218 protein-coding genes, 3 pseudogenes and 1 riboswitch (2 of these 222 running past the window's edge) are annotated in these 228,443 nt (G+C 58.5%); of the genes and pseudogenes, 134 read left to right on the top strand and 87 right to left on the bottom strand.

Features of this window, described 5'->3' with window-relative positions; genetic code table 11:
* Both ACNA0I_RS07990 and ACNA0I_RS07985 read right to left on the bottom strand, forming a co-directional pair.
* Positions 1–690, bottom strand: partial view of a siderophore-interacting protein gene (locus ACNA0I_RS07990; protein ID WP_415805540.1) — the 5' portion only. It extends 132 nt beyond the left edge of the window; the window shows 690 of its 822 coding nt (coding positions 1–690); its start codon is at positions 688–690; the stop codon falls past the left edge of the window.
* Positions 691–712: 22 nt separating this feature from the next.
* Positions 713–1,303: a PadR family transcriptional regulator gene (locus tag ACNA0I_RS07985; RefSeq protein ID WP_415805631.1), complete on the bottom strand. Its 591-nt coding sequence runs from the start codon at positions 1,301–1,303 to the stop codon at positions 713–715.
* A 397-nt stretch (positions 1,304–1,700) separates the two neighbouring features.
* On the opposite strand from ACNA0I_RS07985, the gene ACNA0I_RS07980 reads away from it, so the two are divergent.
* Positions 1,701–8,453 (top strand): autotransporter outer membrane beta-barrel domain-containing protein, encoded by a 6,753-nt coding sequence (locus ACNA0I_RS07980; RefSeq protein ID WP_415805539.1) that lies wholly within the window; start codon positions 1,701–1,703, stop codon positions 8,451–8,453.
* A 71-nt stretch (positions 8,454–8,524) separates the two neighbouring features.
* On the opposite strand, the gene ACNA0I_RS07975 is transcribed toward ACNA0I_RS07980, so the two are convergent.
* Together ACNA0I_RS07975 and ACNA0I_RS07970 are read right to left on the bottom strand one after the other, a co-directional pair.
* On the bottom strand, positions 8,525–8,977 hold the full coding sequence (locus tag ACNA0I_RS07975; protein ID WP_415805538.1) for a MarR family winged helix-turn-helix transcriptional regulator: 453 nt from the start codon (positions 8,975–8,977) through the stop codon (positions 8,525–8,527).
* Between the two features lie 63 nt (positions 8,978–9,040).
* On the bottom strand, positions 9,041–10,114 hold the full coding sequence (locus ACNA0I_RS07970) for an adenosine deaminase (RefSeq protein ID WP_415805537.1): 1,074 nt from the start codon (positions 10,112–10,114) through the stop codon (positions 9,041–9,043).
* A gap of 161 nt (positions 10,115–10,275) precedes the next feature.
* Between ACNA0I_RS07970 and ACNA0I_RS07965 the strand changes: the two genes are divergently transcribed.
* Both ACNA0I_RS07965 and ACNA0I_RS07960 read left to right on the top strand, forming a co-directional pair.
* Complete coding sequence (locus ACNA0I_RS07965; RefSeq protein WP_415805536.1) at positions 10,276–12,783, top strand: AsmA family protein; 2,508 nt, start codon at positions 10,276–10,278, stop codon at positions 12,781–12,783.
* Positions 12,780–13,166: an MOSC N-terminal beta barrel domain-containing protein gene (locus ACNA0I_RS07960; RefSeq protein WP_415805535.1), complete on the top strand. Its 387-nt coding sequence runs from the start codon at positions 12,780–12,782 to the stop codon at positions 13,164–13,166. The genes ACNA0I_RS07965 and ACNA0I_RS07960 overlap by 4 nt, the downstream gene beginning before the upstream one ends.
* A gap of 115 nt (positions 13,167–13,281) precedes the next feature.
* Here the strand turns inward: ACNA0I_RS07960 and ACNA0I_RS07955 are convergent, their stop codons facing one another.
* The 4 genes from ACNA0I_RS07955 to rsmD form a co-directional block, all read right to left on the bottom strand.
* On the bottom strand, positions 13,282–14,487 hold the full coding sequence (locus tag ACNA0I_RS07955; RefSeq protein WP_415805534.1) for a benzoate/H(+) symporter BenE family transporter: 1,206 nt from the start codon (positions 14,485–14,487) through the stop codon (positions 13,282–13,284).
* A complete protein-coding gene (locus ACNA0I_RS07950) occupies positions 14,484–14,738 on the bottom strand; it encodes a YfhL family 4Fe-4S dicluster ferredoxin (protein ID WP_415805533.1) in 255 nt (84 codons plus the stop codon). The genes ACNA0I_RS07955 and ACNA0I_RS07950 overlap by 4 nt, the downstream gene beginning before the upstream one ends.
* A gap of 311 nt (positions 14,739–15,049) precedes the next feature.
* Entirely contained in the window at positions 15,050–15,574 is a 525-nt protein-coding gene (coaD, locus tag ACNA0I_RS07945) for a pantetheine-phosphate adenylyltransferase (protein ID WP_415805532.1), read from the bottom strand.
* Positions 15,575–15,632: 58 nt separating this feature from the next.
* Positions 15,633–16,214, bottom strand: coding sequence for a 16S rRNA (guanine(966)-N(2))-methyltransferase RsmD (gene rsmD / locus ACNA0I_RS07940; RefSeq protein ID WP_415805531.1), 582 nt, complete (start codon positions 16,212–16,214; stop codon positions 15,633–15,635).
* Between the two features lie 651 nt (positions 16,215–16,865).
* On the opposite strand from rsmD, the gene ftsY reads away from it, so the two are divergent.
* Entirely contained in the window at positions 16,866–18,119 is a 1,254-nt protein-coding gene (gene ftsY, locus ACNA0I_RS07935; protein ID WP_415805630.1) for a signal recognition particle-docking protein FtsY, read from the top strand.
* Between the two features lie 194 nt (positions 18,120–18,313).
* On the opposite strand, the gene ACNA0I_RS07930 is transcribed toward ftsY, so the two are convergent.
* On the bottom strand, positions 18,314–19,966 hold the full coding sequence (locus ACNA0I_RS07930) for a CYTH and CHAD domain-containing protein (RefSeq protein WP_415805530.1): 1,653 nt from the start codon (positions 19,964–19,966) through the stop codon (positions 18,314–18,316).
* Positions 19,967–20,183: 217 nt separating this feature from the next.
* Between ACNA0I_RS07930 and ACNA0I_RS07925 the strand changes: the two genes are divergently transcribed.
* Complete coding sequence (locus ACNA0I_RS07925) at positions 20,184–20,486, top strand: ArsR/SmtB family transcription factor (protein WP_415805529.1); 303 nt, start codon at positions 20,184–20,186, stop codon at positions 20,484–20,486.
* A gap of 61 nt (positions 20,487–20,547) precedes the next feature.
* Positions 20,548–21,525 (top strand): zinc-dependent alcohol dehydrogenase family protein, encoded by a 978-nt coding sequence (locus ACNA0I_RS07920; protein WP_415805528.1) that lies wholly within the window; start codon positions 20,548–20,550, stop codon positions 21,523–21,525.
* A gap of 155 nt (positions 21,526–21,680) precedes the next feature.
* Here the strand turns inward: ACNA0I_RS07920 and phnE (ACNA0I_RS07915) are convergent, their stop codons facing one another.
* From phnE (ACNA0I_RS07915) to phnD, 4 genes are read right to left on the bottom strand one after another with little or no spacing between them, the layout of a single operon-like run.
* Complete coding sequence (gene phnE / locus ACNA0I_RS07915; protein ID WP_415805527.1) at positions 21,681–22,505, bottom strand: phosphonate ABC transporter, permease protein PhnE; 825 nt, start codon at positions 22,503–22,505, stop codon at positions 21,681–21,683.
* Positions 22,502–23,341, bottom strand: coding sequence for a phosphonate ABC transporter, permease protein PhnE (gene phnE, locus ACNA0I_RS07910; protein WP_415805629.1), 840 nt, complete (start codon positions 23,339–23,341; stop codon positions 22,502–22,504). Before phnE (ACNA0I_RS07910) ends, phnE (ACNA0I_RS07915) begins: the two co-directional genes overlap by 4 nt.
* 17 nt (positions 23,342–23,358) lie before the next feature.
* A complete protein-coding gene (gene phnC, locus ACNA0I_RS07905) occupies positions 23,359–24,129 on the bottom strand; it encodes a phosphonate ABC transporter ATP-binding protein (RefSeq protein ID WP_415805526.1) in 771 nt (256 codons plus the stop codon).
* Between the two features lie 2 nt (positions 24,130–24,131).
* Positions 24,132–25,142, bottom strand: coding sequence for a phosphate/phosphite/phosphonate ABC transporter substrate-binding protein (gene phnD / locus ACNA0I_RS07900; protein WP_415805525.1), 1,011 nt, complete (start codon positions 25,140–25,142; stop codon positions 24,132–24,134).
* Positions 25,143–25,485: 343 nt separating this feature from the next.
* Between phnD and ACNA0I_RS07895 the strand changes: the two genes are divergently transcribed.
* From ACNA0I_RS07895 to ACNA0I_RS07870, 6 genes are all read left to right on the top strand, one after another.
* Positions 25,486–26,055: an SH3 domain-containing protein gene (locus ACNA0I_RS07895; protein WP_415805628.1), complete on the top strand. Its 570-nt coding sequence runs from the start codon at positions 25,486–25,488 to the stop codon at positions 26,053–26,055.
* Positions 26,056–26,164: 109 nt separating this feature from the next.
* Positions 26,165–26,302, top strand: a complete 138-nt coding sequence (locus ACNA0I_RS07890) for a zinc ribbon-containing protein (RefSeq protein ID WP_415805524.1) — start codon at positions 26,165–26,167, stop codon at positions 26,300–26,302.
* Between the two features lie 57 nt (positions 26,303–26,359).
* Positions 26,360–27,121: a hypothetical protein gene (locus tag ACNA0I_RS07885; protein WP_415805523.1), complete on the top strand. Its 762-nt coding sequence runs from the start codon at positions 26,360–26,362 to the stop codon at positions 27,119–27,121.
* Entirely contained in the window at positions 27,118–27,579 is a 462-nt protein-coding gene (locus ACNA0I_RS07880) for a hypothetical protein (RefSeq protein WP_415805522.1), read from the top strand. Before ACNA0I_RS07885 ends, ACNA0I_RS07880 begins: the two co-directional genes overlap by 4 nt.
* A gap of 274 nt (positions 27,580–27,853) precedes the next feature.
* Complete coding sequence (locus ACNA0I_RS07875; protein ID WP_415805521.1) at positions 27,854–29,509, top strand: AAA family ATPase; 1,656 nt, start codon at positions 27,854–27,856, stop codon at positions 29,507–29,509.
* Positions 29,510–29,644: 135 nt separating this feature from the next.
* Positions 29,645–30,271, top strand: a complete 627-nt coding sequence (locus ACNA0I_RS07870; protein ID WP_415805520.1) for a hypothetical protein — start codon at positions 29,645–29,647, stop codon at positions 30,269–30,271.
* 197 nt (positions 30,272–30,468) lie between these two features.
* On the opposite strand, the gene ACNA0I_RS07865 is transcribed toward ACNA0I_RS07870, so the two are convergent.
* The 3 genes from ACNA0I_RS07865 to ACNA0I_RS07855 all read right to left on the bottom strand — a co-directional run bounded on the left by ACNA0I_RS07865 (position 30,469) and on the right by ACNA0I_RS07855 (position 33,904).
* Positions 30,469–31,539: a DUF4062 domain-containing protein gene (locus tag ACNA0I_RS07865; RefSeq protein WP_415805519.1), complete on the bottom strand. Its 1,071-nt coding sequence runs from the start codon at positions 31,537–31,539 to the stop codon at positions 30,469–30,471.
* Between the two features lie 254 nt (positions 31,540–31,793).
* On the bottom strand, positions 31,794–32,303 hold the full coding sequence (locus tag ACNA0I_RS07860; protein WP_415805518.1) for a GNAT family N-acetyltransferase: 510 nt from the start codon (positions 32,301–32,303) through the stop codon (positions 31,794–31,796).
* Between the two features lie 212 nt (positions 32,304–32,515).
* Positions 32,516–33,904 carry a transposase gene (locus tag ACNA0I_RS07855; RefSeq protein ID WP_415805517.1) on the bottom strand — a complete coding sequence of 463 codons (1,389 nt, stop codon included), beginning with the start codon at positions 33,902–33,904 and terminating at the stop codon, positions 32,516–32,518.
* A 186-nt stretch (positions 33,905–34,090) separates the two neighbouring features.
* Here ACNA0I_RS07855 and ACNA0I_RS07850 point away from each other — a divergent pair, with 186 nt between their 5' ends.
* A complete protein-coding gene (locus ACNA0I_RS07850; protein ID WP_415805516.1) occupies positions 34,091–34,441 on the top strand; it encodes a hypothetical protein in 351 nt (116 codons plus the stop codon).
* A gap of 140 nt (positions 34,442–34,581) precedes the next feature.
* Here ACNA0I_RS07850 and ACNA0I_RS07845 read toward each other — a convergent pair whose 3' ends face one another.
* Both ACNA0I_RS07845 and ACNA0I_RS07840 read right to left on the bottom strand, forming a co-directional pair.
* Positions 34,582–34,953: a YciI family protein gene (locus ACNA0I_RS07845; protein ID WP_415805515.1), complete on the bottom strand. Its 372-nt coding sequence runs from the start codon at positions 34,951–34,953 to the stop codon at positions 34,582–34,584.
* Positions 34,954–35,072: 119 nt separating this feature from the next.
* Positions 35,073–35,855 (bottom strand): IclR family transcriptional regulator, encoded by a 783-nt coding sequence (locus ACNA0I_RS07840; RefSeq protein ID WP_415805514.1) that lies wholly within the window; start codon positions 35,853–35,855, stop codon positions 35,073–35,075.
* 182 nt (positions 35,856–36,037) lie between these two features.
* Between ACNA0I_RS07840 and ACNA0I_RS07835 the strand changes: the two genes are divergently transcribed.
* The 8 genes and pseudogenes from ACNA0I_RS07835 (at position 36,038) to ACNA0I_RS07800 (ending at position 44,865) form a co-directional block, all read left to right on the top strand.
* Positions 36,038–37,231 carry an acyl-CoA dehydrogenase family protein gene (locus ACNA0I_RS07835; protein WP_415805513.1) on the top strand — a complete coding sequence of 398 codons (1,194 nt, stop codon included), beginning with the start codon at positions 36,038–36,040 and terminating at the stop codon, positions 37,229–37,231.
* Positions 37,228–38,230, top strand: a pseudogene (locus ACNA0I_RS07830) (class I adenylate-forming enzyme family protein); the annotation flags it as partial. The gene ACNA0I_RS07835 and the pseudogene ACNA0I_RS07830, both read left to right, overlap by 4 nt.
* Position 38,231: 1 nt before the next feature.
* A partial coding sequence (locus ACNA0I_RS07825) for a class I adenylate-forming enzyme family protein (RefSeq protein ID WP_415805512.1) occupies positions 38,232–38,736 on the top strand: 505 nt, incomplete at its 5' end.
* 30 nt (positions 38,737–38,766) lie between these two features.
* Complete coding sequence (locus ACNA0I_RS07820; RefSeq protein ID WP_415805511.1) at positions 38,767–39,786, top strand: cyclase family protein; 1,020 nt, start codon at positions 38,767–38,769, stop codon at positions 39,784–39,786.
* Between the two features lie 101 nt (positions 39,787–39,887).
* Complete coding sequence (locus ACNA0I_RS07815; RefSeq protein WP_415805510.1) at positions 39,888–40,874, top strand: Bug family tripartite tricarboxylate transporter substrate binding protein; 987 nt, start codon at positions 39,888–39,890, stop codon at positions 40,872–40,874.
* A gap of 307 nt (positions 40,875–41,181) precedes the next feature.
* Positions 41,182–42,393, top strand: a complete 1,212-nt coding sequence (locus tag ACNA0I_RS07810; protein WP_415805509.1) for an ABC transporter substrate-binding protein — start codon at positions 41,182–41,184, stop codon at positions 42,391–42,393.
* A gap of 90 nt (positions 42,394–42,483) precedes the next feature.
* Positions 42,484–43,911 carry an aldehyde dehydrogenase family protein gene (locus ACNA0I_RS07805; RefSeq protein WP_415805508.1) on the top strand — a complete coding sequence of 476 codons (1,428 nt, stop codon included), beginning with the start codon at positions 42,484–42,486 and terminating at the stop codon, positions 43,909–43,911.
* Between the two features lie 36 nt (positions 43,912–43,947).
* A complete protein-coding gene (locus tag ACNA0I_RS07800; RefSeq protein WP_415805507.1) occupies positions 43,948–44,865 on the top strand; it encodes an NAD(P)-dependent oxidoreductase in 918 nt (305 codons plus the stop codon).
* A 64-nt stretch (positions 44,866–44,929) separates the two neighbouring features.
* Here ACNA0I_RS07800 and ACNA0I_RS07795 read toward each other — a convergent pair whose 3' ends face one another.
* A complete protein-coding gene (locus ACNA0I_RS07795) occupies positions 44,930–45,733 on the bottom strand; it encodes an IclR family transcriptional regulator (RefSeq protein WP_415805506.1) in 804 nt (267 codons plus the stop codon).
* Between the two features lie 145 nt (positions 45,734–45,878).
* Here ACNA0I_RS07795 and ACNA0I_RS07790 point away from each other — a divergent pair, with 145 nt between their 5' ends.
* Genes ACNA0I_RS07790 through ACNA0I_RS07780 form a run of 3 tightly spaced genes read left to right on the top strand, consistent with a single transcriptional unit; the run spans position 45,879 to position 48,921 of the window.
* Positions 45,879–46,841: a Bug family tripartite tricarboxylate transporter substrate binding protein gene (locus ACNA0I_RS07790; RefSeq protein WP_415805505.1), complete on the top strand. Its 963-nt coding sequence runs from the start codon at positions 45,879–45,881 to the stop codon at positions 46,839–46,841.
* Positions 46,842–46,860: 19 nt separating this feature from the next.
* Complete coding sequence (locus ACNA0I_RS07785; protein WP_415805504.1) at positions 46,861–47,733, top strand: fumarylacetoacetate hydrolase family protein; 873 nt, start codon at positions 46,861–46,863, stop codon at positions 47,731–47,733.
* Positions 47,734–47,754: 21 nt separating this feature from the next.
* Complete coding sequence (locus ACNA0I_RS07780) at positions 47,755–48,921, top strand: alpha-hydroxy acid oxidase (protein WP_415805503.1); 1,167 nt, start codon at positions 47,755–47,757, stop codon at positions 48,919–48,921.
* Positions 48,922–49,020: 99 nt separating this feature from the next.
* Here ACNA0I_RS07780 and ACNA0I_RS07775 read toward each other — a convergent pair whose 3' ends face one another.
* Positions 49,021–49,950 (bottom strand): LysR family transcriptional regulator, encoded by a 930-nt coding sequence (locus ACNA0I_RS07775; protein WP_415805502.1) that lies wholly within the window; start codon positions 49,948–49,950, stop codon positions 49,021–49,023.
* 91 nt (positions 49,951–50,041) lie between these two features.
* Between ACNA0I_RS07775 and ACNA0I_RS07770 the strand changes: the two genes are divergently transcribed.
* The 5 genes from ACNA0I_RS07770 to ACNA0I_RS07750 all read left to right on the top strand — a co-directional run bounded on the left by ACNA0I_RS07770 (position 50,042) and on the right by ACNA0I_RS07750 (position 53,629).
* Positions 50,042–50,836: an SDR family NAD(P)-dependent oxidoreductase gene (locus ACNA0I_RS07770; protein ID WP_415805501.1), complete on the top strand. Its 795-nt coding sequence runs from the start codon at positions 50,042–50,044 to the stop codon at positions 50,834–50,836.
* 14 nt (positions 50,837–50,850) lie between these two features.
* A complete protein-coding gene (locus ACNA0I_RS07765) occupies positions 50,851–51,672 on the top strand; it encodes an SDR family NAD(P)-dependent oxidoreductase (RefSeq protein ID WP_415805500.1) in 822 nt (273 codons plus the stop codon).
* Positions 51,673–51,694: 22 nt separating this feature from the next.
* Positions 51,695–52,207 (top strand): carboxymuconolactone decarboxylase family protein, encoded by a 513-nt coding sequence (locus tag ACNA0I_RS07760; RefSeq protein ID WP_415805499.1) that lies wholly within the window; start codon positions 51,695–51,697, stop codon positions 52,205–52,207.
* Between the two features lie 45 nt (positions 52,208–52,252).
* Positions 52,253–53,218, top strand: coding sequence for a Bug family tripartite tricarboxylate transporter substrate binding protein (locus ACNA0I_RS07755; protein WP_415805498.1), 966 nt, complete (start codon positions 52,253–52,255; stop codon positions 53,216–53,218).
* Between the two features lie 174 nt (positions 53,219–53,392).
* Positions 53,393–53,629 carry a hypothetical protein gene (locus ACNA0I_RS07750; protein WP_415805497.1) on the top strand — a complete coding sequence of 79 codons (237 nt, stop codon included), beginning with the start codon at positions 53,393–53,395 and terminating at the stop codon, positions 53,627–53,629.
* Between the two features lie 22 nt (positions 53,630–53,651).
* Here the strand turns inward: ACNA0I_RS07750 and ACNA0I_RS07745 are convergent, their stop codons facing one another.
* A complete protein-coding gene (locus ACNA0I_RS07745) occupies positions 53,652–53,891 on the bottom strand; it encodes a hypothetical protein (protein WP_415805496.1) in 240 nt (79 codons plus the stop codon).
* A 172-nt stretch (positions 53,892–54,063) separates the two neighbouring features.
* Complete coding sequence (locus ACNA0I_RS07740) at positions 54,064–54,975, bottom strand: DMT family transporter (RefSeq protein WP_415805495.1); 912 nt, start codon at positions 54,973–54,975, stop codon at positions 54,064–54,066.
* A gap of 108 nt (positions 54,976–55,083) precedes the next feature.
* Between ACNA0I_RS07740 and ACNA0I_RS07735 the strand changes: the two genes are divergently transcribed.
* Positions 55,084–55,872, top strand: a complete 789-nt coding sequence (locus ACNA0I_RS07735) for a helix-turn-helix domain-containing protein (RefSeq protein ID WP_415805494.1) — start codon at positions 55,084–55,086, stop codon at positions 55,870–55,872.
* A gap of 106 nt (positions 55,873–55,978) precedes the next feature.
* Complete coding sequence (locus tag ACNA0I_RS07730) at positions 55,979–56,239, top strand: HAD hydrolase-like protein (RefSeq protein WP_415805493.1); 261 nt, start codon at positions 55,979–55,981, stop codon at positions 56,237–56,239.
* A 17-nt stretch (positions 56,240–56,256) separates the two neighbouring features.
* Here the strand turns inward: ACNA0I_RS07730 and ACNA0I_RS07725 are convergent, their stop codons facing one another.
* From ACNA0I_RS07725 to ACNA0I_RS07710, 4 genes are all read right to left on the bottom strand, one after another.
* Positions 56,257–56,700, bottom strand: a complete 444-nt coding sequence (locus ACNA0I_RS07725) for a GNAT family N-acetyltransferase (protein WP_415805492.1) — start codon at positions 56,698–56,700, stop codon at positions 56,257–56,259.
* Positions 56,701–56,780: 80 nt separating this feature from the next.
* Positions 56,781–57,641, bottom strand: coding sequence for a nucleotidyltransferase domain-containing protein (locus tag ACNA0I_RS07720; protein ID WP_415805491.1), 861 nt, complete (start codon positions 57,639–57,641; stop codon positions 56,781–56,783).
* 404 nt (positions 57,642–58,045) lie between these two features.
* On the bottom strand, positions 58,046–58,519 hold the full coding sequence (locus ACNA0I_RS07715) for a GNAT family N-acetyltransferase (protein ID WP_415805490.1): 474 nt from the start codon (positions 58,517–58,519) through the stop codon (positions 58,046–58,048).
* Positions 58,520–58,604: 85 nt separating this feature from the next.
* Positions 58,605–59,507, bottom strand: a complete 903-nt coding sequence (locus ACNA0I_RS07710) for a LysR substrate-binding domain-containing protein (RefSeq protein ID WP_415805489.1) — start codon at positions 59,505–59,507, stop codon at positions 58,605–58,607.
* Positions 59,508–59,605: 98 nt separating this feature from the next.
* Here ACNA0I_RS07710 and ACNA0I_RS07705 point away from each other — a divergent pair, with 98 nt between their 5' ends.
* Complete coding sequence (locus ACNA0I_RS07705; protein WP_415805488.1) at positions 59,606–60,334, top strand: glutathione S-transferase family protein; 729 nt, start codon at positions 59,606–59,608, stop codon at positions 60,332–60,334.
* 102 nt (positions 60,335–60,436) lie between these two features.
* Here ACNA0I_RS07705 and ACNA0I_RS07700 read toward each other — a convergent pair whose 3' ends face one another.
* A complete protein-coding gene (locus ACNA0I_RS07700) occupies positions 60,437–61,930 on the bottom strand; it encodes an FAD-dependent oxidoreductase (protein ID WP_415805487.1) in 1,494 nt (497 codons plus the stop codon).
* Between the two features lie 49 nt (positions 61,931–61,979).
* Between ACNA0I_RS07700 and ACNA0I_RS07695 the strand changes: the two genes are divergently transcribed.
* A complete protein-coding gene (locus ACNA0I_RS07695) occupies positions 61,980–62,477 on the top strand; it encodes a MarR family winged helix-turn-helix transcriptional regulator (RefSeq protein WP_415805486.1) in 498 nt (165 codons plus the stop codon).
* Between the two features lie 105 nt (positions 62,478–62,582).
* Here ACNA0I_RS07695 and ACNA0I_RS07690 read toward each other — a convergent pair whose 3' ends face one another.
* Entirely contained in the window at positions 62,583–63,560 is a 978-nt protein-coding gene (locus ACNA0I_RS07690) for a LysR family transcriptional regulator (protein WP_415805485.1), read from the bottom strand.
* Between the two features lie 113 nt (positions 63,561–63,673).
* Here ACNA0I_RS07690 and ACNA0I_RS07685 point away from each other — a divergent pair, with 113 nt between their 5' ends.
* From ACNA0I_RS07685 to ACNA0I_RS07670, 4 genes are all read left to right on the top strand, one after another.
* Positions 63,674–64,408, top strand: a complete 735-nt coding sequence (locus ACNA0I_RS07685) for an SDR family NAD(P)-dependent oxidoreductase (RefSeq protein ID WP_415805484.1) — start codon at positions 63,674–63,676, stop codon at positions 64,406–64,408.
* Positions 64,409–64,430: 22 nt separating this feature from the next.
* The gene (locus ACNA0I_RS07680) at positions 64,431–65,042 is read left to right on the top strand and encodes an NADPH-dependent F420 reductase (RefSeq protein WP_415805483.1); all 612 of its coding nucleotides are present in this window, start codon (positions 64,431–64,433) and stop codon (positions 65,040–65,042) included.
* Positions 65,043–65,181: 139 nt separating this feature from the next.
* The gene (locus tag ACNA0I_RS07675; RefSeq protein WP_415805482.1) at positions 65,182–66,234 is read left to right on the top strand and encodes an RNA methyltransferase; all 1,053 of its coding nucleotides are present in this window, start codon (positions 65,182–65,184) and stop codon (positions 66,232–66,234) included.
* Positions 66,235–66,279: 45 nt separating this feature from the next.
* Positions 66,280–66,483 (top strand): hypothetical protein, encoded by a 204-nt coding sequence (locus ACNA0I_RS07670; RefSeq protein WP_094822951.1) that lies wholly within the window; start codon positions 66,280–66,282, stop codon positions 66,481–66,483.
* A 136-nt stretch (positions 66,484–66,619) separates the two neighbouring features.
* Here the strand turns inward: ACNA0I_RS07670 and ACNA0I_RS07665 are convergent, their stop codons facing one another.
* On the bottom strand, positions 66,620–67,540 hold the full coding sequence (locus ACNA0I_RS07665; RefSeq protein WP_415805481.1) for a LysR family transcriptional regulator: 921 nt from the start codon (positions 67,538–67,540) through the stop codon (positions 66,620–66,622).
* Positions 67,541–67,637: 97 nt separating this feature from the next.
* On the opposite strand from ACNA0I_RS07665, the gene ACNA0I_RS07660 reads away from it, so the two are divergent.
* The 3 genes from ACNA0I_RS07660 to ACNA0I_RS07650 all read left to right on the top strand — a co-directional run bounded on the left by ACNA0I_RS07660 (position 67,638) and on the right by ACNA0I_RS07650 (position 70,636).
* Positions 67,638–68,969 (top strand): arylsulfatase, encoded by a 1,332-nt coding sequence (locus ACNA0I_RS07660; protein ID WP_415805480.1) that lies wholly within the window; start codon positions 67,638–67,640, stop codon positions 68,967–68,969.
* A gap of 42 nt (positions 68,970–69,011) precedes the next feature.
* Positions 69,012–69,992 (top strand): Bug family tripartite tricarboxylate transporter substrate binding protein, encoded by a 981-nt coding sequence (locus ACNA0I_RS07655; RefSeq protein WP_415805479.1) that lies wholly within the window; start codon positions 69,012–69,014, stop codon positions 69,990–69,992.
* 80 nt (positions 69,993–70,072) lie between these two features.
* On the top strand, positions 70,073–70,636 hold the full coding sequence (locus tag ACNA0I_RS07650) for a putative glycolipid-binding domain-containing protein (RefSeq protein ID WP_415805478.1): 564 nt from the start codon (positions 70,073–70,075) through the stop codon (positions 70,634–70,636).
* A 208-nt stretch (positions 70,637–70,844) separates the two neighbouring features.
* On the opposite strand, the gene ACNA0I_RS07645 is transcribed toward ACNA0I_RS07650, so the two are convergent.
* Together ACNA0I_RS07645 and ACNA0I_RS07640 are read right to left on the bottom strand one after the other, a co-directional pair.
* Entirely contained in the window at positions 70,845–71,255 is a 411-nt protein-coding gene (locus tag ACNA0I_RS07645; RefSeq protein WP_415805477.1) for a VOC family protein, read from the bottom strand.
* A gap of 65 nt (positions 71,256–71,320) precedes the next feature.
* Entirely contained in the window at positions 71,321–71,818 is a 498-nt protein-coding gene (locus ACNA0I_RS07640) for a hypothetical protein (protein ID WP_415805476.1), read from the bottom strand.
* 85 nt (positions 71,819–71,903) lie between these two features.
* Between ACNA0I_RS07640 and ACNA0I_RS07635 the strand changes: the two genes are divergently transcribed.
* The 3 genes from ACNA0I_RS07635 to ACNA0I_RS07625 all read left to right on the top strand — a co-directional run bounded on the left by ACNA0I_RS07635 (position 71,904) and on the right by ACNA0I_RS07625 (position 75,935).
* Complete coding sequence (locus tag ACNA0I_RS07635) at positions 71,904–73,184, top strand: NAD(P)H-binding protein (RefSeq protein WP_415805475.1); 1,281 nt, start codon at positions 71,904–71,906, stop codon at positions 73,182–73,184.
* Between the two features lie 2 nt (positions 73,185–73,186).
* Entirely contained in the window at positions 73,187–73,651 is a 465-nt protein-coding gene (locus tag ACNA0I_RS07630) for a DUF2269 family protein (RefSeq protein ID WP_415805474.1), read from the top strand.
* Between the two features lie 118 nt (positions 73,652–73,769).
* Positions 73,770–75,935 carry a hybrid sensor histidine kinase/response regulator gene (locus ACNA0I_RS07625; RefSeq protein WP_415805627.1) on the top strand — a complete coding sequence of 722 codons (2,166 nt, stop codon included), beginning with the start codon at positions 73,770–73,772 and terminating at the stop codon, positions 75,933–75,935.
* Positions 75,936–75,939: 4 nt separating this feature from the next.
* Here the strand turns inward: ACNA0I_RS07625 and ACNA0I_RS07620 are convergent, their stop codons facing one another.
* A complete protein-coding gene (locus ACNA0I_RS07620; protein WP_415805626.1) occupies positions 75,940–76,833 on the bottom strand; it encodes an AraC family transcriptional regulator in 894 nt (297 codons plus the stop codon).
* Positions 76,834–77,117: 284 nt separating this feature from the next.
* Here ACNA0I_RS07620 and ACNA0I_RS07615 point away from each other — a divergent pair, with 284 nt between their 5' ends.
* Positions 77,118–77,858 carry an SDR family oxidoreductase gene (locus ACNA0I_RS07615; protein WP_415805473.1) on the top strand — a complete coding sequence of 247 codons (741 nt, stop codon included), beginning with the start codon at positions 77,118–77,120 and terminating at the stop codon, positions 77,856–77,858.
* A 120-nt stretch (positions 77,859–77,978) separates the two neighbouring features.
* Positions 77,979–78,827, top strand: coding sequence for an SDR family oxidoreductase (locus ACNA0I_RS07610; RefSeq protein WP_415805472.1), 849 nt, complete (start codon positions 77,979–77,981; stop codon positions 78,825–78,827).
* Between the two features lie 68 nt (positions 78,828–78,895).
* On the opposite strand, the gene ACNA0I_RS07605 is transcribed toward ACNA0I_RS07610, so the two are convergent.
* Together ACNA0I_RS07605 and ACNA0I_RS07600 are read right to left on the bottom strand one after the other, a co-directional pair.
* Entirely contained in the window at positions 78,896–79,519 is a 624-nt protein-coding gene (locus ACNA0I_RS07605; protein WP_415805471.1) for a LysE family translocator, read from the bottom strand.
* Positions 79,520–79,689: 170 nt separating this feature from the next.
* Positions 79,690–80,667 carry a Bug family tripartite tricarboxylate transporter substrate binding protein gene (locus tag ACNA0I_RS07600; RefSeq protein WP_415805470.1) on the bottom strand — a complete coding sequence of 326 codons (978 nt, stop codon included), beginning with the start codon at positions 80,665–80,667 and terminating at the stop codon, positions 79,690–79,692.
* A gap of 199 nt (positions 80,668–80,866) precedes the next feature.
* Between ACNA0I_RS07600 and ACNA0I_RS07595 the strand changes: the two genes are divergently transcribed.
* The 5 genes from ACNA0I_RS07595 to ACNA0I_RS07575 are packed head-to-tail and all read left to right on the top strand — an operon-like array spanning position 80,867 to position 85,889.
* Positions 80,867–82,033 carry a CaiB/BaiF CoA transferase family protein gene (locus ACNA0I_RS07595; protein ID WP_415805469.1) on the top strand — a complete coding sequence of 389 codons (1,167 nt, stop codon included), beginning with the start codon at positions 80,867–80,869 and terminating at the stop codon, positions 82,031–82,033.
* Positions 82,030–82,749, top strand: coding sequence for an enoyl-CoA hydratase/isomerase family protein (locus ACNA0I_RS07590; protein ID WP_415805468.1), 720 nt, complete (start codon positions 82,030–82,032; stop codon positions 82,747–82,749). The genes ACNA0I_RS07595 and ACNA0I_RS07590 overlap by 4 nt, the downstream gene beginning before the upstream one ends.
* Positions 82,750–82,806: 57 nt before the next feature.
* The gene (locus tag ACNA0I_RS07585; protein WP_415805467.1) at positions 82,807–83,640 is read left to right on the top strand and encodes a CoA transferase subunit A; all 834 of its coding nucleotides are present in this window, start codon (positions 82,807–82,809) and stop codon (positions 83,638–83,640) included.
* Positions 83,633–84,367, top strand: a complete 735-nt coding sequence (locus ACNA0I_RS07580) for a CoA-transferase subunit beta (protein WP_415805466.1) — start codon at positions 83,633–83,635, stop codon at positions 84,365–84,367. The genes ACNA0I_RS07585 and ACNA0I_RS07580 overlap by 8 nt, the downstream gene beginning before the upstream one ends.
* Positions 84,368–84,389: 22 nt before the next feature.
* Positions 84,390–85,889, top strand: a complete 1,500-nt coding sequence (locus ACNA0I_RS07575; RefSeq protein WP_415805465.1) for a class I adenylate-forming enzyme family protein — start codon at positions 84,390–84,392, stop codon at positions 85,887–85,889.
* Between the two features lie 47 nt (positions 85,890–85,936).
* On the opposite strand, the gene ACNA0I_RS07570 is transcribed toward ACNA0I_RS07575, so the two are convergent.
* Positions 85,937–86,686, bottom strand: coding sequence for an IclR family transcriptional regulator (locus ACNA0I_RS07570; RefSeq protein ID WP_415805464.1), 750 nt, complete (start codon positions 86,684–86,686; stop codon positions 85,937–85,939).
* 231 nt (positions 86,687–86,917) lie between these two features.
* Between ACNA0I_RS07570 and ACNA0I_RS07565 the strand changes: the two genes are divergently transcribed.
* The 6 genes from ACNA0I_RS07565 (at position 86,918) to ACNA0I_RS07540 (ending at position 90,614) form a co-directional block, all read left to right on the top strand.
* Positions 86,918–87,415, top strand: a complete 498-nt coding sequence (locus ACNA0I_RS07565) for an SRPBCC family protein (protein WP_415805463.1) — start codon at positions 86,918–86,920, stop codon at positions 87,413–87,415.
* Positions 87,412–87,765 (top strand): ArsR/SmtB family transcription factor, encoded by a 354-nt coding sequence (locus ACNA0I_RS07560; RefSeq protein ID WP_415805462.1) that lies wholly within the window; start codon positions 87,412–87,414, stop codon positions 87,763–87,765. Before ACNA0I_RS07565 ends, ACNA0I_RS07560 begins: the two co-directional genes overlap by 4 nt.
* A 108-nt stretch (positions 87,766–87,873) precedes the next feature.
* A complete protein-coding gene (locus ACNA0I_RS07555; protein ID WP_415805625.1) occupies positions 87,874–88,662 on the top strand; it encodes an AadA family aminoglycoside 3''-O-nucleotidyltransferase in 789 nt (262 codons plus the stop codon).
* A 70-nt stretch (positions 88,663–88,732) separates the two neighbouring features.
* Positions 88,733–89,017, top strand: a complete 285-nt coding sequence (locus ACNA0I_RS07550; protein ID WP_415805461.1) for a hypothetical protein — start codon at positions 88,733–88,735, stop codon at positions 89,015–89,017.
* A 3-nt stretch (positions 89,018–89,020) separates the two neighbouring features.
* The gene (locus ACNA0I_RS07545) at positions 89,021–89,857 is read left to right on the top strand and encodes a DUF2243 domain-containing protein (RefSeq protein ID WP_415805460.1); all 837 of its coding nucleotides are present in this window, start codon (positions 89,021–89,023) and stop codon (positions 89,855–89,857) included.
* Positions 89,858–89,972: 115 nt separating this feature from the next.
* On the top strand, positions 89,973–90,614 hold the full coding sequence (locus tag ACNA0I_RS07540; protein WP_415805459.1) for an aspartate/glutamate racemase family protein: 642 nt from the start codon (positions 89,973–89,975) through the stop codon (positions 90,612–90,614).
* Between the two features lie 18 nt (positions 90,615–90,632).
* Here ACNA0I_RS07540 and ACNA0I_RS07535 read toward each other — a convergent pair whose 3' ends face one another.
* Positions 90,633–92,114, bottom strand: a complete 1,482-nt coding sequence (locus tag ACNA0I_RS07535; RefSeq protein ID WP_415805458.1) for an MFS transporter — start codon at positions 92,112–92,114, stop codon at positions 90,633–90,635.
* 193 nt (positions 92,115–92,307) lie between these two features.
* Between ACNA0I_RS07535 and ACNA0I_RS07530 the strand changes: the two genes are divergently transcribed.
* Entirely contained in the window at positions 92,308–93,111 is an 804-nt protein-coding gene (locus ACNA0I_RS07530; protein WP_415805457.1) for a helix-turn-helix transcriptional regulator, read from the top strand.
* A gap of 35 nt (positions 93,112–93,146) precedes the next feature.
* Here the strand turns inward: ACNA0I_RS07530 and ACNA0I_RS07525 are convergent, their stop codons facing one another.
* The 4 genes from ACNA0I_RS07525 to ACNA0I_RS07510 form a co-directional block, all read right to left on the bottom strand.
* Positions 93,147–93,596: a PA2169 family four-helix-bundle protein gene (locus ACNA0I_RS07525; protein ID WP_415805456.1), complete on the bottom strand. Its 450-nt coding sequence runs from the start codon at positions 93,594–93,596 to the stop codon at positions 93,147–93,149.
* 84 nt (positions 93,597–93,680) lie between these two features.
* The gene (locus tag ACNA0I_RS07520; RefSeq protein ID WP_415805455.1) at positions 93,681–94,589 is read right to left on the bottom strand and encodes an AlkA N-terminal domain-containing protein; all 909 of its coding nucleotides are present in this window, start codon (positions 94,587–94,589) and stop codon (positions 93,681–93,683) included.
* A gap of 7 nt (positions 94,590–94,596) precedes the next feature.
* Entirely contained in the window at positions 94,597–95,400 is an 804-nt protein-coding gene (locus tag ACNA0I_RS07515) for an IclR family transcriptional regulator (RefSeq protein ID WP_415805454.1), read from the bottom strand.
* A complete protein-coding gene (locus tag ACNA0I_RS07510) occupies positions 95,397–96,212 on the bottom strand; it encodes an HAD-IIB family hydrolase (RefSeq protein WP_415805453.1) in 816 nt (271 codons plus the stop codon). The genes ACNA0I_RS07515 and ACNA0I_RS07510 overlap by 4 nt, the downstream gene beginning before the upstream one ends.
* 158 nt (positions 96,213–96,370) lie before the next feature.
* Here ACNA0I_RS07510 and ribBA point away from each other — a divergent pair, with 158 nt between their 5' ends.
* The 6 genes from ribBA to ACNA0I_RS07480 all read left to right on the top strand — a co-directional run bounded on the left by ribBA (position 96,371) and on the right by ACNA0I_RS07480 (position 100,702).
* The gene (gene ribBA, locus ACNA0I_RS07505; RefSeq protein WP_415805452.1) at positions 96,371–97,552 is read left to right on the top strand and encodes a bifunctional 3,4-dihydroxy-2-butanone-4-phosphate synthase/GTP cyclohydrolase II; all 1,182 of its coding nucleotides are present in this window, start codon (positions 96,371–96,373) and stop codon (positions 97,550–97,552) included.
* 3 nt (positions 97,553–97,555) lie between these two features.
* A complete protein-coding gene (gene ribH / locus ACNA0I_RS07500) occupies positions 97,556–98,065 on the top strand; it encodes a 6,7-dimethyl-8-ribityllumazine synthase (RefSeq protein WP_415805451.1) in 510 nt (169 codons plus the stop codon).
* A complete protein-coding gene (gene nusB, locus ACNA0I_RS07495; protein ID WP_415805450.1) occupies positions 98,052–98,558 on the top strand; it encodes a transcription antitermination factor NusB in 507 nt (168 codons plus the stop codon). Before ribH ends, nusB begins: the two co-directional genes overlap by 14 nt.
* Before the next feature lie 63 nt (positions 98,559–98,621).
* The gene (gene thiL, locus ACNA0I_RS07490; RefSeq protein WP_415805449.1) at positions 98,622–99,587 is read left to right on the top strand and encodes a thiamine-phosphate kinase; all 966 of its coding nucleotides are present in this window, start codon (positions 98,622–98,624) and stop codon (positions 99,585–99,587) included.
* 39 nt (positions 99,588–99,626) lie between these two features.
* Complete coding sequence (locus ACNA0I_RS07485) at positions 99,627–100,133, top strand: phosphatidylglycerophosphatase A family protein (RefSeq protein ID WP_415805624.1); 507 nt, start codon at positions 99,627–99,629, stop codon at positions 100,131–100,133.
* Positions 100,130–100,702, top strand: a complete 573-nt coding sequence (locus ACNA0I_RS07480; protein WP_415805448.1) for a CinA family protein — start codon at positions 100,130–100,132, stop codon at positions 100,700–100,702. The genes ACNA0I_RS07485 and ACNA0I_RS07480 overlap by 4 nt, the downstream gene beginning before the upstream one ends.
* Positions 100,703–100,781: 79 nt before the next feature.
* Here the strand turns inward: ACNA0I_RS07480 and pyrF are convergent, their stop codons facing one another.
* From pyrF to ACNA0I_RS07465, 3 genes are all read right to left on the bottom strand, one after another.
* On the bottom strand, positions 100,782–101,600 hold the full coding sequence (gene pyrF / locus ACNA0I_RS07475; RefSeq protein ID WP_415805447.1) for an orotidine-5'-phosphate decarboxylase: 819 nt from the start codon (positions 101,598–101,600) through the stop codon (positions 100,782–100,784).
* Positions 101,601–101,650: 50 nt separating this feature from the next.
* Positions 101,651–102,982 (bottom strand): NAD(P)/FAD-dependent oxidoreductase, encoded by a 1,332-nt coding sequence (locus ACNA0I_RS07470; RefSeq protein ID WP_415805446.1) that lies wholly within the window; start codon positions 102,980–102,982, stop codon positions 101,651–101,653.
* A 134-nt stretch (positions 102,983–103,116) separates the two neighbouring features.
* Complete coding sequence (locus ACNA0I_RS07465) at positions 103,117–103,512, bottom strand: diacylglycerol kinase (protein ID WP_415805444.1); 396 nt, start codon at positions 103,510–103,512, stop codon at positions 103,117–103,119.
* A gap of 169 nt (positions 103,513–103,681) precedes the next feature.
* Between ACNA0I_RS07465 and ACNA0I_RS07460 the strand changes: the two genes are divergently transcribed.
* From ACNA0I_RS07460 to ACNA0I_RS07420, 9 genes are all read left to right on the top strand, one after another.
* The gene (locus ACNA0I_RS07460) at positions 103,682–104,386 is read left to right on the top strand and encodes a FadR/GntR family transcriptional regulator (protein ID WP_415805443.1); all 705 of its coding nucleotides are present in this window, start codon (positions 103,682–103,684) and stop codon (positions 104,384–104,386) included.
* On the top strand, positions 104,383–105,414 hold the full coding sequence (locus ACNA0I_RS07455) for an L-idonate 5-dehydrogenase (RefSeq protein WP_415805442.1): 1,032 nt from the start codon (positions 104,383–104,385) through the stop codon (positions 105,412–105,414). Before ACNA0I_RS07460 ends, ACNA0I_RS07455 begins: the two co-directional genes overlap by 4 nt.
* Positions 105,415–105,485: 71 nt before the next feature.
* Entirely contained in the window at positions 105,486–106,460 is a 975-nt protein-coding gene (locus ACNA0I_RS07450; RefSeq protein WP_415805441.1) for a sialic acid TRAP transporter substrate-binding protein SiaP, read from the top strand.
* Positions 106,461–106,531: 71 nt separating this feature from the next.
* Positions 106,532–107,167 (top strand): TRAP transporter small permease, encoded by a 636-nt coding sequence (locus ACNA0I_RS07445; RefSeq protein WP_415805440.1) that lies wholly within the window; start codon positions 106,532–106,534, stop codon positions 107,165–107,167.
* A 21-nt stretch (positions 107,168–107,188) separates the two neighbouring features.
* Positions 107,189–108,595 (top strand): TRAP transporter large permease, encoded by a 1,407-nt coding sequence (locus tag ACNA0I_RS07440; protein WP_415805439.1) that lies wholly within the window; start codon positions 107,189–107,191, stop codon positions 108,593–108,595.
* Positions 108,596–108,630: 35 nt separating this feature from the next.
* Positions 108,631–110,151, top strand: coding sequence for a UxaA family hydrolase (locus ACNA0I_RS07435; protein ID WP_415805623.1), 1,521 nt, complete (start codon positions 108,631–108,633; stop codon positions 110,149–110,151).
* A 66-nt stretch (positions 110,152–110,217) separates the two neighbouring features.
* Positions 110,218–111,429 carry a D-mannonate dehydratase ManD gene (gene manD, locus ACNA0I_RS07430; protein WP_415805438.1) on the top strand — a complete coding sequence of 404 codons (1,212 nt, stop codon included), beginning with the start codon at positions 110,218–110,220 and terminating at the stop codon, positions 111,427–111,429.
* Complete coding sequence (locus ACNA0I_RS07425) at positions 111,429–112,946, top strand: mannitol dehydrogenase family protein (protein WP_415805437.1); 1,518 nt, start codon at positions 111,429–111,431, stop codon at positions 112,944–112,946. The genes manD and ACNA0I_RS07425 overlap by 1 nt, the downstream gene beginning before the upstream one ends.
* A gap of 16 nt (positions 112,947–112,962) precedes the next feature.
* On the top strand, positions 112,963–114,039 hold the full coding sequence (locus tag ACNA0I_RS07420; protein ID WP_415805436.1) for an Ldh family oxidoreductase: 1,077 nt from the start codon (positions 112,963–112,965) through the stop codon (positions 114,037–114,039).
* Between the two features lie 7 nt (positions 114,040–114,046).
* Here ACNA0I_RS07420 and ACNA0I_RS07415 read toward each other — a convergent pair whose 3' ends face one another.
* The 4 genes from ACNA0I_RS07415 to ACNA0I_RS07400 form a co-directional block, all read right to left on the bottom strand.
* Positions 114,047–114,976, bottom strand: coding sequence for a YihY/virulence factor BrkB family protein (locus ACNA0I_RS07415; RefSeq protein WP_415805435.1), 930 nt, complete (start codon positions 114,974–114,976; stop codon positions 114,047–114,049).
* A gap of 75 nt (positions 114,977–115,051) precedes the next feature.
* Entirely contained in the window at positions 115,052–115,438 is a 387-nt protein-coding gene (copC, locus tag ACNA0I_RS07410; RefSeq protein WP_415805434.1) for a copper homeostasis periplasmic binding protein CopC, read from the bottom strand.
* A gap of 28 nt (positions 115,439–115,466) precedes the next feature.
* On the bottom strand, positions 115,467–116,366 hold the full coding sequence (locus tag ACNA0I_RS07405; RefSeq protein ID WP_415805433.1) for a copper resistance protein B: 900 nt from the start codon (positions 116,364–116,366) through the stop codon (positions 115,467–115,469).
* 25 nt (positions 116,367–116,391) lie between these two features.
* Positions 116,392–118,269 carry a copper resistance system multicopper oxidase gene (locus tag ACNA0I_RS07400; protein ID WP_415805432.1) on the bottom strand — a complete coding sequence of 626 codons (1,878 nt, stop codon included), beginning with the start codon at positions 118,267–118,269 and terminating at the stop codon, positions 116,392–116,394.
* Between the two features lie 255 nt (positions 118,270–118,524).
* On the opposite strand from ACNA0I_RS07400, the gene ACNA0I_RS07395 reads away from it, so the two are divergent.
* Together ACNA0I_RS07395 and ACNA0I_RS07390 are read left to right on the top strand one after the other, a co-directional pair.
* Complete coding sequence (locus ACNA0I_RS07395) at positions 118,525–119,208, top strand: heavy metal response regulator transcription factor (RefSeq protein ID WP_415805431.1); 684 nt, start codon at positions 118,525–118,527, stop codon at positions 119,206–119,208.
* Positions 119,198–120,607, top strand: a complete 1,410-nt coding sequence (locus ACNA0I_RS07390) for a Cu(+)/Ag(+) sensor histidine kinase (RefSeq protein ID WP_415805430.1) — start codon at positions 119,198–119,200, stop codon at positions 120,605–120,607. The genes ACNA0I_RS07395 and ACNA0I_RS07390 overlap by 11 nt, the downstream gene beginning before the upstream one ends.
* On the opposite strand, the gene ACNA0I_RS07385 is transcribed toward ACNA0I_RS07390, so the two are convergent.
* Entirely contained in the window at positions 120,584–120,964 is a 381-nt protein-coding gene (locus ACNA0I_RS07385; RefSeq protein ID WP_415805429.1) for a winged helix-turn-helix transcriptional regulator, read from the bottom strand. The two genes, ACNA0I_RS07390 and ACNA0I_RS07385, sit on opposite strands and share 24 nt — an antisense overlap.
* A gap of 91 nt (positions 120,965–121,055) precedes the next feature.
* On the opposite strand from ACNA0I_RS07385, the gene ACNA0I_RS07380 reads away from it, so the two are divergent.
* Both ACNA0I_RS07380 and ACNA0I_RS07375 read left to right on the top strand, forming a co-directional pair.
* Complete coding sequence (locus ACNA0I_RS07380; protein WP_415805428.1) at positions 121,056–121,385, top strand: nuclear transport factor 2 family protein; 330 nt, start codon at positions 121,056–121,058, stop codon at positions 121,383–121,385.
* A 5-nt stretch (positions 121,386–121,390) separates the two neighbouring features.
* Entirely contained in the window at positions 121,391–122,164 is a 774-nt protein-coding gene (locus tag ACNA0I_RS07375; protein WP_415805427.1) for an SDR family oxidoreductase, read from the top strand.
* A 158-nt stretch (positions 122,165–122,322) separates the two neighbouring features.
* Here ACNA0I_RS07375 and groL (ACNA0I_RS07370) read toward each other — a convergent pair whose 3' ends face one another.
* Entirely contained in the window at positions 122,323–123,963 is a 1,641-nt protein-coding gene (gene groL / locus ACNA0I_RS07370) for a chaperonin GroEL (protein ID WP_415805426.1), read from the bottom strand.
* A gap of 32 nt (positions 123,964–123,995) precedes the next feature.
* Positions 123,996–124,283, bottom strand: coding sequence for a co-chaperone GroES (gene groES / locus ACNA0I_RS07365; RefSeq protein WP_012250823.1), 288 nt, complete (start codon positions 124,281–124,283; stop codon positions 123,996–123,998).
* Positions 124,284–124,550: 267 nt separating this feature from the next.
* Here groES and ACNA0I_RS07360 point away from each other — a divergent pair, with 267 nt between their 5' ends.
* From ACNA0I_RS07360 to ACNA0I_RS07290, 15 genes and pseudogenes are all read left to right on the top strand, one after another.
* Entirely contained in the window at positions 124,551–125,732 is a 1,182-nt protein-coding gene (locus ACNA0I_RS07360) for an MFS transporter (protein ID WP_415805425.1), read from the top strand.
* 329 nt (positions 125,733–126,061) lie between these two features.
* Positions 126,062–127,510: an aldehyde dehydrogenase family protein gene (locus ACNA0I_RS07355; protein WP_415805424.1), complete on the top strand. Its 1,449-nt coding sequence runs from the start codon at positions 126,062–126,064 to the stop codon at positions 127,508–127,510.
* Positions 127,511–127,529: 19 nt separating this feature from the next.
* Positions 127,530–128,561, top strand: coding sequence for a Bug family tripartite tricarboxylate transporter substrate binding protein (locus ACNA0I_RS07350; RefSeq protein WP_415805423.1), 1,032 nt, complete (start codon positions 127,530–127,532; stop codon positions 128,559–128,561).
* A 19-nt stretch (positions 128,562–128,580) separates the two neighbouring features.
* Positions 128,581–129,558: a Bug family tripartite tricarboxylate transporter substrate binding protein gene (locus ACNA0I_RS07345; RefSeq protein WP_415805422.1), complete on the top strand. Its 978-nt coding sequence runs from the start codon at positions 128,581–128,583 to the stop codon at positions 129,556–129,558.
* A gap of 36 nt (positions 129,559–129,594) precedes the next feature.
* On the top strand, positions 129,595–130,624 hold a 1,030-nt coding region (locus ACNA0I_RS07340; RefSeq protein WP_415805421.1), incomplete at its 3' end, for an iron-containing alcohol dehydrogenase.
* 10 nt (positions 130,625–130,634) lie between these two features.
* Positions 130,635–130,758, top strand: a pseudogene (locus ACNA0I_RS07335) (iron-containing alcohol dehydrogenase); the annotation flags it as partial.
* 113 nt (positions 130,759–130,871) lie between these two features.
* Complete coding sequence (locus ACNA0I_RS07330; RefSeq protein WP_415805420.1) at positions 130,872–132,041, top strand: ABC transporter substrate-binding protein; 1,170 nt, start codon at positions 130,872–130,874, stop codon at positions 132,039–132,041.
* A 23-nt stretch (positions 132,042–132,064) separates the two neighbouring features.
* A complete protein-coding gene (locus ACNA0I_RS07325; RefSeq protein ID WP_415805419.1) occupies positions 132,065–132,931 on the top strand; it encodes a branched-chain amino acid ABC transporter permease in 867 nt (288 codons plus the stop codon).
* 4 nt (positions 132,932–132,935) lie between these two features.
* On the top strand, positions 132,936–133,955 hold the full coding sequence (locus ACNA0I_RS07320) for a branched-chain amino acid ABC transporter permease (RefSeq protein WP_415805418.1): 1,020 nt from the start codon (positions 132,936–132,938) through the stop codon (positions 133,953–133,955).
* Positions 133,952–134,716, top strand: coding sequence for an ABC transporter ATP-binding protein (locus tag ACNA0I_RS07315; RefSeq protein WP_415805417.1), 765 nt, complete (start codon positions 133,952–133,954; stop codon positions 134,714–134,716). Before ACNA0I_RS07320 ends, ACNA0I_RS07315 begins: the two co-directional genes overlap by 4 nt.
* A complete protein-coding gene (locus ACNA0I_RS07310) occupies positions 134,709–135,401 on the top strand; it encodes an ABC transporter ATP-binding protein (RefSeq protein WP_415805416.1) in 693 nt (230 codons plus the stop codon). Before ACNA0I_RS07315 ends, ACNA0I_RS07310 begins: the two co-directional genes overlap by 8 nt.
* On the top strand, positions 135,398–136,237 hold the full coding sequence (locus tag ACNA0I_RS07305) for an N-acyl homoserine lactonase family protein (protein ID WP_415805415.1): 840 nt from the start codon (positions 135,398–135,400) through the stop codon (positions 136,235–136,237). Before ACNA0I_RS07310 ends, ACNA0I_RS07305 begins: the two co-directional genes overlap by 4 nt.
* Before the next feature lie 15 nt (positions 136,238–136,252).
* Positions 136,253–137,356 (top strand): LacI family DNA-binding transcriptional regulator, encoded by a 1,104-nt coding sequence (locus tag ACNA0I_RS07300; protein WP_415805414.1) that lies wholly within the window; start codon positions 136,253–136,255, stop codon positions 137,354–137,356.
* A 45-nt stretch (positions 137,357–137,401) separates the two neighbouring features.
* Entirely contained in the window at positions 137,402–138,493 is a 1,092-nt protein-coding gene (locus ACNA0I_RS07295) for an NADH:flavin oxidoreductase/NADH oxidase (RefSeq protein WP_415805413.1), read from the top strand.
* Positions 138,494–138,530: 37 nt separating this feature from the next.
* Complete coding sequence (locus tag ACNA0I_RS07290; protein WP_415805412.1) at positions 138,531–139,667, top strand: NADH:flavin oxidoreductase/NADH oxidase; 1,137 nt, start codon at positions 138,531–138,533, stop codon at positions 139,665–139,667.
* A 37-nt stretch (positions 139,668–139,704) separates the two neighbouring features.
* Here ACNA0I_RS07290 and ACNA0I_RS07285 read toward each other — a convergent pair whose 3' ends face one another.
* The 3 genes from ACNA0I_RS07285 to ACNA0I_RS07275 form a co-directional block, all read right to left on the bottom strand.
* Entirely contained in the window at positions 139,705–140,088 is a 384-nt protein-coding gene (locus tag ACNA0I_RS07285) for an EF-hand domain-containing protein (RefSeq protein ID WP_415805411.1), read from the bottom strand.
* An 8-nt stretch (positions 140,089–140,096) separates the two neighbouring features.
* Positions 140,097–140,327 carry a glycine zipper 2TM domain-containing protein gene (locus ACNA0I_RS07280; protein ID WP_415805410.1) on the bottom strand — a complete coding sequence of 77 codons (231 nt, stop codon included), beginning with the start codon at positions 140,325–140,327 and terminating at the stop codon, positions 140,097–140,099.
* Positions 140,328–140,534: 207 nt separating this feature from the next.
* The gene (locus tag ACNA0I_RS07275) at positions 140,535–142,337 is read right to left on the bottom strand and encodes an acyl-CoA dehydrogenase (RefSeq protein ID WP_415805409.1); all 1,803 of its coding nucleotides are present in this window, start codon (positions 142,335–142,337) and stop codon (positions 140,535–140,537) included.
* 219 nt (positions 142,338–142,556) lie between these two features.
* Here ACNA0I_RS07275 and ACNA0I_RS07270 point away from each other — a divergent pair, with 219 nt between their 5' ends.
* From ACNA0I_RS07270 to ACNA0I_RS07240, 7 genes are all read left to right on the top strand, one after another.
* Entirely contained in the window at positions 142,557–143,510 is a 954-nt protein-coding gene (locus ACNA0I_RS07270) for a tripartite tricarboxylate transporter substrate binding protein (RefSeq protein ID WP_415805408.1), read from the top strand.
* A 31-nt stretch (positions 143,511–143,541) separates the two neighbouring features.
* The gene (locus ACNA0I_RS07265; RefSeq protein WP_415805407.1) at positions 143,542–144,363 is read left to right on the top strand and encodes an IclR family transcriptional regulator; all 822 of its coding nucleotides are present in this window, start codon (positions 143,542–143,544) and stop codon (positions 144,361–144,363) included.
* A 68-nt stretch (positions 144,364–144,431) separates the two neighbouring features.
* Positions 144,432–146,516, top strand: coding sequence for a 3-hydroxyacyl-CoA dehydrogenase NAD-binding domain-containing protein (locus ACNA0I_RS07260; RefSeq protein WP_415805406.1), 2,085 nt, complete (start codon positions 144,432–144,434; stop codon positions 146,514–146,516).
* Between the two features lie 23 nt (positions 146,517–146,539).
* Positions 146,540–147,718, top strand: coding sequence for an acetyl-CoA C-acyltransferase (locus ACNA0I_RS07255; protein WP_415805405.1), 1,179 nt, complete (start codon positions 146,540–146,542; stop codon positions 147,716–147,718).
* 26 nt (positions 147,719–147,744) lie between these two features.
* Positions 147,745–148,521: an SDR family oxidoreductase gene (locus tag ACNA0I_RS07250; protein ID WP_415805404.1), complete on the top strand. Its 777-nt coding sequence runs from the start codon at positions 147,745–147,747 to the stop codon at positions 148,519–148,521.
* 37 nt (positions 148,522–148,558) lie between these two features.
* Complete coding sequence (locus ACNA0I_RS07245; RefSeq protein WP_415805403.1) at positions 148,559–149,239, top strand: 3-oxoacid CoA-transferase subunit A; 681 nt, start codon at positions 148,559–148,561, stop codon at positions 149,237–149,239.
* A 7-nt stretch (positions 149,240–149,246) separates the two neighbouring features.
* Positions 149,247–149,894 (top strand): 3-oxoacid CoA-transferase subunit B, encoded by a 648-nt coding sequence (locus ACNA0I_RS07240; RefSeq protein WP_415805402.1) that lies wholly within the window; start codon positions 149,247–149,249, stop codon positions 149,892–149,894.
* A gap of 59 nt (positions 149,895–149,953) precedes the next feature.
* Here the strand turns inward: ACNA0I_RS07240 and ACNA0I_RS07235 are convergent, their stop codons facing one another.
* Positions 149,954–150,922, bottom strand: coding sequence for a LysR family transcriptional regulator (locus ACNA0I_RS07235; RefSeq protein WP_415805401.1), 969 nt, complete (start codon positions 150,920–150,922; stop codon positions 149,954–149,956).
* A 153-nt stretch (positions 150,923–151,075) separates the two neighbouring features.
* Here ACNA0I_RS07235 and ACNA0I_RS07230 point away from each other — a divergent pair, with 153 nt between their 5' ends.
* The 3 genes from ACNA0I_RS07230 to ACNA0I_RS07220 are packed head-to-tail and all read left to right on the top strand — an operon-like array spanning position 151,076 to position 157,937.
* On the top strand, positions 151,076–154,393 hold the full coding sequence (locus ACNA0I_RS07230; RefSeq protein WP_415805400.1) for an acetyl-CoA carboxylase family protein: 3,318 nt from the start codon (positions 151,076–151,078) through the stop codon (positions 154,391–154,393).
* 29 nt (positions 154,394–154,422) lie between these two features.
* Positions 154,423–156,873 (top strand): CaiB/BaiF CoA-transferase family protein, encoded by a 2,451-nt coding sequence (locus ACNA0I_RS07225; RefSeq protein WP_415805399.1) that lies wholly within the window; start codon positions 154,423–154,425, stop codon positions 156,871–156,873.
* A 56-nt stretch (positions 156,874–156,929) separates the two neighbouring features.
* Entirely contained in the window at positions 156,930–157,937 is a 1,008-nt protein-coding gene (locus ACNA0I_RS07220; RefSeq protein ID WP_415805398.1) for a Bug family tripartite tricarboxylate transporter substrate binding protein, read from the top strand.
* Between the two features lie 32 nt (positions 157,938–157,969).
* Here the strand turns inward: ACNA0I_RS07220 and ACNA0I_RS07215 are convergent, their stop codons facing one another.
* From ACNA0I_RS07215 to ACNA0I_RS07205, 3 genes are all read right to left on the bottom strand, one after another.
* Positions 157,970–159,013, bottom strand: coding sequence for a TRAP transporter substrate-binding protein (locus ACNA0I_RS07215; protein ID WP_415805397.1), 1,044 nt, complete (start codon positions 159,011–159,013; stop codon positions 157,970–157,972).
* A gap of 218 nt (positions 159,014–159,231) precedes the next feature.
* Entirely contained in the window at positions 159,232–160,314 is a 1,083-nt protein-coding gene (locus ACNA0I_RS07210) for a TauD/TfdA family dioxygenase (RefSeq protein ID WP_415805396.1), read from the bottom strand.
* A 46-nt stretch (positions 160,315–160,360) separates the two neighbouring features.
* The gene (locus ACNA0I_RS07205; protein WP_415805395.1) at positions 160,361–161,668 is read right to left on the bottom strand and encodes a CaiB/BaiF CoA transferase family protein; all 1,308 of its coding nucleotides are present in this window, start codon (positions 161,666–161,668) and stop codon (positions 160,361–160,363) included.
* A gap of 104 nt (positions 161,669–161,772) precedes the next feature.
* Between ACNA0I_RS07205 and ACNA0I_RS07200 the strand changes: the two genes are divergently transcribed.
* Entirely contained in the window at positions 161,773–162,519 is a 747-nt protein-coding gene (locus tag ACNA0I_RS07200) for an IclR family transcriptional regulator (RefSeq protein WP_415805394.1), read from the top strand.
* Positions 162,520–162,584: 65 nt separating this feature from the next.
* Here the strand turns inward: ACNA0I_RS07200 and ACNA0I_RS07195 are convergent, their stop codons facing one another.
* Both ACNA0I_RS07195 and ACNA0I_RS07190 read right to left on the bottom strand, forming a co-directional pair.
* On the bottom strand, positions 162,585–163,526 hold the full coding sequence (locus ACNA0I_RS07195) for a tripartite tricarboxylate transporter substrate binding protein (RefSeq protein WP_415805622.1): 942 nt from the start codon (positions 163,524–163,526) through the stop codon (positions 162,585–162,587).
* A gap of 219 nt (positions 163,527–163,745) precedes the next feature.
* Positions 163,746–164,567 carry an AraC family transcriptional regulator gene (locus ACNA0I_RS07190; RefSeq protein ID WP_415805393.1) on the bottom strand — a complete coding sequence of 274 codons (822 nt, stop codon included), beginning with the start codon at positions 164,565–164,567 and terminating at the stop codon, positions 163,746–163,748.
* A gap of 117 nt (positions 164,568–164,684) precedes the next feature.
* On the opposite strand from ACNA0I_RS07190, the gene ACNA0I_RS07185 reads away from it, so the two are divergent.
* Positions 164,685–165,635 (top strand): alpha/beta fold hydrolase, encoded by a 951-nt coding sequence (locus ACNA0I_RS07185; RefSeq protein ID WP_415805392.1) that lies wholly within the window; start codon positions 164,685–164,687, stop codon positions 165,633–165,635.
* Positions 165,636–165,683: 48 nt separating this feature from the next.
* Here ACNA0I_RS07185 and ACNA0I_RS07180 read toward each other — a convergent pair whose 3' ends face one another.
* From ACNA0I_RS07180 to ACNA0I_RS07160, 5 genes and pseudogenes are all read right to left on the bottom strand, one after another.
* Positions 165,684–167,318, bottom strand: a complete 1,635-nt coding sequence (locus ACNA0I_RS07180) for a mechanosensitive ion channel family protein (RefSeq protein WP_415805391.1) — start codon at positions 167,316–167,318, stop codon at positions 165,684–165,686.
* 294 nt (positions 167,319–167,612) lie between these two features.
* Positions 167,613–169,235, bottom strand: coding sequence for a chaperonin GroEL (groL, locus tag ACNA0I_RS07175; protein WP_415805390.1), 1,623 nt, complete (start codon positions 169,233–169,235; stop codon positions 167,613–167,615).
* A 31-nt stretch (positions 169,236–169,266) separates the two neighbouring features.
* Positions 169,267–169,584, bottom strand: coding sequence for a co-chaperone GroES (locus ACNA0I_RS07170; RefSeq protein ID WP_415805389.1), 318 nt, complete (start codon positions 169,582–169,584; stop codon positions 169,267–169,269).
* 148 nt (positions 169,585–169,732) lie between these two features.
* A complete protein-coding gene (locus ACNA0I_RS07165) occupies positions 169,733–170,353 on the bottom strand; it encodes a diguanylate cyclase (protein WP_415805388.1) in 621 nt (206 codons plus the stop codon).
* Between the two features lie 201 nt (positions 170,354–170,554).
* Positions 170,555–172,502: pseudogene (locus ACNA0I_RS07160) on the bottom strand (PhoX family protein); the annotation flags it as partial.
* A 368-nt stretch (positions 172,503–172,870) separates the two neighbouring features.
* Here ACNA0I_RS07160 and ACNA0I_RS07155 point away from each other — a divergent pair.
* From ACNA0I_RS07155 to ACNA0I_RS07135, 5 genes are all read left to right on the top strand, one after another.
* Positions 172,871–173,803 (top strand): helix-turn-helix domain-containing protein, encoded by a 933-nt coding sequence (locus ACNA0I_RS07155; RefSeq protein WP_415805387.1) that lies wholly within the window; start codon positions 172,871–172,873, stop codon positions 173,801–173,803.
* 67 nt (positions 173,804–173,870) lie between these two features.
* Positions 173,871–174,530 carry a 2Fe-2S iron-sulfur cluster-binding protein gene (locus tag ACNA0I_RS07150; RefSeq protein WP_415805386.1) on the top strand — a complete coding sequence of 220 codons (660 nt, stop codon included), beginning with the start codon at positions 173,871–173,873 and terminating at the stop codon, positions 174,528–174,530.
* A gap of 4 nt (positions 174,531–174,534) precedes the next feature.
* Positions 174,535–175,527, top strand: a complete 993-nt coding sequence (locus tag ACNA0I_RS07145; protein WP_415805385.1) for an FAD binding domain-containing protein — start codon at positions 174,535–174,537, stop codon at positions 175,525–175,527.
* Between the two features lie 2 nt (positions 175,528–175,529).
* Positions 175,530–177,779 carry a molybdopterin cofactor-binding domain-containing protein gene (locus ACNA0I_RS07140; RefSeq protein ID WP_415805384.1) on the top strand — a complete coding sequence of 750 codons (2,250 nt, stop codon included), beginning with the start codon at positions 175,530–175,532 and terminating at the stop codon, positions 177,777–177,779.
* Positions 177,780–178,105: 326 nt separating this feature from the next.
* The gene (locus ACNA0I_RS07135; RefSeq protein ID WP_415805383.1) at positions 178,106–178,996 is read left to right on the top strand and encodes a manganese catalase family protein; all 891 of its coding nucleotides are present in this window, start codon (positions 178,106–178,108) and stop codon (positions 178,994–178,996) included.
* A 62-nt stretch (positions 178,997–179,058) separates the two neighbouring features.
* On the opposite strand, the gene ACNA0I_RS07130 is transcribed toward ACNA0I_RS07135, so the two are convergent.
* From ACNA0I_RS07130 to ACNA0I_RS07090, 9 genes are all read right to left on the bottom strand, one after another.
* Complete coding sequence (locus tag ACNA0I_RS07130) at positions 179,059–180,621, bottom strand: ATP-binding protein (protein ID WP_415805382.1); 1,563 nt, start codon at positions 180,619–180,621, stop codon at positions 179,059–179,061.
* A gap of 187 nt (positions 180,622–180,808) precedes the next feature.
* Entirely contained in the window at positions 180,809–182,161 is a 1,353-nt protein-coding gene (locus ACNA0I_RS07125; RefSeq protein ID WP_415805381.1) for an MmgE/PrpD family protein, read from the bottom strand.
* 74 nt (positions 182,162–182,235) lie between these two features.
* Positions 182,236–183,102 carry a polysaccharide deacetylase family protein gene (locus ACNA0I_RS07120; RefSeq protein WP_415805380.1) on the bottom strand — a complete coding sequence of 289 codons (867 nt, stop codon included), beginning with the start codon at positions 183,100–183,102 and terminating at the stop codon, positions 182,236–182,238.
* A 14-nt stretch (positions 183,103–183,116) separates the two neighbouring features.
* Positions 183,117–183,866, bottom strand: coding sequence for an ABC transporter ATP-binding protein (locus ACNA0I_RS07115; protein WP_415805379.1), 750 nt, complete (start codon positions 183,864–183,866; stop codon positions 183,117–183,119).
* Positions 183,867–183,873: 7 nt separating this feature from the next.
* The gene (locus ACNA0I_RS07110) at positions 183,874–184,728 is read right to left on the bottom strand and encodes an ABC transporter permease (protein WP_415805378.1); all 855 of its coding nucleotides are present in this window, start codon (positions 184,726–184,728) and stop codon (positions 183,874–183,876) included.
* A 55-nt stretch (positions 184,729–184,783) separates the two neighbouring features.
* On the bottom strand, positions 184,784–185,761 hold the full coding sequence (locus tag ACNA0I_RS07105) for an ABC transporter substrate-binding protein (RefSeq protein WP_415805377.1): 978 nt from the start codon (positions 185,759–185,761) through the stop codon (positions 184,784–184,786).
* 77 nt (positions 185,762–185,838) lie between these two features.
* Entirely contained in the window at positions 185,839–186,642 is an 804-nt protein-coding gene (locus ACNA0I_RS07100) for an enoyl-CoA hydratase (protein WP_415805376.1), read from the bottom strand.
* A 16-nt stretch (positions 186,643–186,658) separates the two neighbouring features.
* On the bottom strand, positions 186,659–187,855 hold the full coding sequence (locus ACNA0I_RS07095) for a CaiB/BaiF CoA transferase family protein (RefSeq protein WP_415805375.1): 1,197 nt from the start codon (positions 187,853–187,855) through the stop codon (positions 186,659–186,661).
* Positions 187,843–189,237, bottom strand: a complete 1,395-nt coding sequence (locus ACNA0I_RS07090; protein WP_415805374.1) for an amidase — start codon at positions 189,235–189,237, stop codon at positions 187,843–187,845. The genes ACNA0I_RS07095 and ACNA0I_RS07090 overlap by 13 nt, the downstream gene beginning before the upstream one ends.
* Positions 189,238–189,515: 278 nt before the next feature.
* Between ACNA0I_RS07090 and ACNA0I_RS07085 the strand changes: the two genes are divergently transcribed.
* On the top strand, positions 189,516–190,187 hold the full coding sequence (locus ACNA0I_RS07085; protein WP_415805373.1) for a GntR family transcriptional regulator: 672 nt from the start codon (positions 189,516–189,518) through the stop codon (positions 190,185–190,187).
* Between the two features lie 106 nt (positions 190,188–190,293).
* On the opposite strand, the gene ACNA0I_RS07080 is transcribed toward ACNA0I_RS07085, so the two are convergent.
* The gene (locus tag ACNA0I_RS07080) at positions 190,294–191,043 is read right to left on the bottom strand and encodes an SDR family NAD(P)-dependent oxidoreductase (protein WP_415805372.1); all 750 of its coding nucleotides are present in this window, start codon (positions 191,041–191,043) and stop codon (positions 190,294–190,296) included.
* A 112-nt stretch (positions 191,044–191,155) separates the two neighbouring features.
* Here ACNA0I_RS07080 and ACNA0I_RS07075 point away from each other — a divergent pair, with 112 nt between their 5' ends.
* On the top strand, positions 191,156–192,076 hold the full coding sequence (locus tag ACNA0I_RS07075; RefSeq protein WP_415805371.1) for a LysR family transcriptional regulator: 921 nt from the start codon (positions 191,156–191,158) through the stop codon (positions 192,074–192,076).
* A 44-nt stretch (positions 192,077–192,120) separates the two neighbouring features.
* On the opposite strand, the gene ACNA0I_RS07070 is transcribed toward ACNA0I_RS07075, so the two are convergent.
* On the bottom strand, positions 192,121–192,873 hold the full coding sequence (locus tag ACNA0I_RS07070) for an anti-sigma factor family protein (RefSeq protein WP_415805370.1): 753 nt from the start codon (positions 192,871–192,873) through the stop codon (positions 192,121–192,123).
* The gene (locus ACNA0I_RS07065; protein ID WP_415805621.1) at positions 192,870–193,424 is read right to left on the bottom strand and encodes a sigma-70 family RNA polymerase sigma factor; all 555 of its coding nucleotides are present in this window, start codon (positions 193,422–193,424) and stop codon (positions 192,870–192,872) included. Before ACNA0I_RS07065 ends, ACNA0I_RS07070 begins: the two co-directional genes overlap by 4 nt.
* Before the next feature lie 236 nt (positions 193,425–193,660).
* Between ACNA0I_RS07065 and ACNA0I_RS07060 the strand changes: the two genes are divergently transcribed.
* Together ACNA0I_RS07060 and ACNA0I_RS07055 are read left to right on the top strand one after the other, a co-directional pair.
* Complete coding sequence (locus ACNA0I_RS07060; protein WP_415805369.1) at positions 193,661–194,764, top strand: catalase family peroxidase; 1,104 nt, start codon at positions 193,661–193,663, stop codon at positions 194,762–194,764.
* Positions 194,761–195,315, top strand: coding sequence for a cytochrome b (locus ACNA0I_RS07055; protein ID WP_415805368.1), 555 nt, complete (start codon positions 194,761–194,763; stop codon positions 195,313–195,315). Before ACNA0I_RS07060 ends, ACNA0I_RS07055 begins: the two co-directional genes overlap by 4 nt.
* Before the next feature lie 21 nt (positions 195,316–195,336).
* Here the strand turns inward: ACNA0I_RS07055 and ACNA0I_RS07050 are convergent, their stop codons facing one another.
* From ACNA0I_RS07050 to ACNA0I_RS07040, 3 genes are read right to left on the bottom strand one after another with little or no spacing between them, the layout of a single operon-like run.
* Positions 195,337–195,708, bottom strand: a complete 372-nt coding sequence (locus ACNA0I_RS07050; RefSeq protein ID WP_415805367.1) for a Rap1a/Tai family immunity protein — start codon at positions 195,706–195,708, stop codon at positions 195,337–195,339.
* Positions 195,701–196,075, bottom strand: a complete 375-nt coding sequence (locus ACNA0I_RS07045; protein ID WP_415805366.1) for a DUF7079 family protein — start codon at positions 196,073–196,075, stop codon at positions 195,701–195,703. The genes ACNA0I_RS07050 and ACNA0I_RS07045 overlap by 8 nt, the downstream gene beginning before the upstream one ends.
* A gap of 46 nt (positions 196,076–196,121) precedes the next feature.
* Positions 196,122–196,874, bottom strand: a complete 753-nt coding sequence (locus ACNA0I_RS07040; RefSeq protein ID WP_415805365.1) for an SDR family NAD(P)-dependent oxidoreductase — start codon at positions 196,872–196,874, stop codon at positions 196,122–196,124.
* Between the two features lie 181 nt (positions 196,875–197,055).
* Here ACNA0I_RS07040 and ACNA0I_RS07035 point away from each other — a divergent pair, with 181 nt between their 5' ends.
* Complete coding sequence (locus ACNA0I_RS07035; protein ID WP_415805364.1) at positions 197,056–198,036, top strand: Bug family tripartite tricarboxylate transporter substrate binding protein; 981 nt, start codon at positions 197,056–197,058, stop codon at positions 198,034–198,036.
* A gap of 32 nt (positions 198,037–198,068) precedes the next feature.
* Here the strand turns inward: ACNA0I_RS07035 and ACNA0I_RS07030 are convergent, their stop codons facing one another.
* On the bottom strand, positions 198,069–198,713 hold the full coding sequence (locus ACNA0I_RS07030) for a flavin reductase family protein (RefSeq protein WP_415805363.1): 645 nt from the start codon (positions 198,711–198,713) through the stop codon (positions 198,069–198,071).
* Between the two features lie 37 nt (positions 198,714–198,750).
* The gene (locus tag ACNA0I_RS07025; RefSeq protein WP_415805362.1) at positions 198,751–199,803 is read right to left on the bottom strand and encodes a Bug family tripartite tricarboxylate transporter substrate binding protein; all 1,053 of its coding nucleotides are present in this window, start codon (positions 199,801–199,803) and stop codon (positions 198,751–198,753) included.
* Positions 199,804–200,068: 265 nt separating this feature from the next.
* Between ACNA0I_RS07025 and dbpA the strand changes: the two genes are divergently transcribed.
* The gene (dbpA, locus tag ACNA0I_RS07020; protein WP_415805361.1) at positions 200,069–201,457 is read left to right on the top strand and encodes an ATP-dependent RNA helicase DbpA; all 1,389 of its coding nucleotides are present in this window, start codon (positions 200,069–200,071) and stop codon (positions 201,455–201,457) included.
* Here dbpA and ACNA0I_RS07015 read toward each other — a convergent pair.
* On the bottom strand, positions 201,414–202,340 hold the full coding sequence (locus ACNA0I_RS07015; RefSeq protein WP_415805360.1) for a LysR family transcriptional regulator: 927 nt from the start codon (positions 202,338–202,340) through the stop codon (positions 201,414–201,416). The genes dbpA and ACNA0I_RS07015 overlap by 44 nt on opposite strands.
* 76 nt (positions 202,341–202,416) lie before the next feature.
* On the bottom strand, positions 202,417–203,328 hold the full coding sequence (locus ACNA0I_RS07010; RefSeq protein ID WP_415805359.1) for a LysR substrate-binding domain-containing protein: 912 nt from the start codon (positions 203,326–203,328) through the stop codon (positions 202,417–202,419).
* Positions 203,329–203,437: 109 nt separating this feature from the next.
* On the opposite strand from ACNA0I_RS07010, the gene metC reads away from it, so the two are divergent.
* From metC to ACNA0I_RS06965, 9 genes are all read left to right on the top strand, one after another.
* A complete protein-coding gene (metC, locus tag ACNA0I_RS07005; protein WP_415805358.1) occupies positions 203,438–204,589 on the top strand; it encodes a cystathionine beta-lyase in 1,152 nt (383 codons plus the stop codon).
* Positions 204,590–204,664: 75 nt separating this feature from the next.
* The gene (locus tag ACNA0I_RS07000; RefSeq protein WP_415805357.1) at positions 204,665–205,744 is read left to right on the top strand and encodes an amino acid ABC transporter substrate-binding protein; all 1,080 of its coding nucleotides are present in this window, start codon (positions 204,665–204,667) and stop codon (positions 205,742–205,744) included.
* A 24-nt stretch (positions 205,745–205,768) separates the two neighbouring features.
* Complete coding sequence (locus ACNA0I_RS06995) at positions 205,769–206,911, top strand: amino acid ABC transporter permease (protein ID WP_415805356.1); 1,143 nt, start codon at positions 205,769–205,771, stop codon at positions 206,909–206,911.
* A 65-nt stretch (positions 206,912–206,976) separates the two neighbouring features.
* Entirely contained in the window at positions 206,977–208,002 is a 1,026-nt protein-coding gene (locus tag ACNA0I_RS06990; protein ID WP_415805355.1) for an amino acid ABC transporter permease, read from the top strand.
* A 50-nt stretch (positions 208,003–208,052) separates the two neighbouring features.
* Positions 208,053–208,760, top strand: coding sequence for an amino acid ABC transporter ATP-binding protein (locus tag ACNA0I_RS06985; RefSeq protein ID WP_415805620.1), 708 nt, complete (start codon positions 208,053–208,055; stop codon positions 208,758–208,760).
* Positions 208,761–208,905: 145 nt separating this feature from the next.
* Positions 208,906–210,111 (top strand): chromate efflux transporter, encoded by a 1,206-nt coding sequence (gene chrA / locus ACNA0I_RS06980; protein ID WP_415805354.1) that lies wholly within the window; start codon positions 208,906–208,908, stop codon positions 210,109–210,111.
* A 27-nt stretch (positions 210,112–210,138) separates the two neighbouring features.
* Positions 210,139–210,528, top strand: coding sequence for a VOC family protein (locus ACNA0I_RS06975; RefSeq protein WP_415805353.1), 390 nt, complete (start codon positions 210,139–210,141; stop codon positions 210,526–210,528).
* Between the two features lie 226 nt (positions 210,529–210,754).
* Entirely contained in the window at positions 210,755–211,711 is a 957-nt protein-coding gene (locus tag ACNA0I_RS06970; RefSeq protein ID WP_415805352.1) for a Bug family tripartite tricarboxylate transporter substrate binding protein, read from the top strand.
* 18 nt (positions 211,712–211,729) lie between these two features.
* A complete protein-coding gene (locus tag ACNA0I_RS06965; protein WP_415805351.1) occupies positions 211,730–212,614 on the top strand; it encodes an amidohydrolase family protein in 885 nt (294 codons plus the stop codon).
* 126 nt (positions 212,615–212,740) lie between these two features.
* On the opposite strand, the gene ACNA0I_RS06960 is transcribed toward ACNA0I_RS06965, so the two are convergent.
* The 3 genes from ACNA0I_RS06960 to ACNA0I_RS06950 all read right to left on the bottom strand — a co-directional run bounded on the left by ACNA0I_RS06960 (position 212,741) and on the right by ACNA0I_RS06950 (position 215,777).
* Entirely contained in the window at positions 212,741–214,135 is a 1,395-nt protein-coding gene (locus tag ACNA0I_RS06960; RefSeq protein ID WP_415805350.1) for a type III secretion system effector BopA family protein, read from the bottom strand.
* 260 nt (positions 214,136–214,395) lie between these two features.
* On the bottom strand, positions 214,396–215,268 hold the full coding sequence (locus ACNA0I_RS06955; RefSeq protein ID WP_415805349.1) for a phosphonopyruvate hydrolase: 873 nt from the start codon (positions 215,266–215,268) through the stop codon (positions 214,396–214,398).
* A 164-nt stretch (positions 215,269–215,432) separates the two neighbouring features.
* The gene (locus ACNA0I_RS06950) at positions 215,433–215,777 is read right to left on the bottom strand and encodes a hypothetical protein (protein WP_415805348.1); all 345 of its coding nucleotides are present in this window, start codon (positions 215,775–215,777) and stop codon (positions 215,433–215,435) included.
* 232 nt (positions 215,778–216,009) lie between these two features.
* Between ACNA0I_RS06950 and ACNA0I_RS06945 the strand changes: the two genes are divergently transcribed.
* The 5 genes from ACNA0I_RS06945 to efeO (ACNA0I_RS06925) all read left to right on the top strand — a co-directional run bounded on the left by ACNA0I_RS06945 (position 216,010) and on the right by efeO (ACNA0I_RS06925) (position 220,927).
* The gene (locus ACNA0I_RS06945) at positions 216,010–216,420 is read left to right on the top strand and encodes a lysozyme inhibitor LprI family protein (RefSeq protein ID WP_415805347.1); all 411 of its coding nucleotides are present in this window, start codon (positions 216,010–216,012) and stop codon (positions 216,418–216,420) included.
* A 305-nt stretch (positions 216,421–216,725) separates the two neighbouring features.
* Positions 216,726–217,559 carry an iron uptake transporter permease EfeU gene (gene efeU, locus ACNA0I_RS06940; RefSeq protein WP_415805346.1) on the top strand — a complete coding sequence of 278 codons (834 nt, stop codon included), beginning with the start codon at positions 216,726–216,728 and terminating at the stop codon, positions 217,557–217,559.
* Between the two features lie 87 nt (positions 217,560–217,646).
* The gene (gene efeO, locus ACNA0I_RS06935; protein ID WP_415805345.1) at positions 217,647–218,741 is read left to right on the top strand and encodes an iron uptake system protein EfeO; all 1,095 of its coding nucleotides are present in this window, start codon (positions 217,647–217,649) and stop codon (positions 218,739–218,741) included.
* 22 nt (positions 218,742–218,763) lie between these two features.
* A complete protein-coding gene (efeB, locus tag ACNA0I_RS06930) occupies positions 218,764–220,059 on the top strand; it encodes an iron uptake transporter deferrochelatase/peroxidase subunit (RefSeq protein ID WP_415805344.1) in 1,296 nt (431 codons plus the stop codon).
* Positions 220,060–220,099: 40 nt separating this feature from the next.
* Positions 220,100–220,927 carry an iron uptake system protein EfeO gene (gene efeO / locus ACNA0I_RS06925; RefSeq protein WP_415805343.1) on the top strand — a complete coding sequence of 276 codons (828 nt, stop codon included), beginning with the start codon at positions 220,100–220,102 and terminating at the stop codon, positions 220,925–220,927.
* A gap of 66 nt (positions 220,928–220,993) precedes the next feature.
* Here efeO (ACNA0I_RS06925) and ACNA0I_RS06920 read toward each other — a convergent pair whose 3' ends face one another.
* Positions 220,994–221,899: a dihydrodipicolinate synthase family protein gene (locus ACNA0I_RS06920; protein WP_415805342.1), complete on the bottom strand. Its 906-nt coding sequence runs from the start codon at positions 221,897–221,899 to the stop codon at positions 220,994–220,996.
* A gap of 137 nt (positions 221,900–222,036) precedes the next feature.
* Here ACNA0I_RS06920 and ACNA0I_RS06915 point away from each other — a divergent pair, with 137 nt between their 5' ends.
* The 6 genes from ACNA0I_RS06915 to ACNA0I_RS06890 form a co-directional block, all read left to right on the top strand.
* The gene (locus ACNA0I_RS06915; protein WP_415805341.1) at positions 222,037–223,104 is read left to right on the top strand and encodes a LacI family DNA-binding transcriptional regulator; all 1,068 of its coding nucleotides are present in this window, start codon (positions 222,037–222,039) and stop codon (positions 223,102–223,104) included.
* A 110-nt stretch (positions 223,105–223,214) separates the two neighbouring features.
* Positions 223,215–224,360 carry a YbfB/YjiJ family MFS transporter gene (locus tag ACNA0I_RS06910; RefSeq protein ID WP_415805340.1) on the top strand — a complete coding sequence of 382 codons (1,146 nt, stop codon included), beginning with the start codon at positions 223,215–223,217 and terminating at the stop codon, positions 224,358–224,360.
* A 34-nt stretch (positions 224,361–224,394) separates the two neighbouring features.
* A riboswitch (TPP riboswitch) is annotated at positions 224,395–224,486 on the top strand.
* Between the two features lie 68 nt (positions 224,487–224,554).
* Positions 224,555–225,637, top strand: coding sequence for a LuxE/PaaK family acyltransferase (locus ACNA0I_RS06905; protein ID WP_415805339.1), 1,083 nt, complete (start codon positions 224,555–224,557; stop codon positions 225,635–225,637).
* On the top strand, positions 225,634–227,097 hold the full coding sequence (locus tag ACNA0I_RS06900) for an acyl-CoA reductase (RefSeq protein WP_415805338.1): 1,464 nt from the start codon (positions 225,634–225,636) through the stop codon (positions 227,095–227,097). Before ACNA0I_RS06905 ends, ACNA0I_RS06900 begins: the two co-directional genes overlap by 4 nt.
* A 29-nt stretch (positions 227,098–227,126) precedes the next feature.
* On the top strand, positions 227,127–227,858 hold the full coding sequence (locus ACNA0I_RS06895) for an ABC transporter ATP-binding protein (protein ID WP_415805619.1): 732 nt from the start codon (positions 227,127–227,129) through the stop codon (positions 227,856–227,858).
* Positions 227,855–228,443 carry the 5' portion of an ABC transporter permease gene (locus tag ACNA0I_RS06890; protein ID WP_415805337.1) on the top strand. It continues 176 nt past the right edge of the window, so 589 of the gene's 765 nt are visible here — the first part of the coding sequence; the start codon lies at positions 227,855–227,857; the stop codon falls past the right edge of the window. Before ACNA0I_RS06895 ends, ACNA0I_RS06890 begins: the two co-directional genes overlap by 4 nt.

Genomic DNA, 228,443 nt, shown 5'->3' with positions numbered 1-228,443 from the left:
GGCAGCCCAGATATAGCCTTCGCCCTCGGGCAGTTGCAGACGGCGAATCACGCGTTCCAGCACGGATTCAGAGTCCTCGGCATCGGGGCCGCCGTTTACCCATTGCACCGTCGCGTCGGCTTGCGTAGGCAGATCGATGCGCGCATCGGGGCCGCGGGTTTCAATGACGGCGAGGACGCGTTTGCCTGCGGGGAGCTCCTCCAGGCGCCGCGCGATAGCGGGCAACGCCGTTTCATCGCCGACCAGCAGGTGCCAATCAAAATCATGTGGAATGACAAACGAACCGCGCGGACCGGCGATGCCTAAATAGTGTCCCGGCTGTGCTTGCGCTGCCCAGGCGCCGGCGGGGCCGTGTTGGTGCAGCACGAAATCGACATCGAGTTCTTTGGTGTCGGCGCGATAGCGGCGCGGCGTGTAATCGCGCGCCTGAGGGCGCGCTACGCCAGCGGGAAATTCCGGGCCATTGGGGCCGATAGTGGGGATGACAGGCAGAGCCTCGCCCTCGGGTAGGAAGACCTTGACGTGGTCGTCAAACGAGGCGGAGACAAAGCCCTCGAGGTCATCACCCGTGAGCGTGATGCGCACCATGTGTGCGCTCAGCGGCTGTACGCGGCTGACTTGCAGCATGCGCGATTTCAGAGGATGCCGGACTTTTTGTACGGCATAGTGGTCGATGGATGCGGTGTCCATAAATATCCTTGTATCAGTAGCGTCAATCTGCGACGGGATCACAGGACCCGGCCGCCTGGTCCAGAATGTCTGCCGTGGCGCGTTCCAGGATGGCGATGATGCGGCGCTGTTCGGCCTCATCAGCATCGGATCGGCGTAGGAGAGCTTCGCGCAGGGCGCGTCGGGCCTCGACGTATTCCCGCAGCCAGCCGCTGGCCTCGATGGCTTCTTGGGCACCGGGATCCCCCTGCCAGGCTTGTTTCATCCAAGCCATCTTGCGAGCCACATGTTGCAGGCCCGCGAGCAGCAGTTCGACCCGGTCGCGTTGACCGTCCAGATGGGCGCGGCCCGCCTCGGCCAAGTGATAGCGCTTGCGGGTGCCGTGCGTCTCGACGGTGGCGTAGTCGAGTTCCTCGAGATAGGTCAGTGCGGGGTAGACCACGCCGGGGCTGGGTGTGTAGTACCCGTTGGTGCGAGCCTCTATTTCCTTGATCAGCTCGTAACCGTGGCGGGCTTGCTCTTCGATCAACGCCAAGAGCATCAATTGCAGGTCTTCGGCGCTGAATTTACGGCCGCGCATCATGCCATCGCCGCCCATGCCGTGACCGCCACCCATGCCATGGCCACCGCGCATTTTGCCGTGGCCGCCGTGTCGGCCATGATGGGCGGCGGCATTCTGGCAGGGCGCGATATGGCGCGGACTATACGGATGGAGATCGTGAGGGTGCATGGGGTGTGCCGTGTGTCTTTGAGTATTTTTAATATATCGTACGATATATCTAACGATATTATGGTGTCAAGGCTAAGGGTCTATTTCCAGACCTCGGGTGCGGCCAACCCCCGCGGGAAGAACAGAACCCGCAATGTTGTTTCGTTGAACAGCCAACCGCGTTTCATCGATAAAAACCTGGGTTTCGTCGAAAAAATATTGCGTTGTTGCAATGAAAACGCAGAATCTCGTATCCAGACCTTTCTGCAGGGAGCGTGGTTCGTGGAAAGGAAGCCACTTCATCCAGATACCTCACTCCGCCATGAAACAACCCACATCGTTCTCTGTTCGCCGCGTGTCATTCCCACTGATGCGCCAAAGCGCGCTGCGGCTGGCGATCTTGTCTGCGCTGGGTGTGTGGGGCTGCGGTTTGGCGAGCGATGCTCGTGCAGAGACATGTTGGAGCACCGGCGATGATGACGGAAGCTATCCCTACATGTATGGCGTGTGCAAAGGCGACGACGGGGTCGATAAAAATAATGAAAAAGACGGGGAACCCGGGGGAGATGAAAAATATGTGACCACCTCGAGATCCCATTCCATTGATGCCTCGACGTATTTTTCGATCCTGGGCGCGCAAACGACAATGGGTGTCGTAACCGGCGCAACGACGGGCGGCGCAGGCGTTGATGAAGGGACCGCGGGTAATGGCGGACAGGTCTACGTGACGAACAACTATGACGTGACGCTGACCGGGACAACGATCGGCAACGTGAACAGCCTGATTCTGGCGGGTTCTTATGGCGGCCAGGCCGATCAGGACAACGATAACAATGACTCCAACGGCGGGCAGGGCGGATATGGACAGATCGTGACCGTCCAGAACACGGGCAATTTGACGATCGTGGGCACCGTAGATACGCCCACGACAGGTCTTTTCGGTATCAATGCCACCTCAGTCGGAGGCGCCGGCGGTGAGCAGAACGATCCCACGCTGGAGTACGGTGACCAGATCGGCGGAACGGGAGGCAATGGCAGTACCGTGACCGTCAACAGCAGCGGTGCGATCAACCTCGGCAGCAGCGATGCGCGGCTGCGCACGAATACAGTCGGTGCCGCGATATCTGCGACTTCGGTAGGCGGCATGGGCGGACAGAAAAACGGCAACGCCGGCACCGGCGGCACGGTGCAAGTGACGCATCACGGCTCGGCCACGAGCTATTGGCAGGTCAATCAGGGCGCCAAGGTTTTCGGCATCAAGGCAGAGACCTCAGGCGGGGACGGCACTGCCTCCACCGACGACAGCGACAATGGCGGAAATGGCGGCGGTAACTCGTCCACCTGGACGCAGAAAGTCGTCGTTGACGCCTATGGTTCTGTGTTGCTGGATGTCGAGTGGTCGGGTTCGACTATCGAGGGCGCAGGTATTGCGGCCAGAGCCCTGGGCGGCAAGGGGGGCGGCGGCCCGGACAAAGATAATTCCGGCGGCAACGGCGGCACCGCCGGCACGGTCGCAGTGACCTTGTATTCCGGCGGCAGCGTCACCACACAAGGTGAAAATCTCGTAGGTATCGCCGCGCAGAGCCTGGGGGGACAGGGCGGCGACGGGGCCGACAGCACTGCGCTGGCCGGGCAGGCTGGCGGTGGGGGATTCGGCGGCAACGCGAGTCAGGTCACCGTGCAAACGCAGAACAATACGACCGTCACCACGAACGGAAATTTTGCTGTCGGTGTGGTGGCGCAGTCGATAGGCGGAGGCGGCGGTACGGGCAGCGATTTTGTGTCGGTGCTGGGCGGCCAAGGCGGTAATGGCGGTAATGGCGGCGACGCCGGCCAAGTCAACGTTACAACGGCGGGAACGATTCAGACGAGTGGCCAACATGCCTACGGCGTGCTGGCGCAATCTATTGCCGGCAGCGGCGGAGCAGGCGGCGCGGACACGTCCTCGCTGGTCTCGCTCGGTGGTGGCGGCGCCGGCGGCGGTTCGGCCAGCTCGGCCCAGATCACCAACTCGGGATCGATCACGACCTCGGGCTACAACTCGCACGGCATGGTCGCGCAATCAATTGGCGGAGGCGGCGGCGCATCGGGCAGTGCGACGGGCTTGCTCAGTGTTGGCGGCAACTCATCGGATGGCACCTCGGGATCTGATGGCAGCAGTGTGATCCTCAACAATAGCGGCGGGACTATCACTACCACGGGCAATGCTGCTGTCGGGATGGTGGGTCAGTCTATCGGCGGTGGTGGTGGCAGCGGCGGTGACAGCATCGGCGTGTTGGGCGTGGGCGGTGCAGGAGGCGGCGGCGGCTCGGGCGGCAGCGTCACGTTTGGCGACCTCGGCGGGATCTCCACGTCAGGTCAATTCAGCCCCGGTGTCGTGGCGCAAAGCATCGGCGGTGGCGGTGGCAATGGCGGGGATACCTTCACGGCGTCGGTCGGCGTTTCCGTGGCGATTGGCGGCAGCGCCAGCGGTGGAGGCAATGGCGGCGAAGTCTGCCTGAGCAACCATGGTGGATGTTCGAGCGGCACGACCTCGTATTCGACGGGAAATATTGTGACCCACGGCAATTACTCGCCCGGCATCATCGCGCAAAGTGTTGGCGGTGGCGGCGGTACCGGAGGCAGCGTCAAGAATGTCAGCGTGGCGTCGTTCGCCGCATTGCAGTTGGGCGGATCGGGGGGCGATGGCGGACATGCCGACGACGTCAAGGTTGGCTATTCCAATCTGAATATCAGTACCGGAGGCGCCCATTCGACGGGCGTGCTGGCGCAGTCCATCGGTGGCGGCGGCGGCAATGGCGGCGCCTCCAGTTATTACGATGTGACGATCGGGTTCAATGCCGCCCTGGTCGTAGGTGGCAGCGGTGGTTACGGCGGGACGGGGAACGCGGTGACGGTAAACCTGGCCAATTCTCATATCGCGACGGGGATGGGCTACGACAGTTCGTCGATCAATCCCGATACGTACGCGCCCAACGATTCGTTCGGCATTCTCGCGCAAACCATTGGCGGTGGTGGTGGTAATGGCGGCAGCTCCAGCGCCAGTGATGCCGTGGTGGCGGTGCCGACAGGTGAGGGCGTCTCCGCGGCATTCAACTTCGAATCGGCAGTCGGCGGCTCGGGAGGTTCGGGCGGCAGCGCTTGTCCGGAGGGCGACAGTTCATGCGTGACAGAAGTGGTGTTGAACAACGGCTCGACCGTCACCACGCTGGGCGATGGGTCGCATGCCATTGTGGCCCAATCCATTGGCGGCGGCGGCGGTAACGGCGGCGACTCTTCTGTCTTGGCGACCACAATAGGCGATGAAACCACGGTGTCGGCCACGGCAGCCATGACCTTGGGCGGGACCGGGTCTGCCGGCGGTAACGGCGGCGGTGTAAACATCAGCCTGGGTGACAGCGGCTCGGCGTATGCCGCGTTGCCGCCCGCATTGCTGACACCGCCGACCTCGAATAAGCCACCGTCGTCATCCATCATCACATACGGTGACTATGCCAACGGTGTGGTGGCGCAATCGATTGGCGGTGGCGGTGGTAATGGCGGTATCGGCTCCAGCAATGCCTACACGCATGGCGGGCCGACCTCTATCAAAGCGACGCTGGCGCTGGGCGGCACAGGTGGCGCAGGCGGCGTTGGTGGCGATGTCGATATCACGTTGAATCCCAATTTCGTGATTCGCACGCTGGGCTCGGGATCGCGCGGGATCGTTGCGCAGTCTATCGGTGGCGGAGGCGGCACCTCGCAAGGCGGCACGATGAGTGTTGCCTCTTCGATCAAAGACACTCCCTCCACGCGGTTGCAAGTGGGCTTGGGAGCGACAGGGGGATCCGGTGCCGTAGGCGGCACGATCAACGCCACTCTCCAAGGCGCGATACGTACCGAGGGTGGCGATGCCGATGGCGTGTTGTTGCAGTCCATTGGTGGCGGGGGCGGTTTAGGCGGCTCCTTGGGCGCGGATGCATCGTCTTATCCCATCCTGGATCGGATCGGCAATCACAGCGACAATCAAGAGCGGCTGGACGATACGGGCACGACCTATGCGTTTGGTGTCGATGTGGGCGGCAAAGGCGGCACGGGTGGCAATGGCGGCAATGTCAATGTGACCTTTGAAGGCCAGATCGGCACCAGCGGCGATTGGGCGGACGGCTTGGTCGTGCAATCGATTGGCGGCGGTGGCGGCACGGGAGGCTCATCGACTGCATCCGGCAGCAAGGTCAAGGCGAACGCAATCATCGGCGTGGGCGGCTCTGGCGGGGCCGGCGGTACTGGCGGCGAATTGAACGTCTATTTTGACGGCTCGCATAACAACAGGATTTCCACCGCCGGCTACTACGCCTATGGCGTTTTGCTGCAATCCATCGGTGGCGGCGGCGGTCAAGGCGGAGACGGATCGGATCAGGCGCGAGGCACGATCACGGTCGGTGCCTCGTTCGGCGGAACCGGTGGACAGGCTGGCAATGGCGGCACGATCCAGAACACCAATGGAAACGGCAGCGGGTGGCTGACAGTCGTGACGACAGGCGACGATGCGCCCGCGTTGGCCATGCAGTCGATCGGTGGCGGTGGCGGCATCGCCGGCGCAGGCAACAGCACCTCGAAACTGCTCGCCCAGGATAGTCATGCCATGCACGTCTCGGTGGGTGGCAACGGTGGATTGGCTGGCGATGGCGGCGCCGTGAATTTCACCACTGGGCTGGCTGCAACCACGTCAGGCGATCGGGCATATGGATTGCTCGCACAATCGATCGGTGGTGGCGGCGGCTTGGGCGGTGCCGGTCAGGCGAGCCACTATGACGGCGTAGAGCTCGGCGGCAAAGGCGGCGTCGCAGGTAAAGGCGGCGCAGTGACGCTCAGCTTGAATGGGGGCAGCTACATCACAACATCCGGCGCCGGCGCACACGCGCTGATCGCACAGTCCATCGGCGGTGGCGGCGGCATCGCGGGAGATACCTCCGTCGGTACGCGAATCGGCACCGATGGCTGGCAGGACAGCAACGAGCAGGATGGCAGCAGCGGCGACGGCAGCAGTGTCCACGTCACGGTCAACGGCAACCTGACGACTACCGGCGCGAACGCGTTCGGCATCATCGCGCAATCCATTGGCGGTGGTGGCGGCCTGGGGGGTAACGCCGATGGCGGCTTCGCAGGCAGCACCGGCGTATCCGGTGGCAGTTCAGGCTCGGGCAGCGACGTCACGGTGACGCAGTCCGGTGCGATCAAGGCATTGGGCAGCGGCTCGACCGGTATTTTTGCGCAAAGCGATGGGCCGGACGACACGGGCGTCGTGACGGTCAATGTGAACGGTACGGTCGCAGGCGGCTCGGGTTCGGACGCTAACGGCGTCTGGATCGCTGGCAAGAACTCGAATGTGCTCAACGTTGCCACCGACGGTGCCGTTACGGTGGGCGTTGGCGGTACTGCCGTGCGTTACACAGGCGTCGCTGGTCAACAATACAAAACCTCGTCCTTGGCCGTGACCGACGTTGCGAGCCCGGCATTGAGGATCAGCAATGCGGGCGTGATCAATGGGGACATCAAATGCCAGAACGGCAGCGGCAGTATTGCCTGCGATGTAGAGAACAAGGAGACCGGCACGCTAAGCGGTGCGACAAACTACCAGGCAAACATTGATAACGCGGGCCTGGTGGCGATAGGCCGCACGGCGGAGTTGGACACATTGACGGTGTCAGGGGACTTTACGCAGCAGTCCACCGGCACGCTGCAGGCCAATGCGGATTTTTCGGCATTGCGTGCATCGCACCTGGTGGTCAAAGGCGATACCCAATTGGGTGGACAGGTCAGTGTCGTGCCTCTGGCGCTATTGCCGGGCCGCGAGGTAGCGGTGGCGACCCTCGAAGGCGGAATTCAAGGTACGCCCGTGGCCTACGACAGTCCAGTCGTTGACTACGATGCCACGCTGCAGGGTAATCAAATCCACATGCGCGTGGTGAACGCCGATTTTGCGCCCCCATCGATGAGTCTCGCTGACAACCAAGGCGCGGTCGCTGCGCATGTGCAGAACACCTGGAACCAGGACGGCGGGGCAACCGAATTGGCGCAACTGTACGCGGCCCTCGATATGGCCTCACGTGGCGGCGCCAAAAATTATTCCGACCGCCTGGCGGATCTGTCTCCTGGCGTCGCTGTTGCGCCTGCCGCGCAGATGCAAGCCAGCATGGCGCGCTTTACTGGCGCGATGATGTCCTGCCCGATGTTCCAGGGCGCTGATGCCTTGACGGGCGAGCAGGATTGCCTGTGGGGCCAAGTATCCGGCGTAGACACCAATCAGGATGGCGACAACGGTGTATCGGGTTTCTCGTTTGACGGCGTGACCTATCAATTCGGTGGCCAGCGCCAAGTCAGCCCGGGGTGGTTCCTGGGCGGGTCCGTCGCGTATGAAAACACCCATATGCGTGGCGACGACGGACGTGTCACCGGCAAAGGCGATAGCGGTTATGCCGGTCTCGTGCTCAAGCGTGAAGCCGGGCCCTGGACCTTCTCTGCTGCACTGGGCGGCGGCTATGGCCAGTACGATATCGAGCGTGGCATCAACTTCCCCGGCATGCAAAGCACCGCCAGTTCCGATGTCGATGTCTATGGCGCGGGCATGCGCTTGCGTATCGCACGCACCTTTGCCGCCGAGCAGTTTTATCTGAAACCCTATGTCGATCTGGATGCGTTCTACACGCGCATGCCTGGCTATAGCGAATCGCGCAAAGCCGAGCACCTGGATATCGAAAGCAGCGACAAGTTCATCGTCGGCCTATCCCCCACATTGGAAATCGGCGGCCGGGTCCCGCTGACCAAAGGGACCATCATGCGACCCTACATGTATGCAGGGGCGTCGTTCTTGTCCGACGACGAGTACAAGGTCAAAGCAAAATTGCAGGGCGCGCAGGCCGGCACAGGCAGTTTCGAATCATCGATACCGATGGACGACGTCATAGGCCGCATCGGCGCGGGCATCCAAGTCGCTAACGCGGGCGGCGTGGACTTCCGTTTGCAATACGACGGTGAGTTTTCATCACATGTGCAAAGCCACCGAGGCTCGTTGAAGTTGATGGTGCCGTTCTGAGCGCGTGGCTTGGATGCCGCTGGAAACCTGGGAAACGTCAGCCAGCACTCGTTTCCCAGGATGAGGCGGGCTCAGTTTTCCGGGTCAATGCGCGATGTGCCTGCTTGCGCAAAATTGCGTTCCAGTACATCCAGTGCATGTGTCAGCGCCTGGATGTCTTCGTCGGATAAGCCTTGCAACGCGTCCTCAAAGAACGCTTCCCGTCGAGGCAGCGCGTCGTCGACCACCGCGTGGCCAGCCGGCGTCAGCGAAGCATTGGTGACCCGGTTGTCATTCTGATCCGCGCTGCGAGTGACCCAGCCTTGCTGTTGCATGGCTTGCAGCAAACGGGTCAGCGAAGCCGGGTCCAGCCGGCATTGTTCAGCGAGCATTTTTTGCGAACACTGGCCATGTTCATGCAGCGTGAACAAAATGCGCCAACGCGGTAAAGCATGCCCCACCCGGCCGCTGAAAGCGGCCTGCATGGAGCGATAGGCTTGGCCCAGATGCTGGATGACTTGCAGCCCTTGGAGTTGTTTCGGCAAAGTGAGGTCTCCTCGCGCAGAGGCCGGAAAGCAATGAGTTGAGACAGATTGTGCCAGGAAACGTCAGGTCGCCGTTAACGGGGCCGTCTGTTCCGGTCCGAACTGGGCTACCGTGCGCGCCAGCTCATCATGCCAACGGGCTTTTTGCTCGTCGGATACAAAGCTGGCGTCAAAGCTGTTTTTCGCTAACTGCACGGCGTGGCTGGCGCCCAGTTGAGGTAGCGCCTCGAACGTTTCTACAAAATTCTGATTGAGGTAACCGCCGAAATAAGCCGGATCATCCGAGTTCACCGTCACGCATAAACCTGCGTCCAGCAGTGCCGCCATATTGTGAGCGGCCATCGTATCGAAGACACACAGCTTGATATTGGACAGCGGGCAGACGGTCAACGGAATACGTTCGCGGGCCAGGCGTTCAACCAGCAGCGGGTCCTCGACACAGCGCACGCCATGATCGACACGTTCCGCGCCCAGCAGATCCAGCGCGTCGCGGATGTAATCGGCCGGGCCTTCCTCACCGGCGTGCGCCACGATACGCAAACCCAGTTCGCGGCATCGGGCAAACACACGGGCGAATTTTTCCGGCGGATTGCCGCGTTCGCTGCTATCGAGCCCAATGCCGATAAAGTGCTCACGATAGGGCAGCGCCTGCTCTAGCGTGTCGAACGCGTCGGCCTCGCTCAGATGGCGCAGGAAACACAGGATCAGCGCGCTGCTGATGCCCAGCTCCTCGCGCGCGGTATCGCAGGCGCGCGTCAGGCCGCGGATCACCGTTCCTATCGGAACGCCGCGCGCGGTATGGGTTTGCGGATCAAAAAACAGCTCGGCGTGTACGATGCGATCTGCGGCGGCGCGATGAAAATACGCCATCGCCATGTCACAGAAATCCTGTTCATGCAGCAGGACGCCCGCCCCGGCGTAATAGATATCCAGAAAGCTCTGCAGGTCGGTAAAGGCATAGGCGGCGCGCAGCGCCTCGATGCCGTCATAGGGCAGGGTCACGCCATTTCGCTGCGCCAGGGCAAAGATCAATTCGGGTTCCAACGTGCCTTCGATGTGCACGTGGAGCTCGGCCTTGGGCATGGTGCGCAGCAATTCGAACAGCTGCTCGCGGGGAAAATCAGTAAGTATGTGCATATTAAGAGCCGTATTTATCAGTAAGTTAGCTCAGATTCCGGTCCCTGGTTTGTTACCATAGCGGCACGCCGCTGGCTCGAAGCGGCTGGAATCGCCCCATACCATACCGGATTCGGGCGATTACCCCTATTATTCCCAGTCGAGGTACCCGCGGGGCGGCGATGAAAACGTGGTTTAAGCGCATAGTGATTGGCCTGGTAGTGTTGGTTCTTGTGGCCGTCGTCGGCCTGGCCATCTTTTTGCTCACGTTCGACCCCAACGCGTACAAGTACAAGTTGGAAGAGATCGTCCAGGAGCGTTACCACCGTACGTTGGCGATTGACGGCGATATCGAGCTGTCGCTGTTTCCGCGTATTGGATTGGCAGTTCAGGGCGTGTCCCTGTCGGAAGTCAACAATTCCGAGACCTTTGCCTCGATCGAGAGCATGCGCCTGGCAGTCGCAGTCTGGCCCTTGCTGTCGAGCAATCTCGTGGTGGACCATGTCACCATCAATGGTTTCAAAGTCCGCGCCGTGCGCGACAAAAATGGCCATCTGAACTTCGAGGACCTGGTCGGTGGCGGCATCATGTCCACCGACAAGCCCCGCGGCCCCGCCGAGGCGACTGTCGGCGCGATGGCCGGGGCGGCGCAGGCGCTCACCACGGGGGGCGCATCGGCACCCGCCACGATGCAGATCGATATCGCCGGCCTGGACCTGCAATCGGGCGAATTGCAGCTCCAGGACGAAATCTCCGGCATGGCCGTGGCCGTGACCAATCTGACGGCCAACACCGGCCGCGTGACCTACAAACAGCCGTTTGACGTCACCTTGTCGGCCCGCGTCGAGGGTGGCAATCCTCGCATGGACGCCAACCTGACGGGCCAGGGCTTGTTGATGCTGGACCCGCTGGCCAGGCGTTTTGCGGCGCAAAAGCTCGATATGCGCATGGACGGCAATGTGCTGGGCGCCGAGGCCAAGAGCCTGAGCGCCCGCGGCAATCTCGCTTTCAACGGCCAGACCTCGTCCGTGGACGTCAGCGGGCTGGAGATCCTGTTCCAGGGGAACGTGCCGGATCAGCCCTCCCCAATGAAAAACGTCGAAGCCAGCGTGACCATTCCGAAGCTCGCGATGGATCCGCACAAACTAGAACTGCAGCTGGACAAACTCGCCGTGCGCGCCAAGGGCGCCTTGCCCGGTGGGCCATTCGAGCTGGCCGCCGACGCTCCGGGGCTGAATATCTCGCCCTCCGAGGCGACCGGCCAGGCGCTGACGGGGCGGGTTCGCCTGCAGGGCCTGGACGCCAGCTTTGGCTTGAACGGCATCAGCGGCAATGCCAGCGAGCTGGACATCAAGGAAGTCAAATTCGACAGCACGCTGACCAAAGGCGAACGCGTCATCAAGGCCGCATTCAGCTCGCCCGCGACGTTCAATCTCTGGCAGCGCGCCATCAGCCTGCTGACCTTGCGAGGCGAATTCAACATTACCGACCCGGGCCTGCCCAAAGGCAGCCTGCAGATCCCCGTCATCGGCAGCATGAACGCCAACCTGCAAAAAGACCAGGCGGGCGCCAAGATCAACGCGGTTCTAGAGGGTGGGAAATTCGACCTGACGGCCGATGTCAAGCAACTGTCTGCCGTGCCCGACATCACATTCGCCCTGGCGGTCGATACGCTCGACCTCGACAAATTGGCACCTCCGGTCGGGCCGCCTGCGCCCAAGGCTCCCGCCGGTGATGGCAAGCAAGACGATCCCGAGAAAAAGCCCGAGACCGCCCCGCCTGCCGAGGCGCCAGCGGCTACCGACGGTTCGATTGATTTGTCTGCGCTGGTGGGCCCCACGGCAAACGGTACGGTCAAGATCGGCCAACTGGTCGTTCGCGGCCTGAAAGCCAGCGACTTGACGTCCAAGATCAAACTCGAAAAGGGCAAACTCGATATCTCGGCACTGGCAGCCTCGTTGTACGACGGCAAGCTTGCGGGCACGCTGTCCGTCGATGCTGCCAACAGCAATCAGATCGCTACCAAAATGACCTTGGCTGGCATCTCGATCGGGCCCTTGCTGACCGATCTGATGAAAAAATCGGTCTTGACCGGCACAGGCAGTCTCGCCCTGGATCTGAAGACCGCCGGTTCGAATTCCTATGCATTGACCACCGGCCTGAACGGCAGCATGCAACTGCGGTTGCGTGATGGCGCCGTCACCGGCATCAACGTGGCGCAGACATTGCGCGACATCAAGGCTTCCTTTACCGGTGCCGAGCAGGACGCTGCGTTGCCCGCCGATCAGGCACGCAGCACCGATTTCACCTCACTCGAGGCGGACCTGGTCTTCGTAAAAGGTATCGCTACGGCGAAACGCCTGGACATGGCATCGCCCCTGTTGCGTGTGTCTCAGGGTGATCCCGCAGCGATCGATTTCGTCCAGAACATATTGAATTTTGTCGCCAAAGTGCGTGTGGTCAACACCTCCACCGGCCAGGACGGCAAAGACCTCGAGGAACTGAAGGGCATCACTATTCCGGTGCTGATCAGCGGTCCGTTCGACAAGCCCGTCTACACCGTGCAATGGCGCGGCGTAGCGACCGAAGCCCTCAAAAAAGGCCTGGAAAAACGCCTGAAAGACGCCCTCCAGGATGAAAACGTCGCGCCTAAAATCGATAAAGCACTCAAGGGAATCCTAGGTAAATGAGCACATCCGCTTTTCAGCCCATCGCCGAATGCGGCGTCACTGCTCAATCCCAGGCCCAGGATTATCACAAGCGCTGGCTGATCTCCAACGATGCCGGCACGTGGTTGAATCGCGCTCTCTGTCCGCGGCTGGCCGAGATCAGCGTCGAATTGCGCTTGGGCTATCTGGTCATGAAAGCCCCCGGGATGTTGCGCCTGGACATTCCGCTTGATGTCATCGAGGACGATGACAGCGTGCGCTATCAGATCCGCCTCGGCGATCAGACCGTGGATGTGGTGGACGAAGGTGAGCTGGCCGCAGCCTGGGTATCCAATTTCCTGCAGATCCCGTGCCGGTTGCTAAAAGTGCATCCCGAGATGGAGGCGGTGCACTGGCCTGCCTGATGGGGTTGCTGCTTTAACGGCGCGTCCCGCAGCAGGCCGCGTGATCGCGAGAATGTATTGCGCCCAACTGCGCCGTGCGCGCGTCACACGGTATGCCGGATAGCGTGGGCGTTGCTCAACGCCGCTTGTATTCAAACACCCAATGCGCAATCAGGCCTGCGACCAGACCCCAAAAGGCTGACCCGATTCCCCAGGCGCTGAATCCCGACGCCGTGGCCAATAGCGTGATCAATGCGGCTTCGCGACGCGCCGGATTCGCCATGGCGTTGGCCATCCCGCCCAAAATCGCACCCAGCAAGGCGAGGCCCGCCAATGCAGCGATCAAGGCTGCGGGCAGCGCCTGAAAGAACACCGCCACCGCGCCCGCCACCACACTCAGCAAGATATAAAACACGCCGTAGGCAACGCCGGCAATATAGCGGCGCGAGGATTCTGGATGGGTCTCGGGACCAGTACAAATCGCCGCCGTGATCGCCGCCAACGTCACACCGTGCGATCCGAAGGGCGCCGCCAACAGGCTCAGCAAACCGGTAGCCCCCACCAACCGAGAGGCCGCGGGCCGATATCCGGACGCCTGCAAAATCGCCAGGCCAGGCAGATTCTGCGAGGCCAATGCCACCACAAAGAGCGGAATCCCCAGGCTGATGGCGATCTGCCAGCTAAAGGCCGGTGTCGTCCAGACGAACTGCGTCAGTTGCCAGTCCACATTGCCGAGCTGCAACTGACCTGCCGCCGCCGCAACCACCAAGCCCACCACCATGACAGCCATGATCGCGTAGCGAGGCATCCAGCGTTTGCTCAGCAAATAGGCAGCACACATCGCCAGAATCAGCGCCGGTTGCTTGCTGAGATGCGTAAAAATCCCGAAGCCAAAATTCAGCAGTACGCCTGCCAGCATCGCACTGGCGATTTCGGCCGGCACGCGCCGCATGATGGGATCAATCCAGCCAAACAGGCCGCATGCCAGCGTCAACGCCGAGGCCAGCACAAAGGCCCCCACAGCCTGATCAAACGGCACCCCAACTAATGCGGTGACCAATAGCGCCGCGCCCGGCGTGGACCAGGCCAGCACAATAGGCATGCGGCTGCGCAGGCTCATCACCAATCCGCCCACGCCAACCGCCAGGCAAATCGAGGCCAGCCAGGAACCGATATGCGCAGCATCCAGCCCTGCACTGTGCCCGGCCTGCACAATCAGCACCGCTGTGCCGCCAAAACCCACCAGGACAGCCACAAAGCCGGCCACAATGGCCGAGAGGGAAAAATCTCGCGCAGGGGGATTGCGCGGCGTCACAGAGACAGTGGCGTCGGAGGCGTTCACGCGGCGGATTTTGTCAGGCGATAGTATTTGGCCATGAGGGCTTCCTGCCCTTCGTGCCACTGGGGATGCAATTCAATGCATTCAACCGGGCACACGACCTTGCACTGCGGTTCGTCATGATGCCCCACGCATTCCGTGCACCGGCCCGGGTCGATGACGTAATAATCCTCGCCCATCGAGATGGCCTCGTTGGGGCATTGCGGCTCGCAGACGTCGCAATTAATGCATTCTTCGGTGATCGTTAAAGCCATGACAGAGGGCGAATCGGCGCAGATGAGCAGAATATAACCATTGTACGCCCGCCGCGCATGAGGACCGGTGGCAGCAAGCGATGCGCTCCAGGATGTACGGGGTTCATAAGCCCCATACGTGGGTGCTGCCGATGCTGAGTATGGATCCGTTATGCGTTGAGGCCATTCGTCCGCCGTACGCGAGCTTTCGCCGCGCTTGCACCGCGTCAGCAGTGCAAGCGCGCCGGACAGGATATCTGTTGGCGGCGAGTCATCTTGCGTGTTGACTGAACGATCGCCAGATCAGACCGCTGCTCGTGAGGCATCCCGCATTATGCGGTCGGCGTCCCACCAGCGGCCGGCCAGGACTGCTCGCGGTGTTCCTTGGCCTTGGCTTGCAGCCAGCGTTCGACCGATGGGAATACGAACTTGCTGACATCACCGCCCAGTTGAGCGATTTCACGCACAATCGTGCCCGAGATGAACTGGTACTGATCCGACGGCGTCATGAACATCGTTTCGACTTCGGGCAGCAGGTGACGATTCATGCCAGCCATCTGAAACTCGTACTCGAAATCAGACACCGCGCGCAGGCCGCGCACGATCACACGGCCATTTTGCTCGCGCACAAAGTCCTTGAGCAGCCCGGCGAAGCTGCGGACCTCGACGTTCGGATAATGTCCCAGGACTTCCTGGGCGATTTCTACGCGTTCGTCGACGCTGAAGAACGGTTTTTTGTTGCGGCTGTGCGCGATGCCCACGACGACTTTGTCGAACAGGGCGGCAGCGCGGCGCACCAGATCCTCGTGGCCGCGGGTTAGCGGGTCAAACGTGCCGGGGTAGACAGCGGTAATCATGGGGGCTCCGTATCCTCGTAACTTGCTTAAACCTTCCTCCGAACTGCGGATTATTGATCTATTTCTGCATTGCAGCAAATTGCACCAGTCCGTAGTGCACCGCCCCGGCCCGATCCTGACGCAATACCTCGAACTCGTCAGGGGGGGCCAGCACAGCCTCGGACTCTACGTAAACCAAGCCATCTTCGGCCAAAATGCCGGGTAATAATGGCCATAAACGGGGCAACCAGTCCTGATTGAACGGCGGGTCCAACAAAATCAGATCGAACCGCGACGCGTCCATACGCTGGACAACTTGTAGTGCCTCGCCTGCGTGAATGCGCACCGCGTCTGCCTTGAGCTTGTCGCGCAATGCCCGCAGCGCAGCAATGGCCGTACGGTCATTTTCGACCATTTGCACCTGCGTGGCGCCGCGCGACGCCGCCTCGAACCCCAGGGCGCCGCTGCCGGCGAACAAGTCCAGCACCCGTTTACCGGTGTAGTTTCCATCCCACAAATGGGTCAGCCAGTTAAACAGCGTTTCCCGCACGCGGTCTGGCGTGGGGCGCAGGCCCGGCACATCGGGCACGGCGATAGGCGTGCGCCGGTATTGTCCGGCAACGATACGGATGGGCTTATTGCCCGTATTTGGTTTTTTCAAGAAAGCGAACCTCCAGCGCGAATATAGCAGCCGGGTAGGGGAGTCGTGCTGCTGCACTGCGGGGAACGGAATATACTTTCACCCATGTTCCGTTTCTTCAAGAAAAAATCTCCGCCGCCTGCCGCGCCGGTGCAGCCCGACGCTGCCCCGCCCGCAGACGAGCCGCGCCTGGCCGACGAGCCCGCGCCCCAGCAGACCCCGGCCGAGCCTCCTGCTGTTCCTTCCTTGCCCGTTGCGCGTGCCAACGAGGCCACCAGAGACCAAGCGCCTGAACCCGGCGGTCACGCAGGCGATACGCCGTCCGCGGCGCCCGCGCCGGCCGAGCGTCCGCCCAGCGAGCCTGCGCCGGTGGCTTCGGCCCCCGCGCCGACCCACGCAGGCAGATCGTCCATGGCCGGTGCGCTCGCGGCCAGCTCGGTGACGACCCGGCCTGCTGCAGCGCCGGAAACCCGTCCCCCTGCTACACCAGCCAGCGCACCTGCATCCGCGCCACCAGCAGCACCGGTAGCGACGGCATCGCCGCAGTCGCCAGAGACTGCACCGGCCAGCGCGCCAGCATCCGCGCCACCAGCAGCACCGGTAGCGACGACGTCGCCGCAGTCACCAGAGGCTGCAGCGGCTGGCGCTCCTACGTCTGCACCGCCAGCATCAGTGGCGCCCGTGCCGGCGCAATCACCGGCGACTGCACCGGTCAACGCTTCTGCATCCGCGTGGCCAGCGGCGCCCGTAGCGACCACGTCGCCGGACTCCCCAGAGGCCGCACCGTCTAGCGCTCCTGCGCCTGCTCCTTCAGCGCCGCCCGTAGCGGCAGCACCGGCGCCTGCGTCGGTTTCGTCCAACACGCCTGCGCCAGCACCGGCACAAGCGTCAGCGTCTACATCGGCCACCGTTGCGACTTCTGCCCCAGCGTCGCCCGTAGCGACAACGCCGCCGCAAGCACCTGCCGCCGCAGCGCCTGCACCATCCACGCCGCCCGCCGAGCCCCCGGCCAAGAAAACCTCGTGGCTAGGCCGCCTCAAACAGGGCTTGGCACGCACGGGGCAAAGCCTGGGCGGCCTGTTTGTCGGCGTCAAAGTCGACGAAAACCTGTTCGAGGAACTCGAGTCCGCGCTGATCATGGCCGATGCCGGGCTGGAGGCGACCGAAAAACTCCTCACCGCACTGCGTGCCCGCGTACGCAAAGAACGCATCGAAGACCCGGCCCAAGTCAAAATCGCATTGCGCGCTTTGCTGGCCGATCATCTGCGCCCACTGGAGCGTACCTTTGACCTGCAAAAGGCCAAGCCGCTCGTCGTCATGATCGCTGGCGTCAACGGCGCAGGCAAAACCACCTCCATCGGCAAGCTGGCCCATACCTTCCAGCGCCAAGGCGCGAGCGTACTGTTGGCCGCGGGCGATACCTTCCGCGCCGCCGCGCGCGAGCAATTGATCGAATGGGGCAGCCGCAATAACGTCAGCGTCATTGCCCAAGAGGGCGGTGATCCCGCCGCCGTGGCATACGACGCCGTCAACGCTGGCCGCGCACGCGGCACAGGCGTGGTCATGGTCGATACCGCTGGCCGCCTGCCCACGCAGTTGCACCTGATGGAAGAGCTGAAAAAGATCCGTCGCGTCATTGGCAAAGCCGACAGCGCCGCCCCTCACGAAGTCCTGCTCGTGGTCGACGGCAACACCGGCCAAAACGTGCTGGCGCAAATCCGCGCCTTTGACGCCGCCATCAACCTGACGGGCCTGGTCGTCACCAAACTCGACGGCACCGCCAAGGGCGGCACGCTCGCCGCCGTTGCCGCAGGCAGCAACGGCGTGCGTCCGATCCCGGTTTACTGGATCGGCGTAGGCGAGGGCATGGAAGACCTGCAGCCTTTCGTCGCTGACGAGTTCGCTGGCGCGCTGTTGGCCGATTAAACGTCAGCGTCGCGTCCGCAACATCCCATGACACAGGGCCGCCGGTCTGCATCGACCGAGCGGCCCTGAAATTTTGACGCGATGCGGCCATCCCGCCGAAATCGCCTGACAGACCTTCTAATGAACAGACCCTCCGTATTACGGGAGGGTCTGTCAGCAATCAGGCGCCGGCTAGTCAACTGGCGACCTTCACGTCATTTCCAAAACGGCTTACTCGCCGCCAACTGATCGAATGCCGCTTGCGCTTCGACGGTCAGTTTTTCCAATCGAGCACTGATCCACCCCAACGCAAACCATGCTTGCGGATGCGTGCCAACGCAGGCCTGGTAATAATCTTTCGCCATTGCCAGATCGTTGATCTCACCCAACAGATCCTGCACCTGCGCCAACTGCTTGCGATAGCCGCGCAGCCGCACTTGCGGCAGCAGCGATTCCGCGAACGCCAGACCATAGCGCAGGCGTTTGCCGCGTTTGCGCAGATCATGGCGTGCCGGAATATCCAGCGCCGCAAAGTTCTTGCCTTGCTCGGCCACCTTGGTGTGCCAACGATGCAAACGCTTGGTCAGCAGCTTGCGCAACGTAGGCGGCTCGGTGTTCGACGTCATCGGAATAATCAGCGTAGGCGTTGCGGCAGCCGTGGGCGCAGTCCCATCCAGACTGAAACTCGGCTCGGGCGCAGCGTCAGAGGGCTCGGCCATCACAGGCAGGGCCGCCGGCGCTGGCGGCTGCACGTCCAGACTCCATTCCAGCGTATCCAGCAACCAGCCTTGAAAGGCCTTGCCCGACGCAATGCTCTGCGAATCCACATCCGGCGGCGGCACATCAAAATTGATGACCGGCATCCCGGCGCGTTGCAACACTGGCGTGACCGTTTCGTTCAACACATCCTGGTCGCGGTTTTGCCCAAACGCGGCAAATAGCGTACGCACGCCTTCCAACACGGGGGCGGGCGGTGGCGCAATCCAGCCGTCGAACAAACGCCAAACCGAACGCAAGCGACGCATGCCTACCCGCAACTGATGCACGTGTTCCGAGTTGCCGGCAGGATAGATCCCCAACGTATCCACCTCTGCCAACACAGCGGCGTTACGAGCAATCTGATCCAGACATTCTCCGGCGATGCGGCCCATCGCCTGAGGCGGCGTCATGCTGTCATCCAGCGATGCCGGCGCAGCGCCGCACGGCGCCCAAAAGCGCGCAATCGCTTTGCTGCGACGTTCTTGCAATGTATCGGCATCGCCCTTGGCATCCTGTTCCGCCAACTCGCGCGCCAGACCCGCGAGCGCATCGCCGCGTTCCGATTTACTGCGTGCATCCAGCACCAGGCCGTGACGCTGCTGCCAGCGGCGCGCTACCGAGAAAATAGCGGCAGGGCGGCCCGACACCAATTCAAATTCCAATTCCGAAATCGGCAGCTCCAGTGACGCGGCGCGCAACACGCCCGTGTCGTAGGCCAGCTCGATCGTGCCGTGGCGGCTGCGGACCTTGCGCAGCAGGCGCTGCACATCGGTCTCGTAGCGCAGGCCCAATTCGCCCTTCAGCGAGGACAGTGGACCTTCAAACTCGGTACCCGCATAGACCGACAAATCCAGTACCGGACCTGGGCGGGGATGATTGATCTCGACCCGTGTGATGGCATCCGCGCCAGGCATCTTGAGCGTCTGCACCCAATCCCGGCCCTCTTTGCGCAGCCGCAACGCAATACGCGCACGGGCCAATTCTCGGGTCGGAGTATCAAAATACAGGGCATGCAGCCGGATGCGCGTGGCGTCCTGTTGGCGGACCTCTTGTAAAACTGCCCGGCGCGCAGCGGCGGGGACGTGCAACTTCAATTCTTGTTCTGACATGGTCCGCGATCAGTACTTTGGGAATCGGGCATGTTACCTAACGCGACCTGAATTTTGATGACATGTCATAAATAATTCATCAATCGGCGCGAGCACTCTGTTTTCACCCAACGCAACGCAGTGGTTTGCCGCGATGGCCGTCCCTACCGTTGTTCAACTCGTCTGCGCAGGATTTTCAGTAAATTGACATATCGCTAAATTCCGATATAATCATCTCATGGACTTACTCGAAATATTCAAAGCCCTCTCGAACCGCACTCGTCTTGAGATCGTGCAGCGGTTAAAGGACCCCGTAAAGAACTTCCCCCCGCAGGACGAAGGGGACGTTCATACGGTAGGGGTCTGTGTCAGCAGTATCCAAGAGGGCATTGGTCTTTCGCAGTCCACGGTCTCTGACTATCTTGCCACTCTGCAAAGAGCTGGCTTGGTTGAAGTCCAACGCATTGGTCAGTGGACCTATTACAAGCGAAACGAAGAAGCCATCAGTACCCTCGCCGAACTCATCGGCAAAGACCTTTAAAAATTTTTATCCTTAAATATCGAAAAATCCCGATATCCCTTTTTATCGAAGTGAGATTCCAATGAAAGCAATCATCCTCAACACTTTTGGCGGTCCAGACGCATTTGAACTTGGTGAAGTGCCCAAACCAGTACCGGGGGCAGGGCAAGTGCTGGTTCGGGTTCACGCGACTTCCATCAACCCCTTGGACTATCAGGTCCGGCGCGGCGACTATCCCAGCCTGGTGCCACTGCCGGCCATTACCGGACACGATGTTTCCGGCGTGGTCGAAGAAATCGGAGCCGGTGTGACAGCCTTCGCCCCAGGCGACGAGGTTTGGTATACGCCACAGATCTTCGATGGTTCAGGCAGCTATGCCGAATACCACGTTGCTGCTGAAAACATCATCGCGAAGAAACCTGCTTCACTCAGTCACCTGGAAGCCGCGAGCCTGAGCCTCGTCGGAGGAACAGCATGGGAAGCGCTCGTCGTGCGCGCCGGACTACGCGTCGGGGAAAGCATTTTGGTGCATGGCGGAGCAGGAGGCGTAGGGCATGTGGCCATTCAACTGGCGAAGTCCATCGGTGCCAGAGTAATAACGACTGTGCGCGAGGAAAACTTCGAGTTCGCACGCCGCATGGGAGCCGACGTCGTCATCGACTACACGAACGAAGACTACGTCGAGGCTGTCATGCGTGAAACAGCGGGCCAGGGCGTCGACGTCGTTTTCGATACTATCGGCGGCGACACGCTTTCCCGCAGTCCGGATGTGCTGGCACAGCTCGGCCGGCTCGTTTCGATTGTCGATATCGCGCAACCGCAAAACCTCATTAACGCCTGGGGCAAGAACGCGAGTTATCACTTCGTGTTCACCAGACAGAATCGTGGCAAGCTCAATGAACTGAGCGCGTTGGTTGAGCGCGGCCAACTGCGGCCTCATGTCGGGGCGACATACTCATTAGCCGACATTCCTCTCGCTCATGCTCGCCTCGAGAGTCCTGATAACGGACTGCGCGGAAAAATCGCTATTGCTGTCATTCCGTCAGCGAATACGGACTGAACGTGACCGAAACCCGGCGAGCGTAAAACTGATGGCGATCAAGCTAGCTGCTGCGGCAGCTAGCTTGATTCGTCGACTTTTATCATGACCGGTGCGCCACTCCACAATGCCGTGTCGCCAGAGAATATCCGCGCTGAATAATAGTTTTAATCGCGCTACAAAATCCGTTTACGGGCCTGCGTAATAATGACTTCCGCGACAATCACCACCGCGAAAATTGCCGCCAGCACCAACGCCACACGATCCCACTGGAACAGATTCAACGCCGTATCCAGCGCCATCCCGATCCCGCCTGCGCCTACCAGACCGAGCACCGCCGATTCGCGCACATTGATATCCCAACGCAGCAACACAATCGACCAGAACGCCGGCCGGATCTGCGGCCAATAGCCGTACCACAGCACAGCGCCCGAGCTCGCGCCAGTCGCCGTCAACGCCTCTACCGGACCGCGTTGGGCTTCCTCTATCGCCTCGCCCACGAGTTTGCCCACAAACCCGATAGACCGAAACGCAATCGCCAGCGTACCCGCCAGTGCTCCGGGCCCGAATATCGCGATAAACAGCAGTGCCCACACCAGCGAATTCACCGAACGGCTCGACACCAGAATCAACCGCGCGAACTGATTGATCAGCCGATTCGGCGTCAGGTTGTTCGCCGCCAACAATCCCACAGGCACCGCCAATATCACCGACAGAATCGTGCCCAGCGTGGCAATGTGCAGCGTCTCCATCAACGCGCCATGCACGCCCTCTGGGTAATACGCCCAGTCGATCGGCCACATCCGGCCAAGCAGATCAGCCATCTGCTCCGGCGCGTCATACAGAAACTCGGGGATGACCTCGACGCTGCGCAGCGCTTGCACAATCGCCGCCACCACCACCAGATACAACGCAAAGCGCAGCAGCCGCTGCCCCATCGTGTACCGTTGCCATGTGCGCGGATACTCGCTCACCGTCAAACTCGTTGCGGAGGTATTCATGCATCCTCCTGCTGATTCAGCGGCTTTTTGCCCAACCCACGCGCCGCGCTAAAGCGACGTTGCAAAATCGTATCGAATCCCAAATTGTCCAAGAACACCGCACGCACAAACCGCGCCAGCACCTCGCCTATCATGATGATCACAATCAACGTAATCAAAATCGCCGCGACAAAGTCATAATCAAAACGTTGGAACGCCGAGAACAACGTCCCGCCGATCCCGCCTGCGCCCACGATCCCGACCATCGTCGAATTACGTAAATTCGAATCGAACTGATACGTCGCAAAACCAATAAAACGCGCAAACACCTGCGGCAGCACGCCAAACAAAATCACATTGGCAAACGACGCACCTGTCGCGCGTACCGCCTCGACCTGCTTGAGCGAGATCTCTTCGATAGACTCGGTAAAGAGCTTTCCAATAAACCCCACCGACGCCACCGCCAACGCCAAAATCCCCGCCAGCGCCCCAAAGCCCACGGCCTTGACGAACAAGATCGCCACAATCACCGGATGCAGCGAACGGCACAACGCCACGATGGCGCGGGCGGGCCAAGACGCCCACGACGGCATCAAATTTCGCGCACCCAACAACCCGATCGGCAAGGCAATGATGATCCCCAACACCGACGCCAACACCGCGATTTCCAGGCTTTCTGCGAGCCCTTGCCACAGCGTGTCAGGCTGTTGAATATGCGGAGGAAACATCCGCCCCAACAACGTCGCCGCATGGCCCAAGCCATTGTGAAAGCGTTCCAGACTGAAATCCAGTTGTCCCGCCGCATACAGCGCATACAAAAAAATCAGCAAAGCACTGAGCTTTGCCTGCCAAGACATCGCAAACGGACGGCGCTTTACTCCAGCCACGACTCGCCTCCGTAGATCGCCTTCAGCGTCGCGGTATCCAGGCCCTGGCCATCACCGTCATACACCACATGGCCGCCTGACATCCCCACGATACGGTTGGCATAACGCCGCGCCAACTCGACATCGTGAATATTCACCAGCACCGGGATGCCACTGGCATTGCCTTGTTCGGCCAACAGCTCCATGATCTCGACCGAGGTCTTCGGGTCCAACGACGATGTCGGCTCGTCGGCCAACAGCAACTGCGGCCGCTGCATCAACGCCCGCGCAATCCCCACGCGTTGCCGTTGTCCACCAGACAACGCATCGGCGCGTTGATCCCCAAAACCGCCCAGCCCCACGATATCCAGCAGCTGATAGGCCCGCTCGATATCATCCGGTTCGAACCGGCGCATCCAGGCCTTTAGCGCACTGCTATAGCCCAGACGCCCCGTCAGCAGGTTTTCCATCACCGTCAGGCGCTCGACCAGGTTGTATTCCTGGAACACCATGCCGATCCGGCGCCGCGCCTGGCGCAGCGCCGTGCCACGAATGCCGGCCAGATTCACCGTGCCCGCATCCGTCTGCAGCACGATCTCGCCGCGCGTCGGATCGATCAGCCGATTGATACAACGCAACAGCGTGCTCTTGCCCGTGCCTGACGGCCCGATGATGGCCGTCAGCCCCTGACCCTGCACATGCAGGTCGATGCCTTTCAGGACGGGTTGGCCGGCCCGGTATTCCTTGACCAGGCCGGTAATGCGTAAAGACGTGGACATGCTTACTGCTTACCTTTGCTTTTTGCGGCTTCTTTATCGTAGGCGGCGCGGTTAAAGCTCTCGCCACCGGCTTCGGCGACCTGGCGCACGATGGCCCAGTCTTTCTGGTACGTGACCGGATAGAAACGATCCGCGTCATCGAACGCCTTTTTCATTTCATCGGGGAACCGATAGTCGTAGAAGCACTTCAGCATCTTGTCGCGGAATGCCGGTTCCAGATCATGCGCGTACGAAAATGACGAGGTCGGGAATTTCTCGCTGGTGTAGATGATGCGGAAGTCGTCTTCCTTGATCTGGCCACGTTGCGCCATGCGATGGAACACATCCGACGCGACCGCGGCGGCGTCATAGTCGCCCGAGTTCACGCCCATCACGGACTGATCATGCTTGCCGGAGAAAATGACCTTGTAGTCCTTGTCCGGCGTCAGGCCTTCCTTGGGGAACAGGGCGACCGGCGCCATGTGGCCCGAGTTCGACGACGGCGAGGTGTGGGCGAGTTTCTTGCCCTTTAGATCCGACAGCTTTTGATAGGGGCTGTCTTTCTTGACGATGACAATCAGGTTATAGCCCTGGAAGCCATCGGCGTAGCCCTTGACGGCAAAGGGTACGGCGCCTGCGATGTTCACGGCGAATGCGGTGGGGCCCGTCGAAAAACCGCCTACGTGCAGGCGTCCCGAGCGCATGGCTTCGATTTCGGCGGCGTTGCTTTGCACTTGATAGAACACCACGCGCTTGCCCGTGCACTCGGCCAGGTAGTCGGTGAACGGCTTGAAGATATTCGCGTAGACCGCGGGGTCCTCGACCGGGGTGTAGGTGAACACCAGGGTGGATGGAGTCTTCTGTTTGGAAGCATCCGTGGGCGTGTCCGCGACGAGATCTTTATTCGCGTCGCAATACATTTGGTCGAGGTCGCCGCGGTTGGAGCAGGTGTCGGCATCCGCCGCGTAGGCGGCGTGAGTACCAAAGATCAAGGCCGCCGCGGCAGCCGTACGCAACAGGCGCAGAGCGTGCATGGTGTGTCTCCTGTGTATGTGTCTTGAAATATTGCTGTAGTGAGACATTCAAACACAAAAAAACGAACCTGATCAGCCGGGAAATCACCTACGTTTATTTGCGAAAATTGTTCGGGTGTTTTCGTTTTCTTCGGTTTTTGTTGTTTTGGGACGAGTGGGGTTGGAGTGAAGGAAATTACGGCCCGGCCACTCATGTAAATGGAGGTTCAGGGTAACTCCCTATTCGGATTTGAAATATTTAGATTCATTATTGGTAAAAAATTACAGTTAGTGCAGCGTGCTTTGGGAGGAGCTATGGCCGAGAGAGCCTTTGTTGGAGACAACGTTCGCTGCGTCGCCGCTCATGCGATATAGGTCGTCAAATACCTTTGCGTGGCTATGCGTCGTGATGTTTGCAGTGTTGCTTGGAAACTGTTCCAAGCAAAAAGCTGTGCCAACGCCGCCTGCGTCGAATTCGGTGAGTGCGACTTCCGCTCATGTTGCGTCCACTGTTGCGCCAGTCGTTGATCCATGGACGGTACAGGCTCCAGAGCCAGAGTTTTTTGTGCGGCCGGCGTCACTGAAGCAACGCGCATCACCCAATGGCACGGTGGTTGGAAGCCTAATGCGAGGGGTTTCAGTGAAAGTGTACGTGCGTCAGGGGGGCTGGGGGCGTATCACGCCGGATGGTGAGCCGGAACGTTGGGTATCAATGACGCATCTTTGTTCGGATAGGAATTGTGCTGTTTTGCAGAAAGATGCACCGAAGAAAAGCTCCGCGCAGCTACAACAAAGCACGCCCTCATCTCCTCGTATTAATCGCTTCACGTCAACGTATTCCGCAGGATGCCCTTGTTCATCCTCTAGCAATTGCATCGGGCCGAGAGGGGGCAGGTATTGCATCACGTCTGGAGGCAATAAGCGATATCGATAGGGATTTAGAAATTGAAATCGGCGACTTGCTATTAGAGAAAAAGAACCGAGGGAGTTAGTCCGGCCACGGTGAATTCAATTACGGACTATACATTTCACAGGAGAAGAAAATGTCGACTACCGGAGAGAAGCCGGGAAGAGGGACATACGTTTGTGTTAGCTGCGGGCAACGGATTTTTCTTGACGATAACTCTGATGTTTTGCCGCCATGCTCAAAATGTCATGGGACTGAGGAAATTGAGTCGTAGCTTTACTCTCGATAAGGATACCTGGACTCTGCATCCACCCCTCGTTTGAACGCAAACTTGTCAAAAGTCATGTTTAAATCGCCTGAACAAACACCGTTAGTCAGCACGAAGTCGATCATCGTCGCCTTGGCTCTAGCCATAATTGGCATTGTGCTTATTGTTCTCGGGAATGCAATCGATCTTAAATATTGGAAAATTGATTTTGGATCAAACATTGCTGGAGTTGGCGCTCTGTTTCTTGTTATTGGAATACTGCAGTGGTTCTTTGACAGATACGTCCGCTCGGCATTCTTTGCGGAAGTTCGAGAAGAAATCCTAGGGAGCACCCAGGCAGCCCAATCAGGGATTTGCGGCTTCTACGAAGACTCGAAATCCGTTAACTTCACTGAGTATTTTATTTCTTCGACGGATTTGACGATTGGTGTAAATTATTCCGGAAAATTGATTGACAACTGTATAAAACTTCTTGCTGAGCGAACAAGGAAAGGTAATAAAACTACCATTATTACGATAAAAACCGGAGGCTATGCTCAGAAATTTATCGAAGCGGACTATTCTCACGCTAATGTGGAAGACGGCCTCAGAAAGATCGACGATATAGTGAATAGCCTTGACTCGGAACGAAAGCTGATCCAAATTAAGCGCGTCTCGACTGTGCTGCGCTACTCCTTTGTTCACTTCGACAGTCGCATATGGATTGTGTTTGGGACGAATGGCCCGGGAAGGCGGGCGGTGCCGGGATTTTATGTGTCGAAGAGGACACCTTGGCATTCTCACTTTGAAGAAGACATTCGACTTCTTTTGGAACGAGTAGAATGAGTATGGCTGAAAATAATCTGGTTTTGGAATTAACAAACCTGCTTCAACGGTACTCGCGGATTGAGGTGGAGCAGACATTACGTGGGCTATCCACTATGGATCGCAACAGCGATGTCTGCACGATACTCGTGAATCAAGGTTTGCACAGTTTTCCCGACTACGTCTTTCGGGGCGAGAAGTACGTTTTTTATGAAGGTTCTGCTGATCTTTCCTCATCTGAAGCGCTTGCCGATTTTGCAAAGGAACGCTTGGAAGGCCTCGCTAAATTCCTAAAGCAAAGGAAGTGGTCAGAGGTGTATATAGTAATTTCTGGGCAAGCCGCTTTATGCATGCTGATCAAGCTTGCCGTTTATAGAATTACGCATATCGAAACTACAGATTGGGTCTTCGATGGCCGAGGGAATTACATTTCTCTAAAACTACCGCTCAGGTCGATCTTAACTTCCTCATCGACTTGAATTTCTCTGTCATATAGCGCAGATACTCGGAATGTCAGCATTGGCCAACCTCCGATCGGTGCAGTAAATCCCGGTGCATTGCGGTTGTGGGTCGAGAGCGGCCCTGCGCGAATGCCCGTTTTCCGTCAAGAGCGGCCAGTTGTCAACAGTCTCCTCGGATCGTTTCTCATCCTTTTTGACCAACCGCCGTAGAATCGAGACGAGCATTAAAGACGTCCGATAATCTAGAACTGCCAAACGGAATTCTTTATAACTTTAAAGCAAGGGTCGGGTAATGCAGCACATTTCCACTCAATATGCAGGACATCGTTTTGACTTCGAGCAGGTTAACGTCATCCTCGGAGCTAACGGCTCCGGTAAATCTAAGCTTCTAAATGAAATTAAGAATGGCGCACACGGACAGAATAACTGTAAGGTCGTGTACATAGAGGGCGGTCGAACGATAAAAATAGCGGACGTTTTAAAATTTGAAGTGCAAAACTTTAGAAACTATGATGTATTCGAAAAAATCGTATCTAACTACGAAGAGAAAAGGACCTTATCTCTTGCGGACAGATTGTTTGATGCATTAGTTGTTCTCGATAGGCGCGATGCGCAGATCAAGGCTGAACACTCAGACCTTGTGAGTCAATGGGTGGAAGGGGGACAGCAAGGGGAATGCCCAAAAAGACAACAACCACCTCTCGAGCGTCTATTCGAACTATTTAATGAAATTTTCCCTCTTATTTCGCTGAAATACGAATCCAATGCCAAGCGTCTTGTTGCGTCAAAAGGCGGAAATTCATACGGTCCCTCTGAGATGTCCGACGGCGAAAAACAAGTCTTCTCGATTTTGGCCGATTTATTAGAACTTACTCCGGAACATACCGTGATCATTGCGGATGAGCCAGAGCTTAACCTACACCCAGAGTTGGCTGAGCGACTATGGACACTGCTGGAAAACGAATTTCCCGAAAAGATATTTATCTATGCGACACACAGTATCAGTTTTGCGCTTCGCAATAACGTCCGTAAAGTGTGGATTATCAGCGCAGACGCAGCAAACATCGCCGAATTCACAGGCTTAAGCTCCCTTCCCAGAGCGGAAACTACGGCTTTGCTCGGTAGCCTCCCGGGTATTCTTTCAGCTAATCAAGTGATTGTTACTGAAGGGCACGAAAAGTCATTCGATGCGATATTTTATCGTTGGATCATGGGTGACAGCACAATTGAGATTTTTGCTGCTGGTGGGTGCTCCGATGTGGTTTCTATTGTTGACAAGAGCGGCGTCTGGGAGAAGATAACGTCGAGAATAGCGCTAGCGGGAATTATTGATTCCGATTATCGGGATGAAACATATCTGCATGAGCTGACATCAGCAAGTATTCATGTGCTGCCATTACATGAGGCTGAGGCCTATTTATGCGTCCCGGATATCATTGTGGCAGTAGCATCTAGGATAGGTTCAGTAGAGCCTCCACTTGCGAAGGAAGTAATCGTAGCCGCGATTCTCAAAGAGCTTGAAGACAGGAAGCTTATAATCGCCGCCCGACGAGTCTTTGCTGCCTCCCATATACGCCTGGGCCTCAGTCTCGATCGGAGTTTATTGAGTGCAGCCGGTAATCGGGAGCAATTGCTTCAGAAAATGCGAGAAGCGGCTGAAACGGAGATTGAAAAGGCGCACCAAAAACTTTCACCAGAGATAGTCGAAGGCCAACTGGATGCCGTAGTAGCAGAAATTGACGCAGTTATCGCCGCAACTGATATTGAGAGAGCACTAAGGTTATTGCCGGCTAAAGAGCTTGCTCACAAATTAGCGCCACGTGCGGGCTGCAAATCTGCTGCTGACCTGATGCGCTCGCTCCGTCATAACTTCAAGCCTGTCGACTTTAGCCTCACTGCAGAGTTGCGTCAGAAATTACGCTTAGCCTTGGTTTACACGGCTGAATGAGTGCCTTTGGTTAGTTGTCACATACTACGAACGGCAGCTAAGGGTCGAAAGCAGACACCCACTGACAGCTTGCGGCCAGGAGCGGTCACCCGGTGTGTCGCTAAGATTGACCATTCACAACCATGGATTTGAACCGTGTTGTCTGTATCCGAACTAATTCTTTCTAGCTATCAATTGGCAGCACAGCAGCAAGTTGCTATTACTCAAGCGTGGGTTCAAGGGTCACATCGCCTGGGCGGATCATTGTCTAAGTCTGGACTTCATACATCCATTCAACGAGTAGGCCGACTGGATGCTGTGCTCAGATGTATGGAAGATGAGTTAATAAGTGAGGTTTTGAGCGATGAGATACGCCCATGGGTCGCAGAGCCGCTGGGTTCGCTGTCCGAGATATGGATAGGGCAAGTTTATGAAATCATCCGCTTATCCCAAGAGCGCAAGCTAATTGCTGACAGTTCTTTTTTGAAGGCTTTAGCTCATGATTTCCGACTACTGCGAATCACAATGGAAAAGCATGAAATTGCGCAAGATCGAAGCCTATCTGAGCCAATAGCAATGTTTCGCGTACCTGCTAAAGAAAATGATGTGGACTACATGTACGACAAAAAAGACCCACAACGGTCGCATATCATGCCAACTGGAATTTCCCACCGAGGATCATTTCAATGGCTCGCTATAGATGTTTGCAACTCGCCGGCCCAACGGTGGCTTGAGCGCAGAGAACTATCTGACAGAGTACTGCAGTTATTGCTGGACGCTTAGATATTCTTTCTAGGCCCAATCTGGCATCCCTTCACTTCAGATACGGCCGACCGCTATGGGTCGAGAGCAGTCTTTCGAGACTGTCTGAATTCGACCTAAAGCAGACTGCAAACTATTAAGGTGTGACGCGAGAGGCAAGACTCGGCTTGCTGGGGCTGGCCCTCTCGATGGAAGGTTTAAGCTTCAGAGTCTCGAACTCAAAGTTTTGCTTTTGCCGATCGCGGCGGCCGCTTAGCGGGGGCCTTCGTTTCCCCGTTCTTGGCTTGCGGAGTATCGTTTTGGACAACTGGTGGGTCGGATTTCTTCTTTTTGAGAAGATGTCTCTTCTCTATATCGGCCAAGAATGCACTTCCCAGCGGGGTAATCGTGTATCGTCGATAGCGAACTCCGGCCACCTTCTCACTCACTGCCAACCCGTGGACCTGAAGCTTTGGACACACGTTGAAGAAGAAGAAGGACTCACTATCACTCCCACCAATCCGATTGGTGACTCCACTGATAAGCGTGTCCTTATTGCTATAGAAGATGCTCAGGAGATCAACTGTGGTCTCGGTTCCGTCTGCCAACTTCGCAGGGATCTTGATATCGATCGCTCCTAGAACTTCCCGGAGCTCTGCGAAAGTTTCAGCCTGCTTCGTAGATTGAGAGAATGTTCGCTTTTCAAGCTCCAGCATCGACTCCTTGAGCTGGCGGTTTTCTTCTGAAAGCTTGGAGATTTCTTCAAAGAGAGGCTTTGTGTCAACTACTTCGTCTGCTCGAACCCACCCTTTGAGCGATCTATTGGCTGCAAAGTCGGCTAGTGTTTCGTGAACGCATAGTTTTATGTCCTTGGGGTCATCGAAGAACGAAGAAATACTCCCTAGGACCTTTTGCCTAAAGAGGCCTAACTCCTTGGGGTTCTCCTTTTCCATAAATGTCGAGCCGTTCGAGCGAATCTTTGCCTCTAGGCAGTCATCCGTTATGACTACTGCAAAAAACGGCTTTCCTTGCTGTATCGCGTAGTCATACTCCAGTTCGGTATAGCTAATCCCAGAGCTAGGCTCGACCGATCCGTATCGCCCGCCAAGAATTAGCATGTAGACATCCGATTCGTCGATCCATTGCTTGATGGTTGCCATCTGCGAGCGGTCAGCGGATGTAAATAATTCCATTCCCGCCGGGATATGCCCAGCTTTCAAAATCGCACTCACTGCCGCCTGACGTTCTGGAAGCAGGTCTGTAAACGTGCTTGATATGAATACCTGTAGACGACGCTTCATTTGAGTCATGGACCTCGTGAAATTTAACTAGATTTAGACGACATGCAAAAATGCTCGTCGTTCTTGTAAGAATGAATTTATCCGTAATGATGAGAGTGAGCAATCGCAAGTAAATCTTTTAGGCAAACCTAAAAGATTGAAGCCTATTATGAGTGGTTAAAGAACCATGCTGGAATGACTGCTCACGGCCGAAAACGGACGTTTTCGAGTGACTGTTTTCGACCCAAAGCCGCCTGTCGGCTTTACGCAGAGGGAAAGCTCACCTATTTGTGCAGATCGGCAAGCAAAGCCCAACGCTCATGGTCTCGCCATTCGCCGTTTATGCAGAGATAGCTTGGCGAAAAGCCTTCATATTTGAAACCCACCCGACGCACAAGTGCGATCGAAGCTGCATTCCCAGGTTGGATGTTCGCCTCCAGCCGATGCAAGCCCAGTTCGCTGAACGCATAGTCCACAGTCGCTCGTAGCACCTGAGTCATCAACCCGGTCCGGGCGAAATCCTGCATCCCGTAGTACCCGAGATATGCACTCTGAAAAGCGCCTGCGACTATCTCGTTAATGTTTACTACGCCAATAACTTTCTTAGATGCCAATTCTCGCGCAATGAGACCGACGTTCGGTCCAGTGAGGCCACGGGAAAACCAATTATCGAATCCCGCCTTATCGGTAAAGGATGAGACCCAAGGTAAGTGGTAGTCCTGATTTGCTAAGTTAGCGGCAATTAATTCGGCGGCGTCAGTGGGAATCACTCGACGTATCTGAATCACGCTCATGGGCCTCCATCGTGTAAACATGGGCAGGCCTAGATTGTCGCCGATCTGACCTCTCCCAATCAATGTTCGCTTCTGGCCGATTCTGTTGAAAAACTCGATTGCTCGTCGCAATTTGTCGCGCTTGCAAGCCCGATGACCAGGCGGCTTTCGCCTTTTTTCGATTGGAACCGGGTACTGATGCCCGGTTGCCTTGTTAATCGGTGGGTTTCGCCTCAAGCGGGCGCACCTGTGCCCTGAACCGGTGGCCCCTGAGAGGTAAGCATCGCAAGACGACGTAGGTTCTGAACGGCTGCTGCGAGCGTGAATTCGTCTGCTGCACCAGTGAGTCCGCGCAACCGCAAGCGGTCAATCTTCAAAATACGTTTGAGATGTGCAAACAACACCTCGACTTTCTTTCGTTCGTGACGTGAGCGCTGGTATTGCACGGTGGCGCCGATACGCCTGGCTACGTCGCGTGCATCCTCGTAAATGCTGCGAGCGATCTTACGCATCGGCGTATTAGGGCAGCACCGCGGCTTCATAGCGCACGTACCGCAGTCCTTGTTGCTGGCCCGGTAGATTACGGTGCCTGCCCTGGTGACGTGAGTGCGCTCGATCTTAAATATGCGCCGCTCACTGCGCAGTGCATGCCCCTCGGGGCAACGATATTCGTTGGCCTCGCCATCCCATTGGAAGTCGCTGCTCGATAGACTGTCGTCCTTGCGCTGGGTTTTGTCCCAGACGGGGACGTGCGGCTCGATCCCCTTGTCTTGCACCATCCACGCCAGCATCGGAGCCGTGCCGTAAGCGGTATCGCCGATGAGCCGTTCAGGGGTGATGTCGAATCGTTCCTCGACACGATCCACCATCGTCTTGGTAGAGTCCACTTCTGCGGTGCGATGCGCAGGGGTAGCTTCGACGTCGAGGATCACGCCATGCTCAGTATCGATCAGATAGTTCGTCGAATAGGCGAAGAATGCGGGGCCGCCAGGGGCGGCTGTCCACCGTGACTGCGGATCGGTCAGCGAGATCCGCCGGGGAACGGTTTGCTCAAACGCTTCGTCGCCGAGCGCTTCGAGATACTCGCGCACGGCACGCGTGCTGAGTGCGGGGTTCGACCAGTCGGTGACCTCACTGGCAGGAACACCGCGCTGGCGGCTCGCATCAGCGGCCACGACGCTGGCGTCGACAGCGAAGCCTTCGCCTTTGACTAGGCCCGCAGCCATGCAACGACGGACCACTTCATCGAACAACCAGCGGAAGGTATCGCTGGCTCGGAAGCGTCCGTGTCGGTTCTTGGAGAAGGTCGAGTGATCGAGCACTGCATCCTCGAGGCTGAGACGACAGAACCATCGATAGGCAAGGTTCAGTTGAACCTCTTCGCACAGACGTCGCTCGGAGCGGATGCCGTAGCAATACCCAACGATCAGCATCCGGATCATGAGTTCGGGGTCAATGGAGGGGCGGCCCGTATGGCTGTAGTGCTCTGCCAGGTGTCGGTGGAGTTCACTCAGATCCAGGCAGCGATCGATGGCTCTCAGAAGGTGGGTCGGGGGAATGACGTCTTCAAGGTTGAAGGCGTAGAACAACCGCTCTTGTCCGCCCGCTTGATGACCCATCATGTCGGTGCTCTCTGAACTCGTTGGCGCTTTGCAAATTCTGCCAGACGACCGCGACCGCGGCGAGTTTTTCAACAGAATCGACCAGCAGCGGTCTTTCGTCGAGGCGCAGAGCGGACGCCGAGTCTCTTTACGTGGCATTGCACAAATTCGCGCAGTGCTAAGCCAAACTCTGCTTCGGGAGACATCGTGGCGACTGACGCTGAACAACGTAAAATGTCAGGTCTTCAGCCTCCACATGCTTCCTTTATGAACCTTGAACGACTTCGTCGCGAATTTCCCGACTTCGACATAACAACCCTGCCGCCCCTGCCCGAAGGGTATTTCGACGCATCGAGTTACATCGATGCAGCGCCTTCATTCGAGAACGAAGAGCGCGGCTTGAAAGTTTATGTCGACTACGCCAACTATGCCGACCGCGAATCCGGCAGGAGCCAGCGCTTCTGCGTTTCGCGCTACGACGAGGAAGCTGGCGACTTCGAGGACGTCGCCCTGTCGACTAACGATTGGGCCGAGGTCTTGCGCTTCCTGACCGCCTGAACGCCCTCGCCAGGGGCGATCGGTTTCCGCTCCGATCGTCGGATGATCGACCCCACGACCGCTTGCGCTCTCGCGGTCTTCGGTAGTTCGAAAACATGCGCAGCGCAGCCAGAGCATGGCAACGCTGCGGTTTCCAACCCTCACAGGGCCAGATAGAAATCCATCGGAATAAGCTCCACGGCCCATCCGCCTTCTTCACCCAGCGTGGCAGCCGGATGCATGGACGCAATGCGCAGTGCCTCCTCATGGCTATCCGCCTCAATAATGAACAAACCGCCCACCACTTCCTTCGACTCGGTGTAGGGCCCGTCGGTGATGCTCGTCTTGCCATTGCGTGGACGGAGCGTCTTCCAATTCTCGACATCACCTAGCGACGCAGAAACCAGGACCTTGCCGGTGGCGCGCATCTTCTCGTCCAAATCTGGACATTGGCTCACCAGTTTGTCTACATCATCTGGCGCCATCGCAGCAAATTTTTCGGGCGTGAAATAAGCCAGGCCGAGATATTTCATGGGAGATCCTTTTAGGGTTAATACGCTAACGACGAATCTGATGCTCGGAAATCGACATACTTCTGGGAAAAAATTTGTAGCGAACCTCGCCAGCCTATCTCATCCGTACATCCCTACCTTCACCCCAATCCCTCTGTCACTCCATCCGCCTCCCGTTTCAGCGCTGCAGCAATAGTCTTGCGACGCTCCGGACCCATGCGACCATAGTGCGCAGCGACGCTCAATGCAGCAACCGGCTGACGAGCGAGATAAATCGCAACACCGATGCCATACATCCCCTTGAGAAGATGCCCCGGGTTGAACGCATACCCCCGCTCGCGCGTGTCGGCCACCATCGCGCGCAGCTTGTCCACATCCAGGCTGGGATAGGGCCGCAGGCGCCCCTGAATGCGGCGTAGCACGTTCTCAACCTCTCCGTCGTCGAACGCAGCCAATAGCGCCAGACTGCCCGAACCCACACCCAATGGCCGGCGGGTGCCGATGTTCTGGGTTAGCACTTTGACTGGAAAGGAGCCTTCTTTGCGGTCTATACAGACGGCATCCAGCCCGCTGCGTATCGTCAGCATGACGGTGTCGCCGGTGCTATGAGCCAGCCGCTCCAGCGCCGGCCGGGTGACGGCCTGGATGTCCAGGCGATTGGCGGCGCGTTCACCCAAGGACAGAAATTCCAACCCCAGGTAATAAACGCGGCTACCCGCAGCCTGCTCGATAAAACCCTCAGCGCTCAGCGTTTTTAGAAAACGATGTAGCGTCCCTTTGCTCAGCCCGCTCTGCGCCTGCAGGTCGGAAAACCGCATGCCGCTCGATGACGAGCTGTAGGAAAGGATGCGCAGAATCTCCAGCGCGCGCCTGACGCTTTGCACGGTATCGCCGCTGGCCCGCGGGGTGCCGTTGTCCTCCATTACTGTCTCCTGCCTCGTCGTTGTGCTGGCGTGCCACCCGGCGCGCCGCTTTTTTCTGACTGCTGGTACTAGTGTTCCGTAGTGCGGAACTTTTTACAGGTATCCGCGATTTTGCCCCGTTTCGTTTCTATAGTCCAAACCCAACCCCGGCGGTGTCACCGCGTTCGGGAGGAGGCAAAGACATGATCGACATCGCGAACTCATACCAATGCAGTCCCGCGCTGTGGCGCGACAGAGTGGATCCGGCGTTCCTGCGCGAGCTGCGGCGCGTGGTGGCCGATACCGTGCTGCCCGAGGCCGAGGCCATCGACCGGCAGGACGTGTACCCCGTGCACATCATCAAGACCATGGCGCGCCACGGCTATACCAGCCTGACGCTGCCGCGCGAATGGGGCGGCAGCGCGGCCCCATACGGACACTGCGCCGCAGTGTTCGAGGAGGCCTCGTACGGCAGCGCAGCGGTGGGGATCAGCCTGATCACCATTTTGCAGGCGCAGACTTTGATCAACCAGTTCGGCGCCGAGTCGCTAAAGGCAGCGGTGCTGCCGGAATTCGCCCAGGGCCTGATCACCGCCTACGCGCTCACAGAGGCGAATCATGGCAGCGATATCCGCAGCCTGGATACAAAGGCGCAACGCGGCGCGAGCGGATGGACGTTGAATGGCCGCAAGTCGTTCATCACCTCGGGTTCGGCGGCCGAGGCCTATATCGTCCTGGCCGAGACGGATCATGGCGTGTCCACATTTTTCGTGCGTCGGGACATGCCCGGGGTGTCAACGTTCAACGGCCCGACATCCGGCACATTCGGCCTGCGCAACGGTCCGCACGTGGATCTGATCCTGGACGGCGTGGTCCTGCCCGACGATCATCTGATCGGCGTCGAAGGCAAGGGCGTGCGCCAGGCTGTGACTACGTTGGATTTTTCGCGCACGATGGCCGGTGCCATCAGCCTGGGCATCGCCCGCGCCGCGTTCGACAACGCGCTGGCCTATGCGGCCGGACGCGAGGCGTTCGACCAAAAGGTCCTGGGTTTCCAAGGCATTCAGTGGTATTTCGCTGACCTGGCGACCCAGATCGACGCTGCCCGCTTGCTGGTGTACGAGGCCTGCGCGGCATTGGACGAACACCGCGAGATCGCGCGCTATGCCAGCGAGGCGAAGCTCGCAGCCAGCCAAGTCGCTACGCGCGCGGCCGAGCAGGCGATTCAAATCTGCGGCGCTTATGGCGTGACCGAACACGCGCCGTTCGGCCGTTATCTGCGCGACGCCAAGGCCTATGAGATCGCCGGCGGCTCGTCCGAAATTCTCAAGAACACCATCGGCAAGCAATTGCTCGCCTTTGCCGCCAACCATCTGTCCGGACCCAAGAAGACGTGATCACCCACCGCCTGTATAGCCTGGCCGACAGCCAGCCCGACGCCATTGCGCTCGTTTTTGAAGCCCGCCAGTACCGCTACCGGGAACTGGCGGACATGGTCAGCGCCATGGCGGTACGCCTTCACGACGCCGGGGTGCGGCCGGGCGATCATGTCGCGCTGATGTGCGGCAACCGCCCGGCCTTTCTAGCCTGCTGGTTCGCGCTGAGCGAGCTGGGCGCGGTGAGCGTGCCGCTGAACACTGGATTGGTGGGCGAGGGGTTTTGCTACTCGCTGGCCAAGAGCGAATCGCGCCTGCTGATCATCGAGCCCGAGCTGCTGACGCTACGCCGTGACACGCTGGCGAATATGGATGGCGCACCGCCGGTGATGGAGATCGACGCCGCGATGGATCTGCCTCCGGCTGAATCACCGCCGCGCTGGGCCGGGCCGCAGCGCGGCGCAGGCGACGTGAACAGCATTCTGTTCACGTCGGGCACGACCGGCTTGCCTAAAGGTGTGACGCTGCCGCACGGCGCTTATGAGGCTGCCAGCGACGACATGATGCAATCGTTGGAACTGACCCGCGCCGATCGCATCCTCGTGTTCCTGCCGCTGTTCCACGCCAATCCGCAGATGTACGCAGTGGCCTCGGTGCTGGGTTGCGGCGCCACTTTGGTGTTGTTGCGGAATTTCTCTGCCAGTCGCTTCTTTGACGAAGCGATAGCGCATCGCGCTACTGGTTTCACCTATGTAGGTACGGTGCTGTCGATCCTGGACAAGCACTATCCCGAACCGCGCCGCGATCACACCCTGCGCTGGTGCGTAGGTGGTGGCGCGCCGGCCCGTGTGTGGGAGGCGATCGAATCGCGCTTTGGCATCTCGGTGCGCGAGCTGTACGGTATGACGGAAACCGGCGGCTGGGTATCGATGAATACGCCTCAGCGCGCACGCTTCGGCTCGGTGGGATATGCACGCGAGGGCATCGAGTTGGCCGTGGTGGACGATGCTGGCGCGCCGGNGGCCACCGGCGTCAAGGGCGAAATCGTGGCGCGCTCCAAACGCCCGCACGTGTTCTTCTCTGAGTACTGGCGCAATCCCGAGGCCACGGCCGGCACGCTCAAACAGGGCTGGCTGCACACTGGCGACCGCGGCTATCTGGACGAGGATGGCTTCCTGTATTTCGACGGACGCCAAAAGGAATTGATCCGGCGCGGCGGCGAAATGATTGCGCCCACCGAGATAGAGCAACAGTTGCTCAAGCACGAGCAGGTGCGCGATTGCGCGGTGGTGGGCGTGCCCGACGACATCATGGGCGAGGAGGTACATGCATACGTGGTGCTGCAAGGCGAGCCTGATGCCAAGGCTCTGCAGGCCTTCCTACAGGCGCGCCTGCCGGCCTATATGGCGCCGCGCTATTTCTCGTTCGTGCCCGTCATTCCCAAAACCGAAACCCAGAAAATCAAGCGTCATCTGCTGGCCGACCTGCCGACGCAAATGGTGGATCTGAGCGTGACGCGACGCTGATCTCTGCATCGATAACACAGGAGACACATCATGACCCGACGATGGAAACAACGGCCCCCTGGTTCAAACTGGGGCGATTTCGGTGATGACGACCAACTGGGCCGGCTCAATCTGCTGACCCCCGAGAAAGTGCGCGAGGCCGTGGCCGAGGTGCAGGAGGGCATTGTGTTCAGCCTGAGCCTGCCGCTGGATCTGCCGGGTGGCAATGTACTGAACCCGGCGCGCCATCCTCCGCGTCTGATGCCGACCCGGCGCGACGACAAGCCCATGTACCTGCACGCCTTTCAGCACGACCATAACACCACCGACGTGGCGTGCGACGACATGGTGGCCATGAGTCTGCAGTACTCGACGCAATGGGATGCGTTGTCGCACATCGGTTCGCATTTCGATGCCGATGGCGATGGGGTTGCCGAGATCGTGTTCTACAACGGCTACACCGGCAAGCAGAATTTCTCGCATCAACACGAAGACCGCGACAGCCCATCGCGCGCGCATCGCCTGGGCATCGAGCACATGGCGGCCAAAGGTGTACAGGGTCGTGGCGTGCTGCTCGACCTGCGGCGCCATTTCGGCGACGAGCGCAAGCGCGTTGGCTACGACGATCTGATGCGCGTGATCGAACACGACCGCGTCGAGGTGCGCAGGGGCGACATGTTGTGCCTGCATACCGGTTTTGCCGATGTAGTGCTGGGCATGGGGGGCAAGCCCGACGCGCAGCGGCTGGCGCGCTCATGCGCCGTGCTCGATGGTTCAGACAGCCGACTGCTGGACTGGATCGACGATAGTGGCATCGCTGCGCTGATCGCCGACAACTATGCGGTCGAGGATCGACCCTACGATTTCAAGGGCGATGGCTGCCATGCGCTGTTGCCGTTGCACGAGCGTTGCCTGTTCAAGTTGGGCCTGCATCTGGGTGAACTGTGGCATCTGACCCCGCTGGCCGAATGGCTGGCGCGGCACGAGCGTCATGCATTTCTGCTGACCGCGCCGCCGCTGCATCTGCCCGGCGCGGTGGGCTCGCCGCTGAACCCGATCGCTACCGTATAGCAGCCTGCCATGCCATCGGAAATTCAGAAGACTGATGGCATGGCAGGGCACAAGACTCCGCGCATCGTATAAGAACGACGATTTCTAAAAAGGAGAGAGACATGAAACAGCTAATCGGAATCCTGCGTGCCACATTGTTGTGCGGCGCCGCTGCGCTTGCTGTGAGTAGCAACGCAGTCGCTCAAGCTAATACCTGGCCGTCAAAGCCCATTCGCCTACTGGTAGGCTTTGCCCCAGGCGGGCCGACCGACAATGTGGCACGCATCCTGGCCGAGAAAATGGGCAGCGAGCTGGGCCAGCCGGTCATCGTCGAGAACAAGGCAGGCGCGGCAGGCAATATCGCCGCCACCGCACTGACACAGGCCCCCGCTGATGGCTACACGCTGCTCTACAACACCTCGTCCATCGTCATCGCGCCCTGGGTCTATCAGTCGCCTGGCTTCGATCCCCTTAAGGATTTCGCGCCGGCAGGCCTGACAGCGGCGGTGCCGCTGGTGCTGGCGGTAAACATGCAGGTGCCGGCCCAGAGCCCCAAGGCCCTGGTCGAAATGATCCAAGCCGCGCCGGGCAAATACAACTATGCGTCCTCGGGCGTGGGCGCCATCGAACATCTGACCGCCGCACAGCTCTTGAGCATGTTGGATCTGAAAGCGACTCACGTGGCCTACAAAGGCACAGCGCCGGCCCAGGTGGACCTGATTGCAGGCGCTACGCAGTTCACCACCACCACGCTGAATACGGTGATTTCGCCAGTGCAGGCGGGCAAGCTGCGCGCGCTGGCCATCACCAGCAAAGAACGCTGGTCGGGCATGCCCGACGTGCCGACTGTGGCGGAAACCCTGATCCCGGGTTTCGAGAGCCTGGCCTGGCAGGGCATCGTGGCGCCGGCCGGCACGCCCGAGCCGGTGCTGGCGAAGATCAACACCGCTATCAACAATGCGCTGGCTTCGCCTGAGGTGCGGCAAAAACTGGACCAGCAGGGCACCATCGTACTGGGCGGTTCGATTGAAAAGTACCGCGCCTATATCAAGTCGGAATACGATCGTTGGGGCAAGGTGGTGGAGCAGGCGGGCGCACGCATCGAGTAGGCGGCAAAGGCGCAGTCCTGTGGCAGGATGCCGAACACTGGTTCGGACTGGCGAAGGCGCCTATGGTCTCCGGTTCTCCTGCCTGCGGCGACCCCGCGAACAGCCCTCCTAACCTGTCTGTAAGCGATATACGTTCGTTATCGGTGAGTCGCTATTTGCTATTAGACGGCGGTTCAGCGCAACTGCAATATACGTTCGTAGCAAAGCCTACGAGCCGGTATCGGCGGCCTTGGCCGATGCGGACAGAGCGCAACAACCGGCCTTTCTCAGTAGCACTAAGAACGCAAAAAAATAGACGGAGACAGAAATGAACTTTCACATAAAGGCGAGGGCGGCTGCCCTGGCCGCGTGTCTTTCGATGACGGCGTCTGTAGTGGCCCAATCCTCCAATACCGTAAATATCGGTGTACTGACCGATATGTCGGGCCTCTACTCTGAAATCGGTGGACGCGGTTCGGTAGTTGCGGCGCAAATGGCTGTAGAAGATTTCGGCGGCGAGATCTTTGGGCGGCCCATCAAGGTTTTGTCGGCGGATCACTTGAACAAGCCGGACATCGCTGCGTCCCGAGTCAGAGAATGGGTGGATCGAGACGGCGTGGTCATGGTCACCGATGTGCTGGGGTCAGCTACCGGTATCGCTGTTCAGAACCTGCTTGCCGACAAGAACTTTATTGTGATGAATACTGGTTCGGCAACATCGGCAATAACCAATAAAGAATGCTCGCCATATAGCACGCATTGGTCATACGATACTCAAGCTATCGCTGCTTCGAGTGCGGCGGCAATCTTAGCGGAGCAGGGCGATACGTGGTTTTTCATCACTGCGGATTATGCCTTTGGCCATATGCTTGAAGCGGATGCTACCAAGGTTCTCTTAAAGGGCGGCGGGAAAGTGGTAGGCACATTACGGCACCCGCTAAACGACAGTGACTTTTCCTCGTACATTCTGCAAGGGCAAGCCTCCGGTGCAAAAGTCATCGTTCTCGCGAACACGGGAGGCGATGCTACCAATGCTATTCGGCAGGCGACGGAGTTTGGGGTCATTGAGGCGGGCCAGAAGGTCATGCCCCTGCTGATTTTTGACACCGACATTAAGGGGTTGGGATTAAACGTCGTAAAGGGGGTGAAGTACACGACCGGATTCTATTGGGATTTTGACGAGCGCACTAGGAAATGGTCCGAGCGGTTCTTCGCTAAGCACAAGACTCAGGCAAGCATGGTGCAGGCGGCCACCTATTCGGCGACGATGAACTATCTCAAAGCAGCCAAGGCGGTCGGCAGCTTCGACCGCGACAAGATTATGGCAAAGCTGCGAGAGGCACCTATTGACGACATGTTCGCTCGTAACGCCGTGTTGCGGGAGGACGGTCTTCTTGTCCATGACATGTATATGGCGCAGGTCAAGTCGCCTACCGAGTCCACAGGAGAATGGGATATTGCCAAGGTCATCAAGGTGATTCCCGGGAAAGACGCGTTTGCCCCGATTTCGGAAAGTGAATGCCCCTATTTGAAGCGCTAAGTGAGGCCCTTCTTGCGCAGCCAGGACGTTCGGCTGAAGCCGGTTTCTATGAAAAAAGCACTGAGTATCATCGGATAGCGGAGGTGACGCGTGACACTGGCAGCTAACTATATTGAAGGAAAATGGGAGAAGGGGAGCGATACGCTCATCAGCGTAAATGCGGCATGCCCGGACGACGTGATCGGGCACTATGCAAGCGCGGGGCCAATTCTGGCTGCTGCCGCGATCTCGGCGGCTCGGACCGCCGCGACCGCTTGGGAGAGCACAACCACGCAGATACGAAGTGATCTGCTGTACAGCATCGCGGATGAACTGTTGGTTCACAAAGATGCGTTGGCAGCACTCATTACCCGAGAGGCGGGGAAGACGCGGGCCGATGCGCTTGCTGAGGTGGTACGGTCGGCACATGTCTTTCGTTTCTTCGCTGGCGAGGCGGTGCGCTATGGTGGGGAGAATCTCTCATCTGTGAGGCCCAACGTTGGCGTACAAATCAGCCGGCATCCGATTGGAGTGATCAGTCTTATCACGCCTTGGAATTTTCCGTTAGCGATCGCAGCTTGGAAAATGGCGCCTGCCATGGCATTCGGCAATACGTTGGTTCTCAAGCCGTCTGAGTTGACGCCGGCTGTGGCTTGCGAATTGTTTCGTTTATTAGAGCGAGTAGGTACGCCTGCCGGTGTGGCCAATCTGGTGAACGGTGAGGGCGCCGAACTCGGCCCCGCTCTGCTCGAAGGCGTGGACGCAGTGAGTTTTACCGGGAGCGTAGCGACTGGTAGACGAATCGCGGCGCTTGCTTCACAGCATATGCTTCGGACCCAGTTAGAGATGGGCGGGAAGAACCCGCTAGTTGTACTTGACGACGCAGATCTCAACGTCGCGGTCGAATGCGCGCTGAATGGTGCGTTCTTTTCGGCTGGGCAGCGTTGTACGGCATCGAGCCGGCTTATCGTGGCAGAGGGCATTCATGATCGATTCGTGGCTGCGCTCGTGGCTCGGATGCGTCAATTGGTGGTGGGCAGGCCACAAGATCCCGATACGCAGATTGGGCCGCTGATTAGCCGTGCGCAACTGGACAAGGTTCTCGGCTATATTGAATTGGCGAAATCAGAAGGTGCCGTACTAACGGAAGGGGGCGACTCGCTGGACATCGACGGCGGCTACTTTCTGCGACCGGCACTTTTAACCGAAACGACACCGCAGATGAGAGTCAACCAGGAGGAAATTTTTGGCCCCGTCGCATCGGTAATTCGCGTTTCTGACTATGAGGAAGCGCTCGCCGTGGCGAACTGCACACCCTATGGACTTTCGTCGGGGATATGCACGACATCTCACAGCAAGGCTCAGCACTTCCGACTGCACGTGCGCAGCGGATTGACAATGGTTAATCTTCCAACAGCCGGGCTCGACTACCACGTACCTTTCGGTGGAACGAAGTCCTCGAGCTTCGGACCCCGCGAACAGGGTACATATGCGGTTGACTTTTATACATCATTGAAAACCGCGTACGTGGGGTATTGAAACCCTGTCGCGTACGTATGCCTCATAAGGAGACAAGTGGTGGACAGAATCGGATTTATTGGCTTAGGCCGTATGGGAAAATCGATGGCGCTGAACTTGCGCAAAGCAGGTTTTGACCTGGTGGTTTTCGATATCAATAAGACAGCAGTCACCGAGCTGGCCGATGCTGGCGCGGCAGCCGGTGCTGACGTCGAAAGTCTGGCTCGTCAATGTAGCATCATCATTACGATGCTGCCGTCCTCTAAAGAAGTCGAACAGATCATGCTGGGCGAGGGGGGCGTATTGGCGTGTGCTGGGGCGGGTACAGTGGTGATGGACATGAGCACCATTGATCCGTTGGCCACCGACAAGTTGCACGCACTTGCTGCTGCTGCGGGTTTGAGTTGGGTCGATGCGCCAGTCGGACGCCTGGCCGAGCACGCCGATCGAGGTGAGTCCCTGATCATGGTCGGCGCGAGCGAAGACGATTTCAGGCGGGTAAAACCGCTGTTGGATGCGATGGGTACCACGATCTATCACTGCGGTCCTGTGGGAACAGGCGGACGTACAAAACTGGTCAACAACTATCTGGCGGTTTCACTTTGCCAAATCAACGGCGAGGCTTTAGCTTTGTCGCAGCGATTTGGCCTGGACATCACTAAGACATTGCAGGTTCTGTATGGGACCTCGGCGACAAATGGTCAGTTGCGTATGAATTTTCCCCACAAGGTGCTGGTAGGTCAGAATGAACCGGGCTTCACCATTGATTTGGCTCACAAGGATATGTCTCTGGTGGTGAACGCTGCGCATGCGTCCAAAGTGCCCATGCCAGTAGCCGCTGCAGTGCACGAGTCATTCAGTTTGGCGAGAGCGGCAGATTTCGGCGGGCAAGATTTCTCCTGCATCGCAGACGCAATATGCCAATTAGCAAATATCGAGAAACCGCGCGTCCCTTCTAACTGGAGCCCTGACTGATAGACCTCGCCCCGATCCTCGCTCGTTCCCGAGCGCGGATCTTTACAGCCGTCGAAAAAACGCGTTAAGCATGGCTGCCGTCTTCCATTTCACCTTCAGCTCGTCGAGCAACCAAGTCCGCTACTTCTTGAATGCGTAATCGTATTTCGGCTGCCAAGCGGTGCTTGCGTGATTCTGGCAAGAGTGGGGTGGCAGCGCCGAGACTTATCGACGCTATAACAGAGCGCGACGCTTTGAACGCGAACCCAAGTCCTGAAACGCCCTGCGTCGTGATGTCTTGAATTTGGGAATAGCCATGTTCCCGCGTTCGCTGAACTGCTGCGTTTAGTGTCGGCCATGACAGGCCGGCACGCTCGTAGGCTTGCCTGTTGCGGTCATAGACATCGCTAATCTCTCTGTCTTCCAGGTTGGCCAGCATCGCCAGTCCACCGGCACCGATACCCAGCAAACGTCGTCCTCCGACCTCGATCGAGAAAAACTTGCGGTTTTGTCCTCCCGCCTCCCTATGCAGGCACACGCCGTAATCTCCCTCTCTGACCTGCAGGAATATCTCTTCTTGGGTGATACGGGCGAGGCGCTGCATGAGACTGCGAAAATGGCTGACAAGTGGCACGCGCGACATTGACCATAAGCCCAACTGCATGGCTTCGACGTCGAGCCGGTACGCTTTGGTGACCATATCTTTGTCGGCAAAACGTTCATCAACTAAGCACGCCAACAGCCTGTGTGCGGTGCTGGGCTCTAGCCCCGTGACCTGAACAATCTCAGTGAGCTTGATGCCGTCTTTATGGCGCTCTCCGAGAAGCCTTAGCAGCTGAAGGATTCTGCGCGCACTTTGGGTACCGCTGATATTGATGCGATCTTCCATGATGTGGAAATTTATTGAATTAAGAGAGGCGTGATGGTTATCGCTGTCCTAGATTGCGGTTTTTCAGCCAAAGTGAGAACGACGAAATCTCACGATAAGCCGACGCTGACTAGATAATCGGCCTAAAGTCGACAGGAGACAAGCAGTGCTAGGAAAATTGATGTGGGCTGCGGCCCTTTGCACGTTGTCTGTGGGTGCCGCGATTGCGCAGCCCTTTCCCAATCGTTCTGTGACGATTGTTGTTCCATATAGCGCCGGCGGCGCATCTGATGGCCTTGCGCGTCAGATCGCCGAGAAAATGCGGGTCCAACTCCACCAACCCGTGATTGTGGAAAATCGTCCCGGCGCTGGCACTACCATCGCCTCATCGTACGTGGCCCGGGCCAAGCCAGATGGCTATACGGTGTTGTTCGCCGCCTCATCCTTCGGTGTTGCCCCTGCGCTCTACAAAAATGCGGGCTATGACCCAATAAAGGACTTTCATCCTTTGTCTTTGCTAGCCTCGGTCACGCATGTACTGGCGGTCAATCCTGCCGTGCCTGTGCAAAGCGTGAGCGAATTTGTGGAATGGGTGAAGCACCATCCCGGAAACGTAAACTACGCGTCCGTTGGCGTGGGTACCACTACGCATCTGGAGGCGGAGCTGTTCAAAAAAATGGCCGGCATCAATATGGTGCAAGTTCCCTATAAGGGCAGTCAGGCAGCACTCCCTGACCTCGTCGCTGGGCGTGTGCAGGCCATGTTCGATGCCTACGCCACGGCGGCGCCGCTTGCCAAAGAAGGCCGTATAAGGATACTTGGTGTAACTACTGAGCGGCCATCCATGGCTGCTCCTGATATACCGACTATCGCGGCACAGGGAGTACCGGGTTTTGATGTGATGACCTGGATGGGGTTGTTGGTCCCGGCTGGTACTCCGCAGGACGCGGTTCAAACGCTAAGCGGCGCGGTCGATGCCGCGTTGGCCGACCCAGCCGTGCGCACGAGCTTGGAGGGGTTGGGCTTTGAGGTGATCGGCTACGGGCCTCAACGATTTGCTGACTACCTTGCGCAGGACGTCAACAAGTGGTCCGCATTTATTCGCGAAGAACAAATCGTCGTCGAATGACGGCCGAAGGATCATTGGTATGAAACTCGTTTCGTATTTTTGGCAGGGTGGAGAATCTTGGGGGGCCGTCGTCGATGGCTCGGTAAGAGACTTGGCGAGAGTTAGCGGGATTGCGACGCTGGCGGAATTTCTGGGTAGCGACCACTTCGCGGAGAGAGAGGCGCTCGCGGCGCGCGCGCCCGTCGTCGCTCCCTTCGAGCAGATGACGCTGCTGCCTGTCATCCCCCGTCCGGAGAAAATCGTTTGCGTGGTGCGCAATTATCTTGACCACCATCGCGAAGTCGTCGCTGTTGGGCTGGACTTGTCCTTGAGCGAGCAGCCGCCGATATTCATCAGAGTATGGCGTTCGCAATGCGCGCACAACGCTCCGATCATTCGTCCGGCAGTCTCCGACTCGCTGGATTGGGAGGGCGAACTGGCCGTCGTGATAGGCCGCGGTGGACGCGACATTCCTGAAGCCCAGGCCCACGAACATGTAGCCGGCTATGCCTGCTACAACGACGCCAGTGTGCGTGAATGGCAGTTTCATGCCAAACAAATCGCGGCAGGCAAGAATTTCGAATCAACGGGGGCCTTTGGTCCATGGATGGTGACGGCTGACGAGATTCCGTTCGGCACGAAACTTAAACTACAAACACAAGTAAACGGCAGGACGGTTCAGTCCAGCGATACTAGCCATATGATTTTCGGTGTGGCTAAACTGATCAACTACGCATCGACATTGTTCACGTTGAGCCCTGGTGACGTGTTGGTGACGGGGACCCCGGCTGGTGTGGGATACAGCAACCAACCGCCCACATATCTGCAGCCCGGCGATGTCTGCGAAGTTAGTATCGAGCGTGTTGGCACGCTTCGTAACGTAGTTGCTGCGCAGCCCGTCGCGCGTGACTGACCGATTGACTCGGACGCTGCTATGTCTCTGCTAGCCAATGTTCTATCTCTAGCCGATTTCGAGGCGGTTGCGCGCAGGCGACTGCCTTCGCCTTTGTTTGGTTACGTCTCCGGCGATTGCGAGGACGGCCAATCGAGGCGCGGGAATCGCTTGTCGTTTCGCGATTACGAATTCAGGCCCCGGGTTCTGGTGGATGTGTCCAACCGGGATCAGGGGATTACTCTATTCGGACGAGAATACGCTTCGCCGTTCGGCGTAGCACCCATGGGGATCGCAGCGCTCACGGCGTATCGGGGAGACCTCGTACTAGCCAACGCGGCGGCTAAAGCGAAAGTACCGGCCATCATGAGTGGATGGTCTCTAATACCGTTAGAAACGATAGCGAGCATCGCTCCGGCGACATGGTTCCAGGCCTATCTGCCGCGCAATCCCAAGCATAGCGCAGCATTGATTGATCGGGTCGCTGCGGCCGGGCTACAGACGCTCGTCATTACCGTAGATACGCCGTCGCCAGCCAATCGAGAGAATAATGTCCGTGCTGGCTTTTCCTCGCCACTGCGGCCGAGTATGCGGCTCGCCTGGCAGGGCATCTCGCATCCGAGATGGCTGTTCTCGGTGTTTCTCAAAACTCTGATTAGGCATGGCCTGCCTCATTTTGAGAACTGGCATGGTGGACGAGGTACGCCGATGTTCTCGTCAAAGCTGAATACCGATATTGCGCAGCGCGGTCATCTTACGTGGGCGCATATCGAGAGCATCCGAGAGCGTTGGGCTGGCACACTCGTGCTCAAGGGTATCTTGGCGGCCGAGGATGCCAAGCTGGCGCGCGAGTATGGGGTGGACGGGATAATTGTATCCAACCACGGTGGACGTCAGCTGGATGGAGCGGTAGCGCCTCTACGCGTCCTGCCTCGCATTATCGAGCAGTTTGGTGGCGGGCCGGTCATGATTGATGGCGGTGTTCGACGCGGCAGTGATGTACTAAAGGCACTGGCCTTGGGGGCCGCTTGTGTATTCGTGGGGCGACCGTTCAATTATGCCGCTGCGGTAGCGGGGGAAACAGGGGTGGCACATGCAATAGCTCTACTTGAGCAGGAAGTCTCGCGCAACATGGCCATGCTCGGTGTGTGTAACCTGGCCGACCTGACCCCGGATTGTCTGCTGAAAGCTTCGTCTTGGCCAACATAACCGGCAACCGAGTTCGAGTCGGTACAGATCAACTTTAAGGTCGCGGACGTGCTGGCTCAGCGCGGGGAAAAATTTTTGAGTGCCCAGCAGAACAACCGGCTAACGAGATATCTGTGATTGGCCGGTTCCAGTCGAGCTCTGACGCTCGCGACCTAGGCGGCGCAATTCCTCAACGATGAGACAGACTAGCCGAGACGGCGGCTCCTCCCGGCGGACGTACATGCCGACCGAACGCGTAAGCGCCCCATGCAGCCGGGTCTTGCACACACCGCGCTGCGTGATGTTGTCTAACGATGATTCAGGCAACAGCGCAACGCCGCAATTGTTTTGAACGAAGCTGGCGATGGTGTTCAAGTCCCGTAAAGCAAAGATGGGGTTGAAGGGTTGGCAAGCTGCCTGGAAGGCGTGGTCGGTAAGCACGCGTACACTAGTGCCGGGTGGCATGCTGATCAAAGGCAGCCGTGCTAGTTCTGCGGGTATCCAATGTGTAACGTCCAGCCTAGTCTGGGCGTTGTGAAATAGGACGAAGGGTTCGGTGAATAACTCCTGATAGACGAGGTCAGGCTCACCTTCGTCGTTCATTGTAGTGACGGCAATATCAACACGCCGATCTCGGAGCAATTGCAGAGCTTCGTTTGCGATTGGGTCGAACACTTCCACCTGGACAGCCGGATTCCGGTGTACAAGGCTTTGGATCAATAAGGGAATGAGCGAAGCCGCGAGCGTGGGCAGAGCGGCTAACGCCACGCGGTTGTTGCAGTCCCTTAGCCGCTGCTCCAGCTCCAGTACCCCTTTCTCATGCAGTCTGGCGATCTTGCGCGCTGTCTCTAGGATGTCCTGACCTTCGCGCGATAGACGCACCCTGCGGGTGGTGCGTTCGAAGAGTTTGACGCCGAGTGCCTCCTCCGTTTCTTTCAGCAGTTTGCTCAGCGTGGGCTGCGTGACATGCAGGATTTCGGCTGTCTTCTGAAAACTCAGTGTCTCCGCCAGCAGCACAAAGATGCGCAGTTGTCTCGTTGTCAAATTCATTCTTTTTGTCTATCAATACCGTTCAAATCGGAACTTAACTTCAGCGTCTTGCTGCTTTAGCCTTGGCATCATGGACTTCTCTGGAGCTGGAATGTTTCGTCTTGATGGAAAGGTGGCGCTGGTGACCGGATGCGGAACGCTCGGCGAGGGGTGGGGCAACGGCAAGGCCACCGCTGCGGTGCTGGCCAGGCAGGGAGCTGCGATCTACGGGTGCGATATGAACATCGACGCCGCGCGCCAATCCGCGAAAGTAGTGGCTGCCGAAAGCGGGACTATCACGGTTCGACAGTGCGACGTGACGGACGCCGAGCAAGTAGTAGATCTGGTGCAAGCTTGTATCGAGACCTATGGCCGCATCGACATCCTCGTCAACAACGTCGGCCGCTCCGAACCAGGCGACCCGGTGTCTATGACGGAGGATCTCTGGAACGAACAAATCCAGGTGAATTTGACGTCGGCATTCCTGTGCTGCAAGCACGTCATACCTCTCATGAAAAACGCTGGTGGAGGCTCGATTATCAACATTTCGTCCATCGCCGGGTTGCGTTATGCGGGAAAACCCCAGGTGGGTTATGCGGCTGCGAAGGCCGCCCTGATGCAGATGACAGCCACTACCGCTGTCATTTATGCACGTGATGGCGTGCGACTTAACTCGGTTGTTCCTGGATTGATGTTTACGCCTCTGGTCGAACGCCTGGCGCAGAAATACGCCAACGGGGATTACGAAGGTTTTGTCGCGCACCGACATGATCAGGTGCCCTCAGGGAGTATGGGCAGCGCTTGGGACGTAGCTCATGCGGTGGCCTTCTTGGCGAGCGATGAGAGCCGCTACATCACGGGGCAGCAGATCGTGGTGGACGGTGGTATCACCATGGCCACGCGCTGAACGGGAGGCTGACGATGAGTACATTCGGACAAGCCTGCGCAGGGCGCCTGACCGGTAAGGTAGCGTTGATCTTCGGTGCGGGCTGCGTCGGGTCGGGATGGGGAAATGGGCGCGCGATCGCCGTACGCTTTGCGCAGGAAGGCGCATTAGTTGTAGCGGTGGACAAACGGCCAGAGTCTTTGCCCGAGACTTTGGAATTGGCCGGAGAGAGTGGGGCGCACATCGAAACTCATATTTGCGATGTCGAGGACAGAGCTCAGGTCGCCGGGCTGGTCGCTGCGGTGGTCCAGCGCCACGGCCGCATTGATATCTTGGTCAACAACGTAGGCGGCCCCATCCCTGGTGGCCCAGCGACGTTGTCGCAAAGTGAATGGCGAAGGCAGCTCGATCTGAATCTGACGTCGGTATTCACAACCTGCCAGCACGTCCTGCCCATCATGGAGGCACAAGGGGCGGGCGCGGTGGTTAATGTGTCCTCGACCTCCGCCATCCGATGGACCGGCGCGCCGCAGGTCGGCTACGCGGCTGCCAAGGCTGGCGTGATGCAGTTTGGCCGTGTGGTCGGCGTGGAATACGCAAAGAAGGGCGTGCGTATCAACACTGTCTTGCCAGGTCAACTGCATACGCCGCTGGTGGATGCCTTCTTGGCCGGTCAACAGGCGGAGGGCGATATCGCGGCCCTGCTGGAACGGCGGCGGCGCCGCATCCCGCTGCTAATTTCTGGCGACGGCCGAGACACCGCTAATGCCGTGCTGTTTCTTGCCTCGGACGAGGCCCGTTTCATTACGGGAACCGAGTTGGTGGTGGATGGGGGCATGAGTGCCCGTTGCGACTGAAGATCGATTAACGGAGACGACGATGGCGCGAATTGACTATGCCGATATTGCCAGGCCGGAAACGCGGCCGCTAGTGGAACGCATTGAACGGGAACGATCCAGCGTGCCGAACCTCTATCGAATGCTGCTCAATAGCCCACCGGTGGCGCAGGGCTGGCTCACCTACCTCACGGCAATACGTCAACAGACCGGCTTGTCGCCCAAACTACGCGAAATGCTAATTCTGCGCGTCGCGGTTCTGAACCAGGCTGACTATGAGTTCGAGCAGCATCTACCCATCGCTCTGCAGGCGGGCTGCCGCCAGGCCGAGATGACGGCGCTGAAGAATGGCGACTTCGGGCCGCTAGACACTGGCGAGCGTGCAGCGATGGCGTATTGCGACGAAATGACGCGCGAGATCCGGGTCCGGGACTCTACCTTTGCGGCAGTACGTGAGGCCTTCGACAACAAGGAAATCGTGGAGATCACTGCGACGGTTGCCGCCTACAACATGGTGTCACGCTTTTTGGAAGCCATCCAGGTCGATCACGAATAAACCATGCGCTCGACTGCCGGTGAATAACAATACAAGGAGACAAGTATGCATAGTTTCAAGGAGTTGAGCGCCGCGCTCGCATCCTGTGCGCTGGGCCTGGCACTGAGCGCTCCAGTGCAAGCCGATTATCCGACCAGACCGGTGCAATTGGTCATTCCGTTCTCGCCCGGTGATACTGACCAAATGTTGCGGCCCATCACTGAAAAGATGGGGCAATATTTGGGACAACCCATCGTGATGAACTACAAGCCGGGTGCGGGGGGAGGCATCGGTGCGGCATATGTGGCCTCGGCCGCGCCGGACGGCTACACCATCGTGGGGAGCTCGCCTGGAGCGCTAGTGGTGGTGCCGCTGGCCAACAAGGAGATCAAGTACACGACTGACTCCTTCGCTCCAGTCGCTGCGATTTCTCTGGGCGGCATGATGATCGTCGCCTCGTCCAAGTCCAAGTACAAGACGCTGGCCGATGTGGTGGCTGACGCAAAGGCGCGCCCCGATGGCATATCCTATGGCACATCGGGCGCGATGGGCATCAGTCATCTGCTAGGTGAGACCTTCGCCTCCGAAGCGGGAATACAACTGCGCCACATTCCTTTCCAGGGCAGTGCACCGGCAGTCACCGCCTTGCTGGGTGGACATACGGATATCGCTGTGTCCGCTGTAGGCCCAGCCCGGGCTCATATACAGTCCGGTAGCCTCAGGCCTTTGGCTATTTTCAGTAGCAAGCGCCTAGCCGCCTATCCCGATGTGCCGACGCTGCGTGAGCTGGGCTATGACGTAGGCAGCCCTACCCTCTATGGCCTCGTGGCTCCCAAGGGCACTCCGCCGCAGGTGATTGACATGCTATATCAGGCTGCGCGCAAGGTCGTTGCCGATCAGGGCGACGAGGTGGGCAAGACTCTGGGCACCATCGGAGCAGAAATCAGTGTGTTGAGCCCGCAGGAGTACGGCGCTTATCTGCAGGAGCAGCGCGCACTCTTTTCCAAGGCAATTGGCCTTATACGCGAATGAGGGGACACCGATAGCGGCCCCGGGAAACAGTGCACACGAACGCGGCAGTAGACATTCCGCTCGTTGACTATCATTCTTGAGAGGCGAGTTTGCGGCGATGTGTCTTCCTGCTGCGTCAGCGTTCGTCTACAGTTCCGCTGTGGAACGTCAGTCCGCAATGATAGGAACTTTCAAATGAACGCCATGAAGCCCGGATCACCGCAGCTCAAATTTGCAACGAGTGATTTGCCGGCAAGAGAAAACATCGAGGAGCATCCGCCGGCCATATTCCCGAATACCAAAAATGTAGTTCCGATCGATGCTGAAAATCATGATAGGCTCGTCGCTGTCGGAGCGACCCAGCGTCCAATGGGCACGAAGAGCTTGCTCTTATCAGATCCCATGTGCCGTGCCTATTCCACCGTGGGTTGAGAGCGGCTGCTATGTATCGAGTTCAACGGTGGTCTTGTTTTAAAGGCGCGGATCGTCGAGCGCGTGCGAGAGTGGATGCAGGCAATTCGCCGAAGGCCTCAGCAATTTCTACCAAGCTGATCGGGCGCTCGCAGTGCTCGCGAATGTATTCTTCGGCACGGGCGACGACGGCGCGCGGTAACGAAGCCGTTGGTTGCCGCAAAGCATCGGTGAAGTTGTGCGGTTGACCATTGAGCAGCAGGCCGTGCAGGAACTCGGACAACGACGCATCCACTGCAGGCGTGAGCGACGTGCGGCGGGACGCTATTAAGATTTCACCATCCGTCATTAGATGAGGAATTGAGTTATCACACGAAATCACAATGTCATGGCCGGTCCCGTGCGTCTCATATTGGTTGTTTTGTTGACCCCTGGCATATGGAGGGCTCCTTACTTCAGGCCTTTAACTTTAACGTAGCAAGCCATCCTCCACCAACGAGGACCGATGCTATACCGACCCCTGTGGTTAAAGAAATTGGCTCATCAAAGAAAAGGACCCCGAACGCAGCACCGTAGACGACCCAACTATATCGAATGGGACCAACTACGCTAGCGGTCGCTCGTCTGAATGCGTTGATATTGCAGTACTGCGCCCCAATCGCCACGGGGCCTAGCATCAGGAACGCGAATAGCCATTGGACAGGTATTTCGTGCCAATTGGCGAGCCCCGGCCAGGCGAGGATCAATGATCCAAAAAAGTTGACGTAGAAGAGCACAGTGAAGGTGGATTCGGCACGAACTAGGGTCTTTATCAGGATGCTTTCGAGTGCGACGAGCAGTGCTCCCAATAGCGCGATGAGTGCCGGGCCGGCGGAGCCTGTGTCCCAGACAGAGAACGCTCCTTGTGACCCTACCACCGTCATTGCTCCAGCCAAGCTCACTATCGTTGCCATCCATTGACGCAGCGACACATGTTCGCGCAGAACGATGACACCCAATAGAACGGTAAGTAGCCCGTCCATCAGGCCAATGGCGCTCGCCGACGCGACAGGCATGTGGGCGGCGGCGAATATGGCAGCCACACCGCCTAGACCTCCTGCCGCCGCCCGGCATGCATGTAGAACCGGCTGGGTTGTGGAGAGCGCCCGGGCGATGTCGCGTTGCGTCAATAGCGCCAGTGCCATCGTCGAGAATCCGCCGACATATCGAAGCCACATGATCTGCAGGGCGGAGGCGCCGGTTCCGCTAAGCTTTCCGGATATATAAATGAAGGAAAACAACCCCATGCCAGCGAGGGCCCATAGCACGCCGTCCAGGTTCGAGGCACCTTGCACGTGCGTGCGTTGATAGTTGTTGATAGATGGCACGCTTGAGGATTCTCCCCGTGGTATGGTGAGAACAGATTACGACGTGACGTCAACCTCGCGCTTTCAAGAAATTGCGGTTTGCTGTGCAGATTATTTGCAGGGGATTCTATGAGGTTCAAATGGGTTCCGGGTGCAGCCCATAGTGCGCCGCGCTCGATCGTGAATATGGCTCCGACCGTCAGAGTTCGTATGGGCGTCGGATACGGCGCAGAGGCATTCTATGGTCAAGCGCTACGCTCGGTGAGTTGGCCTGCCGGGGCGTTAGAGTTCGTTCCTCCCGCAATAGAGCATGTTCATACAACGGGTTTGGATGCGGACTGGCTGTCGGTGGAGTTCGACGTGGCTGAGTGGCGGGACGTTATGGGCCGGGACGCGGCGGAGCGTGATTTGCGTCGTTGCGATGCTGGATATAGATGCGCGAATTTTCCCGAATTAATGAGGTCTGCCTATCGCGTCCTGACCGCTGTACCTTTTGAAGCAGATTTCTTGCGGCAAGAGTTGGGAGCCCAATTGGCGAATCAATGTCGCCAGTGCATAGATCCAGCATCTCGAGACCGACGTCAAAGTGCGTTAAATTCGGCTATGGTCAAACGGCTAGCGGCCTTGGTGGAAGAATGCTTGCATGGGGATATACGGCTGGAACAAATGGCGAATGAAGCGGGATTGAGCAAATTCCATTTCACCACCGCTTTTGGCCGCGCAACCGGCGTTACGCCTTATCAGTACATTCTCGGCCGGCGCCTGAGTAGAGCGCAGAAGTTGCTGCGAAGCACAAATATGCCGATCACTACTGTAGCCCTTGATTGTGGCTTTTCGAGCCACGCGCATCTTACTTCCGCGTTCACCTCGAGGTTCGGGGTTTCGCCGACGATCTACCGTCGAATTGTCTTCCATTGATTTTTGAAATATGAAGAAGCTAAGCGTTCTCAACGGGGCAACCGTCGCATTTGACTTGGACGGCACCTTGGTCGAGTCAGCTCCAGATTGTTTGACGGAATAAGGGTTGGACGCGGTAAAAGCGGCCAAGCCTAATCCCGCTCATCTTATTGAGGCCGTGGATGCCGTAGGCGGCGATCTTGCGCGCACGGTCATGGTAGGCGACGCTGACACCGACGCAGGAGCCGCAAGATCTGCTGGGACTTCTCTGATTTTGGTCGACTTTGGCTACACCGAAATCCCCGCCGCTGAACTAACCCCAGACATTCTGCTGCATCACTTCGATGATCTAGTGGACGCTTGCGTCGCCTTGCTCAGTGACGCGTAACCGCTTGGATGGCTAGGTCATTCTCTGCTCGGCTTTCGAACGTAATAGATATCCCATTCAGCTTCAGAAGTCGGCACGAAGCCATGGCGCTGATAGAAACGGTTTGAATCGCTACCGCGCAAGGCCCCTAATCGGATTTCCATGCGATGGGCGTCTGCATCCTTGAATACGGCGCGCAAGACTGCGGCGCCAATACCCTTTCCTTGATGGTTTGGCAGGATGTAAAAATGGTCCAGAAGCCAGTGGTCCTCTTGCGGGCGAATCAAAATGAAGCCTACTCGAACATCATCAGAGACTATGAATCGACACAGAGGAGGATCAAAAGATGCCAGAAAGCGCTCTCGGGCGCGTTGTGGGTCAAAACGCCCAATGCGCTCCAGGCTCTCGCGCATTGCAGCAATACGCATGTCGACCAAGACATCAGCATCGGCTGAGTCTGTACTAGCAAAGGTCAGATTCATAGGCGATGATTTCTCGGTGGTCTCTCTTGCCAGACAGCGAGGCTCAGGCCTCGGCTCCCGCGCAATTGACAACAGGACGTCTATTTTCGCGGGTGAGAACCCAGCAGAGGGGTGCTTTGGTTGGCATTCAGCAAAGAGGCACGAGGCTCTTCCCGAGTGTGCTGGCTCACATAGTCGTATAGCGCTTCCGGCATATGACTAACAGCTTCAGACGGCGGTTCATCTGCGCGCAGTTCAACATAGAGCGCAATCGCCGCCAAGAGTGCCGCGTGCACGGACGCCTTATCTGACCCTGGCACCGTAGCCGCCAGTTGCGCGCTCGTGTCCCCAGCCACCGTCTCTATCCTCCTGACCCCGCGCTGCCTCTGTCCCGCCCTGCGATGCAGCATGGGGCCAAGCACCTGCTCGCGAAAGAATCCGAGAATGCCGATGGCCTCATAGATCTCACCGCGTGCCAGTTTGCTGGCGCCGTAATGCAGCCAGATCCAAGCTCGGTGCTCGAACCAATCGGGGGTAGCCTCAGGCCATGCAATCGATGCCGAATCGAGCCGGGCCTCGATCATTTGTGCGTCACGTGCAAACAGCACGGCCGGGCGTTCCACCAACTGATCCAGATCGCCCAGGGTCACGAATTTGAAATCCACATGCAGCAGCTGCGGCCCATACAGGCAAATCAGCAGCCTCGGCTCGCCCACATGTTCCCCAGTAAAGGCCGAGAGCAACCCACCTATCCGCTGCGCGAACGCCAGCCGGGAGGCCATGACTTCATCGTAGCTGTAGTCCTCGCAGACGATGACGAAATCCAGATCCGAATATTCGTCAAAGCCGCCGTGAATATACGAGCCCGCTGCCAATAGCGCGGTCAGTCGCGGATCGGCAGCGACTGCCGAGCGTACTTTCTCCAAGTACTGGCTGTGTAGAGCAGGGGGCGTGAGGGGCATGGGGGCCTCAGGGTCTCAGGGCGCTCGCCCTACAGGGTCGAAAGTTGAGTGCTTGATTTTCGTGACGTCAATTTATCAGAAACCTTGCCACCTGATCGGAGACGTTTTTACGGACCGCCCTAGGGGGCTTCGGTATTCTCCGGTCTGTCATTTACTTGCCTTGCGCGTCACCACCGGTCTTCCTGGCCGTCAGCGTTACGGTGAAAAATTCGCTGCGCTTATCGGCCGGAACGGCATCCAACTGTTTCCTATGCTAGTTGAGAACTTTGCTTAACGATGGACGAACGCGTCCAGAGTCGGTGCGCGGGGAGCGGAATTATCGCATCGCTGGAAGGACTGCGCAGCGTTCTTTATATTTGCCCGGCCATCTTTGATGAAGGCAGGGTACCAAAACGTCACGTCGCTCAAGCGCCATGCTCAAGTTCCTTGCGCATCAAGGCATTCTGAAGAGTCACCCCTCGAATCACAGGGAATCGTCGCGCGATTACTCGAAATCCATACAGAGAAAAAAAGGGCTCGGCAGTCTTACTCACATTAGCCGTCAACTCGGTGAGACCAAGGGACTCGGCCTCCTCGTGAATACGAGCCATCAGCCGTGCCCCGATTCCTTGCCGCTGATGAGCGCCTGACACAAAGAAGTGGTCGATGTAGCCGTCTTGCTGAACGTCCGCGTAGCCGACAATTTCGCCGTCAATCTCAACAACAAAGGGTTGGATTCCTTGAATTCGATTTGCCCACAGATCCATGTCCAGGTCGGGCGGAGCCCATGCCTCGACTTGCTCAGATGAGTAGTCGCCAGCCGCAACGTCATGGATGGCAGTGAAATACACGCGAAACAACGCCGCTTCGTCACCCTGCCTGAACCGGCGAATCTTCATGAGGTCCTCTTGAGGCAGAAACTCGAATCGATAGTTTTTCACATTTTAAACTGCACGGTGAACGTCCACGTCTGGCCGATTCTAACTAGAGCGCCGCAATACTGCTGGTCGCCTCCTGCATCAGAAAGTCGATCACCGCGCGCACCGCCGGAAGCTGGCCACGTTTGTGCGGTGTCAAGATCGTCGTCATCACGCTGCCAGCTCTCCATGCCGGCAACACTCGTATCAACCGTCCCTCCCGGATCGCTTGCGCCGAGATCATGTCCGGTAGACAGACAATGCCGAGACCCATCTCCGCGGCCTTTATCAACGACACGGATTCATCGGCATATAGCTGCGGCCGCGGTGCGACCTCGACGATACGGCCACTTGTATCGCCCAGTCGCCAGAGCTTCATCGTCGCGCTGGTCATCAGCCCATCGTGATCGCTCAAGGCCTCTGGCGTTGGCGGCTCGCCGCGCTGGGCGATGTAGGAGGGGGCGGCCACCAGCGTAATCGGCTCCTCACTCATGCGTCGCTGCACCAGATCGGAATCTGGCAGCGCCGCGAAATGGCTGCGGATCGCGATGTCGAATCCCTCCTGTACCAGGTCAATGAAGCGGTCGGTGACGTGCAACTGGATGCTTAGTTTTGGATATTGCCGTGCCAGGATAGGCAAGCGATCAGCGAGCTGAAATTGCGCGATAGGCACCGACGCCGTGATCCGCACTGTGCCGCTCGGCTCCGCCAATCGTCGATGCACGACGGTCTCGGCGGCCTCTGCTTCGATCATCACTGCGCGGGCGTGGTCGTACACATCGCGTCCTACGTCGGTCAACGTGAAGCTGCGCGACGTGCGATGGAGCAACTGCACGCCGAGCGTTGCTTCCAGCGTAGCGACTCGCTTGCTGACCGTCGATTTCGGGCAGCCGAGCCGTCGAGCAGCCGCCGCGAAACCGCCGCTGTCGACTGCCTGAGCGAAAAAATGCAGGTCATTGAGGTTCAGCATGTTGGTCTACATATATGGACATTGAGTCGCAATTTACCCATCTTTTGCGTCAACGTCCACGTATGTATATTCCCTAGCATCGACAACGGAGAAATGAAATGAATCCCATATCTGAACCGATCTTTATCGCCGGTTTCCCCCTCGGCAGCTCGGCCGGGCTCGTCGCGGCCTTCGAATGGCTCGGCCAGCCTTATCGCATTACCCGGGTGGACATGCTGGGCGAGATGCGCACTGACGCCTACAAACGCTTGAACGGCAGGGTGGAAACTCCTGTACTGATCACACAACAAAGCCAGGTCGTCACCGAGACGATGGCGATCGCCCTGTGGCTGGAGGCGCGGGATACCGAGCGCCGCATCAGTTTCGAACCCGGCACACCGCATGCCGACCGGCTGCATCAGTATCTCGCTTTCCTCAACACCAGTTTCACCGGCGCCTTTTATCCCATGTGGGTTGCACTGGAAGCGCAGGACGCCACCGAAGGCGAGCGGGAAACCCTGCGCAAGTTTGGCCGCAGCTTCGTTGCTCTACGGCATGAACAGCTAGAGGCGATGATAGGGGACACTGACTATCTGTTAGGCAACAAGCCGACGCTGGCGGATGCGGTGTTCGCCGGTGTAGCACGCTGGGCGGACTTTCATCAGGCGATCGAGCCGCGAGACTATCCACGCATTCTGGCGCTGCGCCAACGCATTGAGGCTGATCCTGCGTTTCGCTTTGCGTTGGCGGTAGAAGACGGCAAGCCGGCGATCGGCAGCGGCGCAATGAAAGGATTTGTTCCGCTCGAAGAGGTGATCCCAATGCAAGATGCTGCCTGCGATGTGTAGTGGCGGGGAAGGCCTCAGCCTCTTACGAGGACTTTAACGTGGCTAGCCATTCTCCACTAACGAGGACCAAAGTTATACCTCCCTGTGGTCAAGGTGATTGACTCATCGAAGAACGCGATCCTGAATGCAGCAATACCGGTCCAGGTGCTCTCGCAGCACTGTCTCCTGATCCTTGTGAAAGACTCCCGCCAAATAGCCATCTGGCCTGACCAGCGCGGCGGCGCCTTCACCGAGGTCGTAGAACCTGGCGAACTGGCCCAAGTTATCTTCGATCTCCATGCCGGGTCCGATGCTGTGGATGTGCAAGCCAGCGCGTGGCGGAAAGGTCGAGGGGCCGTTGACCAGCAGGGTCCAGTGCGTGCCCTTGAACAGGTTGAACAGGCGCGTTGGGCTGCCGCCTGCGCCACGCACAATGGCATCGGGCGCACGACTGCCGGGGGTAAGGCTGCTCGTGGCTTGCGACGGGAGCGATAACGGCGAGGTGGGATAGCCGATGTCTAGTTGCTGGACTTCACGAGTCCGCCTGTTGTCCCCGGTCTTGAAACCAGCAAGCAGCCGTGTGGATAGTCCGAGTACGTCCGCAGCCACGGGCCGGCGTTCGGCTTCGTACGTCTCCAGGAGGGCCTCCGGCGCACCGGCAAGTACCGCCGCCAGCTTCCAGCCCAGGTTATAGGCGTCCTGCACGCTGGTGTTGAGGCCTTGTCCACCGGTGGGAGGATGGACATGCGCCGCATCACCGACTAGAAAGACGGGGCCATCCCGGTAACGATCGGCGAGCCTGGCATTCATGTTGTAGGTGGACGACCAGGCAACCGAATGAACCGTGACGTCCGTGCGCTTTGTGTGCAGGGCGACGCGTTCGGTCAGCGCAGCCGCAGAGAGATCGATGTCGCCCTCGAGGGGAACGGGCGCCTGGATCTGGAAAAGATCGGTACCTGCGAGCGGGCAGATGGCCAGGGGGCCTGCGTCCCCGCCATTAAACTGGTGCCATACATTGCGTGACAGCCCTTCCAGCACGACATCGGCCACGATGGCTCGCACGCCCAAGGTCTTGCCCGGAAAGCCAATCCCCAGGAGGTGGCGCACCAAGCTGCGTCCGCCGTCGGCGCCCACCAGATAGCGGGCGTGGAGAGTCTGCTCGCCCTCGGGGGTGACGAGCTGGGCTTCTATTCCGTCGGCGCTGACCACCATTCCGGCCAATTCGACACCAAATTCCGGCGCGTGGCCCAGTTCGACCAGGCGCTCTCGCATGACCGCTTCGGTCTTGAACTGCGGCACCATCAACGGCAGCGGATAGGGCTCGGCAGGCGTAGGGTCAGCAGCACTCGTCATTTCCTGATCCACATGACTGCCGTCATTCGCGTATTTGCGAATCGTGGGGTAGATCCCACCCGCGGCCATGGCTCGGTCCAGGATTCCCAGGTCTTCAAAGACCTCCTGGGTGCGCGGTTGAATCCCTTTGCCGCGCGAGCCCAAAAAAGGGGAGGCGAGTTTTTCGATGAGGGCAAAGCGCACGCCGCGCCGCGCCAGTTCTATTGCCAGGGTCAGGCCAGCAGCACCCGCGCCGCAGATCAGGACATCGACAGGTTCACGCATATCATTTCTCCAATGTATGTGTAAAATGCACATATTAGGAGGGCAGTTTATGACCATTAAAAAGAAAGTGCAAGATACACATATCTCGGCGCAGCTGAAGGATCTCCATCGGTCTTTGATCTCGATCGTGAGCGTGATGAACCGCCCGCGAAACGACGAACGGCTGATCGCGGACGCCGGCGTGCAGTTGGACCAAGCGCTTTTTCGCCTCTTGGTGGTGATCGAGCGGGTGGGCCCGATTGGCGTGGTGGACCTGGCAGATCGGCTGGGCAGGGATTACACGACCATCAGCCGGCAGCTCTCCAAGCTCGAACGCATGGAGATGGTGAAGCGGCATGAGAATTCCGGAGATCGCCGCATGCGCGAAGTGGTGGTGTCTCCGAAAGGCAAGGCCGTGACTGACCGGCTCGACCAGGCCCGCGAGCGTCTGGCACGGGAGATCTTTCAGGACTGGACTGCAGAAGACATCACGGACTTGGTGCGTCTGATGCGCAAGTTCGCAGAGGCGCTGGAGCAGGGCACTCAGGCTGGAGGTGACCAACGTTGAGGGACGAAACGCTTTTCTTTCCTATGGCCCTGAGTGGACATAGCTCGTCCCCGAAAGCAGAGGGCCGTTGATCTGCTTTGCGGACGTTTTTCCATAAAGCATAAGTTATACAGACCGCGTCTCACGCAAGGGACCTTTAGGCATTGCGCCTTTAACTGAGACGGAGCGCCGCCCGGCCTTCTTTGGGACGCGCCGAGGTTTGCCAAGAAGCTCGACCATTCGCAAATCGCAGGGGGAGAGGTCATACCCCCGCCGCTGCGAGATCATGAACGTGAGCGAACCGAGGTGCCAGGCGCGGCGTTCGAGTTCGACGAGCCGTCCGCTGGCCAAGTCCTCCTCAACGAGGTGCCGTGGCAAGTGCCCCCAGCCAAGACCGGCGCTGAGCAGATCACGCTTGGCACCTAGGTCATTGACTAGCCATTGGCGCTTGCCGGCGACGCCTTGTTGGGTCTTTTCCGCTCCAGGCTGGTTGTCTGTCACGATAACCTGAACATGCCTACTGAACTCATCCATTGGGATGGATTTGGGTGCCGAAGCGAGTGGATGGGATGGCGCGCATAGGGTCACCATCTCCGTTTCACATAGCCAATGGCGTTCGATGGCATCCGGGTTTACTTCCGGCACGTTGTGTATCGTGACCGCCAGGGCACACACCCTTTCGAGCACCAAGTTCTCACCGCCTTGCATGGTCGTGATTCGCAGGTCGATCACGGCGGTAGGGAACTCCGCTTGCAGTGTCCGCAAGCATTCAATGAGTTGGGCGCGTGGGAAGTAAGCGTCGATCGCAATTGAAACCTGGGGTGCCCCGGCTCTGGCGATCGAACTGGCGCGATTCTTCATCTCTTCCGTACGCGAGATCACTGCCCGTGCGTCCGGCAAGAGGCTGTGCCCCGCTGCAGTGAGCTGCGCCTTTCGCGTGTTTCGCTCGAACAACTCGACATCAAATGCGCTTTCTAGCGCCTTGATTGCATGGCTGATGGCTGACTGCGCACGCCTGAGTTTCTGCGCCGCAGCCGAAAAGCTTCCCTGGTCGCATACCGCAACGAACGCACGCAATTGATTGATGGTGACATTGTCGAGCATATTTATCTAAAAAATAGATTTAATTAAGCGATTTTTAGTCAATTATGTAGATATGTAAAGGGGGCTAGACTGCCTTCTAATTCAACTTAGGACGCCGGCTTCGGCGACATATCATGAACAGATTGAGTGGAAAGACCGCCGTGATCACCGGTGGCGCTACCGGCATCGGTCGCGCCGCGGCAAAGCGTTTCATTGAGGAGGGCGCCTTTGTCTTCATTTTTGGCCGCCGGCAGGCAGCGCTCGACGCCGCGTTGGCCGAACTCGGGTCCAATGCTCGTGCGATAAACGGTTCAGTCTCCGAGCTGGCCGACCTCGATCGACTCTACGCGGCGGTGAAGGCCGAGCGCGGAACGGTCGACATTGTTTTCGCCAATGCCGGGGCGGGGAGCCAGCTTCCGCTTGGCGAGATCACCGCCGAGCACCTTGACGACATCTTCGACACCAACGTGAAGGGTTTAATTTTTACGGTTCAGAAGGCGCTGCCTTTGATGAGCCATGGCGGTTCGATAGTTTTGACGGGATCGAGCGCCGGCACGACGGGTGCCCCTGCATTTAGTGCCTATAGCGCGAGCAAGGCGGCCGTGCGCAACCTCGCGCGGTCCTGGGCAGAGGACCTCAAGGGCACCGGTATTCGGGTGAACGTGCTGTCGCCCGGACCGACGGCGACGGAACTCGCAGTGCAAGCGATAGGTGAGGAAGGCATGAACATATTTGCCTCGCTCAATCCGCTCAAGCGTATGGCCGATCCGGCGGAGATCGGCGCGGTGGCTGCCTTTCTCGCATCGCAGGACAGCAGCTTCATGACCGCGAGCGAGGTGGCCGTCGATGGCGGCCTGGCGCAAATCTGACGTGACACCCAAAGGAAAACATATGAATTACGCAATTATCGGCTTCGGCGAAATCGGCCGGGCGCTTGCCGGGGCGTTTGCCCGAAACGGTATCGAAGTATCCGTTGCCACCACTCGCGACCCGGAAAGCTTTGCATCCGCTGCTGCCGCGATCGGACCGGGGATCCTACCCAAAACACTGGCGCAAGCCGTCAAGGCGGACATCATTTTTTTAGCTGTCCGTTACGAGTCGCACCCAGATGTCGCGAAGGCGCTGTCGAGCTGGGAGGGAAAGATCATCATTGACGTGACTAATACCTATGGCGTGTCCCCTGAGGAGCTAGGAGGACAGCCTTCTTCCAAGGTCGTCGCGCAGGCTTTCACGGGTGGAAGATTGGTGAAGGGCTTCAACCATCTGGTGGCTGCCGTCCTAGGCCAAGATCCGGCCGTACAGGGTGGCAGAAGAGTAGTGTTTCTGACGAGCGACGATGACGGCGCTGTGGCGCCGGTGGCAGCCCTCGCCGAGCGGCTCGGTTTCGCACCCGTCAATCTTGGGAGGCTCGAAGAGGGGGGCGCACTTGTGCACGCGCGGAACAAGATCTGGGGACCTCTGATTTTCCAGGACTTGTTCAAGAAGGAGCCGCGAGCGATGTAAGACCAACAGGGCAAGATCGTGGTCACTCCGTCGGCGGGATGATCAATTCAGAAACTGTCATATTCTGGGCTGTGGTCATCAACAAGGCCATCTACTCTCCGACAGCCCATTCCTGGGGGCAGAGTAAAATCCGCTTCCCATGCGCTTCTCCGACTTCGACCAACGCCTCGCCGCTCTCGGCGCCTTGCCCGTTCACCGTGGCCGGGTCGTGCGCGTCTGGCTGAAAGGGCAAGCGCTCGACATCGGCACGCGACGGCGGAGCTCCGAGCACTTTCTACCCCTCGCGCTGCGCGACGCCGTGCCCGCTTTGACGGCAGAACTGGACGGCCTCACCCGCGTCCGCTCCGAACACCCCGGCAGCGATGGCTCGCGCTTGCTCGTCGAGCTCGCCGACGGGCAGATGGTGGAAAGCGTGCTATTGCCGCGCGACGGACTCTGCGTCTCCACCCAGGTAGGCTGCGCGGTCGGTTGCCGCTTCTGCATGACTGGCAAGAGCGGCCTGATCCGCCAGGTCACGAGCATGGAAATCCTCGCCCAAGTCGTGCTGGCGCGACGTTTGCGTGCAGTGAAGAAAGTCGTCTTCATGGGCATGGGAGAACCGGCGCACAACCTCGACAACGTGCTCGAAGCCATCGAACTGCTCGGCACCGAAGGCAATATCGGCCACAAGAATCTCGTGTTCTCCACCGTAGGCGATCGGCGTGTGTTCGAAGCCCTGCCGCAACAACGCATCAAGCCCGCGCTGGCGCTGTCGCTGCACACGACCAAGGCCGAACTGCGCGAACACCTGTTGCCGCGCGCGCCGAAAATTGCGCCGGAAGAACTGATCGAACTTGGTGAGAAATACGCTCGCGACACCAACTATCCGATCCAGTATCAATGGACGCTGCTCAAGGGCATCAACGACGGGGACGACGAACTCGATGCAATCGTGCGTCTGCTCAAGGGCAAATACGGCGTACTCAACGTCATTCCCTTCAATAGTCTCGAAGGGAGCGACTACCAGCGCCCCGATTCCGAGCGCATACGCGAGATCGTGCGCTATCTGCACAGCCGTGGTGTGCTGACCAAGGTAAGGAATAGCGCTGGGCAGGATGTGGAGGGCGGCTGTGGGCAGCTGCGTGCTCGCGCCGTTGGCGCAGAGCAGGTGGTCGAATTGCGCCGCAAGCGTGCTGCAAAGCCAACACACTGAGGTTGGCGCAGCAGTATGATGCGCATATCTATCAAGGAGCAAATCATGGCCCGAAAACCCGAGGCACCAGATCCGGACGAAGTCGCACTGATTCAGTGGTGTACTGAAGTAGAAGAGCTATTCGTCGCGGCCGGCGCGTCACGCGAAGAATCCCAGCAGCATATTGAAGACGAGGCCGAGTGGTTCACGGATATGTTTTACGAGGGGCTGACCCCTGCGGAAGCTGCGAAAGCTGCGTTGAATCAATAGTTCGCGCTATGCGGATGTTGTGAGGCGTGCACGTATCGTTAGATGGTGCTGGCCCCCGTCGCTCTGCGGCATCACGTTGACGAGCTAGCGGACGCTTGCGTTACCAGGCTTAATGCTCCGCATCCTCGTCGAAGATTTAATCTGGTTGAAAGAGGGAAGAGGACTGTTTTTTACCTCTCAATATCGTCTCTCGAAACTCCTCCATCAACGGTGACCACGTAGTACCGCGACGCGATATCAACGCAATGTTGCGTCGTAATGGCGGTCCCAGCGTCACCGGTAAACGCATCACCTCTGCACTCTTGGCCAGAGCACTTTGCGGCAACACCGCCAGCATGCCGCTGTCTGCCAACAGTTGCAGCGACCCCTCGGAAAAATGCTCGACCTCTAACGCCCCTGCGGGCAATGCCAAGCCAGCCTCAGCGAACCGCACGTCCAACATCTGTCGCGCCACCGAGCTAGGCCGAGGCAAGATCCATCGCTGCCCCTCCAACTCCCGTAGCGCCAGCCGAGATTTCGTCGCCAACGGGTGACTCCGCCCGGCCGCCACGCACAGCGGATCATCGAACATGATTTCGTGACGCAAAGTAGCCGGCCCATCTGCATAGATAGGCGTCACCGCGAGATCCAGTTTGCCGCTCTCCACCTCTGCATTCAAATCATCCGACAGCCCTTGTGTCAGCTGGATACGCAACGCCGGACGGCGTGGCAACAACCGCTGCAATGCGGGCATCACCACACTGTCAACGGTAGCCCCCGTAGCACCAATACGCAGCAATCCCGCCTCACCCACCCGCAATTCCATCGCATGGCGCACCGCATCCCGGTATTCCGCCCAAAGCTTTTTGGCGTGATCCAAAAACACCATCCCCTCGGACGTGAGTCTCAGGCCGCGTCCATGCCGCTGCATCAGCGCCAACCCAGTATCCGACTCCAACCGCCGCAGCGATTTGGACAGCGCGGGCTGACTCACCCCGCAGGCCGCCGCCGCGCGTTCCAGATGGCCATGCTCTACGGCGGCCAGAAAATATTCGATGTCGCGCAGGGAAAGATTCATGAACAGAAGTTATATTTTGGTTTGCTTCTGGGAATATTACGGCGAGATGGCGATTCTAGAATTTGGGGCATACCCGATACCCCTGCGATCTATCCCTATGCCGAATTCCCCTAATATCGTTCTGATCGTCGCCGACAACCTTGGATGGGGCGAACTCGGCTGCTATGGCGGCGGCGCATTGCGCGGCGCGCCCACGCCCAATATCGACCGGCTCGCGACCGAGGGCCTGTTGCTGCAGAACTTCAACGTAGAGAGTGACTGCGTGCCTACCCGCTCGGCGCTGATGAGCGGCCGTCATCCGATCCGGACCGGCTGCTTGCAATCGGTGCCGCCAGGATTACCGCAAGGGCTGACACGTGACGAGATCACGCTGGCCCAGCAATTGTCCGGGCAGGGCTATGCCACCGCCCATTACGGCAAATGGCATCTGGGTGATATCCCAGGGCGCTATCCTTCTGATCGCGGCTTTGACCATTGGTATGGAATTCCGCGCACCACTGACGAAAGCCAGTTCACATCGTCGATTGGTTTTGACCCCAGCGTCGCGGAACTGCCCCACATCATGGAGGGCCGCTCCGGCGAGCCCTCGACCAATGTAAAGGTGTACGACCTGGATAGCCGTCGCGGCATCGATGCGGATCTGGTGCAACATGCTCAGACTTTCATGCGAGAGCACGCGAGTAACGGCCGGCCGTTTTTTCTCTATCTGCCGTTGGTGCATCTGCATTTCCCGACGTTGCCCCACCCGGATTTCGCAGGCCGCACCGGTGCAGGCGATTTCGCTGACTCTATGGTAGAAATGGATCACCGGGTGGGCCAGATCATGGCCGAGGTCGATGCACTCGGTCTGCGCGACAACACGGTATTTATTTTCTGCAGCGACAACGGTCCGGAGTATCGCAGGCCCTATCGCGGCACGGCGGGCCCCTGGTCCGGCACCTATCACACCGCGATGGAAGGCAGCCTGCGTGTGCCCTTTATCATCCGCTGGCCTGGAAAGGTAGCACCCGGTCAGGTGTCGAACGAGATGGTGCACGTGACGGATCTCTTTACCACGCTCTCGCATATCGGCGGCGCCAGCGTGCCGCAGGATAGGCCCATCGACGGAGTAGATCAAACTGACTTTTTCACCGGCGCGCGGCCGAATTCAGCGCGTGAGGGATTCCTGTTCTACATCAAGAACGACTTACGCGCACTCAAGTGGCGCGATTGGAAACTGCATTTTTACTGGGAGCCAGAGGTCAACGAGGGCAAGGGCAAACTCGAGTCGCCGTACCTCTTTAACCTCAAGCAAGATCCCAAGGAAGAAAGCGATATCCTGATATTCAACACCTGGGTGCTCGGTCCTATGCTGAAGATGGTGCAGGCTTTTAACCAAACCTGCGCCGAGCATCCCAATACGACGCCTGGTCGGCCCGACCGGGACTGAGCGGTCCGCACAGACGGGCATCGCTAAGCACAAGGGGAAATCATGAAATTAGCTATTCGTAGCGGTGTCGCGTGGCTGACGCTCGGCTGTGTTGGGATGATGCCTTTATCTGGCCAGGCAGAGCCCGCGCTGCCTTGGCCTGCCAAACAGATTACGTGGGTGGTAGGTTTTGTGCCGGGTGGCACAGCAGATGTGCTCACACGTGTGGCGGCGCAGGATCTCGCCAGCCGCACCGGTTTGAATGTGGTGGTCGAGAACAAACCTGGTGCCTCGGGCGCGATTGCGTTGCAACAGGTGGCGCGCAGCCAGGCTAGCGATGGTTATCTGCTCACGGTGCCCGGTCCGCTGATTTATCCGACGCCGCAGCCTGCGATTGGCAAAGAGCTCGCGCCGGTGATGCTGATGGCTCAAGGGCCGATGGTGATCGTGGGGCCATCGCAGCGCGCATTACCGACGTTGCGCGATGTGTTGGCGGATGCGCGTCAGAGACCTGAGAGTTGGAGCTATGGCAGTTCCGGTAACGGCACGTCGCAGCATTTGGCGGGCGAGTTGCTTAATCAGTATGCCGGTACGCACATCATGCACATCCCGTATAAGGGAGGCGGGCAGGCCGTTTCGGATGTCGCGGGCGGGCAGATTCCATTGGCTATTTTGGGCTCGGCGCCGGTACTGCCTCAAATCAAGGCGGGCAAGCTCAAGGCTTATGCAGTGACGACCAGCGTGCGATTGGATGCGTTGCCTGATGTGCCCACGGTGGCAGCGGCGGGGTTTGCGGGTTATGACGCCAGCCAGTGGTTCTCGGTTGCGGCATCGCCCGGCATTGATGCAACGGTGCTCGATCAATTGAATGCGGCATTACAGCAGACGGTGCGCTCGCAGGCGTTTCAAGCTGCGGTAAAGAACGCAGGGATGGTCGCAGGAGGCGGCTCGAGCGACGATCTGCAGAAATTTATCGCTGAGGACACGGCTAAATGGCAGAAGCTGCTGGATAGTGGGGCGGTTAAGTTGAAGGATGGGTCGTAGGTGTTCTCTATATTCTCGGAGACATCATCGACAGTTCATTCCAAGCTAGAATGCGCCAGTAATAAATGTGGAGTAGATCTATGTACACAGCTCTATGGACATGTTTAGACAAGAGCGGCCATGATGCTTGCCGAATTAGCAAAATCACTGACGGTTGGAGCATCGAAGGCACGGCGGTTTTTTGTCATCAGGGCGATGTGGCAAGTCTCTCTTATTGCCTGGTCTGTGATGATCGCTGGTGCAGCCAGTCGGCTTTGGTCAAAGGCTGGGTGGGGGAAAAAAACATAGAGATAAGCATCAGTCAGGACCCCGGTAGACGTTGGTCTATCAATGGGCTGCATGACCAGGCTTTTGAAGGCTTGTTGGATATTGACCTAGGCTTCACGCCGGCCAGTAATACCAATGCATTACGGCGCTTGAATCTCACGGAATCACAGACTGCGTCATCAATCGCTGTATGGTTGGATACGGAAGACTGGAAAGTAAAAAAGCTACCTCAGGAATACGCCCGTACCGGCCCCAATACCTACGACTATTCTTCCCCCATGCACGGCTATCAAGCGACTCTCAGAACGACGGATTTTGGGGTCGTTTCCGAATATCCCGGTCTGTGGAGGATGCTCAACCATATTGATGGCGGTTGATCAACTCATTTTCAAGCTGCTGAACGCGTGCTCAGATAGCTTTTCCTGCCAGGCGTTCAAGCTGCGGTAAACAACGCAGGGATGGTTGCGGGTGGTGGTTCGCGTGAGGATCTGCAGAAATTCATCCGAGGACACCGCTAAATGGCAGAAACTGCTGGATAGGGGGCGGTTAAGTTGACGGATGGACCGTAACGGTTCTCCGTGCCCTCTACACCGCAGGCCCTTTCAACTCGATTTGGTTTCCGTCGGGATCGAAGCAATAGATCGAAAGTCCGTCTCCTTCCGCGCCGTATCGCATCACGGCTTTGTCCGCGGTGATTCCGAAAGCTTGCAGATGCTCGAGGATGGCGGTTTCATCGAAGGGATCAACTCGCAGACAAAAGTGATCGACATTACGCCCCTCTTTTTCCGGGGCTGCGCCGCCTGCGGCACCTAATGGTCCTTGCACATCGACCAGATCGATCATGGACCCGCCCGCACCCAGATGAATCATGGCGTACTTGTCGTTCCTCTTCTTGACGGAACAGCCCAATACCTTCGTATAAAAGTCCACACTACGCGCCATATCCTGGACTCTGAGGACGACATGATCTAAGTGCTGAATCTGAAATATCGGCATGGTGGTCCTCCTGTGGCGAGACAGATAGCCAATCTTACTCGCTAAAAGCGGGTAGCCGGGACGTGTTATCGCGCTGTTTCCTTAGCGCGGTATTTAGCACTACGTCGCCAGCACAACGCACCAACGCCCATCGCAAGCCCAAAGGCCAGATAGACCACGCCTATCGTTGCGCGTGGCAGCCTGTGCTCGAAACCCGGCGTGAGGCGCGCGGGCGTCAGCCAGAAATCGACCAGGCAGGCGACGGCAGACGTAACCATAGCGCTGGTCATCACGGCACGAAGCGAATCGGCATTGGGCTTGTGTGCAGTCGCCTGGGCATGTAACGCCGCCCAGAATATCGATGCGCCGTGATGGACAACGTAGCCGATTGCGGTGTGGCGCATGGACGGCGCATTGACGTACAGCGCGGGTCTGCCCCATACCCAGTGACTGGTGGCATTGGTCGCGGAAAACGCGTGCCCGGTGTGGGCCCGACCACCCGCTATCAGCACCGCAGTAGAGACTACGCTGGCGGCTGTACCGGCACGCAGGCCCTCTGCCAGCGAGGTTCGCCAACTCGACATGGTTTCTCCTCCGTTTATGATGATGGGAACGGGGATTGCTGACACAACGCTCGCGGGACTGTCCATCTCTGCCGCGAGGAAAAACATGAAGATTCTCTTGACCGGCGCATCGGGCTTCATTGGGCGCCATATCCTGGCGGCCTTGACCGCGCACGGTCACGACGTGGTCTGTCCCGTGCGCGGAGTGGCTGTCAAGACTGATATTGGCAGAGCAAGCTTCGTGCCCGCACAGTTCGCGCGCATGACGCGCCCCGATGACTGGCTGCCTTGGCTCCATGGTGTTGACTGCGTTATTAACGCCGCGGGCGTGTTCTCTGCCAATACCCAGGAACTCGAAGCCGTGCACACGCACGCCCCACGGGCGTTGTTCGAGGCGGCGCGTGGTACGCGCGTGATCCAGATATCCGCCCTGGGTGCCAGCATCCAGGCCGAGACGGCCTTTTTGCGGACCAAAGCGGCTGCTGATGAGGCCTTGCGCCGTCGTGCCGGTTCTGCCTTTATCGTGCAGCCATCGCTAGTCTATGGACCTGGCGGCGCCAGTGCCGCCTGGTTTGAGCGCCTTGCGTTGATGCCCGTGCTGCTGTTGCCCTCCGGTGGACGGCAACTTATGCAGCCGGTGCACATCGACGACCTGGTCGCGGGAATCGTGTCGCTCATCGACACGCCCGTCGACGAGCCTGTCACCATTGCGTTTTGTGGTCCAACACGGCTGTCCATACGAGATTACTTGCAGGTGCTGCACGACGGACTAGGCAGCGTAGGCCGCCAGTATGTGATACCGGTGCCGATGGCCTTGTGTAAGGCAGTTGCGCCTATTGGCGAGCGTGGGAGCGGCGGACTATTGAGCCGCGATAGCCTCACAATGCTGGAACGAGGCAACGTCGCGGACCCTCAGCCCTTTGCGCGCCTGTTAGGCCGGCCCGCACGCGCCCCTGATCAGTTCATCGGCGAGCATGACAGCCGAGCACGTCACTCGCATGCGGTGCTGGGACTGACGCTGCCGACGATGCGTTTGTGCATCGCGTTCGTCTGGCTATGGACCGCTATCGTGTCGTTCGGCCTTTACCCTGCAGAGCAAAGCCTGGCGATGTTACGCGACGTCGGTGTGAGCGCGGCGCTCGCGCCCATGGCACTTTACGGCGCGGCCACGTTGGATCTATTGCTGGGTGTATTGACGCTCGCGTTGCGTGGCCCGGGGCGGCGTTGGCTCTGGCTGGCGCAGATCCTGTTGATTCTGGGGTACACGCTTATCATCACGGTGCGTTTGCCCGAGCAATGGTTGCATCCTTTCGGCCCCATGTCGAAAAACCTGCCAATGTTGGCCGCGTTGATGCTGCTCTGGTTCTACGACGCACGCAAGAGGTGAGCATGGACTACGTTTGGGTCAAACTGCTGCATATTCTCTCGTCAACGGTGTTGTTCGGCACAGGCGTGGGCACGGCGTTCTATCTGCTTTGTGTCGTGAGGCAGGGTGACGTGAGGGTGGTAGCGAGCGTGGCGCGCTTTGTCGTCATGGCTGACTGGCTCTTCACGGCGACAACTGCGGTGCTGCAACCGCTCACTGGCCTGTATCTGGTGCATCGCACACAGCTGCCGCTGACGACGCCGTGGGTAGCGTGGTCGCTGGGGCTCTATGCGGTGGCGATTGCCTGTTGGCTGCCGGTGGTGCGCTTGCAGATCCGAATGCGCGATAGCGCTCAGGCCAGTGCAACGAATGGGATGCCCTTATCCGCGGAATTTCAGCGCGTCTTCCGAGCCTGGTTTGTGCTGGGTTTCCCGGCGCTCGGTGCGTTCCTCGCCATCTTTGCTTTGATGGTGATCAAGCCGGCCTGAGTCCTGATGTGCAGCAGTCTTCAGGTCTGGTCCAATGTGAGACAGGGTGAAACAATTTTACTAATGATATCGTATTGATTCCGCATGCCCGGAATTACTGAGAATCGCATTGAAACAAGTGTCATCGAAATTCGAAAGTTTCACAGCCCTGGATGAGGAACACCGGCAAGCTCTGCTTCTCGTTGCATCGGGGGCGTCACTCAAGACGTGCCTGAACGCACTGACGCTCGCCGCTGGCCGGCTGATTCCTGGCACGCGCGCTTGCGTATTACTCGCCAATGCAGAGCTCACTGCGATGGACGATGGTTACTCATCCCATTTCCCGGCCGGTTTTGCCGCAGCGATCCGCGGTTTACCGATTGGCGAGGCCTTTATCGCCACAGCCGTGCACGAGGGGCGCCCGGTGGTGTGTGCCGATGTCGAAGGCGCATTGGAATGGGACAGATCATGGCGTGCGCTTTGTTTGGAGAACGATATCCGGGCGTATTACGCGCATCCGACATTTGGCCCAGGAGGCAAAACGGTCGGATTCTTCTGCCTTTGCTTTTCAGAGGCCAGGGAGCCTACCGCGTGGGAACAACGGGTGACAGAGTTCGGTGCGCTGGTTACTAGCATTGTGGTGGAGCGCGACGGTGCCGCAGCGCATCTGCGCAACGAAGTACGAGCACTTGCCAGGTTGCAGGAACTGAGCGCAGAGCTGGTGGGGCCTGGTGAGCTCGAGCCGTTGCTGAAAAAAATCCTGGCCGCTGCTGCTGACATCTCGGGGACGGACAAGGGAAACATACAGATCTTCGATCCAACCAAGAAGACCTTGCGGATCGCCGTGCACCAAGGTCTGAGTGCCCGATTTGTAGAGCATTTTGCACAAGATGGATGGGAGGCGAGCTGCGGGAAGGCGGCCAAGCAGGCCCGGCGGTTGGTTGTGGAGGATGTAGATCAGTTGATAGAGCTGAAAGGTACTTTGGGGCTCGAGATGATCCAGGGGGATGACATTCGCTCAATTCAGTGCACGCCTCTCATTAGCCGCAGCGGGCAATTGCTGGGCATGTTGAACAACCACTATCGCCAGCGCGGCGGCCCGCCCGCCGACGCATTGCGTTATATCGACCTCCTGGCACGGCAGGCGGCGGAACTCATTGAGCGTCATTTGGCGGAGTCCGAACTGATTCAAGAGCGCAAGCACAAGGACGAGTTTCTGGCCGTCTTGGCGCACGAACTGCGCAATCCGCTCGCCGCGTTGCACAACATGGTAGAAATCCAGAAACGTGCAGAGCGTGATTCCGGCGCTACGAAACGGGCGCGCGAGGGCATGGAGCGCCAGCTCAAGCACCTTGTCAGACTGGTTGACGATCTGCTGGATGTAAACCGGATCAATCGCGGCAAAATGGAGCTCCGCATAGAAACGCTCACCTTGGATAAGGTGCTGCAGCAAGCCGTCGAGTCATGTCGCCCCACGATAGAGCGGCTGGGGCATCGGCTGAGGATAGAACAATCGGCTGCTGCGACAATCCTTTTGGGCGATTCAGTGCGCCTCGCCCAGGTGTTCAGCAATCTGCTATCGAATGCCGCGAAATACACGCCGCCCGGTGGTGATATTGAATTGATTGCATGCACACAAGACAACAATGTGGAAGTCACCGTGCGGGACAATGGGTCGGGGATTCCGCCGGACCAGCTCGATAACATATTCGAGATGTTCACTCAGGTGGATCGGACCTTGGAACGCGCGCAAGGTGGCTTGGGCATCGGCCTGATGCTGGTTAAACAATTGGTTGAAATGCACGGTGGATCTGTGCAGGCGTATAGCGGTGGCCTGGGTAAAGGCAGTTCCTTTGTGGTTCGGCTGCCTGTGGCTGCGCCTCAGGACACGCCCGTGCCGGAATGCAAGGTCACGGGTCCGAGCGTTTCACGCCGTATTCTGCTGGTGGACGATAATCGAGATGCGGTTGAGTCGCTGGTCGTTTTATTGGAGATGGAAGGCCATCAGGTGCGCCTCGCATACGATGGCGCGCGCGCCATCGAACTTGCCGAAGAAATGCGCCCTGAGGTGATCCTGATGGATATCGGACTGCCTGGGATGAGTGGACACGAAGCGTGCCGCCGTATCCGTCAGCAGGAATGGGGCAGGCAGATGACCATCCTCGCATTCAGCGGTTGGGGGCAGACCGAGGATCGTCAAGCCTCGTTAGAGGCCGGGTTTGACACGCATCTGGCGAAACCGATTGATCTGGATTCATTGCTGGAGTTTTTGTCCAACGTCGAGTTTCGCAGTCATTCTGGTTGATCGGTCAAGCCCCAAAGCGCACTGCCGGCGAGAGCGAAAACGATTCGCGCATGTCACGTACTTCATCAACTGGCGTTCGCCCGAACAGGCGCTTGAACTCACGGCTGAACTGGGACGCGCTCTCGTAACCGACGCGTCCCGCTGCCGCCGCTGCAGTCACACCATCGCGAATCATCATCAGGCGTGCCTGATGCAGGCGGGTGGATTTGATGTACTGGATAGGAGATGTCTGAGTCACCGTGCGAAAATTGGCATGAAACGCAGGCACGCTCATGCCGGCTTCTTCAGCGAGACGAGTGACGTTGAGCGGCTTTGCATAATCGGTATGAATCCGGTTCAGCGCCCGCGCGACGCGCCCGAATCGGCCGTGATGCGCAAGCGCGGCGCGCATTGCCGCGCCTTGCTCGCCCGTGAGGACCCTATAGCAGATCTCTCGCACGATACTTGGCCCCAGGATCTGCGCGTCCAGTGGTTTCGTCAAAGCATCCAGTAACCGTAATGTCGCGACGGCAAGGTCGCCCTCCAGTCGAGTGGAAGTAATACCGATTGGTGATGCATCGGCCTGATGGCCGCTGGCGCCGATCTGTGTAATCAGATCGCTGAGTTCCAGCAGATCCAGGCGGATAGATACCGCAAGCAAAGGCTCCTCTGGCGAGGCTTGGGTTTCTGTGGAAAATGGTAATGGCACGGACAGCACGAGGTAGTGCTGTGCATCGTAGGTGTACACCGCATCGCCCAGGAATCCCAATTTGCGACCCTGGCAAACGATCACGATGCTCGGTTCATATAACACCGGCGTGCGTCCGAGCGGGCGATCCGACCGCATCAGCCGCACGTTGTCCAGCGCAGACTGGGTGTATCCCTCGTTGGGGGCGAGTTTCTCCAGCAGGTGGATCATTTTGGTCGAAGCGGGATTGCGGAGGTCAGACACCGTTCTTTCCTGTTGTTGCGACGGGGATCATTCTAGCGTCGCGATTCCGCGCGCGCTACCGGGGGCGATAGAAATAGGCAATGATGGCATCGGTCCATGTATTCGCCTGAGGGACGGATTTTTCTACCATTCTTTCACCGGCCAATGAATGAATATTGCTTCATGGCAGGCCTGAAACTGGTTCGGTGTGTGCGCGCTAATCGAATGCTGGCGTACACCGAAAGATCCGATCTCAAATAGGAGTATGCAAGATGGCAATCCCCTCTACTGAATCGAAAGTCATCCTGATCACCGGCGCCAGCAGCGGCATTGGCGAGGGTGCGGCCCGGTTGCTCGCTGCCCAAGGGCATCGACTCGTTATTGGCGCTCGCCGCACCGAGCGGCTTGTCGAGTTGACGAAGTCATTGCAGGATGCAGGAGGCATCGTCCAATACCGCGAACTCGACGTTACGGTGGCGGAGGATGCCGCTGCGTTTGCGCGTTTCGCACTCGAGACGTTCGGCCGCATCGATGTGCTGATCAACAATGCAGGCGTGATGCCGCTCTCGCCGCTGAACGCCCTAAAGGTGAATGAATGGGATCGGATGATCGATGTAAACATTCGCGGCGTGTTGCATGGTATCGCAGCTGTCCTGCCGACGATGGAGCAGCAGGGCCATGGCCAGATCATCAACATCTCCTCGATCGGAGGGCTTTCCGTATCGCCCACTGCCGCAGTCTACTGCGCCACGAAATACGCCGTTCGCGCCATCTCTGACGGCCTGCGCCAAGAGACGGACAAGATCCGCGTCACGGTGATCTGCCCGGGCGTCGTGGAATCCGAATTGGCTGAGACCATCACCGACGACACGGCGCGTGTAGCCATGCAGGCGTTTCGTCGCATCGCAATCACGCCGGATGCTATCGCTCGCGCTATCGCCTACGCCGTGGAGCAACCGGCCGATGTGGACGTCAGCGAGATCGTGGTGCGTCCTACTGCGAGTCCGTATTGAGTGCTTTCCCGGCTCGCCCGTGTCATGGCTCACGCGCATTTGAGTATTGCGTTGCCCTGACACGGTGTCTACATCGCTGCTATCCCACCATCACAACACATCCTGATCGAGGCCATCATTATGAAATCAACATCCCGTATCTGGTTCGTCACCGGCGCATCGAAGGGCGTCGGCCAAAAACTCGTCAAACATCTGCTTGATCAAGGCCATCGTGTGGCCGCAACATCGCGCACCGCAACTGCATTGACGAAAGCGTTCGGACAGCCATCCGACAATTTCCTGCCGCTCGAAGCAGACCTCACTAACGATCGAAGTGTCGAACAGGCAATTACGCAGACCGTGCAAACATTCGGCGGCATCGATGTGATCGTCAACAACGCGGGTTATGCGCAGCAAGGCACGATCGAAGCCCTGTCGGACCAAGAACTACGTCAGAACTTCGAAGTTAATTTCTTCGCGCCGGTGCTCGTGCTGCGGCACGCGCTGGCACATCTGCGCGCGCAACGCAGCGGACACATCATCAATATCGCATCCATCGTGGGTTATCAGGGTGGCTATGCCGGCTGGGGCAGTTATGTGGCGAGCAAGTTTGCGCTTGCCGGGTTGACTGAATCGCTGGCTGCAGAGGTTGCGGAACTAGGCGTTCACGCCACGGTGGTTTATCCCGGACCTGTACGCACCGATTTTCTGTCCAGCGGCGCATTAGCCGTGGCCAAGCGGCAGATCGACGATTATGCCGAAGCCAAGGCCTCGCTAGATCTGCATCTGGACACGCTGCATGGCCATCAGGCCGGAGATCCGGACAAACTCGCTTTGCTGATTATTCAGGCAGCCAGCGTCGAGGCGCCGCCGCTGCATTTGTTTGCCGGGAAAATTGCCAATGAACTGGCTGCCGCCAAATCCTCTGCAGTCCAAAAAGACCTGAACGCGTGGAAGGGCTCGTCGGAAGCCACCGATTTCGTGGATTGATAGGAGATAAACGCGCGCCAGCGGTACCTGGGTAGTGTGAAGTGCCCGGTTTGATAGTGTGTCGCTGGCTAACGACTGCTGGCCAACCGAATCCCCAGGCCCACAAGCGCCGCACCCATTACTGCATCGACTACGCGGCTCACGCGTGCATAGATTGATCGCACCCGTCCCACGGAAAAGAATGTGGCGAGCAATCCCAGCCACCCGGCCGTTATCAAACCGACCAGCGCAACCACGCTGACATACACCCATGTGGGGGCGCCGACCGGTAGTACGGTCACGAACAGAGTGGCAAAGAAAGTCGCCGTCTTTGGATTCGTGATGCCGACCAAGAAGCCCTGGCGCCATGCTTGCAACGCCCCAATTCGAGGCACATCATCCACACGTGGCTCGCCGTTCCTGGCTTTGAACGAGGCTATCAGCATCCGCGTGCCGAGATAGATCAGGTAAGCCGCGCCTGCCAGGCGGATGGCTTCATACAGCCAGAACAGCTCCTTGATAAGCAACCCAAACCCTAGGATGGCCAGGGCTGCCCAGACGACGACTGCGCACGCGATGCCCAGGCCAACGAACACACCTGATCGACGGTCGTTCAAGGCATTCGACGTGACGGCGACGAAGTCCGGGCCGGGGCTGATGCAAGCCAGTAGCACGATGCCGGACAGCGTGAGCAATTGATATAGATATTCCATGAATCCAACGCGAGAGGTGATTGATCGGAACTCGGCGATGCGCCAATTGGCGTAGATAGAACCTTACCATTGCCATAGCGTTGCTTGTGCGAGGTCGCAGGTGCGCGCATGGCGGGCGTTTCCTTTCTCGCGCCGGATTTGATTTGAGCCGGGGTGACCTGGCTGGTCAATCATTTCTTGGCAGTGCGGGTGGCCGAACGGTTCACAACGGCTGCCCATTTTTTCAATTCGCCAGATACCACCTTGTCAGTCTCGGCAGGTGATGTGGGCGTTGCTTTCGCTCCTAGTTTGGCAGCGCCTTCGCGCAGTTCAGGCAGTGCACCGGCTTTCTGCATGGCCATGGACATTTTTTCGATGGCTTGAGGCGGCGTGCCGGTCGGGGCCAGCAGGGCATAGGTCGTGGCAACTGCATAGCCCTGGACACCTTGTTCGGCGAGCGTTTTGACGTCGGGCAGGGCTGGGGCGCGTTCAGCGGTGGTGACACCGAGAATGCGAATCTTGCCGCTGGCCAACTGGGGCATCAACGCAGGCAGCGTGTCGATCACCATATCGATCTGGCCGCCGAGCAGGTCGGTGACGGCCGGGCCGCTGCCGCGATAGGGAACGTGCAGGATGTCGGTGCCGGTGATTTGTTTGAATAATTCACCGGCCATGTGCTGCGAGCTGCCGTTGCCGGCCGAACCGATCGACAGTTTGCCGGGGCGCGATTTAGCCAGGGCGATCAGCTCCTGCACGGAATTGGCCGGCACGCTGGTGTTCACCGCCAGTGCCATCGGCATGGTGATGGCAACAGAGACTCCCTTGAAATCCTTTACGAAACTGTAGTTCTGTTTGTCGAGCAGCGAGGCGTTGATCGCGAGGCTGCCCAGCGCGCCCATGAGCACGGTGTAACCATCGGGCGTGGCGCGCGCGACGGCCTCGGCGCCTACCTCGCCACCCGCGCCGGCTTTGTTTTCCACGACGACGGTCTGCTTGAGGAAATCGCCCATGTGCTGCGCGTAGAGGCGCGCAGCGACATCGGTGGCACCGCCGGGCGGGTAGGGGACGACCATTCGAATAGGGCGATCGGGCCATTCGGCCGCGTGGGCGGCGGGCATCAGTGGGCCGCTGATGGCAGCGGCGAGCAATAGCAACAGGGTCTTGACCATGGTGGTTTGTCTCCGATGTGTTTCTTATGGCGCAAAGTTATGTGCCTTTCTATGTTTCCCAATATATAGGATATAAATCCCAAATTTGGCTTAACAAGAATCGCATGTGATGCTATTCTGGTCAAGCATTGATCGACCACCCCAGGGTTTTATGGGATTCGATGTATGAAAATCAGGATTTAAAAAACGAAGAGGCAACATGGATCACAAGCAAGCATTGGCCGGTGTGCGTGTCATCGAGGTGTGCAACGTGGCCGCAGGACCGTTCTGCGGCATGCTGCTCGCGGATATGGGGGCCGATGTCATCAAAATCGAACATCCCGAAGGCGGCGACACGCTCAGGTCGTGGCCGCCCCTCAGTGATGGATATAGCGAAAACTTCGCATCGTTGAATCGCAACAAGCGCTCGGTCACTCTCAACCTCAAGGACGCAGGCGATGTCGAACTCGCGCGCCGGTTGATCGACGATGCGGATGTGCTGTTGGAAAACAACCGCCCTGGCGTGATGGAGCGCCTCGGCCTGGGCTACGAGGCGCTGGCGGCTCGTAATCCACGTCTCATCTATTGCTCGATCTCTGCCTATGGCCAGACCGGGCCGCGTTCGCAAGAGGGCGGCTTTGATCTCACCATTCAGGCCATGAGCGGCATCATGAGTGTGACGGGCGAGCAGGGCGGTGCACCCGTGAAATGCGGCGTGCCGCTGGCGGATTTCACGGCTGGCCTGTATGCAGCGACGTCGATCTCGGCTGCGCTGCGTGTGGCAGAAAGTACCGGAAAGGGCACGCATCTGGATGTCGCCATGCTTGGCGTTACGCTCGGCATTGCTGCGCTGCAGACCTCGGAATATTTCGGCAGCGGTAAAGACCCGCAGAAACTCGGCTCTGCGCATCCGCGCAATGCGCCGTACCAGGCATTTCGCTGCCGTGACGGATATTTCGGAATGGCCGCCGGCAACAATGCGCTATGGCGGTCGGTGTGCGAGATCATCGGTCATCCCGAACTCGTCGAGGATCCGCGTTACGCCAGCACCACGCTGCGTGCACGCAACCAGGACGAGTTGCGCGAATTCCTCGAGGCGCTCTTCGTGCAGGACGACGGTGCCAATTGGCTGCAGAAGTTCCGCGCGCGCGGCGTGCCGTGCGCGCCGATCAACAGCTACTCAGAGGTACTGACCGATCCTCAGGTCGAGCACATGGAATGGGTGCGCCCGCTGGAGCTACCCAACGGCGTGCAGACCAAGACATTCGGCGCGCCCGTGCGCATTGGCGGCGCTAGCGCGCCTATCCGCATGCGTCCGCCCAGCCTGGGAGAACACACCGAGGAAATTCTGGGCACGTTGCGTAATGCGGACAAGGTGTCGCCATGAGCGCGCTCGTCGATGTGAAATATCAGGATGGCCTGTGCCGCATCACATTGCAACGACCCGAAAAGATGAACGCATTGTCGGCCGAATTGGTCGAGGGCCTCATCGACGCAGTTGATGAGGCGCATGCCCGGCACAGTGAAGCCATCGTGTTTCAGGGTAACGGCAAGAATTTCAGTGCGGGCTTCGATTTTGGCGGTTATGAGGAACAGAGCGAAGGCGATTTGCTGCTGCGATTTGTACGCCTGGAACAGCTGCTGCAGAAAGTAGCGGCGTCGACTGCGCTCACTCTGGCGCTGGCTCATGGCAGAAATTTTGGCGCTGGCGTGGATCTGTTCGGTGCCTGCCGGTTGCGCGTGGCGACACCGGATGCGAGCTTTCGTATGCCTGGGCTGAAGTTCGGCCTGGTGCTGGGCACGCGCCGCTTTGCGGCCGTGGTGGGTGCACAGACTGCGCATGACGTGCTGATTCATACTCGTACCTTTAATGCCGAGTCCGCGCTGCAAATGGGATTTGCCACGTCGTTGGCCGAGATAGGCGAATGGGACGCGGTAGCGGCTGCTGCGCATGTCAGTGCGCGTGAGCTCAGCGCCAGTGCACGTCAGCAGCTGCACGCAGTGCTGGGTGGCAGCGAGAGCGACGCTGACCTCGCCAGCCTGGTGCGCTCGGCCGCTGCGCCGGGGCTAAAGAGCCGTATACGCGCCTACTTGAATCCTTAGGCAGACTTTGCCGCCTATGCTGCCGGCGAGCAGCGAGGCTTATCTGGAGTGAGACAAATGACATCAGGCTTTAACCAATCCGGTAAACAGATGGCTTTGGCCGAGCTGGCAGCCAAAATTTCCGACGGCGCGTCAGTGGCGCTGGGCGGCAGTTTTCTGCATCGCGGTCCGTTCGCGTTCGTGCGTGAGCTGATCCGGCAGCAGCGCCGAGATCTGGAGATCATCAAGCAATCCCCAGGGTACGACATTGATATTCTGTGCCGCGCTGGCGTGGCCTCTCGGGCGCGTGCAGGTATCGTCGCGATGGAAGGCAACTTTGGCCTCGCGCCGTGGTATCGCAAGGCGATCGAACGCGGTGAACTCAAACTCGAAGAGCACGCGTGCGCCAGTTTGACCGCCGGTCTGCGTGCGGCCGCTTTCGGTGTGCCGTTTATGCCTTGCGGTGGCCTGCATGGCAGCGATCTTCCTGCCTTGAATAAATGGACATTGCTCGATGACCCGTATGGCAGCGGCGCCAGTACCTATCTGATTCCCGCAGTGAAACCGGACTTCGCGGTGCTGCAGGTTTCTGAAGTCGACCGGCTCGGTAATGCGCGTGTCTATGGCACTGCGCATTGGGACCGCATCATGTCGCGTGCAGCAGGCACTGTACTGGTGGTGGCCGAGAGGCTGGTGGAAACCGCTGTGTTCGAAGACCAGCCAGAGGCGACACTGCTGCCTTATTTCATGGTGGAGGCGTTTACCGTGTTGCCCGGCAGCGCATGGCCCGGCTCTTGCACGCCGTATTACGACATCGACTATCCGGCGGTCGAGCGCTACATGAATAAGGAAGGCTCGCTGGAGGCCCACATGGCCGAAGCCCCCGAGCTCAAGGAGACTCTGCATGTCTGAAGCCTTTTCCCCGTTCGAGCACGTGGTGCTGGGTCTGGCGCGGTTCATCCGTCCGAATGAAATCACCTTCAGCGGTGTGAACTCCACGCCGCCCATGCTGGCCTGCCTGTTGGCCAAGCGCGCCTACGATTTCGATTTCATTTACATCAACGTGGCGGGTGGAGTGGACCCGCGGCCCGATTCGATTCCGATCTCGAGTTCCGACCCGCAGCTTGCGGCACATACCGCATCGATTTTTTCTAACGAAGATTTCTACGACCTGTGTACACGTGGCAAGATGGATCTCACCTTTCTAGGGGCGGCGCAAATCGATGGTGAAGGGTGCGCCAATAATTCTTGCATTGGCGATTGGCATCAGCCCAAGGTGCGTCTGCCCGGCGGTGGCGGCGGTGCGGTGATGCTGCCGACTGCCCGGAGAGCCTGCACGTGGCGTACTGAGCATTCCACGCGGACCTTTGTGCAGAAGCTCGACTTTCGTACTTCCTGGGGCGGCTTTCACGGTGTGGCTACCCCCATTGCCATCTTTATCAAGCGCGACGGCAGGTTGGCTTTGCAGTCGTGGCATCCAGAGTCCAGCCTCGAGGAGGTGCGCGAGCGCACTGCTTTCGACTTCGACGCAACGGGCGCTGAACCTACACCTTTCCCGACAGATGCGGAGCGTGCCGCTTTGGCAGCGCTCGATCCGGACGGCACATTTGAACGCGATGCCAATGTGAAGTTGCGCTGAGACGAGAGCCCGGGGGACAACCATGAATGCGATCTCGAGCCTGCCGCAGGTCTGGCAGTGGGTGTGGCGTGCGCCGGAATTTCAAGACCAGCTTGCGTTGGTCACAGAAGAGCGCAGCTGGACCTATCCGCAACTGGATCACGATGTGCGTGTGCTGGCTGGAGGGCTTCGGCGTGCCGGCGTACAGCAGGGAGACTACGTTGCCTTGGCATTGGAACGCGGCCCCGCGCAAGTGCTGATGTTGCTGGGCTGCATCGCCGCGGGTGCGTGTCCATGTCCGTTGGAACCGCGTATTGCGGCAGAGGAAACTGCGCGCCGCGTGCAGGCGGTGGGGCTGCGTTGGATCGTGCATGACGATGAGAATGCGGCTGGTGCAAAGGCGTCTGGGTTGCCCGCGCGGCATGTGTTGCCATTCGGGGATTTGCAAGGCGCCGCAGCGTTCTGGGCGGAAAATCCCGAACCGGATCAGGTCGCACTATTGCTGTTCACGTCTGGCAGCACTGGCAAACCCAAGGGCGTGCTGCTGGCGCATCGCGGGCTGGCGCTCAACGCCCAGGGCGTCATCGTCCACACGGCGCTGACAGCAGCAGACGTATTGCTTCATCTGATGCCGCTGCACCATACCAATGCCATCAACAATCAAGTCTTTGCGCCGCTGGCCTGCGGGGCGACGATTGCGTTGGCCGATCGCTTTCGCGCCGAGGCCTTGCCTCATGTGTTGTCGCGCTTTCGGCCGACCATCCTCACCGGCGTGCCCACGATGTATGCACGCATGCTGCAGCAAAAAATCTCGCCGGACGCATTCGCTCGCCTGCGGCTGATGCGCTGCGGTTCGGCGCCGATCACACCGGCGCTGCATCGAGAGATCGAGGCCTTCACGGGCTGCGAACTGGTGGTCTCCTATGGTCTATCCGAAGCGACCTGCACGTCCACGATGAATCCGCCAGGCGCGCGCCGCATCGGAAGCGTCGGGACAGTGCTGGCTGGTCAGCAAGTTGCCCTGCTTGATGCCGTTGGTGCGCCTGTGCCGCCAGGAGGCGAGGGCGAGATATGCATCGGCGGCGATGCACTGATGCTGAAGTATCTGGGCCACGATGGGGATGATCCAGTGCGCGATGGCTGGCTGCATACCGGCGATCTCGGCCGTTTCGATGCCGAGGGCTACCTCACGATTACTGGCCGCATCAAGGAGGTGATCATCCGTGGTGGGGAAAATATCTCGCCCAAATTGATCGAGGACGTGTTGGCATCGTTTCCTGGTGTCGCAGCATGTTGCGTCGTGGGTCAGGCAGATGATGATCTCGGGGAAGTGCCCGTGGCCGTGGTTGTGGCGGATGCAAATGCGCCTCTCATCGACGAAGCGGCGCTGCGCGCCACAGTTCAGGAACGGCTCGGTCGTATCTATGTTCCGCAGAACGTGTACCGGTGTGACGCGTTGCCAGAAAATGCGGTGGGCAAGATTGATCGCAAGGCGGTCGCCAAATGGGTGGAAATCCAGCGCCAGACGGCCGTTGTGTTGTGAGGCCAGAGGGGCAGCGACAGCCGACAGGTATGCCGGCCATCTATTCGTCAGGGAGCCTTGTGTCCAAGCGCTGCCGAAATACCAGCAGCACAGGCTTTGACGTCGGCGGCCAGTTCCTTGGCTCGGCCTAACGACAGCCGGTCCAGCGGTCCGGAAATGCCTATCGCGGCCACGACATCGTCCAGGGCGTTGAAGATCGCCACGGCAACGCCGCCCACGCCATCTCGCCATTCTCCCCGGTTCAAGGCATAGCCGACGCGTACTGCACGCCGCAGGTCCTCTTTCAGCAAGGGCAGCGTGGTGATGGTGGCGCCCGTGTGGCGGTTCAGCGATTCTGCGTACGCTTCGAGATAGCCCTCGGGCTGATGGGCGAGCAGTGCCTTGCCCGTGGCCACGGCATACGCGGGCGCCCGGCCCCCGATCATCGAATAGGCACGGATAGGTTGCGGGCTATCGATTTTGTCGATATAGACGACTTCGATGCCGTCGAGCACAGAGAGGTGAACGGTTTCGCCGGTGTCAGCCGCCAGCTTGCGCATGGCCGGGCCCGCGATTCTGCGCAGGTCCAGGTTGCCGAGCTGGCGCGCAGCGAGTTCAAACAGGCGGATGCCGCCACGGTAGCCAGTGCCTTCGTCACGCTCGATGTAGCCGGCGTGCATCAGCGTCTGCAACGTCCGGTGTGTATTGCTGCGGGTCAAGCCTACCCGGGCCGCCAGTTCCTCGATCGTGCGCGACGGATGCTCCACGTCGGTAACGGCTTCGAGAACGGTGAGGCCTTTGAGTAGCGTCTTGTCCATGCTAATTTCCTGAATATTGGGAAAACAGGGGCATTTTACACAGGGCGTGTGCGTCACCGAGGCGGCTGAGCGTGCTCCTGGGCGAGGGGACGTAGGCCCTCGCGTGCGGTCGTATCGCGAGCTGGATAGAGTGTCCCATTTGATAGGAACTAAAACTCAAAAGGCGGCGCATATAGAGTTTGCGACGCAGAGCATACGGAGTTATAGTTTATGCAACCTGGAGGTTGCGTAATGAATCCTACCCCTGACTACATCGAAAAGCGAATCGTCTTGCGTGCTCCCCGCGAGCGTGTGTGGCGAGCGGTCACTGAGGCGAAGCAATTCGGCACCTGGTTCGGGGTCGAGTTCGATGGCGAGTTTGCCACCGGGACTCGGCTGACCGGCCGGATCGTCCCGACACAGGTTGACCCCGAGGTCGCCAAGCTGCAGCAACCCTACGTTGGGATCCCGTTCGAATTCCACATTGAGCGGATCGAACCGATGAATCTCTTTTCCTTTCGCTGGCATCCGGGCGCGACGGACCTCAACAAAGACTACTCAGCCGAACCGATGACGCTTGTCGAGTTTCGTCTGCAAGACGTCGAGCAAGGTACGCTGCTGGTGATCCGAGAATCCGGGTTCGACGCCATTCCGCTCGAGCGCCGCGCCGAGGCATTCACGGGCAACGAAGGCGGCTGGACGCATCAGTTGAAGCTCATCGAGAAATACCTGGATCAGTTTTCATCGTGAGCCGTGCGTCGACGGCTGCCGCACAAAGGCTGATCAGTACGGCGCCAGTATTTGCTGCGCTCGGAGATCCGGCACGTCTGCGTATCGTTGCCAAGCTGTGCGACGCAGGTCCGCTATCGATTGCGCTGCTCACGCAGGGCGCGAATATTTCGCGCCAGGCTGTCACAAAGCATCTGCATGCGTTGTCGAACGCAGGCCTGGTACGTAACGAACGAAGCGGTCGCGAAAGCGTGTGGCGGCTCGAGCCCCGGGGGCTGGTGCAAGCTCAACAATATCTCGATCAGATTTCAGCGCAATGGGATCAGGCGCTCGCGAGGCTCTCAGCGTTTGTAGAACGCGACGAATTCTGATTACCGCTTTTTCGCACCGCGTATTCGCTACGCGTGAACTACGGACGTTTGCCGGTGAGCGTTTTCTGCCACGGCCACCATCTGCACTATCACGACGTCATCTTCACTATGTCTATCAAGCTTCCAGAATCCATCGCAGGTCAAGTATCCGCTACGCGTTCAATTTTAGAGAAACACCTGGGCGACAAGCTTCTGGCGATTCACTTGTTTGGCTCTGCAGTGGATGGCGGCTTAAAACCATCCAGCGATATTGACCTGCTGGTTACGGTGAACACAGCGTTGGATGATTCAACGAGAGCCACTTTGATGACCGATCTGTTGTCGGTATCGGCTTTCCCGTGTACCGATGCGGCACTGCGGGCGCTAGAGGTGACCATACTGGCCCAAGCAGACGTGAACCCGTGGCGATATCCGGCGCAGCGGCAAATGCAATTCGGTGAATGGTTACGTGACGATATCAAGGCTGGCGTTATTGAGCCGGCGATGATGGACCATGACCTGGCGATCTTGTTGACCAAGGTGCGGCGGCATAGCGTGCCCCTGTACGGTCCCGCAGCCCAGGAATTTTTCGACGAAATCCCTCTCCGCGATGTGCAGCGTTCGCTATCAGACACCTTGGCGCTCTGGAACACCGAGGCAGATTGGGAGGGCGATGAAAGAAACATTGTCCTGGCCTTGGTGCGCATTTGGTACACAGCGATGACGGGAGATATCGCATCGAAAGATGCCGCAGCTGACTGGGCCCTACAGCGTTTGCCAATCGAGCACCAGCAAATCGTCATGGCTGCGAGAGATGCATACCTCGCATCAGGGACAGATAATCTCGCCGCCTATCCACGAGAGCGCGCAGAATTGCTGAACCACATCCGTTCTAGCGTGATAGCGAAATTGCAATAGAGGAAGTGACGGGGTGCAAATAGGCACGCCGCTTGCTGCGCTGTACTCCTAGCCATAAACGGAGACAGCCATGCAATCATCAAAGCATAACGGCCCGCCACACCACAGGCAGCCTGCGACGCCCGAACCCGGTAGCGAGTCGCAGGTAGATATTGCGTCTCGCGTGCAGGGTGGCCTGAAGAAATCGAACGAACAACGCGAGCCTGAAAAGCGGACATCGCCCACTGGCCACAAGGCGACGGAGTTCGACGGTTCACCAAACCCCCGAGCAGACGAAGACTCCGGCGTCTTCAAGCCCGCGGACGAGACGCCAGCCGTGATGCCCAAGCGCAGTGGTCCGAAGAACCAGGAGTGACGCGTGGACATCTCATCTACTGCGGATGCTTCCGATCGCCGTGTGCGTCGCGCCGGTTACCTCCTGGGATTTGCCATGGGAGGCTTTTTCGACGGCATTCTGCTGCACCAGATCCTGCAGTGGCATCATTTGCTGTCTGCAATCCAGGCTGGAATCTTGAGAGACTTGCGCGTGCAGGTGGCGGTCGATGGCATGTTTCATGCGCTGATGTATGTGCTGGCCGCCGCCGGTTTGTGGGTCCTGTTCCGGCTGCGGGGCAGTTCACCGGCGGTGTCGCTTCGTCCGTTATGGCCGGCATTCTGGATGGGGTTCGGCGCTTGGCATATCGTCGATGCCGTGTTCTCTCATTGGGTCACCGGTATCCACCGCATCCGAATGGATTCCGATATGCCGCTGGTCTGGGATGTCGCATGGCTGGTGGTTTTCGGATTGGTGCCGTTCTTCTTCGGTTGGCGTGGCCGTTCCAAGGGCGGCGGATCAATGGAGTCGGGTCAGGTAGCCATTGGTTTCCTGATCGTCGTGCTGGGCGGGGCGGCTGCGGCCAATCTCTTTCCACTGCGCGGTGACAATGGCACGACGGTGGTGGCGCTGCGTCCAAATGCCTCGGCCGCAGGCTTGCTGCAGGCCTTGGACGGAACCGACGCTCGCATCGTTTGGACGGACCGTGCTGGCGGCGTGTGGGTGGTCCGGAATCTATCGTTCCGACAGAGCTTCGCGTTATACGGATCCGGTGCGCTCTACGTTAGCGGGACAACCGCGCCAGCGGGCTGCTCGGTGTGGTTGCAAACGACGGGCGAAAGGCCTGCATTCTCGACACAGCAGCCGGCTGCGCCGATCTAATTTCCGGACCTGTTCTCTACCGGGTACTGGCAATACCGGTATTTCGAATTGTCTTGTTGCGATATCGGACAGCTACAACAATGCTGCCTGCCATCGTACGTTAGAGGACTACCGGATGCGAATTTCTTTTTTGCACACCATTGAAAGTAACCAGGCTGTTTTCGCAAACGCGGCTGCGCAAGCTGGATTGTCTGCGACGCAGTTGCGCCATATTGTCCGCTCGGATTTACGGAAAGCCGTGGACGAAGGGAAAATGTCGGACGACGAAATACACGATCAGATTCGCCGCACGGTGGGGGATTTGGCCAGCACTGCCGACGCGGTGATCGTTACTTGTGCCACGTTAGGCCCCATCGTCGAGGATATTGCTGAGATCGCAGTGCCCATCATCCGAGCCGATGTCGCGCTGGCAGAGGCTGCATCGCGCGGCGGAAGGAATATTGTCGTTCTCTGCGCGGTCGAGTCGACTGTCGAAGCAAATCGAACGTTGTTCGGCCATTACGCTGCCGCAACAGGAGCTCGCATAACGGTGCGGTTGGTGCCCGGCGTTTGGGCGTCGTTCCAGAACGGTGACATCGAAGCATGTCTGCAAGCATGTGCGCAGGCCACACAAGACGCATACGAACAAGGGGCCGATGTGGTGGCTCTGGCGCATCCCTGGATGGCGGCAGCGGCGAGCCTGGTGCAGGGGGCGCGCAAGCCAATGGACGGCGCACGAGCTGCACTGTGCGCCGCAGGCGCCGGCCTGTGCGTCTGACGGGATTTGCCGGAACGGTCATTTCGTCGGGCTATCGCTGATACCGATATGCCGCAACGTGATGGCGGCCAGTCCAGCCAGAATGGCGACGCAGAGGGCGCAGGTTGCTGCCGCCGCATGCACCCCTGTGATGAAAGCGGTTTGCGCTTGTTCCAGCAGGCCGGCCGGCAGCGCCTGCGCCACTGACGTAGCGCCCGCGAGACTGTCCGATGCTGCGTGTCGCACGTCCAGTGCCATCGGTATGTCGATGCGATCAGCGATCTTGATGCGATAGATCGTGGTCGTGAGGCTGCCCAGCATGGCGATGCCCACAGCCAGACCGAGTTCCTGTACCGTTTCTGACATGGCCGATGCGGATCCCGCTTTTTCGGCGGGGGCGGCGCTCACCACCAGATCTGTTCCCAATGCGGCGATAGTGCCCAAGCCCAGATAGACCAGAGCAAAGGATGCCGTTACCAGCTCAATTCCCCGTGATGCGTTATCGAGTTGAGTCAGTAACAGATAGCCCACTACGGATAAACCCAGCGCACCTGCGATCACATTGCCTGGCCGGATTTTTCTCGCAAGCAGTGGCGCCGTGATACCTGCTGCCAGCATGGCAAGCGCAGGCGGCCCCATCCACAACCCTGCTGTGAAAGGCGACAAGCCCACGACCAGCTGCAGATACTGGGTCACCAGCAGCATGGTCCCGCCTACACCAATCAGGCCGACTAATAGCACTACCAGGGCAACGCTGAACGCCCGGTTCGAGAACAGGTCCAGGTCGATCAAAGGACTGCGCAATCGGCGTTGTCGCCGGATGAATAGAATCATGAACACTGACCCGCCTGCTATAGCCCACAGAGCACCGGCCTCTATCCCGTTTTTTGCGAATTGCTTGATGCCGTAAACGATAGGCAGCAATGCAAGCAGCGACAGCGCGACGCTGCCCAGATCCAGACGGCCTTGTTGCGGAGCACGGTACTCCGGCAGGATAAATGGCCCGGCCACCAGCAACATCGCGATGATCGGCAAAGCCACCAGGAATCCTGCGCCCCACCAATAATGTTCAAGCAGAATACCGCCCACGACGGGACCCGCCGCCATGCCCAACGCGAACATGGTCGCCCACACTCCGATGGCCAGTGCACGCTGGTGAGGATGCTGGAACATGTTGCTGATCAACGCCAGTGTCGAAGGCATCAGCGTTGCACCCGCAACACCCAGCACAGCACGCGCAGCAATCAGCATGGCGGCGCTGGTCGAGTATGCCGCCATCACGGAAGCTATTCCAAAAGCAGCTGCACCTACCAAGAGCAATTTTCGCCGCCCGATGCGATCGCCCAATGTTCCCATTGTGATGAGCAGGCCGGCGATCATGAAACCATAGGAATCGACTATCCAGAGTGTTTGGGCACTAGTCGGACGCAAATCGAGTGCGAGTGCTGGCAGCGCCAGGTGCAGCAGCGTCAAGTCCATTCCGAGCAGGATGGTCGGTAGCGCCAGCAACGCCAGTCCCACCCACTCTCGGCGACCGGCGCGTTTCTCGGCAGTATTTGTTTGCGTTTGAGGTCTTTCGCTAATGAGCGTTGAATCGCCACATGCTTGCACAATGCTTCTCCGGGTTCACTGATCAGGCTGTCGGAGTGCATTCTCAACGCGATATGATCCCATTACAATTTAAGCATTTATCCTATTACTAACGGCAACAGCCATGATCGAGCGTAGCCTTAGCCGTACCAAGACTGAACTATCGGAATTTCTGACCCGGCATCGCAAGAAACTGACGCCGGCCGACGTGGGTCTGCCATCGCACGGCTCACGCCGGACCCCGGGCCTGCGTAGAGAAGAAGTCGCCGCGCTGGCTGGTGTCGGGCTCACCTGGTACACGTGGTTCGAGCAGGGGCGCGACATTCAGGTGTCAGAAAAATTTTTGCTGAGTGTGGCTTATGCGCTCAAGCTCGACGATGCCGAATGCAGCCATCTGTTTCTGCTGGCTCACCAGCGCCCGCCGCCACCGCAAGCCCATCAACTGACATCGGTCACGCCGCTGATCCAACAGTTGATGGACGATCTGACGGCCAGGCCCGCCTATGTGCTCAATTTGCGTTGGGACGTTGTTGCCTGGAATGCAGCGGCTGAAGATTTGTTCGGCTTTCGCGTACGTGAGCGTGAAGCCCGCAATATTCTGCATATGGTGTTTGCCGATCCCGATATACGGCGGCGCCTCCCTGCGTGGCGGGACGATGCACCAAAATTGCTGGCGCAGTTCCGGTATGACTTCGCCGTTGCGCCGAACGATCCGCCTATGTTGGCATTGGTGGAGAGCCTCAAGGCGTTGTCAGCCGAGTTTCGGCGCTGGTGGGACACCCCCGACAGTGAGCAAGCGCGGCGTGGACTCAGATTGGTGATGACTGGTGACGGCGAGCGAAAAAATTTCCGCCATGAGACGCTTGTGGTGGACGAGCACCGGCATCTCCGGATGGTTGTGTATTTTGCCGAACCGGCGGACCGCTGAAAAAAACGCCCGGCAATGGCCGGGCGCACATGACATTATGTCGCGTCTTTGTAGCGATTGCGCAGATCGCGGATCTGATCGTGGTTGCGCAGCACGCCCTGATACTGACGCTCAACGAGGGCGCGTATTTCTTCTGGCAGCGCTTCCTTCAGCGCGTCGTTGTACTGGGACTTTGCGACATCTTCACCGCGTTCGCATTCCTCGAGGATGGAGGCGTCGCTGCGGCCGGTGACGGCGGCTTTCAGGTTCGTCCACCCCCGGTGCATGGCGCCAGCCACTGTGCCGCTGTCTTCGGGCTTGCCACCCAGTTGAACGACGACGGTTTGCAACTCGGCAGCCCCGGACGCGCAATCGCGCGCACGGTCCCTGAATAGCGTTTGCAGTTCGGGGTTCTTGGTGTCCTCGGCGGCGGCGGTAAAGCCTTTTTCGCCGTTCTTGGAAGTTTCAATAAGGTTGTTCAATACCTTGACGACATGATCAGCCATGCTTTTCTCCATAACGGTTAACACACCCAGGGCGAAATGCCCCACTTGTCGTCATGGCTCAGCAAGTACTGTGCCTGATCCGTTTCAATGCAGAGAATTCCACAGATTGACCGTGGCGTAGCTACGCCACGGACGCCAACCGTTTGCAAGCTCGACGATCTGCTTCGGCGTACGCGGCATCAGTGCCTTTTTCACGCCATAATCCGTCGGTAAAAATGCGTCAGGCCACGCCATCGCGCGCATCGCAATGTATTGCGCGGTCCAGGGGCCGATGCCAGGCAGGGCCAGCAATTTCTCGATCTCTTGCTCGGGCTGTGCGCCAGTGCCAAAGTCGATCTCGTTTCCGGCCAGCGCCCGTGCGAGCGCGAGAATCGTTCTGGCGCGCGTGCGTATGATGCCGAGCGGACCGAGATGGCTCTCGATGTCTCCGTCCAGGGACAGTATGCGTTGCGGCGCAGGAAACGCATGGGACAAGCCTGCAATGCCAGTCTGCACAGGCGTGCCATACTGACTCACCACACGGCTTGCCAGTGTGCGCGCTGCGCCTACAGTGATTTGCTGCCCCAGCACCGCCCGCACCGCCATTTCAAAGGAATCAAAACAGCCTGGCAACCGCGTCCCCAGCACCTGTAGCCCCGGCGCCAAGTCGTTCATCACGCGCAGTCCTTCATCGACGGCTACGGGATCGCAATCCAGGTCAAAGAGATGGCGCACCCGCGCCAGCACTTGCGGCAGAACGGGCTGCAGTGAGACTGAGGCTTCGACATTGAGCGCGTGTTTTTGCGGCAGATGGCTCACGCGTATCCATCCCGAGTGCATTTTTCCGTCGAGTCCAGTCAGCGCTACAGCACGTCCGTACGTATTCGACTCGATGCTCTCTATGCCAGGGATGGCGCGCGCCGCCAGAAACGCCAACATGGCGTCCCATTGATAGGGCGGACGGTATTCCAACGCCTGGTGGACTTGCTCCGCAGCATTGCGGTGTTGCCTCATGCGGTGCCTATTTCCGATATCCCAGTTTCCGCGAAATTTCGCTTGCGCAGGCCAGCAATGGCTTTGCAATGGCCCCATCCCACGCTACATCAAATAGTCCCGACGGTCCCAGACACGTCAACGCCAACGTCACGTTCCCCGTGTTATCAAACACGGGTACTGACAACGCATCCACACCTGGCAAGGGATTGCCAATCGCACGCGCCATTCCGTGCACGCGAATGTCCGCCAAGCGTGCCTCCACATCTGCATAAGTCACCGTGCGAGGCGGTTCTTGGCCCGCGATGACCGCGGTGTCGCCTGCCTCACGCTGGATATAGTGTTCGGCGACTTTGGGCGGCAGCCATGCGGCAAATACCAAGCCCGTCGCCGTATGCAGCATGGACATGACCGTGCCCTTGCGCATGTTCACATGCACCGGATAACTGGCCTCGGTCATATGAATCATCGTGGGACCATGCGAGCCCAATACGGCAATACCTAACGTGTGCCCGATACTTGATTGCAGTTCTGCAATCTCGGGCAAGGCAACGCGCACCGGATCCAATCGCTGCAAACTGACCAGCCCCATCTGCAGCGCGAACGGTCCCAATTCATATTGACCGGTAATTCCATCCTGTTGTACCAGACCGACGCGAGTGAAACTGACTAAATATGGATGCGCTTTCGCTGAGGTCATGCCTGCCGCTGCGGCCAGATCGCGCAAAGTCAGAGGCTTGCCGGCATCCACTAACGCAGCCAGCAAGGGAAAGCCGACCTCCACAGATTGAATGCTCCGCCGCCCATCGTTAGGCTTGGACGCTGCCGTCATGCTCGCTGCCCCTGTGCGGCGCGAGCTTGCAGTAGACGTTCAGCCATTTCCACGAATCCGCCGCCTCCGTGACGCGCCGCCACGTAGGCCGGCTGATGCGTCAGCCGGTGCAGCAGCGCCTGTATGTTGGCCACGCCGACGGAAATCGGGAAAAACTGGAACATGGGCTCGTCGTTGGGCGAGTCTCCGATAAACAGGCAGTCAGACAGCACTTGATCAATATTCAGATCGAGTTCGCGTTCAAACAGGGTGCGCGTCATGCTGAGTTTGTCGTAGTCCCCAAACCAGCCGTTGACGTGAATCGAGCTCACCTTGGCCTGCGCGCCGGCCTGTTGAAAAATGTTCACGATCTGGCTGATGGCTTCATCAGGCAGGGCGGGGACGTCTTCGCAAAAATCGATCGCCAGGTCGGCCACCCGGTAATCCTGATCACTGGCGACCGCCGTACCCGGCACCTCGCGCAGTACCCGGTCACGAATCGCATTGAGTTGTTCACGGCCTGCCGCGCGGGTTTGCGCATCGGCCCAGTAATGGCTTTTCATACGCCGCGCGCCGCGATCGTAGGCGTAATAAAACGCCCCGTTCTCGCCCACCACGGCGCGCACCGGCCACATCCGGGCAATATGGTCGCACCAGCCCGCCGGGCGGCCCGTGATCGGGATGACTTGAATCCCGGCGGCATCCAGGCGCTCCAGCGCGTGATAGGCCTCGGCCGGCAGACGGCCCTCGGTGGTCAGGGTGTCGTCGATATCGGTCAGTACGATTTGCACGGCTGCGGCAATGGAGGCGGGGAGGGACGCTAAGTCTTGCATGGCTGTTTTGTCTGATTTCTGATGAGTTTTTCTGATGGCAGTGTACCGTTCGGGGACGCACTCGGGCAGGGGGCGGGGCCTTTGTCACGGGGGCTGGCCCCCGGCGGCCCCAAGGGCAGGTAAAATCACGGTTTTCCCCAGCCGGTTTCCCTGACGTCATGTCCGCCCCGCTTGCCTCCGTTTCCCCTGACACCGTACCCGAATCCTTTGGTATTGCGTCTGTCGCAGAGATCATCGCCGAGCTGCGCGCCGGCCGCATTGTCATCCTGGTCGACGAAGAAGACCGCGAAAACGAAGGTGACTTGGTCATGGCGGCCGAGTTTGTAACGCCCGAGGCGATCAATTTCATGGTCACCCATGGCCGCGGGCTGGTTTGTCTGACACTGACCGAAGAGCGCTGCCGCCAACTCGAGCTGCCCCTGATGGCCAGCCGCAACGGCACGCGATACGGCACGAATTTCACCCAATCCATCGAGGCCGCCGTCGGCGTGGAAACCGGGATTTCGGCTGCTGACCGGGCCCGCACCATCCAGGTTGCCGTGGCACGTGACGCCAAACCCGCCGATCTGGTGCAGCCGGGCCACATTTTCCCGGTGCGTGCCGTGCCCGGTGGTGTGTTGGTGCGCGCGGGCCACACTGAGGCTGGATGCGACCTGACCGCTATGGCCGGCCTGACGCCTGCCGCCGTCATCTGCGAGATTCTCAACCCTGATGGCACGATGGCGCGCCTGCCCGATCTGGTTCAGTTCGCCCGCCAGCACAACCTGAAAATCGGCACGATTGCCGATCTGATCCAATACCGCAGCGAGCACGAGTCCGTGGTCAAGCGTGTGGGCGAGCGCGCCATGCAGACCGCCTGGGGCGAATTCCGCGCGGTGGCCTACCAGGATACCGCCAGTGGCTCGGCCCATCTGGCCCTGGTGCACGGCGATATCGATCCGCAGCGTGAAACCCTGGTGCGCGTGCACGAGCCCGCGTCCATTCTCGATGCCCTGGATACCGGCAATACCCCCCACAGCTGGGGCGTAGGCCGCGCGTTGCAAGCCATCGCCAAGACGCCCGCTGGCGTCGTGGTCCTGATGAATTGCCAATCTTCTACTGAACACCTGTTCCAACAAATCGCGGGTTGGGCCGGTAACGCCCAGCAAACCGGCACCGATGGCGGCGATCGCTACGGGTTGCGCACCTATGGTATCGGCGCTCAGATCCTGCGTGATCTGAACGTCGGCCAGATGCGTTTGCTGGCGCGTCCACGCAAAATGCCCAGCATGGCCGGCTTCTCGCTGACCGTTACGGGTTACGATTGCGACCCTTCAACCCCCGCCACTTCACAAGGCTGACAAATGAATCCCTACATCCTTACCCCTGATCTGAATGGCGAAGGGCTGCACATCGGTATCGTGCGCGCTCGCTTTAACGAGGAAATCGGCCAGGCCGAGCTCGACGCTTGCCTGCAGCAATTGGCCGAGCAGGGCGTGGACGAGCGCGACGTCATGGTCGCGACGGTGCCTGGTGCGCTCGAGCTGGGCGTCGCGTTGTCGCACATGGCCGAGACATTCGAGTTCGACGCATTGATCGCCCTCGGTGCGGTCATTCGCGGCGAAACCTACCATTTTGAAGTCGTCAGCAACGAAATGGCCACCGCCATTTCCCGCATTTCCCTGGAAACGGGCATCCCCGTGGCCAATGGCGTTCTGACCGTCGACACCGACGAGCAGGCGCAGGCCCGCGCGGCCGGCAAGGGCCGCGACTGCGCCCTGGTTGCTGTGGAAATGGCCAACCTGGTCGCGGCGCTGGAGCCCGAAGAGGACGACGAGGACGAAGACGAGGAAGAAGATTTTGACAACGAATAAACCGACCGCCGCGGATAGCGCTGCCCAGGCACGCGCCAACGCCCGCAGCGCCCGCCGTCGCGCCCGTGAGTTTGCTTTGCAGGGCGTGTATGCGTGGCTGCTCCGTGGCGGCGAAGGCACGCAGGACGCTGGCGAGATCGACGCGCACTTGCGCGATGCTGACGATTTTTCCGAGGCGGACGCACAGTGGTTCAAGACCTTGCTGCACGGCGTGTTTCGCGAGGCGCCCAGCTTGCGTGAGCGTTTTACGCCGTATATCGACCGTCCGTTGAACGAGCTGTCGCCGGTCGAACATGGCATTTTGCTGATCGGCAGCTTCGAGCTGGTGCATCACGTCGAGGTTCCCTACAAGGTCGCCATCAACGAGGCCGTCGAGTTGGCCAAGTCGTTCGGCGGCACGGATGGCTTCAAGTTCGTCAACGGCGTGCTCGATAAGCTCGCCGCCGACGTGCGTACCACCGAAGTCCAGGCGGCCGCCGCTCAGCGCCGCTAAGGCGGGAGCTAAAGCTTGCGGCGCTTGAGGCAGCCGTAGGCGCAGCGTGGGGGGCTTTTCTCTTTGTCGTCTGAATTCGATCTGATTGCGCGTTACTTCACGCGGCCCGCGCCTGCGGGCCTGCTTGGGGTGGGCGACGATTGCGCGTTGTTTCCTGTGCCTGCGGGAATGCACATCGCAACCAGCACCGATTTGTTGATCGAGGGGCGGCATTTTTTTTCCGATGTCGATCCACGGGCGCTAGGCCACAAATCGCTGGCCGTGAATCTTTCAGATCTGGCGGCAATGGGCGCCCGTCCTGTCGGTTGTGTTCTCGGATTGGCATTGCCCCAGGCCAACGAGTCCTGGTTGGCGGCGTTCGCGCAGGGTTTCCACGCGCTCGCTGATGCGCATGGCTGTCCCTTGATCGGGGGCGATACGACCCGCAGTTCGCATGATCTGGCGATCAGCGTGACGATTTTTGGCGCGGTTGCCGCCGATCGCGCCCTACGCCGCGATGCGGCGCAGGTGGGCGATGAAATCTGGGTGTCCGGTACGTTGGGTGCTGCAGATGTCGCGTACCGCCTGCTGGATGGTCAATTGCCCGCGGATGCCGCTTTGTTGGCTGCGACGCGTCGGGCGCTCGAATGGCCGGAACCTCGTGTCGCCTTGGGCCTGGGGCTGATTGGCGTGGCGCATGCAGCGATCGATATTTCCGACGGCCTGGTACAAGACTTGGGACATATCCTGTCCGCAAGCCGTGTGGGGGCGCAATTACATTACGATGCGATGCCGGTGGCGCCGGCCTTGCATGGCTTGCCGCCGGCCACCTTGATGCAAGCCGTCCTGGGTGGCGGCGATGTTTACGAACTGTGCTTTACGGCCGCTGCGGACCAACACGAACAGGTCCTCGGTGCTGCGGCCCGCGCGGGTGTTGCTGTGACGAGGGTGGGCCATATCACGCAGGCCCCTGGTATGGTGGTGCTGGACGCAGACGGCCATCCTCTGTCCGCATTGCCGCGCGGCTTTGATCATTTTCCGGTGTCTTGAATCATGCTCGATGCTTCTTCCGATTCGTCGTCCAAGACCATGCGCGACCGCACGCGGGTAGCCTATCCGCCGGCGCGTTGGGTCATGAGCGATCCAGGCAGGCTGATTGCCTTTGGCCTGGGCAGTGGTTTGTTGCGTCCCGCGTCGGGTACGTGGGGCACATTATTGGCGTGGTTGATCTGGGCCGCTGCTGCCGGGGCGGCCTCGGATCTGGCCATGAGCATATTCCTGGCGCTGGCATTTCTCTATGGCTGCTGGGCCTGCCATCGTGTGGGCCGCGAGTTGCAAGTCAGCGATCACGTCGGTATCGTCTGGGACGAGATGGTCGCGTTCTGGCTGGTCTTGTGGCTCACGCCCGACACCTTTTATGCGCAACTGCTCGCTTTTGGCCTGTTCCGTTTATTCGACATTGCCAAGCCGCCTCCCATCAAATACTTTGATTCGAAGATCAAAGGCGGCTTTGGCGTGATGTGGGACGACATTGTCGCGGCCGCCTATGCGTTGCTCGTCATGGCAATTGTCGTGCGTTTGGGAGCCTTTGCATGAGTACCACCCCCCACAAGCCCGTGCCCGGTCTGGCGCCAGCCTCGCTCTCTCATGCCCAGGCGCTGGGTTTGGCCGAACGTCTGGGCGCTGCCTTGCAGCGTCGCGGTTGGCTGATGGGTACGGCGGAATCCTGCACAGGCGGCTTGTTGGCGGGGGCAATTACGTCGGTGGCGGGCTCCAGCGAATGGTTCGAGCGCGGGTTCGTGACTTATAGCAATGCAGCCAAAGTCGCCGAGATCGGCGTGTCTCCCGATACGCTCGATCGTTATGGCGCGGTCAGCGAAGCGACCGCGCTGGAGATGGCCAATGGCGTATTACTGGCGACGCCGAACGCGCACATTGCCGCCTCGACCACAGGCATCGCCGGACCCGGCGGCGCCACGCCGGGCAAACCGGTGGGCATGGTGTGCTTTGGCTTTGCTATGCGGGGTAGTGATGGCATTACGTCGCGTGCGCTGACGGAGGTATTCCCCGGCGACCGGGCTCAGGTCAGGCAGGCTTCGGTGGTCTATGCCCTGCGGGGACTGTTGGAATTGATTGGCGAGCCGGTGAATCGCAGCCGGCCCTGACTCGGACCAGGCGTTCGATCTCGGCCATGAGGCCGCATATCGAGCCATGCCGATGCTGCGACCCTGACCACCAGTTTAATCAGCGCACTGCGTTCACCGCATCACGCAGATCGCGCGCTGCTTTGCCCGCGGCATCACGCCAGTCATCGCCGCCGCTCGCGTACAGAATCGCCCGCGACGAGTTGATCATCATCCCGGTTCCGGCCGCGTTTCGACCCGCATTGACGGTGGCGGTGATGTCACCGCCTTGTGCCCCGATTCCCGGCACCAACAAGGGCACCGCATCACCAATGCGCTGCCGCACCGATGCTAATTCGTTCGGAAACGTCGCGCCTACGACCAGGCCGCATTGGCCGCCCGCATTCCACTTGTCCGCCACCAGACCGGCGACATGCAGATACAGCGGTTCGCCATTGTCCAGCTTTAAAAACTGCAGATCGGAGCCGCCGGGATTCGACGTGCGGCACAGTACGATCACGCCGCGATCTTTCCACGCCAGATAAGGCTCGATCGAGTCCAGCCCCATATACGGGCTCACCGTCAGCGCATGCGCGCCATAACGTTCATAGGCCTCGCGCGCGTAGTTCTCTGCCGTCGAGCCGATGTCGCCGCGTTTGGCGTCCAGCACGATCGGCAAGCCCGGATGCTTGTCACGGATATGGGCGCACAATGCCTCGAGCTGGTCCTCGGCGTGATTCGCCGCAAAGTACGCAATCTGCGGCTTGAAGCTGCACGCGTACGGCGCGGTGGCATCGACGATGTCGCGGCAAAACTGGAAAATCGCGTCCGGCTTGCCGTCGAGTTCGCGCGGAAGGCGCTGAGGATCAGGGTCCAGGCCGACTTGCAGCAGGGTGTTGCCGGTGGCCCAGGCTTGTTCGAGTTGTTGAATAAAGGTCATTAGTCGCGTCGAAAAATCTCAGCAGTCATGCCGGAGAAAGAAAGGAGCCGTCAGTGTAGTTTGACGCGCGGATGCGTACGGCGTAGCAACAAGCGTGCCAGCGCCAGCGTCCCCGTGCGCCAGACGCCCAGCACCGCATGGTGATGCATCAGGTGCAGGCTCATGTACATCAGGCGCGCCAGTGTACCGCTGACAAACAATCCACGTCCTGCCAGCTTGCCCATCAAACTGCCTACGCCAGCATCCTGGCCCAGCGATACCAGCGAGCCATGGTCATGATAGACATAAGGTTTTGTCGGCTCACTGGTGTTGCGGATACGGGCGGTGAGCTTGTCCATCAGATAGCTGGCCTCTTGGTGTGCGGCCTGCGCACGGGCGGGCACTGTGCGGCCATCCTCGCCCATGGGCACGGCGCAGCAATCGCCCAGCGCCAGGATATTCGGATCAGGTGATTCCAGTTGGCCATTGACGATCAGTTGACCGATGCGGTTTAACGGCAAATCCAATGTTTTCATCAACGGCAGGCCTTGAATCCCTGCGGCCCACATACATAGCCCGGCCGCAAACTCGCGGCCGTCTGCGGTCTTGATGCTATCGGCCGTGACCTCGGCCACGCGGCAGTTGGTTTCCACCCGGATGCCCAATTCCGTCAGGCGCTTGAGGGCGGCATTGGAGATTTTTTCCGGCAGCGCCGACAAAATGCGCGGGGCGCCTTCGACCAGGGTGATGACCAGATCCCGATCCGCGCGAAAATTCGGCAAACCATAGGCAGCCACAATCCCGCCCGCCTCACGCAGCTCGACGGCCAATTCGACGCCAGTCGCGCCGCCACCGACGATCACCACATTCAACTCGGCAGACGGATCATTGACCTTGGCCTGATCGACTTGCACCATGGCCTTGAGCATGGTCAGCCGAAAGGCTTCGGCATTCTCGGTCGAGTCCAGCGTCACCGCATGTTCTGCCGCGCCGGGGGTATTGAAAAAATTCGACTCGCTGCCCAACGCCAGCACCAGTGTGTCGTAGGGTAGCTCACGCAGGGGCAACACGACTTCGCCCATTGCATCCCGCACCTCTGTCACATTGACCGTGCGGCGTTCGCGGTCCACGCCTTGTACCGCGCCCAGCGCGAAGGTGAATCCGCACAAGTTGGCCAACATCAGATACGACAGGCCTTCCTGGTAAATATCCAGCGTTCCCGCCGCGGCCTCGTGCAATGAGGGTTTCCAGATGTGGATCGGCCGGCTGTCGACGAGGGTGACGTGTTTTGGGCCATGCTTGCGGCCGAGCTTTGCGGCCAGCTCCAGGCCGCCGGCGCCACCGCCGACGATAATGACATGATGTGGTTGGCCTGATGCCGGCCTGGCGGGTGCTTGATTCATAGCGGCCAGTATAAAGTGTGCCGCTCGAAATCGCGCTGAAATTTCGGTCTTATAAAAGACTAGAAGTTCTCTAAGCTATTGATTGAAAACGTATTGTGCAGTGCAAAAAGTGTTGCAAATACATCCGTCCCCATCTACATGACAAAGCGGCTGATCGCTACGCCCGCCCACACGGCGATCGTGAACAACAGCATCAGCATGACCGCCGCGCTGCCTAGGTCTTTGGCGCGCCCCAATAACGGATGGGTCTCGACCGACAAGGCGTCGGCCAGCGCCTCGACGGCAGAGTTCAGCAATTCCACCACCAATACCAGAACAACCGAGGCAATCAGAATAAAGACCTCGTCCGTGCTGCGTCCCAGAAAAAATGCCGCGGGAATCAGCAAAATCGCCAGCGCCAGTTCCTGGCGGAACGCCGCCTCGTACTTGAACGCGGCGTGCAGGCCCTGCAGTGAATAACGCAGTGCGTTGAGCACGCGGCGCAGGCCGCCCGTGCTTTTGTAGGGCGAAGGATGCGGAGTATGAGACATGAATTCAGCAAGTAGAAGAGAGGCGCGTCGTTTTTAACAGATTCGCGTTGCGCGCGTCAGGGGGATTGCGAATCAGCGCCTAGCGGAAACCCTAATTGTGAGGCTTATCCATCTCGGCGCAAGATGCGGAACAAATTGGTCAGGCCACTTTACCTCCTAACCGGTCCTCATGCCTTTTCAGCCCATCGAACCTCGTCGTCTATACCGTCAGATCGCAGACCAGATTCGTCTGTTGATCCAGGGCGGGGAGTTTCCAGTGGGCGCGCGCCTGCCGCCCGAGCGCGATCTGGCGATCAAGCTGGGCGTGTCGCGGCCATCTGTACGCGAGGCCTTGATCGCGCTCGAGGTCGAGGGCCTGGTCGAGGTGCGCATGGGCTCGGGGATCTATGTGCACAGCAGCCACGCTGCCGATAGCGTCGTGGCCGAAAGTCCGCTGGAAACCATCCGGGCCCGCCAGTTGGTCGAGGGCGAGTTGGCGGCACAGGCTGCCGAATTAGCCCAACCCGCCCAAGTCGCCGGACTACGCGAGGCGTTGCACGCCATGCAGACAGAGGCCGCGGCCGGGCAGATACCCATCCAGGGCGACCGGCTATTTCATTTGCGTATTGCCGAGATCAGCAACAACTCCGTGTTGCTGCGCGTGGTGGGCGATTTGTTCGACGAACGGCACAACCCCTTGTCGATCAAGCTCGGCGACTATTTTGAAAACCCCTCCAGTTGGAAGGCCGCCATCTCTGAACACGGCCTGGTGGTTGATGCCATTGCGGCAGGTGATGCCGTACGTGCGCGCGAAGCCATGCGGCATCATCTGTCTTGCTCGCATGATCGTCTGACCGCCAACTGGGCACCCGCGTCCGACAAGGTAAAAACATGACCCTGGCCTGTAAGATCCACGGCGCGCGCGACCTGCGCCTGGAACATGACGACGAACGCGCGCTTGCGCCCCATGAGGTCGAGTTGCGGCTGGGCGCAGCTGGGATTTGCGGTTCTGACCTGCACTATTACCTGCATGGGCGTGTCGGGGCCTTTGTCATTCGCGAGCCCTTGATTCCTGGCCACGAGGCCTCGGGTGTCGTGCTACGCGTAGGTGACGCCGTGACGCGCGTACAGCCCGGCATGAAGGTCGCCATCAATCCGTCGCATCCCTGTGGGCAGTGTGATTACTGCCGCGCCGGACGCGACAACTTGTGCCGCAATATGCGTTTTCTGGGCAGCGCCAGCATCTATCCGCATGTGCAGGGCATGTTCCGCGAGCGCTTTGTCATGGGCGAGCGTCAGTTGACCCCTGTGCACGAAGACATCTCGCTGGGTGAGTTGGCCTGTGCCGAGCCGCTGTCCATCGGTCTGCATGGTGTGAATCGCGCCGGCGCACTATTGGGCAAAACTGTGCTGGTCACAGGCGGCGGCACCATCGGCTGTATGACCGTGATTGCGGCTCGACTCGCTGGCGCAGCGCGTGTCATCGTGACGGACGTTGCAGATCGTCCGCTGCAGATGGCCATTCAGGTCGGTGCCGACGAGACCATCCGGTCCGATCAGTCCGATTCTGCCCTATTGGCGGACATCGCCGATGTTTCTATCGAGGCTGCCGGTAATCCCGCAGCGCTGGACACTTGCCTGCGCGCAACGCGCCGCGGTGGCCGCATTGTGCAAGTCGGCACGCTGCCCGCTGACGGGATCTCCTTTCCCGCCAACAACATCATGGCGCGCGAGCTGGATTACGTCGGCGCATTCCGCGCCGGTATCGAATTCGATTGGGCGGTTTCGTTCTTGCGTTCGCGCCGGGTCGATGTGCGGCCGTTGATGAGCGCGCAATTGCCGCTCGATCGTGCTGTGGAAGCTTTTGAATTGGCGGCCGACCGCCAGCGTAGTACCAAGGTGCAACTCGTATGTGAACCCTGACCACCCCTAAAGGCAACGGCAAACATAACAACACCGCTGTCGCCTGCTTAATCGCAAGAGAGGAGACAAGAATGACGCAAGGTAACGCTCTCAAAGTATTGCTAGCCGCAGCCGCCCTGGCTGCATCGGGTAGCGCATGGGCCCAGACCACGCTGAAATGGGCGCATGTGTATGAGACCTCCGAGCCGTTCCACACCAGTTCGGTATGGGCGGCCAAGGAAATCGAAAAACGCACTAATGGCCGCTATCACATCGATGTGTATCCGGCCTCGCAACTGGGCAAGGAAAACGACATCAATCAGGGCCTGACACTGGGCACGGTTGATATGATCATCTCCGGCTCCAGCTTTGCCGCCAAGAGTTTTCCGCGTATCGGGGTGACCTATTACCCCTATACTTTCCGCAGCCCCGAGCACTTGCTGGCCTACACCAAGAGCGACATCTACAAGACGCTGACCAAGGGCTACGAAGAAAAAAGCCGCAACCACATTGTGGCGACCACGTATTACGGCACGCGGCATTCCACCTCGAATCGTCCTTTCTCCACTTGCGAGGAAATGAAGGGACTGAAAATGCGCGTGCCTGATGTGCCGGCCTATTTGGCCATGCCGCGCGCGTGTGGGGTGAATACCTCGCCCATCGCCTTTGCCGAGGTCTATCTGGCGTTGCAGAACGGCACGGTAGAGGCCCAGGAAAACCCGTTGACCACCATCGAAGCCAAGAAATTTTTCGAGGTGCAAAAGAACATCATCCTGACCGGCCATATCGTTGATCACTTGAATACGGTGATTTCCGGAAAGCTGTGGAAGAGCCTGTCCGAAGAAGACCGCAAGATTTTTGCCGAGGTCGCGCAAGAGGCGGCCGCCAAGGCATCACTCGAAGTCATCGCCCGTGAAAAAGAACTGGTCGATGTGTTCCGCAAAAAAGGGTTGACTGTGACCGAGGTCGATACCGCTGCCTATCGTGACACCGTGCTCAAGAAAGTGCCGTTTGAGCAATACGGTTACGAAAAGGCGGATTGGGAGGCGATCCAGGCAGTCAAGTAATCGCCCACTGACGGGGCCGCGCGCGGCCCCGGTTGGTACACACCACGGTACATAACCAGCAGAGGGAAAGCATGCACGTCAATACTGGAGCCGGCCCGAGCGTCATGGCTCAATATCGCAACGATGGCGAACGTGTCGCGACGGGGCAGCACGAATCGTCCGTCGAATCGATTGTCCACAGTTTCGAAGAAGCCGACCAGAGCCAAAAGGTCGATCTCTCGCATTACGCGTTCGAGGACTGGCTTTGCCTGGTGCTGTTCTGGATCATGGGGGGCCTGGTCTTTCTGCAGTTCTTTACACGCTATGTAATGAACGATTCATTTGCGTGGACCGAAGAGCTCGCTGTCTATGCACTGATCGGCGTGGTGTTTATCGGGTCGGCCATGTGCGTACGCGCCTGCCGCCATATCCAGGTCGATTTTCTCTATCGCTACTTGCCTAGAGCAGTGGCGCGGGTTTTGTCGACGGTGATCGATATCGTACGCACGGCATTTTTCGGCTACGCCGTGTGGCTGGTGTATCGCTACATCGAGCTGGTGGGCGTAGAACCCATGACCACGATCATGTGGAACAAGAGCTACGTGTACTGGCTGGCAGAGGCCGGTTTCGTGATGATGTTTGTGCGCTCCATACAAGTCAGCGTGCAGAACTGGCGTCAGGGATATTCGTCACTGGATAACCCCGCCGCTTATCAAAGTCTGGACTGACCTGACGCGCAAGGAGCCAGTATGGGAATTCTGATCGGAACCTTTCTGTTGTTGATGATCTTTGGTGTGCCGGTAGCGGTGTCTATGGCCGGTGCGTCCTTATTGTTTCTGTTGTGGTCTGGCAGCGTGCCTGACGTGGTGATCGCGCAGCGCATGATTGCTGGCGTCGAGTCGTTTCCGTTGCTGGCAGTGCCGTTTTTTATCCTGGCTGGCAATCTGATGAATATCGCCGGGATTACGGGCCGCATTTATAACTTTGCCGTGGCGTTGGTAGGATGGATGCGTGGTGGATTGGGGCAAGTGAACATCGTAGGTTCGGTGGTGTTTGCCGGAATGTCGGGTACTGCAATTGCCGACGCCGCCGGGCTGGGTACTATCGAAATCAAAGCCATGAAAGATCATGGCTACGATACCGAGTTTGCTGTGGGTGTCACCGCCGCTTCGGCGACGCTGGGTCCGATCTTGCCGCCTTCGTTGCCGTTCGTGATCTACGGCATGATGGCCAATGTGTCTATTGGTTCCTTGTTTCTGGCAGGCGTGGTTCCCGGCGTGGTGTTGACGCTGCTGATGATGTTCACCGTAGCTTACTTCGCGCGCAAGAACAACTGGGGCGGTGACGTGCCCTTTGACTGGAGACGACTCGCTGGTGCGTCCCTAGAGGTCGTCGTGGTGTTGGCATTCCCGTTCAGTATCTGGCTGATGACTCAATTCGGCGTTTCTGCCAATACTGCCACGTTAATAGCCTTTGCCGCGTTGTTGACTGTTGACTGGTATTTCGATTTTTCCGCAGTGATGGCGCTGATGGCGCCGGTGATTCTGATCGGCGGCATGACGATGGGGTGGTTCACGCCCACTGAGGCGGCCGTTGCGGCTGTGATCTGGGCCTTGTTCCTGGGCTTGGTACGTTATCGCTCAATGACCTTGCGTACCCTGGCCAAGGCTACCTTCGACACCATTGAGACCACGGCATCGGTGCTGTTCATCGTGACGGCGGCATCGGTGTTTGCCTGGCTGTTGACCACGACCCAGGCCGCACAGACATTGACCGACGCAATTCTGGCGGTGACCCATAACAAATGGGTATTCCTGCTGTTGGCAAACCTGCTGATCCTGGTGGTGGGCTGCTTCATCGATACCATTGCGGCGATCACCATTCTGGTGCCGATCCTGCTGCCTCTGGTGTTGAAGCTGGGCATCGATCCGATTCACTTTGGGTTGGTGATGACGCTGAACCTGATGATAGGTCTGTTGCATCCGCCACTGGGGATGGTGCTATTTGTCCTGGCGCGGGTCTCAAAACTATCCGTCGAGCGCACCACGATGGCGATCTTGCCATGGCTCGTGCCGCTGTTCATCGCCCTGATTGTCATTACTTATATTCCCAGTGTCAGCATGTGGTTACCCGATCTGGTCGGAGGTGGTAAGTGAGTCACGCAGAACAGGCCGGCGCGCGGGCCGGCGATATTCCAATTATTCGTATTCATGCGGCCGATAACGTCGTGATTGCGCGCCGTCAATTGGTAGGCGGCACGGTGTTGCCTACCGAGGGCGTCACCGTGGCCGGGTTGATTCCGCCCGGGCATAAGGTCGCAGTGCGCGCAATTGCTGCGGGGCAGCCCGTGCGCCGCTATAACCAGGTCATCGGCATCGCGCGGCAAGACATCGCGCCGGGCCAGCATGTGCATACGCATAACCTGGCGTTCTCCGATTTCGAGCGCGACTATGCCGTGGGACAGGATGCTCATGCGACGGATTACGTGGCGCAGTCGGCCACGTTTGACGGCATCGTGCGCGCCGACGGACGTGTGGCCACGCGCAATTACATCGGCGTGCTGACGTCGGTGAATTGCTCTGCCACGGTGGCCCGCGCCATCGCTGATCATTTTCGGCGCGACATTCATCCCGAGGCCTTGTCTGCCTATCCTAATGTCGATGGCGTCGTAGCGTTGACGCATGGTGCGGGTTGTGCCACAGGCAGCGATGGAGAGCCCTTGCGGGTATTGCGCCGTACCTTGGGAGGTTATGCGCGTCACGCCAATTTCGGTGCGTTGATGGTGGTGGGCCTCGGCTGCGAAACCAATCAAATCGAAGGCCTGATGGAACAGGAACACCTGCGGGAGAGCGGGCGGCTACATACCTTCAGCATCCAAGGCACCGGAGGCACTCGACGTACGGTAGCGCGAGGCATCGAGTTGATCGAACAGATGCTGGAGGAAACGAATCGCGTGCAACGTCAGCCTGTGTCAGCCAGTCATCTGACCGTAGGTCTGCAATGCGGCGGGTCAGATGGCTATTCGGGGATCAGCGCAAACCCGGCGCTCGGAGCGGCGGTGGACCTGCTGGTGCGCCACGGTGGCGGCGCTATCCTGTCCGAGACGCCGGAAATCTATGGGGGCGAACACCTGCTGACGCGCCGGGCCGTGTCTTCCGCCGTGGCCGACAAACTGCTCGCACGACTGCGCTGGTGGGAAGACTACTGTTCTCGCAATGATGCCGAGATGGATAACAACCCATCGGCGGGGAATAAGGCCGGCGGCTTGACGACTATCCTGGAGAAATCTCTGGGCGCTATTGCCAAGAGTGGCACGACCAATTTGGTGGATGTCTATGAATACGCGCAGCCCGTCACGGCACGGGGGCTGGTGTTTATGGATACGCCGGGCTACGACCCCGTGTCGGCGACTGGGCAAGTCGCAGGTGGTGCGAATCTGATCTGCTTCACGACAGGACGCGGCTCGGCCTATGGCTGTGCACCGTCACCATCATTAAAGCTCTCGACCAATACCGAATTGTGGCGGCGTCAGGAAGATGACATCGACATCAACTGTGGTGAAGTCGTCGATGGCGATAGCGATGTGCAAGCCATGGGCGAACGGATTTTTCAATTGATGCTCGACACGGCTTCGGGCCGGCGCAGCAAGAGCGAGATCCACGGTTATGGGCAGAATGAGTTCGTGCCCTGGCAATTAGGCGCAGTGATGTAGCGATCCCGGTCGATTTGATTGTGCCGCGCCGTGACGCGCGCGGATTCCCATTTCTCGGAGCTTCGGATGAAGATCAGCAACGCACGTGTCATCGTGTGCAGTCCCGGACGCAACTTCGTTACCCTGAAAATAGAAACCGACGAGGGCCTCACCGGCATCGGCGACGCGACGCTGAATGGCCGCGAATTAGCGGTAGCGAGTTACCTGACCGATCACGTCATTCCTTGCTTGATTGGTCGCGATGCTCATCAGATCGAAGACATCTGGCAGTTCCTGTATCGCGGCGCCTACTGGCGGCGCGGACCGGTGACCATGTCGGCCGTCGCCGCAGTCGATACCGCGTTATGGGATATCAAAGCCAAGGCCGCCGGCATGCCGCTCTATCAACTGCTGGGCGGCAAGAGCCGTACTGGCGTCATGGTCTACGGCCACGCCAATGGCCGCGATATCGACGAAACGGTCGACGAAGTATTGCGTTATCGCGACATGGGCTACCGCGCCATTCGCGCGCAAAGCGGCGTGCCGGGCCTGAACGCGGTCTACGGCGTGGGCCGTGGCCGTATGTTTTACGAGCCTGCCGATGCAGACCTGCCATCCGAGCACGACTGGTCTACCGAAAAATATCTGGACCATGCCCCTAAACTGTTCGCTCGCGTGCGTGATGCCGTGGGCTGGGATACTCATCTGCTGCATGATGTCCATCATCGCCTGACACCTATCGAGGCAGGACGCTTGGGCAAGTCGCTGGAACCGTACCGGCTGTTCTGGATGGAGGACGCCACCCCTGCCGAGAATCAGGAAGCGTTCCGGTTGATCCGCCAGCACACCGTGACGCCATTGGCGGTAGGCGAGATATTCAACACTGTATGGGACTGCAAAGACCTCATCCAGAATCAATTGATCGACTATATCCGCACCACCGTGGTCCACGCAGGAGGCATCACGCATCTGCGCCGGATCGCTGATCTCGCATCGCTATATCAGGTGCGCACAGGATGCCATGGCGCGACAGACTTGTCGCCCGTGTGCATGGGCGCTGCCCTGCATTTTGATCTATGGGTGCCTAATTTCGGGATCCAGGAATACATGCGTCACACCGACGAGACTGATGCGGTGTTTCCTCATGCGTATTCCTTTGCCGACGGCATGATGTATCCGGGCGATACCCCGGGGCATGGCGTGGATATCGATGAAAAGCTTGCGGCGAAATATCCGTATCAGCGTGCCTATCTGCCAGTGAATCGTCAGGCGCACGACGGTACGTTGTGGAACTGGTGATGGGGCCTTCCCATTCTGAGGCTCAGCGGCTGGGAGCCAGTAGCTTGGCTCACTTGCCCGCTGACGTCGAGCGCCCGGGTTACGACCGCGCACAGTTGCGGCCAGGTATTGTCCACCTGGGCATTGGTGCGTTTCACCGTGCCCACCAGGCGCCCGTCACTGACCTGGCGCTTGGGGCCAGCGGTGATCTGCGCTGGGGAATTATCGGCGTATCGTTGCGCAGTCCCGATACGCGCGACGCGCTGGCACCGCAAGACGGCTTGTACACGCTATCACTGCTCGACACGGATGCCGACGGCGCATCGCGCGAAACGTTATCCGTAGTGGGTTCGGTTCTGCGCGTATTGGTAGCAGCCGAGGATTCCGGCGCTGTGCTGGCACAGATTGCGCATCCCGATACCCGTATCGTCAGCCTGACTGTGACGGAAAAGGGCTATTGTCAGGAGCCTGCCACGGGACGTTTGCGTCGCGACGATCCCGATATCGCTCACGACTTGGCTGACAGCGACGCGCCGCGCAGCGCCATCGGCATGCTGGTGCATGGTCTTGCGCGCCGTTGTGATGCCGGTTTGCCGCCGGTTACCTTGCTCTCATGCGATAACCTGCCTTCTAACGGCGATACGTTACGCGGTTTGGTGCTGGAATTTGCGGGGTTGCGCGATCCTGGTCTGGCGGAATGGATCGCCGCGCATTGCACCTTTCCCAATTCCATGGTGGATCGCATTGTGCCGCGCACGACCGATGCCGACCGTCAACGTATCGCGACACGGTTGGGGATGGACGACGCCTGGCCTGTGGTCGGAGAACCGTTTCTTGAATGGATCATCGAGGACCGCTTCGTCAACGGCCGCCCTGCGTGGGACCAACCCGGTGGCGCACGCTTTGTCGAACACGCCGCGCCATTCGAGCATCTGAAGTTGCGCATGGTCAATGGCCCGCATTCCGCGCTGGCCTATCTGGCGGTATCCGCAGGGTTGGACACGGTCAGCCAGGCGATGGCCGACCCTGCCTTGCATGACTATCTCGATGCCCTGATCAGAGAGGAAATCACCCCTACATTGCAATCCGTGCCTGGCGTCGATCTCGTGGCGTTACGCGAGCGTCTTTTGACTCGCTTTTCCAACGCTGCGTTACCACATCGCACACAGCAGATCGCCATGGATGGCTCCCAAAAACTGCCGCAGCGTTTGCTGGGTACAGTGCGCGACCGTATGCGTGCAGGGGCCGGTTATCAGCGATTGGCGTTGGCATTGGCGGCTTGGATGCAATATCTGCGGGGTTACGACGAGCAGGGAAATGCCTATCCGATACAGGATCCTTTGGCAGAGGAATTGCAGGCCCGCCTCGCATCTGCGGGGCAGGGCAGTGACACCGATATTCAGCGTGCGCGTGCATTGATCGGCTATGCGCCGGTATTCGGCGATCTTGCGGGATGCGAGGAACTCAGTGTCGAGGTCGCGCGCCATGCGATGGTGTTGAGACAGCAGGGCGTGCGCGCTGCGGTGCGTCTTTTCTGATGGGATGAGCGTGGATATGACTACGGACGACACATCAACGTTATTGCGTCATTGCGACGCTGCCACGCTGCGGGAATGGGGGCGAGATTGTTTGCTGGCCATGGACGTTTCCGAGACCGACGCGGCTTGCGTGGCAGATAGCCTGGTCCAGACCAGCCTATGGGGTATCGATTCTCACGGTATCGCGCGTTTGCCGCATTATCTGAATCGTCTTGCACATGGCTCCATCCTGCCGCGCCCGGACATCCGTGTCGTGCAGAGCGGCCCCGCTACGGCACAGGTGCATGGCGGTCAAGGCTTGGGTATCGTCGTCGCGCATCGCGCCAATGCATTCGCCATGGACCTGGCACGAGAGACCGGCATCGCTGCTGTAGGCGTCAGCGACTCGTCTCATTGCGGCGCAGTCGGTCTCTATAGCCGTGTCGCGGCCGAGGCTGGCCTGATCGGTCTTGCGTTTACGCACTCCGATTCCATCGCAGCGCCCTTTGGCGGCTATGCGCCGTTCTTAGGCACCAATCCCATTTCCGTGGCGGTACCTCGCCACGACGCTGCCCCGGTATGTCTGGACATGGCCTCGACCGCTATTCCCTGGAACCGCGTGATGAATGCCCGTCGCGAGGGCCATGAACTCCCGCCGGGTGTGGCCTTTGATGTAGACGGGAACGAGGCCACCGATCCGCAATTAGCCCGTGCGTTACGTCCGTTGGGCGGACCGCAACAAGGCTACAAGGGCTATGGTCTCGCCCTGATGATCGAACTGCTGTGTGGGCCATTGAATGGCAATCCATTCGGCCCGCATATCTCGCCGATGTACGAACAGTTGGACGTGGCCCGCCGATTAGGGGCGTTCTTTATCGTGATAGACCCTGCACGTTTCGCAGGCGGCCCTATGCTGGGCACTGTGGTCGCTCAAATGGCGCAAGAACTGGCGGCGCAACCCGGCCAGCCACGCATGCCTGGCGACCCGGAGCAGTCAGCCCAAACACAGCGTCTGCATGATGGCATCCCTATCGAACTCGGGCTATGGCGAGAATTTACGCAATGGAGCGAACGGTTGGATCTGCAGCTACCCGCAGCCATTGATACGGCGTGACTATCGACTACACCGTGTCAGGCTCGTCGCCTGAGGTTCCGGCTATCACTTCCTCGGCATGCCTGTCGCCGAATCGCTCCGCAAACTGGCGCGTGAATACCGCCCCAAAAAAGAAAATCTGCGCGGAATAATAAATCCACAACAGCAGTGCGATCATCGAGCCCGCGGCACCATACGCAGATACTGCGCCGCCACGACCCAGATAAAGGCCTATGCCCCATTTACCGATCAGGAACAGGGCTGCGGTCACTATCGCACCCGGGATGACATCGCGCCAGGGGATGTTGATGCTGGGCAGCAGCTTGTACACCACTGCAAACAGTGCCGTCACTACTGCAAAAGAGAACAGATTCGACATCCATTCGGCCACCGTGGCGAAAACCGAGTTCGTCCACAGATCCCCGTAATATGCTTTGGCCCCACCCAGCGCCGCGTTCATCATCAGCGACAGCAGCAAAAACATCGCCAGCACCAGCACCAGCCCAAACGACACCATCCTGCTGCGTAGCATGCCCTGCAGACCTGATTTGCGGTTCTTGGTCGCGTCCCACAGTTCGTCCAGGCTGGCCTGCAATTCCGCAAACGCAGTTGTCGCGCTGAATACGAGAATCGCAATGGACAGCAGGGCTGCGATCCAGCCTCCCCCCGACTCGTGGGCGCTGGCCAGTACGGTTTGCACTACCTCGGCCCCGCGTGCCCCAATAATGTCATGTACTTGGCCAAAGAGCTCCGAGCGTACTGCTTCTTCGCCAAAAAACACGCCCGCCACCGCAATGACCAGAATCAACATCGGCGCCAGCGAAAACACCATATACAGTGATAGCGCAGCGCCCTTGCTCGATGCGCGGTGTTTGGACCACTGCTTGCCCGATTCGACAAGCAATCCATAGATCTCCGAGGGGCGCAGTATTTTCAGCAGACGGGCAGGGATGGGCATGGCGTGCGGCGAAATGCAGTCAGAGTCTCTGCATTGTAGAGGGCGTTCCCGTGATGTTACAAACCCTCGGATCGATCACTTCACTTGAAAAGTAATTTTTCCGACGGCAGGGCGGGCATCCGACGAGACCGCACGCCAGTCCACTCGATACGTGCCTGCACTCAACGTATTGGCGGGGGTGATGACCATCGTCTTGCCGTCGTCTGCGCCAGCCACGCTGATTCTCATCTTCATCTCGCCATGGTTCGCCATGCCTGGCATGCTCGTCATCGTCAAGCTTGCGGCGGAGGACTGTGTCGTCAGGGCTTCGGAGAACTTCAACTCAACAGTGGCCGGCGCCGGGCCTTCTGATTGGTCTTCCGGCGTAGAAGACAACAGATCGGGCTGCGCAATCGCAGCGGTAGCAAATAGTGTGCTCGCGGCTGCAATCGCGAACTTTGCTGCAAAACGTGAAAGGTACATGGAAGCTCCAGTTGCATTGGGGTTAACGTTAAAACCAGAAGCGCACGCCTGCCACGAAACGAGTCTGTGTCGTTCGTTCACCCTCGGCGCGTACGTAGTCGGCGGTCTTTCGAAAAGTCGCGGCCTGTTCTATCCCTATGTACGGCGCAAACTGCCGATGCAGTTCGTAGCGCAGGCGCAACCCAACAGAGCCTTCGGACAAGCCGCTACCGATTTGGCGAGCGGGGTCGTCTTTACCAAAGAGCTGGACCTCGACCTTGGGTTCCAGAATCAGCCGTTGGGTGAGGAGCATTTCATAGCTCGCCTCAAGACGCAGGGCGGTGCGGCCGCCGCTACCGACGTAGGCAGTGGCATCGACTTCGAACCAATAGGGAGCCAGCCCCTGTACGCCAAATGCCAGCCACTCCCGATTAGGGCCTTCGCCGGCGTCCAGGCGCACACCCAGCTGGCTGTCCCAGTACGCAGAAATCGCGTGGCCCCATAGCAGTTCGGTCCGAGACTCTTGCAGCTTTCCCTCGGCCCAGTCGCCTTCTGCCTTCATCACCAGCCGGTCGTAAGTCGTGCCATACCAGCCCTGCAGAGAATAGGCCGTGCTGTCGGCGCCCTTGCGGGCAAAGCGGCGTTCAAAGGTATCGGCGCGCAGCGACATGAAACGGTGCTCTCCGTGGAGCATGAGCTTCGGAACACCAGGCACGGCATAGTCGCCTTCGCCCAGCTTTAAACCGTTGGAGTACGCATTCGGATCGCGTGCATTCGGTGGCGCCGAGCCACCCTGCATTTTCATGTCGCCGTGATCCATTGACGGCTCGGATGCTGTTGCATTCTGGTCGGCGTCGTGGCCTGCGTGCGGGTCTGCCGCCTGTACCGCAATGCTTGTCAGAGACGCAACAGCCATGGCCAGTGCTCTGATAGGTGCTAGTTTCGACATCAACGTTTCCTTTTTCTGCACTGGCTCAAGACACCACGACTTCGCGGAACATCCCCGCATCCATGTGGAACATCAGATGGCAGTGCCACGCCCAACGGCCAAGTGCATCGGCCGTTACCAGGAAGCTCACACGCTGCGCGGGTTGCACGGGCAGGGTGTGGCGGCGTGCCAGGAACTTTCCGTCCGGACTTTCCAATTCGCTCCACATACCATGCAGGTGCATCGGATGAGTCATCATGGTGTCGTTATGCAAGATCACCCGCAGACGCTCGTTATGGCGGAAATGGATCGGCGTGGATTTGCTGAATTCCAATCCATCGAAGGACCAGGTGTAACGCTCCATATTGCCCGTCAGATGCAGCTCGACTTCCCGGCCCGGTCCACGCGCATCCATGGGGCCAGAAGGGGTGTGCAAATCGGCAAGCGTCAATACCCGTCGTCCGTTGTTGCGCAGCCCTATACCGGGGTCGTCAAGATTGGTGCGGGCCATATCCACGCGCATATCCGTGCTCGGTCCGTATTCGGTGCGGGCGTGGCGCGCCGTCGTTGACGGCGCAGTCAGGCCTCCCACTGCAGCGGTGTGCTGACTGTGATCCATCGCCATGGCGGCATGATTCATCCCCGTCATCGCGCCGTGACTCATGCCGGTCATGCCTGTCATTCCAGTCATGCCCGTCATTTCGGTCGTATCAGCCATGCCGGTCATCGAACCATGGTTCATCGATCCATGTCCCATGGCTCCGTGATTCATTGACCCCATCATGTCCGCCATGCTCAGCCACTCAGCCGTATCGACTGCAGGTACGGCTGCCTGCAATCCTTCGCGCACGGCCAGCGTTGCGCGTGCGAACCCTGAACGGTCCATCGATTGGGCAAAGATCGTATATGCATCATCACGAGGTTCGACGATCACGTCGATCGTTTCTCCCGGACCAAAACGGAACTCGTCTACGGTCACAGGTTCGACATCCACGCCATCGACCTGCACGACCCGCAGCTTCAAGCCGGGAATGCGCACGTCATAGAAGGTGTTGCCGCCGCCGTTGACCATACGTAATCGCACGCGTTCACCGGGACGAAAAAGCGCCGTCCAGTTACCAGCAGGCGTGACGCCGTTGGCCAGGTAAGTCAGGGTCTGCGCAGAGAGATCGGCCAGGTCGGTCGGGCTCATGCGCATCTCGTTCCACATCTTGCGCTTGTCGAATGCCGCGCCGAAGCCCTCCTGCGCTGCATCGCGAAAGAAATCGAGCACCGTGGGTTGGTGATAGTTGTAGTAGTCGCCCTGTGACTTGAGCTTGCTGAATACTCGCATCGGATCTTCATCGATCCAGTCGGTGAAGACCAGCACATGATCCCGGTCTGCCTTGATGGTCTCGGCGCCAGCAGGATCGATGATGATGGCTCCGTACATGCCGGTCAGTTCCTGCATGCCCGAGTGCGAGTGGTACCAGTAGGACCCGCTTTGTTGAACTTTGAACCGATAGGTGAATGTGGATCCCGGGGGAATACCCGCAAAACTGATTCCGGGAACGCCATCCATCTGGTAGGGCAGAATGATTCCGTGCCAATGGATCGAGGTCGGCTCGCGCAGCTTGTTGGTCACACGGATCGTGACCGTCTCACCCTCGTGCCAGCGCAGCGTAGGAGCCGGCAGCGAGCCGTTGATAGTCGTCGCGGCACCTGGCTTGCCGGTGAAGTTCACCGGCGTTTCGGCGACCACCAAGTCGAATTCGTTGCCGCGTAGAATCGGCGGTGCGCCATGACTGGCCCTCGCTCCCTGGGCCATCGCTTGCATTGCCGGAATGGACAGACTGGTTAATACGCCACCCGCTGCCAACCCCTGCACAAAGCGCCGGCGGCTCAGCCCAAAGGCAGGCAGGATCAACGGTGATCGGCGTGGCATAGAAAGATTTCCTCAGAGGATCAATAAAAGCGTCGGTACAGATTCCTGCGGGCATGGAATCGCTTGTTTTGACGTGCTATGGGCAGAATACGAATCCGCCACTTTCCGTTAAATGACCCGCGCATTACATTCATGTAATGTTCCGGTAATGTTGATGGCAGGTGGTGGTAGGTAAATTGCACGATGGTGGTCTGTCGAACGTCGCAACCTCATGTATGACAGCCGTCGTCACCGGAATACCACAAGGGGTAAGCGATGAAGTTGCTGGTCGTCGAAGACGAAAACAAGACCGCGGACTATGTCAGGCAGGGCCTCACCGAGGCGGGGTTTGTGGTGGACTTGGCACGCAATGGGCTGGATGGTCAGCACATGGTGATGAACGAGACCTATGATCTGGTCGTGCTGGATGTCATGCTCCCGGATGTGGACGGCTGGCGTATCGTTCAGTCGTTGCGAAATGCGGGTGCGCGCGTGCCTGTCTTGTTCCTGACCGCGCGCGGCAGTGTGGACGACCGCGTCAAAGGGCTGGAATTAGGAGCCGATGACTACCTGGTGAAGCCTTTTGCGTTTTCAGAACTGCTGGCCCGGGTTCGCACGCTGCTGCGGCGTGGCAGTGCCTCGGCCCATCCCGATCGCCTCGAAGTGGCAGACCTGGTGCTTGATCTGCTCGGACGGCGCGCAAGCCGCCAAGGCGTGCGGATCAATCTGACGAACAAAGAGTTCTCCTTGCTTGAGCTGCTGGCAAGGCGAAAGGGCGAAGTCCTGCCACGCTCTTTAATCACATCCCAGATATGGGACATGAATTTCGATAGCGATACCAATGTGATCGATGTTGCCATACGCCGGCTGCGCGCAAAAATAGATGATGCGTTCGAGCCCAAACTCATTCATACCGTACGGGGAATGGGGTACATGCTGGACGCTCCCGATGAGAAGTAAACCAGCCACAGGGCGGCGGCCTGCTTCACTGGCATTGCGCGTAACGTTGCTGGTAGGCATCGCGACCACATTGGTATTTCTCTCATTCAACTGGGTCGTCTTGCGCGCGCTGCATATGCATTTTTCCGAGCAAGATGCGGGGGAACTGGACGCCGTGGCAACAGCGGTCGTCAACACCTTGCAAGCAGGGAACGATGATGACGCCTCGCTAGTGCAACGGCTGGGTGCAATTGCCGTGGGACATCATGGTGTGTTCTATGGCGTGTTCGACAATGCAGGGCGAACGGTCTATGCCACTCCCGGGCCTGATCTTTCTGCAATCTCCCCGCCGAGCAAGTCATCCCGCTTCGATCCTGATAGCGTGTCAGTGTGGGACGAGGGTGGTAAATCGTATCGGGGTGGGGCGTTCTGGACTGATGTAGCGGACCTCGGTGCGTCCGCGCCTCGGGTCGTCGTGGCGATGGACATTGATTTCCATGTGCATTTCCTGGATTCATTCAAGCAGATGCAACGCTGGGCAACGGCCATCGTGCTCCTCATTTCGATCGTCGTCGCCTGGTTAGCGGTCCAGTGGGGGCATCGTCCGATCCGCAAGATCACTAGAGAAATTCAAGCCATTCGTTCTTCACAGCTCGACGTCAGGCTGCATCCCGCTGATGTTCCCATGGAACTGGCTGAGTTGGCTACATCGTTCAACGATATGATCGGCCGCCTCGAAGACAGTTTTTCCAAGCTATCGCATTTCTCTGGCGATATTGCGCATGAGTTGAGAACACCTGTCACGAATCTGGTGACTCAGACGGAGGTAGCGCTGAGCCAAGCTCGCTCGGCTGCTGAATACCGGGAAATCCTCTACTCGAATCTTGAGGAGTTTGATCGCATGGGCCGCATGATCGGCGACATGCTGTTTCTGGCCCAAACGGAAAATGACCCAAGGAATTTGCATAGATCGAATATAGACCTTGCTGAGCTGATTCGCGGCTTGTTCGACTACTTCGAAGCGCTCGCAGAGGATGCGGGCATCGTTCTTCGATTAGAGGGTGAGGCCCAGCCGGTGCGTGCAGACAAGGAAATGATCTTGCGTGCGCTGAGTAATCTCTTGTCCAATGCCATCCGCTATACGCCGCGTGGTTCGTCAGTCACAGTCAGCTTGACGCAGGACGAGCGGTCGACGCGAATCAAGGTGGAAAATCCCGGCCAGAAAATTCCCGAGCAATATCTGCCCAAATTGTTTGACCGCTTTTTTCGGGTTGATCCCGCACGTCAACGGAACTCTGCCGGGGCAGGGCTGGGGTTGGCAATCGTAAAATCCATCGCACAAATACACGACGGTACCGTGTCCGTTACCTCGGACGAAACGATGACGAAGTTCGATTTAACGCTGCCCCGCCTCTCGTAAATTTCTCCCATCTACGGCATCCTTCGATAAAAAAGCATCGCGTTGCTCCGCCCATTTCAGCATCTCATCCAAGGCTGGGCACAAGGCCTGTCCCCACTCGGTGAGCCGGTACTCGACCTTGGGCGGCACTTGAGGGTAGAGCTTTCTGGAAACAATGCCATCGGCTTCTAATTGCCGCAGTTGTTGAGCCAGCATCTTCTGGGAAATACCTGGGATCAGCTTTTCGAAGTCCGAGTAGCGCTGCACTTTTCCATCGAATAGGTGGAAAAGAATGATGAGTTTCCATCGGCCCTCAAGCAATCGGAGGACTTCCTCTACCCCCACTGCTGCGGTCGCCGGTGTGTATGTCTTTCTCATAACTCAGTAACTTACTTTTTAGTGCGTTCTTGATAGATAGGTAGTCTATGGTGAAAATACCTGTACGGCAAACACTAGCGAGAACGCGATTATGTCCCTTTCACTACCAAGCTCTATTTCCACCTATTTCGAGATCAGCAACGGCTCGGACATTGCCCAGATCGGCGATTGCTTCACGCAAGATGCTGTCGTTGTTGACGAAGGCCAGACATACCAGGGGCCGGTTGCCATTGAACGCTGGACGCTTGATGCACAGAAAAAATATGAATACACCGTTGAACCTGTCAGCGTGACCCGAAACGGTAATAATCATCTGTCTGTCATTGCCAATGTGGTTGGCAACTTTCCGGGCAGCCCGATACGGCTGGATCATTTGTTTGATCTGGCGGGCGACAAGATCCAGTCGCTGAAAATAGGCTGACGCTCATGCGCTTGGACCTGCAAAATAAACGTGTTCTCGTGACTGCGGGCACTAAAGGAGTTGGGAAAGCTACCGTTGATTTGTTTCATGAGCTCGGCGCAAGAGTGCTCACAACGGCACGCAAGCGGCCAGCCGATGACTCAGCAGACATCTTCGTTGCTGCCGACCTGACGACGATCGACGGCTGCAACGCCGTGGCAAATGCAGTCATTGCCAACTTTGGTAGCGTGGACATCATCGTCCATGTCCTGGGCGGTTCAACGGCACCCGGAGGAGGCTTCGCATCGTTGGGAGAAGACGAGTGGCAGCGCGAGCTGAACCTCAATTTACTGCCTGCCGTTCGCCTGGATCGTGCATTGTTGCCTGGGATGCTGGCACAAGGCACCGGCGTCATCATCCATGTCACCTCGATCCAGCGTCAACTGCCATTACCCGAATCGACTACAGCCTATGCAGCAGCGAAGGCTGCCCTGTCGACGTACAGCAAAAGTCTGTCTAAAGAAGTATCACCGCAGGGAGTTCGTGTCGTCCGGGTGGCCCCAGGATGGATTGAAACCGAGGCGTCGGTTGCGCTGGCAGAGCGGCTCGCCTTGCAGGCCGGAACGGACTATGAGGGTGGCAAGCAGATCATCATGAAGTCACTTGGAGGCATACCATTGGGACGACCGTCTACGCCCGTTGAGGTGGCCAATCTCATCGCATTCCTGGCATCGCCATTCGCTGCAACGATCACGGGCACGGAATACGTGATTGATGGCGGTACGATTCCGACTGCATAGATAGTACGGAGAGCGCCGGCAATGGGGGATAACAGAAAGCGGCTTGCACATCGAGCAGTCGCCGTCAAATAAAAAACACCCCCGGAGCATAAACCCCGAGGGTGTTGATTCGGCATATCCCCGGCATGCCGGGGATATTTCGCGACAATGGCGTGGACTTAGAAGTCCATGCCACCCATGCCGCCCATGCCACCAGGCATTGCGGGAGCAGCGGGCTTGTCTTCAGCCAGTTCGACCACAGCGGCTTCAGCCGTCAACAGCAGGCTGGCCACCGAAGCGGCGTTTTGCAGTGCGGTGCGGGTCACCTTGGTGGGATCCAACACGCCTTGCTCGACCAGGTCGGTGTACTCGCCGGTAGCGGCGTTGTAGCCGTAGTTGCCTTTGCCGCTCAGAACCTTGTCCACCACCACGCTGGCTTCTTCGCCGGCGTTGGTAACGATGGTGCGCAGGGGTTCTTCGACTGCACGCAGGATCAGCTTGATACCAGCGTTCTGGTCAGGCGTATCGCCTTGCAGGCCAGCGATGGCTTGCTTGGCACGCAGCAGAGCTACGCCGCCGCCAGCAACCACGCCTTCTTCCACAGCAGCGCGGGTAGCGTGCAGGGCATCTTCGACGCGGGCTTTCTTTTCTTTCATTTCGACTTCGGTAGCAGCACCGACGCGGATCACAGCAACACCGCCGGCCAGCTTGGCCACGCGCTCTTGCAGTTTTTCACGGTCGTAGTCCGAGGTCGCTTCTTCGATTTGCACGCGGATTTGCTTGACGCGGGCTTCGATGGACTTGCTGTCGCCAGCGCCGTCGATAACCGTCGTGTTTTCCTTGGCAACTTCGATGCGCTTGGCTTGGCCCAGGTCTTCCAGGGTAGCCTTTTCCAGCGACATGCCGGTTTCTTCGGAGATCACCACGCCACCGGTCAGGATGGCCAGGTCTTCCAGCATGGCTTTACGACGATCGCCGAAGCCAGGCGCCTTGACAGCGGTGGTCTTCAGGATGCCGCGGATGTTGTTCACAACCAGGGTAGCCAGGGCTTCGCCTTCGACGTCTTCGGCGATGATCAGCAGAGGACGGCTCGACTTGGCAACTTGTTCCAGCACGGGCAGCAGATCACGGATGTTGCTGATCTTCTTGTCGAAAATCAGAACGTACGGATCGTCCAGAGCGGCAACTTGCTTCTCGGGGTTGTTGATGAAGTAGGGCGACAGGTAGCCGCGATCGAATTGCATACCTTCGACCACGTCCAGCTCGTTTTCCAGCGACTTGCCGTCTTCGACGGTGATGACGCCTTCTTTGCCGACCTTGTCCATCGCGTCAGCGATGATCTGGCCGATCGACGAGTCGCTGTTGGCCGAGATCGAGCCAACTTGAGCGATTTCCTTGCTGGTGGTGACCGGCTTGGATTGCTTGGCCAGTTCAGCCACGGCAGCGGCCACAGCCTTGTCGATACCGCGCTTGAGGTCGATGGGGTTGAAACCAGCGGCAACGTACTTCAGGCCTTCTTGAACGATGGCTTGAGCCAGCACGGTGGCGGTGGTGGTGCCGTCGCCGGCGTTGTCCGAGGTCTTCGAGGCAACGTCTTTAACGAGTTGAGCGCCGATGTTTTCGAACTTGTCTTTCAGTTCGATTTCCTTGGCAACCGACACGCCGTCTTTGGTGACGGTCGGGGCGCCGAACGAGCGCTCGAGCACAACGTTACGGCCCTTGGGGCCCAGGGTGGTTTTGACAGCGTTGGCGAGAACATTCACGCCACGAACGATGCGCACGCGCGCGTCATCGCCGAACAGGACTTGCTTGGCAGCCATTGTGAGCTTCCTTCGAAATTTTGTTCAGGTAATTACTGGATCACGGCGAGGATTTCTTCCTCGCGGATGACGAGCAGCTCTTCGCCGTCGACTTTCACCGACTGGCCGGCATACTTGCCGAACAGAACCTTGTCGCCAGCCTTCAGATCGACCGGCAGCACTTTGCCGTCTTCGGTCTTCTTGCCCGGGCCAACGGCCACGACTTCGCCTTGATCCGGCTTTTCAGCGGCGCTATCAGGGATAACGATGCCCGAGGCAGTTTTGCGCTCGTTGTCCAGGCGTTTGACGATCACGCGATCGTGCAGGGGACGCAGGGCCATGAGGAACTCCTGTTTCTAAATATAGAAGGTGAAAAAATCGGGTTTCAGGCCGGGAAGCAGTGTTAGCACTCACCGGCAGCGAGTGCTAATTATAGGGATGATGGCGGGAGGTTCAAGGGGGGAAGGGGCGTTGTTACATTTTTGGTGGAAGATTTCATCCAACTTGCGCCAAGTCCAGGGGCTGTTCGGACGAAACATTCGTTCAGGAGCAGAAACCTGTCGAGTGTTGAGCGGATCATCCTGCCCGCCTATGATGGGCTGATCTATATGAACAACCAAGAATATCGGCATCGTCATAGCGTCCCCACCGCCATGCTGATCATCGGGGCCGCGTTCCTGGGCAGCACGCTCGCGACGCCCTTTTATCTGCCGTACCAGCAAACTTTCGGGTTTAGCGAATTCACGCTGACGCAGATTTACGCGATTTATGTGTTGGGCAATATGGTGGCGCTGCTGTTCTTGGGGCGCCTGTCCGATAGCCTGGGCAGAAAACCCATCCTGATGGCCGCATTGCTGCTCGCCTGTCTGTCTACGTTGTTGTTCATCTTCGCGGCTGGCACGATCTGGTTGTTCGCTGCCCGACTGGTCAGCGGGGTGGCTGTAGGCCTGGCGTCCAGCACGGGCACGGCCTGGCTGGTAGATATCGACGCCGAGCACCACACCGAACATGCTACTGTGCGGGCCGCGGGGGCGAACTTCGCCGGATCTGCCATCGGTCCGCTGGCGGGCGGCGTGCTGTATCAGTACGCGTTCGCGCCCATGCAATTGGCATGGGGCTGCTATCTAGCCGCACTGGTTGGCGTGCTGATATTGCTGTGTCGCGTGCCGGCGGACCGGCCGATGGCATCCGGCCGGCCGGACCTGCGGCCGCGCATCGCGGTACCGCGGCGTTTGCGCCGATACTTCATCACTCCCGCCTTGACGGCCTTTTGCGTGTTCGCCTTCATTGGTTATTACCTGGCTTTACTGCCCAGCATCGTGCAGGGAATCCTGCCGTCGGGAGGTGGCTTGGCAACCGGCGCCATCATGTTCGTGCTGTTCATGGGGGGGCTGGGAGCGCTGCTGGCTGAGCGTCACTTTTCCTGCGACCGCAGCATGCGCATCGGCCTGATGCTATTGGTGCCGGCGTTGTGCACGTTCTACCTGGCACAGCGCGAGGCGTCGCTCGGGTTGCTGGTCCTGGCTACGCTGCTCACGGCCGCGGCATCGGGCATGGGGTTCGGCGGCAGCCTGCGCGTTGTCGGCCAAATCAGCCCGTCCAGCCATCGCGCGTCGATTTCGTCCGCCTACTATCTTGCTTGTTTCGTCGGCGCGTCCATTCCGGTATTAGGCATCGGCCTGGCGGCCGTGCTGTGGGGCCTGGCTGCTGCCAGCTTGATCTTCACGGTAGTGACTTCATTGCTGGTGGCGGCCGCGCTCGTCGCCCGCAGAAGCGGGCCTGAGAATTGAGGATTGGGTCGCTCGCGAGTTGCTCTTCTACTGGGCCTGGCCTCGGAAATCATCGCGTATTAGTCGTTGCTGGCGAAGATAAGCTCGAGCCGAGGGGATTGTATTCACGGCCCTCAGAAAATCCCACCACCCCGCGCTCCGGGCGATGTTGAGCGGTAAAGCGACTTCACCTGCTTTAAACACCTCTTCATGAAAACTGGATACGAATGACAGGCTGACCTACCTATAATTCGAAAATGAATCATTTCATTTAAATTGCGATATAGGATAAAAATATCCCTTATTTAGCGCTAAAAATTCCAGATAACGTTTCACTTTAGGATCAACTAATGAGCGCAGCACTCTTGCACATCGATGGCCTGCCACCGACCGGGCAACTGATCAATGGCCGATGGCTCGATGGCGGCCCAAGCTTTACCGTCGAGGACAAATTCAGCGGCCGTCCTGTGGCCGAAGTCACCTCGGCAACGCGTGACCAAGTGGCCGAGGCTGTGCGCGTCACTCGAGCCGCCGTTGACGGCGGTCCGCCGCCGCCGCACGACCGTGCCCTGGTATTGCGCCGTGCTGCCGGGTTGATTGAGTCCTACCGGACGCGCCTGGTCGATGTGATGGTGGCCGAAGCCGGCTTCACGATCGTTGATGCCAATGGAGAAATCGATCGTGCGATCGTCACGTTGAGTCTTTCCGCGGACGAGGCTCTACGTTTGGTAGGCGACGTCATCCCGTTTGGTGCCAGCCCTGGCGCACATCGCCGTATGGGTTTCACGCAGCGATTTCCCATTGGGGTTGTTTGTGCCATTACTCCCTTTAACGCGCCGCTCAATACGGTGCTACACAAGGTCGCGCCCGCGTATGCAGCAGGCAACTCGGTCGTGCTCAAGCCCTCGGCCTTTACGCCGCTGACCAGCGCGTTGCTGGCACAACTGCTTCTGGAAGCAGGAATGCCGCCCGCGTTTCTGGCGGTGGTGCAAGGTGAGGGCGATACTGTCGGCACATGGCTGCTCGAAGAACAGGACATCGCTTTCTACACCTTTACGGGCAGTACGAGAGTGGGGCGCATCATTCAACAGGCGGCTGGCCTGCGACGTACACAGATGGAACTGGGCAGCATCGCCAGCACGATTGTCTGCTCCGACGCAGATCTGGAGCGCGCAATACCAAAGATCGCCAATGCCGGACTGCGCAAAGCCGGTCAAGTCTGCACTTCTGTGCAGCGGCTATACGTGCAGCGGGATATCGCCGAGGAAGTCGGCCAGCGTCTCGCGGCATTCGCTGCCACGCTCAAGGCTGGTGATCCGCGCGACCCGGATACCAAGGTCGGTCCACTGATCAGCGAGCAAGCTGCGATTCGTGCCGAAAGCTGGCTGCGCGAAGCAGAACAAGGCGGCGCCCAACTGCTGTGCGGCGGGCAACGCGAACGCTCGGTCATCACACCTGCGATCGTGACGCATGCCCCCGACGGCGGCCGCGTCTGGTGTCAGGAAGCGTTCGCACCATTGCTGGCCCTGCGGCCCTTCGACGATTTCGAAGAAGCGATACGCGATGCCAACTCGACCCCGTTCGGCTTGTCGGCCGGCGTGTTTACTCAAGACATCGATCGTGCTTTGCGCGCGGCCTCGACCTTGCGTTTCGGGACTGTACAGATCAATGAAACCTCAAGTGCCCGTTCTGACGTGATGCCTTTTGGCGGAGTCAAGGACAGCGGCTTCGGCAAGGAAGGTCCCGCTCACGCGATTCGCGAGATGACCGAAGAACGGCTGGTCGTTTTCAATCCATGAGGTGTTCTGCAAAAGAATCATGAAAAAAGAAAAATTCATTCGGAGTGAGACATGCGATGCGCGACGCCGCCTCCTGTTGGGAGCGGCCGCCGCAACCGCTGGTGCCGCCTTCCCCTTGGGACGAGCCTGTGCTAGTGGGGGTGCCTTTCCCTCCAAGCCGATTGTCCTGATCGTTCCATTTGCGCCTGGCGGTCCCACGGATGTGCTGGCACGCGTCATCGCCGAGGGAATGGCCAAGGACCTGGGGCAGCCCATCATCGTCGAGAACACGCCTGGGGCCGGTGGCACCGTAGGCAATGCCCGCGCCGCACGCATGGCCGGTGACGGATATACGCTGCTCATTGGCAACGTAGGCACGCTGGCGGCCAACACGACGCTGTATAAAAAGCTTCCGTACGACATCCTCAAGGACTTCATCGCCTTGGGTTCTGTCGGCGATGCGCCGCAAGTCTTGTCGGCACGAAAAGATTTGCCGGTTTCCGGTCTGGATGAGTTCGCGGCCCACGCTCGCGATCACGCCAAGGAGATGAATTTCGGTGCAGCCGGCGTGGGCTCAGGCTCGTTTCTGGGTGGTGTCCTGTTAAACGAGCGGCTGGGCCTGAAAATAACTGCGGTCAATTATCGCGGGGCCGGCCAGGCGCTCAATGATGTGATCGCTGGCCATCTGGACTATCTAGTGGATAGCAGCACGACCTCGGTCGGCTATGTGAAGTCCAACATGGTGCGCGGTGTCGCCGTGTTGAGGCCACAGCGGATTGCAGCGCTGCCCGACGTGCCAGCCGCTGGCGAGTCGGCATTCGCCGACCTGCACTACGACATCTGGAACATGCTTCTGGTGCCTCAGGGCACACCGGCGCTTGTCGTTGAGCGCCTGAGTCAGGCGTTGCGCAATTCCGTGGCTGCGCCCGCTACCCGCGAGCGTCTGTCCGGCTCCGGTATCGAAGTGCCCAACCCACGCAACCAGACGCCGGAAGGCGCAGCTGAATTGCTGGCCAGTGAAGTACAGCGCTGGGCCCCCATTCTGACCAAACTCAACATCACCGTTGATTGACAACAATACAGGAGACACAATGCGTCAACTCAGTTCACGTGCCGCGGCTACGCTCGCCACCTGTGCAATGTTCCTCATGCCGGGCACGGCGGCTCGGGCAGCCGAGTGGCCCCAACAGCCGATCACATTGGTCGCGCCGTTTACCCCAGGGGGGACAACCGACATCGTCGCGCGTGCGGTAGCGATGCAGTTGCAACAGCAACTGGGTCAAACCGTGATCGTCGAAAACAAGCCTGGTGCAGGCGGCACCCTGGGGGCGGGCATCGTCGCCCGAGCCAAACCCGACGGCTATACCTTGTTGCTGGCCAATGTCGGTCACACTGCAGCCAGTGCGCTGTACAAGAATCTGCCGTACGACTTCGAACGTGACATGACGCAGATCACGACAGTGGCCGACGTGCCCAATGTCCTGGTCGTCGCGAAAAGCTCGCCGGTCAATAGCGTCAGCGAACTGCTGGATTATGCCAAAGCGCACCCCAAGGAAATCGACTACGGTTCGGCCGGCATCGGTACTACACAACACCTGTCGGCGGAACTGCTAAAGAAACAGACGGGTATGCAAGCTCTGCATATACCGTTCAAAGGCGCCGCGCCCATGATGACGGATCTCATTGGCGGCCGTCTCACCTTTGCCCTGGATTCGGCAGCCTCGGCGGCCGCGCAGATCAACGGTGGCGGCGTCAAACCGCTGGCGGTGACCAGCCTGGAGAGAACGCGGTTCCTGCCCGACGTGCCGACCCTGGACGAATCCGGCGTGTCGGGCTATCAGATGTCTACCTGGTACAGCCTGGCCGGGCCCAAGAATATGCCACCTGCCGTCGTGCAGCGCATCTGGCAAGCCGTCAAGGCCAGTATGGACGACCCAGTCATGCGCAAAACGCTCGAAGGCATGGCCGCAAACCCAGGCGGTATGGACCCGGCCGAATTCCAGAAGTTCGTCCACGAAGAAACAGTACGTTGGACCACTCTGGCTAAAGACTGGGATAGCAACGACTAAGCGTTCATAGCACGACAACACACAAAAAGGTTCAGCATGGCAGTCTCCGAAATCAGCACATTCTTTTGTCCAACCCGCTTGTATATGGGTATAGGGTCGCACCGTAAACTCGGCGATCTGCTGCGAGCGCAGGGTTGCAATCGACTGTTCGTGGTCATCGACGGCGCGCTATTGTCCGGCGAGTTTTATACCAACATCCGCACGATGCTGGATGATTTAGGTATCGCCATTGCGAGCTATTCGGAGATCGAACCGGACCCCAGCGCGATCACCGTAGAGCGCGCATTCGCGGCATGCCAGGCACATCAAGCCACCGCGTTGCTGGCAGTGGGCGGCGGCAGCGCCATGGACGTGGCAAAAGCGGTCGGTATCCTGGCTACCAACGGCGGACGTATCCACGACTATGAGGGTATCGAGAAATTCACAACGCCTCCGCTGCCGCTGATCGCCATTCCCACGACGGCGGGAACGGGCTCCGAAGTATCGGGATCGTGTGTTATCACCGATACCGAAAAGAACCTGAAGATGTCGATTCGCCATGCCGCGCTCAACCCTGCGCGATTTGCCATCCTCGATCCGCTCGCTTTGCGGACATTACCGGCACACGTGGCGGCGCATTCAGGCATGGACGCGTTTGTACATGCGTTCGAGTCATATATTTCGCGCCAGGCGAATCTGGTCACCGACGCCATCAACATCGAAGCGATCGAGCTGCTGGCAGCCAATATACGGCCCTTTGTCGCGAACCGTGACAACCTGCAGGCCGGTCTCAACATGCTGGTTGGTTCGGCGCTGGCTGGCATCACATTCGGTCAGACCGGTTTGGGCAACGTCCACTGTATGGCGCGTTTTGTCGGGGCTTACTGGCATTTGTCTCACGGTTTGTCCAACGCCGTGTGTTTGCCACATGTTGCGCGTTTCAATCTCTCTGCCAACCCGCGCAAGTTCGCTCGGGTGGCCGCCGCCATGGATCGCCCTGTGCGAGGACTGGCCGAGATGGATGCGGCCCGTGCTGCGGTCGAGGCTATCGAGGCATTGTGCAGGGATCTGGCGATACCGGCCCGGTNGCGCGACGNCGGCGCAACCGAAGACAAATTCGACGAAATCGCAGCGTTGTGCACCCAAGCCAATTACAACCGATGGAATCCACGCACGACGTCCACAGCGGACTTCCGCGCTTTGTTTGCGGAGGCATTCTGACGTTTGCGCGAGAGCAGGGATGAACGGACAAGCCATTAAGGCTTGACGCTACTTCATTTATTCAAAACGGCCATAGCTTTGATTATGGCTAATCAATAGGTCGAGGAGACGACATGAAAAAGAAGCTTGTAGGACTTGCCGCTGCATGCACGATAGCGGCTCTGCCCGGCGTAGCAGCGGCGAATTGTGAGATCAAGCTGGGTGCAACCGGCCCATTGTCCGGCGCAGCAACGCAGTGGGGATTGGCGATCAAGGGGGCTGCAGACTATGTGGCGGCCGAAGTCAACGCCAAAGGCGGGATGAAAGTCGGAGACGAAACCTGTCAGCTACGTGTCGTTGCCATAGACGCGAAGTACACCGCAGAAGGCGCTGCCGCAGCGGCAAACAACTTTGTCAGCCAAGGCGTCAAATTCATTCTGGGACCCATGGGTTCGCCGGAGGTCACCGGTATGAAACCGATCGCCACGCGCAACAAGATGCTCATGATGAGCGATAGCTATGCGCGTGACGCCATCGGCCCTCGTTGGCCGCTCACGTTCCATATTGGCCCGGGCCCGGCTGCATGGGGAGATCCGATCGTCAAGCACGCGAAGCAAACCTTTGGCATTAAAAGTGCACTGACGATTGCACCGAATGACCAGGCTGGTACTGATGTGGCCGAGGTAGTTGCTGCTATTTATGAAAAAAATGGCGTGCCGACCAAGCTGGAGTATTACCAACGTGGCACGACCAACTTTGCGCCCATTGTCACACGCATCATGGCCAGCAATCCAGATACAGTAGATACGGTATCGACCCCGCCGGGCGATGCCGGCATTCTCGTCAAGCAATTGCGCCAGGCAGGCTACAAGGGGGTGATCGGGCGCCTTGGCGGACCGGGTACTGTCGAGATTGCTCGTGTAGCGGGCGGCATGGAAGTGCTGCGCGACTTCTATTGGTTTGAACCGGTCTTTATTGACGAAAACGTGTTGAAGCTGCAGGAAAGCTACAAGACACTGTTGAAGGCAGAGCCGCCAGAGAACAACTTTTTCTATCTGTTTGTCGCCGGTGGCCGGGCTTTGGTGCAAGCCATTGAAAAAGCAGGCACGTACAGCGACGCTGACAAGGTGGCGGAAGTGCTGCGCAAACTCGACGTGGTCGATCCCAACCTTGGTGAGGGTAAATGGATCGGCCAGGCCACCTACAAGATCAATCAAGAATTGTCGTTGCCGTTTGGTATCGGAACGATTCTTGGCGGCAAGGAACAACCTGTGATTCAGGTTAAAGCTCCTGTCGATTATTGAGACCCAGGACGAGGGGCGAGATCGTGGATAGTTTTATCTCAGCGGGCCTGATTGGGCTTTCGCTCGGCGCTCAGTATGCATTGCTTGCCTTGGGGTTCGCTTTGATTTTCGGAATCCTCGGTGTGGTGAATTTTGCTCACGGCGGGTTCTATCTCCTGGGCGGCTATGTGGCATACGTAGGCGTATCGTGGTTCGGGATGCCTTATCCCCTCGCGGTCGTGTGCGCAGCATTGGCGACTGCCGTACTGGGATATCTATTCGAACTCCTGCTCCTCGAACGGGTCATCGACAACCACCTGGCAACGTTGATTCTGACGCTGGGGCTGTATCTGGTCATCTGCACTGCAGTGGTCGTGGTGTTCGGGCCAGATGCACCGCTCTTTCAGTTTCCGGTAGACGGCGTGCTGCATTTTGGCGGTGTGTATCTCCCGTTGGCCAATCTGATTGTTTTTGCAGTTTGTTTTGCGGCGATCGGGGTGACTTATGGGCTTTTGTACCGGACCAACTTCGGACGCAGTCTACGGGCATTGTCCGAGGACCGGCCGGTGGCAGTCGCCTTGGGTATTCGTGCCAGAGTGATGTTTCCCTTGGCTTTTGCCTTGGCGACAGGCCTGGCGGGCATGACCGGCGCATTGGTTACGCCCATACTCTCGCTCACCCCTCACGTAGGTGATCCCGTACTCGCTGCCTCTTTCCTGGTGGTCATCTTGGGAGGATTGGGTAGCCTGGGCGGCGCAACGATCGCTGCCTTTTTGGTTGGCCTGGTCGAGGCCTATGCCGCTGTTTATCTGGGCGGGTCCAAAGGCGCACTGATGTTGTTCGTGCTTGTTCTGATTGTCTTGCTGGTGAGGCCAACCGGACTCATGGGCGTGCGGACACGCGGAGCCTGAGATCATGAAAAAAAGTAATCTGGTACGTATTGTCGGGCCTTCGGAGTTGATCGCTCTAGCAGTGATGGCGCTTGCGCTGATTCTGCCTGCGATCATGACGGACGCAGCTGCCGTTTCTGTTCTGACGCAGTTCATGATTGCGGCGATGGGGGCGCTGAGCGTCTACATCATGCTGCGTATGGATCTGATGTTTTTTGCGGTGCCCGCTTTCATGGCGATCGGGGGGTATGCCGCGGCCATTCTGAGCGCGCGTCACGACACCACTGATCTGTCTATCTTGACCGTGGCGGCATTCGGCTTGCCGTTTCTGCTGGCTATTCCGCTTGGCCTGCTGGTCCTGCGGATGAAGGGTGTGTACTTCGTGCTCGTCACCTTTGTGCTTGCCGAAATCATGCCGCTCATCCTTTTTGAGACACCTGGCTTCACGGGTGGATCGAACGGAATAGCAGGGTTGCCGGCTGTCACGGTTTTTGGCGACACGTATGCCATTGAGTCTAACAACGCGGTGCTGATGCTTGCCTGCGGTCTGGCATTGTTGTCGGTCGTATTGACTGTGGTGCTTACTCGCTATTTCAAGTCTCAATTCGATTCCATCCGCGAGGACGAAGTGCTGGCTCAAAGCGTGGGCCTGGCGGTCGCCCGCTACAAAATCATTGGCTTTTGTTTTGCCGCAGGTATCGCGGGACTGGCTGGGTTTGCGCTGGTGGAAATGTTAATGACCGCACATCCGTCGTCGTTCTCCGCGATGTCGTCGGTCAATTACGTGGCCTATGCCATCGTAGGCGGGCAAAGTGCAATCCTGGGGCCGTTACTGGGCGCGGGCATTTTGGTGTGGGCGGCAAATTTATTCAGCTTGCAAGGCGAAATCTCGCAAGGTCTGTTCGGTCTCGTACTGATGCTTGCCGTGGTGTTTGCCAAAGGCGGCCTGATCGGCCTCATCCAGCAACATGGAACCCGCGTTTTCTCACGCAGGCGACCTCCCACCGGGCAGGTCAAGGGCCAAAATGAAAAGGAGTACGTATGACTGACGTTTGTGCTCATTCTGGTCCGATACTGCAGGTCGATAACGTTTCCAAGCAATTTGGCGGCAACAGAGTATTCAATAATGTCAGCTTGTCCTTGAACGCGAGCGAGGTGCTTGGCGTCATCGGTCCTAACGGCGCCGGTAAAACCACGTTGATCAACGTGGTTTCCGGTCAGATAGCACCAACCAGCGGCCGCATTCTGTACAGTGGACGTGATATCAGCGACAAACTGTTCCATACCCGAAGTGCGATGGGTCTGGTTCGTTCTTTTCAGCAGACGAAAATCTTCAAGACGGCATCGGTATACGAGAACCTGCATCGGGCGAAATTATTCAGCAGGAGAGGGATTTCGCTTGATGAGACCTATTTGGCCGGGCTCCTGCGTACGGCGGGTTTGCTCAACCGTTTGGATCATCTCAGCGATTCCTTACCGTACGGCATGCAGAAGATGCTGGGCCTGCTCATGGCGTTGGCCACTGACCCACGTATTCTGTTGCTCGACGAGCCTGCCGCCGGACTGGAAAAAGAAGAGCGTTTTTTCATCGACCAGTACGTGCAGGTCGCCCGGAGAGAGATGGGCTGTTGCGTACTGTTGGTCGAGCACGATATGGATCTCGTGAAACGGCTGTGCCCCCGCGTTTGCGTGTTGGATGGAGGCGTCCTGATCGCCGATGGTCCGCCTGCGGAGGTCCTGGCCCGCCGCGACGTGATCGACGCCTATCTGGGGACGGCGACCGAGGAGGAGCAGGCTCATGCTTGAGACACGCAATCTTGTCGTCCGCTACGGCGGTATTTCCGCTTTGAACGGTGTTTCCATTACGGTGCCAAAGAGCGAAACAGTCATTCTCGTCGGGGCCAATGGCGCGGGTAAATCCAGTTTAATCAATGCGATCATCGGAATGGTACCCCTCAGCGAGGGCACTATCCTTCTCGATGGCGTCGACCTGGGAAAGATCCCGCCCTATGAACGCGCCAATCAGGGAATAGGGTATTCCCCGGAAGGGCGCCGCGTATTTCCGACCATGACGGTACGCGACAACGTGCTTGCAGGCGCATCGCGGCTCGGTCGGGCCAAGCAGAACGCCGTATACGACAAGCTGGCTGATTTGTTTCCCATGCTCAGAGAACGGGCGGATGATTACGCCGGTTTTCTGAGTGGCGGCCAGCAGCAGATGGTCGCGATCGCTCGGGCGATGAGCGCTGCGCCGAGGCTTTTACTGTTGGATGAACCCTTTCTTGGTTTGGCTCCTGTGTGGATCGAACAGATCAGCAAGGCGATTCGTGTATTTCGCGCTGAAGGTGTAACGGTGCTGATGACTGAACAAATGGCTGTGCCGGCACTAAAGGTGGCGACCAGTGGTTATGTGATGCGTACGGGCCATATCCTGCGTCAGGGGACGGTGGATGAGTTGCGTAGTACAGCGCTTGAGGAGGAATATTTATGAATTCGTCAAAGAATCTCCAGGTGGACGATTCCCAGTATCGACTGCTCACCGTGCACTATGCGTCCAGCCCGGCAAACCGCAAGGCACAGCACAATTTCATGGCGGCCGTGGATTTCCACGATGTACCCATGCCATTGGATTTTTATGTCTGGGTGGCGATATCCAAAGACAAGGTCGTGCTGGTAGATAGCGGTTGCGACGAGGAAACCTGCAATCGCCGTGGGCACACGTTCCATCGTTGTCCGACCGACGCGTTACGCAGCCTGGGCGTCTCACCCGAGCAAGTCACGGACGTCATCGTCACACATATGCATTGGGATCATCTGGGGAATCTGGAAAAATTCCCCAATGCGCGGATTCATGTGCACAAGACCGAAATGCAGCACGCCACGGGCTGCGCGATGTGTCACGAAACGCTACGCCGTCCTTACGATGTCGAGCAGGTCTGTACGGTGTTGCGCGCACTGTATGCCGGCCGCGTCTCGTTTACAGACCAGACTGCCGAAATCCTGCCGGGTATTTTCATCCGGCCCGTCGGAGGTCACGCGCCAGGGCTGCAAATCGTCGAGGTGACGACGGCCCGTGGGCAGGTGATTCTCGCGTCAGACGCCATGCATTTCTACGCGAATGGCGAGTTGACCAATCCCTATCCGGTAATCGTGAATGTGCTGGATTATATGAACGGCCTGGCGCTGCTCAAACGTTTGGCAGCGACCCCTGACCATATTATTCCTGGGCACGACCCCAAGCTGCGTGATCGATTCCCTGCTGTTGCGGGCATCGATGGTGTATGGGATATTTCCCAACCTGCACTACCTACGGCGAATGAGAATTAAGGCCTTGACTCACTCTTGCGGCGCCGTGGCTATGCTGAAAGAAACCAGCTGAATTGGAGCATTTGTATGGCGCGCGCAAAAAAAACGATGTCACCATCATCACCCCCCAGAATCACGGTGCAAGAGGTCGCCGATCGCGCAGGAGTATCGATCGGTACGGTCTCTCGCGTTGTTAACAATGTGCCCGGGGTGCGGCCTGCCTATGTCAAGAAAGTGCAGATGGCGATAGACGAGTTGGGCTGGAGTCCGAACATCGCCGCGCAGAACATACGATCGCCGTCGCTACGAATGATCGGATTCATATTCTCCGATATTCGAAATTCGCTTTATTCGAGTATGACCAAAGGCGCTGAAGAGGTGCTGAGTACCAAGGGCTATCTGTTGGTCACCGCCAGCAGCGATGGCAACCCCGAGCGGGAAGTGGCGTTGATGGATTTCTTCAAACGCCGCCGTGCCGACGGAATGATTCTGACGATCCAGGACGAGAATAATAGTGCCGTACTTTCTGCCATTTCGAGTTGGGGTATCCCGCATGTGATGATGGAGCGCGAGATTCCCATGCATTCGGTGTCCATCGGCGCCGATCATTTTCATGGAACCCGTCAGGCAGTGGAATATTTGCTGGGCCTGGGCCATCGGCGAATTGCCTTGATTACAGGCGGCCGGGGCACGAAAGTCGCCCGGGATCGAGTTCGCGCACTCGAGGAGGCGTTGCGATCGGCGGGGGTTGAGCCTGATCCCGCGCTTTTTTGCCTGGATTCTTTTTCGGCCGAGTACGGGCTTTCGCAGACTCAACGTCTGATGAATATGAAGAAGCCGCCGACAGCCTTGTTGTCGATGGGGGTACGCCTGCTGCCGGGTGTGTTGGAGGCCCTACAGCTGATCGGAAAAAAGATCCCTGATGACCTTTCTCTGATCTGCGGCAATGACACCGATATCGCTCGGATCGTAACGCCACAGATCACCGCTGTGCGATATGACGCCTTAGCGCTGGGCCGAATGGCAGCGGAAAATTTGATTGACCAAATAGAAAGCCGGACTCACGAAGACAAGTCCGTGAGGATCGAGATCCCAACGGAATTGATACTGCGTCAATCGTGCAGACGCATCGCTTCATAACACTCTGCTGATATCGGATTCAGCAACGGACGGAGAGAGGTACAAGTGAACGATTTGTTGTTTCAACCTTATCGTATGCGCGAGCTGACGTTGCCGAATCGGATTGTGGTATCGCCAATGGCGCAATATTCAGCTAATGCCGACGGTCTTGTGACGGACTGGCATCTCGTTCATTACGGTAGCCTGTCTCTGTCCGGTGCTGGCCTGGTCATTATGGAAGCCACCGCCGTGGTGCCCGAGGGCCGTGTATCGCCGTGTTGTTTGGGCTTGTGGGACGATGCTCACGTCGACGGTCTGCGGAGAATCGTGAATTTTTCCCGTCGGCCGAACGCAAGCTATATGGGAATCCAGCTGGCACATGCTGGACGCAAAGCCTCTGTTGCCCCGCCCTGGGAGGGTGGCGCTGCATTGTCGGAATCAGACGGCGGATGGAAATTGTGGGGAGCATCGGCCAAGCCCTATCCAGGGCGAGATGAACCTATCTGCCCAGATGCCGCGGACTTGGATCGCATTACAGAAAGCTATCTTGCAGCACTCAGACGGGCCAACGACGCCGGTTTCGATCTGGTGGAGTTGCACGCGGCACATGGCTATTTTTTGAATACCTTTTTGTCTCCCTTAAGCAATTCCCGCGATGATCAGTGGGGCGGAGACATCGAGGGAAGGATGCGTTATCCGTTGGAAGTTTTCCGGCGTATGCGCGAGGCGTGGCCCACCGAAAAACCCATGGGCGTGCGCATTTCCGTCACCGACTGGGTGCAAGGTGGCTGGGATATCGCATCGTCCGTGGTGTTTGCCGAACGTTTAAAAGTATTGGGTTGCGATTATGTCGCGATCTCGAGCGGCGGAATTTCACCCGATCAGAGAATCACTGTGGGACCTGCCTATCAAGTCCCTGCCGCCGCCGAGGTGCGAGCACAGTCCGGGCTGCCGGTGATGGCTGTTGGCATGCTTTCCGATCCAGATGTGGCGAATCGCGTATTGACCGAAGAAAAAGCCGACCTGGTTGCCGTCGGCCGCGGGATGCTATTCAACCCGCGTTGGGCCTGGCATGCCGGTCTGACCCTAAAAGGTGAAATGCGCGTCGCTGATCCGTATCTGCGCTGCCACCCCAGTTTGAGAAATCTGCCCCGTTAACTCGTTGCGTTAAACCTATATTTTGTGAGTGTCGATCATGTCGAATGACTATCTGATTTTCAGTCCGATCACCTTCCGTGGGGTGACGCTTCCGAATCGTATTGTCTTGTCGCCCATGGCGATGTACATCGCTGACGAAGCCGCACTGAATGACTTTCATATGACCCATTATGGCAAGTTCGCCATGGGAGGCGTGGGTTTGGTCACTGTCGAGCAGACGGCGGTTTGCCGCCGAGGAAGAATTACCAATGGCTGTCTGGGACTTTGGAGCGAAGATCATCTGCCGGCCTTTCGTCGGCTCACCGATGTGATTCACAGCTTTGGCAGTAAGGCGGCGATTCAAATCAATCATGGTGGACGCAAAGCCAGTGCGCAGCGAGCATGGCAAGGTAACGGTCCCCTGACTGCAGACGATATCGCGCGCGGAGAGGAGCTGTGGCAGCCAGAAGGCCCCTCGGATCTACCGTTCGCACCTGGGTGGCCGGTACCAGAGGCGATGACCCTCGATCGAATCCAGTTGCTGCGCCGGGAGTTTGTCCACACCGCTTTATTGGCTGAGCGTGCAGGGTTCGACATTATTGAGTTGCATTTGGCGCACGGCTATCTGCTGCAGAGTTTTCTTACGCCGTTGGCAAACAAACGCACGGATGCCTATGGCGGCTCTCTCGAGAACCGGATGCGTCTCCCCCTGGAGATTGCCAGCGACACGAGGGCCGCGCTATCCGATAAAACGCCGATCTTCGCGCGCATCTCTGCTACAGATTGGATTGATGGCGGCTGGACGTTGGAAGACAGTGTGGTGCTGGCCGAACGCCTGAAAGAGGCCGGCGTTGATCTGATCGATTGCTCTTCTGGCGGAAACCTGCTCAGAGGTGCGACGAACTCCAACTTGGCTCGGGGCCCGCTCTATCAAGTTCCCTTTGCGGAAACAGTGCGTCGCAAGGCCCTCGTTCCTACAATGGCGGTGGGCATGATCCGGACCGGCGCCGACGCAGAACAAGTGTTGCGCGACGGCAAGGCGGATCTGGTCGCGATTGGCCGGCAATTGCTGTTCAACCCGTCCTGGGTACAGCATTGCGCGCAAGAGTTCGGAGTGGACCCGAACTTCTCGCGCTGGCCAGAACCCTACGGCTGGTGGTTGTCCAAGTGGGCAAAGGCCGTGGCGGCGGTGTAAAGACTACTCCGTAGTTTCACACCGCCAGCGGAACATATCAACGGGTCAGCATGCCGTTACCGTCACGATCCTGCTTGCGGAAGTCATCCATGACTTGGCTCATGAATTCATCACGCGTGATGTAGCCGCGCTTGTTCTTATCCAGCATGGTGAACTCGGCGTCCGTGAATACGGTGGCAGTTTCGGGGCGGGCGAGCTTGCCGTCACCTGTCTTGTCAAGCTTGGTGAAGGCTTGTTCCATGAAGGTGCGATATTCGACTTCGCTGACGTTGCCGTCGCGGTTGGTGTCCATTCGCTCAAAGAGCTGGGCTTCGGTCGGGCGGGGCTGGATCTGAGTCTGGGCCTGGGCCTGGGCCGCAAAACCGGCAAGGCAAAAGGACAACGCGGCAATGGGGGCGAGGCGGTGCAGTGTCTTTTTCATGGTGGACCTCAGTTGCAACCTAAGCGATTGCCAGCATAGCCGCCGGCACCTGCGCCTGCGATCGTGGCAACGGTCTTGCCGGTGCCGCCGCCGACCATGCTGCCCAGCAGGCCACCCGCAACGGCGCCACCTACGGTGCCAGCAATACAGTTGAATTCCGAACTGGTGTGCATGCCACCGCCCGATTGGCAGCCCGCCAACGCGCCCATCAGCGCGATGGCTATGAATGTCTTGTTCATTGCATTTACCTCCTTTTGATTAGCCTATACAGGGACCTAATGCAGTAGGACGTCAGGGATAGCATATACAAAGTTTCGGAAAATAGCACTCTCTAGCGGCCATCAGCGCACAGAGCGGCCCCTCGCTGCCCGATCCGTGTCCCGCCTGGCCGGGGGGCTACGAGCGTATCCCCCGGGGCACAGACCGTAGCGGCTGCACAACATCATCTATAACCAATCAATCTCTACCCCCAGCGCCGAATTTTTCGTTGCCCGCAGCAACTGATGCACCGGCAACGTCAATGCAAGTTCAGTGTGAAAGAACCAATCGCACGCCGCTATCTTGCCTCGGTAAAACTCCTCAAGATCAGGACGTGCCGAAATCTGCGCATGCGCGACTCGAGCCTGCCACAACCAGATCCACGCGACGACGTTATGACCGAACAGATCGAGGTAGTAGGCCGCATTGGCGCATCCTTCGCGGGGGTTCTGCTCAATTGCGCCTAACAAAACCCGTGTCGTTTCACGCAGTTCCCGCCACGACCGATCTAATGCAATCGCATGTTCGGCGAGCTTCGGATTGGCACTGGCTTTTGCGGCCTCTATCGTGCGTATCACACGCTGGTGAAAACGCTCCAGCGCCTGCCCGTCGTGCATGCCCACCTTTCGGTTGAGCAAATCCATCGCTTGAATACCGTGCGTGCCTTCATGCAGCGCGTTCAGGCGATTGTCTCGATAGAACTGTTCCACGGGATACTCGCGCGTGTAGCCGTATCCGCCGTGTACCTGAATTGCAAGATCGTTAGTCGCTAATCCGTAACGCGCCGGCCAAGACTTGACCACGGGAATCAGCAGCGGTAACAACAGCGCGGCCTCCGCGCGTTCGTCCGCATCGGGATGATTCGCCTCGTCGTCGGCCAATCTGGCTGCGACGAGGCATAACGACAAGGCGCCTTCTGCGTAGGCTTTCTGTGTCATCAGCATCCGCCGCACATCCGCATGTTCGACGATGGGTACCTGGGGACTGTGCGGGTCGTTAGCGCCAGGCAGACGACCCTGGCGTCTCTCTTTTGCATAGGCCAGCGCATGGCGGTAGCCCGTGTAGGCCAACATCGTAGCGCCCATACCGACGCCGATTCTCGCCTCGTTCATCATCGTGAACATACAGCGCAGGCCTTGGCCGGGTTCTCCGATCAACTCACCGATGCAATCATCGTTTTCTCCGAATGAGAGCATCGTTGATGTGGTGCCCCGGTAGCCCATCTTATGGATCAAGCCCGCGAGCGCGACATCGTTCGATTCACCAGCTCGTCCGTCATCGTCAACGCGGAATTTCGGCACGATGAACAGCGACAGGCCTCGAGCGCCCGGCGGCGCGCCGGCAATGCGCGCCAGCACGAGGTGCACGATGTTCTCGCTGATATCGTGGTCGCCTGCGGAAATGAAAATCTTCTGACCCTTGATCGAATAGCGGCCGTCGGATAGCGGGTTGGCGGTAGAGCGCAGATCAGGCACCGAGGATCCGGCATCGGATTCGGTCAGCGCCATCGTTCCCAGCCAACGCCCCTCGAGCAACGATGGCAGGAATCGCTTTTTTTGTTCGACAGTGCCGAACGCGCGTATCAGGTTTGCATTGGCAGCGGTGAGAAAACAGTACGCAGAGGTCCCCACATTCGCGGCACGGAACAATGCCAGACACGACTGAGAAATGGTGATCGGTAGCTGCATGCCACCCAGTTCGTAATCGTGCGTCGCGGCCAAGAATCCGCCTTTGGCAAAGGCGCGTACCGCTTCGCCCACCGCGGGCAACGTTTTGACTGTCTGGCCATCGAATTCAGGCTCGTTTTCGTCCGAAAGCCGATTGTGAGTGGCGAAATATTGACTGGCCAGACGCTGAGCCGCGTCAATCGCCGCGTCGAAGGTCTCGCGAGAATGATCGGCATAGCGTTCCCGCTGGGTCAGCGACACGCTGTCCAGCATGTCGTACAGCACAAAATCGAGATGGTCGCGGCAGATAAGAAGGTTGGTCATCAGGCTTCCGAATCATCAAACAAGGCTGGTTTGGTTCCGTTGTGCAGAATATAAAACTGCATTGCAGAACTATTTTGGCCATGCTAGCATCAAATCACATACAAGACCGGAAAAATCCGGTATCGGGTTCTACACGCTGCGTTGGATTGCGGCTGACGAATGTAGTGTGCGTCTACCGCGGCTTCTGCAGTTTCGACATGCCCACCTACGGAGACAACTATGAAATTCAGCGCTGCCTTGGCGATATTCATGCTGGCCGTCAGCCAGTCCCCCTCAGTTACCGCTGCCCAGGACAACTATCCTGAAAAGCCGATCACCCTCATTGTTCCTTATGGCGCGGGCGGTACCACTGACGTCATGGCACGAGCGCTGGCGACCAGCTTGTCGAAACAGTTGAAGCAGCCCGTGATCATCGAAAACAAGCCGGGGGTAGGCGGGTCCATGGGCGTGGCAGCGATGCAGACAGCCAAACCCGACGGCTATACCCTGACCATGACGCCGGTCGGCATCTTTCGCCAACCGCATTTGCAACCGGTGTCCTGGAATCCCATCCGTGACGTGACCTACATCGCGACGATCCTGACCTATGACTTTGCGCTGTCCGTAAAGGCTGACTCACCGTTCAAGACGGCCAAGGACTTGGTCGACTATGCAAAGCAGCATCCGGGCGAGATCGATTACGGTACGCCGGGGCGGTACACCGGCAATCAAGTCGTGCTCGCCATGCTGGGCAAACGCGAGGGCGTAGAGTTCACCCATATCCCCTACAAAGGCGATGCGGATGCGACCGCAGCGTTGGTGGGCGGGCATGTGCGGGCCGCGGTTGTGACCAACAGCATTCTCGCTCAGGTCAAGTCGGGCAACGTACGCGTGCTGGCAACGGCGGACGAGGCGCGCAACCCCGAGTTCGAAGGCGTGCCCACGCTGAAAGAACTCGGCTACGACGTTGTTGTGAAATCGCCCCTGGGAATCGGCGGTCCCGCGAATCTGCCTGCTCCGATCGTCGAAAAGCTGGACAAAGCCATCAAAGCGGCATTGGAAGACAACGAGGTCAAGACCGCTGCCAAGAACTTCGGCGTCAGAACGTACTACCTTGATCACGATGCCTATGCTGCGTTCGCCAAGAACGAGTATGAAACTCAAAAACCCTTGATCACCGATCTGGGCCTGTAACGAACCGGGCGTCGTGCCCTAGATGTAAAACATGACCATTGCGCAAACCTCTACAGAAACTCTGCCGCGTGCAAAAAGCACGGACTCGGAAGACAGGCATTTCGTGACAGCGCTAGCGCGCGGTTTGGAGGTTCTAGCCAGCTTTAACGGCGGGGACAGCGCTTTGGGTAATCAAGAGATCGCGCGTCACTGCGGGCTGCCCAAGTCCACGGTGTCGCGCTTGACCGCCACGCTGGCACGATTGGGTTACCTGCGGCTGGACGAGGGCACCGGCAAATATCACCTCGGCGTAGCTACGTTGGCGTTGGGTGCCGGTATGCTCGCCAAACTGGACGTACGCCAGATTGCCAGGCCCGGCATGCAGCAGTTGGCGAGTGCTTACGGTGGTCTGGTGGCACTCGGTGCCCGCGACAGGTTTTCGATGCTGTATCTAGAGGCCTGCCGTAGTCAGGTCGCCTTGACCTTGAATCTGCAGATGGGTTCGCATGTGCCCATTGCCGTCACGGCCATGGGGCGCGCTTATCTGGTAGAAGCGGGCTCCGCAGAGCAACGCGAAGTCATTGAACGCGCCAGTGAACTGGACATCGGCTCAGGGCAAGCCATCGCACGCGGGCTCGAGCAGGCACAGGAAGACTACGCCAAGCTGGGCTGCACCTGCTGCTTTGGTGACTGGAATCCCGACGTGCACAGCATCGCCGTCGGCCTGCGGCTCGGCGGCAACCAGCCACTGATGGCGCTGAACTTCGGCGGGCCTGCGTTTCGCATGTCACGCGAATATCTGCTTAACGAGGTTCGTCCCCGATTGCTGGATCTGGCAGCACAGATCAAAGAACAGACAGGCGCGCCTGGCTAGGCTACCGCCGCAGGCAATGCCAGTATCGCTTTTCCCATTACACCGAACGTGAAAGGTTCTTCATACATATGACGCAGCTCACCTATACCGTGGTCGACGGCATCGCTCTGATCACGATGCAGAATCCACCCGTCAACAGCATGGGACACATGCAACGCCGACAGATCCTGGAGGCGCTGGACCAGGCCGAGGCAGACGCCGCGGTACAGGCTGTGGTGATAACGGGATCCGAGCAGGTGTTCTCGGGTGGTGCCGACATTACGGAGTTCGGAACGCCAAAAGCGAGCCGGCATCCTACGTTGCGCGACGTCATTGACGCGCTCGACGCATATTCCAAGCCCGTCGTTGCCGCCATCGATGGCATATGCCTGGGCGGCGGGCTCGAGTTAGCGCTGGCGACACATTACCGTGTTGCAACTGGACGGGCTTTGGTTGGTTTGCCTGAAGTAAAGCTGGGCCTGTTGCCCGGCGCGGGCGGCACACAACGGCTGCCACGGCTGGTGGGCCTGGAACGGGGGCTGGATATGATCGTCAACGGCAAAAAGGAAAAAGCCGTTGACCTGGCCGCCACCCGCTTGTTTGATCTGGTGGTTGAGGGCGCTGTAGCGGATGCCGCCATGGCGTTTGCCCGTGAGCGCGTTCGCGCCAATGATCCGATCCAGCGCACGCGCGACATCGCCATCACAGAGCCGGACGCGCAAGCATTCCTGCAAGTCGTCCGACGGAATACGGCTGCCGCTCACCCTCGACTGCCGGCGCCCTCGCAATGCGTCGAGGCCGTTGCTGGTTGCCTGCTGCCATTCGATGAGGGCGTCAGGAAAGAGCGGGCGCTTTTCATGCAGCTGATGAACAGCCCTGAATCTGCAGCGCTGCGGCATGTCTTCGCTGCCGAACGTGCCGCGACCAAGGTGGTGGGCATCTCGCCGCAAACGCCGAAGCGCGAGATCCGGCGAGTTGGTGTCATTGGTGCAGGCACCATGGGTAGCGGCATCGGTATGAATTTCCTGAACGCCGGCATTCCGGTGGTTTTGCTGGATATGGGCGACGAAGCGCTTGCGCGGGGGGTAGCCGCTATTCGCAAGAACTACGAAGCCACCAAGCGTAAAGGACGAATCAGCGAAGCGCAGATGGACCAACGCATTGCTTTGCTGCAGACAACCCTCAACTATAGTGACCTGAGCGATGTCGACTTGGTCATCGAAGCCGCGTTCGAAGACATGGCCGTCAAGCAGAAAGTATTCAGCGCGCTAGACGCGGTGCTGAAACCTGGCGCGATCCTGGCGACGAATACCTCGACCCTGGACGTCAATGCGATTGCAGGATTCGTAAAGCGCCCCGCAGACGTGGTGGGACTGCATTTTTTCAGCCCCGCCAATGTTATGCGATTGCTTGAGATCGTCCGAGCAGATCAGACTTCCGACGAAGTGCTGGCGACCTCTCTCCACCTGGCAAAGGTGATAGGCAAGCAGCCGGTAGTCTCTGGCGTATGTGACGGCTTTATCGGCAACCGTATGCTCAATGGGTATCGTGACGCAGGCGAAGAATTGCTGTTGCTGGGCGCGTCGCCGAAGGACATTGACAAAGCTCTCGAGGACTTCGGTTTTGCGATGGGGCCTTATCGCATGGGCGACCTGGCGGGCTTGGACATTGGTTGGGCAATCCGAAAGCGCCGACAGGCCGAGAACCCGGACCGGGATTTCTCCTGCGTAGCGGATCGCCTCTGCGAAGCAGGACGATTTGGTCAGAAGACCGGTGCGGGTTGGTATCGATACGAATCCGGTAGCCGTACGGCCCACGCAGATCCCGTGGTCGCCGAGATTCTCGATGCCTACCGCCAGGAAAAATCCATCGTGCCGCGTAGCTTTAGCCCGCGCGAGATCGTCGAGCGCTGCGTGTTTGCGCTGGTCAATGAGGGCGCACGCATCCTGGAAGAGGGCATCGCGCAACGGGCCTCGGACCTGGACATCGTATACCTCAATGGATATGGCTTCCCGCTGCATCGCGGCGGCCCCATGCATTATGCCCAGCAGGTCGGTCTGTACAACGTGGTACGCGCCATGCGCCGGTTTGCCGCGCAATCGCGCAATCCGGATTTCTGGCAGCCAGCCTCGATGCTGGTTCAGCTGGCCGAATCCGGCGACGCATTGAAATAACCCGTGATCACATTGAGGACATCATGAACGAGGCTGTCATTGTTTCTACGGCTCGCACCGGTCTGGCCAAATCTTGGCGCGGCGCATTCAACATGACGTATGGCGCGACGCTGGGCGCTCATGCGGTTCACCATGCCGTTGCCCGAGCCGGTGTCGACCCCGCCGAAGTCGAGGACTGCATCATGGGCGGCACCTACCTCGAAGGCACAACCGGTGGAAACATCGCCCGTGCCATCGCCTTGCGTGCAGGTCTGCCGGTCACGACCGCTGGCATGAGTATCAATCGGTTTTGCTCCACAGGCCTGCAAAGCATCGCATTGGCCGCACAGCGTGTGATGGTCGAAGGCGCGCCGATGATTGTTGCCGGCGGGGTTGAGAGCATTTCGTGCACGCAGAATGAAGCCAACATGCACATGCGTCGCGACCCGTGGCTGCTCGAGCATAAACCTGCCCTCTATCTGAGTATGCTGCAGACCGCAGAAAACGTTGCCCGCCGATACAACATCAGCAAGGATGCGCAGGACGCCTATGGCGTGCGCAGCCAGCAACGCGCTGCCGCTGCGCGCGACGCCGGCCTGTTCGACGCCGAGATCGTACCCATGACGACCATCATGGCAGTGCAGGACAAGGCCACCGGTAAAGTCTCGCGCCGTGAGGTGACCATCTCTTCGGATGAGGGGATACGTGCAGACACAACGCTCGAGAGCATCGCGGGGGTCCGATCTGCGCTGCCCGGCGGCGTGATCACTGCCGCCAACGCGAGCCAGTTCTCTGACGGCGCATCGGCCTGCCTGGTCATGGATGCGAAACTGGCGGAACGTCGGGGCATTCAACCGCTGGGCATATTCCGCGGTTTTGCTGTCGCCGGCTGCGAGCCCGACGAGATGGGCATCGGCCCCATCTTTGCTGTGCCTCGTCTGCTCAAGCGGGCCGGGCTCAAGGTATCTGACATTGATCTATGGGAACTGAACGAGGCCTTTGCCTGCCAGGTGATCTACTGTCGCGACCATCTCGGCATACCCGATGATCGCCTCAATGTGAATGGCGGCGCCATTGCCGTAGGACATCCGTATGGCGTGTCGGGATCCCGGTTGACGGCGCACGCCTTGATCGAGGGCAAGCGCCGCGGCGCGCGGTACGTCGTCGTGACGATGTGCGTAGGTGGCGGACAGGGTGCCGCCGGTCTTTTCGAAGTAGCTTGATCGGCACGGCCAGGAAGGAGAACTCAATGAGCGTGAAGTCGCTGTTTCAGTTGGAAGGAAAAGTCGCTCTCATTACGGGCGGGTCTCGCGGCCTGGGATTGCAAATAGCAGAGGCCTTGGGCGAGATGGGCTGCAAGTTGGCTATCACCGCCCGCAAAGAAGCTGAGCTGGAGGCTGCCGCGCAGCACCTGCAGTCTCAAGGGATTGAGGTGCTCACCGTGCCCGGCAATCTCTCGCAGTTCGACACCATACCTGGCTTGGTAGACCGTGTGCTGGATCGCTTTGGCGTGATCGATGTGCTGGTCAACAACGCGGGCGCAACCTGGGGGGCGCCTGCCGAAGACTATCCCGATGAGGCGTGGCACAAGGTCATGGACCTGAACATCAACGCCGTGTTTTATCTGTCCAGGGAAGTCGGCCGCCGGACGATGATCCCGCGCCGCGCGGGCAAGATCATCACGGTTGCCTCCGCCGCCGGAATGCGCGGTACGGCGAAAGGTGTATCGACGATCGCCTACAACACGTCGAAAGCTGCTGCCGTCAACTTTACGCGCACGCTGGCTTGCGAGTGGGGGCGTTACAACATCAACGTCAATGCCATATGTCCTGGATATTTCTCGTCGCGCATGGCGGACGCGCAGATTCAGCGCTTGGGACAGTCGCTGCTGGACCGCATACCACTGGAGCGCGTAGGCGGCGAAGAGGACCTGAAGGGGATTGCGGTGCTGCTTGCCAGTGAAGCCTCTCGTCATATCACCGGCCAGGCGATTCTGGTGGACGGCGGCGCCAGTGTCAGCGCTTGATGCAACCGTGTTGAAACTCCATTAACGCAGGACTGAGATGATCAACAAGTTCAAGGACAACGTACATGAGGCGGTGGCCGATATCCCCGACGGGGCGACGGTTCTGGTCGGCGGCTTTGGCGGAGCGGGGCATCCGACGGAACTCCTGCATGCATTGCTTGAGCAGGGAGCACGCGACCTGACGATGGTCAGCAACAATGCAGGCAATCACGAAGTCGGTTTGGCGGCGCTGATAAAGGCCGAGCGAGTCCGGAAAATGATCTGTTCTTTTCCGAGGGCCAGTCATTCTTACGTATTCAACCAGTTCTACGCCGAAGGCCGCATCGAATTGGAATGTGTTCCACAGGGCACGATTGCAGAGCGCCTGCATGCGGCGGGCGCTGGGCTGGGGGGCTTTTATACGCGCACGGGCTACGGCACCGAGCTGGCAGCGGGCAAGCACGTCCAAGAGATCGACGGTCAGTTCTATGTGTTTGAACGCCCGCTGCACGCTGACTATGCGCTGGTGATGGCCGAGAAAGGCGACAGGTGGGGCAATCTCACCTACAACAAGACGGCGCGCAATTTCGGTCCGGTGATGTGCCAGGCCGCGAAAACCACCATCGTACAAGTCAAGCATAAGGTGGAGCTGGGCGAGCTCGATCCCGAGGTGATTGTGACTCCCGGCATATTCGTGCAGCGAGTGGTGGTCGTCAGCAATCCCCAATTCTCAAGTTGAAATCGCGATGCAAAAACTCACCCGCATTCAGATGGCCGCCCGGCTCGCAAAGGACATCCCCGCCGGCAGTTACGTCAATATCGGCATCGGTCTGCCGGAACTGGTGGCCAATCACCTCGATCCCGCCGATGAAATCCTGCTGCATAGCGAGAATGGGATGCTTGGCATGGGACCGGCAGCCGCGCCCGGCGAAGAGAACCACGAGCTCATCAACGCGGGCAAGCACCCGGTGACGTTGCTCACCGGAGGCGCCTTTTTTGGTCATGTGGACTCGTTTGCCATGATGCGCGGCGGGCACCTGGACTTGTGCATCATGGGTGGTATGCAGGTGTCGCAGACAGGTGACCTGGCAAACTGGTCCCTGGGCCGCAAAGGCGAGCCGCCTGCCGTCGGTGGTGCTATGGATCTCTCCGTCGGCGCGCGAAAAGTATTCATCCTGATGGAACACAACGCCAAGGACGGCACGCCCAAGCTGGTCGAGAACTGCACCTTGCCATTGACAGGCCTCGGTGTGGTGCATCGCGTCTACACCGACCTGGCGATCGTTGATATCACGCCGAAAGGATTCCTCCTGAGAGAGAAGCTCGTCGATATCAGTGATGATGAACTGCGAGCGTGTACCGGAGCGACATTGCACTTTCCGGATGACCGTTGAGATTGTGGGTAGGAGATCTCGTTACAGCGAGCTCGGGGCGAATCCGAACGGAGAGACCTTCATGTAAACCCGGGCTGAAGGGATTCCCGCCCCACCTCATTCTCTGCGAGCCACGTGACGCCCGCGCTTTTGAATGTCCGCACGTATGGCCGCAGCAAGGCGATCAATTCACTGTGTAGCGCTTTTACCGTATGCGGGTTACGCGTGAGCATGGGGCTGCAGGAAACGATCGTTCTGCCTAGCGACGGGCTGACTACTGGTGCGCCCACGAGTCGCTGGGCCTCCAGCATCGGCGTAATGGGCATGACCGGCAGAATGGTGTAACCCACACCGCGTTCGACCAAGTCCAGGATGACGGCGGTACTGTCCGATTCTGCGACTGGGTTCAGGTTGACGCCAATGATTGTGCACGCACGGTCGATGGCGTTGCGCAGGCTCTTTGCCTCAGGCACCACCATAGGCAATTTTACGACCTCGGCGAGGTTGACCGGGCTCGATGGCGAGAGCCCGCAACCCGGCAGGCCGACCACGTAGATCGGCTCGCGATATACCGGTGAGGTCTGCAGCATCTCCGATTGCAGATAGTCGCCCATGAGGCAGATGTCCAGCTTGCCGTCCTCGAGACCATCCTGCAAAAAATCAGAGAATCCCGCGGCGATTCGTACTTTCAGGTCTGGGTATTGGTGACGCAACGACGTCACCAATGGCCCCGCCAATACGGCGGCCAGGCCGGGCAACATCCCGATGGCCACTGATCCCATCAGGTTTTTGGTCGCGGCGCCAATGTCCGCCTTGGCCTGATTCAGCCCTTTGAGAGAGACGCGTACCTGATCGACAAAGCGTCGGCCCGGGACGGTCAGCACCATCCCCAGGTGGTTTCGGTGGAACAAGGGCGCCCCCAACTCGTCTTCCAACTGTTTCAGTTGTCGAGATAGCGCGGGTTGAACGATATGCAGCAGTTCCGACGCTCTAGTGAGGCTACCCGTTTCCGCTATGGCCAGAATGGTACGTAGTTGTCTTAAGTCCATCGTCGGCTCACTCCACTGATTGATCTATGCCGAACCGCTATAGCCGCCAGAGCAAGATGTGAATTGTCTCGTAGTTACGCGGCAAATACCATGGGTCGGGTTGGAGGGCCTGCTTGCAGGCGACAGAACCGTGAGACAAGAGATCAAAAAGCCATGAAAAGAATTTTGGTTGCCAACCGTGGTGAAATTGCCGTGCGGGTTTTTCGCGCCATACGTGACCTGGGCATGCAAAGCGTGGCCGTGTATTCACAAGATGATGCAAACTCACGGCATCGAATTTTGGCAGATACGGCGGTTGCGTTGGAGGGGTCTGGTCCGGCGGCCTATATCGATATTGATGCCATCATCGCCGCAGCCAGAAATGAGGACTGCGATGCCATTCATCCAGGTTATGGGTTTCTGAGCGAGCGATCGGATTTCGCGCAAGCTTGTACCGATGCAGGAATTACGTTCATTGGCCCAGAGGTCCAGCAACTGGCTCTATTTGGCGACAAAGGGAGTGCACTGAAGCTAGCCAGAGAATGCGATGTTCCGGTGATGCCGGCGACACACGGCGGCGCCTCGTTCGAAGAAGTCACGCAGTTCTTCGACCAGCAGGGTAGCGCCGGCATCGTCATCAAGGCGGTCGGCGGCGGCGGTGGTCGCGGCATGCGCGTCGTACAGGATAAATCTGACATTCCCGAACGCTACGCCCGCTGCCGATCCGAGGCGATGTCTGCATTCGGAGTGGATGCGCTCTATGCCGAACGCCTGGTCAGTCGTGCTCGCCACATCGAAGTGCAGATCGTCGGCGATGGCGTCAATGTCATTGCTCTGGGTGAGCGCGATTGCACGCTGCAGCGCCGCTTTCAGAAAGTCGTGGAAATAGCGCCCAGTCCGGTTCTCAACGCTGCGCTGCGCACCGGCATTCTCGATGCCGCAACAAAGCTTGCCTCGAAAGTGAATTATCGCGGCCTGGGAACCTTTGAATTCCTCGTCGAAGAAGACGACCGGGGCGTACAGACAAATTTCGTTTTTATCGAAGCCAATCCTCGACTGCAAGTCGAGCACACCATCACAGAGCAGGTCACAGGCGTCGATCTGGTCGCAGTACAAATTGGCATCGCGCAGGGGAAAAGCCTGCAGGCCTTGGGCTTGGATCCTGCGTGTCCGCCGCAGCCGCGAGGGTATGCCATTCAGGCGCGGATCACGGCAGAAACGACTGATGCTACTGGCATGGCTCGCCCTGCACACGGGCGGCTGGAGCGGTTTGATCCGCCAACTGGGCCGGACGTGCGAGTCGATACGCACGCCTATAGCGGCTATTCGCCCGCGCCGGCCTTTGATACGCTTTTGGCCAAATTGATCGTATCGAGTGCCAACGAGGACTTCGCCAGTGTCGTCAGGCGCCTGCGCCGCAGTTTGGCCGAATTTCGGGTCGTTGGAGTGGCGACGAATATTCATCTGCTCATGGCGCTTGTCGAGCGCGATGATTTCCTGCAGCAGCAGAACCATACGCGCCATGTCGAGGCGATTTTGCCGGAACTGCTAACGGCTGCTGCCCAGTTGAAAAGCGAGCAGCAAGCCAAGGATCAGCTAATCGGCGAAGACACGCAAACGCCTGCGGCATCATCTGTTTTGAAAGCAGTCGTCAACGAGGTGCTTGATGAGCGATTGGCCGCCTGCCGCGCGCCGTTGAGCGGTCGCATTGTCGAGCTGTCGGTTGGCGTAGATGACGTGGTTCTAAAAGGCCAACCCATCGCGGTCATCGAAGCGATGAAAATGGAGTATTCCGTTCTCGCCGAGGGCAATGGCCGAGTCGTGGACGTCCGCGCCATCAAAGGAAATCAAGCAGCCGAAGACGAAATCCTAGTTGTGATCGAGCAGGACTTCGACGGCGTCGATGTAGATGCCGATGTAAAAGCCGTAGACTTGAATGCGGTTCGCCCGGATCTGCAGGCCGTATTTGACCGTCATGCGATTCTCTATGATGACGCCCGCCCTGACGCGGTGGCAAAGCGGCACGCTCGAGGTCAGCGAACCGCCCGGGCCAATATTGCAGACCTGTGCGACGAAGGCTCCTTTGTCGAGTATGGCGCATTGGTCATTGCCGCCCAGGCCAGCCGGCGCACAAAGGAAGACTTGATCGCCAATACGCCTGCCGACGGTATCGTTACTGGCGTGGGCAACATCAATGGCGCTGAATTCGGCTATGACGCCTCGTTGAGTGCCGTATTGGCCTACGATGCAACGGTCCTGGCAGGCACGCAAGGCAAGCGTAATCACATCAAGACAGACAGGCTGGTCGAGCGCGCGCATCGGGACGAGATGCCATTGGTGTTGTTCGCCGAAGGCGGGGGGGGCCGTCCGGGAGACGTGGACTTTCCATTCGTGTCCGGGCTGTATCAACCCACCTTTGCGTCCCTGGCGGAACTGAGCGGCGAGGTGCCACTACTGGGCATTGTGTCGGGCCGATGCTTCGCGGGCAATGCTGCTTTTCTAGGCGTATGTGACGTCATCATTGCGGACAAGCGTTCAAACATCGGCATGGCGGGGCCGGCCATGATCGAGGGCGGGGGGCTGGGCATTTTCAAGCCTGAGGACGTTGGGCCCGCACCTGTGCAGTTTGCCAACGGCGTGATCGACATCCTTGTGGAAAACGAGGCCGAGGCCGTCGCGGTGGCAAAGCACTATCTCTCTATGTTTCAGGGGCGTACGAAAACCTGGTCGGCGCCCAACCCGCTCGAGCTGCGGCATATGGTTCCGGAGAATCGCCTGCGCGTCTACGATAGCCGCAAGGTCATCGAAGGCATCGCCGACGTGGGCAGCGTATTGATGTTGCGTTCGGGATTCGGGCATGGGCTGCACACCGCGCTGGCGCGGGTCGAGGGTCAGCCCGTAGGCATCATCGCCAATAACCCCCATCATTTGGGCGGCGCCATCGACGCCGATGCGGCGGACAAAGCAGCCCGCTTCATGACGCTCTGTGACGTTCACGGGCTGCCCATCATTTCCCTCATCGATACCCCGGGATTCATGGTCGGCCCTGATGAGGAAGCCAAAGCGCAGGTTCGCCATGTGTCCCGGATGTTTGTGGTGGCTGCCAAGTTGCGCGTCGCGCTGCTGGCGATTGCGCTGCGTAAAGGCTATGGCCTGGGCGCCATGGCAATGGCGGGGGGCAGTTTTCGCTCTGCCAGTTGTGCGGTGTCGTGGCCCACAGGGGAGTTCGGCCCTATGGGGCTGGAGGGCTCGATCAGGTTGGGCTTCAAAAAGGAGCTCGAGAATGTTCCGCCAGGGCCCGAGCGTCAAGCACTTTACGACCAATTGGTAGCGCGCGCATACGAACGTGGCCATGCCATCAATGTCGCTTCTACGACCGAAATCGACGCAGTTATCGATCCCGCCGAAACCCGCATCTGGATTCGTCAGGGGATCGCATCCGCAGCGTTGCGTGCGGGCCGGGCACGTCGCTCTTTTGTCGATACGTGGTGAGCACAAAAATTACTGAGGAACCGACCGTGATGAAGCACGACTCTACGGACCAGCTTGCCCTCGCTGGACTGCGCGTCCTCGAAATAGGTACCGGAGCGGCACTGGCTTATGCGGGCAAGCTCTTCGCTGACTTCGGCGCTGAAGTCATCAAACTTGAGGACCCCGCGGCGGAAGAACTGCGACTTGTTCCGCCTTTGTTGAGTCCTCCCGGATCGGCGCCGCAAAGCGCGCTGAACGCCTGGCTCAACACAAACAAACGCAGCGTTACCTTGAGCAATAGCAGCTTTGAAGAGCACGCATGGCTATCGCGTCTGGCGAGGACGTGTGACGTGATTCTTGATGCCCGAGCGTTGAGCGCAGGCGTTGACGTGCTGAGCCGGCCAGTTTGCGGCACCGGGGAGGCTGCCGATGAGTCAAACGCTCCTATAGAGGTGTGCTTGACCTGGTTTGGGGAAAGCGGGCCCTATCGCAATTTCGTGGGAACGACGGCCGTATGCCGTGCCTTGAGCGGCGCCGTCTACACCAGCGGGGCGGTGGAAGGCCCGCCGCATCTGCCACATGACGTTCAAACCGGCATTGTTGCCGGTCTGGCCGCGTTCTCGAGTGCGATATCAGCGCTGATCGGAGCGGCCGACGGGACTCGCCGGTATGTGCTCAGTATTCACGAGCTGGCGTTCTCGGTGGTGGAAATGGAGGCGGGCATGGTGCAAGACGGGCGTCACCCCAAAGCCCGTCTGGGTGTGAACCGATTCTGCACGACACACCCGGGGGGAATCTACCAGACCAGGCAGGGCTGGATCGGCATTTTCGCGCATACGGCTCCTCAATGGGCGGCGCTATGCTCGGCGATCGGCCATCCGGAACACGCCACTGACACTCGTTTCATCAATGGTCCGACGCGTATTCAACATGCCGACGAGATCGATGCGTTTTTGATTCCAGCGCTGCTGACCAAGACTGCTCAGGAATGGTTTGAGCAATTGGCACGCGACAAATTCCCTGCCGTGCTGGTGCCTACCATGGACGAATTGCTGCAACAGCGCGTCCATCGAGAACGCGGCGCGTTTGTTCCGGTGAAATTCGGATCGAGCCAATTCGAAGGCGTGGTCGTTCCGCTGCCACTCGGCGATGCGGGGCCGCTGCCTGGCGGGACTGCGCCGGCAACAGGGGCAGATAATGCCTTTTATCGCACTGAACAAGCATTGCGCCCCAGATCACGCCGCACACGTGCGCCGGCGGCTGTGGCACCGCTGCGGCAGATTCGCGTGATTGACCTGACAATGGGCTGGGCGGGGCCGTTGGCCGCGCGTACGCTTGCCGACTTTGGCGCCGAAGTCATCAAGGTCGAGGCCACGCAATATCCAGATTGGTGGAGAGGGACTCACCATACCGAGGAGTTTTATCGCGATCGGTTGTATGAAAAGAACTCGAACTTCGCGTTGATGAACCGCAACAAGCTCGGCATTACGCTTGATCTGACGCGGCAAGAGGGGCGCTCGGTTTTACTCGACCTGGTGAAAACCGCTGACATTGTCATTGAGAACTATTCGACCGAAGTGCTTCCTAAATTGGGCTTGGACTACGCAGCATTGTCTCGGGTAAACCATCGGCTGGTGATGATTTCCATGCCGGCATTCGGGAGTGGCAACGAGTGGAGCACCACCAGGGCTTATGGCGGAACGCTTGAGCAGGCTAGTGGCTTGCCTCATCACACCGGATTTCCTGAAAACCCGCCGTCGCTGACATCCTATGCGTACGGAGACCCCGTCGGGGGATGGAACGGGGGTGCCGCGGCGTTGGTGTCGCTGTTTGTGCAGGCGCGCACCGGGAAAGGGCAACACGTCAATCTTTCGCAAGTCGAATGCATGCTCTCGATGGTTGCACCGTTCCTCATAGAGCAGTCGGTATGCGGCCATGCCACCGCTCGTAACGGGAATGCGCATCCTGTTTTCGCCCCGCATGGCATTTATCAATGCGCAAGCGACGACGATTGGGTGGTTTTGAGCGTGATCAACGATACGCAATGGCACACCCTGATCGACGTGTTAAAGGCGCCGCAGTTGGCGCAGGATCCATCGTTGAGTCATGTGTCAGGCCGCCGCGCCCAGCGACAAGTGATAGATGAACAGATCAGCAAGTGGACCAAACAACGGTCGGCAGAAGAGGCTATGCACGTGTTGCAGACGGCCGGTATCAGTGCTGGCGTCGTAAAGCCCGTGTGGGAGATCCTGGAGGATCCACATCTGAATAAGCGGGGGTTCTTCAAAACGATTCCGCGCACATATCTGGGGCAATACCTGACCACCACACCGTGGTTCAGAGAAACAGCAGCGCCCACGGAAGTCATCCGTGCGGCGCCCACCCTGGGAGAGCACAGCCGAGAGGTTTTCTCGCGAGTGCTCGGACTGACTCAAGCGCAGCAGCAGGCACTTGAGGCGTGCGGCATAACAGGAACCGCCGCAACGAAGAAAGCAGCTTAGATAGCGAGACCGGTATTTTCGGCTTGGAAGTTGTCAAACTATTCGGAGACAAAAAAATGACTATATTCAAATCGCGTAGAGACTTTCTCATAGCATCCGCCAGTATCGCAGGCGCTGCCGGGCTTGGGCTGGGTCCGAGCGCGGTGTTTGCGCAAGACTCCCAATGGCCTGCCAAACCTATTCGAATTGTTGTACCGTTTCCGGCTGGGTCCATTACCGATGCGATGGCTCGTCTGTTGGCAGACGACCTGTCGAAGACACTGGGACAGCCCGTGATCGTGGAGAACAAAGGGGGCGCCAATGGGTCAATCGGGGCCGCTGAGGTGGCGCGTTCAGCTCCGGATGGGTACACCTTGCTGGCTACCAACAGCAGCAGTATTACCGTCAATCCATTGGTCTATAAAAATTCGCCCTATAAGTCGACCGACTTTGCACCGATCACGCTGGTGCTGGACGCTCCATTCATCGTGAACGTCAATGCCGAATGGGCAAAGAAGCACTCGATCAACTCGATCAAGGATTTGACGACCTTTGCCAAGATCCATCCGTCTGAGCTCACTTACGGCTCGGGAGGTATGGGCAATCTGGCGCATTTGGCGTATGCGATGTTGAGCAACGAAGTGGGGTTCAAGGCTACGCATGTCCCCTACAAGGCCGGGTCACAGGCCAGCACAGCGGCGATGTCTGGGGAAGTCAACACCTTATTTGACACGCTGACGAGTATTCCGCAGGTTAAAGCTGGAAAACTCAAGGCATTGGCAGTGACGTCACAACAGCGCCTCGCTCAGCTGCCTGAAGTCCCCACCATTGCCGAAGCGGGCTTTCCGAATATCGCTGTGACGTTCTGGTTGGGATTGCTGGCACCCGCCAAAACTCCTCCAGAAATCATTGAAAAACTGTACGAGCGTTCGAAGCAGGCCATGTCGGTGCCGGCAGCGAACAAGGCGTTGAGCGCACAAGGAACCATTGCCATGGTTGGTCCGAGCGATTTTGCCGAACGTATTGCGAACGAGACCAAGCAACTGGCCGAAGTCGTCAAACGAGAGAACATTACTCTCGATTGACTCACTGAGCCCGCGATCTCGCGCTATTTGGCTTATTGCAAGGCGGATTTTGCAATCAAGTCATCGTACACCGCAGGGGCGTCCGTAAACCCCTGCCGTTGGAGCTTTTTGACATAGGCGTCCGACACGGGCTGCAGGCCCGACTTCCAACGCTGCAACGTCGCAGCGTCCGGCCGCACTATTTCCTGTCCAGGTCCGTGCGCACCATCGTAGTAGGGCTTGTCCCATTTATCCCACAGCGGTCCAAACTGCGCAACTAGTGTGTCGCCAGACAAGCGATCTATGGCTGTGCGTACATCCGCAGGCAAAGCGTCGAACTTTGCTTTGTTCATCACGATAAAAAACGCCGACGCATAAAATGGCACTGCGGTGTGTTGCTTCATCTCATCATTGAAGCCGGGAATGGGCGTGCCCCAATTGGTGATGATGCCGTCGAGTTCGTTCGCCCGCAGTGCAGGCATGATTTCGTCGGGCTGCAGTAACTTGGGTTGCGCACCGACATATTCCAGCGTGGTTGCAACGGTGGCGTTTGGCACCCGCAATCGCAAGCCCTTTAAATCGCCTAGTTCGACGACTCGCGTCTGTTTCGTGTGTACCAGGCCGGGATTTTGCACGAACAACGCCAGCACCTTGAACTCTTTATACTCATCGGCGATCACGTTGTTCTTATAAAGCGCCCATAACGCCTCGGAGCCGCGCTTTGCATCAGAAACCACGAATGGCAGCTCGATTATCGAGCTTCGCATAAAACGCTCGCCTTCTGCGCCGCGCAGCCCAAGCGCGATATCGACGGTGCCCGCTTTGACCTGGCTGGCCTGATTTCGCACATTTCCTAATGGGGAGCTTGAGTTGATGACTTCGACTGCCACCTTGCCACCCGTCTGCCGTTCGAGCTCGCGCGCCCAGGGTTCCACCAGATCAACTTGAAAGAAGCTCTTTGGGCCTAGAAAGTGCGACATCTTTAGACGTATGACCTCTGGCTCTTGGCTTTCCGTCTTCTGAGCGTGTACCAGTAACGGTTGACAGGCCAATATTGCAATAGCGACGAGCTTTACGAGCAGAGGTCTACGACGCATGGCGTCCTCCCGGATATGCCGATGTGGCCTGGGCGATGAGATGTCTGCGAATCTTAGTTTAAGTATGAACTAATATTTATCATGGCTTACCCGTACTCGACAGAAGTATGCAAGATGCCGCCTGGGGCCCAGGCCCATCACCCCCGGCCTGGTGGACGCCGTGATGGCGAAGCAGGGGGCGCTGTGTCCCGAACTAACAGGGGGCCACCGCCTGTCACTTAATCGACCATCTGACCCAGCTGACCGTCCAACAACTGCTGGTAATGAACCGAAGGCAGTTCAATCAACGGCTTGCGATACTGGCTCCATAACCGGCGGTCTTCCTCCGTGTGGAAAATCTGCTTTTCCGGCATGGCAGGCCAGGAGGGGACCTCGAACCACAAGCGCAGGAGGTGGCGGCGGTCGGCCAGTTCTTTGGCATCCTGGTAGTCGGTACGACCGTGAACCATCATGCGATTGTTCAGGAACTGAATGTCGCCTTCTTTGAATCCCATGTCCAGATACAACTCGGGCGACGCGGACACTTTGCGTACGCGATATAGGGCCTCGGATTCCTCGGGCGTATAGTTGCATTGCCCACTCTTTTCGGCCAGGCGGGCATATCCCGTGGGCAGATAGCAGGTGATCTCGCCGTTTTCTTCGTAGAAGAACGGCACGCGGTCAGGACTGTAGGTGCGCGTGGCGCGGCGGCCGTCTTCGTCCGTGCGTTTCAGGTACAAACCGCGCGCCAGGATCTCCAGCAGATGAGGGTATTCCCGAGCCATGGTATTGTGCACCGCCAGCGCGCTGCTGATGCGGCTCTCACCCCCCGAGATGGCGGACCGCAGGCACATCAAGCCAATAATGTCGCAAGAGTCGGTGTGCATCAGCTGGCCTCCGCCTTTGCGATAGCCGCGCGATTTGGGCTCATAGTCGCTGACGTCCATGACATGGCCCAGTATGTCGCCCAGGTAGGATTGCGTCATCGGTTTACCCAGATATGAGCCCAGGCCAAAGTAGATGCGCGTCATGTCGTCATCGGAATAGGCTTGGCGATTCAGCCCTCGCAGCATCAGGAACCCACGGCCATGGCGTAGACGATCCGGCAAAGCACGCATCAGGTCGCCCACCTTGTCCAACGGGAACGTCTCTGGCGTGATATCTGGAAAATCGAGATTTCCCTGAGCCAGCAGATGCTTTAACGCCAGGTCGATCTCGCGTTGTTCGTTATCGCTCAGGATATGCAGGCCTTCTTTCATCCAGTCGATATCGGGGCCTTTCCAGGCGCCCAGCGTGTCGATCTGTGTTCCGATTTTGCTCATGATTGGGGTCTCCTTCGATGTCAGTATGCGGTGCAGGCAGGTGCGGTCAGACTGTCTGGGGCAGGGCGGATGGCGATGATACGGCTGCTTCGGTTTTATTGACGGTCGATGCTTCACCAAAGACCACGCCCTGGTCGAACAGGGGCTGCAGGTCTGTGCCGTCCAACAACTCTGTCAAGCATTCCACGGTGTGCTGGCCCTTGCGAGGTGCGGGTCTGCGCAACGTGCCTGGAGTAGTAGACAGCCGTGGCACGACGTTGTGCATGGGCATGTAGTCCAGGTCGGGGTCTTCCACGTCGATCAGGCTTTCACGTGCAATCACGTAGTCGTCGTGCAGCAAGTGCGACGCGTCATAGATCGGGCCAACGGTGACCTCGGCATCTTCAAAAATCCGCAGGTTCTCTGCCAGTGTGCGCTGGCCCACGAACCTGGACACGACAGCATCTACATCCTCTACGTGTTCCAGCCGTGCCACGTTCGTGCTGTAACGCGGGTCGTCATTCATGTCGGCACGTCCGATGGCACAGAACAGGCGGGCTGCCATGGTCTGCGTCGACGTGGATACGCACACCCACTGGCCGTCGGCGGTCTTGTAGGTGTTGCGCGGCGCCGTGGTGCTGGAGCGGCTGCCGGTGCGAGCCTTGACCTTGCCGGTAATGCGGTAGCTGGCGGCCTGCGGACCCAGTATGGAAATCATGGGTTCGAACAAAGACAGGTCGATGTCCTGTCCCTGCCCGCCATTGATACGGACTTCCCATAATGCGGTCATGGTGGCGCTGGCGCCATACAGTCCTGCTGTCATGTCGCCCAGAAACATGGGCGGCAGCACGGGCTCGCGATCCTGGAATCCGTTCATGGCCGCAAAACCGGAATATCCCTCGACCAGCGTGCCAAACCCGGGGCGGCGTTTGTATGGACCCGATTGTCCCCAGCCAGATATACGCACGACCACCAGTTTCGGATTGGTTTGGCGCAGCGTGTCCGGAGCCAAACCCATTTTCTCCAACACGCCAGGACGAAAGCTCTCGACCAGAACGTCGGCGCGGTCGATCATTTTTCGCAGCAGGCCGATGGCGCGCTCGTGGCGAAAATCCAGGCACACACTGCGCTTGTTGCGGCAATAGACTTTCCAGAACGTTTCGACCTCACGAGTCTTGAATGCGCGCAAGGTGTCGCCATTGCGGGGTTCCACCTTGATGACATCGGCGCCGAAATCAGCCAGTTGCAATGTCAGCATATTGCCCGCCACTAGCCGTGACAGGTCGATGACACGCAGACCTCGCAACGGACCGTGAGAATTCGCCGAATACGACGTCCGTTTCAGGGTAGTGGCAGCAGGTGTTGTCTTGTCCATGATTTTCAGTTTATCAACAAAATAGACATGATGTCTATTTTTGAAAATATATAATTTGGGGCGTTTTCGCTGATCAGCGAACCCTAGAAATCCAGGAGCCCTTTATGCCGAAAGCCGCCGACTCGGGCGTGGCGTCAGTTAATCGAGCCTTGTCCATCCTGATGGCCTTTCAGGAAAGCGTGGAGGGCATGACCCTGACCGATTTGATGAATGCAACCGGCATGTATCACAGCACCATCCTGCGGCTGTGCGAATCGCTGGAGCAATTCGGCTTTATCAAGCGACTGGAAGATGGCCGCTACATGCTCGGACCTACGCCGTTCTATCTGGGCATGCTGTATCAGGAGTCCTTCCGGTTGTGGGATTACGCCGCGCCGGTATTGCGCGACCTGATACGTCAAACCAAGGAAACCGCGGCCATCTATATTCGCGAAGGGGATGAACGCATCTGCTTGCACCGCATGGTGCAACCGCGATCGGTGCGCATGCATGTACGCGAAGGCGATCGCGTGGACCTCGATAAAGGCGCCGCGGGCAAAGTGCTATTGGCGTTTGACGGTAAAAAAGGCGCTGTCTATGACAGCATCCGTAAAGCCGGGTATGCGATCTCGTTGGCGGAGCGCGAAACGGAAAGCGCGGCGATTTCATGTCCCATCTTCGGGCCGGGGCAACGCTTGATCTGCGCCCTGTCCCTGGGCATGCCCCTGTACCGCTTCAACAAATCCGTGTTCGAGAACTATCTGCCCATCGTCATGGAAGCCGGCGCGAAACTGACGCGCGATTTAGGAGGCGATACTGCGTTGTACGCGCCGCCCTATGCCAAGCTGGAAGGCGTAAAACTACCGACGTAAGAGCAGGTTCGGCCGGTCAGCATACGTTGTCCGGCCTTGGCACACTGGCGGCGTACATCATTCCACTATTTGCTCGCAACGATGTGCCGTTCAGATGCCAGCGTTTGCCACTTCGACAATTCTGCCTGCACATATCTGGCTGCGTCGGCGCTGTTCATGTCTGACGGTTCTGTGGCCTCGCGAGCAAACAGCTCACGCATATCCGGTTCGGCACTGACCTTGCGTATGGCGGCATTCAGACGATTCACGTAATCGGCCGGTGTGCCGGCGGGCGCATATACACCCCACCACACATCAACGGAATAGCCCGGTACGGTTTCCGCGATAGTCGGTACGTCGGGAAAGAATTTCGAACGCGTGGTCGACGTTGTCGCGAGTACGCGGATATCTTTGGCCTGCAACGGGCCGCTGACCGACGCCGGTGTGGTGATCATGGATTCCAGCCGGCCGCCTATCATGTCCGTGACGGCGTTCGAGATGCCTTTATAGGGTACGTGGACCATGTCTGTGCCTGTTTGCTGGCTCAGCAATTCAGAGCTCATTTGCCCGATGGATCCGATGCCCGCCGAACCATAGTTCAGTTTGCCTTGGTGGGATTTGGCATCATCGATCAGCTGCGCCACGCTGGTATATGACGTGGATTTGCTCACGACGAGAACCATGGCGCCGCGTGCCACCACCGCAATAGGCGTGAACGACTTTATCGCGTCATATGGCAGCTTTTCCTGTGTGGCCGCGTTTGTCACGAATGACACCGAACTGAACAGCAGCGTACTGCCATCAGGTTTCGCACGCGCCACTTCGGACGCGCCGATCACACCGCCGGCTCCCGGCTTGTTCTCGACGATGACGTTTGTGGCTAGCTCCTTCGACAGCTTGGCGCCTAGCGCGCGGCCGAATACATCGTTGCTGGCGCCCGGCGAAAACGGGACGATCAGCTTGATCAGATCGGGCAGGGGGGCTTCGGCGCGCGACGGCGCCGAGAGCAGACAGAGTGCGCTGGTCACCAGCGCNCCGGCCAGGCGTGGAAGGGCTTTCATCGTTGTCTCCATTTTTAGACATGATGTCTATTATTGGAAAAGTATAGGCATATGTCGAAGGCGTGTCGAGCACGGGAATGCGGCGCTGAGTGACGCACAGGCGTGTTCGGGCCCACGTTTTCTCTATGAAGACGTGATGTTTTCTAGGGGTTTTCCTGTGGTGGGAGGTGCAGGTATTGCGAATGTCTACCCAACCGACTTACGCCATTGTCCGGGTGATTGCCCCGTGTGTGCTTTAAAGGCGCGTGATAGGGCGACCTCGCTGCCATAGCCGACGTCGCCTGCAATGAGTTTGAGTGGCTGGCCCAGGCGTAATGCGCGTTGCGCCAGGCCGATGCGCCAGCTCTGCAGGTACTGGCCTGCCGTGATGCCCACCACTTCACGAAATGCCGTGGCGAACGCACTGCGTGACATGCCGGCGGTGCTGGCCAGATCCTCTAGCGACCATTCCCTGGACGGATGCTCATGCATGGCCACGATCGGGATGCGCAGGCGGGGATGTGCCAGTCCAGCCAGCATGCCGCTTTGCATCTGATTGGTCTCCATCAGTTGCCGCAGGATTTGGATAATCACTACCTCGAAGAGCCGGTTCACCACGGCATGCCTGCCGCATCGTTGCTCGAATGCTTCATCGAACAGTATTCGCAGCACGTCGGTCGCGCCGGCAATCGAATCCAGTGGCAGACAGATGAACGGCGGAAGGGCCGCACTGATGGGGTTGTGCAACCCCCCTTCGAAGCACAAGTTGGCGCACACCATGTCCGCGCCATCCATAGCGTCCGTGATAAATCGATGCGCCATCGGACGTGGATACAGCAGGAGGCTGGGTGTTTCGACGGTCAGCGAGGTATCGTCGTGAATCACCTCGACCGGGCCGCGCCGTATCAGGTGCAATTGACCCAAGCCATCTTGGGCTTCCAATAGGTTGTGGCCGCATAGGGTCCCGGCGTGAAACACCTGCGCGTTAATGGCGAAGCGCTGCAATAGTTCCGCGAGTCGATCTGTCATTTTGTACTTTCGGTTAATTTTTCAGGATTTTATATCACCAATCGTCGTGCTGGGTCGCGCAGAATGTCGTTAAGCCACTCCGGCCCCCTAAACGAATGACTACGACGAGGTTTGATCATGAACACCCTATCCAAAACTGTTGCGACGACATTGCTGGCTGCTGCTGTGCAGGCCGGTGCGCCGGTTCAAGCTGCTCCGACAGAAGAAGCGGTCCGCGTGACCAATGCCACCAAGAACGGCAACTACATCACGACGCGCGATGGCGTACAGATTTACTTCAAGGATTGGGGTCCCAAAGACGGCCCCGTAGTGGCCTTCAGCCACGGTTGGCCACTGAGTTCGGACAGTTGGGAATCGCAGATGATTTTCCTGGCGTCTCAAGGTTATCGCGTGGTGGCGCATGATCGCCGGGGGCATGGTCGCTCCAGTCAACCCTGGGAGGGCAACGATATGGACCACTATGCCGACGACCTGGCTGCTGTGATTCAAGCCCTGGATCTGAAAGACGTCACGTTAGTGGGCTTTTCCACAGGCGGCGGTGAAGTGGCCCGCTATATCGGCCGCCACGGAACCAGCCGCGTCAAGAAGGCCGTGCTCGTCAGCTCGGTGCCGCCCCTGATGCTCAAGACCGCCGACAATCCCGGCGGCCTGCCCATCGAGGTTTTCGACGGCCTGCGCAAGGCATCGCTGGAGAATCGCTCGCAGTTATATCTGGACATCGCCTCGGGTCCGTTCTTTGGTTTCAATCGTCCTGGTGCCAAGCCCAGCCAAGGGTTGATCCAAGCCTTCTGGGTACAGGGCATGCAGGCCGGCCACAAGAACACGTATGACTCTATCGCTGCATTCTCGGCGACTGACTTCCGGGCAGATCTGCAGAAGTTTGACGTTCCCACCCTGGTGATCCATGGCGACGACGACCAGATCGTCCCGATCGACGCGGCCGGCAAGGCGTCCGCTGCGCAGATCAAGGGTGCCAAATTGATCGTTTATCACGGTGCTCCTCACGGCCTGACAGATACGCACAAGGATCGTTTGAACCAGGATTTGCTCAACTTCTTGCGTGACTGATCGCAGCGAAACTGACTTGTTGCTGTTGCGGTCGTGTGAGCCTGACGGCTATTTCACATTAGGTATCGAAGCGAGAGCGGGCGGCGCGAGCTCGATGTCCATCTCTTCGATGAGTTCGAAGATCCGCAACAGCAACGTCTCTTGTACTGCGAGAAACTTCGTATAGTCCGTGGTCAGTACACTGGCCCGTAACTCCACTTCGATACGCCCGATCGCGACGCCTACACAACGCACTCGGGGCGAGCTGTCCGTTTTCTCGACCATGTCCTCCTCTGTCATCAAGCTACGTATGCGATGAAGCAACAAGCGAAGCTGATTGGCGGGAGTATCCACGTGCAGGGCCAGCGTGTGGTGAAACAGACATTTATTGCGTTTCGTGAAGTTCACGATCTTCATCTTTGCGAGATCGCTGTTCGGCACCGTAACAAGCGTGCCGTCGAGAGCGCGGATGCGGCTGGACCGTGTGCCGACCATCTCGACCGATCCGCGCTCGCTTCCAAAACTGATGATGTCACCGATACGGAAAGGGCGATCGGCAAAAAGAGCTACACCCCCGAACAGGTTTTCGATGGTCGATTGCGCGGCCAATGCCAACGCAAAGCCACCGATACCGATACCCGCGATGAGCCCGAAGGCCGGTATGCCGATCTCGTTGGCGCCGTAAATGAGGATGCCTCCCGTCGCGCCAATGGCGGTGACACGCGCGGCGAGCCGAAGCAGGTGTGTATCAAGGCTGTTTCCTGCAATCCGAGGCGTGTTAATGATCGCTTCGGCCACCAGGAAACAGCCGATCCATGTCGCCCATGCTCCCACACCGTAAAGTAATGCGGTTGACAGAAGACTTTCTCCTGTCGCGAAAAGACCCGCGGGATTGATGTGTGCGATGACGAACCACTCGCTGACATAGTAGATCGTCAGGAGCACTGCAGGCAGGGTAAAGCGCCACCACAGTTTCCGTACTTCGCTGCCATGGCGGCTTTGCGTTCGGACGACGCGAGCCCAGACATAGGCCAGTGTCAGCACGACGAGCAACACGAACGCGATGGAGACGATCTTCCAGACGGGGGTGTTTAGGTATATGACCTTCCACGATTCCGGAATGTCTCGTGTGAGCCAGTCAGGAATGAGCGGCCCCGTCGCATTGATGTGCTCTTTGTGAAACCAGGGATAGTAGCGGGGCTGCAGTACCGGCAGGTCTCGCACTCGCCGGTAATACTCGGCGAGATTCGCGATGCTTTCCGCGGTAAAAAGATACTCGCCTGCATGTGGGCCGCTGTCGACGCGGGCGATCTGGATATCGGTACCTGGAATCGTCCAGCGGGCGGGCAGGGGACTCTCGCTGCCGGTTGCACCGGGAATGGACTTCGGGTCGATGGCCGGCAGCCGAACCAAAATATCGGAAAGATAAGTCAAGGCTGCATTACCGACCTTGACCCGGTTGGCCGACGGAACGGCATTCAAATCTAAAAGCGTACGCAAGCGATTGAATTGATAACGGATCTCGTGAAGATTGGCGAAGCTCTTGTCGGCGGAATAGACCCTGTACAGATCCTCGAGGCGTTTCGCGCCGGAGAGCAACGACTGATAGGTTTCGCTCGGGCTGGATCGGTTGACGGGGGAAAGCGGATTGTCGGTTTCTGCTTGCGTGGGCGAGATCCACGCCAGTTGGAAACACAGCAGCATGCATGCACTGAGCAAAGCCCTCGCCATGGTCGTGCGACACCCTTTCAGACTTATCACCTGTGTTTCCTTGTTTCTGGACTACGCGATTGTGGCGTGTTTTTACCATCATTCTCGGCAAATCTGCTTCGCTGCCCAAGTCTCGGTCAATCGTGCACAGGGGCTTGGTTCGAGCAGCCATTTTCTCTTGTCCCCGGGTAGAAGGCGTATTCTGACTCCCAGTCCCATGCCGACAATAAAAAGGCATCGCGCCGTAGCGCGATGCCTGACTGCTGCTTCAAGAAGCCGAAGGCGGGCTTAGAAGTCCATGGCTTCGGCAGGGGCTGCTTGCGGTTTGGTGTCTTCAGGCGCCTGCGCGACGGTAGCGTCGGTGGTCAGGATGAGTCCTGCTATTGACGCCGCATTTTGCAAGGCGGTCCGCGTCACCTTCGTCGGATCGACGACGCCGATCTCGACCAAGTCTCCGTACTCGCCGGTGGCTGCGTTGTAGCCATAGTTGCCTTTGCCGTCCATTACCTTCGCGACGACTACCGAAGGCTCTTCACCAGCATTGGCAACAATGGCGCGCAGAGGCGCTTCCAGAGCCCGCAGGACGATGCGGATGCCGGCATCCTGATCGGTATTGCTGCCTTTCAGATCCTGAATCGCCGCTCGAGCACGCAGCAATGCGACACCGCCTCCGGGTACGATGCCTTCTTCGACGGCCGCACGCGTGGCGTGCAGCGCGTCGTCGACGCGGTCCTTCTTCTCCTTCATCTCGACTTCGGTTGCGGCGCCTACCTTGATGACTGCTACGCCGCCAGCCAGTTTGGCGACGCGTTCCTGCAGTTTTTCGCGATCATAGTCGCTGGTCGCATCCTCGATCTGTTTGCGAATCGATTTGACGCGAGCGTCGATCGCATCCTGTTTGCCTGCACCGTCGATGATGATGGTGTCTTCCTTGCGTACTTCGACCCGCTTGGCGCTTCCGAGATCTGACAGCGTGGCTTTATCGAGCTGCTTGCCTGTTTCTTCGGAAATCACCGTGGCACCGGTCAGGATGGCGATGTCTTCCAGCATGGCCTTGCGATGATCGCCGAAGCCGGGCGCTTTCACCGCAGTGACTTTGAGTACGCCACGCATGGAATTGACGACCAAGGTGGCCAATGCTTCTCCGTCTACGTCTTCGGCGACGATAAGCAGTGGCTTGCTTGCCTTAGCGGCGCTTTCCAATACGGGCAATAGCTCGCGCACGTTGGAGATTTTCTTGTCGTACAGCAGAATCAGCGGATCGTCGAGCTGAGCGACTTGTTTCTCCGGGTCAGTGATGAAGTAGGGGCTGAGGTAGCCGCGATCGAACTGCATACCCTCTACGATATCCAGTTCATTGTCCAGCGACTTGCCGTCCTCTACAGTAATCACGCCCTCGCGTCCGACCTTGTCCATGGCGTCGGCAATGATCTTGCCGATGGCTTCGTCGGCATTTGCCGAAAGCGCGGCGACTTGTGCCGTTTCCTTGCTGGTAGAGATCGGTTTCGACATGTTGCGCAGGGCATCTACGACGCCGGATACGGCTAGGTCGATGCCGCGTTTGAGATCCATTGGATTCATGCCGGAGGCGACGTACTTCATGCCTTCCTGGACAATGGATTGCGCCAGCACCGTGGCTGTGGTCGTACCGTCACCAGCCACGTCGGCTGTTTTTGATGCGACCTGCTTCACGATCTGGGCGCCCATATTTTCGAACTTGTCTTTAAGTTCGATTTCCTTGGCCACTGAGACACCGTCCTTGGTAATGACCGGGGCGCCGAAGCTGCGTTCAAGCAGAACATTACGGCCCTTGGGTCCGAGCGTGACTTTTACGGCATCGGCCAGGATGTTGACGCCCTTGACGACACGGCTGCGGGCGCTATCGTGGAATTTAACGTCTTTCGCACTCATTTTTTGCTCCTCAATTTTTACGGTCGTGGCGTCAGGCCGCTTTTTTCAATTGAGTATCCTGGGGCGTGAGCACAGCGAAGACATCTTCTTCGCGCATGACGAGCAGCTCTTCGCCATCGACTTTCACGGTTTGGCCGGAATACTTACCAAAAAGCACGTGGTCGCCAGCTTTGAGTTCGAGTGCCCGTATCGAGCCATCGGCGGTACGCTTGCCTTGCCCGACGGCGACGACTTCGCCTTGCTCTGGCTTCTCAGCTGCCGAGTCTGGGATGAAAATGCCGGAAGCCGTTTTGCGTTCCTGTTCGATTCGCTTAACGATAATCCGGTCGTAAAGGGGACGGATCTTCATGACTCTATCTCCTGAAGTCTTGATCATCAAAAAGTGAAAGCCGGCGCTGCGAATGGCCCCGCGTGCGCCGTACATCCAGGCGGATGCGCAAGAAATTTATGGGCGCCGGAAAGGCGCTTCAAGAGGGAATTTTGATTCTAAATGAAACTTAATGAATCAGAAAATCTCTGCCTTTTCCCAAACGGTAAAGCACCTTCCGGCGTAGCTCGCGTCCTTCTCGTTGTAATGCGACGGGACATGGAGCCGAGCGGCCGCCATCGGCGTCCAAGGTACAGTCGTCCTCATCGAGTTGGCTCCATACGCCTCCTTTGCGTGGCCGGAATAGCCAACGAACGTAGCCTCGGCGAGAGGCGAGTTCGAGCAGCGCTTGCTGGTCAGGTGCCTCGACAATCACTGCATCGTCCGAGCGCGGCAGATCCGAATAATCAGCGAAGGCCCTGCGGCATGCCAGCGCTTCGGATACTGGCGCGTTAAGGCGATACCACGCGGGTTCTGCCACACGTTCGACATCCCAGGCTCCGAATTTCCAGCCTGCGTCCAACATGGCGCGATCAATCACGGCATAGTCGTGCCAACGCTGGTTGACTTGGATTGCGGAACCCGCAACAGACTGCAGCGTGCCAATTGACTCACGGTCACGGTGGAACCCGTGCCAATGCAAGGTAAGGATGATCGGAGTATCCGCTTTTTGTATAGCGCTCGCCGTCACGGCGTAAAGCGGCAATTGCAGCGCATCTGTGTGCGAAGTGATTGCTTCGATGATATCCATTCGCGTGCTCCAACGATTTTGCAGTCCTCTTGCGGAGGCTGTGTCCATGACGTCGTTACACCTAATTTATCGCTATGGATGAAGATCCTCAAGCCCCCTCGACCGCTGTTGCACCGCAGCATGAGGAATGCCGCCAGCGGTTGAAAAAAAATCGGCCAATCACCACGGATTGGCCGATTCGTTCGAGCTCACTTCTACGCTTTATTTCAGCTTGATCGCACTTACATCACCAGTCAGATATCCCACGTAGGCGCCGTTCTTGTCCTTGAAGTTCTTGTCGATGGCTTCATCGATCTGGGCCATGAGCGCGGCCGGCAAGCCACCGGTGGTGATCGAAGATCCAGCCTCGTCGGCCTTGTTCATATAACGCGCCCACTCGTCGCCCGCGTGCTGGAAGTTGCTGGCGATGTAGGTCCAACCGTTGATCTCATCCACGGCGTGCAGGCCGGTGGATTCGGCGCCGGCTGGACATGATAATAGACGTTCGAGCGACTTGGTATCGACGTTGTATGCCCACAGGAAGTTGTTCAAGTGGTTGCCGCTGTCTTCGCCAATGAACAAAGTACGCAGTTGTTCCGAGAACTTGAGGTTGTCGGGGCTGGCGATCAGATCAGGATTGCTGGTGTTGCCCAGGCCATCGGCCGTGCCAGATGGCAGGTCTTCACCGGCGATGAGCACGGCAGTGCTTTGCGGCGCCCATTCGCTGTTGATTGCATTGCCATCCGAGTCCACCATGCCGCCGCCCAGGAAATGCTGGAGCACGCAACCGGCATTGACTTTCTTGGGAAAATGCACGTTGTGCTCGGGCACGTAGCCGGACAGCCCCACGACCATTGAATCGGTGATGTTGGCGATGGCGGAATAAGCGATCTTGTCCTTCGCGTTCACCGTTGTGCCTTCCATTTTGGTGAAGGCCATGCTGCCGCCTCTGAGTGCGGCATAACGGTGGGTTTCGAGGAACGCAGCGGCTTTGTGCGTCCTGTCGCTCTCGTCGGCCAACTTGACCCAACGCTGCGTTTTGTTGAGCGTTACCGACGTGTAGGTGTTGTCTGGTGCGGTGGTTGCGTTCACCACGTCCATGATGTCGGTGGGTTGGATATTGTCGGTATTCACCAGTGCCGAGATTTCGTCGCTTGTGGCATGGCCGAGCTTGATCCATTGGATTCTGCCGGCGGTTGCCTGGTCGATCGACTGGGCGCTCAGGGCCGAGGTGTATTTAGCTACGTACAGCGTGCCGGCGGACAGGTCAGCTTCCTTGTCGGCCACAAACATGAACAGGCCGCCGTTGGTGTAGTCGTCACCCATCAGCACGGTGCGCTGGTCGGGCATGACCTGGACCAGCTCGTGCGAGATGCGGCCGAGGCAATAATGTTTCTTGGCCGTACCGGTGCCGTCGGGGTTCACGACGATCTCGGGCAAATGGCAATAGTTGTAGGGGTTGGCGCTGGTCTCGTCACCGTAGGTGAATTTGCTGTAGGCCTTGAGTGTGGACAGCGACTGGCCGCCCTGATTCATATCGAAAGCGTCTGGTTCATATTCCTCGCTGGACAGGTGCGTGCCCCAGGGCGACAGGCTCGCGCCGCATGTGATCCACAGCCCATGGACTTTCGACGTGTCGACGTTGTGATACTTGACCAGTGTGAGCTTGCCGGTTTCAGGGTCCTGATCCAGCGTCAGCACCGCAATCGGCGACGGTAGCGCACCGTAGGTGCTGGAGCCGTCTTTGGCTTTGCTCTTGTATTCGAACTGCACTACCGCAAATACGGTATTGCCCTTGACGCCGTCGACTTGTGCTCCCTCGACTGTCAAGAACGAGGTGCCGTCCGGACAGTCCGAGTAGAACTGGCTCACATCTCCAGGCACGGAGGTGTCCATCAATGGCTGGTTGTTGATGTCATAGTAGCCGCCAGCGAGAATCTCGCCACCCTTGCCGTCCGGCACCATGTCGCCGGTCATGAAGAACGGCTGGTAGGCCAGCTTGTAATTGACGGTGCTGCCGTCGGTCAACTCCAGTACCAGTTCCGATTTCACGGAAGTAGAGGCCAGTTCGGCCGGGCTGCTCGCGGCGGGAGCCGGCATGCCGACGAACGTGGCGGATTTGATCTGGGGGGCGGGGGTAGGGGTTGACTCATCGTCGTCATCATCGTCANTGCCGCTGCCGCAGGCNGCNAGCATCGCGGTGGCGGCTGCGCCCAGGGGGAGGAATGCCGGAGTGCCAGCAATGAACTTCAGTAATTGACGGCGGTGGATATTTTTCAGTGAGTCAGACATGTTCGTTGATTCCGATGTGGGATATGCGGGCATTGGGGGCGCAGAGCTCGGTGACATAGCCGTCGTTACATCCGTCGTCCCTGGCGCTCGCGTGAGAGGGGCATGCTAGGGAATCGGGGTGACACCTTCATGAAGCTGTCCTAACTGTCAGCTGAACGACTGCAAATTGACCGTCTTTTTTGTGTACTTTGAGCGGGTAAGGCGATTCAGCGACCCATAGCCCGCATCGGCGGGGAGGATGATCGAATGGATACGACACATCGAGCAACGGCACGATTACTGCAACCGTTGGTGGGCAATGGGCAGATTCTCGCGCGCCAGCCTGACGGACAGGCGTTGCAGAAGCATTCGTTGCACGGCGGACAGATCACCATCGACCGCCGCCGCTGGACTTGCCGCGAGGCGGAGTTTCGCTGGACGGCGCCACAGCACGTCATCATCTTGACCGAGCGCGGTGGCACGGCGCGCACCCATATGCGTGACGGCGCCAAGCCCATCTACGATGGCCGCGACCGTTCAGGGGTTGTCAGTTTCGTGCCTGCGGGGGTGGAGCGGAATGGATATTTCCGCGATGCCGATCTGGTCTACACCGCGTTGTGGGTCGATCCGAATCTGGATCTGCAGGGCTGTTCACAATTGTCCGCCGCGCCGCTGCGCGTCAATACTAGCGACTCGGTCATTCGGGCGCTGATGGCGTCGCTCGGTGCCGAACTGGCAGCAGGCCAACTGCCAGAGGCGGTGTACCTGGAACATGTGCTGGCCTTGATATCGCTGCGGCTAGGTGGCAACATTGGAAGGCGATCTAACGGTGCTGCAACCAAAATGCCTCGCCTGGGCCGTGGCGTGCTCAAGCGTCTGGACGACTACATCGAGTCGCACATCGAAGCCGGGATCTCGCTAAGCGAACTGGCCCGCTTAGCTGGCATGCCCGTCGATACTTTTGCGCGGCGCTTCAAGGCCGAGACTGGTATGGCGCCTTATGCGTATGTGATCGAGCGCAGAGTGAGGCGGGCCGAAACGCTGCTGCGCACCGTCAATATTCCGATCAGCGAGATTGCTTTCGGACTGGGTTTTTCCAGTCAAAGCCATTTCACGTCGACGTTCCGGCGCGTGATCGGCATCACGCCCTATGCTTACCGGCAACGCGCGGGTTTCCAGGATTCTGATATCGCATCCTGATTCCTGAAAGAGCGGCTCGGCGATCTTATCCATACTGAGTGCCTGCCCCTACTTTCAGGAGAGACTCATGGATAACAATGCGCCGACGCGTCCCTCTCGACGCGCAATTCTGCAGGCTGGCGCCGCTACTGGCCTGTTGTTCGCAAGCGCGGCGCCGACCGTAGCGCGCGAAGCACGCGCAGCCCAGGCTGTGCCGCGCGCTGCCACGCCACTGCCGACTCGTCCCGTTACCTTGCGCGTTAATGCTGAGGTCTACGCGCTGTCGCTGGACCCGCGCACCACGGTGCTGGATGCCTTGCGCCACGAGATAGGCCTGACGGGCTCCAAGAAAGGGTGTGATCACGGCCAGTGCGGCGCATGCACCGTATTGATCAATGGCCGTCGCATTAATTCGTGCCTGACATTGGCGGTCATGCATGAGGACGATGACATCACCACCATCGAGGGTCTTGCCAACGATGAAAAACTCCACCCCATGCAGGCTGCTTTTATCGCGCGTGACGGCTTCCAATGCGGCTATTGCACGCCCGGCCAGATCTGTTCGGCAGTGGGCATGCTGCAAGAGGTGCGCGCCGGTTGGCCCAGTCATGTCAGCCAGGATGTGGCTGCGCCCATGACGCCCCTGACCGATGCCGAGATCCGCGAGCGCATGAGCGGCAATATTTGCCGCTGCGCCGCGTATCCCAACATCGTTGCCGCCATCCATGACGCGGCCAAGGAGGCCTGATCCCATGATGCCCTTTACTTATGAGCGAGCTGCCAGCGCCGTTCAGGCCTCGGAAGCGGTCGCGACAAATCCACGGGCGCGTTTCATCGGCGGCGGCACGAACCTGCTGGACCTGATGAAGTTGGAAATCGAAAAGCCCGATCACCTCGTCGATATCAGCCGGCTGCCTATGGCCATCATAGAAGACACTCCCGAGGGAGGCCTGCGTATTGGCGCCCAGGTACTCAATAGCGATTTGGCCGCTGACGGCCGCGTGCGCAGCCGGTATCCCATGCTGTCACAGGCGCTGCTGGCGGGAGCGTCGGGCCAGATTCGCAACAAGGCCACGACTGGCGGCAATCTGCTGCAGCGCACGCGCTGTCCCTATTTCTATGATCCCAATACGCCGTGCAACAAGCGTGAACCGGGCACGGGATGTTCCGCCATGCAAGGTCATAACCGCATGAATGCGGTGATAGGCGCCAGTGCTGAATGCATCTCGGTGCATCCGTCGGATATGGCTGTGGCCCTGACGGCATTGGATGCCACAGTGCAGACCATCATGCCGGACGGGAAAACGCGCAGTCTGCCCATCACCGAGCTATACCGCTTGCCCGGTACGACGCCGCATATTGAAACCCAGCTGGCGCACGGCGAGATGATTGCGGCCGTCACTTTGCCGCCTGCGCCGCGCGGCCATCAGCTCTATCGCAAGGTGCGCGACCGTGCGTCGTATGCGTTCGCCTTGGTCTCTGTCGCTGTGGTGCTCGACGCATCAGGGGGCCGAGTGCGTACTGCCCACATTGCATTAGGAGGCATTGCGCCCAAACCATGGCGTGCCGTGGCTGCTGAGCAGAGCCTGACAGGACAGCAGGCCGCCGAGAGAACCTATGCGGCGGCCGCCGAGGCTGCCCTGGCAACGGCACAAGGACACGGCGGTAACGATTTCAAGATTCCGCTGGCCAAACGGACCCTGCAACAGGCGCTGGCGACAGCCGCCCAAATCTCGCGAGCCTGACCATGACCACATCCATGCAAGATCAGAGCCTGATCGGCCAGCCCATCGACCGCATTGATGGTCGATTGAAAGTCACTGGCCGGGCTACCTATGCATACGAACACACCGAAGCCGGGCAGGCCGCGCATGGCTACATCCTGGGGGCGTCCGTCGCCAAGGGGCGCGTCACGGACATCGATGACAGCGCCGCGCGCCGTGCGCCGGGTGTCTTGTACGTCATGACCCATCGCAACGCGCCCGCGCAGCCGGAATTTGGCCCCGCCGTGCCTCCCAATGTGCGGGACGTCTTCACGCGTGCCCGGCCCGTTCTGGCCAACGACCGCGTACGCTATTACGACGAGCCAGTTGCGCTCGTCGTGGCTGAGACCTTTGAGGCCGCTCGGGCGGCCGCGCGTCTGATACGTGTGCGCTACGACGAGGAAAAGGCCGATTTCGAACTGACGTCACGCTTGGGGCAGGCCTATACGCCGCCACGTGTCAATGCGGGTATGGCCCCCGACAGCGCGGTGGGAGACTTCGAGGGCGCGTTCAAGCAGGCAGCGATCGCCTTGGATCTGACCTACGCGACACCGTATCAAAGCCATAATCCCATGGAGCCGCAGGCTACCATTGCGGTATGGCGGGGCGATGATCTTACGGTATATGCGTCAGCGCAGACCTTGAATAATTTTCGCGCGACGCTGGCCAACACGCTGCGCGTTGCCCCTGAGCGTATCCGCATCATCAGCCCCTACGTAGGTGGAGGCTTTGGCGCCAAGCTGATTCCTCATGCCGACGCCATTCTGGCGGCGCTGGCCGCGAGAGTATTGCAGCGTCCCGTCAAGATCGCCCTGACGCGCCAACAGATGTATGCCAACGCGGGCTATCGTGCGGCCATGGTGCATCAGTTGCGCCTGTGCGCGCAGCCGGACGGCAGGTTGACAGCGATGGGCTACGACGTTTATTCCGCTACCTCCCGCTTTGAGGAGTTTTGCGAACAGACCGCGGTTTTTGCCCGTCATTTGTATGCTGCCCCCAATCGTCTGACCCGTCATCGTCTGGTGCCGGTGGATCTGAATCGCGGCGAATGGATGCGTTCGCCGGGGGAGGCGCCTGGCATGCTGGCCTATGAATGCGGCATGGACGAGCTGGCCGAGCGCTTGGCGTTGGACCCGATCGAGCTGCGTGTGCGTAACGAACCCGCTGAAGACCCCGAGCGTGGCGTGCCGTTTTCTACCCGCAATCTGGTGGAATGTATGCATACCGGCGCCGAGCGTTTCGGCTGGAAACAGCGTAATCCCAAGCCTGCCAGTGTGCGCGAGGGACGCAAGCTGATCGGCATGGGCATGGCGGCTGCCATCCGCCCTAATTACATCGGCGCATCCACCGCCCGCGTGGCTATCGATGCGATGGGCCGGGTTACTGTCAGTATGGACATGACCGATATTGGTACTGGTACCTACACGATCGTCTCACAGGTCGCCGCTGAGAACCTCGGGGTACCCATGTCGGCGGTGCGAGTACAGCTGGGTGACAGTCGCCATCCCCGCACTGCCGGTTCGGGTGGTTCGTGGGGAGCTGCCAGCACCACCAATGCTGTGGTTGCAGCCTGCCAAGCCATCAAGCGGCAGATTGCCGACGCTGCCGGATCGCCATACCGCGAGGCCGATGGGGCCACGCTGCGTTTTGCTGGCGGGAGGGTCATCGCAGGTTCCCATTCAGAATCCCTCGCTACGTTGATGGCGCGCGTAGCGCCCCGTGGCTTGCAAGCCGACGGCAGCGTAGGACCTATGGGTGAGTCGTACAAAGCGTACTCGCAGCATTCGTACGGTGCGCATTTTGTGGAAGTCGAAGTCGATATGGATACCGGCGAAATCCGCATGCGCCGCATGCTGTCGGTCATCAGTGCCGGACGTATTCTCAATGCCAAGACGGCGCGCTCGCAGATCCTGGGAGGAATGACGTGGGGCATCGGGGCAGCATTGATGGAACAGACGCTGTTGGATGCGCGCCATGGACATTTCGTCAATCACGATTTGGCCGAATACTTGGTGCCGGTCAATGGCGACATCGCGCAGATGGATGTCGTGTTTCTCGAGGAGCCCGACGAACACGCCAATGCGCTGGGCGTCAAGGGGCTGGGCGAATTGGGCGTGTGCGGTGCGGGCGCGGCGGTGGCCAATGCTGTCTACAACGCGACTGGCGTTCGCGTGCGTGAATTCCCGGTTACGCTGGATAAAGTGATGGCAGGCTTGGCGGCAGTAGTGGGCTGACGATCACATGGTTCGCAAAGATCGTGGCGTGAGGGGGAATCCGTTTTTCGTAGGTGATACGGCCAGGGATTCAACCGAGTTTGCTCAAGCCGGAATTTCCGAACGCATCGGAAATTTTTGCTGATGCGCCAGGCGGCCAGCCTCGCATAGGGCTCAGGAATGCGGGATGCTAGGTGTTGGTGGGTCGCCGCCGTCCGAGGGACACGGCACAAAGCAGACCTCGATGAGTCGCACCGCTCAACAAACCCCTAGTCCCACATTCACACCGCAGGGCTCATGGCTACGGTATTGCGCCGGGCCACGCGTCCAGCGTCACGGAGATCCTTATGTTCGCTCACAACAAACGCTTGCAATACACCGTCCGAGTCGCCGAGACGAATCCGGGCCTGGCGAATCTGCTATTGGAACAGTTCGGTGGCCCGCAGGGCGAGCTGGCGGCTGCCTGTCGCTACTTTACACAGGCGCTCGCGGAAGACGATCCGGGCCGTAAAGACATGCTGTACGACATCGCCACCGAAGAACTCAGCCATCTCGAAATCATCGGGACCATGGTGGCGATGCTGAACAAAGGAGCCAAGGGTGTCCTGGCGGAAGCTACTGAAGCTGAAGCCGATATGTATCGGCGCCTGAACGGGCCCGGCAACGACTCGCATGTCACACAGGTACTCTATGGCGGCGGTCCCGCGTTGGTCAACTCTGGCGGCCAACTGTGGAACGCCGGTTATATAGATACTATCGGCGACCCTGCCGCGGATTTGCGTTCCAATATCGCTGCAGAGGCGCGAGCAAAGATTATTTATGAGCGGCTGATCAACGCTACCCAGGATCCGGGCGTACAGGAAGCTCTGGGGTTTCTCATGACGCGTGAGATCTCTCATCAACGCTCATTCGAGAAGGCGCTTTACTCGATGGAACCCAATTTCCCTCCAGGAAAATTGCCTGGCGATCCGCGGTTTACCAGTGTCTATTTCAATATGTCCCAGGGCGATGGGGACACGCGAGGCCCCTGGAATAGCGACGAGAACTTTGTCTACGAATCCGATCGCGAAAAACAGTGCGCGATAGACGGTGATGGGCAGGCATCCGTCAATTTGAAGGAAGACGAGCTCACGGCCATGCAGGCCCTGGTTTCCAGGACCGCATCAGACCCAAACTCGAACCCTACCACGGGGACCGAGCTTGGCGGCAGCCCTGATGAATTGCGAGACAAAACCTGACGAAGCACACAACCGTTGCCAAGCTGCGCAAGGGCCCGGGGAAAGGAAAGGGCGGCCGCCTCTTAGGGGGCCGCAGTGGGTCTTGCGGCGCCTTTGCGCAATACCTCCCTGAGCATGTCCAAGGAATAGGGTTTCTGCATCAAGGGAAACTCAACGGCTTCTGGTCCCGTTATGACGTCGCTGTATCCGCTCGCTAGTGAGATGTATATGCTGGGCCACTGCGTGCGAATTTGTCTGGCCAGGTCGACGCCGTTCATTCCCGGTAATACGACGTCCAAGATGGCGATGTCGAACCGCCCAGCATTTTTTTCTAGAGCACTTAACGCAGACGGAGCGTCTTTCAGCCAAACCGGACGCTGGCCGAGGTCCTTTAGCATGGCAAAAACGACTTCGCCGACCATGACATTGTCCTCAACCAGCAGGATGTCATATCCAGCGCCGATGTCACGGTTCGGGTCTGAATCGACAGATGTGCCGGCGATACGCAGCAGAGGCTCCGCGGCGGGTAGATATAACGTGAATTCCGTTCCTTGTCCGGGCACACTCTGTACTCGCACGTCGCCGCCGGATTGCCGCACAAATCCTTGTACTTGGCTAAGCCCGAGCCCGGAGTTTTCGTGAGCACCCTTTGTCGAGAAAAACGGCTCAAAGACGTGTGTCAGAATGTCCGCCTCAATGCCTGTGCCCGTATCGCGCACTGACAGAGCAACATGACCTTCTGGCTTATTGGAATCGGCAGTAGAGGAAGGAATGCTCTCAATATGTCGGACAGCTATGGTCAGTGTGCCTCCTGCCGGCATGGCATCTCGTGCGTTGATCACAAGATTGAGCAACGTCGATTCTAGTTGACCGGGATCGGCGAATATCGTGCAATTCCCCGGGCCCAGTTCATAGGTTACCGCGATTGAAGATCCGACCGATGCCTCAAAGAGTTGCCTCAACGCGGATAAATTCTCTCGTACATCGAATACATGCGGCTGAAGCGGTTGTTTCTTTGCATAGGCAAGCAATTGTCTAGTCAGTCGCGCGGCGCGCTCAGTGGTATCCGAAATGATATCGACATAGTGAGCCATCGATTCCGGAATCTCCTTCGATCTTTTCAGGAATTCGGCCGAGAATCCGATTGCAGTCAGGAAGTTGTTGAAATCATGCGCTACACCGCCGGTCAAACGGCCTATGGCTTCCATTCTTTGCGCATGGTGCATGGAGTCGCGGGCCGCCTGCAGTTGCTCCCGATGCAATTTTTGCTCTGTAATATCCCGAGTAATTTTGGCAAATCCGATCAGCGCCTTTTTGTCGTCATAGACGGGGTCAATCACGACGCTGCACCAAAAGCGGGTTCCGCTCTTGCGAACTCGCCATCCCTCGGCTTCGAATCGGCCGTCTTTTTTCGCGGTGGCCAGGGCTAATTGCGGGATACCGGCGGCTCGATCCTCTTCGGTATAAAAAACCGAAAAATGCTGGCCGATGATTTCGTCGGCTGTGTAACCTTTAAAACGCTCGGCGCCTGTATTCCAGCTGATTATCCGCCCGTTTAGGTCCAGGAGATAGATAGCGTAGTCCATGACCGCGTCGACTAATAGTCGATATAGGTCATCTGTCGGAAGTTTTGCCGAAGAATCCATTTTGCCCCCACCGTGAGTAGCTCGGCTCCGCAGCAAGAACCATGCCGCAGCGCTGCGACGAGGCGCTCTGATGCATGACCTGGAGTTTATTCCGCCTGAGGCGGTATTTTATTCAGGTCCATGCGATCCCCCGCTCATAGCGCGACATCGCAGTCATACTTCGTCGGTGTAGGGGATATAGGACCGATTATGCGCTCGGCGATGTACCCCTGGGCCGTAAGGGGGCCAGGGCGGCCATTCCTGCTCCTGTAGTGTCTTCTGTCAGCGCGCGGATCTGTGCGAGCCGGGCATGGCGGTCGGATTCCCGCCACCCCGCGCTCGCCAACGCGTCTTCCGCAATGGCCCATAACTCAGTCTCATTTAAAGGGCATTCTGGATCGCCTAATGTGTCGTGTACAGCATGACTCAGGCATATTCCATTGTTCCAGTACACCGTCACCCTGGCACCGAAATGAAGTGGGTAGCGGTGACAGAATTCTGCGTCGGCAACTAAGCGGACTGACTTGCGCAACGTGGAGATTTGAGGGTCTGCGATGGCAGGTGCGTCGAATGATGCCGGTGAGAGGGCTTCTTGGCAGAGCGCGACGGCTGCGCTGTGCTGCAAACTGAACCGCGCCTGGGCGGTATCGAATGGATCGGGGCGATCGCAAAACGCAATGGCATCGTCATAAGTTCGGATCTCTATGTGCTGCACTTGCGTCAAAGACGGTGCGTCGACCTGGGACGACCATACATCACGCAGGCCGACGGCAGCATGGATGGTCGGATGGGCATGGCGGCAGGCTGCCCAGGGTTTGAAGCTGGTCGCATGGATCTGCCAATTGGCATCCAGCACTGCGGTCAACATCTCTGGCCGGGCGTCGGGGCAGGTCGCGGCAAAGAATCCCTTTTTTCCCTCAAAGGCAAAGTCGGGACCGCGAAGGCCAGCCTGAGCCAAATAGGCGGCTTGTACCCCCGTTTGTGCAGTGCGTGACAGGTGCCATGGTTTCGCGTCGCAGGGATCGAGCCGCGTTTGCCATAGTCCGGATGTCTGCACCAGCGCAAGACGGATAGCGTGTGCCGTTTGCCCGGCGCTCAGGCATAGCAGATGCGCCGCGGTAACAGCGGCGCCCACCGCGCCGCAGGTGGAGGTGTTGTGCCAGTAACGGTAATGTGCGGGTCCGACACTCATACCCAAACGAATCATCGCTTCGTAACCGCGCACCATTGCATCGAGAGTCTCCTGTCCACTGGCGCCGCTCTGGCGGGCAACGGCGAACGCGGCAGGGACGATGACAGGGGCTGGATGCACCAGCGCCTGACGATGCGTGTCATCCATTTCGAAAAGACTGCCCAGGCTGGCCTCGAACAGTAGCGTATGCCACGGATCGTCAGACAGTGATAAGGCCTTCAGGCCCTGCCAGAATGACTGGGCAGATGGTGCTGACGCCGCCAATGCCGCTGCGCCGGTCCACGCCATCAGGTGCAAACTGGCACGTTTGCGATCGATTGCGCAGGTCGGGCGAGCGCAGTGTTGGGCCAACTGGTCGGCGAGCGTCATGTTGTTTGCCGCGCTGCGCCTGCATGGGCGTGGATCGCGAGAGACGTATTGCGGCGATGGGGAACAGGCATGGGTTATCTCTCTTGACCCATGAACCAATCGGCTATTGCGCTGCCATTCATGAAGACCACCTGCGGATGCTGCACCAATAGATCCAGCATTTCTTCGAGATAACCGAAGCGATGCGGTACTCCCATCAAATGGGGATGAAGGCCGAGCGCCAGCACTCTGGGTTGTCTTTCGATTTCGCGTTCGAACAACGCGAGCGTGCGTTGCAAGCGCAGCAGGAATTCTGGCGATGAATGTTTTTCAACCGCGTAAATGACCGAGTCGTTCAGCTCCAGGTTGTAGGGCATCTGAATGAGGCGGCCTTCTTTGACCTTCATCCAATGGGGCAGGTCATCGATGACCCAGTCACAAACATAATCAACCCCATTGGCAGCCAGAATATCGGCCGTATCGTATGTTTCGCGCAACCCGGGGCTGAGCCAACCGCGCGTGCGTTGGCCGGTGAACGATTTGATTTTCTCCAGACATGCCTGGATAGTCTCGAGTTCGGAGCCGCCGTGATTGATGGATTTCTGGTGCATGCCGTGACCGATGAATTCCCAGCCGGCTTGCAGCATGGCTTGTGCCGCGCGGGGATAGGCGTCGATCACACTGGCATTGCAGCTCGTTGATGCAGGCAGACCGCGAGACGTGATGGCCTCCAGCATCCGCGGCAAGCCGGCGCGCATGCCATAGTCTGCCCAACTGAAGTTCGGCACGTCCGGTACCGTTTCCTTGCCGTGCGGCGGCGTGATGATGGTTCGCGGCATGGGTTGGTCGAGGCTCCAGTTCTCGACATTGACCACCAGGTGCACGAGAATCTTGCCTGCCGCCGGAGGTGTCAATGGAGGGCGGTCATTTGAAAACGCATAGGGAACTCTAGGGTTTGCCATGATGGTGGTCCAGTTCAGTGACGCATCTGTTGCATGATGTCGCGCTTGAGGCCGTTGAAAACCTCGCTGGTGATCAGATCCAGGCTGCGCGGACGTTCGATGGGAACGGTGATTCGAGTGGCGATGCGCCCCGGACGTGCGGACATGACATAAATCGTATCGGCCAGCAGGATGGCTTCATCGATGTCGTGGGTCACAAAGACCACGGTTGTTCGCAGCTTTTGCCAAACCGACAGCAGCAGTTCCTGCATCGTCAGGCGGGTCTGTGCGTCGAGTGCGCCGAACGGTTCGTCCATCAGCAGCACCTTCGATCCCAGTGTCAGGACACGGGCGATGCCTACGCGTTGGCGCATGCCTCCGGACAATTGCACTGGCAGGTGTTTTTTAAATGCGGACAACCCCGTGATGTCCAGCATGTCTTCGGCCCGTTCGACATATTCCTTCTTGGGCTTTCCTGCAATCTTTGGGCCGAATACGACGTTTTCCCATACATTCAACCAAGGGAATAGCGCCGCTTCCTGAAAGACAACGCCGCGGGCAGGGCCTGGGGATGTGACGGGTTCGCCGCCGACTTTCAAGGTGCCGGACGACGGTGTCTCGAAACCGGCGATGAGGTTCAACAGCGTGGATTTTCCACAGCCGGATGGGCCTAGTAGCGCCACAAACTCACCCGCCTCGACCGTCAAATCGATGTTGTCGAGCGCCTGGACTGGGGACACCCCGCCGTAGGTCTTGCTGAGGTCACTTACAAAAATATCAGACATGGGTTTCTCAATGATTTTGCAGCATGCGCCATACCAGGACCTTGCGTTCCACCGCGACGATCAGGCGATCGCTGATGAAGCCCATCAATCCTATGGAAGCCATATCCGCCAGCACGATGTCCATGCGGCCGACGTAATACGCGTCCCACAATACGTAGCCCAGCCCCGATTTCACGGCCACCATCTCCGAGACGATGACCGCGGTCCAGGAAATGCCCAGCCCGATGCGCAGACCTGTGAAGATCGAGGGCATGGCCGCAGGCAGCACGACTCGGCGCAGCAACTGACTCGACGAGGCGCCCATCATCGACGCTGCACGCACCAGATTTCGATCAATGTCGCGCGCGCCTTGCGTGGTGTTTACGACGATGGCGTAGAAACCTCCCAGGAAAATGAGAAAGATTGAGCCCATATCGCGAATACCGAATACGGCAATCGAAAAGGGCAGCCATGCTGTGATCGGTATGGGCCGCAGGCCTTGTACCATCGGGTCCAGTGTCAGGGATGCGATACGGCTCCAGCCGATCGCCAGCCCTAGCGGGATACCCAGCAGCATCGCCAGCGCAAAGCCCTGGATCACACGCATGGTGGAGTATTGAACATTGCTTAACCAGGTTCCCAGATAAGGGTTGAGTCCCATTCCCGGCTCGGCGAAGATCCAGTCACACCAGGCCGAGGCTACACGGCCTGGTGTGGGGACCGCACCGGCGAACTGGTCAGACTGGCCAATCAACTGCCAACCAATCAAGACGAGTACGGGTACCAATAGCGCCAGGGCGGTTCGTTTCAGCGCGGCGTTATGGCGCCGATCAGCTCGCCCAGCCACGGTCGGGAGGGGGATTTTTGCACTTGATTCGCTCACACGCGACTCCTCTACCCATGCTCGTTTCCTTCCGGTAACGAACAGGGCGCAATGATTACATGACTTCTTTCAAGAGGCTGGGATCCCAGACTTTGCTTATCTCGCCGCTGACGTCTTTCGGGATGACGCCTAATTCATTGAAGGTCTTGGCTTGACGTTGCAACTGTTCGAGGTCCAGCACGCCGCCCAGGTTGATAAGCTTGACGGATTCACGAGTGACCTCGAGGGGCAGGCCGGTATATTTCGAGTAGGTCTGTGCAAACAGCTCTGGGTCCTTGGCGAGCTTTTCTTCCGCTGACTTGTAGGCCCACAGAAAGCATTTTACGGCTTCGCGCTTGTTGGTCACTGCATCGCGAGTCGCAGCGAGCAAGCCGAGTTCCGCACCTACGGCTTTTGATTGGCTGTATTCGAGATTCTTGGAGAATGTCGCGGTGCCGTCGGCCACCAACTGGGATTCGAAGGGTTCCCATAGCGCGACGGCATCGATGTCTCCGCGCTTGAGCGCTTGCACGAATGCCGTACCGCCACCCTGTATATTTACCGCCGTGAAGCTGTTGTATGGGACGCCTTTTTCGGCCAGTGTGGCCGCCCACTGGAACCATACCGCCGAACCCGGTGCAATACCGATACGCTTGCCCGCGATGTCCTTCCAATCCTCGATCTTTACCCCTTTACGCGTGACGAGGTATTTGGGTGAGGCCGCGACGCCTGTCAGGCCGATCAGCTTGTCGCTGCCTTGCGCCAGCGCGATGGCGAGATCTGCAGGCCCTATGCCCGAGATATCGACAGACCCCGACAACAACGCGGTACGCGCGTCGGCATAGCGCACGAACTCGATGGGTTTGATTTCGACGTTGCACGCTTTTACCGCCTCAGGGACGTCAAGAATGGGCGACAGATGCCCCACCTTGACGAAGCCCACGGTCAGGACTTGTTTTTCTTTTGCTGCTGGAGGCTGGGGGCCTACTGCCTGGGCCAGGCCGCAGTACATGCCGAGAGCGGCGACCAACATCAACACATTGCACTTTTTCATTTTCACTTCCCCTGATCATTTATTAAGGACCGCAAGGTGTACCAACGAAGCTTCGGATGATGACTCGATATTGAACGCTATCGCCCTTTGAACGCTGGCGGGCGCTTGTCGCGAAAGGCTTGTTGCCCTTCTTGGTAATCCTGACTCAAAAAACAGGCGTCGGTAGCGGCGTCGACCTCACTGCTCGACGGCGCATTCTCGCCTCCCGCCAGATGACGTAATGCCAGCTTGGCTGCTCTGATCGTCAACGGCGCATTGCCAGACACTGCGGCAATACGCTCGGCGACGATTTGATCGAAATTCGTGTGAGCAAATACTTCATGCACCATTCCAATACGGGCGGCTTCGATACCGTCGAAGGTGCGAGCGGTCATAAAGAGCTCTGTGGTGCGGGCGCTGCCTAGAACTTCGCGCATCCGTTGGACACCAGGGCGGGCATAACCCAATCCCAATTTGGCTGCCGGCATACGAAAACGTGAATCATCCGTGCAATAGCGCAGATCACAAGCCAACGACAGACCCATACCGCCGCCCATGCAGATGCCGCGAATCACGGCAATGGTCGGATACCGCGCTTCGCTGAGCGCATTCTGGGCATTGTTCACGGCCAGGCCATAACGCGCGATCTGTTCGGGATCATTGCGTAATGTGCCGAACTCGGAAATGTCCGCACCCGACATGAATGCACGGTCACCTTCGCCGGTCAACACCAACGCGCGGGTAGTCGTTGATCGTTCTGCTTGCGCGACTATGACGGCCATCTGCTCCCACATCGAGAGCGACATGGCATTAAAGCGTGTCGTATTGCAGATATGGATCGTGACGATGCCGTTTGTCTCATCGACTTTCAAATGCCCTGGTTGAGTATGCACTGAGCTCATCTTGGTCACCTCCCTCTCAGACGGCGCCTGCGCCGCGCAGTGCCTCAATGTCCCGCTCGTCATAGCCAATCTCGCGCAATACCTCATCAGTGTGTTCCCCCCAGCCAGGCGCCGTGCGGGCGATGTCGGCTGGCGTACGTGCGAGTGTGACGGGCTGCGTAATCATGGTGCGTTGCCCTCCCTGCCAGGCGGCTACGGTCTTGGCCACCCCTAGATGCCGGACCTGTTCGTCTTCGAACATCTGTGGGACCGAATACACCGGCCCCGCGGGAACGCCCGCCGCGTTCAGGCGTTGGACCCAGTCAGCCACCGTCGCCGTCATGAAGACGGCTTGGATCATTTGATTCAAGCGCTGACGATTCTTCACGCGCAGCTTTTCATTTTCGAATTCGGGATCGTCCATCCATTCGGTGTGCCCGATGGCTTCGCAAAAACGCTTCCAGTTGCCTTCACCCGACGCTCCCAAGTTGAATTGACCGTCTTTCGCGTGAAACAGGCCCATCGGACTGCTGGTCGGATGATCGTTGCCTTCTTGGCGAGGGATGTCTCCGTCATTGAGATATCGCGCTCCTTGAAAATCCATCATCGCAATCTGCGCATGGAGCAAGGAGGTATGTAGCCATTGGCCTTGCCCGGACTGTTCGCGTTCGAGCAAGGCCGTCAATATGCCGAGCGCCGCGTATAGACCGGCGCTGGAATCGGCCACGGCCAACCCCGCGCGCACGGGGCCTTGTCCAGGAAGGCCCGTGACCGACATCAGCCCGCCCATGCCCTGGATGATCTGATCGAACCCAGGCCGCTTGGCATATGGACCATCCTGGCCGAATCCGGAGATGCTGGCCAGAATGATGCGGGGATTGATCGATCGCAATGACTCATAATCTACGCCCAGGCGCGCTTTGACATCGGGACGCCAGTTCTCCACCAGCACGTCGGCGCCGGCGGCCAGCCGCTTGAGCACCTCGCGGCCTTCGGCAGTCTTGAGATTCAAGGTCAATGATCGTTTGTTGCGGTTTAAATTCTGAAAGTCGCCGCTCCATCGGTCGGCCGCGAACATGGCCTCATTGGGATCTATGCCCGCCGGCGGTTCGACCCGAATCACATCGGCGCCAAAGTCGGCCAGCATACGTACACAAGTCGGGCCTGCGCGCACACGCGATAAGTCCAACACACGGAAACGCTGCAAGGCTTTTGACGCAGTTATTTGAGGCATGTCTGGTTTCTTTCTTTATTTGAAGGGGATAAAGACGAAAAGGCGTCTGGCCAACGTTGTTCTACCTGCTGCGCCCATGCCAGCAGCAGACCCTCGTTGCCGGGGCGGGCAATCGCCTGAACAGAAATAGGCCGTCCGCCCATATCGCGGCCAATAGGCACAACGATGGCGGGTAAACCCAGATAATTCACAAACGACATCCAACTGAACATGGCCACGAGCTCGCGTGGTTGAAAGTCGGCGGATGTCGTCGTGACGATCTTGCGATCTGGCACGCCGCGCGGCAGGGCAGGGGTGAGCAGGATGTCGGCATCGGCCAATGCAGTGCTCAGGAATTCCTGGCATCGACCCGACTGCTCGCGACGGGCATCTAGATACCAAGTGACCGGCATGACCGAGCCGGTCAGCGCCAGGTTGCGAACCAGGGCGGGCAGCTGTGTGCCAGCGCGCAGTGCTGGCGCATGCACGCTGGCCGCTTCCGCATACAGCGATATTTCTGCCAAACGCTGCAATTCGCGTAAGTCTTTTATTGAACGCTCTGCCGGGACATTTAGTGCGCAGGACAATGAATCCAAGGCTTGCGCAACACTGGGCGAAAGCTCACCAGTTGGATTCGCATGTGTCCAGCTCACCGCGATGCGTAAACCGTCGCGTTGCGCCGCCTCATACGTGGCATGCAGTTTGCGCGCTTGAGCGGCGGTCAACGCACAGCTCAAGGTTGCCATCACATCCGAGCTGCTGCGCGCCAGCAGTCCTACCGTATCCAGTGAAGACGCCAGCGGCGCCACGCCTTGCGTGGGAATCAGGCCATGGGTGGTTTTCAGCCCTACTATGCCGCAGGTCGCGGCCGGCATGCGTACCGAGCCTGCTGTATCGGTACCTAGAGAGGCGTAACACAATCCGGCCGCTATGGCGACGCCTGACCCACTGGACGAGCCGCCCACGGCGGCAACGGGATCGATCGGATTGTGCATAGGCGGATACGCGCTGTTCTCGGCGGTTGCTCCACCGGCGAATGGTGCCATCCCCAGCATCGCCAACGGGGGGGCGCCTGCGTTTGTCAGGCGCTGCACCACGGTTGCATGTCGTGTTGCCGACCATCCTGATGGTGGGCCATCCGCGCCGCAGCTGGGGAGCCGGTCCGGCAGGGCAAAGATGTCTTTATGCGCCACGCCCACGCCAGCCAGAGGCAATGACGCATCCTGCGGGACTTCGGGCAATTCCGGTACGTGCACGACACAATGCCAGCGATCTTCGCGCAACGCTTGCTGTTGGACGGTCAGCGCTTCGGGTACGGTCAGTTCGCCGTCACGCAGCAAGGCGCGCAAGGCGCCAATGCTGGTGGGCAGTCCTGCCGGTGTGCGAAGAGCGGTCTGTGTCACGCCGATTTCCTCGGCAGTACGTCATCGTCGGGCGGAGCTATGCGCCGCAAAGTCCTAGCGATATTCGCGCACTCGGTGTCGCTTGCAACGATGTGCTGGAGAGCGAGCGTATTCTGCAATGCAGCAACGATGGCGTCCTCCTGGCGGGGGGCCAGGGCCGTGTTCACATCGACGAGTGGGCGAGGGGTTGGTGTTTTCATGTATTTTCCGATCTCATAAATATATTTATAAATCACCTTATAATTTTTCTATATCAGTGTTTGTATGTATTCATAAACGTGAAAATCAGCGAACAAATCCGCCTGGCCATCGAGGACGACATCCGGAACGGCGTTCTTTTGCCTGGTGACGCCATAGATGAAAATGAACTGGCGGCGCAGTTCAATGTGTCGCGCACGCCCGTGCGCGAGGCGCTATTGCAGTTGAAAGTCCAAGGCATGCTGAACAGCTTGCCGCGTAACGGCATGACTGTCGCCAAAATGGACGTGCAAGAGTTGCTGGCCGTGTGGGAGCTGCTGGGCGAAATGGAGGCCGTGGCCGCCCGCATGGCTTGCCAGCGGATGACGCAGCAAGAACGTGCCGAGTTGGCACGCGTCCATGCCGAGGCGGCAGCGGTGATCGAAGCGGAAGACGCAGACGGCTGGCGGCAGGCGAATCACGACTTTCACGAGGTGCTGTACAAAGGATGCCGCAATCCGTATTTGCGCCAAGAGCTGCTACGGTTGCGCGCGCGTACTGGCGCCTATTTAAAGCATGCCTTCACCGCGGTGGGTCGTTTGCGTGAGTCGTACGATCAGCACGAGGAGTTGTTACAAGCGATTCTGGCGGGCGACGCGATGCTCGCTCAGGAAAAAATGTCGCACCACATCAGTCTGTCACAGAGCTCCAAAGGATTGGCGGATTTTCTGATCAATCTGCCTCGCTCCATGCTGACGCAGTCGGGGGATTGAGGGCTTGGCGTCTGTCACGATAGGGGAGGAGTCGTGATTGATGCTTGCAAAGATGGATTCTTGCCTGGATCTGCTTGGCCGGCGTTGATCGGCGGCGGTGTGTCGCTCAAGTCAGCGCAATACCCCCATCAACGTTCAACACAACTCCTGTGATGAAGCTCCCGTCATTACTCGCCAAGAACAATGCAGCGCGCGCCAGCTCCTCAGGCTGACCTAAACGACCTAGCGGAATCGACTGCGCAACTCCTGTCTCAAACGCTGGCCGATCAGTTGCGGCGATGCCGAGCTTCGCGAGAATCGGGGTGTCGACCGGCCCCGGGCTGATGACGTTCACTCTGATGCCGCGGTCCTTGAATTCGAGCGTCCAACTTCGTGCAAAGGCCTCAATCGCAGCCTTTGTCCCGGCATAGACGGCATGTCCTTCCAGGACCTTGCCGCTCGCTATCGAACTGGTCAACAGTATCACGCCACCGTTACGCATCACCGGTGCGATCTTCTGGACGCCAAAGAATACGGCTCGCGTATTGGTGTCGAACTGAGCGTCGTACTCCTGGACTCCGACCGCGTTTGAAGGCGTAATCGTGTTGACGCCTGCATTCGCCATATAGATGTCAGCGCCGCCAAAGCGTTCAGTTACGGCCTCCGCAACGAGGTCATGTGTCGCGAGGTCTGCCAGATCGCCAGTGACGCCCAGGGCCCTCGGCCCGAGTTCTGCCACAGCGCCGTCCACCGCGTCGCGACGGCGTCCGACGATCACTACGTATGCGCCTTCCGAGATAAAAAGCCTCGCGGTGGCCAGACCGATACCGCTGTTCCCGCCAGTGATGATGGCGACTTTGTCTGTCAATTTGTTCACGTCAAATTTTCCTTTCAAGGACGTTCCTGGGACGAATGAGACCAATGTAGTTTGGAAAAATTGGACGTAATAGTCCTACAATGGTGCTTTCATTTATGCCGGATAGTCATTAATGACGGTCGAACACTTTCACGGTCTATCCGCATTTGTCCGGTCAGTAGAGGCCGGTTCATTTACTGGCGCAGCCCGGTTGCTGGGGACCACTCCGTCCGCTGTGTCGAAAAGCATTGCCCGGCTGGAACAGCGCTTGGGCGTCCGATTGTTTCAACGCTCAACCCGCGCTTTTATTTTGACTGGTGATGGACAGGCCTATTACGAGCGCGTTGCACCGTTGGTGCGCGGGCTCGAAGAGGCCGACGAGTCGCTAAAAGCACCGAACACCGCGGCCGGGGCATTGCGGGTGAGCATGCCGGTGGATCTCGGGCGCTTGCTGCTGGAGCCCATTACCTCGCAGCTTATGCCTCAGCATCCCGCCTTGGCGCTCGATGTCAGCTTGAGCGATCGATATGTCGATCTGATCCGCGAGGGTTTTGATCTGGCGTTGAGAGTCGGCACGATAGTGGATAGTGGGTTGTACGCCCGCAAGCTGATCGATTTGCCGCTGGTGCTGGTCGCATCCCCGCAATATCTGGCGCGTCATGGTGAACCGCAAGCTGTCGCGGATCTCGGTGCGCATCGCCATGTGCGCTATCGTCTGGATGGCCAGGTGTTGCCTATCATGTTGGCCAATGGCGAGCGCGTCCCGATCGAAGGGACGTTCGACGCCGACAGCGGGCAGGCGATGCGCATCGCGGCGATCAATGGACAAGGCGTCACGCAAATCCTGAAAACGACAGTACAGGATGACCTCGACAGTGGACGACTATGTCTTGTATTGACGCACGTGCCACTCATGCCCGTTCCCCTGCAGGTCGTGCATGGATTCGGACGTCATCTGCCGATCAGGGCAAAGATTCTTATAGACTTCATTGCCTCGCATCTCGCACCATTGGCTACGTCTACGCACGCGAAATCACGCCGTCGGGGCCGCTGAGGCGTAGGCCGAGGTGTTGGCCGTCACACGAGGGCTGTCGTCGCCTAGCTGCGCACGGCGTTCGATGGTGACAGGACTTCATCCGCTGCGCCATTACCCGAAGTCACCAATGCATAGTTGTATCCCTGTCCCGACCAATACCGAGCCAGCAGATCCCCATCGCGTCGGCTGCCTTGTGGCAGAAACTGTTTACCAGGTCCTGGCGGGCGGATGTAGAACGTCGCGCGCTGTCCGGCATTGTCGTAAATCACGATCGCGGCGGGCCCTTGATCCGTCGCCAGCAGCCGAGCTGCAACCGGTTGGAAGCCGCTGGCGCTCAAATTAGGCAGGCGTTCTGCGTCAGCAAAATACTCGTCCAGCCAGCCTTGCAGATTTGCGGCATCTGCGCGCACATCGGGTTGCGGAGCATCCGCCGACGCAAACAAACGATAGGCTTGCATGGCATCCTGCATGGGCAGGGTGCGGTTGGCAACGAGCGTCGTGTCGCGCACGCTCCACCCAGTGACGCCGCCGATCGCCAGCGCCATGACCAGGCTGGCTGCCATTGCGAGACGGCGCCGTGAGCGGCTGCGCACCCGCGCGCGTACTGCCGTGGGGTCCAAGGCGGGATTGGGCGGCAGACTATCGTGGCGAGCCATCGCGCGCAGCTGCTGCGTATCGCGCTGCCAGGCGTCGAGTTCTTGAGCTTCTTCGGGATGTTCCCGCAGGTAGGCCTGCATGGTTTGCCGTTGTGCGGGATCAAGCTGCCCATCCACAAACGCGTTACGCGCCAGATCGTCGATAGAGCGTTCGTTCATTTTAGGATCCTCAGGTGGGGCGCGCCGTCCCGACCTTCATGCAAATCGCGCAACGCACTGCGCGCGCGGGACAGTCGAGACATCACGGTACCTAACGGGACATCGAACATGTCAGCGACTACTTTGTAGCTCAGGCCCTCCACACAGACCAGCCACAACAAGGTACGTTGCGCCTCGGGCAAGCGCTCGAAGGCATCCAGCGAAGCACGTGCAATGGCCGCCCGTTCCGCCGATGGCGCTGCCGCGTCGGATCCGGTGAGCCAATCGAGCAGCCGAGCATAACGGCGCGACCGCCGCTGGGAGTCCAAAAACTGGCGGTACAGAATGGTGAACAGCCAGGCGCGCACATTGCCTTCCGGACGGCGGCTGGGCCAGCGCGTCAGGGCTCTTTCCAGCGTGGATTGCACCAGGTCGTCGGACGACATGGGATCACGCGTCAGATGCAGCGCAAACCGCCGCAGCCGAGGCAATAGCTGGCGTACGACGGCATCGGACAATTCGTCCGCCTCTATCGCGTCATCATCGGAGGGTACCGCTTCGTGTATCGGCATGCGTACCGGTTGAATCATCAAATGCCTCAATAAACCCCGGTGTTCAAACCGGGGAAGAGGGCGCAGAGAGAAAGGAACGGCCAGGCTGTTCCCGTCCGGGCGCTGCGCCCGTGGCGTCAAAGACTGACAGGCTAATGTCGTGAGACGCCGCTTCCGTGAGTTTATTCCCTTGCGGAATAAATTTTCTGGGTTGCCGTCTTACAGGGGTATTCGACGCCCCAGGGGCAAGGAGTCCCATGCACCAAGGATCTGAACGCGACGCCCGGCCGCTTAATGCCCGGCAAACCTGTTTTCGCCTTGCCGCAATCGGCGCTATCGTAGTGGTTTCCGGCACGGCTTTTGCCTATGTAGGCGGCTGGCTGGACCCGGATCGTTTGACGCCGGACCGGGTGGTAGATGCGCTGGAGGCCAATAGCGGCGTTCACGCAGGCTTTCGGCGCAATCACGCAAAAGGCGTCTGTGTCGTTGGTCATTTCGAAAGCAATGGCGCGGCGCATGCCCTGTCCACGGCAGCCTTGTTCGAGCGCGGTAATACCCCGGTAGTAGGGCGGTTGGCGCTACCCGGCGGCAATCCCTATGCCCCCGACTCCAGTGTCCCTATTCGCAGCTTTGCCCTGCAGTTCACCTCACCGAATGGCGAGCAGTGGCGTACCGGGATGAATAGCATGCCGGTATTTCCGTTGGCGACACCGCAGGCGTTTTATGAACAACAGCTTGCTGCTCGTCCCGACCCCAATACGCACAAACCGGATCCAAAGCGGATGGGGGCGTTTTTCGCAGCGCATCCCGAGGCCGGGGCCTTTCTGGCGTGGGTCAAGACCGCCAAGCCATCGGCCAGCTATGCGACGGAAAGCTATTACGGCCTGAATGCTTTTTACTTTGTCGATGCGCAGGGCAAGCGGCAAGCCGTGCGCTGGCATCTGGAGCCTTTGGGTGCAGAGGCCGCACCTGCTGCTCAGCCGCAGCATGACGCCAATTACTTGCAGGGTGATCTGCAACAGCGCCTGACACAGGGACCGTTGCGCTGGCGTTTGGTCGTGACATTGGGTGCCGCAGGCGATCCTACCAACGATGCGACTAAACAGTGGCCGGCGGATCGGCCTACTGTCGACGCGGGCACAGTGGTGATAACACGCAGCGCGCCGCAGGACGACGGCCCGTGCCGTGACGTGAATTATGACCCGACCATACTGCCACGCGGTATCGCGATTTCTGACGATCCGCTGCTGCCGGCACGTTCTGCAGCCTATGCCTCGTCTTACGAGCGTCGCACCGGGGAGGGGCCACCTCAAAGCGCGCTGGCCCCATCTCATTCCAATAAACCGGAGCGCGTGCAATGAACTTTTCCGCTTATCCCATTCATCGAGCACCCGCGAAATTCAGCCTGTTTGCACGCCTGCTGCATTGGTTGATGGCCATCGGCATCGTGGCGATGTTATTTATCGGCGTAGGCATGGTGGCCTCGGTTTCGGAGCGGCATCAATGGTTGATGCAGATTCATAAACCATTGGGGCTGGCGTTGTTGGTGTTGGTATGCCTGCGGCTGAGCCGGCGGTTGATTTACGGTGTCCCGGCTCTGCCGGCGGATATTCCGGCCTGGCAACGTCTGGCTGCCTTGGCCTCACATATTCTGTTGTACGCGCTAATGTTCGCTATGCCATTGATTGGTTGGGCGATGGTGTCGGCGGGCGGGTATCCCGTGAGCGTGGGCGGCTGGCTATTGCCGTCCATTGCGCCGACCGATGCGTCGTTATTTGCTTGGTTGCGTGGTGCGCATCGGTATCTGGCGTTTTTGCTGTTTGCCACGGTGCTGCTGCATTTGGCCGCCGCCTTGTTCCACGGCTGGATACGGCGTGATGGCGTGCTGCAGTCTATGACGCGAGGCCGCTAGCGAATCTGCGCGGTGACGGTATCAGGGCTGCACGCAAGGCAGCTCTTTTTGCAAGGCCTCGCCCACGAGCGGGGCCGCATTGCCACGTAGCTGCTCGGCTGACAGCGCCGACAGATAGGTATAGACGCGATCCGCCATCTCGTGCGGCAGGATACCTGTGCTGGAGCACCAATGCTTGCCGCGAGTTTCGTCAGCCACGCCTAGGATATAGGCCTGTCCATATGTGCTGGAGAATTGACGCTGTACCTCACCTTCGTGAAATTGCGTGGGCATTTTGCCTTCCAGTGCGCGCGCCAATTCTGCGCCTGACATTGCCCAGGTACGGGCCGTGTCCGCTTGGCAAGCGGCAGCAGCACTGAATCCGAGGCAAATCGCCAGAATCCGGTTACGCATCAATATCTCTCTTCTGCTCGTGGTTCCAATCAGGTAGAAGGCGATTTTCCACCTCTTTCCAGCATCTGTCGATCTCTCTGGCAATCATGCCTCGCGGCATCGATACTGCTTTCTCGCATGGGCGTAGATGTTCCAGCAGCCACTCGTCAGGCCAGCCCGCCCATTCTCCGGCAATGCTCCTCAGATTGGCCTTCAAGACAGGAAAGACTTCGCCCCACAGAATGTTGTGAATTTCTGGGCGCGAATAACCTGTTTCCAGAACGACACGAGCGGTATGCGAAAAGGTCGCGTCGTCACTCTCGGTGTCCAGAAACAGCGTGGAAAGCGCCTGCCAGACTCTGACCCGATTCTGATCAACGGTTTGCATAGTAAATATCGGCTGAGATAGATTTCACAGACGAATTTCACAACGGTTACGTGAGATTCAGTCCTCCATCGGACAGCAGAATCTCACCGGTCAGGTAGTTGGATTCAATAAGCATTGAAACAGCCTGGGCGATGTCGGCAGGACTGGCTGCCCGACGCATTGGGGATTTGTCGCGCCATAACTGCTGTGCCTCTGTCCAATCCGCAGTCAACGGCGTATCGACTAAACCCGGGGCAATTGCGTTGACTCGAATAGCCGGGGCCAATGAAATCGCTAACAATCGAGTCATATGGTTGAGTGCTGCCTTGGTCGTTGCATAGGGAATAGAGGCGCCTTTTGGGCGGATCCCCGCGTGCGAGCTCACATTGACAACACAAGCGGGCCTGTCTCGCGTCGAGGCCGCGCGCAGCGCTGTTTCAGCCTCGGTGATCAGGCGAAACGGTGCAACCACATTGACCTCATGCAATTCGTGCCATATATCCGGTGTGGCTGCCGCCATATCGGAATGCGGAATCACGCGGCTGATTCCCGCGTTATTCACCAAGACATCAAGCCGTCCCCATGCCGTGAGAGCCTCCTGGATCAACCTGACACGGTCGGCATCAATGGTCAAATCTGCTTGTACATAAACGGCCTTGCCGAGCTCCCGGGCCAACGCGCGGCCAGTCTTTACGGAGTTGCGCGAATGCAATACGAGTGCGTAACCCTCTCGAGAAAGATGCCGTGCTATGGCCTCACCGATCCCGGAGGTCGAGCCGGTAACCAAGGCGACAGGCAGGGAGCTTTGCGTTGCTGACATTGATGAAGCCTTTAAAGGGAGGATCAAAGTAAAGCGATATAAAAAGAATATCAAGGCTGAGTTTTTAAATATTAGACACCTATCCTCGCACGGCATAGAGTCACCGAGGCAGCAAACACGACCAAAAAAAGGCAGAGGGTGCTTTCTGTGCCGTCGAGATCACGATTAAAGGAGACAAGCCATGCGTCAATGGAGACCACTCCTGTGGAGCATGCTGGGTTTGGCGTTGGCTGGCTTGGCGGCTCAAGCGCCTCACGCTGTCGCGCAGACGTTCCCAGACCGGCCCATTAAATTTGTCGTGCCGTTCGGGCCCGGCAGCGGCACTGATACCTCGGCCCGATATTTCGCGCGCCAATTGCAGGCGATCACTGGCCAGCCCGTGGTGGTCGAGAATAAACCCGGCGCCAACGGCTTTATCGCGGTCAAGAGCGTGCTTGCCGCGCCGCCCGATGGCTACACGGTATTCATTGGCAGTAACTCAACCTTGGCTGTCAATGCAGCGCTCTTTAAAGCGTTGCCCTACGATCCCGTCAAGGACTTCGCGCCGTTGACGATGATGATGCGTTCGCCCGCAATGCTGGCGGCCAGTCCCAAGGCTCCCTACAGCACGCTGCAGGAACTAGTCAGCTACGCGCGCCAAAACCCGGGCAAGGTGAATTTCGGAGCCGGCTCGGCGGGTTATCAACTGATGGGAGAGTTGTTCAACGACGTGGCAAATATAAAGACAGTACATGTACCGTTCAAAGGGGCGGGCGAGGCCATCACCGCAGTTGCGTCTGATACTGTGGGCTACACCTTTGCGGAAGTGACTGCGGTACAAGAGTTGGCTAAAAGCGGCAAGATCAGGGCGTTGGCCGTGGCCGCCGGCCAACGAGTCGGCACATCGCCTGATGTGCCAACGGCGGGAGAGGCCGGATTGCCAGGCTTTGAGGCCTACACCTGGGTCGGGGCCATGGTCAGTGCCAAGACGCCTGCCGCAGAAACAGCCAAACTGGCCGAGCTGTTCACGACGATCTCAAAGATGCAGGAAACGCGCGAATTTTATGAACGTCTGGGGGCCACGCCCATGACAGGCGGCCCAACGCAAATGCACGAGTTCCAGGAAAAAGAAATCGCATTGTGGCAGCGCATCGTTCAAAAGGCTCACGTGCCTCAACAGTGAGCCTTGCGTTGAATGAATAGGCTTCCTGCTATTCAGTGTCCTTGTGCAGGTTTGACGGCAGGGTCGTTCGATGCGCTTGGTGCATGCATCTGGAACAGGTCGCTAGTATGCGCATACCATCCAGCTCCGTGCATTCGGCCCAATAATCGCAGCGCAGGGGTGTCCACATAGAATTTCCCCGGGTTCAGCAGGGCCTCGTCGCGTAGATACATTCCTACCACGTGTGCCAGCACAATTACCCGTTGTGGCGCTGCGTCCAGAACCTGCCAGACCTTGCATTCCAGGGCAGCGGGGCTTTGCGCAATCCGTGGCGGGCTCACGATCAGGGACGGCGTTGTCGAGAGCCCCGCTCGTGTGAGTTCGTTGATTTCGGCCTCGTAGTCCAGGCTGGTGCGGTTCATCTGTTCAGCCAATTCAGCTGAAACCAGATTGATGACGAACTGTCGCGTTTCCAGAATATTGCGCGAGGTGTCTTTCAACTGTCCTGCGCGTGGACCGATACCCAGCGCGACGATAGGCGGATCGCTGCTGACCACGTTGAAAAACGAGAACGGCGCGGCGTTCAGCGAGCCTTGCGCCGACTGGCTGACCACCCAGGCAATGGGCCGTGGAACTACCACGCTGGAAAGCAGTTTGAATGCGTCGGCCGAGGTCAGTTTGTTGAAGTCGAAGTTCATGGGCGTGTTGCCTTGCGCAGCGGATAGTATGTTTTCTTCACTTTGCCAGTAGTCTCAGCTTGCTCAACAGAGTTTGCATGTTGGCATGATCATTTTGGACGTAGGCGCTCGCATCCTTTGGAGACAACGCCATCAATTCGATCGCCTGCTCCTGCATGGGGCGGCGGTATTCGGCGTCTTCGTTGACGCTGCGAACAGTGTTGCTCAGCTTTTGTACGATATCGGCCGGCGTTCCCGCGGGCGCAGCCAAGCTGTACCAGGTCGAGGACTGAGCGTCATGCACGCCACTCTCATCTAACGTGGGCACCTCAGGCAACAGCGAAGAGCGTTTATCTGCCGCGTAAGCTATAGCCACCAGCCGCCCCTGCCGGATAAATGGCAGGCTGGCCGACAAGTTCAGCATGGCCAAGTCAATCTGGCCACCGACCACGTCGTTGATGGCGGGCGATGCGCCGGGGTAGGGGATGTGATTGAGTTGCACATGCGCAGCCTGTTGAAACAGCTCGGCCCCAAGATGCGTGGCGCCGCCTACGCCCGCCGATCCATAGGTGAGCTTACCGGGTTCGGCTCTGGCGCGTGCAATCAGTTCGGACACGGTCTTGATGCCTCGTTCGGGGTTGACTACCAGCATGATGGGCTGCGCGGCCACCACTGAACAAAACGCAAAGTCTCGGACGCCGTCATACGGCGTCTTTTGCATGAGCGGTGTAACGACATGGCCCGCAGAGGTGCCTAACAGGAGGGTATAACCATCAGGTCTGGCCCGCGCGACGAAGCCCGTGCCAATCGATGCGCCGCCGCCAGGTTTGTTTTCCACGATCACCGGCTGTCCTAGCCGTTTTTCCATCGCGCGGGCCAGGCTGCGTGCGACGACGTCGGCGGGGCCGCCCGCTGCGTACGGATTGACCAAGGTGATGGGGCGATCCGGGTACGCAGCCGCCGTTGCGGGCACTGCAAGCACGACGGCAGTCGCTGCAATCAGGAATCGGATGACTGATCGCCTCGCTGTTCTCCCGGTATGGAAAAATGTAGGGACGAACCCGGTCAACGAGGCCGAAGTACGACGAACCCGCCCGTTTGTCACGCTCATGATGCGTCTCCTGATTTTTGTATGCGAAGCATCGTAGGCGCGTCGCCATGGCAGCGCTATGTCCGCAATGGCATACCTGTTTTGCGCGCGCGGGTGTTCTTGCCCAATCCCAAGGCGGACTGATTCATGTGTTTTTCTGCTTGTTTTCATGCCGGCTTGCCGATAATTCATAGCTACTGCACCGATTGATGGTCGGCCTGCCGATACAGAAAACGGTCGCAAGCGCATACACTGTCGGTCACTTCAGCTTTTTCGCCCCTTTATTGTGACCAACGCTCCATTCTCCTCTCTGCCTCTCTTGCCCGCCTTGCAGGACAACCTGCAAAGCCTGGGCTTCGAACAGATGACTCCCATCCAGGCGCAAAGCCTACCGCTCATCCTCGAGGGCCGCGATCTGATCGCACAAGCCAAGACCGGCAGCGGCAAGACGGCTGCGTTCGGCCTGGGCGTGTTACAGAAGCTGGACGTCAATCGCCTCGCTCCGCAATCGCTGGTGCTATGTCCCACCCGTGAGTTGGCGGATCAGGTCGCACAGGAACTGCGGCGCCTGGCCCGTCAGATTCCCAACGTCAAGATCCTGACCCTGTGCGGCGGCGCCGCTGCTCGCCCTCAGGCTGAGTCGCTGGCTCGCGGCGCGCATCTGGTGGTGGGTACGCCGGGCCGCATTCAGGACCATCTGGAACGCGGTAGCCTGGACTTGTCAGGACTGACGACATTGGTGCTGGACGAAGCCGATCGCATGGTAGATATGGGGTTCTACGACGACATCGTCGCCATTGCCTCGCATTGCCCGGCCAAGCGCCAGACTTTGCTGTTTTCGGCGACTTATCCCGATAACATCCGCAAGCTCAGTGCACGTTTCCTGCGTAATCCTGCGGAGGTCAAGGTCCAAGCCCAGCACGATGCCAGCCGCATTGAGCAGTTTTTCTACGAAATCGACGAGGGTGAACGGCTGGACGCTGTCGTCACGCTGCTGGCGCATTTCCGTCCAGTGTCGACGCTGGCGTTCTGCAACACCAAGATCCGCAGTCATGATCTGGTCGAACGTTTGCAGGTCGAGGGCATCAGCGCCCAGGCGCTCAACGGCGATCTGGAACAGCGGGATCGTGACGAAATCCTGATCCAGTTCGCGAACCAGAGTTGCGCCGTGCTGGTCGCGACTGATGTCGCCGCTCGTGGCCTGGATATCCAGAATCTGGGCGCCGTGATCAATGTGGATGTGACCAAGGATACCGAGGTCCACGTACACCGCATCGGCCGCAGCGGCCGTGGCGACCAGAAGGGGCTGGCCCTGAGTCTGTGTTCGCCGAACGAAATGCGTTGGGCCAACCTGATCGAGGAATATCAGGGTTCGCCGCTGAAATGGGCCGATATCAAGTCGCTGCGCGCGAAAGCCGATCGTCCCTTGCGCGCGCCCATGATTACCCTGTGCATACAGGGTGGCAAGAAAGACAAGCTGCGCCCCGGCGATTTGCTGGGCGCACTCACTGGTGATGGTGGTCTGACGTTCGAGCAGGTCGGAAAAATCAATATCACCGAGTTCAGTTCTTACGTGGCACTGGATCGTCAGATCGCGAAGCAGGCGTTTTCACGGCTTTCCAATAGCAATATCAAGGGCCGTCGATTCCGGATGCGGTTTTTGGAAGAGTTCTGATTTTCTTGTTCGAGCCCTGAAATCGAACGGCAGCCTCCGCAATACGTTGCGCCAGCAATGTCGCGACAGGTTGCCTGCGATCCGATGGGCGTTCGACCAAGCCGATTTCTCTAAAAAAAGTCGCATCGCCTAAATCGATGGCGGCGACCCCTTTCGGTATCCTGAGCGCGTCGCTCATCGGCAGCAGCGCGACTCCCACTCCCAGGCGTACGAGTTGAGCGATGGCCTGCAGCTCGTCGAGCTCGATGGTTTCTCTGACTGTGAAACGAGCGCGCCGCAAAAATTGATCAACCAGCCGTCCGCCAAACGACCCTCGGTCGTACCGGATAAATGGTTCGGTCTGCAGTAGATCTTGCCAACTGCGATCGTGCATCTTTTGAGGCGCGAGCAAGACGAACGGCTCGGCGTAGAGTTCGCGCCATTGCAAGTCTGCCGGCAATGCAAAAGGCGGTTTGAGCATCACTGCAATGTCGATCTCTCCGGAGTCAACCTGGCCCAGCAGATTGAGTGATATGCCTGGCACCATGCGAATCCGATACCCTGGATTGATTTTCCAGAATTCGGCCAGGGCCTCAGCCAGGAACGTTTCCTGCGCAGAAGCGATCGACCCGATACGGATCAATCCCGTTTTCGGGACGTCCGTATTGCGTCCAAATTTTGAGTAGACCGACATCAGCTCTTCTGCAACAGCCAGAGCCTCACGTCCATTGCTATTGAGATTGGCAGACCTGCCCGTCCGGTCAAAAAGGGGATAACCGAGTTCCTCTTCCAACCGCTGGATTTGAGCGCTGACTGCGGACTGGGTGAGGCCGATGTGAGTGGCCGCATTGGCAAACGTGCCATACCGCACCACCGCCATGAAGGTCTGTAGTTCTCGGAGCATGATGTCGTTAAATCAAAAAGTGCGGCTGGGGCCAAAGATACATTGTTTGATTGTGAAGCATAGCGTGCCGACCGGCTTAACCCAAGGCAGCCTGCATCTTTTTGAGATCGTTTTCCAACTGGATGCGCATGACTTTCAGCATCGCCTTTGCGTTGCCGGACAACGGCGTACCGGAGCGGAACACGAGCAAGCTGGTAAAGCTGATTTCTAACGACAGACGCTTGATCGTCAGGCCGCGAGAGAGGTAGTCCAGCGCCATGATGGGATGCACCATGCCAATGCCGACACCATTGAGAGCGAACTCGCAGACTGAGTTCGAATACGGTGTTTCCAGCATCGGACGAAGATTGAGATCAACCGTTTGGAGTGCGGCCTCGAGCCGGCGCCGGCTGGCGTCCTCTGGATTGAGCGCTATGAATGGGTGTTCGACCAGATCGCGGGCGTCGATGATTTTCTTGTTTGCCAGCGGATGGCGGCTGTGCATGGCGATCACTCCAGGCGTGCGCAGGAATACCGAATGCTCCAGGCCCGCAACGGAAAGCTCATCAGCCATCAAACCGAAATCGAGCTGACCTGCTGCCACCTGACGCAGCACCTCTCGCGAGCTCATGATCTGAAACGACATTTGCAGGCCACGGTCGACCAAGCCGAACGCGGCGATGGCGCGCGGCATGAACCCCGTGCCCAGCGCCGGCAGCGAACCGATGGCCAGGCGGCCTACGCCAAAGGACTTGAGGCTGCGGATCCGGTGTTCGATCAGCTCAAAGCCAGCGAAGCAACGATCGACTTCCTCCATCAGCGCGCCCGCCTCGGGAGTGGCGACCAGCCGCCCACGCACCCGGTCGAATAGGCGCAGGCCGGAGGATTCCTCGAGTTTGCGAATCGACTGGCTGATGGCTGGCTGCGATATTCCGAGCAGATTGGCGGCCTTGCTGGTCGTGCCAGCTTGCATAACGGCGCGGAAAACCTGGATTTCACGCATGTCCATGTATAAGTCCTGCTTATTGACTAAGTTATTTCAATTGTTGAACGAATTGCCTGGGCAAATCAAACTGCGCCTCATCGAAACACTCTCTTAAGCGCAGCGCATAGACCAAATGAACTCTGTCAGCCCTTCTAATACCGAATTCGCCAGTTTGTCCCCGGCCGTCCAACGCGCCTCCACGGTGGTATTCGACTCATTGGCCGATTTTGTCAACCGCAAGCAACGCCAACCCGACGGTTACAGTTACGGGATCACGGGCACACCTACCGCGCGGTTGCTGGAACAGCGCATCGCAGCACTCGAAGGCGCCCGGCACTGTGTGATCACCCCCTCTGGCGCCTCAGCACTGATGACGGTCGTGATGGGATTCGTGCGCGGCGGTGATCATTTACTGGTCTCGGCCGCCTGCTATGGCGCGCTCAAGACTTTTGCCGAAAAGTGGCTGGCATATATGGGGGTGGACGTCGAAATCTATCGACCCTCGATGGGGGCGGAGATCGAGGCACTGATTCGCCCTACAACCCGGATGATCTGCTTGGAAGCCCCGGGAACTGTCACGATGGAGATGGCCGACATTCCGGCCATCGCAGAGGTGGCGCGCCGCCATAACGTGTTGACGATGATGGACAACACGTGGGCCAGTCCGCTGGGCTTCCAGCCGCTTGCTCATGGCATCGATTTCAGCGTGGAGGCCGCTACCAAGTTCTTCAGCGGGCACTCTGACGTATTGATGGGAAGCATCAGCATGAATAACGCGGAGCACTATGCGGTGCTGCGTGAAACGCAGAGCATCCTGGGTCAACAGGTCAGTCCGGATGATTGTTTCCTGGTGCTCCGTGGACTGGAAACGCTGGCTTTGCGGGTACAGGCGCAGAGTGCCGCGACCCTGGACATCGCGCAGTGGTTACAGGCACAGCCGCAAGTGGAGCGTTTGCTGTATCCGCCGCTGGAAAGCGATGCGGGACACACACTCTGGAAGCGCGATTTTCGCACTAATGGCTGCCTGCTTTCGGTGATCCTGAAAGCGGGGCCGGAATCGGCCTTCAGTGGCTTCTTCGATACGCTGCAGCACTTTTCCATCGGCGCCAGTTGGGGGGGAGTGCATAGTCTGGCGGCCTATTATCCGGCATCGTTACAAGCCAACCGGGTTCATCCGGCAACAGACCAACCCGTGGTGCGCCTATCCATCGGCCTGGAAGACGTCCAGATGCTGAAAGATGACTTGCGCAATGCTCTGGCTACCTATGAGAGCCAGACGCGCTGAATCCCGTTTTCAGGGCCAATAGCCGTTACGAGTTTCATGGCCCGCCTACACCTATACATTGCAAGGGGAATTGCTATGCATCGCATTCGTACGCTTCAGGGCGCGTTTGTCCTGTTCGCTGCAGCCGTATTGCCCAACGTGTCTCACTCGCAGAAGGCTGCTCCCGCCGAGCCGGCTTCGCCGGTTATCCCGGCCACGAGCAACAGCCCGACGGTGGATCAGATCCGCGCACGCGGTTACGTCATCTGCGGTTCGGGTCACGGCACCACGGGATTTTCGGCACCCGACAAGGACGGCAATTGGAAAGGCCTGGACGCGGAAACTTGCCGTGCCATCGCGATTGCAGTCCTGGGCGATGGTAGCAAGGTACGGTTCGTACCGTTGACGGGCCAGCAGCGTCTGACGGCACTGCAGACCGGTCAGATAGATGTGCTGCCGCGCACCACCTCGTGGACACTGCGGCGCGATGCCAACGGCATCAATTTCACGTATCCCAACTACTACGAATATGACGCCTTCATGGTTCGCAAAGACCTGGGCATTACGCAAACCAAAGACATGCAGGGCGCTACGATCTGCGTACAGACAGGTTCGACCAACGAGGTGACGGTCGCCGACCTATCCCGTAAATTCAACTTGGGCTTGAAGACGGTGCTGTTCGACAATGTCGCCGCATCGCGCCAGGCGTTTTTTACCGGACGCTGCGACGGTCTGATCACCGATGCGTCGGCTCTGGCTGCAGTGCGCGCCACGCAAGCTCAGAATCCAGATGACTACATTATTTTTCCTGCTAGCGGCAACAGCGAAGCCCTGACGCCGTCGGTGCGGCATGGCGACGACCGATGGTTCGATATCGTCAAGTTCGTCGTGCAGGCGCCCATCGCGGCAGAAGACATGGGTATTACTCAGGCCAACGTGGACACCATGCTGAAATCCGATGATCCGCGTATCGCACGTTTCCTGGGCGTGGAGCCAGGCAATGGCAAGGCGCTGGGCCTGGACGAACGCTGGGCGTACAACATCGTCAAACAATTGGGCAACTATGGTGAGATGTTCGAGCGCAACGTCGGAAAGAACAGCCCGATGAAGCTCGATCGCGGCCTGAACCGGCTCTATCGCGATGGCGGACTGATGTACCCCTACGTTTTCAATTGAGCATTACGCCGAGCGAGACGACGCATGTTCAAGCGACTTTGGTACAACGCGCGGGCGCGTTCCGTAATGATGCAGGTGCTCATCGCCAGCATCTTTTTTGGAACGCTGGCCTGGTTGGTGTTGAATGCCCACTACAACCTGACGCAACGCGGGATCGCGACCGGCTTCGGCTACCTTTCCGATGCCGCGCGATTCCCCATCTCGGAAAGCCTGCTGGCTTATCGACCGACCGACAGCTATGCGAGAGCGTTTGCGGTCGGGCTCGTGAACACCGTGTACATCTCGGTTCTCGTGATCGTGGCATCGACCGTCTTGGGATTTCTGCTCGCCCTCGCGCGTCGCAGTCGTCATCCATTGGTGAATGGTATTGCGACGTTCTATCTGGAAATCACACGCAATACCCCGCTAGTAGTGCAGTTGTTGTTCTGGTATAGCCTCGTCACGATCAATCTGCCTTCTCCGCGGCAGGCGCTGAATCCGCTGCCGGGAGTATTTCTGTCGATTCGGGGGCTGTTCTTTCCCAGCGTACAGATCGAGGGTTATTGGCTTGCCGTGGTATGGGTGATACTGGCGGCGTTGTTGGGTTGGTTGGGGTTGCGCCCCTTGCGTCGGCGTCGACCGGCGCTGCCATTGGGCCGCGTGTTTTTTATTGGGACGCTGCTAGCCTGCATACTGGCGTGGCAGTGGGGTGGCGTGACGCTCACGAGCCACTCGCCGCAGCTGCGTGGGCTCAACTTCGTCGGCGGCACAGCGCTGACTCCAGAATTCACCGCGCTATTGATCGGCCTGACCTTGTATTCGGCCGCCTTTTCCGGCGAGATCATTCGCGGTGGTATCGATGCTGTCGCACCAGGGCAATGGGAGGCTGCTCAATCCCTGGGACTACGGCCTTGGACTACATTGCGATGCGTCGTCGTTCCACAGTCCTTGCGCGTGATTGTGCCTCCCATGACAAGCCAATACTTGTCCATTGTGAAGAACACCACTCTGGCCTTGGCGGTAGGGTATCCGGACCTCTCGTTTGTGATTACCACCACCATCAATCAGACGGGGCAGGCTATCGAAGGCTTGGCGATTCTGATGGGGGTATATCTGTGCATCAGCTTGAGCGTTTCGCTGTCTATGAATCTCTACAACCGCCGTATTCTGCGGACTGAGCAAAGATGACTACGATCTCCATATCCCCGGATGTCCCTGCACGATCTGCCCCAATTGATCGGCGGGATAGCGCCATGCATCGCTTGTTCGGTACGGCGATCAGCAGTGTCGCGACTATCGTCGCATTAGGGTTGGGTCTATACGCGCTGAGTCGATTTGCAGACTGGTCTCTGATCAATGCAGTATGGCCGGGAGAGTCCGGTGCGATGTGCCGCCAAGCCACCGGGGCGTGTTGGGCGTTCTTGGGTGAGAAACTGAACCAGATATTGTTTGGAATCTATCCTCCGGCTCAACAATGGCGCCCGGCGTTCGTGTGTGCTTTCATTCTGTTCATGGTCGTCCTGTCGCTGAATCCTCGGCAATGGCGGTTGCGTACCGTGGTGCTTTGGCTGGTCGGCATGGCCGGATCACTCGCGCTGATGCAGGGCGGGTGGTTTGGACTGGAGCGTGTGCCTACTGCCTCGTGGGGTGGACTGCCTGTCACGCTGCTATTGGCGGTCTGTGCGTTGGGAATAGGCATGCCCCTCGGTATCCTGCTGGCGTTGGCACGGCGGGGCTCATTGCCAGTGGCGCGTTTCATTGCGACGTGCGTGATTGAATTGATCCGTGGTTTGCCGCTGATCAGCCTGCTGTTCATGGCCTCGATTGTGTTGCCCATCATGTTGCCGGCAGGGATGACCATAGACAGCCTCTTGCGGGCGGGGATTGCCCTGACGATTTTCTCGGCAGCCTACTTGGCCGAGGTGATCCGCGGTGGCCTGCAATCGTTGCCGGCAGGACAACTGGAGGCCTCGAGAGCGCTCGGTCTGTCATGGTGGCAGATGACACGATTGGTAGTGCTGCCGCAGGCCATGCGAAAAGTTATCGCGCCCTTGACCAACACCGCCATTGTGATGATCAAGAACACCAGCCTGGTATTGATTGTGGGTCTGTTCGATTTGCTGAGCTCCGGGCGTGCGGCGTTGACTGATCCCGCTTGGCCGACTCCGTATGTAGAGACTTATTTCTTTATCGCTGCTATCTATTTTTGCATCTGCTTCGGTCTTTCGCGTTATTCAATGTGGCTGGAGCGGCGCTTCAAAAAAGGGGAACTTCGTTGAATAGGCAACATAGTGGCGCGGCCGTACCTTTGGCCGTGAACATCGCCGGGATGAGCAAGTGGTATGGCGAATTCCAGGTCTTGCGTGACATCGATCTGCAGGTCGCGTCCGGTGAACGACTGGTGATCTGCGGACCATCAGGTTCCGGAAAATCCACCATGATCCGTTGCATCAATCGGCTGGAGCGCCATCACGAGGGCAGCATCATCGTCAACGGGGTGGAGCTGGCTGACGATCTGCGGGCCATTGACGAAGTACGTGCCGATGCGGGGATGGTGTTTCAACACTTCAATCTCTTTCCGCATCTCACCGTACTGGAAAACTGCATTCTTGCGCCTATGCACGTTAAACGTATGCCGCGGGACCAGGCCACCGATCTGGCAATGCAGTATCTCGCGCGCGTACGCATTCCCGATCAAGCCAGCAAGTTTCCTGCGCAATTGTCTGGCGGGCAACAACAACGCGTCGCCATCGCCCGTTCGTTGTGCATGCAGCCGCGCATCATGCTGTTCGATGAGCCAACCTCCGCACTCGACCCCGAGATGGTCAAAGAAGTGCTGGACACGATGACTTCCCTGGCCGAGGACGGCATGACCATGCTATGCGTCACCCACGAAATGGGCTTTGCACGCAGCGTTGCCGATCGTGTCGTGTTCATGGACGGCGGACGTATTCTGGAGTCAGCGGATCCGGGCTCCTTTTTTGACCATCCTCAACACGAGCGAACTCGCGCGTTTCTTGAGCGGATATTGCATTGAGCGTTGCTCGTATAGGGCCGTTCGATATGGCGGGAGCGGGGGACGGCCGCGCAGTGTTGCGTTGATCTTACGATGCGCGATTTCATGGCGCACACTGATCCATTTTCGATTAATGTTGGCCAGTCCATACTATGCTGCGCCAATCATGACTGAAATCCCCACGAACGGCCCCAATCCTTGGGCTGTCTTTCTGATTTTTCTGCGATTGGGCTTGACCTCATTCGGCGGGCCGATCGCACACTTGGGCTACTTTCGTGACGAATTCGTGACACGCCGGCAATGGCTGACCGAGCGCAGTTATGCGGATTTGGTCGCGTTATGTCAGTTTTTGCCGGGGCCCGCCAGTAGCCAGGTAGGACTGGCGATCGGCCTGTCTCGCGCGGGATATACGGGTGCCCTGGCCGCCTGGGCGGGTTTTACGCTGCCATCGGCGATCGTCTTGATTCTGTTTGCGCTGGGTATATCCAGCTACGGAGACGTGGTGCCATCTGGGGTGCTGCACGGTTTGAAGGTTGTTGCGGTGGCCGTCGTGGCGCAGGCCGTATGGGGCATGGCTCGTAATTTATGCCCCGACGCGCCACGCGTCACCCTCATGGCTGCAGCCAGTTGTTTCGTGCTGCTGGTTCCATCGATTTGGGGCCAAGTAGGAGTCATCGCCATGGCCGCCGCCATCGGTCTGTTGTGGTTCAAGCCGCAACAGGCGTCGTCGGACGACCGGTTCCCCGTTCCGATCAAACGCGGGGTCGGCGTGCTGTGGCTGACCGCGTTCTTTGCCTTGCTGATTGCGTTGCCGATGGCAGCGACTGTCTTCCCGAACCAGGCTCTGGCAATGGTTGACGCGTTCTATCGTGCGGGGGCGCTCGTTTTTGGTGGTGGGCATGTCGTCCTGCCGTTGTTGCAAGCCGAGGTGGTGCCTACCGGATGGGTCAGCAATGAGTCTTTTCTCGCGGGCTATGGTGCTGCGCAGGCGGTTCCCGGTCCATTGTTTACCTTTGCCGCGTTTCTGGGCGCGTCGATGAACGCGGCGCCCTCGAGTTGGCTCGGGGCTGGGATTTGCTTGCTCGCTATCTTTGCGCCCGCCTTTTTGCTGGTGGCAGGCGCATTGCCATTCTGGGAAAGCTTGCGCCGCAACGCACGTATGCAAACTGCTTTGTCCGGCATCAACGCGGGCGTGGTAGGTTTGCTGCTGGCTGCGCTTTATCAACCGGTATGGACGAGCGCCATTCACGCGCCACAGGACTTTGCCCTAGCATTGGTGGCATTGATTGCCTTAATGTTCTGGAAGCTGCCCCCATGGCTCGTCGTCCTGGGCAGTGCGCTGGGTGGTTGGTTGTTGAGTATCGTTCTATAGAGGCATAAAGCCAAAGAGGGACTCACCATGTTTTCACACGTATTCATCGGCGTTACCGATTTCGAGCGGGCAATGCGTTTCTATGATCGCCTGTTTTCCGTCTTGGATATCAAGCGACGGTTTTATGATCCTGAGGTGCCTCGGGTTGGTTGGAATCCTGCCTCAGGAGGGCGCCCATACTTCGTGATCAGCAAACCATTCAACGGTCCGCACGATGTCGGTAATGGCCAGATGACAGCCTTTCTGGCATCTTCTCGTGAACAGGTTCGTCAGGCATATACCATCGCGCTAGCTGAGGGCGGTACGGACGAAGGCGAGCCAGGTTTGAGACCGCAGTATCACCCCGACTATTTCGGCGCCTATTTCCGCGATCCTGATGGCAACAAGCTCTGCGTGGTGTGCCATCAGCCCGAGTAAGACCCTGAGGCGGCAAAGGCGGGGACACTATTCCTGCAGGTAATTCGGCTCGCTGTCCCAGCGCACGGCGACACGTTACCGTATTGCCAAATTCCGGTTTCTTTTCATTAGGCAGAACGTGTTTCGTAATACGCGACAACGTTGTATTAAATGAAACGTCATCCCACAATACGCCAGCCTGCAAGACGTCAGTCGGCAGCGCACATAACTATCCTGGGAGACATAATTGAAAAGATCCATTGGCGCCTTCGCCCTGGCCGTCTTGGCCATCCCCACCTTTGCCGCAGCAGCCTATCCCGACCAGCCTATTACCTTGGTAGTGCCATACGCGCCGGGAGGAACGGCTGACGCATTGGCTCGCGTCATCGCGTTGAATCTGGGTAAAAAGCTGAATCAGAGCGTGATCGTCGAGAACAAATCCGGTGCGAGCGGGATGATAGGCGAGGCCTATGTCGCGCGGGCAAAGGCGGACGGCTACACCGTGCTCTACGATGCAACGCCGTTGTCGATCAATCCGGCCTTGCACAAAATGAATTTCGACCCCGCAGCCGATCTGATGCCGCTGACGATGGTATCGGTCACGCCCAATATCCTGGTAGTGCCCAAGTCGTCTGCATTGAACAACTTGAAAGATGTGGTGGAAACCGCAAAAGCAAAACCTGGGCAATTGACCTTCGCTTCAGGCGGCACGGGAACGGTGCAGTTCATGGCGGGCGAGTTGTTCCGGCAGGGCCGCGATTTGAACATGCTGCACGTGCCTTATAAGAGCGGTGGTCCAGCCATCATGGCCACGGTCGGCGGACAGGTGGATATGATGTTCACGAACATTTCTTCGTCACTGCCGCTGTTTCAGAGCGGGCAGGTCAAAGTCCTAGCCATCACTTCTCCCAAACGCAGCGCGCTGTTGCCGGACGTTCCGACCGTTGCCGAGTCGGGATTGACAGACTATCAGGTCTACGAGTGGAACGGCATGTTTGTACCGAAGGGCACGCCCGCGGACATCGTCGACAAACTGCAGACAACGATTCGCGACGTGTTGAAGGAGCCCAGCGTCAAAGAGAAATTCGACTCTCTGGGCGCGGATATCGTGGCCGCCGGTCCAGAGGACTTCAAGCAATTCCTCGACAAGGAGTTTGCCAAATGGGCAGGTGTTGTGAGCAAATCCAATCTCACAAAGCAATGACATCCACATTGGCTCGCGATGAACATGTCTCGTCCTGACATAGCGGTTCCTCACTCCCTAGGTGTGAATCTGCCAACGCACGTGCTGCCAGCGGGGGCGTGCGACAGTCACATGCACATTTTCGATCCACGATTTTCACCGTCACCGCATTGGACACGGACCCCTCCGGTGGCCGAGGTGAGTGCATATCGGAAATTGCAGCAGAGGCTGGGCACGTCGCGCACGGTTGTCGTCACGCCGTCGACGTATGGCACCGACAATGCCTGCACAGTAGATGCGCTGTCGCAGCTGGGTGACAGCGCCCGTGGCGTTGCGGTGGTCGATGCCAACGTATCACCCGAGGCGCTCGATCAACTGACTGCGAGTGGTGTTTGTGGTCTAAGAGTCAACTTTGTGACCCCACAGTCGTGGGGGGAAACGACAGTTGATATGCTGACCACACTGGCACGCAAAATCGCGAGACTCGGATGGCACATACAGATCTTTGTGCATCCCGAGCAACTCATTGCGTTGGCGCCAGTCTTGTCCAGCCTGCCTGTGCCATTAGTGATCGACCATATGGCGAGAATTTCGCCCGCAGAGGCCGACCATGGGAAGGCTTATTCGATCCTGCGCCGCTTGCTGGACGAGGGAAATACCTGGGTCAAGCTATCAGGCGCGTATATGCGATCGGCTGTGGGCGAACCGGATTATGCGGACACCGTGCCTTTGGGGCGCGCGCTAGTCAAGGCCGCTCCAGAACGACTGGTCTGGGGTAGCGATTGGCCGCACACCACTCAACCATTGAATAGCGTCAATGACGCGAGTCTCGTTGCCGTGCTGTGGCAGTGGTGCGAAACGGAAGCGGCCTTGCATCGCGTCCTGGTTGATAATCCCAGCTCGCTCTACGGGTTTGCGTCTTGACTGCCACATCAAAGCCGGCGCATCGTTTGATGCGCCGGCTTTGATTATTTCTTGCTGTTAGTCGTAACGGCGAGACGCCCCCTTCGATACAAACAGCGACGGTCTCGGCCGTTTTTCTCTGGGAATTCAAGCTCGCGGCGTGAATTTCTCGGGCATGTGGAAGTTGAAACTGTTGGAGACCTGAAACGGAGGGCGGACTCGTTCTCTGCCTGTGACGGCGAAACTGATCATTTTTGCTTGTTCGCTTCGGTTGATGTCTTTTCCTCGTTTCACGGTTTCATCATCGTGCAGCGTCCACGAGTCCTGCTCGCGTCGGCTATACATATAGTAGTGGCCTGCGGTGTCAGATTCGCCGACAGCGCCTCCCGCATGAATGATGATGTCCCTGGGCTCCAAGGTGAGCGTCCATTCGATACCTGTTTTTTGGTCGATGACGGGGATGCGTACCGGTTTCGTGAAGTCTGCATTCAGGATGAGACGTGTCAGTTCTTCGCTGTTATAGTCCATCGCATTGATATGCAGGTTGAATCGGTCTACTTTTTGGACGTCTGAAGCAGTCCATTGCTGAATACGAGTGACTGTCGTGTTTCCTCTGTCGTCGTCATTCCACCTGACGCTAACATCGTCGTCCCTTGTGGTGAGCGTGTTCACGATTTGCTGCAAGCTGAAGTTCGCTTGCTCGCGGCTCGACAGGTTAGCGTGCTGGCAATACGCTGCATCGGCGATTTTGGGATCGCGTTTTTCTTGACCGTTGACGTACGTCTCTTGTATCTGCAAGACGTTGGTATTGAGATTTTCGAGATCACAGCAATCGGAAAGTTTCATCAAGAATTCTTGCGTATCATTCTGATCGCCTATGACCGTGAACCCGGAACCATGCGGCCCGGCACGAAAATTTTCCTGCTCCTGCAAGCTGTTAAAGAAATCGTGTAGTTCTCGATGCAAGGGTTTTTCGCTCTCGTGGGTGGCCTTGATCAAATCGACGAATTTTTTTGCGCAATCCTGTTTGTTTGAGTCAGAGGCATTTTGCTGGATATGTTCCAGGTGTGCGACGAGCCGATTTTCACCAATAGAATTGATCAAGAATTTCAATGCCGTATTGGCATAGCAAGTATTTCCCAGATTACGGAACCCGCAAAGGCTCGGTCCTGTCTCGGCGCTCTCAATGAGGCGTTCAATTGTGCGGCTTTGCAACGGGGTTGCACCCGTCAGGTCCAGATTGCGAATCGCGCTTTCTGCGTTCGTCGGGCCGTAGCGTTCCGATAGCGACTGAATGAATACTCGCAAAACCTGAGCATTTTTTATCTCGAGTTCCCGAGCGAACTTCGCGACGGGCTCCCAGTGTTTCAGAACAGGGACGTAGCTCAATGCATAAAGAATTCTGTCGTTCAGGGTGAGCTGTGCTGCTCGCAGAGCGGGGTCTCCGTCAACTTCGCAAATTTCCATGTGGTGACCCGCGTCGGCGAAGGCGCGGAAACTGTCTGGCGAGAGGAACTGGTTGTGGTACGTGGTGGGGGTCATGATATTTTGCATGTCGGAGTTAATGCCCGAGCCACTTGTGGGCGCGGTGATGTGCGAACCTCGTTCTCCCACCTTGGTAACGCTGTGCTGCTTACAGTTCCATAACTCCTTGACGTCACGCTATTTTTTCTTGAGCCAGGCTATTGACACAAGCAGGGCGTTTAATAGCGATGTCGTCTGACATTCCCAAGGTTGATAAAAAATTGCTGTGAGTTTTTCTGGTCTCGAAGCCGTTCATTGCGGCGCGTGCGATAGGCGCATCAACGCAAATACGTCGTCTCGATCGCGCGCATCGCGTTATCACCCTGCAGCTCGATGATGTCCTTCACGCTGGGCAATTGACCGTCCACAGTTTTGATTCCCCCGTCACGGCGAATCTGTGCGAAGACTTGCCGCATCGCGCCTACTGCTGCCCGGATGGCATGATTGCCATAGATCACCACGCCGACTTTGCCTAGCGCAGCGATGTCCGACTCGGTGAGTTGCGGATAGGCGGTTGGCACCAATACCAACGGCACGCGGCCTGGCCAGGCGCGCACGAACGCCAGGATCTCGTCGGGTGTTTTCTGTTTGGAATGAATCAGGATCGCGTCGGCGCCTGCCTCTGTGTAGGCGATGCCGCGCCGGATGGCCTCGTCCTGTCCCTGGCCTGCAATCAGCGCCTCTACGCGGGCAATCACCACAAAGTCCTTGTCGCGGCGTGCGTCGGTGGCTGCCGCGATTTTGCCTTGAAACTCTTCGATGCGTACCAGTTCCTGGCGGCCCTCTGTGCGCAGACTGGTGTCCTTGGGAAAAGTTTTGTCTTCGATCACGATGGCCGATGCGCCGGCCGCCTCGTACTGTGGCACGACATAGTGCACATTTACCGCGTTGCCAAATCCCGTATCGATATCGGCAATCAGTGGCACCGACACAGTGGAGGCGATCGCGCGCATCATCTCCAGGTGTGTGCCCATCGACAAAATGCTGGCGTCGGGCACGGCATAACTGGCCGATAGCTCAAAGCCGCTGCCCCAGACGCCATCAAAGCCGGCCTCTTGCGCCAATTTCGCTGCCAGCGGATTGTGGGCTGCCATCGCCGTGAATAGCTTGCCACTTTCCAACGCGGCACGCAGCGCCTGATTCTTGTTCACGAGCGATCTCCTTGAACGAACAGCGGAACAGTATTGGGATGAATATCGACTGATAGTGCCGAATATAAACGAACCCCCAGCGGTTGGAGGGAATCCAACCGCTGGGGGTTCGCTAGCTGTCTGCTCAGTTTCGAGGTAACCGCGTTGATGCTATCTCGACTTATTCAGTCACGATGCCGCTTCCAATGCTTGTTGCCACGATGTTTGTCATGACCTCGATAATTCGCACGTCGATAGGAATCCCGGTGACCACGATCCCGGTCCCAATGGTGGTGGCGACGGCCGCCGCGGTCATCGTCTGTGATGACGTGTCCCAGCAAGCCTCCGGCAGCAGCGCCGCCCAGGGTGTACAACGGGTCGCCCTCTGACAGCAATGCGCCGGCAACGCCACCCAGACCTGCGCCGATGATGGTGTTGCGGGTTTGATCGTCGGCCAGCGCGGTCGTGCTGATGCCCAATGCCAGTATGCTGGCGAGCATGGCTTGAATCAATCGTTTGGTCATAGTCATATCTTGTTCTCCTATGTTGGCCGCCCTGCGATGCAGCCAGCATGTCGTATCGAGTTAACGGTAAGTCACTCGCGTAGAACTGAAGTTAGCACCGCAACCCTGTATCAGTCGCACAGGCCGGGCTACGGTGTGTATAAGCTGTTTCAGTCGCTTTCTCGGCGAAAAAAGGTGGCAGGGCCGCTTGCCGGTAATAGAATCGCTAAATCCCCACCGGCATAGGAGCCACCCCCTTATGCGTCGACATCTCGTGTTTTTAGCCTTTCCCCTGATGGCCTTTCACAGTATTGCGTCCGCGCAATCCGATCCCTGCGCTGATGCGGCCACTCAAGCGGATATCAATGAATGCGTAGGAAAATCTTACAAAAAGGCCGACGCTGAGCTGAACGCTGCCTATAAGCAGGCGGCTGCGCGTGTGAAGGGCGATGATGACCAGCACAAGAAGCTGGTCGCCGCCCAGCGAGAGTGGATCAAGTTTCGCGATGCCGAGTGCGATTTCGTCACTGCTGATGCAGGTGGAGGCTCCGCTTATTCAATGGCTTTGTCGGCTTGCCTAACCACATTGACGCAAGATCGTACAAAACAACTAAAAGGGTATTTAGCGTGTCCGGAAGGCGACGTTTCATGTCCCATTACCAAACCGTAATCTAAAAAAATTACGCGGTTTGCTTTGGGTCGTCGGCTGCCGATTTTGCGTGCAGTTGAAGGCCTCTATCACTCTGTACGAGCGCAGATATCGCGTCTGCGGCAAGCACAAAAAACGCTGTCGTAAAACTCGAAAAAATACGGCGAAATTTACTCTCTTAACCCTTCATTAGAAGGGTTTTTTACTTACGTAGTCCTGAATCAAATAAGCAGCCCTAACAGGGCTGTGGACTTCGTATATGCTTCGCGCTTTGGTTTGTAAAATCAATAGCTTCTTATTCTCATTCTGCTCTTGGACGGTTGTTAATGTTAGTGCCATTTCTGATCATGCTTCGGGAAGGGATCGAGGCCGCGCTGATAGTTGGCATTGTTGCCAGCTACCTTAAACGCAGCGGCTCGTCGTCGATGATGCCCGGTGTCGTGATCGGCGTGCTGTTGGCGGTTGCCCTTTCTTTTTTTGTCGGCGCGGGGCTGCAAGTTGCGATGGCCGAGTTCCCTCAGAAAGAGCAGGAGTTCTTCGAAGGCGTGGTTGGTTTGATCGCGGTGGTGATGCTCACGTCCATGGTGTTCTGGATGCGCAAAGCGGGCCCTTCGGTGCAGGGTGATTTGCAGGAGTCTGTGCGATCAGCCCTGGCTGGTGGCAAACGCCGCGAGTGGGCGTTGATTGGCGTGGTGTTTCTGGCTGTGGCTCGCGAGGGGCTGGAGTCAGTGTTCTTTCTCCTGGCGATCTTTCAGCAGAGCAGCGGTTGGCACGCGCCTTTAGGGGCGGTGTTGGGATTGCTCTGCGCAGTAGTGATCGGCTATGGCATCTACAGCGGCGGCTTGCGTCTGAACTTGCGCCGGTTTTTCCGCATTACGGGTGTGTTCATTCTGCTGGTGTCCGCAGGGCTGTTGGCCGGCGTGCTGCGCAAATTCCACGAGGCAGGCGTGTGGAATCATTTCCAGAACGTCGTGTTTGACATCGATCATGTCCTGCCGATGGATAGTCCCGTCGGCGCAGTGCTCTCGGGCATGTTCGGCTATCAATCGGCGCCGGTGACAGGCGAGGTCGTTGTGTATCTCGTTTTCCTGGCGGTGAGTCTTTATCTCTTTCTGCGGCCTAGACCTCAAGTCTTTTCTCAGCCTAAAACTTCTTCTTGATTCCGGGCTAGCACCTTATCCACGATGTCATCTTCACCACAAAAAAAACGCTCCCCTCTGATATGGGTCGCCGTTCTGGCGTCCGCTGTGTTGGCCGTAGCCGGCCTGGCCACGTTCTGGTGGGCCTCGACGGCAAAACGCCCGGCGACGCAGGCTGACGCCAACGCTGTCAAAGTCACCATACGTGATGACGTTTGCGAACCGAACGATATTACGGTGCCGGCCGGCAGGACCACGTTCGTGATCACGAATGCTTCCAAGCGGATCCTGGAATGGGAAATCCTGGACGGCGTCATGGTGGTCGAGGAGCGCGAAAACATTGCGCCCGGTTTCTCGCAAACGATGAAGGTCAAGCTGCAGCCGGGTAAATTCGAGATCACCTGCGGTCTGCTGAGCAATCCACGTGGCACACTGACGGTGACGCCGTCGGCCGCTTCTGATGCCGAAGCTGCGAAGCCGTCTTTGGTGGCCTATATCGGCCCGCTGGCAGAATACCGGGTGACACTGTTGACGCAGGCCGCTGCCTTGCAAAAAGCGCTGAAAACGCTGGACGCAGCCGTCAAGGCTGGCAATCTGGACCAAGCTCGACAAGCATACTTGCAGGCTCATCAAGCCTATGCACGGCTGGAGCCTATGTCGGATCTATTTTCCGATCTGGACGCACGTTTGAACGTACGTCCGGAATATCTGGAAAAGCGCGAGGACGATAGTGCTTTTGTGGGGTTGTTCCGTTTGGAGCGTGAGCTGTATCGCGCAAACAAACTCGATCAAGCACAACCCATCGTGGATGGCTTGATCGCAGATGGCGATACGTTGCGTGAACGTGTGCGCGCCCTGAATATCGAGCCGCCGCGCCTGGCGATCGGGGCATCGCGTTTGATGCAGCGTTCGGCCGATCGATTTGCCAACGATGCGCAATCGTTGCCGGTGGAGGTTGCCGCCAATTATCTGCAAGGCAGCATCGCGGGCGCCAAGGGGATCGCACAGCTGCTTGCCCCGCTGTTGACCAAGGCGGATCCGGCGTTGCAAGAGCAAGTCGATAGCGCATTTGCTGCTGTCGAGTCGCAGCTGAGCGCTTATCAGCAAAAGCAGGATGACAGTACCAGAGAGGCATTGATCCAGGCGCTGAGGCACGCTGCCGCGACGCTGGAGCAGATCAACGCCAAGCTCGGGCTGGACTAACTTTATTTGTACAGGTTTTATCATGTCAGGCAGTCATTCAGATTCCCGTGAGCCGTCGGGCTCGCTATCGCGCCGTCATTGGCTAAAGGGCGCAGCGTCCCTGGCAGGCCTTGGCGCATTGCCCGTCCATGCGCAAAAGCCGCCCGCCGACAGTCAGGTGACCGATGCGCCGCACAGCCTGCGCACCGATGAGCGCGTCAGTTGCTGGGGCGAACATCAGGCGGGCATCGTGACGCCGAGACCCTCGGCCGGGATGGTGGCGTCCTTTGATGTCATTGCCACGGATCGCAAGGAACTAGAACGCCTGTTGCGTGGGCTGTCTGAACGCATTGTGTTTTTGACGCAGGGCGGTGATGTGCCCAGATTGGATCCTCGCTTGCCGCCCGCGGACTCCGGCATCATGGGGCCGCGCGTGCAGCCGGACGGTTTGACGATTACGGTGTCTGTCGGCAGTTCGTTGTTTGATGATCGCTTTGGTTTGCAGGATCGCAAGCCGCGGCATCTGCAACGCATGAGCGCGCATCCGAATGATGCGCTGGATGCCGCGTTGTGCCATGGCGATCTGTCGATTCAGTTCTGCTCGAATACGCCCGATACCAATATTCATGCGCTGCGAGACATCATCAAGCAGTTTCCCGACTTGTTGATTCTGCTCTGGAAACAGGAAGGCACCGTGCCGCCCGTACCGGAAAAGCCCGGCGTTCCGGCGGAAAGCGCTCGGAATTTTCTGGGTTTTCGCGATGGATCGGCCAACCCCAATGCCAATGACAGTACGGCAATGAGCCAGATTGTGTGGGTGGGGCCGGATGACGAGGGCGAACCGGCTTGGGCTCATGGTGGCAGTTATCAGGCGGTACGGATTATTCGGAACTTCGTCGAGCGTTGGGATCGCACGCCGCTACAGGAACAAGAGGCCATCTTTGGCCGTCAGCGCGACAGCGGTGCGCCATTGGATGGCGGAAAGACAGAGCACGACGTACCGGATTTCACCAAGGATCCGGAAGGCAAGAAAACGCCGCTGGATTCACATATCCGCTTGGCCAATCCGCGTACTAAAGGGTCTGAAAAAAATTTGATTCTGCGCCGTCCCTTTAATTACTCAAATGGCGTGACCAAGTCGGGCCAGCTCGAGATGGGGCTGCTTTTCATCTGTTATCAGTCCAACCTGGAAAAAGGCTTTATCACCGTTCAGAAGCGACTGGACGGTGAGCCGCTAGAGGAATACATCAAGCCGATCGGCGGTGGGTTTTTCTACACGCTTCCAGGGATGCGCGACAAGCAGGATTGGCTCGGACGCACGCTTCTGAGCGCTACCTAGCAAGTCGTTGGCCATTGTTTACATCACACAAGGAGATCTCATGCCGTTTTCCCGCAACCGTCTGCTCGCCGCAGCGATTTTTGCCGGCGCGATGACGATGCAAGCCCATGCTGCCGTGGCGCCGCTGGAATTGGTCGGGCCGGTGGCCGAGTACAAGCTTTACGTGAACGAAAACATCGACAAGTTTGTCGAGGACGTTCGCAAGTTCACTGACGCCGTCAAAGCCGGCAAGATCGATGAGGCCCGTGCGCTATTTGCGCCGACCCGGATGAGCTACGAGCGTATCGAGCCGGTGGCAGAACTGTTCAGCGATCTGGACGCGTCGATCGACTCACGTGCCGATGATCATGAAAAAGCCGAGAAGGATCCCGGTTTCATTGGTTTTCACCGCATCGAGTATGCGCTGTGGGAAGAAAAGAGCACCAGCAAAGTCGGTGACGTGGCGGACAAGTTGATGGCGGATGTGCTGGAACTGCAAAAGCGCTTGTCGCAGTTGACCTTCCCGCCGGAGAAAGTCGTAGGCGGTGCCGCCGTACTGATGGAAGAAGTCGCCGCGACCAAGATCTCGGGCGAAGAAGACCGCTACAGTCACACTGACCTGTGGGACTTCCAGGCCAACTTCGAAGGCTCGTATCACATCTTTGAATTGCTGCGCCCCTTGGTAGAGCGCGAAGACAAAGCTTTTGTCGAGAAGACCGACGGCAATTTCAAGAGCGTGTTCGATACGCTGGCCAAGTACAAAACGGCCGAGGGCGGTTTCCAGTCGTATGAGAAGCTGACCGACCGCGACCGCAAGGTTCTGGCTGGTCGCGTCAATACTTTGGCAGAGGATCTTTCGCAGATGCGTGGGATGCTGGGCCTGGATTGAGGCGATAGACAGTAGCGCTTGTAGGGGGGTGTTGCCCCGGCAGATTGATGCCGAGGCAACACCACCTTATTTTCTTTCAGCCACGGCTTTTTCGACACGGCTGACCAGCAGATCAATGTCTTTCAGATCAGCGGCAGTCAACACAGGGCCAGGTGAGCGCATCGTGGCAGAGCGTATTGCACCGCGGCGCTTAAGCACTTCTTTGCGCACGGCTACACCCCATTGCGATTGGTTTTCAAAGTTCAGCAAGGGCAGATAGGTGTCAAAGAGGTCGTGCGCCTCTTGAACCTTTCCTGCGCTATACAGCTTGTACACGCCAGACAGCATTTCTGGATAAGAGAACCCGGCCATCGGCCCTTCGATACCGTGTGCCAGTTCTTGCAGCAGGAATACGCCGTTGTTCCCGGTCAGTATCGGCACATGACGGGGCAGGGCAGTGCGCATGCGGGTGATCTTGGCTGCACTCGGGATGTCTTCTTCCTTGATCGCCTGGATTTGCGGATGGCGTTCAACGAGGCGGGCAATCGTCGGCACGGATAGCCAGACTCCCGTGGAAAACGGAAAGTCCTGCAGCACCGTTGGTACATCGCCGATCCGCGAGAACACTGCATTGAAATAGCTGAAAATGTCTTCTTCGGTCTTCAGCCCCGTTGCTGGCGCGATCATCACGCCATAGGCACCTGCTTCTACGACGTCTTTGGTCAGTGCCGCCAATTGTGCAACGCTGGGATTGCTGACGCCTGCGATCACGGGTCTGCCCTGCGCGCGTGCCACGTAGCGTCGTACGGTCGCGAGCGATTCTTCCATCGATAGCTTGGCCGCTTCGCCAGCAACACCGAGCACGGTGAGTCCCGCCGCACCATGCTTGATATAGAAATCGCACAGCGTGTCGACGCTCTCGAGATCCAGCGAGCCATCATCGGTGAATGGGGTTTGCGCGACGACAAATAGGCCGCTGAACGTTTGAGACATCGTAGGTTCCTGTATTGCTGGCTTGGTGAGTTTAAATGTTAGCGCTAATATTAGCGCTAACATTTGGTTGAATGGCGCTAGGGTTATCCCTCGGTGGTTCGCCGTAACTCATTCTGCAACCGTGCTATCTTCCCGCCATGAGCGAGCCTCCGACATTCTCTGATCCGAATATGCTGGCGCCACCGCGACGCACTCGACGTGGCGCCGGGCGTGCGACTTTGGCCGATGTGGCTCGAATTGCGGGCGTATCTGCCCAGACTGTCTCGCGGGTCCTTAACAGTCCTGAAACGGTGCCGCCTGCAACGCTTGAGCATGTGCGTGCTGCTATCGCTCAGGTGCGATACGTGCCGAATCGGCTGGCAGGCAGCCTGGCCTCCGGACGCAGCAAATTGGTCGCTGCTCTGGTTCCCACCATTGCTTCACCCGTGTTTCAGGAAACGATACATGCGCTCACGCAAGCGCTAGCCGCCAAGGGCTATCAATTGATGCTGGGCGAGAGCGGCTTTGACGATGCCGATGAGATTGAACTGTTGGAGAACTTGATCAGCCGCGGCCCTGACGGCATTGTGCTGACGCGTGTCGTGCAATCTGAATTGGCTAGACAACGGCTTGCCTCGTCGGGGATTCCAGTGGTCGAGACCTGGGATCTGACGGATACGCCGGTCGACATGCTGATCGGGTTTTCACACGAGAATGTTGGCGCGGCCGTTGCCGATTTGCTGATCGATCGGGGCAGTAAGACGCCTGCGTTGATCTCGGGTAATGACCCTAGAGCGCGCCGGCGCCGAGCAGGATTCGTGAATCGCTTGATCGCACGAGGGGCTATTCGTGCGGAAGCTGACCTACCCGTGGTTGAAATCAGCGCCCCTGCGCATTTTGGCGATGGCCGGCGTGCATTCGTTGATCTATTGACTCGAGATATGCATGTTGACGGCTTGTGGTGCAGTACAGACGCCCTTGCATTAGGTGCGTTGATCGAGGCCAAAGAGAGAAACATCGCTGTGCCCGACCGATTGGCGGTAGTGGGGTTCGGCGATCAAGTCACTTCGCCCTATACGAGTCCGGCGCTGACGACGGTGCGTATTGATGGCCGAAAAATAGGTCAACTCGCTGCCCAATTCATCTTGGAGCGTGCGCGAGGTGAGCGAGTCTTGGAGCGGATTCAAGATATAGGATTTGAGGTGATCAGGCGCGCTAGTGCTTGAGGGAGACCTTCTCGGTGGTTCTTCCATGAAGAATAATTCGGATGATTTATTCTCAAATAAGGAATAAAATAAAAACCTGTTCTTGATTTGAGAATAAAAGAGAGCCGGACATGGAACTCGCGGTGACACCTTCTCGCCATTCCCAACTCCGTTCTGCGATCGAAGCCGCCTTGATCCTGGCTGTCGGGATGGGATTTGGACGTTTCGCATTTACTGCCATCTATCCGCACATGGTTGACGAGGGGGTAATCAGCGTGCAGGGCGGCAGCTGGGCGGCATCGGCCAACTACGCGGGATATCTGCTTGGCGCCGCCCTTGCCGTACGGGTACGAGCCCATAATGCGCATCGTCTATGTATCTGGTCTGCCGTCGGTACCGCGATCTGCTTGGCGCTATTGGCTTATCTCGATTCCGTCAGCGGCATTGTTGTAACCAGGGGGATCGCGGGCATATTCAGCGCGCTTTCCATGGTCGCCGCGTCGTTGTGGCTGTTAGAGCATAGAGGCCATGGCAAGGGGGCACCCTTGCTGTACGCGGGTGTTGGCATTGGCATCGCCTTGTCCGCCGAGATACTGGTATTAGGCGCTCATGCCGGATTGCGGAGTCACGGAATGTGGCTATTGTTGGGTGTCGTGACCTTGGTCCTTGGTTTGATGGCGGCACCAGGGATACGCTCCGCTGTTCCTGTTGCTGCCTCTGATCGCGCTCGGGGAACAGATGACGCAACAACCGTTGCGGCATGGCCTCTGGTGTGTATGTACGGGTTGGCGGGGCTGGGATACATCGTGACGGCGACGTATCTCCCTTTACTGGTCAAAACGGCGTTGCCAAATCTGGACTCCACCCATGTATGGGCCGTATTTGGACTGGGCGCGGCACCCTCCTGTTTTGTCTGGCACGAACTGCATCAGCGCATCGGCACCAGAAACGCGTTAGTTGCCAATCTGGTGCTGCAGGCGGTGGGAGTCGTTTTGCCTGCTGTGTCGCAATCTGCCCTCAGTTATCTACTGAGTGCGCTACTGGTGGGCGGCACCTTCGTTGGCACGGTGACTATCGCCATGCCTGCGGCACAACGTGTCGCCCGCGCGACGGGCAAGAACCTGATCGCGGCGATGACGCTCGTCTATGGAATAGGGCAGATAGTGGGCCCCGCGCTGGCCGAACGCTTGTATGCGTCGAGCCAGAGCTTTTCCAGCTCGCTTTTGGCGGCCGCGGCGGCCTTGGTTGTAGCGGCGTTGCTGTGCTTTAGACTGTAGCGGTTCTGCTGGGTCGCCATTGCGGGTTAACATAGCTCTTGCTCCGGGGTGCACGCCAGTGCTGAGATTCAGACCCGCGAACTTGACCCGGTTCATACCGGCGTAAGAAGAGCGTTGACCTTGACAGGGCCGCATGAATGGTCGGCCTGTGCAGGCGGGCTTCGGAGCTTCCATATATAGGATTCTCGAAAGCCATGAACTACGCCGGACCGCCTGACGCGGATATTCTCGAATTCATCGCCCAGGATGGCTGCACGGACGAGCAGTTTGACCAGCTTGCGTTGCGTCTTTTTGCCTACCAGTACAACGCCAATGCGCCGTTTCGCAGCTTTTGCCAGCGACGCGGCGCTACGGTACGCAATGTGAAATCCTGGTGTGACATTCCGGCAGTGCCCATTGACGCCTTCAAGGCAATGGAGCTGCGTTGTGAGCCGACGTCGCCCACCGAGCGCGTTTTCATGACCAGCGGGACGACGCGCGCCGATACCCGCGGGCGTCATTTTCATCCTCGTCTCGATGTTTACGATCTGTCGATGACGCGCAATTTTGCCAGGCGTTTTATGCGGGGTGTCGAACGTTTGCCGATGGGGATTCTGTTTCCGGACGAGATCGCAATGCCCAACTCGTCGCTGGCGCATTATCTGGCGTTGGCGAAATCTACCTTTGGCAATGACGATAGCCGGTACTTCATGTCTGCGCAAGGCATGGATCTGGACGGTTTGTGGCAGCGGCTCGAACAGGCCGAGCGCCTCGGCGAGCCGTACGCATTGCTAGGCGCCAGTTACAGCTTTGTGCACGTGATCGACGCCTTGCGTCAATCGGGCCGATCCTTTCGTTTGCCGCCCGGCAGCCGCATTCTGGATACCGGCGGCTACAAGGGCCAGTCGCGCGAGCTGCCATTGGACGCGTTTTACACGGCGTTGACTGAATTGCTGGGAGTGCCGCGCGAGCTGTGCGTCAACATGTATGGCATGACTGAGCTGAGCACGCAGTTTTATGACGACGGCAATGCGGTGGTGCCTTCCGCCAAATCGGGACCGCACTGGATTCGTTCACGCCTGGTCGATCCTGCAACCGGGCGTACCGTGCCGGATGGCGAGCGCGGCATCCTGGTGCATTGCGATCTGGGCAACTTTAATTCGGTCAGCACGATTCTGACCGAAGACGTCGGTGAACCGACTGAAAATGGTTTCCTGTTGTTGGGACGTGCCGAGGGGGCGCAGGCCAAAGGCTGCTCGTTAGCTGTAGAAGAGTTCATTCGGTCGGCGGCATCATGAACACGCTGCGGGTCGAGGCCGGCTATCTGCCGGGGCTGTCAGCCGATGAGGTGCAGTGGCAGATATTGCCATTTGTACAAGGCGACCAACGCGTCGAGGTATCGGTGCCGGTGTTGTCGCCAGCGCAAATGGGAATGCTGGCCGAGCGCGTCAAGCGGGCCAGTGCCCAGCATCTCAAAACGTTGGCGGTATCGGAGATTATTGCGATCATCGATCGTGCCGTTGCCCGTTTGCTGGATCCCGATGATCCGTATCGCCGTCAAGCCGATGCTTTGTTGCCGCTGATCAGCGGTTATGACGCAGAGATGGTGCGCCTGGGGCTGACGGGTTTTTTCAAGACCTTTCGGGCGCCGCAGTTGCACAGGTTTATCGTTGAGGATTTCGCCAATCCTAAAGTCCTGGATGCTTTTCAGCCTGCACCGAAAGGTGGCGCCGTGCGGGCCTATGGGCCTGAGTTGTTGGTACATAGCTGGGCAGGGAACGTCCCTGCATTGGCGTTGTGGAGTTTCGTCTGCGGCCTGCTGGTCAAGGCGGGCAATATCGGCAAACTTCCTAGCGCAGAGCCCTTGTTCGCCGGATGGTTCGCGCGGCTGCTGGCCGAGGTGCATCCGCCGTTGGCGGACTGCTTTGCGGTAGTGTGGTGGCGCGGGCCCGGCGGCGAGGAGGCAGACGCGCTCTATGCGCAGGCCGACACGGTGGTGGCCTACGGGGGCAATGATTCATTGCAGGCAATTCAGCGCCGTCTGCCTGTGACGACACGATTCCTGCCGCATGGGCATAAGTTGGGCTTCGGGGTGATCAGTGCTGCTGCGCTTGACACGTTAAAGGCGCCCGCCGTCGCACGACGTGCCGCCTGGGACGTGATGCGTTACGACCAGCAGGGGTGTTATTCGCCACAAGTGTTTTATGTACAGCGCGGCGGACAGGTTGCTCCACGCGAGTTTGCCGGCTATCTTGCGGGCGAATTGGCGAATCTGCAGCGCCGCTATCCGAGGCGTGCGTTGGATTTGGCAGAGTCGGTATCGCTGGCGAAATGGCGGCAGGCCATCGAGTGGAATACCTCGGCCCAGCCCAGCGTGGACGGATTGATTGGCGATCATGAGGCGCAATGGAGTGTTGCCTATACGGACGATGCTCAGCCGCTGTCACCGTCTGCGTTACAGCGCAGTATCGTTGTGGCGGCGATCGACGCTTTGGACGATATCGCGCTCTCCGTGCGGTGCCGCAGCGCGTTTTTGCAGACTGCAGGTATCGCTGCCACGCCAGAGGAACTCTATCGCCTTGCCGAGCAGCTTGGGGCTGTGGGCGTGACCCGCATCAGTGCTATTGGTTCGATGAGTATGCCCGAGGCAGGCTGGCATCATGATGGACGCTTTAATCTGCTTGATCTGGTCCGTATGACCGAGATCGAGCAATCGGCTGAGGCGGCGGCTGAGCCCTTCGCCCCGTATGAGCCATGAGCGTGGTTTTGGACAGATCGTTTCTTGATATGCGGCAGGTGGTCTACACCTATGCAGGCGAGCGGCCTATTGTGGACGGCATTGACTGGCAATTGAAGGCCGGCGGTTTTCATTGTCTGGTTGGCCGCAGCGGTTGCGGCAAGACGACGTTGCTCAAGCTCGCTGCCGGTCTGTTGGTGCCGCAATCGGGATGCATCCAACAAGGGGATGGCAAGCGCGTCGAGCCGGGGCCGCAGTTAGGCTATATGTTTCAGGCACCGACACTGCTGGAGTGGCAGCGAGTCATCGACAATGTGCTCTTACCTGTGTCGCTGCAGCGCCGGCCGCTCGCCGATGATGTCGCGCGAGCGCACGAGCTGTTGGCCATGTTGGGACTATCGGGGCATGCGCAGCACTATCCTCGACAATTGTCGGGTGGACAGCAAAGCCGGACGGCTTTGGCGCGGGCATTGATTCTTGAGCCAGCGCTGCTCTTGCTGGATGAGCCGTTTGCGGCGTTGGACGCTATCACACGCGGCGAACTGCAGGATGATCTGATGCGGATGTGCCGGTCGCGCAAGACGACAGTGCTGTTCGTCACCCATGACATCGGCGAGGCAGTGTATTTGGGGGATCGTATCGGCGTTATGCATCAGGGGCGATTGTTGGCGGATATTCCGGTGGAATTGCCTGCGCCCCGTACACAGTCCATGCGTCATGGTGCGGCGTTTAATGCGTATTGCGCGCAGATATTCGACACGATGACGGGAGGGGCGAAATGAGGCAGGTGCTGAGTCGCCGTGTGCTGCCTATCGTCTTGCTGGTTGTGCTGTTAGGCGCATGGGAGCTCGTCGTGCGAAAAGCGGGCATTTCCGCTCTCGTGCTGCCTGCGCCTTCGGCAGTGGTGCGAACGTTGTGGACGACGCTGTCCACGGGATACTTATGGCCCCACATCGGAGCGACGCTGGCGGAAATGCTGTTGGGATTGGCTCTGGGCGGTGCAGCAGGGCTGGCAATGGGCATCGCGTTAGCGGAATCAGCGTTGCTCGATCGCGTCTTCAAGCCTTATGTCATCGTCAGCCAGGTGGTGCCGAAGCTGGCGCTGGCGCCCCTGTTTGTGTTGTGGTTCGGCTTTGGTATCGCGCCTACAGTGGTGATGACCGCGCTGATCTGCTTTTTCCCCCTGATGGAGAACACGCTGACCAGTTTGCGGCAGGTCGATCCGAATCGCCTGCAGCTGTTCCGCATGCTGGGTGCGTCGCGTACGCAGACGTTGTTGCGTCTGAAACTGCCGGCGGGACTGCCGGGAATTCTGGCGGGATGGCGGGTGGCGTTGGTGCTGGCCTTGGTCGGTGCCGTCGTCGGTG

The organism is Bordetella muralis, assembly GCF_965139205.1.
In the GTDB taxonomy this organism is placed as follows: Bacteria; Pseudomonadota; Gammaproteobacteria; order Burkholderiales; family Burkholderiaceae_B; genus Bordetella_A; species Bordetella_A muralis.
This window is presented reverse-complemented; position numbering and strand designations above follow the sequence as displayed.

Coding starts and splice junctions, on each gene's coding strand:
- ACNA0I_RS07985 (WP_415805631.1), bottom strand. CDS start 1,303: ATGCGCGGTGGCCATGGCATGGGTGGCGGTCACGGCATGGGCGGCGAT.
- ACNA0I_RS07980 (WP_415805539.1), top strand. CDS start 1,701: ATGAAACAACCCACATCGTTCTCTGTTCGCCGCGTGTCATTCCCACTG.
- ACNA0I_RS07970 (WP_415805537.1), bottom strand. CDS start 10,114: ATGCACATACTTACTGATTTTCCCCGCGAGCAGCTGTTCGAATTGCTG.
- ACNA0I_RS07965 (WP_415805536.1), top strand. CDS start 10,276: ATGAAAACGTGGTTTAAGCGCATAGTGATTGGCCTGGTAGTGTTGGTT.
- ACNA0I_RS07960 (WP_415805535.1), top strand. CDS start 12,780: ATGAGCACATCCGCTTTTCAGCCCATCGCCGAATGCGGCGTCACTGCT.
- ACNA0I_RS07950 (WP_415805533.1), bottom strand. CDS start 14,738: ATGGCTTTAACGATCACCGAAGAATGCATTAATTGCGACGTCTGCGAG.
- coaD (WP_415805532.1), bottom strand. CDS start 15,574: ATGATTACCGCTGTCTACCCCGGCACGTTTGACCCGCTAACCCGCGGC.
- ACNA0I_RS07930 (WP_415805530.1), bottom strand. CDS start 19,966: ATGTCAGAACAAGAATTGAAGTTGCACGTCCCCGCCGCTGCGCGCCGG.
- ACNA0I_RS07925 (WP_415805529.1), top strand. CDS start 20,184: ATGGACTTACTCGAAATATTCAAAGCCCTCTCGAACCGCACTCGTCTT.
- ACNA0I_RS07920 (WP_415805528.1), top strand. CDS start 20,548: ATGAAAGCAATCATCCTCAACACTTTTGGCGGTCCAGACGCATTTGAA.
- phnE (WP_415805527.1), bottom strand. CDS start 22,505: ATGAATACCTCCGCAACGAGTTTGACGGTGAGCGAGTATCCGCGCACA.
- phnE (WP_415805629.1), bottom strand. CDS start 23,341: ATGTCTTGGCAGGCAAAGCTCAGTGCTTTGCTGATTTTTTTGTATGCG.
- phnC (WP_415805526.1), bottom strand. CDS start 24,129: ATGTCCACGTCTTTACGCATTACCGGCCTGGTCAAGGAATACCGGGCC.
- phnD (WP_415805525.1), bottom strand. CDS start 25,142: ATGCACGCTCTGCGCCTGTTGCGTACGGCTGCCGCGGCGGCCTTGATC.
- ACNA0I_RS07895 (WP_415805628.1), top strand. CDS start 25,486: ATGCGATATAGGTCGTCAAATACCTTTGCGTGGCTATGCGTCGTGATG.
- ACNA0I_RS07890 (WP_415805524.1), top strand. CDS start 26,165: ATGTCGACTACCGGAGAGAAGCCGGGAAGAGGGACATACGTTTGTGTT.
- ACNA0I_RS07880 (WP_415805522.1), top strand. CDS start 27,118: ATGAGTATGGCTGAAAATAATCTGGTTTTGGAATTAACAAACCTGCTT.
- ACNA0I_RS07875 (WP_415805521.1), top strand. CDS start 27,854: ATGCAGCACATTTCCACTCAATATGCAGGACATCGTTTTGACTTCGAG.
- ACNA0I_RS07865 (WP_415805519.1), bottom strand. CDS start 31,539: ATGACTCAAATGAAGCGTCGTCTACAGGTATTCATATCAAGCACGTTT.
- ACNA0I_RS07860 (WP_415805518.1), bottom strand. CDS start 32,303: ATGAGCGTGATTCAGATACGTCGAGTGATTCCCACTGACGCCGCCGAA.
- ACNA0I_RS07855 (WP_415805517.1), bottom strand. CDS start 33,904: ATGATGGGTCATCAAGCGGGCGGACAAGAGCGGTTGTTCTACGCCTTC.
- ACNA0I_RS07845 (WP_415805515.1), bottom strand. CDS start 34,953: ATGAAATATCTCGGCCTGGCTTATTTCACGCCCGAAAAATTTGCTGCG.
- ACNA0I_RS07840 (WP_415805514.1), bottom strand. CDS start 35,855: ATGGAGGACAACGGCACCCCGCGGGCCAGCGGCGATACCGTGCAAAGC.
- ACNA0I_RS07835 (WP_415805513.1), top strand. CDS start 36,038: ATGATCGACATCGCGAACTCATACCAATGCAGTCCCGCGCTGTGGCGC.
- ACNA0I_RS07820 (WP_415805511.1), top strand. CDS start 38,767: ATGACCCGACGATGGAAACAACGGCCCCCTGGTTCAAACTGGGGCGAT.
- ACNA0I_RS07815 (WP_415805510.1), top strand. CDS start 39,888: ATGAAACAGCTAATCGGAATCCTGCGTGCCACATTGTTGTGCGGCGCC.
- ACNA0I_RS07810 (WP_415805509.1), top strand. CDS start 41,182: ATGAACTTTCACATAAAGGCGAGGGCGGCTGCCCTGGCCGCGTGTCTT.
- ACNA0I_RS07795 (WP_415805506.1), bottom strand. CDS start 45,733: ATGGAAGATCGCATCAATATCAGCGGTACCCAAAGTGCGCGCAGAATC.
- ACNA0I_RS07785 (WP_415805504.1), top strand. CDS start 46,861: ATGAAACTCGTTTCGTATTTTTGGCAGGGTGGAGAATCTTGGGGGGCC.
- ACNA0I_RS07780 (WP_415805503.1), top strand. CDS start 47,755: ATGTCTCTGCTAGCCAATGTTCTATCTCTAGCCGATTTCGAGGCGGTT.
- ACNA0I_RS07775 (WP_415805502.1), bottom strand. CDS start 49,950: ATGAATTTGACAACGAGACAACTGCGCATCTTTGTGCTGCTGGCGGAG.
- ACNA0I_RS07770 (WP_415805501.1), top strand. CDS start 50,042: ATGTTTCGTCTTGATGGAAAGGTGGCGCTGGTGACCGGATGCGGAACG.
- ACNA0I_RS07765 (WP_415805500.1), top strand. CDS start 50,851: ATGAGTACATTCGGACAAGCCTGCGCAGGGCGCCTGACCGGTAAGGTA.
- ACNA0I_RS07760 (WP_415805499.1), top strand. CDS start 51,695: ATGGCGCGAATTGACTATGCCGATATTGCCAGGCCGGAAACGCGGCCG.
- ACNA0I_RS07755 (WP_415805498.1), top strand. CDS start 52,253: ATGCATAGTTTCAAGGAGTTGAGCGCCGCGCTCGCATCCTGTGCGCTG.
- ACNA0I_RS07750 (WP_415805497.1), top strand. CDS start 53,393: ATGAACGCCATGAAGCCCGGATCACCGCAGCTCAAATTTGCAACGAGT.
- ACNA0I_RS07735 (WP_415805494.1), top strand. CDS start 55,084: ATGAGGTTCAAATGGGTTCCGGGTGCAGCCCATAGTGCGCCGCGCTCG.
- ACNA0I_RS07725 (WP_415805492.1), bottom strand. CDS start 56,700: ATGAATCTGACCTTTGCTAGTACAGACTCAGCCGATGCTGATGTCTTG.
- ACNA0I_RS07720 (WP_415805491.1), bottom strand. CDS start 57,641: ATGCCCCTCACGCCCCCTGCTCTACACAGCCAGTACTTGGAGAAAGTA.
- ACNA0I_RS07715 (WP_415805490.1), bottom strand. CDS start 58,519: ATGAAGATTCGCCGGTTCAGGCAGGGTGACGAAGCGGCGTTGTTTCGC.
- ACNA0I_RS07710 (WP_415805489.1), bottom strand. CDS start 59,507: ATGCTGAACCTCAATGACCTGCATTTTTTCGCTCAGGCAGTCGACAGC.
- ACNA0I_RS07705 (WP_415805488.1), top strand. CDS start 59,606: ATGAATCCCATATCTGAACCGATCTTTATCGCCGGTTTCCCCCTCGGC.
- ACNA0I_RS07700 (WP_415805487.1), bottom strand. CDS start 61,930: ATGCGTGAACCTGTCGATGTCCTGATCTGCGGCGCGGGTGCTGCTGGC.
- ACNA0I_RS07695 (WP_415805486.1), top strand. CDS start 61,980: ATGACCATTAAAAAGAAAGTGCAAGATACACATATCTCGGCGCAGCTG.
- ACNA0I_RS07690 (WP_415805485.1), bottom strand. CDS start 63,560: ATGCTCGACAATGTCACCATCAATCAATTGCGTGCGTTCGTTGCGGTA.
- ACNA0I_RS07685 (WP_415805484.1), top strand. CDS start 63,674: ATGAACAGATTGAGTGGAAAGACCGCCGTGATCACCGGTGGCGCTACC.
- ACNA0I_RS07680 (WP_415805483.1), top strand. CDS start 64,431: ATGAATTACGCAATTATCGGCTTCGGCGAAATCGGCCGGGCGCTTGCC.
- ACNA0I_RS07675 (WP_415805482.1), top strand. CDS start 65,182: ATGCGCTTCTCCGACTTCGACCAACGCCTCGCCGCTCTCGGCGCCTTG.
- ACNA0I_RS07670 (WP_094822951.1), top strand. CDS start 66,280: ATGGCCCGAAAACCCGAGGCACCAGATCCGGACGAAGTCGCACTGATT.
- ACNA0I_RS07665 (WP_415805481.1), bottom strand. CDS start 67,540: ATGAATCTTTCCCTGCGCGACATCGAATATTTTCTGGCCGCCGTAGAG.
- ACNA0I_RS07660 (WP_415805480.1), top strand. CDS start 67,638: ATGCCGAATTCCCCTAATATCGTTCTGATCGTCGCCGACAACCTTGGA.
- ACNA0I_RS07655 (WP_415805479.1), top strand. CDS start 69,012: ATGAAATTAGCTATTCGTAGCGGTGTCGCGTGGCTGACGCTCGGCTGT.
- ACNA0I_RS07650 (WP_415805478.1), top strand. CDS start 70,073: ATGTACACAGCTCTATGGACATGTTTAGACAAGAGCGGCCATGATGCT.
- ACNA0I_RS07645 (WP_415805477.1), bottom strand. CDS start 71,255: ATGCCGATATTTCAGATTCAGCACTTAGATCATGTCGTCCTCAGAGTC.
- ACNA0I_RS07640 (WP_415805476.1), bottom strand. CDS start 71,818: ATGTCGAGTTGGCGAACCTCGCTGGCAGAGGGCCTGCGTGCCGGTACA.
- ACNA0I_RS07635 (WP_415805475.1), top strand. CDS start 71,904: ATGAAGATTCTCTTGACCGGCGCATCGGGCTTCATTGGGCGCCATATC.
- ACNA0I_RS07630 (WP_415805474.1), top strand. CDS start 73,187: ATGGACTACGTTTGGGTCAAACTGCTGCATATTCTCTCGTCAACGGTG.
- ACNA0I_RS07620 (WP_415805626.1), bottom strand. CDS start 76,833: ATGATCCACCTGCTGGAGAAACTCGCCCCCAACGAGGGATACACCCAG.
- ACNA0I_RS07615 (WP_415805473.1), top strand. CDS start 77,118: ATGGCAATCCCCTCTACTGAATCGAAAGTCATCCTGATCACCGGCGCC.
- ACNA0I_RS07610 (WP_415805472.1), top strand. CDS start 77,979: ATGAAATCAACATCCCGTATCTGGTTCGTCACCGGCGCATCGAAGGGC.
- ACNA0I_RS07605 (WP_415805471.1), bottom strand. CDS start 79,519: ATGGAATATCTATATCAATTGCTCACGCTGTCCGGCATCGTGCTACTG.
- ACNA0I_RS07600 (WP_415805470.1), bottom strand. CDS start 80,667: ATGGTCAAGACCCTGTTGCTATTGCTCGCCGCTGCCATCAGCGGCCCA.
- ACNA0I_RS07595 (WP_415805469.1), top strand. CDS start 80,867: ATGGATCACAAGCAAGCATTGGCCGGTGTGCGTGTCATCGAGGTGTGC.
- ACNA0I_RS07590 (WP_415805468.1), top strand. CDS start 82,030: ATGAGCGCGCTCGTCGATGTGAAATATCAGGATGGCCTGTGCCGCATC.
- ACNA0I_RS07585 (WP_415805467.1), top strand. CDS start 82,807: ATGACATCAGGCTTTAACCAATCCGGTAAACAGATGGCTTTGGCCGAG.
- ACNA0I_RS07580 (WP_415805466.1), top strand. CDS start 83,633: ATGTCTGAAGCCTTTTCCCCGTTCGAGCACGTGGTGCTGGGTCTGGCG.
- ACNA0I_RS07575 (WP_415805465.1), top strand. CDS start 84,390: ATGAATGCGATCTCGAGCCTGCCGCAGGTCTGGCAGTGGGTGTGGCGT.
- ACNA0I_RS07570 (WP_415805464.1), bottom strand. CDS start 86,686: ATGGACAAGACGCTACTCAAAGGCCTCACCGTTCTCGAAGCCGTTACC.
- ACNA0I_RS07565 (WP_415805463.1), top strand. CDS start 86,918: ATGAATCCTACCCCTGACTACATCGAAAAGCGAATCGTCTTGCGTGCT.
- ACNA0I_RS07555 (WP_415805625.1), top strand. CDS start 87,874: ATGTCTATCAAGCTTCCAGAATCCATCGCAGGTCAAGTATCCGCTACG.
- ACNA0I_RS07550 (WP_415805461.1), top strand. CDS start 88,733: ATGCAATCATCAAAGCATAACGGCCCGCCACACCACAGGCAGCCTGCG.
- ACNA0I_RS07540 (WP_415805459.1), top strand. CDS start 89,973: ATGCGAATTTCTTTTTTGCACACCATTGAAAGTAACCAGGCTGTTTTC.
- ACNA0I_RS07530 (WP_415805457.1), top strand. CDS start 92,308: ATGATCGAGCGTAGCCTTAGCCGTACCAAGACTGAACTATCGGAATTT.
- ACNA0I_RS07525 (WP_415805456.1), bottom strand. CDS start 93,596: ATGGCTGATCATGTCGTCAAGGTATTGAACAACCTTATTGAAACTTCC.
- ACNA0I_RS07520 (WP_415805455.1), bottom strand. CDS start 94,589: ATGAGGCAACACCGCAATGCTGCGGAGCAAGTCCACCAGGCGTTGGAA.
- ACNA0I_RS07515 (WP_415805454.1), bottom strand. CDS start 95,400: ATGACGGCAGCGTCCAAGCCTAACGATGGGCGGCGGAGCATTCAATCT.
- ACNA0I_RS07510 (WP_415805453.1), bottom strand. CDS start 96,212: ATGCAAGACTTAGCGTCCCTCCCCGCCTCCATTGCCGCAGCCGTGCAA.
- ribBA (WP_415805452.1), top strand. CDS start 96,371: ATGTCCGCCCCGCTTGCCTCCGTTTCCCCTGACACCGTACCCGAATCC.
- ribH (WP_415805451.1), top strand. CDS start 97,556: ATGAATCCCTACATCCTTACCCCTGATCTGAATGGCGAAGGGCTGCAC.
- ACNA0I_RS07485 (WP_415805624.1), top strand. CDS start 99,627: ATGCGCGACCGCACGCGGGTAGCCTATCCGCCGGCGCGTTGGGTCATG.
- ACNA0I_RS07480 (WP_415805448.1), top strand. CDS start 100,130: ATGAGTACCACCCCCCACAAGCCCGTGCCCGGTCTGGCGCCAGCCTCG.
- pyrF (WP_415805447.1), bottom strand. CDS start 101,600: ATGACCTTTATTCAACAACTCGAACAAGCCTGGGCCACCGGCAACACC.
- ACNA0I_RS07470 (WP_415805446.1), bottom strand. CDS start 102,982: ATGAATCAAGCACCCGCCAGGCCGGCATCAGGCCAACCACATCATGTC.
- ACNA0I_RS07465 (WP_415805444.1), bottom strand. CDS start 103,512: ATGTCTCATACTCCGCATCCTTCGCCCTACAAAAGCACGGGCGGCCTG.
- ACNA0I_RS07460 (WP_415805443.1), top strand. CDS start 103,682: ATGCCTTTTCAGCCCATCGAACCTCGTCGTCTATACCGTCAGATCGCA.
- ACNA0I_RS07455 (WP_415805442.1), top strand. CDS start 104,383: ATGACCCTGGCCTGTAAGATCCACGGCGCGCGCGACCTGCGCCTGGAA.
- ACNA0I_RS07450 (WP_415805441.1), top strand. CDS start 105,486: ATGACGCAAGGTAACGCTCTCAAAGTATTGCTAGCCGCAGCCGCCCTG.
- ACNA0I_RS07445 (WP_415805440.1), top strand. CDS start 106,532: ATGCACGTCAATACTGGAGCCGGCCCGAGCGTCATGGCTCAATATCGC.
- ACNA0I_RS07440 (WP_415805439.1), top strand. CDS start 107,189: ATGGGAATTCTGATCGGAACCTTTCTGTTGTTGATGATCTTTGGTGTG.
- manD (WP_415805438.1), top strand. CDS start 110,218: ATGAAGATCAGCAACGCACGTGTCATCGTGTGCAGTCCCGGACGCAAC.
- ACNA0I_RS07425 (WP_415805437.1), top strand. CDS start 111,429: ATGGGGCCTTCCCATTCTGAGGCTCAGCGGCTGGGAGCCAGTAGCTTG.
- ACNA0I_RS07420 (WP_415805436.1), top strand. CDS start 112,963: ATGACTACGGACGACACATCAACGTTATTGCGTCATTGCGACGCTGCC.
- ACNA0I_RS07415 (WP_415805435.1), bottom strand. CDS start 114,976: ATGCCCATCCCTGCCCGTCTGCTGAAAATACTGCGCCCCTCGGAGATC.
- copC (WP_415805434.1), bottom strand. CDS start 115,438: ATGTACCTTTCACGTTTTGCAGCAAAGTTCGCGATTGCAGCCGCGAGC.
- ACNA0I_RS07405 (WP_415805433.1), bottom strand. CDS start 116,366: ATGTCGAAACTAGCACCTATCAGAGCACTGGCCATGGCTGTTGCGTCT.
- ACNA0I_RS07400 (WP_415805432.1), bottom strand. CDS start 118,269: ATGCCACGCCGATCACCGTTGATCCTGCCTGCCTTTGGGCTGAGCCGC.
- ACNA0I_RS07395 (WP_415805431.1), top strand. CDS start 118,525: ATGAAGTTGCTGGTCGTCGAAGACGAAAACAAGACCGCGGACTATGTC.
- ACNA0I_RS07390 (WP_415805430.1), top strand. CDS start 119,198: ATGAGAAGTAAACCAGCCACAGGGCGGCGGCCTGCTTCACTGGCATTG.
- ACNA0I_RS07385 (WP_415805429.1), bottom strand. CDS start 120,964: ATGAGAAAGACATACACACCGGCGACCGCAGCAGTGGGGGTAGAGGAA.
- ACNA0I_RS07380 (WP_415805428.1), top strand. CDS start 121,056: ATGTCCCTTTCACTACCAAGCTCTATTTCCACCTATTTCGAGATCAGC.
- ACNA0I_RS07375 (WP_415805427.1), top strand. CDS start 121,391: ATGCGCTTGGACCTGCAAAATAAACGTGTTCTCGTGACTGCGGGCACT.
- groL (WP_415805426.1), bottom strand. CDS start 123,963: ATGGCTGCCAAGCAAGTCCTGTTCGGCGATGACGCGCGCGTGCGCATC.
- groES (WP_012250823.1), bottom strand. CDS start 124,283: ATGGCCCTGCGTCCCCTGCACGATCGCGTGATCGTCAAACGCCTGGAC.
- ACNA0I_RS07360 (WP_415805425.1), top strand. CDS start 124,551: ATGAACAACCAAGAATATCGGCATCGTCATAGCGTCCCCACCGCCATG.
- ACNA0I_RS07355 (WP_415805424.1), top strand. CDS start 126,062: ATGAGCGCAGCACTCTTGCACATCGATGGCCTGCCACCGACCGGGCAA.
- ACNA0I_RS07350 (WP_415805423.1), top strand. CDS start 127,530: ATGAAAAAAGAAAAATTCATTCGGAGTGAGACATGCGATGCGCGACGC.
- ACNA0I_RS07345 (WP_415805422.1), top strand. CDS start 128,581: ATGCGTCAACTCAGTTCACGTGCCGCGGCTACGCTCGCCACCTGTGCA.
- ACNA0I_RS07330 (WP_415805420.1), top strand. CDS start 130,872: ATGAAAAAGAAGCTTGTAGGACTTGCCGCTGCATGCACGATAGCGGCT.
- ACNA0I_RS07320 (WP_415805418.1), top strand. CDS start 132,936: ATGAAAAAAAGTAATCTGGTACGTATTGTCGGGCCTTCGGAGTTGATC.
- ACNA0I_RS07315 (WP_415805417.1), top strand. CDS start 133,952: ATGACTGACGTTTGTGCTCATTCTGGTCCGATACTGCAGGTCGATAAC.
- ACNA0I_RS07310 (WP_415805416.1), top strand. CDS start 134,709: ATGCTTGAGACACGCAATCTTGTCGTCCGCTACGGCGGTATTTCCGCT.
- ACNA0I_RS07305 (WP_415805415.1), top strand. CDS start 135,398: ATGAATTCGTCAAAGAATCTCCAGGTGGACGATTCCCAGTATCGACTG.
- ACNA0I_RS07290 (WP_415805412.1), top strand. CDS start 138,531: ATGTCGAATGACTATCTGATTTTCAGTCCGATCACCTTCCGTGGGGTG.
- ACNA0I_RS07285 (WP_415805411.1), bottom strand. CDS start 140,088: ATGAAAAAGACACTGCACCGCCTCGCCCCCATTGCCGCGTTGTCCTTT.
- ACNA0I_RS07280 (WP_415805410.1), bottom strand. CDS start 140,327: ATGAACAAGACATTCATAGCCATCGCGCTGATGGGCGCGTTGGCGGGC.
- ACNA0I_RS07275 (WP_415805409.1), bottom strand. CDS start 142,337: ATGACCAACCTTCTTATCTGCCGCGACCATCTCGATTTTGTGCTGTAC.
- ACNA0I_RS07270 (WP_415805408.1), top strand. CDS start 142,557: ATGAAATTCAGCGCTGCCTTGGCGATATTCATGCTGGCCGTCAGCCAG.
- ACNA0I_RS07265 (WP_415805407.1), top strand. CDS start 143,542: ATGACCATTGCGCAAACCTCTACAGAAACTCTGCCGCGTGCAAAAAGC.
- ACNA0I_RS07260 (WP_415805406.1), top strand. CDS start 144,432: ATGACGCAGCTCACCTATACCGTGGTCGACGGCATCGCTCTGATCACG.
- ACNA0I_RS07255 (WP_415805405.1), top strand. CDS start 146,540: ATGAACGAGGCTGTCATTGTTTCTACGGCTCGCACCGGTCTGGCCAAA.
- ACNA0I_RS07250 (WP_415805404.1), top strand. CDS start 147,745: ATGAGCGTGAAGTCGCTGTTTCAGTTGGAAGGAAAAGTCGCTCTCATT.
- ACNA0I_RS07245 (WP_415805403.1), top strand. CDS start 148,559: ATGATCAACAAGTTCAAGGACAACGTACATGAGGCGGTGGCCGATATC.
- ACNA0I_RS07240 (WP_415805402.1), top strand. CDS start 149,247: ATGCAAAAACTCACCCGCATTCAGATGGCCGCCCGGCTCGCAAAGGAC.
- ACNA0I_RS07235 (WP_415805401.1), bottom strand. CDS start 150,922: ATGGACTTAAGACAACTACGTACCATTCTGGCCATAGCGGAAACGGGT.
- ACNA0I_RS07230 (WP_415805400.1), top strand. CDS start 151,076: ATGAAAAGAATTTTGGTTGCCAACCGTGGTGAAATTGCCGTGCGGGTT.
- ACNA0I_RS07225 (WP_415805399.1), top strand. CDS start 154,423: ATGAAGCACGACTCTACGGACCAGCTTGCCCTCGCTGGACTGCGCGTC.
- ACNA0I_RS07220 (WP_415805398.1), top strand. CDS start 156,930: ATGACTATATTCAAATCGCGTAGAGACTTTCTCATAGCATCCGCCAGT.
- ACNA0I_RS07215 (WP_415805397.1), bottom strand. CDS start 159,013: ATGCGTCGTAGACCTCTGCTCGTAAAGCTCGTCGCTATTGCAATATTG.
- ACNA0I_RS07210 (WP_415805396.1), bottom strand. CDS start 160,314: ATGAGCAAAATCGGAACACAGATCGACACGCTGGGCGCCTGGAAAGGC.
- ACNA0I_RS07205 (WP_415805395.1), bottom strand. CDS start 161,668: ATGGACAAGACAACACCTGCTGCCACTACCCTGAAACGGACGTCGTAT.
- ACNA0I_RS07200 (WP_415805394.1), top strand. CDS start 161,773: ATGCCGAAAGCCGCCGACTCGGGCGTGGCGTCAGTTAATCGAGCCTTG.
- ACNA0I_RS07190 (WP_415805393.1), bottom strand. CDS start 164,567: ATGACAGATCGACTCGCGGAACTATTGCAGCGCTTCGCCATTAACGCG.
- ACNA0I_RS07185 (WP_415805392.1), top strand. CDS start 164,685: ATGAACACCCTATCCAAAACTGTTGCGACGACATTGCTGGCTGCTGCT.
- ACNA0I_RS07180 (WP_415805391.1), bottom strand. CDS start 167,318: ATGCTGCTGTGTTTCCAACTGGCGTGGATCTCGCCCACGCAAGCAGAA.
- groL (WP_415805390.1), bottom strand. CDS start 169,235: ATGAGTGCGAAAGACGTTAAATTCCACGATAGCGCCCGCAGCCGTGTC.
- ACNA0I_RS07170 (WP_415805389.1), bottom strand. CDS start 169,584: ATGAAGATCCGTCCCCTTTACGACCGGATTATCGTTAAGCGAATCGAA.
- ACNA0I_RS07165 (WP_415805388.1), bottom strand. CDS start 170,353: ATGGATATCATCGAAGCAATCACTTCGCACACAGATGCGCTGCAATTG.
- ACNA0I_RS07155 (WP_415805387.1), top strand. CDS start 172,871: ATGGATACGACACATCGAGCAACGGCACGATTACTGCAACCGTTGGTG.
- ACNA0I_RS07150 (WP_415805386.1), top strand. CDS start 173,871: ATGGATAACAATGCGCCGACGCGTCCCTCTCGACGCGCAATTCTGCAG.
- ACNA0I_RS07145 (WP_415805385.1), top strand. CDS start 174,535: ATGATGCCCTTTACTTATGAGCGAGCTGCCAGCGCCGTTCAGGCCTCG.
- ACNA0I_RS07140 (WP_415805384.1), top strand. CDS start 175,530: ATGACCACATCCATGCAAGATCAGAGCCTGATCGGCCAGCCCATCGAC.
- ACNA0I_RS07135 (WP_415805383.1), top strand. CDS start 178,106: ATGTTCGCTCACAACAAACGCTTGCAATACACCGTCCGAGTCGCCGAG.
- ACNA0I_RS07130 (WP_415805382.1), bottom strand. CDS start 180,621: ATGGATTCTTCGGCAAAACTTCCGACAGATGACCTATATCGACTATTA.
- ACNA0I_RS07125 (WP_415805381.1), bottom strand. CDS start 182,161: ATGACGCTCGCCGACCAGTTGGCCCAACACTGCGCTCGCCCGACCTGC.
- ACNA0I_RS07120 (WP_415805380.1), bottom strand. CDS start 183,102: ATGGCAAACCCTAGAGTTCCCTATGCGTTTTCAAATGACCGCCCTCCA.
- ACNA0I_RS07115 (WP_415805379.1), bottom strand. CDS start 183,866: ATGTCTGATATTTTTGTAAGTGACCTCAGCAAGACCTACGGCGGGGTG.
- ACNA0I_RS07105 (WP_415805377.1), bottom strand. CDS start 185,761: ATGAAAAAGTGCAATGTGTTGATGTTGGTCGCCGCTCTCGGCATGTAC.
- ACNA0I_RS07100 (WP_415805376.1), bottom strand. CDS start 186,642: ATGAGCTCAGTGCATACTCAACCAGGGCATTTGAAAGTCGATGAGACA.
- ACNA0I_RS07095 (WP_415805375.1), bottom strand. CDS start 187,855: ATGCCTCAAATAACTGCGTCAAAAGCCTTGCAGCGTTTCCGTGTGTTG.
- ACNA0I_RS07075 (WP_415805371.1), top strand. CDS start 191,156: ATGACGGTCGAACACTTTCACGGTCTATCCGCATTTGTCCGGTCAGTA.
- ACNA0I_RS07070 (WP_415805370.1), bottom strand. CDS start 192,873: ATGAACGAACGCTCTATCGACGATCTGGCGCGTAACGCGTTTGTGGAT.
- ACNA0I_RS07065 (WP_415805621.1), bottom strand. CDS start 193,424: ATGCCGATACACGAAGCGGTACCCTCCGATGATGACGCGATAGAGGCG.
- ACNA0I_RS07060 (WP_415805369.1), top strand. CDS start 193,661: ATGCACCAAGGATCTGAACGCGACGCCCGGCCGCTTAATGCCCGGCAA.
- ACNA0I_RS07055 (WP_415805368.1), top strand. CDS start 194,761: ATGAACTTTTCCGCTTATCCCATTCATCGAGCACCCGCGAAATTCAGC.
- ACNA0I_RS07050 (WP_415805367.1), bottom strand. CDS start 195,708: ATGCGTAACCGGATTCTGGCGATTTGCCTCGGATTCAGTGCTGCTGCC.
- ACNA0I_RS07045 (WP_415805366.1), bottom strand. CDS start 196,075: ATGCAAACCGTTGATCAGAATCGGGTCAGAGTCTGGCAGGCGCTTTCC.
- ACNA0I_RS07040 (WP_415805365.1), bottom strand. CDS start 196,874: ATGTCAGCAACGCAAAGCTCCCTGCCTGTCGCCTTGGTTACCGGCTCG.
- ACNA0I_RS07035 (WP_415805364.1), top strand. CDS start 197,056: ATGCGTCAATGGAGACCACTCCTGTGGAGCATGCTGGGTTTGGCGTTG.
- ACNA0I_RS07030 (WP_415805363.1), bottom strand. CDS start 198,713: ATGAACTTCGACTTCAACAAACTGACCTCGGCCGACGCATTCAAACTG.
- ACNA0I_RS07025 (WP_415805362.1), bottom strand. CDS start 199,803: ATGAGCGTGACAAACGGGCGGGTTCGTCGTACTTCGGCCTCGTTGACC.
- ACNA0I_RS07015 (WP_415805360.1), bottom strand. CDS start 202,340: ATGCTCCGAGAACTACAGACCTTCATGGCGGTGGTGCGGTATGGCACG.
- ACNA0I_RS07010 (WP_415805359.1), bottom strand. CDS start 203,328: ATGGACATGCGTGAAATCCAGGTTTTCCGCGCCGTTATGCAAGCTGGC.
- metC (WP_415805358.1), top strand. CDS start 203,438: ATGAACTCTGTCAGCCCTTCTAATACCGAATTCGCCAGTTTGTCCCCG.
- ACNA0I_RS07000 (WP_415805357.1), top strand. CDS start 204,665: ATGCATCGCATTCGTACGCTTCAGGGCGCGTTTGTCCTGTTCGCTGCA.
- ACNA0I_RS06995 (WP_415805356.1), top strand. CDS start 205,769: ATGTTCAAGCGACTTTGGTACAACGCGCGGGCGCGTTCCGTAATGATG.
- ACNA0I_RS06990 (WP_415805355.1), top strand. CDS start 206,977: ATGCATCGCTTGTTCGGTACGGCGATCAGCAGTGTCGCGACTATCGTC.
- ACNA0I_RS06985 (WP_415805620.1), top strand. CDS start 208,053: ATGAGCAAGTGGTATGGCGAATTCCAGGTCTTGCGTGACATCGATCTG.
- chrA (WP_415805354.1), top strand. CDS start 208,906: ATGACTGAAATCCCCACGAACGGCCCCAATCCTTGGGCTGTCTTTCTG.
- ACNA0I_RS06975 (WP_415805353.1), top strand. CDS start 210,139: ATGTTTTCACACGTATTCATCGGCGTTACCGATTTCGAGCGGGCAATG.
- ACNA0I_RS06965 (WP_415805351.1), top strand. CDS start 211,730: ATGAACATGTCTCGTCCTGACATAGCGGTTCCTCACTCCCTAGGTGTG.
- ACNA0I_RS06960 (WP_415805350.1), bottom strand. CDS start 214,135: ATGACCCCCACCACGTACCACAACCAGTTCCTCTCGCCAGACAGTTTC.
- ACNA0I_RS06950 (WP_415805348.1), bottom strand. CDS start 215,777: ATGACTATGACCAAACGATTGATTCAAGCCATGCTCGCCAGCATACTG.
- ACNA0I_RS06945 (WP_415805347.1), top strand. CDS start 216,010: ATGCGTCGACATCTCGTGTTTTTAGCCTTTCCCCTGATGGCCTTTCAC.
- efeU (WP_415805346.1), top strand. CDS start 216,726: ATGTTAGTGCCATTTCTGATCATGCTTCGGGAAGGGATCGAGGCCGCG.
- efeB (WP_415805344.1), top strand. CDS start 218,764: ATGTCAGGCAGTCATTCAGATTCCCGTGAGCCGTCGGGCTCGCTATCG.
- efeO (WP_415805343.1), top strand. CDS start 220,100: ATGCCGTTTTCCCGCAACCGTCTGCTCGCCGCAGCGATTTTTGCCGGC.
- ACNA0I_RS06920 (WP_415805342.1), bottom strand. CDS start 221,899: ATGTCTCAAACGTTCAGCGGCCTATTTGTCGTCGCGCAAACCCCATTC.
- ACNA0I_RS06915 (WP_415805341.1), top strand. CDS start 222,037: ATGAGCGAGCCTCCGACATTCTCTGATCCGAATATGCTGGCGCCACCG.
- ACNA0I_RS06910 (WP_415805340.1), top strand. CDS start 223,215: ATGGAACTCGCGGTGACACCTTCTCGCCATTCCCAACTCCGTTCTGCG.
- ACNA0I_RS06905 (WP_415805339.1), top strand. CDS start 224,555: ATGAACTACGCCGGACCGCCTGACGCGGATATTCTCGAATTCATCGCC.
- ACNA0I_RS06900 (WP_415805338.1), top strand. CDS start 225,634: ATGAACACGCTGCGGGTCGAGGCCGGCTATCTGCCGGGGCTGTCAGCC.
- ACNA0I_RS06895 (WP_415805619.1), top strand. CDS start 227,127: ATGCGGCAGGTGGTCTACACCTATGCAGGCGAGCGGCCTATTGTGGAC.